This window comes from Aliivibrio wodanis (assembly GCF_052920805.1).
Map to the genome: position 1 here is coordinate 692,056 of NZ_JBREXA010000002.1, position 230,686 is coordinate 922,741.

The window sequence follows — 230,686 nt, forward strand, 5'->3', positions numbered from 1 at the left end:
CAGATGATTATGGTGTTGGCCCCTAAGAAGAAGTAATTTAGTGCATTCAAGTAGTAAAGTGGGGTAGCTGCTCGCAGTTATCCTGTTTTATTCGCCTAATTACTATTATGTTTAATCACGCAACAATGCGGAGTTATATTCATCATGCCTAAGATGAAATCGAACAAAGGTGCTTCTAAGCGTTTTAAGAAAACTGCTGGTGGTATCAAATTTAAGCACGCTACGAAACGTCACATCCTGACTAAACGTACTACTAAAAACAAGCGTCAGCTTCGTCCAAACTCTCTACTTCCAAAATGTGAAGTAGCAGCAGTTGCACGTATGCTTCCATACGCATAATTTTTAGTATTTATTTTAATTTTAGTTTAGGAGAGACACAATGCCTCGCGTAAAACGTGGTGTACAAGCTCGTGCACGTCATAAGAAAGTTCTAAAACAAGCTAAAGGTTACTACGGAGCACGTTCACGTGTTTACCGTGTAGCTTTCCAGGCAGTTACTAAAGCAGGTCAATATGCTTACCGTGACCGTCGCAACAAAAAGCGTGTTTTCCGTCAACTTTGGATCGCTCGTATCAATGCTGCAGCTCGTCAAAACGAGATGTCTTACAGCCGTTTCATTAACGGTCTTAAGAAAGCATCTATTGAAATCGATCGTAAGATCCTAGCTGACATCGCTGTATTCGACAAAGTAGCATTCGCTGCTCTTGTTGCTAAGGCGAAAGCTGCTCTTTAATTAGAACAGTTTCAAAGGCTTTAAGACTAAATAAGGAGAGCACTAGCTCTCCTTTTTTTATGCCTGAAGCTTAATCAACTAGAGTGAAAAGATAGGTAATAGAAGTAATACCAATTCCAGTAATTCTCTAGTCATTATTACTGGTTAAATCACATAATAGCTTCGTTAAAAAATTATTTAAGTAGAATAACTACTTATCAGAATTTTTTCCTTGCTCTTAAGTGGTTTTCCTGCGTAATAAATAGACCATTTAATTAATGGCAATGGTATAAAAAGAATGGTTACGCACTTTTAGTTCGGTCACATAAGCTTAAGCCGCGTACACCACAGGGAAATCATACATCGGGTGTGCTTGTATTAAGGTTTTATGTCCGTAAACATTTTCAATCATCTCTGCTGTTATAGCCTCCCAGGGCTTCCCATCCGCTTGTAGTTTCCCATCTTGTAATACTATCACTCTGTCTGAATATTGAGCTGCTAGATTCAAGTCATGCAATACCACCACAACGGCTGCTCCTTCATTTGCCAACTTCCGCGCTAAACGTAACGTATTATGTTGATGAGAAAGATCTAATGCAGAGGTAGGTTCATCAAGCATCACAATTTTCTGTTGGTACTGGCTTACTTGCGTTAATACACGAGCTAAATGCACACGCTGTTTTTCACCACCAGAGAGAGAAGGGTACAATCTTTCAGCTAGATGGTTTATCCCTGTTTTTTGCATCATAGATTGTGTGATTGGCTTTAATATTTTATTTGGAAGATCTAAAGGTAAACCGCCAAGTTCTACCACTTCATTGACGGTAAATGAAAAGGTTAAGCTGCTTTGCTGAGGAAGAATACCTAACTGCTGCGCCAATAATTGTTTATTCCACTCTTCTTTCTTTCTATTGAAATAACGGATCTCACTGTCAGACTCAATTTCATCACACAAGATCTTTAATAAAGTACTTTTACCGGCACCATTAGGGCCAAGTAGAGTCGTTACTTCGCCACAATAAAGGTCCAAATTAAGGTCATCTAAAATGATCTTATTATTTACTTGATAAGAGATTTTTCTGGCAGAAATTGCCATAGAGTGATTGGGCATTAGAGCTTTCCTCTTTGAGTGAAAAGTAAGTATAAAAAGAAAGGAGCTCCAATGATTGCGGTAACAATACCTACGGGTAATTCAGCAGGGCTAACAGCAACGCGAGCAAACATATCTGCACCAGGTTAAGAGCAAACCACCAAGAAGTGCAGAGAGCGGTAATAAGGTTTTATGATTCGGACCTGCGATCATACGACCAAGGTGAGGGATAATAAGGCCGATAAAACCAATCATGCCAGATAGACTGACAGTTATCCCAACCCCAACAGCGCTTAAAACAATCATACGTTTTTTTAAAGATTGAACATTAATACCTAAGTGTTTAGCTTCAGCTTCACCAAGCAGTAGTGCATTTAGACCTGATGCGTTTTTCATAAATAAAAACAATAGTACAATTAGTCCAATTGCTGCCAACATTAAATCTGGCCATGTTGCACCGGCTAATGACCCCATTGACCATAGAGAAAGATCACGGAGCATTTGATCATCAGCAATGAAATTTAAATAGCCAATTCCAGCCCCAGATAAAGCACTAATAGCAACACCTGCTAACAGCATAACCGTAATTGAGGTGCCAAATTTACTGGTTCCTAAGCGATAAACGATTAAAGTAGTGATAGCGCCACCAAGAAAAGCAAAAATAGGCACAGCAGCAAAATTCATAAAGAAAGGAAATTGTTCTGCGATAGATGAAAAGAGAACGATTGCCAAAGCAGCACCAAGCGCAGCACCTGCAGAGACGCCTATGATTCCTGGCTCCGCTAATGGATTACGAAATAACCCCTGCATCACCACCCCTGAAATAGCCAAAATTGCTCCGACAAGCATACACAATAAGGTTCTAGGTAATCGTACTTGATGAATGATTAAATCAATATGAGCAGGCGTCTCAATGGTAGACCAAGGAGCTAAACTATTAAAACTGTCATTTAATGTAATGTTCATTGGCCCTGTAGCAATAGAGCTAAGTGCTATGAAAATAAGAAAAAGTGAACTAATGGTTAATAATTTTGAATAAGGAATGTATTTCAACAACATAATGAATTTATCCTATGGGTAAAGCAGAGTATTAAGACGAGCAGCTTCATCAAGTGTTGCTAACCCTAAACCGCCAACGAGTGTCTGAGCCATTAATACCAATGATTTTTTTATTGATACCAGCGGGGGTTGCTGCCAACGTAGGAATAGATTTAATGATGTTATCAATACCGTCTAATTTAATTAAACTGCGATTGCTAACCAAAATCACATCAGGTTGCATTGATATCATCGCTTCGATAGAAAGGGGTTTGAAAGATGAAATTAATGACTGAGCGGGATTAATTGCACCAGCAAGGCGGATCATTTCATCCATTGTGGTATCACTTCCTGCTACATAAGGCGCTCGCCCTTCATGCAATAGTAAATACAGCACTTTTTTCTGCTTAGTTTTAACTGGAATATTGCTTTTTAATTGAGCGACTTTTTTGTTCACTTTATCTTTAATTTGTTGTGAATTTTCTTGATGGTGAGTAAGCAATGCGATTTCATCAATGCGTTCCAATAGACCTTTAATTGTAGGTTTAGTATTCACAACATTCACTTTAATATTAGATTGAGATAATAAATCTAATGTAGTTTGTGGCCCCATTTCATCAGAACCAATAATTTGAGTTGGTTGTAATGCTAACAAACCTTCGGTAGAAAGTTGACGATGATAACCAATTTTTGGTAATTGGTTTGTTTGTGGCATTTTACTGGTGACATCAACAGCAATAAGAGAGTCTTGGGCATCTAAGGCATAAATTAATTCAGTTACTGCGCTGCCTGCACTAATAATTCGTTCTTGAGCGAGAGCAACAGACGAGGCAGAAAAGAGAGAGAAAGTAAGTAAAGCAGAAGTCAGTATTGAGTTATTCATTATTTATTTTCATCCATTAAAATTTGAGTCGCTTTTATTTTATTATCTTGTAGAAAGGCGAGTAGTTTAACCATATGTTGGATCTCAGCTGATTTATCGGAGGCGATCACTACTTGGAACTCAGGTTTTAGATTTACTTGGGTTAATAAAGCTTGAGTGAAATCTTCCCAAGAAGAGTAAGATTTGCCATCTAACCCCCAATAAGGAGCCTCTTCTAAAATATTGACCGTAAGAGATTTACTATCGACATCCGAGATTGATTCGGTTTCTGCACTAGGTAAGCTAACCTCAAGGGATTGAAGTTTTACCGTAGCCGTTAATAATAGAAACACCATTACAATGAAGATGATATCTAAAAGAGGGGTCAGGTCTGGTTGAAATGACTCAGATGAAGTGTCTGTTGTTAGCGTTATCATGCTATTACCTCTGAACGTGGTTTTTCTGTTTGAGAATTACTCTGTTGAGATTCAACCGAGACAAAAACACCTTCAATCCATAAATTAGTGTAATTTAATGAATGCTCTAAGCGTGACAATATACGATCAGCCCATAACCCAAGAAGCTGAGCGCTAGAAATAGCAGGCAGAGCAATGATTAAACCAATCGCAGTCGTTCGCATCGCAAGGCCCAGCCCATCAGCCAGAATATTGGGTGTAATAGAGCCTGTAGTTGCAGCGACATCTTTGAACATGTCAATCAACCCAAGTACCGTTCCCAATAAACCAAACAAAGGACTTATCATGCCAATTAAAGAGAGTAAACGAAGCCCTGAACGTAATTGATGTCGTTTTTCTTGCAACCACAACCCAGCGACATCTTCACGTAACGTTTTTGTAAAATCACGATGAGCAAGTAGCATAGCATTACCTTTGGCTGATAAAGCTCGGCGCTGTTTTAGTGAAGAAATGAGAGAATTAATTCCTTGATCATCTTTTTTATTTAATTGATTTAATGATTTTCTTATAGAACGATGAGAGCAGCCAGAAAAGAGCAATAGTTGAATGCTACGCTCAATTAGTAATGCTAAGGTAATGAGAGAGCAACATAAAAGCGGTAATGCCATGATGCCTAATTGAGAGTACAAGTGAGAAAAATTGAGCATGTTGATGTCCATACAGCTAGTTTAGAGAGAATCGGACAGGTATCTGAACGCGGTGCGCAATAGCCTGACCATTAATAACTTGGGGTGAAAATTTCCAATCACGTATTGCATTAAGAGCTGCTTCATCGAGCACACTTGCACCTGAAGAGGTGATTAATTGCTGTTTTACTTGTTTACCATTTTCGTTCAACCAAATTTCATATAGTGCCGTCCCTTCAATACCTTTACGTTGTGCAATACGAGGGTAGCGTGGTGCACTTGGACGTTTAAGAAAACTTGGTTTTTTTATCAATTGTGGTTTTTCTGTTGCACCAGCCCTTGATGCAACAGGTTTTGCTGCGCTGTCGGCTTTAGTGACTTTTTTCTTATTAATAGTCTTGGTTTTTTTTAAAGGCTCATTTGGCTTTACTTTCGCTGTTTTCTGTTTCTCAGTTTTTACAGGGGCTTTTGTAATGCTTTTTTCTTTTATTGTAGGTTTAGGTTTAGGTTTAGGTTTGTGTGTTTTTGTTGGTTTTTTCACATCAGAAATTTTTTTTGTCACTGTTTTTTCAGGTTGAGTCGGCTTCACTTTTGCTTTTTCAGCTACGACTTTTTTTTCTGATGGAATAGAAGGCGAACTCGGAGCTACAAATTGGATATTTACTTGTGAAGATTGGCTACCCACAGGCATGGCAAAAGCTTTTTTTTCCGGCACAGACCAAATAAGCGCAGTATGAATGGCTAATGAAACGCCAACAGCTGCAAAATAACGAAAGTTCAGCACAGGGATCTCCATATCAAATTTAGTACTTTAAAAGAGAGGATTATTATAACCATAATGAAAATGAGATCAATTATCAATTGCATTATCATTTAAAAATAATTTATGATGGGAATAGAAACGAAGCTCTTAGCGGTAAAGAGTAGAGAAGTAGAATTTAAATCATGAATAAACAGATAAATTTACATCACCTTCCCAATAGTATTTTGGGTGAAAATACACCAGATCCCTTGCTGTATTCTTTTCAACGAAAATCAGCAGCTCATGCAGGTAGCGGAGCAATACCTATTCAGGCTCCTTATTTTACTGAGCGATTTGATACAGCTTTGTCTGAAACGATTGAATTAAGTGATCATCGTTGTCTGTATGTCCACATCCCTTTTTGTCGAGTGAGATGCACCTATTGCAATTTTTTCCAACATGCCTCAAGTAAAACACTCGTTGCTGATTACTTTGATGCGCTTATGGTTGAATTGAAATGGAAAGCACAACTGGCTTGGACACAGTCTGCTCCATTTCATGCTGTCTATATTGGCGGAGGAACCCCAACAGATTTAACTGCGGATCAAATCGAACAATTAGGTAAAGCTATTCGCCGTTATTTCCCTTTAACAACAGATTGTGAAATTACATTGGAAGGACGTATAAATCGCTTTGATGAAGAGATGTTTGATAAATCATTAGAAGGTGGTTTCAATCGATTCTCATTTGGAGTGCAAAGCTTTAATACCAAAGTGAGGCGATCAGCTAAACGCTTGGATGATAAAGAATATGTGTTACGACGCATTCAAGAACTTAGTCAAAGTAATCAAGCGCCAATTGTGGTGGATCTCCTTTATGGTTTGCCTTATCAAACTCCCGAGATCTGGCAACAAGATTTAGAGGATTTTCTAGAAACAGGTGCACATGGCGTCGATCTGTATCAATTGATTGAAATGGGCGGCACACCAATGAAAGGCATGATTGAGCAAGGTAAGTTGCCTGAACCTGCTTCAACAGAAGAAAAAGCCTATATGTACAAATATGGTGTTGATTTTATGAATCAACATCACCTACGCAGGCTTAGTGTTAATCATTGGGCTAGAGATAATAGAGAGCGTAGCATTTATAACAGCTTGGCTAAAACGACAGCAGAAGTATTACCCGTAGGCTGTGGTGCCGGCGGTAATGTGGGCGGGGTTGGCATTATGCAGCATCGAACATTAAATGCCTATATAGATTCAATTAAAGCGAACCAAATGCCCATTGCGATGATGACACAGTCTGCTGCCTCTGCTGGTTTATTTTCAATGATAAAAGCAGGGTTTGACCGTGGAGTGCTATCTCGTCAGTTGCTATTACAGCATGCGCCTCAAGATATATTTCAATACCTAATGCCTTTGTTTAAGCATTGGCAAAAAAATGGTTTGGTGATGGTTAATGACGACTATTTAAGTTTAACTCTTGCTGGTGAATTTTGGGCGGTTACGTTAGCGCAAGGAGTCATCTCAGCATTATCTCAAGCAGATCAAAAAGCCGCATAACCCTAAAATAATGATAGAAATATAGATAGAGAATTAATCGTGAAAAAAGAAGTTATCGAGTTATTAGAAAAAGATCCTAGTTTATTACCAAGTGATATCGCAAAACAGTTAGATCTTTCAGAGTCAGAGGTAGTGAAAGCATTACCAGAAGAAATGGTTACTGTTATTGATGGAAGTAAAGCGCAAGAGATCTTAGAAGGTCTTGTTGGCTTTGGTGATGTGACAACCATCGTACACTCGTTTGGCTCTATCTTTGAAGTTAAAGCCCCATTTCCAAAAGGAAAGCTTGCTCACGGTTATTATAATTTAATGGGACGTAACGGAGAGTTACACGGTCACTTAAAATTAGATTTAATTACCGACATTGCTTTAGTTAGTAAACCCTTTAGAGGAACAGAAAGTCATTACTTTGGCTTCTTTGATAAGCAAGGCAATTCAATCTTTAAAATTTATTTAGGTCGAGATAAAAAACGACAGCTTATCCCAGCACAAGTCAGTGCTTTTAATGCATTAAAACAAGAATATAAATAACAAATTTAAAAGGAAATAGAAATGAGCTCAACGGTTAAGCAAGAAAGATTACAAAATCGCCTTGGACCTGAAATTCAAGAGTTTCGTGATTCACGTAAAACACTTCAATTAGCGACAGTGGATTGTGAAGGTAAGCCCAATGTAAGTTATGCGCCATTTGTTTTATTGGAAGATGGATATTATATCTTGATCTCTGAAATTGCTCGTCATGCTCGTAATTTACAGCAAAATCCTGATGTTTCTTTAATGTTGGTTGAAGACGAAGAAAGCTCAAAGCAATTATTTGCACGTAAGCGATTAACGTTTGATGCGATTGCAATCTTAATTGATAGAGAAGAAGTAAATTGGCAGTTAGCTGTTGATGAAATGAAAGGGCGCTTTGGTGAGATTATTGATGGTTTAAGCTCACTTGAAGATTTTAAAATGTTCCGATTAAAACCGATCCAAGGCTTATTTGTGAAAGGGTTTGGCCAAGCTTTTCAAGTTAGTGGAGATGATTTAGTCGATTTCGTTCATTTAGATAAAGGCCATAAAAAACGAACGGCTTAATAATTATCATATAAATAAGAAACGAAATGTTATTTATAAAAGGTCAAGTTAATCGCTTGGCCTTTTTATTGGTTTATATTTATAACTTGTTTCATTACTGATTCAAATCGTATATTTATCTGTGATAAAAATCCCAAATAAAATTAACAGTATATAATTCTAGGTAATTTGGCATGCTTTTTAATTTGATTGATTTCCAAGCGTAGAAGTGCTGTAGGTCGCATAATTTTTATTCAGAATAGGCATCTTAGCGATTACTGATATTATCTGTCTTTATACATTATAAGTTATTGATTAATTTATTATTTATTATTTAAAGATGGTATAGGATCATTATGCAGGATGCAAATCAAACTCAATTTCAACTTGACGTAACAAGTATAGAGTTACCACTTCAAGTTTATGAATTTACAGGTGAAGAAATACTTGGCGAAAATTATTGGTTTGATATTACGTTTGTGTGTGATGATCCAGAGTTACCACTTGCTCAATGGCTACAACTTCCAGCTAGATTAACTATTCACTATTTTAATAAAGAAGATCCTGAAAATACAAAGCGTTATATAAATGGTGTGATTGAATCTATGGAGAAATTAAACTCTTCATTTCGTGTCAGTACCTATCAATTAAGACTAGTTCCTATTTTTAGCTTGTTAAAATATCGAAAAAACATTCAGATCTTCCAACAGAAGAATGTTCCAGAAATTATTTCAGAAATGTATCAGCAAGCAGGAATATTGTCCCATCACTTTAATATTGAACTGTATAAATCACATCAAGCACGAGATTACTGCGTGCAATATGGAGAATCTGACGAAAAATTCATTATGCGACTAATGGCTGAAGAAGGGCTTGTTGCTTATTTTGAGCATAAAGATACAGGTTCTACGCTTATTATTTCTGATGGACAAGAGACCTACACAGCCTTAGTTCCATTATCGGTGGTGGTTGATAATGGAATGGTGAAGGAGGGTAACGTTATTAACTCCTTGAGTGTTAAAAATCAGGTGCAAGTGGGAAAAGTGTCAGTAAAAGAATACCTTTTTACTCACCCAAAGCAATATCAAGAATACCAAAAAGAAGAGGTACAAAGGGCTGAATCAGCATTAGAACATTATCAATACCCAGTGACTCACTCAAAAGTATTATATACAGAGCAACAGGCAATCTTGAATTTAGAGCAACGACGAATTGCAGCCATAACACTGGAAGGAAGCAGTGACAGTGCGCAGTTAACTGCAGGTCACTTTCAACCAATAAATCAGGCTCCAAATTCAGAGTGGGATACCGATTGGTTGGTAATAACAGTTTCTCATGCAGGAAGGCAACCTCAAGTAATGGAAGAACTAGCAGAAGGTGGTTTGAGTTATCATGCTAACTTTACCGCAACGCCTTGGTTCATACCTTATAAATTAGCAGAGGTAGGCAAACCATACATTCGTAATATTGATACTGCAATAGTCACAGGCCCTGAGAATGAAGAGATCTATTGTGATGAATATGGGCGAGTAAAAGTACAATTTCATTGGGATAGAAATGGTCAAGCCGATGAGAAAACTAGTTGTTGGCTTCGTACTTCGCAAGGGTGGGCTGGTAATCAATATGGTCAATTTGTATTACCAAGAATAGGGCATGAGGTAATCGTCAGTTTCATTCACGGTGATCCCGATAAACCCATCATTACAGGCTCATTGTATAACGGGGATAATAAACCGCCATATACACTGCCGGAGCATAAAACACGCAGTACATTCAAAACATCTAGCTCAATTGGTGCAGATAATTTTAACGAATTACGGTTTGACGATAAAAATGCGTCAGAGCAGATCTATATTCATGCGGCGAAAGACATGGATAGCCAAATTCAAAACAATCGCACTAGCGAAATATTTAATGATGATCACTCTGTTGTGCATCATGATCAATTTCATCAAATCACCAAAGATAATCATCTGACCGTGCAATCAGATAATTTAAGCTCAATTAAAGGTGACGCACATCTGCAAGTATCAGGCTCTATTCAACAAAAAAGCCAAGGAAGCCGGCTTGAACAAATAGGCACCGAGTTACACATTAAGGTGGGTAATAAAGCCGTCCTTGATGCAGGTAGTGAGCTGACCATTACTACAGGCAGCAGTACCATGAAGCTAGATTCTGGTGGCATTCATCTACTTGGTGCTGCCATTGATTTAAATAAAGGCGGCAGTGCAGGAAGCGGAAGTGGATATGCGGGTATTACAGCTACTCAACCTATCATGAAGCAGAGTGAAACGGCAGGCAGCACGGCTGAAACCGCAGTAATCTCTGAATACACAAGAAGTAAAATTCACGCCACTCGTCAGGTCGAGGCATTAAAAACATTAGATCCAATCTGCGAGGAATGTGAGCAAGAACAGGAACAAGAGTAATGGAAATGCAGTGCTTTGAATCTCTGAATATTGATGATTTATCCTCTTTCTATTTGATGTTAGATATCAGTCAGAGTGTTGGCGTATTAAAACAATTGTATCAATTGGACACTGTGATTGAGCAAGAGCCTCTTTATTTGTATGAGCCTTGGGATGAGCTGCTTTCGGTCTCTCCTTACTTGGTAAAAGCAACGCCTGTTATTGTACAGTGGTTTGAAAGCCAACGTGAGCAATTAGACGGCTTCTTATTCAGTTCACCATTAGCGCTAGAAAGCCTTGTAGAACATTGTAGAGGTTTGATTAAGGTTCAATCGCCTTACGGTTCATCCATCATATTGAAATTAGCGCATTCAGGCTGTGCCAATGTTTTATTCTCAACAGGAACAGATTGGTATTGGCAACATATTAATGAAGTTTGGCTTCCATATAAAAAAGGATGGGCGCATTACTTATCGCCTTGCTCTGAGATGAAAAGCGTCAAACCTTATCGTTTAACGGACGAACAATGGCAAGCGTTAGGAGAGTTAGCGACTGAAAATGCCTATGCCTATGTACTTAATCATGTGGAATATTTCTTCCCACATTGTTTAGAGGGCGTGATAGATAAACAAAAATGGATTCAGTATTGGTTCGATGCCGCTTACAGCAGAGGGTTTCAAAATGAGACAGAAGTCTGTCTATTTATGAATGTGATGGGATATTTAGGAAAAGAAGCGATCACAACCGATAAATACCCAAAAATCACCGAATTGATCTATCAAACATCGCAGCAAACCCCAGAACAAAGAATCAAACAAGCGGCGGATTTGGCCTATCAATATCGTCACTCTATGCAAAAGGATGTACAAGAATGAGCGAAGCAAACAATGCCGCCATGTGTGGCAGTAAAAAAGATGCGAAAAACCCGGTAGGAGCTTGCCCTGTAAAGTTTGGCGTTATTGACATTATTCCGGTTCGTTATGCGATTGATGATATGGATAATGAAGAAAAAGAGCAAAAACACCCATTACTTGATACGCATAAAGGCCACGGCTTTTTTGATGTTGCTCATTCAAAATATACATTAAGACAATTAAGAGACGGTTGGCTTTACGTTTATAGCAATAAAGATAAAACCTTTCATGAATATCAGGTTAAAGGCACTCAATTCATTAAGATAGATTGGGGCTCAAATGAAGCCGATAAAGCACCAGAAGAGAGAGGTCAAGCAGGAGAGGCTAAAAGCTGTTTGTCTTACTCTAAGAATGACACATTAACCATATCATTTTCTCACCAACGTTGGACATGGCGCTTATGTGAGCACATGCGATCAAATACCCAATGTCGTAATGAATGGATGCGAACTGTCGACTTAAAAACCTATTCAAACACATTAGAGATAGAACACGGTGGTGGCATGCGTGATTTTGTCCATGCCGTTGCTGATATTGGTACGCCAAAGCCCTCTGATACCTTGTTTGGAAAAACATGTTCACCATTAAAAGACGATGATCCCTCCGATGATGAATTTCATCTCGCTAGCCATAAGAAAACCGTATTAGAGACCGATTATCAATGTGATTTACTAGAAAAGAACAGCGCTTTGTATATCGCACTGGATGATTAGTTGGCTGATATAACGGATCTGTTTTTGAAGTTGTCGAATGAAGTGGCAGAGAAAGCGGCAATTATGGGGGATGAAGATAAACAATATAAACTTCAAATGGCGGAATTGACTCGAACCTTAGGACGAGTAAGGCTTGATGAAAATGAATTACCTAAAGAGATAAGAGAAAACCCAATTAGCATATTTCAGTTTGAAAAAGAATTAACTGATTATTTGTATATTCAAGGTTTAGCTAATGAAGAACAAGCATTGCCCGCAGCAGAAAGTGTTCATTATGAACCAGTATATACACCGCAGGCGAAAGCGAAGTTACAAGAACTGAAAAATACCTATTCTTATGAGCCAGACTCTAAATTACTTAAGAAATTTAAAGAAACAACTGCATATACGAGTGATGTTAATTGGGAAGGGTTAGATGAGTTTGTGATATCGCATTACTCACAGTTAAAAGGCACAAGTGAACGAATAAATAACTATTTATCTGATTTTATAGCAGCAGTTACACAGTTAGGCATTGACCCATTAATCTTGGGGTTAGATAACCAATATGAAAATCATCAGGCTTATTTACTTAATATAGTTAGTCAGTTTTTGATCGTTGTTAAGCAAGTTCCTGAGCTAGAAGAGCAAATGAAAGAGTTAGATGAATTACTTTCACTTGATTCACCTAACAACTTATTGGCTTTAGCACCGTGGATGCTTTCAGCATTAATGGTATCAGGTGTTATTTACCTAATTTCTATAATTATTATTAATATATTTACACGAACGGAGTTACAAAATTGGCTTTACGAATCGTGCTGGGGAAAAGGAGATCTACAGTGGGGAAACATAGAGGCAATAAGTAGATTAGAATCTATATTATATAAGCCGCAATTAAGTTTAAAAAAAATTATAGGAAGAAAACCAACTCATTCACAAGATCCTGGAAGTATGCAATGGCAATTAATTGTGGATCTTCCGTCGTTTACTGAAAACAAATATATTGAATTAAAGGTTAAACGTATTCCTTATACTCCAACGTTTCGATATGGTTTCAAACAACCAGAAAAACTGAAGCCAATTTTAGTTGATGAACAAGGTGGTCAGTGGGTTCGAACAGTTAATAATTCACCTCGTTATGTAATTACAATTGGAGGTACAGTGAAGGATGATGTGGAAGTCGAACTGAAAATGCCATCTAACGGGTCAAAGAACGATATTGAGTATGAGAGCCATTATTTAGCTTCTGGGAAAAAAGAAGGGAGTTTAGTTATTAAATCTTTAAGTAATAAAACAATAAAAGGCGAAAGCTTAAGAGGAGTATTATTAGTTGGAGAGGAAAACAATGCATAATAAAGACAATGAATTAAAGCTAGAGAAAGAACTTTATAATTCTCCAGTACTTTACGAGTGGGAATATAGTGGATTTCATGGAAATAAAACATCATTAACTCAATGGTTATTAGGTATATTTATTCCGTTCTTTCCAATAAGTATATTATTGTTATTAATCAACGATATCAATGCGGTGGTACCATTTCTTTTTATTGCATCCATAATGATGTTTGTTGTTCGTTATTTATGGTTTTCAGATTGCTATTATAAATTTTATCTAACTCAAATAGGACTCTATTATACCTATGAACAAATCATTCCTGATTCAGCTTATAAAGTTGTACGAGGATTTGCATGGTTTGGCGTTGCAGTTTGCATTGTTTCTGTGGCTATTATTGGACCTATGGCCTTTGTTGGAGCTGGTGCATGTGCGTTACTTTCATTTAAGATGACAGGCTTTCAATCTCAAGTTAGAGACTCATATGTTTTGTTCTTGGATGAATATACATTATTTGATATTCAGAAAGAGGGTGCATTTTCGATAAAAAGCCACCCTGATAGGTTATTTAACTCGTTTGATGGGCTGTATTATCAATTAAAAGATAAAAATGAAATTAGAGATAATTTATTGAATGTATTTAAGAAAAGTTATTTTATTGAAGTGGAACGTTTGAAAGAAATAGATAACTACGGTCCATTCGAACCCTCTGGAAAATATGAGGTTAAATAATGCATGATAAAGACAATGAATTAGAACTTGAGCGTGAACTTCATGAATTACCAATTATTTATCAATGGGAAGCTATAAGGTGCGATAGGGCTAGCTATGCTTTGCGCTGGATGATTGCTATTGGCTCGTCATTAATTGTTTATGGTGGCCTATATTTACTAATTAAAGATAGCGAGACGATAATTCCATTATTGCTAATGGGCATAGCTATGGCATTAGTATCGCGTTATTTATTTCTGGCAGATAATCAGCATCATTATTTTCTAACGGAAAAAGGTATTCACTTTACAACAGAGCAGATAATTTCTGAAATGGCGTATAAAGTGATGAGAGGTTTTGCTTGGTTTGGTGTGGCGGTAAGTTTTTTGGCTGTAACTATAATAGGGCCAATGGCATTTGTTGGGGCAGGAGCTTGTGCATTGCTGTCATTTAAAATGACTGGTTTTAAATCAGTACCTCGTAGTTCTTTTGTATATTTCGTCGATGAATATACTGTATTTGATATTCAAAAAGAAAATACTTTTTCAATAATAAGTCATCCACATGATATATATGACTCATGCTATCGCTTGTATTATTCTTTTGAAGATAGAGATAAAATAAAAAACAATTACTTCAGGTGATTAAAAAAAGTCACTATAAAATAATCAATCATCCAGATGATATTTATGACTACGGTCCATTTGAACCCTCTGGGAAAATATGAGGTTAAATAATGCATGATAAAGACAATGAATTAGAACTTGAGCGCGAGCTTCATGAATTACCAATTATTTATCAATGGGAAGCTATAAGGTGCGATAGGGCTAGTTATGCTTTGCGCTGGATGATTGCTATTGGCTCGTCATTAATTGTTTATGGTGGTCTATATTTACTTATTAAAGAAAGTGAGACGATAATTCCATTATTGCTAATGGGCATAGCTATGGCATTAGTATCGCGTTATTTATTTCTTGCTGATGAGCATATTTGTTTTTATTTAACGGAAAAAGGTATTCACTTTACAACAGAGCAGATAATTCCTGAAATGGCGTATAAAGTGATGAGAGGTTTTGCTTGGTTTGGTGTGGCGGTAAGTTTTTTGGCTGTAACTATAATAGGGCCAATGGCATTTGTTGGGGCAGGCGCTTGTGCATTGTTGTCATTTAAAATGACAGGGTTTGAGTCAAAAATCAGCAAGTCATACATACTTTTTTCAGATGAATATACATTGTTTGATATAAGAAAAGAGGATACTTTTGCAATTATAAGCCATCCATATGATTTATATAATTCATACGAAGCATTATTTTATTCTCCTAAAGATCGAGAAGAAATAAAGAAACATCTATTAAGTGTTTTCCGTAAAAGCAGATACGTTGAAATAAACCACCCTAAGGAAATAGATAACTACGGCCCATTTGAACCCTCTGAAAACTTGAGCATAAATAATGCATGATAAAGACAATGAATTAGAACTTGAGCGCGAGCTTCATGAATTACCTATAATCTATCAATGGGAAGAAATTAGGTGTGACAGGTTGGGGAATAAGCTGCGTTGGTTTGTATCTTTAGGTATTCCTTTTTTTGGTTATAGTTTATTATTATTACTAATACAAGATATGGCTGCGGTTCCAGTATTATTTTTTATTGGTTTAATGATGACTTTTGTTATTCGTTATCTGTTCTTAGCGGATAATCAGCATCATTATTTTTTAACGAAAAAAGGTATTCACTTTACAACAGAGCAGATAATTCCTGAAATGGCGTATAAAGTGATGAGAGGTTTTGCTTGGTTTGGTGTGGCGGTAAGTTTTTTGGCTGTAACTATAATAGGGCCAATGGCATTTGTTGGGGCAGGAGCTTGTGCATTGCTGTCATTTAAAATGACTGGTTTTAAATCAGTACCTCGTAGTTCTTTTGTATATTTCGTCGATGAATATACTGTATTTGATATTCAAAAAGAAAATACTTTTTCAATAATAAGTCATCCACATGATATATATGACTCATGCTATCGCTTGTATTATTCTTTTGAAGATAGAGATAAAATAAAAAAACAATTACTTCAGGTGATTAAAAAAAGTCACTATAAAATAATTAATCATCCAGATGATATTTATGACTACGGTCCATTTGAACCCTCTGGAAAATATGAGGTTAAATAATGCATGATAGAGAAAATGAATTAGAACTTAAGAATGATCTTTATAACGCTAAGGTTATTTATCAATGGGAAGCTATAAGATGTGACAGACTTGGAAATAAACTTCGTTGGTTTTTATCTATAGGGATTCCATTTTTTGGTTATAGTTTACTTATGCTATTAATACAGGATATGGCTGCGGTTCCAGTTTTATTTTTCATCGGTTTAATAATGACTTTTGTTATTCGTTATTTATTTTTTGCTGATGAGCATATTTGTTTTTATTTAACGGAAAAAGGCATTCACTTTACAACAGAGCAGATAATTCCTGAAATGGCGTATAAAGTGATGAGAGGCTTTGCTTGGTTTGGTGTGGCGGTAAGTTTTTTGGCTGTAACTATAATAGGGCCAATGGCATTTGTTGGGGCAGGAGCTTGTGCATTGTTGTCATTTAAAATGACTGGTTTTGAGTCAAAAATCAGCAAGTCATACATACTTTTTTCAGATGAATATACATTATTTGATATAAGAAAAGAGGATACTTTTGCAATTATAAGCCATCCATATGATTTATATGCTTCATACGAATGGTTATTTTATTTTCCTAACGATCGAGAAGAAATAAAGAAACATCTATTAAGTGTATTTCGTAAAAGTAGATACGTTGAAATAAATCACCCTAAGGAAATAGATAACTACGGCCCATTTGAACCCTCTGAAAACTTGAGCATAAATAATGCATGATAAAGACAATGAATTAGAACTTGAGCGCGAGCTTCATGAATTACCTATAATCTATCAATGGGAAGAAATTAGGTGTGACAGGTTGGGGAATAAGCTGCGTTGGTTTGTATCTTTAGGTATTCCTTTTTTTGGTTATAGTTTATTATTATTACTAATACAAGATATGGCTGCGGTTCCAGTATTATTTTTTATTGGTTTAATAATGACTTTTGTTATTCGTTATCTGTTCTTAGCGGATAATCAGCATCATTATTTTTTAACGAAAAAAGGTATTCACTTTACAACAGAGCAGATAATTCCTGAAATGGCGTATAAAGTGATGAGAGGTTTTGCTTGGTTTGGTGTGGCGGTAAGTTTTTTGGCTGTAACTATAATAGGGCCAATGGCATTTGTTGGGGCAGGAGCTTGTGCATTGCTGTCATTTAAAATGACTGGTTTTAAATCAGTACCTCGTAGTTCTTTTGTATATTTCGTCGATGAATATACTGTATTTGATATTCAAAAAGAAAATACTTTTTCAATAATAAGTCATCCACATGATATATATGACTCATGCTATCGCTTGTATTATTCTTTTGAAGATAGAGATAAAATAAAAAAACAATTACTTCAGGTGATTAAAAAAAGTCACTATAAAATAATTAATCATCCAGATGATATTTATGACTACGGTCCATTTGAACCCTCTGGAAAATATGAGGTTAAATAATGCATGATAGAGAAAATGAATTAGAACTTAAGAATGATCTTTATAACGCTAAGGTTATTTATCAATGGGAAGCTATAAGATGTGACAGACTTGGAAATAAACTTCGTTGGTTTTTATCTATAGGGATTCCATTTTTTGGTTATAGTTTACTTATGCTATTAATACAGGATATGGCTGCGGTTCCAGTTTTATTTTTCATCGGTTTAATAATGACTTTTGTTATTCGTTATTTATTTTTTGCTGATGAGCATATTTGTTTTTATTTAACGGAAAAAGGCATTCACTTTACAACAGAGCAGATAATTCCTGAAATGGCGTATAAAGTGATGAGAGGCTTTGCTTGGTTTGGTGTGGCGGTAAGTTTTTTGGCTGTAACTATAATAGGGCCAATGGCATTTGTTGGGGCAGGAGCTTGTGCATTGTTGTCATTTAAAATGACTGGTTTTGAGTCAAAAATCAGCAAGTCATACATACTTTTTTCAGATGAATATACATTATTTGATATAAGAAAAGAGGATACTTTTTCAATTATAAGCCATCCATATGATTTATATGCTTCATACGAATGGTTATTTTATTTTCCTAACGATCGAGAAGAAATAAAGAAACATCTATTAAGTGTATTTCGTAAAAGTAGATACGTTGAAATAAATCACCCTAAGGAAATAGATGACTACGGTCCATTTGAACCCTCTGAATAGCAAAATCATAATACAACAAACATAAAAAAAGCGGCAATGATGCCGCTTTGAACTAGCCAATTAACGTTGAGTGCTATTCATTTTTAGAATTTATAGTCTAATTCAATACCCCAGTTACGACCTGCTTGAGCTTTACGGTCAATGCCGTCATCACCAGCTTCTGTACCAATCATGTCGTTGTACAACCAGTACTGCTTATCAAACGCATTGAATAAACCACCACGAAGGGTTAAATCTTTCATTGGTTTATAGTAAGCGGTTAAATCAACGAAAGTGTAGCCAGCAACATTAATATTTTCATAACCCTCATTTGCCCATTTGTCTTTGCTAGCCACCATATTAATGTTTAATAAAGCACCGTAGGTGTACCCAACAGAATCATAGCCTAAACCTAGATTTGAAGTTAATGGGGCAACGCTGTCTATTGATGCGCCTGTTTTTTTATCTCGACCTTCAGCATAAGCAATACTTAACTTAGAGTAGGTACCTTGAGGGGCATCAAACGCTTCATCTAGTAAATAAGTAGAACTAAATTCAACACCGTAAATTTCTACAGAATCGATATTCTCTTTAGTGTAGTGTTCTTTACCATCATTCGGTCCACCAACGACTTTACCTAAGTATTGTTGGTTGATGAAATCAGAATAATCATTATAGAAAGCGATCAACTCAATTTGTGCAGCATCAGATTGTGCTCGAATACCTGTTTCATACGAAATACTGCTTTCAGCTTTAAGATCTGGGTTTGCATCGATTACTGCGCCACTATCATAAAAATAATACATATCTTGCAGAGTAGGGGCTTTGAATCCTTGGCTAACTTGAGCAAGTACACTGAAGCTATTATTAATATGGTAAACCGAACCTAATTTGGCAGTGAATGCATCGTTTTTGCTGTCAGGGTATTCAGTATCAAAACCATCGTTTGTTTCTGGTTCCGCTTTGAATGAGTCATAGCGTAAACCTGCGGTAAGAACCAATTGTTCATCTAATAAGAATGCTTGGTCTTGTGCAAAAATACCATATTGAGTCATGGTTGCATCAGGCATATCAGTGTGCCCTGGCCCAACGGTTCCTTTATCGTATTTGTAATCTGTGTTTTCAGTTGCGAATTTGTTTTGTCTAAAGCTAAAACCGTAAGTAACTTGATGGAAACTCTCACCAAATTCGGCAATTTTATCAAATTGAGCATCAAACTGAATTGAATCATCATTGGCAATACGTTCGCGCATACGACGACCACTGCCATACATACCAGTAGATGTATCATAATTCTCAGAAAGAGATTCAGTTTGTTGAATATTAATTTTAGACTCTAGTGTATCAAACAAATAATTATTAGCTTGCCATTCGTGTTCTAATCCAAAACGTAAACGTGTGGTCGTATCTTTGTTGTAGTTATCGTAATACGTAATGATTGGCGTTGTCCCCATCATCATTGAGTAACCTTCTTGAGATAACTCATCCTCATCATATTGTGATGTGTAGTATTCAACGGTTGTACCGATACGATGTGAATCATTTAATTGGTAAAAGGCTTTCGCTAAAAGATTGCCAATTTGCGCATCTGCTGGGTTTGCTGCACCACGATCTGGGCCTTCAATATCAGCGCCGTTAGAGTGAGTTTGTGATTCGTTGCCTGTTTTATAGGTAAGCATTACTAATGTTTCTAACTCTGCCGCGCGCATTGCCCACGTACCAGTAGTTTTTGAGCTTGCATCAATGCTGTTATAGCTTGTTTTTACTTCAAAAGCGTTTTCATTGCCATCTGTTCTTAAAATGTCTTCAGGATTTTTGGTCTGCATCAATACGGTGCCACCTAAAGCATCAGATCCATAAAGAGTAGAAGATGGGCCTTTATTTACTTCAATCGCTTTTAGTGTGTCAATTTCAATTGCGCTTGGGTATTTGCGCTGTTCATTAGACCCGGGGTTATAAGGGGTAGGCTGCTGAACGCCATCGACTAACATTTTAATGCGACTGTCACTCATACCACGGATTGTAAACCCTGATAAACCAAAACGACCACCACCGTTAGCACTAACGCCGGGTGTGTATTTAAGGGCATCTTGAATATCATTAGCCATGGTATTTTCGATATCATCAGCCGTTACTTTTGAAATAGAGCTAGACACATCTTTAATACTTTGTTCAGTACGGGTGGCTGAGACAACAACCTCGTCAAACATTGTGGCATTTTCATTAGGAGTACTTTGAGCATAAAGAGCAGGAGAGATAGCAGCCAAAACAGAAGCAGCTAAAAATGTTTTTTTATTAGACATGTTAATTCCTTGAAAGTGTCTGTTCTCATAACTTGGAAAGATAATACATATTGCGAATGAGAATTACTATCATTTTTATTTGATCTTTTGTTTTTTTGCTCTATAGCGTAAAAGTTGTATGAATCGCCGTGATAGGTAAATAAAAAAGAGAGAATTAAATGAGCTTTAAGAGACAATTGGTTAAGAAAGACACTTTTTTCTATTAGATTGATTATTTTATCCAATTCAGTTTGGATTTAACGCTGTGATTTATTACTATGTGTCGTTATATATATTTTACTCGCAACGGATACCACCTATAAGTGGATGAGGAAACGATGCAACATCTAGACGAGATCATTGCCAATGCAACGGCAGAAATTGAACAAGCAGGCTCTTTAGTCGCTCTGGACGAAGTCCGTGTTCAATACTTAGGTAAAAAAGGGCATTTGACACTTCAGCTTCAAGGACTAGGTAAACTAGATCCTTCAGAGCGTCGTGAAGCAGGTCAACTGATCAATAAAGCAAAGCAAGCGGTTCAAACGTTATTGGTTGAACGCAAAGACTCTCTTCAAACTGCAGAGCTTGAAGCGAAACTTGCTGCTGAAACTATCGATGTAAGCCTTCCAGGCCGTCGTATCGAGAACGGTGGTTTACACCCAGTTACTCGTACCGTTGAGCGTATTGAGCAATTCTTTGGTGAATTAGGTTTCAGCACAGAATCTGGCCCTGAAATCGAAGATGCATTCCATAACTTCGATGCGCTAAATATTGCAGACGATCACCCAGCACGTACTGACCACGATACGTTCTTCTTTAACCCTGATCTAATGCTACGTACGCATACATCAGGTGTTCAGATCCGTACAATGGAAAATGGCAAACCACCATTCCGCTTTATTGCACCTGGTCGTGTTTACCGTAACGATTACGATCAAACTCACACACCAATGTTCCACCAAGTGGAAGGAATGTTAGTTGATGAGAACGTAAACTTTGCACAACTTAAAGGTATTCTTCACGATTTCCTTTGTAATTTCTTTGAAGAAGAAGTTGAAGTGCGTTTCCGTCCTTCATTCTTCCCATTCACAGAACCTTCTGCTGAAGTTGATGTGAAGCGTAAAGATGGCAAATGGCTAGAAGTATTAGGTTGTGGCATGGTTCACCCTAACGTACTTCGCTCTGTTGGCATCGACCCTGAAAAATACTCAGGCTTTGCGTTTGGTATGGGTGTTGAGCGTCTAACTATGCTTCGTTACGGCGTAAATGACCTTCGTGCGTTCTTCGAGAACGACCTTCGTTTCCTTAAACAATTCAAGTAATTCGGGGCTAGAAATTTATGAAATTCAGTGAATCTTGGCTACGCGAGTGGGTTAAACCTGCTATTAACAGCGAAGAGCTAGCTCACCAAATCACAATGGCTGGTTTGGAAGTTGATGAAGTTGCACCTGTTGCTGGTGTTTTCACCGGCGTTAAAGTAGGTAAAGTGGTTGAGTGTGGTCAACACCCAGACGCAGACAAACTTCGTGTAACTAAAATTGATATCGGCGAAGAAGAGCTTTTAGACATCGTTTGTGGTGCATCTAACTGTCGTCTTGGTCTAACGGTTGCAGTTGCAACGGTTGGTGCTGTACTTCCTGGTGACTTCAAAATTAAGAAAGCAAAACTACGTGGTGTTCCATCACACGGTATGCTTTGTTCTTTCTCTGAGCTAGGTATTGATGTTGAATCTGACGGTATTTTAGAATTACCAGAAGGCTCTACATTAGGTATGGACGTTCGTGAGCTTCTTGAGCTTAACGATGTTGCTATCGATGTTGACCTAACAGCAAACCGTGCTGACTGTTTCAGCATTCGTGGTTTAGCTCGTGAAGTGGGTGTTCTTAACCGTGCAGACGTAGTTGAACCAACTATTGAAGCGGTAGCAACAAGCATCGAAGATACGGTTTCTATTGAAGTTAAAGCAACTGAAGCGTGTCCACGTTACCTTGGTCGTGTTATCAAGAACGTAAACGCTAAAGCTGAAACGCCAATCTGGATGCAAGAGAAACTGCGTCGTTGTGGTATTCGTTCAATCGATGCGATTGTTGATATCACAAACTACGTAATGCTTGAGCAAGGCCAACCAATGCACGCGTTTGATCTGTCTAAGGTCGACGGCGGCATTGTGGTTCGTATGGCTGAGCAAGATGAGAAACTAACTCTTCTTGATGGCAACGAAGCAAAACTAAACAACAATACATTAGTGATTGCAGACCAAAACAAAGCACTAGCAATTGCGGGTATCTTTGGCGGTCAAGAGTCTGGTGTTACTTCTGAAACAACAGATATCATGCTTGAGTGTGCGTTCTTCGCACCTGATCACATCCGTGGTCGTGCTCGTGCATACGGTCTACACACTGATTCATCTCTACGTTTTGAGCGTGGTGTAGATTCAACGCTACAAGCAACAGCGATGGAGCGTGCAACACAGCTTCTTGTTGAACTTTGTGGTGGCGAAGTAGCGCCTATCTCTGCAGCAGAATCTGACGCTGATCTTCCAACAGCAAACACGGTTGAATTACGTCGCAGTAAGTTAGATGGTCTATTAGGTCATCACATCCCATCAACAGATGTGGTTGAGATCTTAACGCGTCTAGGTTGTTCTGTTGAAACGACGGATACTGGTTGGACTGCAACATCTCCATCATGGCGTTTTGATATTGCAATCGAGCAAGACCTAATTGAAGAAGTAGGTCGTATCTACGGTTACAATAACATTCCAAACCAAGCACCTGTTGCTGCACTAAACATGAACGATCACAAAGAAGCAAACCAGCCGCTTAAGCGTGTTCGTGATCTTCTTGTTGACCGTGGTTACCACGAAGCAATCACATACAGCTTCGTAGAGCCAGAGCAACAAAAACTGATCGTGCCTGAAATTGAGCCGTTAATTCTGCCATTCCCAATTTCAGCAGACATGTCAGCGATGCGTCTAAGCCTATGGACTGGTTTGATCAACACGGTTGTTCATAACCAAAAACGTCAACAACCACGCGTTCGTTTATTCGAATCTGGTTTACGTTTTATTCCTGAAGAGTCAGCTGAAAACGGTATGCGTCAAGAAATGATGCTTGCTGGTATCATTGCTGGTACTCGTGGTGAAGAGCATTGGGATATCGCAACAAACACTGTTGACTTTTTCGACCTTAAAGGTGATTTAGAGGCGGTTCTTGAACTAACTGCTAACGAATTAGCGTATGAGTTTAAAGCAGCTAAGCACCCAGCACTTCACCCAGGCCAAACAGCAGCTATCGTTGTTGGCGGCAAAGAAGTTGGTTTCATCGGTACAGTACACCCAGAGCTAGAGCGTAAGTTTGGCTTAAATGGTCGTACAATCATGTTTGAAATCGAGTGGGACGCAATCAACACTCGCGTTATCCCTGAAGCGGCAGCAGTATCTAAGTTCCCTGCAAACCGTCGTGATATCGCGATTGTAGCAGATGAAGCAATTGCTTCTGGTGACATCGTTACTGAATGTTTAGCATCAGGTGGCGAGCTATTAACTAGCGCGAAACTGTTCGATGTATACCGTGGTCAAGGCGTTGAAGACGGTAAGAAGAGTCTTGCAATCGCACTGACACTTCAATCAGTTGAACGTACATTAGAAGAGGCTGATATCACGTCAGCTGTTGACGCTATCGTTGCAGCAATTGGTGAGAAGTTCTCAGCAACATTGCGTGACTAACCGTTAATCAGCAAGATTAATACTACGAAATCCAGAGTGAATACACTCTGGATTTTTTTATCCTAAAATCATAGACATCCCATTGATTATGAAACGATGCTAATAACTATTTGTATTACTGAATAAATTGGACATAGTTTGATACAATATTATTTATATGCCAGAACATTAAATGGTATGATATATCGTCACTTAAGTAGATTAAAGTAGGAATGATGCCAACGACCAATGAACGCCAAGCAGACCGCAAAATATTAAGAGCATTAACAGAAGTTCATGGAGAAAGAAAAGAAACACTGAATGATATTCGAACTAAAATTAATGCAATTGCAAAGGAGTTTGGGGTAAAGGTTAGGCCTATTTATAATGACTATATTGATGCTGGAATTGCATTTAGAGATGACCAATTAGATGAAGCTATCACAATATATGAGCGTATTTTAGACATTTTAGGGTCTGCGGATAATTCTATTTTATACAGTTATACTTGTGTACACATGGGAACTATTTATGCCATGAAAGGGCAGTTCTACATGTCGCAAAACTACTTCACTTCTGCTGAGCGTAAGCTGAGATATATAGATAAAGCTCTGACATTATTACTTAATGTGAACATTAGCGGTACTTATATTCAGCTCAAAGACTACCAAAGCGCAATAAACCATGCTCGCCTTGCTGTAGATGTAGGGAAAAATCAGACTAACTTTTCAACACTTAGCTTAGCCTATTCAAACCTTGCCTTAGCACTAGCGAAAATAGGTAGATTGGATGAAGCTAAAATAGAGATTGAAACCTCTTTAGACATATCTTCAGATAAATATTGTGAGCGTTCATGGATTTACGCGACATTTTATCACGCGGTTATTTATAGCCTTGAGGGAGATGCAAGAAATGCACATATCAATTTTGAAACAGCGATAGCAAAGCTAGAAGTTTACTCTGACTCGTTTATTCAAATTGAACTTTTTGAGGCGTACTCCCAATTCTTGCTAAAAGAGAAGCAATATAAGAAAGCGATAACTTTTGCTGAGTTGATGTTAGAAACCCCATCAAGTCATGATGATAAAAAAGTACTTTCAGGTATATATAAAGTATTGGTTCATTGTTATAGAGTGTTAGGTGATCAAAATCATGAACTAAAATATCTCTATTTGGAAAACGCGACTTTACAACAAGAGATGGAATTAACTCGCGTGAACGAAGCAAAGTATGCAGAGAAGGCAGTAGAGTATGCAAAGAACGAGCAGCAACGTAATCATGTCAATAATCTAAAAAAGCATTTAGAGAGCTTTAGTCATCTAGGGCAAATTATTGCATGCAGTACAGAGCATTCTAATGCTCTACGAATCGTGGCGAGTAAGTTAGGTGAATTTATTCCTTTTTCGATGCTAGCACTAGCACTTTATGATGAAGATAAGCATGTATTGGATTATCGATATATCGTTGATAAAGGAGAGGTAGTCGAAGGCCCAATACTTGACTGTTATCAAAATAACAAGTTGGGTGTGTATTCTGCAATGAGTCGCGAAACAGTTCTGATTGATAGTGGTAGTGTAGAAGAGTTATCTGAATATATTAATATCGATTCTGTCTCAAGTGCTAGTTTATTAGTAAAAAGTGAAAACCTAATCAGTTCTGTGCTGTATGTTCCAATGGTATTAGGTGGGGAGCTTCTAGGTGTTGTAACTGTACAGCATGAGCGAAGTTACTGTTATAACGACTTACATGTTCATGTTATTGAACAATTAGCGAATTACATTGCTATTTCAATTAAAAATCAGAAGCAAAATCAAATATTAGAACAACAAAAAGAAGAATTGAATGAAAGTCATAAAAGGTTAGAGCATTTATATCGAACAGATAACTTAACAGGATTGCTGAACCGCCATGCATTGCAAGAAGATACTAGTGATATAAACCAAAATTTATTTTCGAGTATCTTGATTGATATTGACGATTATAAGCCATATAACGACCATTATGGCCATGTGAAAGGCGATCATGTTTTAGTTCAGTTAGCTGAAGTGTTTAAATCTGAATGTAGATACCAAGGTAGTGTTTACAGGATTGGTGGAGATGAATTTCTTATTCTTTTACGATGCCAAACAACTCAATGTGCTTTTGATATCGCTTCTCGAATTAAAACAAAAATACAGAAATTGAAAATAAAGCATGATCAATCCACTGTCAGTGATCGTATTAGTTGTACTTTTGGCATTCATACAACAGAGAAAGGAAAAAATGCAGATTTAGAGCAGGTATTGCACAGTACCGATCTTGCTTTGTATCAAGCCAAAAGAGAAGGACGTAACGCAATTGCAGTATATAATTCTGAAAGTAAAAAAAGTTTCTGTATTTAAGTGTCAATCGAGAAATACATAACTTTAACTAACTGCTTCACAATCAACTAGATGGCTTATTTTTAATTTTGTTAATAATTTTACGTTCAGTATCACAAGTTTGCATATAGATAATTGTATCGAAATTAGCATGAAATTAAGTGATAAGTTTCGAGTCAATGACTTAGGGTAGAGCTAAATAAGATATCTTAGTGGTATTTACTTATAAATCCGAATGCTACTTCACAAATTAATCATTAATTTTCAGAAAAAAGTTGGCGAAAATCAGTCGGTTGGCATACACTATCAACAGTAGAACGGACATTAGGTCATTGTTCTAACTGTTCAGTTTCCAGTTACAGTAAATACTGTGACTCTGTCTAACGTAACTTGAGGGTAGTTTTTATGGCACTCACTAAAGCTGATTTGGCTGAGACCTTATTTGAAAAAGTTGGATTAAGTAAACGCGACGCCAAGGAAACGGTAGAAGTATTTTTCGAAGAGATTAAGCAAGCTCTAGAGAGTGGCGAGCAAGTAAAATTATCTGGATTTGGTAATTTTGACCTACGCGAAAAGAGTGAGCGACCTGGACGTAACCCAAAAACTGGGGAAGATATTCCGATTTCTGCACGTCGAGTGGTAACATTTAAACCGGGTCAAAAACTGAAAGCTCGTGTTGAAGATTTACCAGTAGAAAAATAATCTTGCCACCTTTGGCTGAAGATAATGAAAGCTGTATAACATTAATCTGTTATACAGCTTTTTTATTATCTATATATCCTAAATCCGATATAAGCAATGTTTGAACTCACACAATTGTTTTTGAATCGTTAATTTAATGTGGCATAAATGGTACAGTTTTTTGGTTGAATATATTACCAAGGAAGAGAAGTACCAATGGATCATATTTCATTTATTCAAAATACATTAGATTTATCTGTACCAGTTGAAGAAAAAAACTGGTTACTCTCTGATGGCACTCTTGTCATTCAGCATGATAGAGGTGTGGTAGAGTTTGTTCCGAATTTAGATTTTAGCCCCCAGAGTGCCATTGTTTTATCATCGGGAATTCATGGTAATGAAACATCACCAATAGAGTTGCTTGATACCATCATTGAAGATATTCAAAGCGGTGAATTGTCACTGTCACAGCCTTGTTTATTTATTTATGGGCATCCCGCAGCAACGCATCAACACACGCGTTTTATTGATACCAATTTAAATCGTCTTTTCAGTCACCATCAAACCCCAAACGCTGATATTTCTGAAGTAGCTTTAGCGAATCGTTTAATGAAAAGTGTGGATGCTTTTTTTACTAAGCACAACACAAAAGAAAAGTGGCACTTAGATTTACATTGTGCAATACGAACCTCTCAACATTACACCTTTGCGATACACCCATATAATCATAACTATAAACGTTCAGAGCCATTATTAGATTTTCTATCTCGCAGTAAGATAGAAGCCTGTTTGTTTTCAGATGCCCCCGCATCCACATTCAGTTGGTACAGTGCCGAGCATTATGGCGCACATGCCGCCACCGTCGAGTTAGGAAAAGTATCAAGAATGGGTGAAAACGACTTATCTCTTCTTTCTGATTTCGACCAACAATTAAGAGCATTAATTAGCAATACCGATTTTTTTAATACGGAAAAAGGCAGTTCATCTTTGGTTGAGTATCAAGTAACCCGCAGTATTATGAAGCAAAGTGAGCAGTTTTCTTTTCATTTCCCAAGTGATCTCGCCAACTTCACTTCATTTCCTGAAAACGAGTTACTCGCTACTGATGGTGAGGTGGAATATGCAGCGCAAGCAGGAGGAGAGAGTGTCGTCTTTCCAAATGCGAACGTAGAGAGAGGGCATCGAGCGTGTTTATTAGTTCAGAAAATAGAGAAAACTAAGACTCAATAGAGTGAATAGTGAGATTAAGTCATTGAGTGCTTTACCCCATAAATTCAATTGCTATGATGATGAAAACAAAATAAAAGGACATAACCATGACCGCACCAAGTTGGGATCTTTCTATCGCCTTTCAATCACTTGATGATCCAAAACTCATCGAGACAATTGATTCTATTGAGCAGCGAATTACGACATTTTCAATCTCTCAAGCGATTCTTGAGATAACTCATTTACAACAAGCTATCCTTGAAAAAGAATCCATATCGGTACAGTTAGCAACGGTCGCTAGCTATGGTAATTGTATTGCTTCTGTTGACGCTTCAAACGCACAAGCGAAAGCGTTAGTGAACCATATGACTAAGTTATCTTCGGAACTTTCACAAGCCTTTAGCCCATATTTAGATGCGATTGTGAATGCACCAACGGAGTTGTTTGAATCTGTGTTGTCGTTGAGTGACGAGCTGGAAGCACAACGCTTTTTGCTAGAAGAAGAGAGAAAACTAGTCGCAACACGATTAAGCGTGAAAGAGGAGCAATTATTATCAGCCATGAGTGTTGATGGTAAGAATGCGTGGGGTCGTTTGTATGACAACATTACAGGCTCAATGAAAGTGACACTGCAACTTTCTGATGGCACTGATGAAACAATAGGATTATCACAAGCCGCCAGTATTCTTTATGGCAGTGATACGCTTCGTAGAGAGCCTGCGTGGCGTGCCATTCAATTAGCGATGAAGCAAAACCAAGAGAGTTTTTCTGCCATTTTAAATGCGCTCTCTGGTTGGCGTTTAACTGAATACCAAAAGCGAAGCTCAGCTGCACCTGTGCATTTTTTAGAGCCAAGCTTACATGGCAGCCGAGTTGAACAAGCGACGCTAGATAGCATGATGTCCGTGGCAAAGAAAAATCGTGCGGTAGGGCAAAAAGCGGGCCGTTTAATGGCAAAAATGTTTGGAACAGAAAAACTAACCCCGTGGGATCAACTAGCTTCTATGCCACCGCTAGTAGGTGAAGCATCGAGCTACAGTTTTGATGAAGCCATTATCATCATAAAAGAGGCATTTGCAGGTGTTTCACAAGAGATGGCCGATTTTGTTGATACGATGGTGAAAAATGGTTGGATAGATGCCGCGCCACAAGAAACCAAACGTCTTGGTGCTTATTGTACTAAGTTCGCAGACTCTCGTACGCCCTTAGTCTTTATGACATGGGGCAACAGTATGTCTGATGTATTAACATTAGCGCATGAACTAGGTCACGCCTTCCATAACTGGGTGATGCGAGACATGCCATTGTGTAAAACCAAATACCCAATGACATTGGCAGAAACCGCGTCGATCTTTGCTGAAAATGTCGTACGTGATGCGCTGCTAGCTAAAGCGAAAACCAAAGAAGATAAAATAGAAATGCTATGGGAAGAATTATCGTCTGCGCTAGCACTTACGATTAATATTCCTGTTCGTTATGAGTTTGAAAAAGCGTTTTATGAACAACGTGCAACTAAAGAATTAGGTCCAGAGCAGCTGTCTGATTTGATGAGTAAAACCTGGAGTGAATGGTACGGTGATGCAATGTCAGAGCCAGATCCTATGTTTTGGGCAAGCAAACTGCATTTCAGCATTCCAGAAGTAAGCTTCTATAACTACCCATATTTGTTTGGTTACTTATTCAGTATCGGAGTGTACGCACAGCGAGAAGCAAAAGGTGAACACTTTTATCGTGATTACGTAAGTTTACTGCGTGATACCGGCTCTATGAGAGCAGAAGAGGTGGTGCAAAAGCATTTGCAGATGGATTTAACGCAAGAAACGTTTTGGCAGCAGAGTTTAGAGAGAGTGAGCCAACAAATTGATGAGTTTGAACGATTAATTAGCTAACTTAAAAATAGAGATTAGCTCAGTCTATAACTGAAAATAATAAAAAAGCACCTCACTGACAAACAGTAGAGGTGCTTTTCTTATATCTATCAAACAGCGATGTTTTTTAGATACTTACTATATGAGAACTAGATTAGTCACGGAAGTTTGTGAACTGGAAAGGTTGACCAAAGTCACCTTCACGCACAAGCGCCATTGCAGCTTGAAGATCATCACGATTCTTACCAGTAATACGAAGTTGTTCGCCTTGGATTGCCGCTTGAACTTTAATTTTTGATGCTTTGATCTCTTTTACTAATTTCTTAGCAATCAGCGTATCAACACCTTGTTTAAAGTCGATGTCTTGGTAAAAGTTTTTACCAGAATGAACAGCGTCTTTAATGTCCATTGAACGAGCATCAACACCACGTTTTGCAAGGTTACCACGTAAGATATCTACTAACTGAGACAGTTGGAAGTCATCTTCCGCTTTAATCTTGATGTTTTCGCCTTTTAATTCAAAGCTAGCATCAACGCCACGAAAATCGAAACGAGTAGCTAATTCACGAGTAGCATTATCTACCGCATTTTTTAGTTCAACATTATCAACTTCAGAAACGATATCAAAAGCAGGCATAGTTTTAATCCTTAAATTAACGAGATGTTTTAAGTGTGTTTGATAACATGTCTAACATAGTCACGGTATCTTCCCAGCTTAGGCATGGATCAGTAATCGACTTGCCATAAGTTAGGTTGTTCAAATCAGTCATTGGTTGGTTGCCTTCAACAATGAAGCTTTCAGCCATAATACCAACGACTTTATTGCTGCCTGATTCGATTTGAGCACAAATATCTTTGGCTACATCAAGCTGGCGACGGTGTTGCTTTTCACAGTTCGCGTGGCTGAAATCAACAATCAGGTGAGGTGGTAAACCTACTTCGTCTAAACGCTGACACGCATCCGTCACTGAATCAATGTCATAGTTTGGCTTATCACTACCACCACGAAGAATAACATGACCAAATGGGTTGCCCGCAGTGCGGTACACCGTCATGCGGCCTTGTTTATCTGGTGAGTAGAAATAATGAGAGGCTTTAGAAGCTCGAATTGCATCCATTGCAATCTGAGTGTTGCCATTAGTTCCGTTTTTAAAACCCACAGGGCAAGATAGGGCAGAAGCCATTTCACGGTGAATTTGAGATTCAGTCGTACGAGCACCAATGGCACCCCACGTAATTAAATCTGAAATGTATTGTCCCGTGATCATATCTAAAAACTCAGTTGCAGTCGCTAAACCCAGTTTATTAATATCTAGTAACAACTTACGAGCTTTATGTAAGCCAGCTTCAAGTGCATAGCTGCCATCTAAATTAGGATCGGTTATTAACCCTTTCCAACCTACAATAGTACGTGGCTTTTCAAAGTAGGTACGCATAACAATGAATAATTCATCTTTATACTGATCTTGAACGCTTGCTAAACGCTGTGCGTAATCCAATGCCGCTTCTGTATCATGAACAGAGCATGGACCCACAATAACGAGTAGACGCTTGTCTTCACCCGTTAAAATTGCTTCAACGTGTGAACGTGATTGTTCAATATGCTGAGCAACATCATCCGTAATAGGGTGAGCCGCTGTTAATTCAGCCGGTGTTGGCATAGGGCCTAAAGGCTGAGTACGAAGTTCATCTGTTTGAAATGGCATAATTTCGCCTGTTAATTCTTTAATACACCGGAGTAAGATAGCGGAAAATCACAAGGGATGAAACCCAAAATTTTTAGAGAGAGTGATAAGTGGAAAGAAAAGTTAACGTATTGTATCTTTTAGACTTGAGTTGTTGCTCATGTATCGGTATGTTCAACATAAATAACATTTAATAATGAAACCGAGCAATGAGTTCATTGGAGCAAACATGACTGATACTATTTTACCAACATTAACGCGTGTTGCGAGTTTACCTTCTTATCAATCTCAAACCGATTCAGAAACATCAATGTATGTTTCTATTGCTGGATTAATTCAAGAGCATTTATTTTATCATCCAAAGGCTGTAATTAAAGCGCCTACAATGAGTGATATTGATAAACAAAGCTTATCGATGATAATAGAAAGTGCTGTAGATGGTAAAACACACTTTATTGATACGTTAGCAAGTGAAATTCTAGCGCATATAAAAGAATCAACGACAGAAGTGAAAATCTCATTTTCAGATGCTGATAGCGCTGCTTTTTCTGGTTTACTTGGTGGTCAGGTAGAAGCAACAGAAGCTAACCCTATTATGGGTGTACGTGGTGTAACTCGTTTTGCATCAGAAGCAAGTACTGAGCAGTTTGCGCTAGAGTGTGCCGTGATCAAGAAAGTCATGGCAAGTACATCCGTTAGTGTCCAAATCGTAGTTCCGTTTGTTCGTAACTTAAGTGATGCTGCAACCATTATTGATCGTTTAGCAATTCAAGGGTTACCACGTGGTTTAAACGGCCTAAAAGTACATTTTGTATGTGATGTTCCTGCTGCTGCACTAATGGCTGATAAATTACTACAATATTTCGATGGTATGGTTGTAAATGTAGATACACTGACGCAATTTGCACTTGGCGTTGATAAACAAAATGATGCTTTAGAGCACCACTTTGATCCACAAAATGAAGCCGTATTACACTTAGTAGGTCATGCGATTCAGGCAGCTAAAAAAGCTAATAAGCCAGTAGTAACTACAATTGATGAATTAGCTCAAAATCCACGTATTCAAGAATTGCTTGATCAATTAAATGCGACGGACGTTGTTATTACTGCATAATTTATATTCCCAAGTAAATTTATAGCTAGTGAATATAGAAACGCCTTTAGTGTCTAAACTAAAGGCGTTTTTTAATGCAATAAATTGAAGGTTACTTGCTCACAATTTCAATTTTTTCAATATCAATGATTTTTGAGCGATTAACAATGATCTTCCAACGATGCAATTGAGTACTGTAATCATCCATCGTTTCGCGAACAATTAAATTAATTAAATGGCGTTTCTCAACAGACTCTTTACTTACTTGTCCATCGTTTAAGTGATAAATCTTCTGTGAGCCTTTCTCCATTAAACGAGCAATAGGGCGAAGATCGACCAGCATAGTTTCACGAGTTTGTTCATAACCCGTCATAAATTTAGTGATGGCCATTTTAGTTTGGCTTTTGTATGAAAGGACCACTTCTTCACGTTGCACCACGCGATGTTTTCGTAGCTTTTGAATATCAGAATCTAGTTCAGAAAACGTCATGTAATCAAGCCATTCTAATTTTCTGCCAACATAGGTATTGGTCGTTGGATCAAGGTAGCGTTTACGCCACTTAGGTTGCCCTTTACGTATCCAACGCCACATCACATCACGTAAGTCATCTTTAAAGACCTCACGCATGGCATAAATAAATGAAATTGCAAAAATGAAAGAAGCGGTAATCTCTCCCAAAAATCCACGAGCTTGGATAACCATTAAAGACACAAAGATCATCACAACGGCAGTAGCACCACCTTTAACCATACGTTTAATATGTTTACCAAGCGCTAAATTCTTCTCTTTGAGTACGATAGGGAATTCAATTAAACGACGCAATAAGCGCATTTTGTTCGACATTCGAGTGATATCTTCACGCGCTTTACCAGAGTTATAACTCTTATCTAAACGGTGCAGTACCTCTTTCTCACAGATATCGATAAGGCGCTCTTTAACCAGTTTATACTCTTCATTTCTTGGCATATGCGCCAATAAAGAGAGAAAGCGTTGTTCAGTATACCAGGATAGATAGTTATCAATATTGGCATAGTAACGCTTTAAAGCATCATCATATGGAACGTTACGACGTAACTTACGAAGGATATCAACAGCAAGATCTATTGCATCATCCACCTCTTGATGAGTGATCTCCTCACGTGAGGTGTCATTAAGTTGCTGTACTGCTTTTTCTAATGCAAGGTCATATTGATAGGCGTACAAACTCAAACTTAAACGATATTGTTCAGTAGACAGGCGGCCACGTTGAGCAAGACGAGAGTGTACAAGAGGGAGGTGATTTTTATCACTGAAATACGTACGCTGACTCTGGATTGAGTTGTAATAAAACTCAGATTCAGAAATCATGTCTTTGTTTAAACCAAGCTCTCCGGGAATGAAAAGATACATTTCCAGTTCATGTTGCTTAGATTCTTCAACAATATGTGAGATTTTTAGTGATAAGCCATCTTTCTTACCAACTGTAATCACAGGAAATTCCTATAAAAATGGTAATTCATACAGCAAGCATATCAGAGTTCAGGTATAATCGCCGAGTATTTTATTTAGGAATTGAAGTAATGATTAAAATTGGTCAAATCAACAAATTAGAAGTAACAAAAACTGTAGATTTTGGTGTCTTTTTAGATGGCGATGATTATGGTTCGATTCTTCTTCCAAGTCGTTTTGTTCCAGAAGGCACAGAAGTAGGCGAAGCCCTTGATGTGTTTATTTATCTTGATTCAGAAAATGAAGTGGTAGCCTCTACAGAAACACCAAAAGCACAAGTTGGTCAATTCGGTTTAATGAATGTGATTGGTACAAACAGCATTGGTGCGTTTGTGGATTGGGGTATCGCTAAAAAAGACTTATTAGTGCCATTCAGTGAGCAACGTGGCCGCTTAGAAGAAGGTCAAAATATCCTTGTTTATGTATACATCGATAAAGCATCTAGCCGTATTGTTGGTACGACTCGTTTTAACAAATGGTTAGATAACACGCCTGCAAATTATGAGAAAGGCCAACAGGTTGATATCTTAATTGCAGAACGTACTGATCTTGGCTACAAAGCCGTAATCAATGGCGAGCATTGGGGTTTGATTTTCCACTCTGATGTATTTGGTAAGCTATTCATTGGTAAGCAACTAAAAGCCTTTATCGCTGAAATGCGTGAAGATGGTAAAATTTCACTGTCTCTACAACGCCCAGGTGTGGCTCGTATGGATGAGCTAAGTGAAAAAGTAATCGCAACACTAGAGAAAAAAGAAGGATTCTTACCTCTAAGTGATAAGTCAACGCCAGAAGCTATCTTTGCTGAGTTCAGAACAAGTAAAGGAACCTTCAAAAAGACGATTGGCGGTCTATATAAAGCGGGTAAAATCACCATTGAAAAAGATGGTATTCATCTAGTAGCGACTCAAGCAGAGTAAGTTTACTAGATAGCATCCCTAAAAAATAGCCCGTAACGACTTCTAGCTACGGGCTTAGGAAATAGCTCAATGAGCTTAGCGCAATAAAATGGAGAGCGTTACTTTATTTAGCCTAGTCCAACCTCTGCACTTGTCAATTATTTCTATATCCCAGTTTTTTCTAAATATCTTGATAATGAGTAATTTTATCACGCCCTGTATTTTTGGAATGATATAGTGCCTTATCTGCTTGCTCAATGACATCATCTAATAAGATATTTGGCTTACTAATGGTCGTGATACCTGCACTCAATGTGATCTTCTCATGCAGTGTATTGTAATTATCTATTTGATGACGAATCATTTCAGTAAATTCAATCACTTTTTTAGGGTCACTTTCTCTAATAAAGAAGATAAACTCTTCACCGCCATAACGAGCAGATAATATATTGGAATGTTGAGATATAGCTTTACCAACAACAGCAATGATTTTATCGCCTACAAGGTGTCCGTATGTGTCATTAATATGCTTAAAGAAATCAATATCAAGCAAGACGATAGAGTAGGGAACAAACGCATTAACCCCATTATCTATAGAGATTAGAGGTACCACTTTGTCATGAAATACTCTTCGGTTATATAGCCCGGTTAGGTAATCACGGTTAAGGACGCTGACTAATCTTTTATGCCTATGATTCAGCAATAGCAATAAAGTCAGGATAATTGTTGATAAACTAACAATCAGTGCAATTAGGCTATAAAGTAAGGTATTGGTTGGACGGTTTAATTCATCACGAGAGATACCAGAAACGATAGCCCAATCTAGATAAGGGTAGTAGATGAATAACACATCTTTTTGATAAGAAATATCATCTAAGGTTATTTGATAAGAATAGCTTTCAACATCAGTGCTTCGAACAGAAATAACAGATGAGTTAGGGACTTGGTTCATTTGTAAATTGTATTGATTGGCTGCATGTTTGATCTTATTTAACAACCCATCAGCATGAGAGCCGATTAAATCGCGAACATTATTTCCTTCATAAGTAGGATGTAAGATAAGATCCCCATCTAGATCGATCACATAGACATAGCCAGTATCACCATACTGATATTTGTTTAGTTTATCCTTTAGAATGTCTTTATTAATAAAGTGGATTAATTCATCTTTATAAGCACTGGCTGAGACAATAAAATCAAATTCTTCTATATAAATAGAGTAGGTGATTTTTTTTCGAGGTTTTTTTTCACCAGGGTTGGTCCATAAATATTCCACAAAATGATCATCGTTTTTGATTTGTTCTTTTATATGAAGATATTGCCCGACATTACGCCCTTGAAAAATGGGGTGGTATATTAGTTCACCTTTAGAACTTAAAATGTAAGGGTAGCCTGTATCTCCAATTTTGCTAGAGTTAATGTACCCTTGGATTAAAGACGATTTTTGCTCTTGGCTAAGTGAATCTGAAGACTGGATTTGAGTGATAAATTTAGTTGAAGTAACAACAATCCCTTTTAAGTAACGCTTAATGGATTCATTCAATGCGGTATCTACAATGTCGTAACTTGCTTCGATAGAGTTATTAAAGGCCTGAAATGAGGAAGTACGGATGGTTTTCTCTACAGAGCGAAAGCTTTGGGCGCTAAATGCTAAAGATATGATAGCCATGCCAACTAAAAGTAAAATAATAATAGGTTGTAAAAACAAGAAGCGTTGAAATCGCGATTGAGGCATGAGGTAAAATCCCTATTAACAGTATCCTAGATTGTATTGTAAAATGGTTATTCTATCAATATCTTAGTTTATTATAGTAGACTTGGATAAGAAATAACCAAACAGTTGATAATCATAAAAAAAGACTTGCAGAGATAAAAAGAACTCGATATTATCCATCTCGTTCTCAAGGAGAAATCAATTACTTCCCTGTTAACGATTTGCCCGCTTAGCTCAGTTGGTTAGAGTACTTGCATGACATGCAAGGTGTCACTGGTTCGAGTCCAGTAGCGGGCACCAAATTCGTTCTTTATGAACAAACAAAAAAGCCCACCTAGTGTGGGCTTTTTTGTACTTATTATTCCTATGAACAAAATTCGTCAAAACGTGCGGTTAATTGATGAACTTCCGGTTCTTTTTTTAGTAACCCTTCATCTTGTGTTGTTCCCATACGACGTAAGTAATAATGTACTAAAGCTCTGCGAGTTGTGATTTCTAACTCTTTATTTTTCATAGCATAATCGTCAGCAACGATACATTGTTGTTTTTCAGATAAGTAGGGGTTAGGTGTAATCGTTAATTTCACTTGGTGATTCCAATCATCATCATATTCTCGCGTATTTGGTGATTTATCCATTAAGTCAGGTTCGTTCCTAAAACGGCTTAATACAAAGTCACGATAACTATTTCTATCTTCACAAAATGCTCTCACATGCCATCTAATACCATCATAGACCAAACTATGAGGAGCAATTATACGTCCTCGAATTTCAGGTGTTGAGAGGGACACGTAATCAATATCCACGCGAAGATTAGCTCTTGCGGCAGCAATTAAATTTCGAACGATTTTTGGTGATATAGCCCTTTCTGGAACATTCAATACTGTCGATTGAGCTTCCCCCCAATTAAAGAATTCAAATGTTTCTTCTTGGTTATACTGTTGATGAAGCATCATAAGATATTCATGAGCAGTACCTTGAGTAAATAGAGGCTTAAAGCTATCTGCTGGCCTGTAACCCTTAATTGTCCTATCTAGTATCAATTGATCTTGGCCTACAAGACTAATGTATTTATTGATATCTCTAGAAGCCTGTTGGCGGCCTATATGAAAAGCGTCACATAGGTGATTTGTTGTCAGTCGACCTTCCCACTGGGCTATGATTTCAATTAATCGAAATCTTACTTGTTGGTCCCACTTAATATCTACTTGAATCATGTTCCTGCTCACAAATGTTACATGTTGATGTGTACAGTATATACATGTAGCCATAAAGTACATATATTTATTATGGATATTGAGAAGGGCGTATTAGATTCAGAAGCCATTTCTGTGAGAGCATAAATTATATGGCAGCTGCAACCTGATTTAGTTGCCACAAATTCAAACTGGTTGATTTTCAGTCAAGAAAAACAACATAACTCGAGATAGATACGATGATGTATGCCGGATTGACCAAAGTTATCGCAATAAATTCTTATCAGAAAAACAAGATGTTTTCTGAGTATTCTTTTGACGCTCCCACTCAGATCACTGGCGGTAACGGAGAAGGAAAAACATCATTATTAAGGCTCATTCCGTTCTTTTATGGAGCGACTGGTACACAGATCGTCAGGAAATCGAATGTCAATAAGCCCTTTGCAGAATGGTACTTACCACACAACAACAGTTATATTGTTTTCGAGTACATTACTGCTCGTGGTCAAGTTGCTCATGTCATTTGTTATCGAAACCTCAGTACTAAAGGTGGCATTGTGTACCTTTTCGTTAAAGGTCAGTTTGAGCAATCAGTGATTATTAAACAAGATAGCGAAGAAAAACCTTACGCTATCGGTTGTACAAAGCTGGTCGCGGAGTTGAACGCTAACGGTTTAGATTACGAGTCGCGTATTACTAGCGTCAAAGAGTACCGCGAAATTATCCAAAACATTAATGCAGGGAATTTGAGCAATCAGTTCCTAAGCTACTCTTTGTGCTCTGGCCGTCATGATGTTCGTCATATCGAAAAAATCACCGCCGCATTGATTCAGGGTGAATTCAACATGGCCGACACCAAGGCGCTTTTTCTTGATATTCTTGAACAAGGTAATAGCACACTAGAATTTGGTGTGGATGCGAACAGAATTGAACAATGGTGCGATGACTACAGCGGTCTAACAGCTTTCCTAGATAAAAAAGACGCATTCATTGAAGCTATTGCGAACAATCAGCAGATCGCGTACTTAACCACTCAGCTCGCCAATGCCTTAACAATCATTCGTGAAGCCTCTGAAAACCTTGATGAGTCCCGTAAGAAAACAGATCTAATGCGCGCAGACTTTCTTGAGAATAGCGATAGGCAGATTGGCGAAATTAATGAAAAAAAGCTCGATAAAGAGGTTCGACAGAATGCTCTTCAACGTTCTATTACAAGTATTGAGTCTGAGATCGACGTTCATCACAGCAAGCTTATAACATACGAAAATAATGGTTACCCAGAACTGTCGGTTAAGCTTAAGCAACTTCCAGAAATGGAAGATAAGGTGACACATCAAAGACAAAGTTACGCCGATCTTGAAATTAAGTTCAATGATGCTAAAGCAAAGCATGAGAAAGACAAACAAAGCCTTGTTAGTAAGTTCAATAAAGAAAAGTCTGACCTAATAGAGCAAAAACTTGATGCCGAAAAAGAATTCAAGGTTAAGAAAGACAAGATAGACGCTGTGTATCAGCCACAGTTAAAGGAACTGACCGAATCTCATACAAGTTTTACTACTGAAAAATCTTCGATTCTTATGGATCGTAAGGCTGAACTCGCCACTCAAAAGCAGCGGCTAAAGAATCCTGATATTGATGAGCTTCTCATTGAACAGAGAGAGCAGTTGGAGTCTGAGAAAGACAGATTGCAAGAACAAGTAGATATGCTAAAACACACGACACTTGTGAGAGAGAAGGAAGGAGTCAATTTACAAACTAAACGTGAAAAGCTACTCGAAAGATTAGAAGACACTCGTCGTAACAAGCGTGATGCCGAAGCGAGATTCAAAGTAGTCAGTAACCGATTAGACCCAGATTCAGGAACCTTGTTCTCGTTCCTAGAAGCTAATCGACAGGGATGGCAAAGCTCTCCACTTGGTCGTGTTCTTACCGATGAGCTTTTGATGGACACGACACTCACACCATCAATGACTGAAGATTCAGGTTCTATGTATGACTTATACATCGATACGAGCAACCTAGCTGATTGTAGTGTCACCAATAAAGCTGATCTCGAAGAGCAAGCTAATTTGATGGATCTTATCGATGAGCTTGACGATGCAGAGATCGATTTTAATAAGAAAATTTCAAAAAATAACTCTGCTGTTAAACAGTCAGGTCTAGAGTTGTCACGACTACGCAATGAGCTGCGCAACGCTGAAGGTGACCTAGCTCAAACTAAGGTTAACCTTAACAATAAGAAAATAGAGATTGCCCGTGCAAAAGAGGGCTTAATCGAAAAAATAAATATAAGCATCAAATCGATTGAGAAAGCCATATCCCAGATTGAGCGAGAAGTCTCATTGGCGCTTGAGCGTTTTAAAGAGGCAAAATTAGAGCTAAGCAACGATAGGCTTACTCAAATTGGCAATATTGAATCATCACTTGCTCTCACGATCGGCGCTATAGACGAACTACTGGCAAAAAGTACTTTGACGTTAGGCGAGAACAAACAGCGTATCAAAACGGAGTATGAACAGCGGTTGAGCGAGCAAGGTATTAGCGGTGAAATCTATCAACGCTATAAAGAAGAAATTGAATTTCTTGATAATCAAATCAAAAACTTAAAAGCGAAGTCTCATAAGATCAAAGAATATGAGACATGGATTGCTATTTATGAAGTGGATGACCCTAAGAGGCGTGACGATCGTAATACTAAGGCAAAAGAACTTGAAGCTGTGCATCAAGAAGTTAAATCTTTAGAAACCAAACTGAAAGAGCTTAGAGTCGAAGCTAATCGAACCAAGAAAGAGTTTGATGAAAAACTCTCTATCTTAAAGAACCATAAACAGCGAGCTGACAGTGCCATCTCTCGCCTAACTAACTACGTGATGTTTGAGGGCGAAGAAGGGAGCCAAGAGGCGCTCGATTATAACTGCGATTTAAATTCACTATTGAGTGATGTGGAGAGCAAGCTACCAAAACTAGAGGGGCTTACTAAGCAACGTAAAAAAGAGATACAACAGATGGAAACTATCACTCTCAACCTTGGTGACGGGGAGCTGTATCGTTTCTGGAATGAAAGCAGCCGAAACACTATTACAGAGGATATTGTTGCTAGTGACTCTAAGCGAATAGATATTCTTGAAATAATCATGAATGACATTATTCCTCAAGTGACCCGTATAACAATTGAAAGTGCGGTCAACATGGGGCGTATGCTCGTTGACTTCAAGCACCGACTACTTGGCTTCGATCGTGATATTAAGAAACTTGGTCGTAACATTTCCGAACAAGTAAAGCTCAATAATACTTTTTCGGTAGTTGGTTCTATTGACATTAACGTCGAAAGTACACTTTCCAAACTACAAGGTTGGGAAGATATTATTAACTTCTCTCAGATTTATGAAGAGTGGGATAAAACGGGATCTGCAGAGCTACCAACTAAAGAGTTTTACAATGCTTTAGATACGCTGACTTATCATATTAGTGCCGAGAAAGTTAAGAAGCCTACTGAGCTGTTTGACATCAAGTTTGAAGTTATCGAGAACAACCTACGTAAAACTGCCAAAACAGATAAAGATATGCGTGATTTGGCCAGTAATGGTACTAACTTACTCATTCAATCCATGTTGTATTTAGCGCTACTGACGCAACAACGTGGAGCAAGTCGACTATCAATAACTTACCCAACTGATGAGATTGGTAAGCTGACGGCAGAAAATCAAGCCAAACTGCTTAAGATGATGGGAACACACAACTTCAATGTTATTGCGGCTCAGCCCGATGGCAATAACCGTACAGCCAATTTATTTAAGTACCTGTACCACTTAACGCCTTACAAGAACATTTTCAACAAACCTAAACTAAGTAAACTCGCGTTAGCCAAAGCCGCAGAAACTAGCACAGGAGTAGAAGCATGAAGCCAGTATCACAAGTCTTAGAGTCTCTGCTTAGTGGTCGTTTTATCTGTCCAGCAACTGATCGTGAAGCTTACAAGACGCTTAAAGAGGATCGTACACGCCGAGAAATCAATCAAGCGTTGACTCTTATGAGCCGCGAGCTCCAATGTACGAGCCGAACCAGCGCCTATTATGTCACCTATAAAAGTATCGACGACCACAATCGTCGTCAGGTGACCGCGTTGATGAGTAATGTACACGGTATCATTCGACCTGTGATTAAGTTCGTGGCGACAGTCAGTGAGGCTGCTCAAGTTGAAGCTGTGATGGTTGGTGGTGATGAGTTAAGTGTGCCTGTCCTTAGTGCGCAAATCCAATCGTCTCCTAGCTTGATGGAGAAACTCGATAGTATTTATCGACTCCCAAAAGTGAGTCGAAAAAAAGTGCGTGACAGTGCAACTGAAAAACTCAATGTAGTCGTCGAATTCTTGGTTAAAGAAGGGGTGGCTCATTTAGTAAATAAAGAGCGTCAGCTCTATGTGATGACAGGAAAGTTAGATTTTATTTACGAAGTGCTCGATTTCATCGATACCCATGAAAAGATCGTTGAAGCAGTTAACAAAGCAAACGAGAACCAAGAGGAGTTCGATTTTTGATGAGCTCTCAAAACAATGGGAAACATGGTGGTGTCAACCACATGCTTAGCTTAATCAGCCAAGCAAAGGACACATTAACTCATGTTTTTGAAAATGGCACGATACGTGAAACTCATGAGAACGCCAACGATCTACGTAAGTTAAAAGAAGCCCGTGTTGTTATCGTGACAAGCCGCGGCTACCGTGTACATCCTAAGATGGAGGCACTGATGAACTATTTCCTTGAAACGGAAGCAAGTTCGTTTCTTGGGACACAACACGCTGAGCGCATTCCAGAAATTCAGAGTCTCGCACAAGAATACCTGGAAGCTAAATTAAATGGCAAAAGAGAGCAAGAGGCTGATAGGTTTAATAGCCTAGAAGGTGTCGTTTATGAAATCACAATGGATTTGCAAGAATCTTGTCGTCGCCTAAGAAACCGTATCAGTTATGACTTTGGTTATGGTCACACTCTCGTCCAAAAGCAAAAAGAGAATCAAGTCGCTATAGAGCAAGCTGAAAAGCTTGTTAGTGGCATGAAAGCTTTCTCTTTTAAGTTGTTGAGTGATACTGCAGGAGATAACTCAGAGCTAAACACCTTGTTTTGTACTGAAATGCACAGTGCTATTCATAGTTGCCAACAAGAGCTCGGGTCTATCCTAATTCAACTTCGAGCTTTGATGCTGAAGTATCGTAACCGAGAGCGTGATAAAGACCTGATCAACGCCTTTGACCGCTTCATAGACCAAGAGCCACACTGGACACCAAGTGACTATTTGATTTTGCCCGATGAGATAGCAAAGCACGATGGCATACCGACGTTTTGGCTTTCAGAGCCTATTCAATTTGCACATCACCCAAATCCTGATGATATGGACCAAGAGCCGGAATTGGCCGATATTGTTGAGAAAATTACGGCACAGCCAGTCGAAAAAGAAGAACTTCCGGTTGTTGAAGAGGCTGAGCGCCGAGAATTGACACTTGATGTTGAAATACAAGAGCTGATTGAAGCGGACATTGATTCTCATTGCGATACATTTTTTGCTGAAGCTTTTATTGGGAAGGGAAAAACCAGCATTTCCGCCTTGGAATATTACGAGCAAATCAATAGTGATTTACCTGAAGATCTTGACCAGCTCACTTGTGCTAAAGATGTGTGGTTATTTAGCGTGCTTAACTTCCATAGCTCAATGCTTCCCGAAGATAGCAAAGGCTTTGTCGTCGAGCCTATTGGGTCTTATACCTATTTAGCAACAGGTAGCAATATAGGTTACGGCAACCTTCACTTAGAAGATGTATCTATAGCGAGGAAACGGTGAGTAGAATTATTGATGATATAACTGGTAGTGATTTAAATCGGCTTAAACAGCTTTTCTCTCCAGCGAAGGTTAAAGACGGTACCAATGTAGTGCTGAGTGGCGTTTTTGAGATTTTTCATCACGACTTTAGTGTTGGTATCGTCAGAGGTGAGAAGCTACAGCTGACGCCTAGAGATATACGTCAAATTAGAAAAATAATTAAAGAACAATCAGGTTTTGATCTTTTAACTGACCCTATCCCACATTCTCGAACGGATATGGCTCAGTTCTTTCCAAACGAGAAGTTAAGCTCAAGGCCTGTCAAAGGCAAGGTAATTAAAATTTATGGGCTTTTATCTACGAACATAAATGGCAGAAAGTACGATTTAGAAGAGGGCATGAACATTGAAATCCCTCTAAGTTGTTTGAAAAGTATTGAACACAATCAAATCGTGATTGTTGAAAACTACGAAGCATTTTCAAAATTTAGATTGGTGAAAACAGACATGGAGCCGAATCCTCTTATCGTCTACCGAGGAGATAAGGATTGTAGCGTGATATCAAAAGAAATGGCTCTAACTTTTCCAGATATAGAACTTGTCGCTTGGTTTGATACAGATCCTAAAGGTATTTCTTTAGCCTTTGCATCAGGGGCTGATTATATGCTCGTTCCAGATTTATCAAAAGAGGCGCTTAAACAACATGGACGTTCAGATCTATTTAGTAATCAGTACCAAAATTGGGAACGAGTGTCAGCACTAATTCCTTCTAATCTAAAACTATTAATGGCTAATGTAGAAAAAGGGATAACCCAAGAATCAATAATGGCAAACGATATAAGTGTAAGTTTATATAAAATCTAGTTAAGAGATAGATCTAAATACAAGCATCACGAATGAATTAAACCACAGAGGCTTGTTATTCAAGTTATGCCACAGCTAGTGTGGCATTTTTTATCTCAATTTCTGCCATTAACCCTTCAAAATTACTCACCATATCAATGATCTTTCCCTAACTTAATGTACAATACACCGCATTAAATCTTGTATCTTTTGCAAGTAGAAATAACAAAATGAGAAGTAAACATAATGGCTAAAGCACCAGCGAAAAAAGCGACCAAAGCAAAACCAAGCAAAGGCTTTGAAGAAACCCTGTGGGATACCGCGAATCAACTGCGTGGCAGCGTTGAATCATCAGAATACAAACACGTAGTATTGAGCCTTGTTTTCTTAAAATTCGTCAGTGATAAATTTGAAAAACGTCGTCAACAATTGATTGATAACGGACAAGACGCCTTTGTTGAAATGGAAGCTTTCTACCAACAAGACAATATCTTTTATCTTCCTGAAGATGCTCGCTGGTCAAAAATTAAAGCCAACGCCAAACAAGATGACATTGCTGTTCAAATTGATACCGCGTTATCAACCATTGAAAAGCGTAATCCATCATTAAAAGGCGCATTGCCAGACAACTACTTCTCACGCCAAAATTTAGAAGTCAAAAAACTCGCGTCATTGATCGACACCATTGAAAATATCGAGACAATGGCACAAGAAAACGCCCTAACCGAAGAAGATTTAGTAGGGCGAGTGTATGAATACTTCCTTGGTAAATTTGCCGCAACCGAAGGCAAAGGCGGCGGCGAGTTCTATACGCCGAAATCAGTAGTAACACTGTTAGCCGAGATGCTAGAACCGTACAGCGGTAAAATTTATGATCCTGCCTGTGGTTCAGGCGGTATGTTCGTTCAATCAATGAAGTTCATCAATAGCCATCAAGGTAACCGTAAAGACATCTCTATTCACGGACAAGAGCTAACAGCTACCACGTACAAACTGGCAAAAATGAACTTAGCGATCCGTGGTATGGCAGGTAACTTAGGTGAAAAGCCCGCAGATACCTTCTTTAACGATCAGCACAAAGATTTAAAAGCCGATTATATCCATGGCGAACCCACCGTTTAACCTTAAAGATTGGCGTGCCGATTCAGAGTTAACAGATGATCCACGCTTTGAAGGCTACCGCACACCACCAACAGGCAACGCCAACTACGGTTGGATATTGCACATGTTGTCTAAGCTAAGTGAAACAGGCACCGCTGGTTTTGTATTGGCAAATGGCTCGATGAGTTCAAACACCAGTGGCGAAGGTGAAATTCGCGCTAAAATGGTCGAGAACGATGTGGTGGAATGCATGGTTGCCTTACCGGGTCAGCTGTTCTACACCACGCAAATTCCAGTCTGTTTATGGTTTATCACTAAAGATAAAACCGCCAATGTAGGCAAGGGCTATCGTAACCGCGAAAAAGAGACTCTGTTTATTGATGCGCGTGAAATGGGCACCATGATCAACCGCACAATCAAAGAGCTAACGCTTGATGACATTGCAAAAATTGCCGATACCTTCCACGCATGGCGCAGCGATGAAGCCGAGCTTAAAGCGCGAGTAGAGCGTGAAGAGTGCAAGGTTGAAAAGTATGAAGACATTGCAGGCTACTGCAAAAGCGCAACCATTGATGAGATCAAAGCCAACGATTACGTGTTAACACCGGGACGTTACGTAGGCGCAGCAGAAATTGAAGATGATGGCATTCCATTTGAAACCAAGATGCGTGAGCTGTCTCAAACGCTATACAGCCAAATGAACCAAGCGGAAGCGTTAGATAAAGCGATCCGTGTGAATTTGGAGGCGTTGGGTTATGGAAAATAATTGGCTTTCTGCTGGTGGCAAAGTACCAAAGGGCTGGAAACTTGTTGAGTTTAAAGATTTATTAATGACGGATAAATCAATTTCGGTAGGTGTTATGTATCCGGGGAAGCACGATGATAATGGAATTCCGTTAGTCAAAGTTGGAGATGTAACAAATGGACAAGTATTAAACACTCCAGAAAGTAAAATAACAAAAGAAGTTGACCACGAATATAGACGTACGCATTTAAGTGGTGATGAGCTCTTAATTACATTGGTTGGTAATCCCGGTGATTGTATTGTTGTCGAACCCAAAATGATTGGGTGGAATGTAGCACGAGCTCTCGCCGTTGTTCGATTAAATAATCCTGCTTTAAGGGATTGGCTGAAACTTATACTGTTAAGTTCACCTTCACGACATATTATTGATGCTCGATTAAATACAACTGTACAAAGGACTCTTAATCTAAAGGATATTAAAGAATTACCTATTTTATTACCTGAAGATTCACTACGTGAAAAAATATGTTACATCAATAACAGCTTTGACAAAAAAATTACCTTAAACCGCCAAATTAACCAAACCCTAGAACAAATGGCACAAACGCTGTTTAAATCTTGGTTTGTTGATTTTGATCCTGTGATTGATAACGCCCTTGATGCTATTGCCAATGGTCAGGATATTGAAATTCCAGAATCACTAGCAAAACGCTTTGAAGCGCGTAAAGCGGTGCGCGAGAGTGAAGGTTTTGAACCATTACCTGCGGATATTCGCCAATTGTTTCCTTGTGAGTTTGAGGAAAGTGAATTGGGGTTTGTGCCGAAGGGGTGGGGAGTTGAACCTTTAAGTTCTATTGCCAATTATGGGAACAATAGAATTTCAGTATCAGAGTTAACCTTAGAAAATTACATATCAACTGAAAATATGTTAACAGAAAAAAAAGGTATTAGTTCAGCAGCTAAATTACCTACTGTGAACTCAGTACCAGCATACCGTGGAGGAAATGTTTTAATATCTAACATTCGTCCTTATTTTAAAAAGATCTGGATAGCTCGTGGCGATGGTGGCTACTCGAATGATGTACTAGGTTTTGAAGTTAAAGATGAAAATACGGAAGCGTATTTGTTTAATCTTCTGTATCAAGATTCATTCTTTGACTACATGATGACAACCTCTAAAGGCTCAAAAATGCCAAGAGGTGATAAAAAAGCAATTATGGATTTAAATATAGTTATTCCACCGGTTACTTTGAGGATGTTTTATTCTCAAAAAGTAGCTGAGTTTTATGAATCTTCGCATTTACGTCAGTTAGAAAATAAATCATTAATTGAATTAAGAGATACACTATTACCAAAGCTGATCTCAGGTGAATTACGCTTAGATTCACCACAAGGTGAGGCTTTACAGCAAGCGGTGAGCGCGGAGTAACCCCCTCTAACTCCCCCTTGTTAAGGGGGAGAACTAGTTGTTCACTTGTGGTGGGTTTAACAGGTAACAACAAGAACTGCATTTGCTTGATATTTAAAAGCAAAACAACGAACAACGTAACGTTACAGATTAAGTAAAAGAAAGCGCAATAACCAACAGCACCAAAACCAAAAGGTGACAACAGATCACCAAATCTACAAATAACAATAGGAATGCGTTAGACATTCAACTTCTTAAAAACAGTGGTATTAGGAAAAGGCGATGAGCTTAAAATTTACAGAAGCCAAATTAGAACAAGCTATTATCGAACTACTCGGTAAGCAAGGCTATTCACACGCTATTGGCAGTGATATTACTCGAAAAGACAAGGAAGACGTACTCATCCTCGATGATCTACGCCACTATCTTGCAAAGCAGTACCAAGCCGATGGAATAACTGAAAGCGAAATTGAGTCCATCATTCGCCAGTTCACCACATTGCCAGCCAGTGATCTCTATGAAAGCAACAAAACCTTCTGTAAATGGTTAAGCAACGGTTTTCTATTCAAACGAGAAGACCGCAGCCAAAAAGATCTCTATATCGAATTAATTGATACCAAGCACTTACCACAAGCATTATCAGAGATGTTTGCTCCTAATGTTTTACAAGAGCATGAATCAGAGCAAGCGCCAGAAAGAAAAGTAGCAGAAACAAAACTCAGCTACCTTGCGAATACATCTAAAGACAACAACCAATACAAAATCGTCAATCAGTTAGAGATTGAAGGCAATGCCGTAAGTGGTGAAGCTGGGCAAACCCGAATTCCCGATGGCATCTTATACATCAACGGATTCCCACTCGTCGTGTTTGAATTTAAAAGCGCGATCCGAGAAGACGAAGCCACGATTTATGATGCATGGCGACAAATCTGCGTGCGTTACAAGCGTGATATTCCACAATTGTTTGTCTACAACGCCATGTGCATCATCAGTGATGGCGTAAACAACAAAATGGGTAACGTGTTCGCCCCTTATGATTTCTACTACGCATGGCGCAAAGTCACGGGTAACGAATCAAACGAAAAAGAGGGCATTGATTCTCTTCACACCATGCTACAAGGTTTGTTTAATAAAACGCGCTTGCTTGATGCGGTGAAGAACTTTATCTACTTTCCTGATACCTCTAAAAACGAACTTAAAATCTGTTGTCGCTATCCGCAATACTATGCCGCACGTAAGCTCTATTTCAATATCAAAAAAGAGCGCAAACCGATGGGCTCAGGCAAAGGTGGAACTTACTTTGGTGCGACTGGCTGTGGTAAGAGTTTCACCATGCAGTTTTTAGCGCGCTTATTAATGAAAAGTGTCGATTTTGAAAGCCCAACCATCGTACTTATCACCGACCGTACTGATCTTGACGAGCAATTATCAAAGCAATTCACCAGTGCCAAAACCTACATAGGTGATGAGACGATTAAAGCGGTAGAAAGCCGTGAGAACCTACGTGAGTTATTAAAAGGTCGCAACAGTGGTGGCGTATTCTTAACCACCATTCATAAGTTTACCGAAGACATTCAATTATTGTCAGAGCGTAGCAACATCATCTGTATTTCTGATGAAGCGCACCGAAGCCAAATCAATCTTGATCAAAAAGTCACGGTTGATCATGAAAAAGGCACCATCAAAAAGACCTATGGTTTTGCTAAATACCTGCATGATTCATTACCAAATGCGACGTATGTTGGTTTTACTGGCACACCGATTGATGCCACATTAGAGGTGTTTGGTGAAGCGATAGACAGCTACACCATGACAGAATCAGTTAATGATGAAATCACTGTACGCATCGTTTATGAAGGTCGTGCGGCTAAAGTCATTCTGGATAACAGTAAACTAGAAGACATAGAAAAATATTACCAAGATTGTCTTGATTCAGGGGCAAACGAGCATCAAGTCGAAGAGAGTAAAAAAGCCTCTGCCAACATGAATGCGATCTTGGGTGATCCCGACCGAATTGAAGCTCTCGCAAAAGACTTTGTTCAGCATTATGAACAACGAGTGGAAGAAGGCTCAACCATCAAAGGCAAAGCGATGTTTGTCTGCTCAAGCCGTGATATTGCCTATGACTTTTACAAACAAGTGAAGTTATTACGCCCAGAGTGGTTTGTAGAGAAACACGCAGTAGATGGCACTGAGCTAACAGAAAAAGAGAAGAAAGAGATCTTACCGTCAGAGATGGTAAAAATGGTAATGACACGCGGTAAAGATGATGAGCGTGAGCAATACGATCTGTTAGGCACAAAAGATTACCGCAAAGAGCTAGATAAACAGTTTAAAAACGAGAAATCTAATTTCAAAATCGCCATTGTGGTGGATATGTGGCTAACCGGATTTGATGTGCCGTTTTTAGATACTATCTACATTGATAAGCCATTGCAAAAGCACAACCTTATTCAAACTATTTCTCGTGTAAACCGTAAGTACGAAGGGAAAGAGAAAGGCTTGGTGGTGGATTACATCGGTATTAAAAAGCAGATGAACCTTGCACTGGCGATGTATTCAAAAGCCGATGAAACCAATTTTGAAGACATTCGTTTATCTGTGATTGAAGTAAAGAACCATTTGGATTTACTCAAGCAGGTATTTCATAAGTTTGATAGCAGCGATTACTTCTCAGGAGAGTCGGTTGCACAACTTGGCTGTTTGAATCGCGCTGCTGAATTTGTGCTAACCACCAAAAAGATTGAAGCGCGTTTTATGGGCTTAGTGAAACGTTTAAAAGCCGCTTACGATGTCTGTTGTGGTAGCGAGAGTTTGTCTCAACAAGAGCGTGATTTTATCCATTTCTATATCGCGGTTCGCTCTATTGTATTTAAGCTAACCAAAGGCGACGCGCCAGATACGGCACAAATGAATGTCCGTGTTCGTGAAATGATAGCCGAAGCCTTAAAAGCAGATGGTGTAGAAGAGATCTTTAAGCTAGGCGAAGACGATGCCGAGTCAGTCGATATTTTTGATAAAGATTACATGGACAGAATCAACAAGATCAAGCTGCCAAACACCAAAGCTCAGTTACTGCAAAAGATGCTTGCGAAAGCCATTAGTGACTTTAAAAAAGTGAACCAACTGCAAGGCATTAACTTTACCAAGAAGTTTCAAGCATTGGTTGATCATTACAACGAGCGCAAAGAAAACGATGAACTAAATGGTGAAGAGTTTGAAGTATTTACCGATGAAATCGTAAGCCTGATTGGTGAGTTAGAAGCCGAGATGAATGCACATAACGACTTAGGCATTGATTTTGAAGAGAAAGCCTTCTTCGACATCTTGGTTTATATGTCGCAAAAATACGATTTTACTTATCCAGATGAGAAGTTATTAGAACTCGCCAAGCGCATGAAGGTTATTGTGGATGATAAAGCCCAATACCCAGATTGGAGCCAACGAGACGATATTAAAGCTTCACTAAAAGTAGAGCTTATCGTATTGCTGCATGAGTTTGGTTATCCACCAGTCACCTGTGATGACGTGTATATGGGCGTGCTAGAGCAGGCAGAGAATTTTAAGAAGAATAGATAATACTGAGAATCAGTATTTAGTTTTTATGTGTATTTATTGGATTTTATTAAATGAAAGATAACCTAAACCTAGGTAGTTTATTTCCTGACTTAAGTAATTTGAGTGTATTACCACCACAAACATCAGATCAGTTAAGCGCATTATTTGTCGTTGTATTATGGCTAGTCGCAGGAATCTTCCTGATCATTTCAGCTCTTGCATTAATTCGGGCTTTGAAAAGAGTAATCTGGCTCAATAAGTTACTTAATATCGTTGAAACTACGAACCCTGCAAGCGCTCGAATGGATTTAATAACTAAAGCCGAAGAAAAGAAAAAGTCGGTTGGGCATTTATGGTTGGAATTTGATGAAACTCTTCTTGAGGTAAAAGGTGCAGATGATGTTGTTCGGTTGCACAATACATTCGATGCCGATTATTTCTTTAATACATCTACTTTAGCTGGTGGGAGTACCGAAAACCGAATGATTGCAGCAGTACCTGGTTTTTTAACCGCTCTCGGTGTTATCGGAACGTTTGTAGGTTTACAGCTAGGTTTAGCTGATTTAAATATAGCTGGAAATGTTGATGTTAATGAAATGAAAGACGGTGTTGCCGGTGTCATTAATGGGGCAAAAATTGCATTTATGACATCTGTGTGGGGTGTTCTTCTAAGTGTTATATTTAATTTTGTTGAAAAAATATTTGAACAGATTATCAGAAAAAAAATACATATCCTTCAAAATCGTATAGATAGAATTTTTCCTCGTCTGAGTGCCGAAAGTCAATTGCAGTGCATAGCGAATGATAGCCAACAATCAAGAGAGAGCCTTCAAGGTCTTGCTGAAAAAATTGGCGAAAAAATGCAAGAGTCTTTAATTCAAGCTACACAAGGTATTCAACAAGGATTGGAATCAAGTCTTGAGAAAATCATGGCTCCAGCAATTAACAAACTTGTAGATGAAACTTCTGATGGAAATCAAAAAGCATTAGAGAGTGTTCTTCAATCTTTTATGGAAGGTTTTGGACATCAAGGAGAGCAGCAACGCCATGCTATGGATTCTGCATCTCAAAGCGTAAACAAAACGCTGGAATCAATGAGTATTTCGATGGAGGCTTTTGTTAATAAACTTGAAGTACAACAAAGTGCGTCGAGTGAGCGTGAAAAAGAATTGATATCTTCGATCTCTGTTCAAGTCTCTGAATTGGTTACACAAGGTAATGAACAAAAACGCATGTTAACGGAGTTCGTTGAAAAGCAAGTATCTAATATGAGTGAACAGTTAAACTTGAGAGAGGTAGCTGCATCGGAACGTGAGCAAAAGCTAGCTTCGTCTATGGAGACAACAATTAAAGAGTTAGTTGATAATGTGTCGGGTCAAAGTAAGGTACTGGCTGATTTTGTTAATAATCAAGTTGGCGAACTTACACAGACTTTTTCTCAGCGTGATGAACAATCCAGCCAAATGGAAAAAGAACGCAATAAAATTTTTGTGAATCAAACTCAAGCAATGAAGTCTGGTACCGATGAATTATTAGCTCAAGTTAAAGTAAGCGTTGAATCTCAGCAATCGGCCTCAAATAACATTTTGCAACAGGGTAAACAGCTTCAAAATAGTATTGAATCGTCGGTATCTGCTTCTGCTCGTGCTACTGAGAGCATGCAAAAGTCTGCTACTGAGCTTAGAAATGCAGCTGAGAGTATGAGTGTATTTGGTTCAAATATAAAAGAGGCTGGTAATCAGTTATCAGGGGCAGTTCGCGAAGCGGTAAATAGTACGAAAGATTTGGCAGTGCAAAATCAATTAAGTAGTGTAAGAATTGAATCACTTAGAGAACAGTTACTTGAAGATACTGGGAGGTTCAGTGATATAGCAGATAAAATTAGTAGCATGTTGCAAACTGTTGATGAGTCGTTTAGTTCCCTTAAATCAACACAGACAGATTTCTTGTCTGAGCAAAAAAATAATCTTAGTACTTTAACAGAAGAGATGAAACGTAATGTTAGTGAACTGAGTCAGCAAATGTCTGATCTTATAGAAAATTATGCTGCTCAGGCTAATGGACAAACTACCGAGCATTTGAAAATATGGGCCAATTCAAGCACCCAATATGCGACACAAATGAACAATGCTGTTCAAGCTATTTCCAATGTAGTTGATGAAATTCAAAACAAAGTGAGTCAATAATGCGAAAAGGCTTACGTTCAAAATCTAGAAATTCGGTCGATGAAGAAAATCCATATTGGGTATCGTTTTCTGACCTTATGTCAGCACTACTTGTTATTTTTATACTTGCAGCGGTTGCTTTGATCATTGAGTTAACTCAAAAGACAAATAATGTAGAAGCTGGAATTGAAGAGCTAAAAAAGGCGGAACAGGCTAGAAAGGACATCATTTATGATGTACGAGAAGAGTTAGCTAAAAGAAATGTAATTGTTGAAATTGCCGATAATGATACTGTCCTTCGTATTCCGGAAAGAACACTTACGTTTGCATCAGGGAAAGATTCTATTCCAAAGAATCCTGAGATTCAGCAAGCAGTTAGAGATATTGGGGCCGTACTTCACAGTGCAATCAGAAAGAATGAGAGGTTTAAGTACTTAGATACTGTTTTTGTTGAAGGTCATACAGATAGTGACGGAATTTATTATCGAGGAAAGAGGAATTGGGGATTATCCGTTGACAGAGCTATATCTGTTTGGAATGTTTGGCAGAGCGAAATAGAATTGACCCCTAAATTAGGTGACTTAGAGAATGCTTTTGGGCAACGATTATTTTCGGTTAGTGGTTATGCTGAAACTAGACGAGTAAATACCATAGAAATGACTAAACAGGACAAAAGTCAGAATAGACGTATTGATATTCGATTTACAGTTAAAAAGCCATCTATTGCAGACTTAGAAAGGATTGTTAATTAGTGAAGCTTAGAATTAAAAAACTTAATTTTTTTCTGCCTTCTAGCCCTTTTGAGAAATCGGTTAAAGATCTAAATCAGTTATCCACTGATTTAGATCATTTGGCAAAAGCCGCTGGTACAGGAAATAATAAATTTAGATTAGCTTATGATGAGGTATATGAAGCGATAAGTTATAATCGTTCTGTAGAGAATATCGTGAATAGCCCTGTTCATGTCCGTGCATTGGCGATGTCTTTACAATCAGATATTAAAAACAAGATAAGCTTTACTCGTCGATTACTCAATAAAATTACAACTATTGTAGGAAAACCAAGTGCCTTGCTAATTGAATCTTTATATCAACATTTTTTGTCTGAATTTGATAATTTAACTGATTGTAATGCGACTGCGGAATGGTTGTTTAATGCGAAACAACAGCGTGGTTATCAATTAGAACATGATCATAAGATTCTTTCTCTTGATGGTCCTAAGTGGATAGCTAAACAGGCTATAGAGAGAGATATCGACTTTGATCATTGGCTTGTGGAAATTGGTTTAGAGCGTTATATCAATGGTCGTTATCTAACGGTAGCAAAAAGTATTTATTATGTTGAACAACTAAAAGATATTCCATTAGGATCCGATCATCCGTTACTTCAGGAGATTCAGAAAAAATCAGTGTATGAATCTCTATATGATTGTAATAATTTACTCGGGCATAAAATTCTAACTATATTGATTAGCCGTTCTGCATCGTCTCATATTAGTGAGGCTTGGTTGAATGTTGTTCTTGCTATTGCTGGCGATCCAAGAGTTCCGAGCTCTAATCCTCGTTATCTTAAGTGGTGGAAGAATATTGATTCTCAGCTTACCCAAGCTGTTCGAGGTTGGTTATCACGTTTAGATCTTAAGTTGTTTTTAGAAGCATTAGAAGATTTCTCATATTCATCGTCAAACTACGAGTTGCGAAGAATGTATCCTTCAAGAAAGCAATTTTTAGAAGGTATGTTTGATGCTGGAGTTATTACACATACTCGTCTTTATATGAGTAGGGATGCAACACATTATTTGAAGAAAAATTATGATGCTAAACATTTACCCAATTTCTCCACAGTGAAAGATGGTGATAAATCAATAATTTATGTTCAGATGGATGGCGTTCATATGATTGAAGGTAGTCATAGTTGTTATTTGTGGCTGTATCGAGAGTTAGATCCTTCGGTATGTGTGTTCAATTACAATATTTCAAGTCCAACATACTCGCAATTGACTAGTGGAATAAATACTCAAATGATGAAATTATCGTCAGGTGCTAGAGCTAAAATTACACATTCTCCTACTGGGTACTCATGGCAGAGAAAAGCACTAACTGAGCTACGAAGTTTAGGGGTGCAAACTAACGGCCAAAGATGTTCTTTCTCAAGAAGATTATCTCAACTTTAAGCAAAGATATGGAGTTAGAGAGTGGAGTTAGGTTCTTTAATAAATAGATTTTTTTCAAATTTAGATAGAACCTCTAAATTTGATATTGTCTGTGATAATGGTTTAGATTTCTCTACAACCAAGAAGAAATTGCATCAAATTCAAAGTGGTCAAGCTAATGAGTGGATCACCGCACAATTTGTAGCCCTTAAAATGTTGGAAGAGCAGGGCGATGTAACCTCTTTTCCTGACGGGTTTATGATGCCTTCTTCTACGGCGGCAAGATTAGATAGCGAATTGAGAACTCTTCTCGGATTACCTGAAATCTGGAATGGCATTATAGATGCCGATATTAAAGGTAAAGCAAGCTTACCAACGTTCAGTATCGATCTTGCGGTAATGACACCACAAGGTCGTCAAACTTTAAATTATGCGATTGATGGACCATACATTAAGTTTGGAAAAGAAACTCAGTATTTATTAGCTGCAGAGCAGTTATTGGTGTTTGAAGCTCGAGAAGTACATAGGAAATCCCCTAAAACAGAATACGATAATCTTCTATTTCTTCATTCTTTACAAATGGCACAGCAAAAAGGCTGTGCGCTTAAGTTAAAACATTTTGATAAATTAAAAATTCTTACCCCTAATTCTATTTCTGTAGAAGCAGAATTGAATAAAAACGGTGATTTGGTTTTGACGCCGAACATGGGACAGGCTGCAAGTAATGAGGCAGTCCAGAAAGTATTAGGTCAACTTAATCATGATAGTGCGGTTACATTAAAAATTGGCGATGAAATTGTACTTTTCTCGGAACAGAAACTTGAAGCTGTTAAAGAAATAATTAGTAACCGAGTTGTTCCTCGAGATAAAGTGAAAAGTTTCTTGTCAAACCCGACGGCATTTATTGATGCGAGTTTAGTAGATCTCGATTTGGGCTTTTCAGTACGAGTACATGGTGCAACAGCCTTCAAACATGCCTACTTCGGTGAAACGGATGAATCAGGAATTGATTGGTTTGGATCAGTATCAGCGTCTGAAGCTATCTACCCAATAGCAAAGCTTAGTGATGTAATACAAGATAAGTCTGCTTTGCTGGACGTTACAAAACAACTAGAAGATGCAATGGGAACTGGAGCGACAGTTTTCGATTATGAAGGTAAATCATATGATATCAGTGATGATAATGCTGTAAGTGATGTGCTGAAAAGCATTGAAGATAAATTATCCAGTCCGGGGAGTGATGCTCCAGAGGATGAAGACAACGAGGCAATACCTTCTGATGATCCTACAGAGACTGAGATTCACGTTGTTGATATTGACTTGAATGATGAGGAGCTTTCAGCTAGTTCTCCGCAAGTGGAACAGTTGATTGCTGAGGTATCTTGGGCAGAAGATTTAAATTGGGATAACCATAAGCGTAAGCCATTTCCTCATCAAGAAATAGGAGTTCGTTGGATATTAGGTGTAGAGCACAAGGGGCGTTCTGACCAAAGATTTAGTGGAGCCTTACTTGCAGATGACATGGGGCTTGGTAAAACATTCATGGCTCTTTCGGCAATAGAGCACATGTATCAAAGGTCGACTGTTGAAGGCAAGACAAAGAAGCCAACGCTTATTGTTGCCCCTCTGAGCTTACTCGAAAACTGGAAAGATGAAGTTGATAAAACGTTTGAGAGCTCTCCCTTCAAAGATATTGTTATTTTGCAGTCTGCTGCTGATCTTAGCGCCTATAAATTAGGTGGCGTTGAAATAAGAAATCAAAAAGAAGCAGATAAAGACTTTGAGCCCAAATACTCACTGAAAGTCGGTCAACATTTTGGTCCTGATCGCCTAGATTTACCTGAAAGGCTCGTGATCACAACATACCAAACGTTACGTGATTATCAGTTTTCACTTTGCCTTATCGACTGGGGCGTTGTCGTTTTTGATGAAGCACAGAACACGAAAAACCCTAATGCTCTTCAAACACGTGCAGCAAAGGGCTTAAAAGCTGACTTTAAATTGGTTGCAACAGGTACTCCCGTTGAAAATAGCTTAGCTGACTTTTGGTGTTTGATGGATACAGCTTGTCCGGGGTATCTAGGTAGTTATCAAGAATTTCGTTCTCAGTACATCTCACCGATACTCAAAGCAGCTGGAGACGAGGTTGAAGAGATTCGGGCCAGACTAGGTAGAGAGTTACGAATTGCAGTTGGTGCGCTGATGTTAAGACGAGTCAAAGAAGATAACTTGAAAGGGCTCCCATCTAAAAATATGTACGCTGGTGGACGTTTTGATAAGTGGAAATATTTAGAAGAATTAGAATCCACAATGAGGGGTTATCAACGTGAAGTGTATGAAGGTAGTATTAGTAATCAGCTTGAAAATGAAGATAGTCACGCACTCACAACGTTGATGAGATTAAGAGATAGCTCATTACACCCAAGGTTGAGTGATGGTGGTCGATTAGATATAACTAAAAATAGTAAAGCGGCTCGAGAATTATATCAAGAATCAGGGAAGTTATGTTCACTGTTAAAAATTGTAGATAAGATTCAGAAAAAACAAGAAAAATGTATTATTTTCTCTGTTAATAAGCGTCTACAAAGTTTCTTAAGTATCAGCCTTGGGCAAATTTATGGTTTGGGACCTCTCTCAGTGATTAATGGCGATGCTAAAGCTGTTGCCAAGAGAAAGTCAGTTCCGACTAGAAAATCAATGATTGCTGAATTTGAAGCGAAAGATGGTTTTAATTTGATTGTTATGTCGCCAGTTGCTGCCGGAGTTGGTCTAACTGTAGTTGGTGCTAATCATGTTGTTCATCTTGAGAGACACTGGAACCCAGCGAAAGAAGCGCAGGCGACAGATCGCGTATATCGTATTGGTCAGAAAAAAGATGTTCATATATACATCCCATTATTGCACCACCCAGAATTTGAGTCTTTTGATGTAAATCTTCATAGATTGTTAACTCAAAAAACGCTGTTAAAAGATGCCGTAATTACCCCCGAAGATGTAGTGCCTCAACCAGCAGGTGTTGGTAGCAGTATTTCTGGTGATCTTATTAATAAACGTATAACAGCAGAAGAATTAGATAAATTAAGCTGGCAACAGTTTGAAGCTTTATGCGTAGTGTTGTTATCACGTAATTATAATAGCGAGAGTGCTTGGCTAACGAATGCCGGAGCGGACCATGGAGCAGATGGTGTTATTTTGAGTGATTCTGGAAACATCTTGATACAAGCTAAATATACACAACGTAAATACGATGGTTATAAAGCAATACAAGAAGTACATTCAGCGAAGCCAGTTTATGAAGGTGCTATGAATAAACAATTTGGTCGCTTAGTTTTTGTCACTAATTCACCTTCATTGGCAAAAAGAACGACTGAAATTGCGAAGGTTTTCAATGTTGAAATAATCGGTAGGCAACAGCTGGTTACTTTACTTGAAAAGGTCACTTTGACGTATAAAGATATTTTATCTCGTTTAGAGAAACAACGATTCAAAGTGTAAATGAATTATGTTTAAAGGGAATTGCTGTGGCTAGATATTGTGGTGATAAAAACTCGATTAATTTGATTAATGTAGTCAATAATTTTAAAGAAATTTGTCTATTGAATGGTGGCTCGTTGTTTACTGATGGATCTATTTGGACACAAGAGTACTGTAAGGAGCTCATTGTTCATTTTGTCGAAAACTTAGATGAAGGTGACGGTGATTTTTTTGAAAAATTAGAAACGCAGTTAATGGATGCATCGCCACAAGCAAAAGCATTAGCTTCTGAAATGCTTTGGTTTATGTTTTTGTGCCCAAGTAATATCGGACCTACATCTAAACGAAATAGTATTGAAAGGATTTTTTCTTGGAGCCATTTCGAATTGTCTTCAAGCACAAAAGAGCAATATCTTTCTGATTTAGTATTAACAGGTATTGGTAGTGCAGGTACTGCTTATAACACGGGTCGCTGGCGCGAACTTGTTTATATGATTCGAATTACTAACGCGCTTTGTCTATTAAGTAAAAATGAGAAAAAGTCACTTTTAAATGATCATCTCCAATTTTCAGAATGGCTAGAAGCTATTCCTGAGAATGAAAGTCGTCAGCTACGTCATATGTGGCTTTATTTATTTTTTCCTGATGAACATGAACGTATTTTTGGCAATACAGATAGAAGAGAAATCTTAACCAAGCTTACTAATGTTGATAGTAGAAAATACAGGCATATGAGAAGCAAAGAAATAGATGCCGGACTCTTTGAACTAAGAAAACAGTTGGAAGCAGAGTTTGGAACAAAAGAACTTGATTATTACGTTGAACCATTACGTTCAAAATGGAAACAGCCTAAGAGTGCTTTAGAAAATGAAATAAAAGAACTGGGACAAGAGTATGACGTGAAGCCTAACGATGTAAACCAAACATTAAATACAATCCTTTACGGCCCTCCAGGTACAGGTAAAACATACACCACAATCAATAAAGCATTGCAGATTGTAGCTCCTGATTTTTATCTTGAGAATAAAGACAACCGTAAAAAATTGAAATCTCGCTTTGATGAACTTTTGAATAATAATCGCATTGGATTTGTGACTTTCCACCAAAGCTTTAGTTATGAAGATTTTGTTGAGGGATTAAAGGCAGATAGTGAAAACGGTGCGTTAAACTACACTGTTGAGCTGGGAGTATTTAAAGCTATTTGTGAAAGAGCAGGATCAAGCTCGAATACAGTAGTCTCTGTTGATGAATTTGAAACTTCTTTGTTAAAACTTCAAGAAAGCTCTGAAGAATCAGAGGAACGTTTAGTTTTAACAACGATTAGAGGTAAACGGTTTGAGATAGAGTATTCTGGTGGAGGGACATTTAAAGTGTTCCCTGACTCAACTGAAAATGCTGATCCTAAATATGTAGCTTCTATTGCGAATGTTAGAAAACTCTATTTAACAGGATCTAAGCAAGGTATTTATAATTCTTCTTATGTTGAAGGTTTTTTGCTTTACTTGAAAAAGCAGTGTGGATTAAAGGAATACACAGAACAAACGAATATAAAGAATCAGAACGCAAAACCATTTGTACTTATCATCGATGAAATTAACCGAGGTAATATCTCTAATATCTTTGGTGAGCTAATTACATTGATTGAACCAAGTAAGCGTAGTGGTGGCACGGAATCTTTGTCTGTGAAGCTACCATATTCAAAGGAAACGTTTTCTGTACCATCAAACTTGCACATCATTGGTACGATGAATACCGCAGATAAATCACTGGCACAGCTTGATATCGCACTTCGTCGTCGCTTTGAATTTGTTGAAATGATGACAAATTACAAGCTACTTAAAGGGATTCCTGATATTGAAGGCATTAACGTTGCTAAGCTTGTAAAAACCATGAACCAACGTATTGAATTGTTGTATGACCGAGAGCATACCATTGGTCATAGTTTCTTTTTACCGTTACTTGATAACCCAAGCCTACAATTATTAGCAGAGATCTTTGAGTTACAGATCTTACCGTTATTAGAAGAGTACTTCTTTGAAGATTGGGAGCGTGTAGGTCAGGTACTTGGCGATCATTTAAAAGAGAATCATGAGTTACGTTTTATTGTCGAGCAATTTGATAGTAATGATATTGCAGAGTTGATGGGACCTGATTGGGAAATACAAGGAATACAGCCTTATTGCCGTAATCAGGAAGTATTTAAAAACCCTCAAGCGTATATCGGTGTTTATACTCGATGATAAGCAAAAAGAGCAATCCTATTGTTAAGGTGCGTGAGTTTGGTTTGTTGCTCAATGGAGGCGACAAATCAGACATTGATTGCCATTCAATAACGAAAAAGGCATTTGAATGGTTATTAGTGAACGGACAAAGTGCTAATGAAAAATCCGTTGAATTAGTTAGAGTCAAAAAATACGGCAAAGACATAGCACTTCAAGTGGTTAACTATGTTGGAGTGTTAGAAACACCTTGTGGCACTCGTATTGAGATTCTACCGAAGATATCAGAGCAAGATGATTCAGAGGTTGCGAAGAAAGTATTATTAAAAATGCTTTCAATGGTAAACAAACTGTCTATGCAACAATTTGAACAATCTTCTTTAAAAACAGTAAAGCAGCCATTGTTTGAGGCTCTGATAGGGTATTTTTTAAAAGAGGTCGCTGATGTTGTTAAACGTGGTATTCGTAGTGAGTATAAACGTGTAGAAGCAAAAACACCGTATTTGAAAGGTCAACTTCAAACATCAAAGCAGCTTCGTGAGCGTCCGGGGTGCCAAAATCGTTTTAACGTATCTTATGATCAATTTTCCTCTGACCGATCAGAAAATCGATTAATACATTCAGCCTTGAAGCAAGTGCTTAAATGGACGAAGAGCAACGAAAACCATCGTTTAGGTAAAGAGTTATTATTTGTCTTTGATGAGATCCCACTATCATTGAATTATTCTTTAGATTTCAGAAAATGGTCAGTTGACCGTTCGTTAGTTCACTATCGGAGTGTGAAGCCATGGTGTGAGCTAATTTTGAGTTATCAATCTCCAATTGCTTTGTCTGGTGCGCATAAAGGGATTTCTTTTTTATTTCCAATGGAAACTCTGTTTGAGCGATATGTAGCGATAAAATTGCAAAAAGATCTACCATCACATTTGAAGTTAAAAACACAAGCAAGTAGCCAGTCTTTGGTTTCTCATACTCCACCTAATGCAGAGAAAGAGCAGGGATGGTTTAAATTAAAGCCTGATATTGTGATTAGTGAAAAGAAAACTAATAAAGTGGTTTGTGTCGCTGATACTAAGTGGAAGCGGATATATGAGAATCAAAGAACAGCTAAAGAGAAATATGGAATAAGCCAATCTGATATGTATCAAATGTTTGCTTATGGTCATAAATACTTAGAAGGCGAGGGAGTGGTGTATTTAATTTATCCGAAGCATTCTCAGTTTAATAATTCATTAGAAGCATTTAAATTTAGTGAAAAGTTAACGGTTAAAGCAGTCGCGTATGATTTAGGCTTTGAACAGTGTGATATTTCTATTAGTAATGGTTAAGGAATGTTCAATTCCCGAAAAATATGAGAATGAAAATGCTGAATTCCTAGTCGATGATATTAGAGAAGTATCTACCAGTGGGTTTTATCGTGTATTTGGCAATATCGATAAATTAAATTGATGAAAATCGATAACCATTAAGTATATAGATAGATGTCCACAATAATAAAAATGGCGATGCGTGATGTATCGCCATTTTTTATTATTATCTTATTGGTTTTAATTCAGCTCAGATCGGCAGAAGAAATTGCATTAAGTTGTTATATTTAATGCTCAGTATATAAAAATCAGATGAAGCTCTATCATGAGGGGACAAATGTCCTCCTTGTTTTAGATGATACTGCTTTATGATTTTGACACTGACAATAATAAAGGATAACAACATGGACCTACTTTCCCTATTAGACATAAATAATACGCTAGTCAACATTCCAATTGGTGGTGGCTATGCCATGAGCTGGGTAGAGGGCTTTGGCACTATTTTTGGCTTATTGTGTATTTGGTTTGCAAGCCAAGAAAAAACTATAAATTACGTTTTTGGTTTACTCAATGTCACCTTGTTCGCCGTCATCTTTTTTCAAATACAACTTTATGGCCTGTTATTACTTCAGCTTTTCTTTTTTTGTGCCAACATTTACGGTTGGTATGCATGGACAAGACCTAACTCTAGCGGAGAAATACTTGAAGTTCGTTGGTTAAGTAAATCAAAACTGTTGGCCATATCAGGAAGTAGTATTCTAGCTATTGCCTTACTTACTATCTACATCGATCCATTCTTCTTTGCATTAGCAACAATTGCTGTTGATAGTATGAATCTATTTGGTGCCGATCTATCTCAACCTATTCTAGAACCTGATGCATTTCCATTTTGGGATTCGAGCATGACCGTTTTATCTATCGTCGCTCAAATTTTAATGACTCGTAAGTATGTTGAAAACTGGATGCTTTGGATAGTTATTAACATTATTAGCGTTGGCATTTATGCAACTCAGGGTGTGTTTGCGATGTCAGTTCAATACTCAATCCTTATGTTTATCGCCGCTAATGGTGCTCGTGAATGGGCTCGCACAGCAAAAGAAAATCGTAATGAAAAACAAGTAGAAAAGGCAATAGCATGAGTAAACAGCCACATATTTGCGTTGATGAGACTCAAGTAGCCCCTTATGTCATTGTATGTGGGGAGCCTGATCGAGTAAATCGTATTGTTGAGTTGATGGATAACATAGAGCTACTTGCAGAAAACCGAGAGTATCGAGTATTTAATGCTCAATATAAAGGCACCACGATTACTGTTTGTAGTACAGGGATCGGCGCACCATCAATGATTATTGCGGTTGAAGAGTTAAAACTATGCGGTGCTACACACGTTATACGAGTGGGCTCTGCTGGTGCGATGCAAGATCATATTAAACTAGGGGAATTGATAGTTGCTGAAGGTGCAGTGCGTGATGAAGGCGGCTCTAAAGCGTATATTCGTTCTGCTTATCCAGCCTATGCGAGTTTTACTTTATTAAAAGAAATAAACCATTTTTTAGAGAGTCAATCCGTAAAATATTACTTTGGGGTAGTTCGGTCACACGATAGCTTTTATACCGATGAAGAAGAGCAACTCTGCCAGTATTGGAATAAGAAAGGCATTTTAGGTGCAGATATGGAAACCTCAGCACTATTCACTGTAGGGAGACTTCGTGGGCTACAGGTTGCTTCTATTCTTAATAATGTCGTTCTTTATCAGCAAGATGTGAAAGAGGGCGTTAATCAATATGTTAATGATAATGAAGCAATGATGAATGGCGAAAGGTTAGCCGCTATTACCGCATTAGAAGCACTATGTAAGCAAGGAGCATAGAGTAATTAAAATAGTGCTTTAGAGAATTAAAGCGATCTAAAGCACAACTTATGGGCAAAAGACTAGAAAAAGTTGTGTTTAGAGTTGGATCTAATTAACGTTGCAGCCATTGTTTCTAGATGAGTTCATTATGAAAATCAGTCCTTATTCTTCTGGTCGCTTTTACTCATTTTTAGCCAGTAAAAGTAATAAATTTAAAGAGCTGCTTTATCAATGCCAAGTAAGTACGGGTTATGTTGATGTAGGTACAGAAATACTTCGTCAAGGTGAGGCGCTAGACTACATTTATGTTGTTCCTGGTGGTCGCGTATCTATGAGTATTTTGGCTCTTAATGGACGACGATTTCAGCTTGGTGAGGCTAATTGTGATTATCATATTTTTGGGGAAATGGAATTTTTCACTCAAACGCCTTGTCAGTGGACAGTCGCAGCTGATGAGTATTTGCAAGTAGATACAATTTGCTTAAAAGCATTGACGAAGGCCTTGTATAAACAGCCAGAGATGATGTTCTTTTTTGCGGCAGCGCTAGCAGAAGACTACCAATACTCAATGGATATTTACACCAACCGTTTATTGCATCCTATTGCGTATAATATTGGATATGACTTATTAATGCAGAAAAGTGGTGTAACTGCGGCATTAGGGAGTTTTGATAAAGTACTCCAAGAAGCAGAGCGATTTGGAACGTCTGAAAGAGTATATCGAAGAGCGGTTAAAAGCCTAATAGATAAAAATTTGATTGAAAAAAGTGATCAAGGTTTAGTTATTATTAATGAAGATGAATTGAGAGCTTTTTTAGAAGGGCATGAATAGAATATAAAGTCTCGGCTAAAAGAGTCTCAAACCACTCAACTACACCTCATCGACGCCATCATAGATAAAGCGCTTTAAACCAACGGCAATTACTACTTGTGATTGCCGTTGTGCTTACTAGGTTAGGAAATCGTTCTAAATTGTGGTTTCTGAACTTGTATTATTCTGCACCGCAATATTTTGCCAGTATATTAACCCTTCTAATACGCCTTCAGCATGAGAAGCATTGCTTGTATACACGTGATTGAACTCAGACAAATGAGCGACTTCGTTATAATGATTTGCGACTAAAATGGCGTTAATACCGGGCATGGTTAGCATGCTAGTATCATTGGCTGAATCTCCTGCGACACAAACCTCTTCAGCAGTCAGATTGTATTTTTGCATGATGTAGTGAATGGCTGTGGCTTTGTTTATCCCCTTTGGGGTGATATCAAGAAACCAGTCGTGGGAATAGGTGATGTCAACATTAATCGATTGTTGTGCAAGTGCCGTTGCAATCGATGAATATTGCTTGTGGTCAAGTTTTCCCTCAAAAGTGATCTTATAATCGCCTTGATACGATGGATTACACTCTCCTAAAAACGTGATGTCTTGCAAAGCGGTTTGTATTGCCGATTTATTCCATTTGTCTTGTAATTGGTGTTGCCAACGTTCATCTGCAATTAAATCATAGTCATAATTAATACGCGTGCCAATATCACTAATAATACACCGTGGTTTCGGGTAGTTATGCGTAGTTAATCCTTCTTTAATAGAGGGTAGCGTTCTTCCTGTAGCAATAATAAAGTGCAGTTCGGGTTGTGTATTTAGGTACGCTGAAAATTGATCTACACCCAGTGGTGATCCGCCATTAATCGTACCATCGAAGTCGCAAACTAGCATTTTTATCATGGTGATCCCCTATTTTTTGGTGCTGAGAGAAGCGTACTGTTTTTAAACGAGTGTACTGTTCAATAGTTGTGTTTAGTGTGATCTGAAATTATCTGTGTGTATAGTAAATGGTCTTTAAAAATACTATATGATCACAGATAAAAATTTTTAAGATTTAATTGTCAATATATAACCATTTATTACTTGTGCGCACATCTTATTTTTATGACAATGGTTGAGGTTATTTGGCAAGTAGATAGTAGAGAGGAAAATATGAAACAGAAAAAAAATATTATTCTGCTAGCGTCACTAATGTCTTCATTGGTTCTTACTGGTTGTGCCTCAAATGATGAGCAAATTACTCAGCAAAAAAGTCAGATAGAGCAAATAAATACACTAGAGTCGAAAGTAAGTACGCTAGAGTCTCAAGTAAATACATTAGAAACTGAATTACAAAAACAGAAAAGTACAGACAGTGAAATTTACCAAACAGTGCATAGACTCGATGTAGCACAACATAAACTGAAAGAACAAGCGCAGCAACAAGCTGATGAAGCTATTATGTATTACATGATCAAGCAAGGCGATACGCTATATAGCATCGCAAGAGATCATGGCATTGCTTTAGAGGATATAATTCAACTAAACCCTCATATAGTGAACCCTAAACGCTTGCTTATTGGTGATCTTCTTAATGTTAAGTGATCATAGGTAGCAATAGAGTAGTGACACCGTAACCTTATTGCTTGTGCGATAGAGAGAGCATGTTGATTATAAGATCAACATGCTTTTTTGTTATTTAGATAGCTATGAATTTACCAAAATCGCTGCCTTACTTTAAACAGGGGTGATGCTTTCTTCTTTAATGCATATTGAGCCTGAACAAAATTTCGGCCAATAAGGATCCGAATTTGGCTATAAGTTTCATAAGCGAGTAGTTTCCATTTAGGCGCAGTCCAATAACGATTATAAATGTGTTTAGTTGCCGCAATGGCATCAGGAGAGGTTCGAGCAAATTGTTGGCTAAGTTGTATCGCAGCTTCTAATGGATCGTCATTAACTTCAGTAATTAAACCATATTTCAGCGCAGTCTCGGCATCTAATTGGCTAGCGCACATACTTATTCTCATGGCTTGATCTTTCGGCATTATCTCTCTTAAGGTTAATGAACCTGCCATATCAGAGGTTAATCCCATTTTAGATTCCATAATAGATAGATTTGCTTTAGGAGAGGCGATTCGAAAGTCACCCCCTAGTGCAATTTGTAACCCTGCTCCCCAACAATAGCCCTCAATAGCAACAATGACAGGAACAGAAAGGTTACGCCAATTTGCACTAACTTGTTGCGCTTTATTCGCATTACCTGGCCAGAGTTTGAAGAGTAATTTCATAGCATGCGATTTTTTCTTCATAATAGAGGCGAAATCGAGCCCTGAGCTAAAATTACCTCCACTTCCTGTAAGAATAACAGATCTAATGGTTCGATCTTTTTCGATCTGGCGACTAACGTGAATTAATTCGTCGAACATAGGGTAATTTACGGCATTCAATTTTTCTGGGCGCTGTAAACGAACAATCATAATGGTGTTTTGTTGCTCAACATGAATGTGGTGGTAGCTCATAACAATCCTTTATTGGTTTAACTCCTCCTACCAGTATAGTCTAGAAAGTAAATTATGTTGGGTTACACTCGAGTATTTGGAAAATGTGATAGAATTCACAAAATCTAATCATGTAGGATATTATTTTGCGAAATTCAGTAAAAACAGACCAAGTACCTAAAGGACAACTTCTTCTTAGAACACTTTCTATGCCAGCAGATACCAATGCTAATGGTGATATTTTTGGTGGATGGATCATGTCACAACTAGATTTAGCAGGTGCGATTTTAGCTCAAGAAATCTCAGGAGGGCGAATTGTCACGGTTTCGGTATCTAGCATTACTTTTAAAAAGCCAGTAAAAGTAGGAGATGTGGTGTGCTGCTATGGGGAGTGTACTAAAGTAGGAAGAACTTCAATGTCGATTGATTTAGAGGTTTGGGTAAAGCCAATTAAGGAAGATGAGGTCAGTCACCGTTTTCAAGTATGTGAAGCGACATTTAATTATGTGGCAATTGATTCAGAGGGAAAACCTCGACCTATACCAAAATATTCATAATTAACTACATTGGTATTAAGTAGAGCCTACAAGGAAACTTTTATCGTGAGCTCTGTTTAACATCAAAATAGGCGAGCTAATACTAATTCAAATCAGTGTATGCATCTTTGTTGTTAACATTTTACTTGAATTGGTATAGCTCAAATAAAGTCACCTGTTAGGTCAATTATAGTAGCATTAGCCCTCGATTTTGAACTAAACAGTTTATTTTGCTATTATTAAAGAATTGAAAAAAGGAGAGTGATGTATGAAAGAAGACAAAAGAATCAACGCATTACAAAAAACCATAGAGCTTTGTGCATTACATGGTTTTCATGGCACCAGTATGGATAAAATTACCGCAGCAACTGGCCTATCAAAAGCAACCATCTATAAATACTTCCAATCAAAAGAAAATTTAATTACTAGTGCTCTAGGACTGTTTAGTGAGCAATCATTGACGAATGTAAAAATACTTTTTGAGAATACAGATCTGACATTAGAAGAAAAAATCGCCCAACGCTTTAAAGGCCTTGCTGGCTGTATAGATGTAAAGTCATTTAATGGTTGTTACTTTCAACTTGCTTACAGTGAATACAGTAATGAAGACCAAGGGATAACCGAAGTCAGTTTACAATACAAACAACATACTCAAAAACTGCTTATTGAGCTGTTGAACAGACACCATATTGATAACGCAGAGTTAAGAGCAAAAAAGGCAGGGCTTATTTTTAATGGTTTACTTGCCTCGTTACAGTTAACAAAAGATCCAACACTTATTGAACTAGCTCATCAAATGTTTTTAGAGACTATTATTAAATCTGAATAGTGTAGCTCCAAGCATCAATATAACGACTATTATTAAAGTTACAATGTTGTTTAAATTTGTTTTTTAATCGTTGACTTATTTTAAAATTCGTCTAAATTAAACTAAACAGTTCAGTTTAATTTGAAGCCAGTCATAATTAAGTAGGGATATATCAATGAAGCCAATTAAAATTACACTATATCGTTGGGCAGGCAGCTGGGGACCATTTAAGGTCAATATTCCTTGTGGAGAATGCACATTAACCACAGATATTCTTCAAGACACTTTTGAGACAGAGCTTGCAGGTATCCCTATTGAGTTAGAAGTTAAAGATTGGCTATCAAATTGGTGGGAGCCTTTAAAGTTAAAAGCATGGCATGCCCCAATTATTATTGTTGAAGATAAAGTGATAAGCGAAGGTGAAGCGCTTAATCGCGGAGTTCTTATCCAAGCTGTTATAGCAAAAGTAGCAGAGCGAGATCAAATTAAAGGAAATGTAGTTTTTGGAAAAGCCACTTGTCCTTTTTGTGTTAAAGCCAAGGCTGCGCTTGATGCGGCAGGGATTGAGTATACCTATCATGACGTAGTTAAAGACAGTGCGGCGTTATATAGAATGATCCCAGAAGTTAAAGCTATTATTGGAGAGAAAACTCCAGTGACAGTACCGCAGATCTGGTTAGATGGTAAATATGTTGGTGGTTTTGATAATTTAACTAAAACAATAAATACTGACATTAAAGAAGAGGGTTAATGATGAATAAAAAACTCATAGTATTAATGGCGTTATTGGTTTCATTTGCGATTGTTTATTTTAACTTTGGTCATTTACTGACATTAGAACAAATTAAAGGCTTCCACCAAACGCTTCAAAGTGACATACAAGAGAACCTATTCTTTTATAGTGCCGCTTACTTTATCGCCTATGTGGTTGTTACCGCATTATCTATTCCCGGTGCTGCGGTAGTTACTTTATTAGGTGCTGCTTTATTTGGGTTCTGGTGGAGCTTATTACTGGTTTCTTTTGCCAGCACTATCGGAGCAACCATTGCATTTTTGAGTAGCCGTTATTTATTAAGAGAGTGGGTAGACAGTAAGTTTAAAGATAAATTAGTGCCGATTAACCAAGGGGTTGAAAAAGATGGAGCGTTTTATCTACTGACATTACGCTTAATTCCTATTTTTCCATTCTTTTTGATTAATCTTTTAATGGGATTAACGAAAATCTCGGCAGGGCGATTTTATCTCTTTAGTCAATTAGGAATGTTGCCAGGCACCATGGTATATCTAAATGCAGGTACTCAGCTCTCAGAGATCACATCTTTGTCTGGTTTAGTTTCTCCTCAGATCTTGGGTTCACTGGCTTTGCTTGGTTTATTTCCAATTATTATTAAATTTGTGATTAATACTATTCAGAAGAATCGCGGACAGTTAAAAGAGTAGTAAATAAGCAGTAAATCATAACCAAAGCACTGCCCAAGGGTGGTGCTTTTGTTTTTCTAGATGATGATATAAATAAGGCTATTTTACCCAATAAAATTAAGTGATAAAAATACTTTTTAAAATCAATAGATTAAAAAGAGTGAAAAAATTATGGTAAAAATAGGTATTTTTAGGTATCTAGTTGTTGTAACTTATTTTTGTGCTGATATTCTATTGTTTACTGCCGCACAGGCAGCTTAGAAAACAAAGTGAATATCGCCCAACAGAGTATTTACGTTTACTGCCGCACAGGCAGCTTAGAAATTAAAGAAAACACGTAGAGTACTAGATGCCTTATTCACTGCCGTACAGGCAGCTTAGAAAACTTACCATAAAATCCCAACATTTAGTTAATAGACGCCTGTTTTTTCACCTATGTTGCAACCTTTATTGATTTTTTGTTACATTATTCCGTATAATGTACCAATGATTTTTATTCGGTTGTCTGTAATGAGCTATGTAGTACGCCCTGTGTTGAACTCTAAATATGCATTACCAATAGTTGTTTTTATTATTGGTCTTATTTTGACGCTATTAGCGGCATCTCATGTAGTAAAAGACAATCGAAAACAGGCCTATCAAGAAACAGTTAATTACTCAGAGCGCCATGCCAATCGAATAAAAACACAGATACAGCAAGATGTGTTTTTCTTGGGGGCATTAGCCAGCCTAGTGGATGAAAACTCCGATTATTGGATAAATCAATTTGATAGTGTTAGTCAACACATCATGTCTGGCAGTTCGTCCATGATATCTATTCAATGGTCACCCCATGTTAATCTTACTCAGATTGAGGAACACAGAAATAAAATAAAAAGTCACTATGAAGGCTTTACGGGATTTAATTACCATGAAGGGGCAGAGAAGCGTTTTAAGAAGCTGCTAGATCGTGGTTTCCCTCTTTACATGGTGTCACAAGTATATCCTGAGACTGGAGCTAATAGCTCAATACTTGGCTACTACTCAGTCAGTGATAGGTTTGAGGATACTTTACTTAAAATGAAAACAACGCAACAACCTTTTTTAAGTGATCGTGTTTTTCTATTACAAGACTCATACAATAGAAAAATTAGTGAGGTTGAGCGTCAAAAGAAACAAAATGGTTTGTTGATGTATTACCCAGTTTTTAATCAAAATAAGAGTCAGTTACTTGGCTATTTTATATCAGCCATTCAAATTGATGCATTCTTTGAGAAATACTTAACATTAGATGCTGTAAAATCTAGAGGTTACCGTATTAAAGTATTTGATCATGGCCCCTCAGGTAGTGATGATCCTGTTTTATATCAAAGTAAAGCGTGGGTAGAGTTAGGAGAAACCATAGAAGTTAGTCAGCTTATTGATATTTATGGTCGACCATGGGAAATCCAATACCAAAAATCGGTGTTACGTACATTTAGTTTTACATCAAATGCGATAATTACACTTATCTGTGGTGTGTTTATTTCCTTGTTAATTGCTTGTATTGTTCGATTCAGTTTGCATTCAAAAGAAGCACTAAAGCGAAAGTTAGCGAAAAGAACAAAAGAACTTCAATATTTGGTGGAGCACGATACTTTAACGGGTGTCCACAATCGCTATGCGCTATGCAATCATTTTGAAATCCTGATTGAACAACAAATTAGGTTTAGCTTAATCGCAATAGACGTAGATAAATTTAAACATATTAATGATACCTATGGTCATTGTGCAGGGGATACTGCATTAAAATATGTAGCAGAAAGAGTGAAAGCAGTTATCTCCTCAGAAGATATGTTAGCTCGTATGGGAGGGGATGAATTTAGTATTTTAACAAGAGTTACAGATAAAAATCAGCTAACAGATATGTGCGACAAGATCTGTAAAGCGGTTAATGTTAAACCTATTATGTTAAAAGATATTGCAATACCGATAACGATTAGTATTGGTGCCAAACGTTGTCACACAACTAATATTGATGATCTGTACCATGAAGTAGATCAAGAGATGTACAAAAGCAAAAATAAAGGAAGAAATGATTTCTCTATAGCGGTATAGCTCCTTGCTTGTTAATACACGCGATCTATATGTTTAAATAATGTGATACTTGTTAGGTTTATTTGTTTGTGTTACTGATATTTCTGTATATTATAATGAGATAGTATGCTGTATTTATCAGGGTGAAATATGAATAAGTTACCAATGAAAGTGAAGTTTTTTTTAATTGCGATTATTCCAATGTTGCTTGTATTAATTGTGTCACTATCAATTACGGTTAGCTTGCAAAAAGACGCATTAGAGCAAGAGGTTAATAACTATCAAGATGTGTTGCTCAGTGAAAGAAAAAAACAATTAAAAGATAATGTATTGGTCGGTAAGGCAGTAGTAGAAGATATTATTACTAAACATGGCGTGACAGAAAAGAGTAAAACATTGGCTTTAGAAGCACTTGTTAACGCTCGTTTTGGTGAGGCGGGTAGTGGGTATTTTTTCGTGTTTGATGGTTCAGGCACTTATGTAGTTCACGCTGAAAAACGCTCAATGATAGGTAAATCAGGAATGGGATTAACGGATCCTAATGGAGTTAAAATTGTTGTCGGGTTACAAAATGCGGCAAGAAATGGAGGTGGTTTTGTACCATACGTTTATGAAAAGCCAGGCTCTAGCTCTCCACAACCAAAAATTTCCTACTCATCTCCAATCAATGGCTCAAAATGGTTTATTGGTGCTGGTGTTTATATTGATGACATTAATACTTCAGTTGCCAATTATAGAGAAGATGCTCAGCAGCGTTTAAGGCATCAAATTAAGTTAGTTTTACTATGGAGTATTGGCCTGCTAATCATGACGATTGTAGTGATGAACTATGTTGCTTGTAAAGTAACTGCGCCACTTCGTAGCATGCTGTCAACATTTGAAAATATTGCTAATGGCGAAGGAGATTTAACGTCTCGAGTTAATGCAGAAGGTAAAGATGAAATTGCTCAGTTAGGACAAGCTTTTGATAAATTTGTATCAAAACTTCATGGGATAATATCAGAAGTATCAGCAACGACAGGTCAGGTATCTCAAGCTGCAATCACAATTAATCAGCAAACGGATCATTTAAAATCTCAATTAGAAGAGCATAATCAAGAAACAGAGCAGGTAGTAACTGCGGTTACAGAAATGAGTTCAACAGCTCATGAGGTTGCTCAAAATGCAAACCAAGTATCTAATGCAACCAGTGATGCAAATAAAGATGCAAAAGAAGCTCAAGATAAAGTGACTATATCTACTGAATCAATTAATTCGCTAGAAATGAATGTAGAAAAAACCAGTCATCATATGGGCTCGTTACATGATCAATCACAGAAGATAAATGGTGTCCTTCAAGTTATTGGTGAAATTGCAGAACAAACAAATTTACTAGCATTGAATGCTGCTATTGAAGCGGCTCGAGCTGGTGAGCAAGGACGTGGTTTTGCAGTAGTTGCTGATGAAGTGCGTAATTTAGCAAGCCGTACACAAGGCAGTACTCATGAAATAAAAGTCATGCTTGATGAGCTTCATCAGTTTGTTCAACAAGCAGTTTCTTCAATGAATGAGAGCCAAGCAACTTGTGGTCTTGTAGTTAGTTCATCATCTGATATTAGCTCGGGTCTTAATGCAGTAAGTAACGCCGTCGAATCTATCAATGATATGACTGCACATATTGCAACAGCAGCGACAGAGCAAAGCTCGGTAACAGAAGAAATCAACCGAAATTTAGTTTCAATTCGTACTATTGTTTCTTCATTAGTTGAGTCAAGTTATGATTCAAGCAAAGTGGCGAATGAGTTAACCGATGCCGGCAATCAGTTACAACAATTGGTGAAACAATTTAAGTTATAAGTGATTTAAAACAACTAATGATAGAATAACTCACTAGCACTACAATATTAATTGAATTAATATTCGGTTTTTATAAGAACTTGTGAATTATTATGACCATTCTATTTTTACTACAAGCAAGTCTCGTTGTTGGAGGCTTGCTTTTTCTTTATATGCTAATCTCATTATGGCGTCGTAAAAGAGAATCAGAAAAAAACACGAATGTGATAGCAATTGGCCTTATCGGTGGTTTTGCTAATTTCTGTGACACATTAGGTGTGGGTAGTTTTGCTATTAAAACAGCAGGCTACAAGCAATTTAAACTGCTTGATGATAAAGATCTGCCAGGAACAATGAACGCCCAAGCAACAATGGCGACCGTTTTTCAAGCCTTAATCTTTTTAACTGCGGTAAATGTAGATTTAACTACCTTATTGAGCTTAATTGTGTCTGCGTGTGCAGGGGCAACGGTTGGTGCGCGTTTAGTTTCTAATTTTGATCGACAATTGATCCGTTTAATAATGACGGGAGCATTGTTTATCGTTGCATTATTAATGTTCGCAGGTCAGTTTCACCTTTTCCCATTAGGGGGGGATGCCCTTGGTTTAACAGGGGAGAAGTTAACAATCGCTATTATTGGTAACTTTATATTTGGTGCTTTAATGACAGTTGGGATTGGTTTATACGCACCATGCATGACAATGATCTATTTATTAGGAATGAACCCATTAGCCGCTTTTCCAATTATGATGTGTTCATGTGCTTTCTTATGTTTTTTCTCATCAGGGAATTTTATTAAAAAAGAAGCCTTAAACTCAAGAGCGGCTTTAGTAGTGGCAATTACAGGTTCTATTGGTGTATTTATCGCGGCATTTATTGTTAAGTCATTGGATGTTGAAATGTTGTCATGGTTGGTCTCTTTTGTCGTTTTATACACCGCAATCACCATGTTTCGCTCATGGCAACAAGGGCGAGAGAGAACTGTGACTAATTAGTGATTAAAATGTCTGAGATTTCATTTATATAAATATAAAATCCTGCTTTCGAGCGGGATTTTTTATGCGATTAAAATAAATCATTTAAACTTAATGCCATTTGGTATAGAATTGCAATCAGTATGCTATACCTATGAATGGGATGTAAATGGATGCGCATGAAAAGTTTGAATAACATAAAAATAATTACGATCTTTATTGTTGTCTCTGTCGTGACTTTTTTCCTGATTTTACGTCCCTTTCAAATAGAAAAGCCTAAGCCTATTGCTACTGAAGCGGTCCCAGCTTTTATGCCTGATCATCAATTATTAATGCTTCCTTATGGTAGCCGGGTTCTTGCTTTGCGTGATTTATCTCGAAGTGATGCAAAGCGAGCTGCGATGATGCTTAATCTGATGGATGAGAAAGGGATCTTCGGTCGAGAGTCAATCTATCGTGTTTATTATTTTATGGTATTAGGAAATATAGCTCTACATAAAGGTGATGATAATAAAGCAAGGTATTATGCTCAACAATTAAAAGAGTTTGCTAAAAATAATAATATGATTTGGGTGGAGGCTGATTCTTTAGTTGAGCTTGCTATTGAACACCTTAAAAAAGGAGAAATAGAAAAAGGGATCAATAAAGCGGAGTATGCTATTGAATTAGCAAAAGGTATTAACTATGAATACTTATTAATTAAAGCCTATAATACAATAGGTGCTGCTTATAATATAAAATCACAATATTCAAAAGCCTTATATTACTTTCATCAAGGGGTAAAGCTCGCAGGATCATATCCTGAGCATATATATAACAGTAAGTTGATATCTAATTTAGCCCTTATTTACATTCATTTGCAAGAGTGGGATAAAGCATTAGTAAATATAGATAAAGCAAAAGAACTTTATAATATAAGTATGCTTAATGAATTGAGTGTTCTTGGTATTTTAGATATAAATGCATCCTATGTGTATTTTAATTTGGAAAATGCAAAACAGGCTCGTAAACATTACGATATGGCGAAAAAAGAGATAACCACTTCTGACTCTGTACGATTAAATGCATTACTATTAAAGGCATTGTCTGAATTGTACTGGCTTGAAAATAATTATAAAGAGGCCTTGGTTACTGCTAATCGTTGTATTAATTATGATGGCATTAATACTGCACCACTGCAAAAAGGCTTATGTTTAAAAATAAAGGCAAAAGTAGATCTTGAATATAAAAATATAGATGATGCAATCGAAAGTTTAGTTGAAGCAACAAATATATTTACAGTAATTGAAAGTAAAGTCTATCTTAATGAAGTGTATGAATTGCTATCGACAGCTTATGAAGAGAAAGGCTTTCCAATATTAGCGCTTGATTATTACAAGTTGTATTCCAAAGGTAATGAGCGTATTTTATTTGATCGTCGTCAGAGTGAAGTGTTTCATTTAGAAGAAGAATTTAATACAGAACAAATTCAAAAGAACATGAAATTAATTAATACTCAGAATGAGCTTAATAATTTGTATGTAGAAAAACAGCAACTCAGAACTCGTATTGTTTCTACTATTGTTATTCTTGTCGCTTTAGGTTTGTTTAAACTGGTTCGACATAATTTTAGTATTGTAAGAGAAAAAGAAGCTTTGCTTGAGCAGAGCACTAAAGATGCATTAACAGACTTAAACAACCGACATTATTATGAAAGTGCAATCCAACAATTAGATCAAAATAAAGCCTTTTATAGAGATAAATACTTTACTGTCGCGATTATCGATATTGATCATTTTAAACGAGTTAATGATACCTATGGTCATGATGTTGGAGACAAAGTATTGATTGATATTGCATCATATATGCAGTCGATTATTGCAGAACCGGATGTTTTAGTGCGTTGGGGAGGTGAAGAATTTGTCTGCCTATTTATGACCTCTGGAAATAATGATTGTGAGATAAGGTTAAACCGATTACGCGTAGCCATTAGTCAATTAGCAATCGCGATCAGTGATAAAGAGACATTAACGATTACGGTATCTATTGGCGCTCTACAAAATTTAATGATTGATGATGTGATCCACAGAAACACAGAATCACTTCGTTTAGCTGACCAATACCTATACCAGGCGAAAGAAGAGGGAAGAAATAAAGTGGTCATATTCTCTCATGGGGTGGATGAGCAGAAAAAAATGGCATTAAGTGTGTCTTAATGAATTTTACATTGCCTTTCTTGTAAACTAAATAATAGCATTCAGTACGAAATGCAGCATAGACGACACTGAGCGGGTGAGTAAGAATGAAAACAAATAATAACTTAAAGAAAATCAGTCTGTTTATTTGTGTATCTGTGGCGATATTTTTTTATATATTACGTCCATTTCAGTTGATTGAACCAAAACCAGAAAAGAAAGCAGCAGAGAAACGTTTCCTACCTGACGATCTATTAAAAAATTTACCTTATAGTGTCGATATTCTTAATGCAAGAGATATATCTTATAGAGATGCAGCGATGGCTCTGGAAAAGGTAAATCAGCTTGATGCAAAGGGAGTATTTAATCAGGGGGCCATATATCGTACTTATTATTTCTTGATCTTAAGAAACATAGCCTTACTTGAAGGTGATAGAGATAAGATAAATTATTATAATGTAGAATTAAGTTTATTAGCTAAGAATCATGAATTTCCTTGGCTTAAAGCAGAGCTGATTATTGATGCTGGTATTGAGTTGTTCAAAAAAGGAAAAATGGATGAGGGAATATTATTAATTGAAAAGGCTATAATGCTTTCCAAATCAGTTAATTATAATTACCTTTTAGTTAAAGCCTATAACACGCTCGGTGTTGCTTACAATATTCAATCTCAATACGTAAAAGCATTAGAGTATTATCATTTAGGGATAAAGCTTGGTAGGGATTACCCTAGCCACCGTTATAATAGTAAACTTATTGCCAATCTTGGTTTGATATATATTTATCTTGAAGAGTGGGATAAAGCCTTAGATTATATTGATAGATCTTCGTATTTATATACTCAATCTAAGATTATTGATGGTGTTAGTATAGTGATCAATAATGTTAATCTGTCTTATATTTATTTTAATCTAGGTGATGCTGAAAAAACGCGTATTTATTATGATAAAGGGGCGAGTCAATTAGATTCAACGGAAGATGTTCGTATCGTAGGATTAATGCGAAAAACAGAAGCGGATACGCTCTGGATCGAAGGTAGATACAAAGAATCATTAGCCGTTGCAAACCGTTGTCTACAATTACCTGAAATCGAAACAGTACCACAACAACACGGCCTCTGTTTGATCGCAAAATCACGAACTGAAATATATTTTGGAAATATAGAGATTGCAATTAAATCTTTAGAGTTGGCATTAGAGCGACTTGAATCTATTAATAATGCTTCTTATGTGATTAAAACGTATCAATTATTGGCAGAAGCTTATGAACAATCAGGCAACACTGAATTGGCATATAAATATTTTAAACTTTATGCAAAATTGGATAAAGATATCTTATTTGATCGTCGACAAAGTGAGGTTTATCACTTAGAAGAGCAGTTTAATACAAAGCAAATTAAGAAAAACATGGAGCTAACGAACACTCAAAGTGAGCTAAAAACACTTTATGTTGAAAAGCAGAAATTAAGAACCAGAGTGGTTGCATCAATCTTGATTTTAGTCGGCTTTGGTCTGTTTTTTTTAATTCGTCGTAACTTTACTATTGAAAAAGAAAAAGAGGTATTAGTAGAGCAAAGCACAACAGATGCACTGACGGGATTAAACAATCGTCATTATTACAATCATGCACTTAAAGAATTAGAGTTAAATAAAGCCCTTCATGAGAAGAAAGTCTTTACTGCTGCCGTGCTTGATATTGATCATTTTAAAGCCGTGAATGATACTTATGGGCATGATATAGGTGATGCTGTTTTACAAAACGTTGCCGCACGTTTAACGGCTGTGATTGATGATTCAGATATATTGGTCCGTTGGGGTGGTGAAGAATTTGTTTGTCTACTGCCAGAATCAAAATTCTATGGCTGTGAGGTTAAGCTAGAGCGTTTACGAATGGCGATAAGTCAGTTACCGATTAGCATTGATCATATTCAGAAAGATCTAATAGTGACCATTTCTATTGGAGCAATAAAAAACCTTACCATTGATGATGTGCTCTATATTAATAAAGAGTCTCTGCAATTGGCTGATGAGTGCTTATACCGTGCGAAGCAAGAAGGTCGAAATCGAGTTGTATTTGAGTCAAAAGAACAGCTAAACAGAGATAAAATACAACTTTGCAGCACATAATTATTGGAGATATAAAAAGTTCATGGTATTTTTCATCTACCAATTATTTATGGATTTTTTATCATGCCAAAGGCAAGTGACATTAAAAAAGGTTCAGCAATTGAACTGAACGGAAAAGTATTTTTCATTAAAGAAATCAGCAAGCTAACACCAAGTGGTCGTGCTGGTGCATCATTGTACCGTATGCGTATGTACGATGTAGCAACTGGTTTAAAAGCAGATGAAAGCTTTAAAGCAGATGAAGTAATTAGTCTTGCTGATTTTAGCCGCCGTAGTGCAACATTCTCATACATTGATGGTAATGAGTATGTATTTATGGATGCTGAAGATTACACGCCATATAGCTTTAATAAAGAAGCGATTGAAGAAGAGTTACTTTTCATTACTGAAGAGACTCAAGGTCTACAGGTTCTAATTGTTAATGAAGCACCTGTAGCTATTGAACTGCCTTCTTCTGTTGACCTTGAAATTGTTGAGACAGATCCTTCAATTAAAGGTGCATCAGCAAGTGCTCGTACTAAGCCTGCAACCTTAACAACAGGTTTGACAGTACAAGTTCCTGAGTATATTGCTAATGGCGAAAAAATCAAAATTAACACCTCTGAACACAAATTCATGAGTCGTGCTTAAGATAGATTGATAGCTTAAAAAGAAAAGGCCAGTTATTTTTAATAGCTGGCCTTTTTGCTTTAATCTCGTTCTATTTTAGGTGAGTAAATTGAATAGGCAGTTACTTGTCCTGCAACAATAGCGGAGAACATAAAGAGGGCAGATAAACCAATACTTGGAATGGGTAATATAGAGGCTTCAAAAACACTTTGGCTTGCACTAACTAACACTCTGCTACCTGGGACTAAAATAATGATCCCCTGCATAATAAAAATAATCCCAGTTAGATTTAATTTTTTTGCTATCCATGTACCGTATAATGTGATTAGTACAGTGGTAACCCAGGTGCCAACGACCCATCCGCCATCAAAGCCCAGATAAAAGGGACCCCACATACCCAATACGGCAACAGGGAGGCTATAAATCATATCTTTTGGGCGAGCTTTAAACATGACGCCGATAGAAAATGAAATAATAGGAAGGCCGATAATTTGCAGCCAAATAGGGAATTCATTTTGATAATCTGTATATTCAGGAACTCCCCATAGCGCTTCACCAACATGTAATCCAATGATAATACCAATAAAGAGTTTAATCAGTGTTAAGAAGCATTGACCAAGCAAACTGGTTCCTGAAACAAGATCATTGAAAGCTAAACACTCTAGGGCATTCGCAATGGAGAGGCCGGGAACAAAAAGGACGATAGCAGCAATGCAGAGAGCCAGAACGGGTATGGGGATACCAAGACTGGCAATGAAAGTGACAATCAAAGTAACAATTACGGCGCTAAAAAACTCAACAGCTAGACTACGACGTTTAGTGCAAACTGCTTGGCAAGCCCAAACGACAAAACCAAGTAAAAAGCTTACCCATAATGCTTCATAAGTTGAGCCAACTAACATTAAGAAAGCAGGAGGGATAAAGATATTGGCAAGTGCAACAACCCAAGTAGGAAAATGAACACCTTCAGCTGGTGGCGGTGGTGTCTCACTGAGTGGCTGTTGTAAGCGGATGATGGTATTGGCTAGGAGCCCTAAGTCAATACTTGCTGGTTTATGCCGTTTTAAGATTACAGCGTTGTTATCATCAGGAAATTGATAATTAATAGCGGTAGGTGTTGCTTGGATCATACAGTTTACACCATGCTTATTGGCGTAAAACATGGTGTAGCGTTCTACTTTATAAGGAGCACATCCACAGCGGTGTAGTGTATCTCCAATATCGACAATCCTATTTATTCTATACTGCGAAGGCATGTCCATGTTCCTAATTTAATTATATATAATCCATCGTACAGTTTATCAAAATTCCTTTAACAGTACGATGGATATAATTCGTTTAGTTAGAATAAATTCCCATCACGAACTAACTCTCTTGGTAGTCCATTTTTAATGCGATTACCTACCCATTTTCCAAGCCCAATAACGGCACCACAATAAGTAACAATGGTTTCCCCTTTGCCTACAGTTTCAGGGCGAACATCACGGCCCATATACCATTCACGCGCTTGTTCAATGGTTAACTCACATGCAGTTGGGTTGTTTGCTTCTGCTAATGCCATGATTGCTTCGTGCTGCCAGCGATACCCTTTTTTATGGGTTTCTGCCAGTTTAAAACCAATACGGTGATAACGCATTTCGCCAATAAGTGGTTTCATACGTTTAGGGAAGGCCCATACTTCTTTATCTCTTATCCATAGCTCGTTTGCTTCTGGGATTGAGAGTTGTAAGGTGGCATTTAATTCTGTTTCTATGTCTTTGGCTTCTTTACTTGAGGCGGCAGTAAAGGGGAACTTACCTAAACGTTTTTTAACTTCTGGAGGTACAGTCGCAGAATTCTTACGAATCTTTGCGACAAAGAATCCCTCACTATCAAAGATCTGTGGGTAGATATGCAAGAAGCCTTCTTGTGTTAATGCTTTTTCTGCATTCTCAAAGAGATCACCTAATGGTTCAAACGTGACCGCGTCACCAAGCTGTTCGACTAAATGATGGCAAATATTTTGATTTTCTTGATGATTCAACGTGCAGGTTGAATAAACCATCACGCCACCCGGTTTAAGGGCATGAAAAGCACTTTCGATTAGATCACGCTGAGTATCACCAATTTCAATGACTGATTCAGGGCTCCAATTATGCATAGCATCTGGATCTTTACGAATGGTTCCTTCACCAGAACAAGGTGCGTCTAATAAGATCGAATCGAAGGTTTCAGGTAACCAACCGCCGAATACACGGCCATCAAAATGGGTAAGGGCAACATTACTTACACCACAACGCTGTACGTTAGAGCACAATACTTTTACACGGCTTGATGAAAATTCATTGGCAACTAATGCGCCTTGGTTTTTCATGCCTGCGGCAAGTTGTGTGGTTTTAGAGCCAGGGGCAGAAGCCATGTCTAATGCCATTTCAATGTTGTCATTGTCTTTTAATAAGGCTGTCACTGGCATCATAGAGCTGGCTTCTTGAATATAGAATAGCCCTGACATGTGTTCGGCAGTACTGCCTAATTTAACGGTATCAGTTTCTGGTCTTGTGATCCAAAATCCAGTATCACACCAAGGTACAGGCTCTAGCTTCCATTGCTTTTCATCGGCACGTTGTTTGAACTCTTCTACACTGTTTTTCAATGTATTTACACGAATACTACGGCGTAAAGGGCGTTTACAAGCGGCAATAAACTCTTCCATTGAAAGGTGAGAGGGCATGGTTTCTTGTACTTGTGTTAAGAAGGCTTCAGGGAGAAAAATATTATCGTGCACGGATGAATCTCATAGGGTGATGTTATGGCAGGAAGTGTAAACGTAAATCTTTGTATTGTCTAAACGGAATTGGGCCTTGTAGGAGAACGAGTTCACTTTTTTATAAATACTGTTGACGTTGCTTGTCCATGTTACTTCACTGTGTAAAGTGTAAATTATGATGATTTCTCGCAATCCCTAAAGCTTCAACTAAACTTTTATATGTATATATCAGCATCATCATTGTTTTATAACATTTAGTCATGTTGGAGTTTTTTACTATGAAACGGCAGTCAATATCTTCAAGGATCAATCTTATTCTTGGTTTCATTTCAGTAGTTATCTTGACTTTCTCTTTTACGGTTATTTATTTAAGCTCTAAAATTAATACTGCTACTGAGCAAGTAGCTGATTATGATTTGCCTGAGGCACTTAATTCATTAGCAATGCTAGAAGAATTAGGTGATATGAACTCCAATTTATTAGAGTATTTGTTAGGTGAAGAGGAAGAGCAGCAAGAGTATTTTAATAATTATGCAGAGTTAGTTCGATTTCGTAATTTAATTCCTAAAGATATAAAAGAACAAAATACACTCGAACGTGTTGTTCGTTTAGTTGAAGGGCATAAGCAGAAAGCGATTTCACAAGTTTTTGAGGTTTATTTCCCTTCAAAAGAAAGAAGAGCAGCGAAGCAAATTGATGATTTGTTAAAGAATGTAGGTATGCCTTTAGAGGCATTGTTAGATCAAATGAAAGAAGAAGAAATTTCAGATGTAGGCTCTACAAATAATCCTCAAGACGTTATTAACGATGATTTACCAGGGGTAAGATTTTATCTTGAGTTGACAGATGAGGCTGGAGATATGCTAGCGGACTTAAACCGTTTTGTATTAGCTGATGCTAGTGCAAAACGTGAGTTCTTTGCTAATGCTTTACAATTTGAAACTTACCTAGCTCAACTCAAACCACTAGAACAAAAACCGCAAGAAATCATTCATATTAATGAAATTGAAAGATTGTTTAATGAGTTAAAGGTTGGGGGAACAAATATATTTGAACATTATCAAACTCAAAATAAAATCTCTGCTACCAAGGCTATTGATGATTTAGAACATCAAATATTTAATGAAGCAGAAAAAATATTAGATAATCTGTCAGGAAACGCTCGAAAAGAGGCGATTAAATCAATGGACGATTTATCGCGAATTTCAAGCAACATCTCTTTAATTTTATTGATATCAACACTGCTTATTATTAGCTTAGTAGTAAGTATGATTGTTATTACTCGCCGTACTATTTTTAACCCATTAGCAGAAGTAACCATGACTATTGAAAGGTTACGCCGTGGTGAGAGAGACTTTGAGTTAACCTCTTTTAATCGTAATGATGAGTTAACAGATATCTTGTCTAATTTACAGCTGTTCCAAGCAGAGTTAGCTGAGCTTGATGAGCTAAGGAGCAATGAACAAAAAATTCAATCAGAGCTGTTAGTAGAGCGAGATAATGCAACTCAGTCTTTTCAACAACTACAAGAAACTCAGACTAAATTAATCGCAACAGAGAAAATGGCATCTTTAGGTACATTGGTTGCGGGGGTTGCGCACGAAGTAAATACGCCACTAGGGGTAAGTGTCACAATGGCGAGTACCTTAACATCGAATTTAACGGACTTTTTAGAAGAGGTAAAAAGTGGGGTATTAAATCGTTCTAAATTAGAGACTTTTGAAGTTGAATCAATGCGTTCTCTTGAGCTTTTAGAGAATTCCCTTCAGCATGCTGCTCAGTTAATTCATAGTTTTAAACAGGTTGCCGTAGATCAAACGAGTAATAAACGTCGTGAGTTCAACTTGTATGAAACCCTTAATGAGATTGCGCAAACTCTGCATCATAAAATAAAACGAACTAATATTAAATATTCAATCAAAGGATCTAAAGATATTACCCTTGATAGTTTCCCCGGTCCATTAGGACAAGTCATTACTAATTTATTTAATAACTCGATGTTGCATGGGTTTGAAGGGAAAGATAATGGCGAAATTCAAATACGATTTGATCTCGTTGGTAATGAAGTGAAATTACTTTTTAGTGATAATGGCAATGGTGTTGAAGATAAATATATTAAGAAACTTTTTGACCCCTTCTTTACGACAAAATTAGGGCGAGGGGGGTCAGGTTTAGGGTTAAACATTGTTCATAGCATAGTGACTAATTTAATGGGTGGGGAGATTAGTGTTGAAAGCCGTATAGGGACTACTTTTGAATTAAAATTACCGTTAATAGCGCCACAACAGAAGGAAGATATCTATGAGTGATTTTATCTTGAATTTAGTGGATGACATTAGTGAAAAAGAAATAAAAACAGAGCATTGCTGGAAGATAGCTATTATCGATGATGAAAGCTCAGTTCATGAGGTGACTAAACTAGCATTAGCTAACACTAAAATTCAGAGTAAAAATCTTGAGTTTATCAGTGCTTATTCAGGAAAAGAAGGCTTTGAATTATTAAAGAACAATCCAGATTGTGCCGTAGTGTTACTTGATGTTGTGATGGAAGAGTCAGATTCAGGTTTATTATTAACACAGCGGATTCGTAAAGAATTAAAGCAAATGAATTTGCAAATTATTTTGCGGACAGGACAACCAGGTTACGCACCAGAAGAAGATATTATTTCGAAATATGAAATCAATGATTATAAAACCAAAAGTGAACTTACTCGAGATAAACTCTTAACGTCACTGGCAACCGCAATACGATCTTATAATCACTTACAAGCCCTAGAAGAAAGTAAGGAAGTGTAGTGGTCAAGTAAAACTGGCCACCGTTTTATATTCTAACCAATATTGTTGCTCTGCAAGGTTAGGTGGTAATCCATCATTGTGCTGATGAGGCCTGATATTACTGAAGTAACCAATTATATATTTGGTTATTGAATGTTTTGCTTCAGCAAAACTTTTATATCCATTCTTAGGAACCCATTCACTTTTTAAACTTCTAAAGAATCTTTCCATTGGACTATTATCCCAGCAATTACCACGACGACTCATGCTTTGAGTTATTTGATATTGCCATAATTTTTGCCTGAACTTTAAACTTGTATAGTGGCAACCTTGATCGCTATGGAACATGACATTTGATGGTTTTCCTCGTAATTCATACGCTATTGAAAGTGCTTTCGCTGTAAGGTTACTATCAGGTGAAAGTGACAATGACCAACCAATCGGTTTTCGTGAAAATAGGTCAATAACAACAGCTAAATAAGCCCACCTTGTACCAATCCAAATGTAAGTGACATCACCACACCAAATTTGATTTGGTTGCTTAACGTCAAATTGTCGTTTCAATAAATTAGGGGCAATAATACTCTCATGATCCGCTTTCTTATAATTATGCTTCGGTATTTGCGTGCTTACTAAATTAAGCAATTTCATTAACTTAGTCGCACGATAGCGGCTAAGTGGTATCCCTCTTTGGGATACCATTTTTGCTATACTTCTCGCCCCAGCAGAGCCATTACTAATGCGATGTACTTCTTTAACTTCTGAGTATAGCTCTAATAATTCACCGTCAATATTTCTTGGTTTTGCCTTCCAATACTTATAACTACTCCGATGAATACCAAAGGTTTCACAAAGAATGCTTATACTGTGGCTCTGCCTGAGTTTATCTATTAATGCGAATTGTTCAGTGAGTCTGACATCAACAGAGCCGTAGCCTTTTTTAGTATTTCATTATGCTCCTCGAGACGAGCAAGTTTCTTTTTTAACTCGCGAATTTCTATTTGTTCGGGAGTGATGGGAGATGCCGCTGGCATCACTCCACTTAACTCATCTTTTAGCTGCTGAACCCACTTAGTCATCGCGGATTTACTTACGTTCATAACCTGGGAAGCTTCAGTAATTGAGTATCCTTGCTCAATGACTAACTGAGCGGCTTCTAACTTGTATGTTGCGCTATAGTTCTTTCTTGGACGTTTTGTCATTATGTACACCTATTTAATTCTGAAATGATTATATCATTTCTAATTAGGTGGCCAAATTCACTATGCCACTACAAAGGCTTGAAAAATGTCATCAATGCCTCTTCTGAATTAATGAAAGAACGTTCAATTAATGAATTTGCTAAAGGTGTTTTACAGCAAATTAATGCATTATTTCATCTATCATCACAAGGTATTTTTTGTGTCTCACAACGGCCACTGAAGGGACCAAATGATTTTGAGGATAAGAAAAATAATGCCTTTTTAGTTGTAGCTACGACTCAAGGCTATAATAGTATGTATGGTAAAGATATTTATGAGTATTCAAACGATACAGCTTCAGGTATAGCCCAAAAAGCACTGACAATTAAAAGTCATGTTCTAGAAAAAAACTTTTCAGCACTTTATTTAAGTACGCCTTCTCAATGGCAAGGAGTGGTGGTTATTGAGGGTGGGTTAAATTTATCTGATGTTGATGAAGAACTTTTACAGGTATTTTGCTTGAACATTGCTTTAGGGTTAGAAAATGCAAAATTTTTCAGTCACTTAAATCGTTCTGCATATTATGATTCAGTTACTGACTTATATAATCGTGGTGGTTTAGTTCAGTTCTCAAATACCATTGAGAAACAGGCAAAGGATACAATCAGTTTATATGTTATAGATATTGATTATTTTCATGATATTACAGATAGCCTTGGTTTTGATTTTGGAAATAATGTACTTGTTGCTATGTCCTCAATTTTAAAACGAATATTTCATAAACAGGCGATGATAGCTCGCTTGCATTCAGATGTGTTTGCGGTGTTAGTTGCGGATTCTCAGCTCTCCTTAAAAAATTTAGTTCATGCCTGTTCGAGACCTTTTGTTTTGAATGAAAACTCGATGCGATTAGGTGTCTCTTTGGGGGAAGCTCATGTCGCGATTAAGGAAAAATTTAATATTGAATTGCTTTTTCGGCATGCAAAAATGGCGTTAAAAGTTGCAAAAGAGAGCAAGCGAGGCATGGCGCAAGCCTTTGAGCCTCAATTTGAAAAGGACACTGAGAGTCGACGTACTGTGCTAGCTGAATTTCGTCATGCCATGATGAAAGAAGAATTATTTCTAATGCTACAACCTAAAGTATCAATGTCGACAGGAGCGGTGGTTGGTTATGAAGCATTAATACGTTGGCAGCATCCAGAAAAAGGGGTTATTCCTCCAAATGCATTTATTCCGATTGTAGAGCAAGCAGGGTTGTATTTTGATCTTGATATGTATGTATTTAGAAGCGCTGTAAATATCATAAAGAAATACCCACAAATAAATAAGCCTATTTCAGTAAATATTTCGGCGAACTCTTTACACCATCATGATTTTATTGAGGATATAAAAACTGTAATAAAAGAAGAAAACGCGGATATTACTAATATTGAATTAGAGATCACAGAAAATGCGTTAGTACGTAAGGATATGGCCATTCAACACTTAAATGGTTTGAAAGAGATAGGTTTTGTATTGTGTATGGACGATTTTGGTGCTGGGTATTCCTCGTTAGCTTATCTAATTAAGCTACCATTGGATGTGATAAAGATAGATCGAGCGTTTATTAGTAATATAACTGAAGATAAAGATTCATTGGTTTTGCTAAAGGGTATGCTGCAAATCTGCAATGATTTAAATAAGAAGGTGGTGCTTGAGGGCGTTGAAACTCAGGAGCAAATTGATATTTTAAAACACTATGATGTCGATGTAATTCAAGGTTTTTTTTACTTTCGTCCCCAGCCAATAGAGGAGATATTAAAAAAAGCACTTTAAATATATATGATACTAATTTGAGTCATAATGATTAGATAATTAATTGCATTGGTATGAGTAAACATGGTTTGCTAGCCATTATAATTAAAAGCAGCCATTTTACCGACTGCTTTCACTCTTATTGTTCTTAACTACAACGCCTAACCACAGAGTTATTTATTTGGATTAGGTATTGCTGCGTTCCATAAAACCCAATCTTCTTCAGGTGCTTTATGTAATAAGTACGACTTATTTGCTTTGGCCTGCGGCATAAGTGAAGTGTCGTCAGGTGTTGCAAAAGCAATCCCACCTCGTAATATACTATCAACAGTGCCTGCTTGTACTTTGGCACCACTTAAGCCAATTGACATATTAACGCCTGATACATTCCAGAACATCGTATTATCACGGACTAAATAACTAAAGTCAGGTTCGATACCAATAGTAAATATCACACGGTCAGATAAATCACCTAATCGAACGTTAATGACTTCACCCACTTCCATCTCTCTGAATAAAAGAGGTGTTCCGACTTTTACTGAGCCGCGAGTCATTGACTCAAGAGTGTAGGTGATTAAAGTATTCCCTTGTGGTTGTTCAGATAAAACAAATTGTGTTTTGCTGTTGCCAGAACCTGGGGTTACTTGGATATAACTTCCCAGCAAGGTATCTAGGTTTTCAGCTCCGGATAGCCCAATACTTGGTTTTACAATCCAGAAATGGCTGTTTGATACCGCAATTTGGTCTATGTACTCAGGGTAAACACGAGCTTGGATATTGACATTGTTTTTCTTAAAGTTTGGTGAAATTTTACTGATTTCACCAACGGCCACACCTCGGTATTTTATTAAGGTTCCTTTAGAAACAGCACTGCTGTCTTTTGCGGTAAAGGAGATAATTTTTCCAAATTCTTGAGCCTCAGACAGAGTAGAGTAGAGTTTCCACTTCTTGCCTAATTTATTCTCAACACCTTGTATATTATCAAAACCAATACCACCACGGATCATTGACATTAAAGGGGCTGCTTGAATATTAAGGCCACTTAAACTAGCTTCTACATTAACCCCAGAATAGTTCCAAAATACTGTGTTTTTTTGAATTAAGTGCGCGTATTGCTTCTCAATATTTACTTTAATATTAACGCCATCATTACCCAGACTAAAATTAGTGATTTTTCCGACAACAAGGTTACGGTAAAGAATAGGACTATTTTTAGTGATAGGAGGCAACTCGGGGCTAAAGAGTGTCAATTCAGTGCTTTTTTCTGTCTTAAATTGTGCTAGTTCAGCTAAAGATCCATTTTTAAATAGAGTATAGCTCTTTTGTTTATAACCTTTACCTTCACTGGTAAAACTTATAGACCCAGAGATTAATGATTGGGTTGGAGGTACATCAATACTCACTCCAGAGTCAGTAAACTCGGCGGAAACACTACCAGAGACAAAGAATTTATTTTTTGATTTAATGAGGTGTTTGTATTCCTCTAAGATCATGGCATCAAATTTTATTCTGTCATTAACCAAAGCGACGTGAGTAATAGAACCGACTTTTATGCCTTTATATAAAATAGTGGTGCCGGACATTAAACCAAATGAACGATCTGCATATAGAGAAAAAGTTAAGGCTTTAGAGTCGAGTTTAAGAAGTTCTGGTTTGCGAATTGCAGTAAAGGTACGAGATTTTTCTCCGTTACCAGGTAACAATGTAAGAAAGTTACCACGAACAAGGTTACCGATATTCTCAACACCAGATAATCCTAATTTTGCCTCTTCTAAGACAAAACGAGAGCCGTTATTTAAATAATCGGTAAATGCAGGTTCAACCGTTGCTGAAGCAATGATGTCTTTTTTGTCGTCAGACAGCTTTAAACTGTTTATTTGGCCAATTTCAAGCCCACGATACATAATAGCTGAACCGTTAGGGCTGATTTGGTTGTTATCTGGTAGGGTAATTTTAATAGGGATCCCACGACCTGCTGTTTTAATGTTGTTATATAAACGAAACTCTTTTCCATTTTCGATGGCCTCACCATCATCGGGGGAATCAACAGCAATCGCACCACCAATAAGTGCAGATAAGCTTTCAAATTGGACATCTACACCATTAAAACCAATATTGGCACCAACACCACTAGCGTTCCAAAAACGACTTTTAGAGGTAATTAAATGTGCGTATTGCTCTTGAATAAGTGCTTTAATTCGTACCTTATCGGTTTCATGATCTAACTTAAAATTATAAACTTCACCTATTGGGATTTTTTTATAGTAAATTTTTGAACCAACAGAGATTGAACCTAGATCTTTAGAACGTAACGTGACACTTAACCCTGTAGGATCAGGCTGAATGGCTGGAGAGTTTGTAAGGGCTGTAAAGGTTGTCTTTACCTCACCAGAACCAGGTAATATGGCAATATAGTTACCAGAAACAAGCGCGTCTAAACCAGAGATCCCAGTTAAGGATGCCTGAGGTTTAACGAGCCAAAATTGAGTGTTGTCTCTTAAAAGATCGGTAGCTTCAGGATAAATATCAGCATCGACATATATATTAGAAAGGTTCTTTGAGAGGGTAATGTTCTTAATCATACCGACTTCAAGACCTTGATATCTAATTGTAGTTCGACCTGCAATCAATCCTTGTGCATCGTCAAAATAGATCTGTACACGTTCTCCAGCTTCCATTAAAGCGGAATAGACAAGCCAGCCACCCAAGCAAAGCGCTAAGAAAGGCAGGGCCCACAGCGGAGATATCCCTCGCTCATTTTTTATGTTTACTTGTTCAATAGATGAATCAAGATTTTTTGGTTCGCTCATAATTATCCCAAATCAGACGAGAATCGAAACTTTCAGCAGCCAGCATGGTAAAAACCACGACTAAGGCAAAGGCAACGGCACCAAGGCCGGGAGTAAAATCTAAAATTTGTCCGCGATCAATCAGTGTCATCATAATGGAAATAACAAACAAATCCATTACAGACCATTTCCCTATCCATTTTACCGCGGTGTATATCGACATTCTCTGACGATGAAATACGCTGCGTTTGTACTGAACGCACAGTAATAAATAACCCAGCCCTAGAATCTTACCAACTGGAACTATAATACTTGCTACAAAAATGATAATCGCAATCCCGTACATATCGGTTCGAATTAACCCTGCAACGCCAGAAAAAATAGTGTCTTCTAGACGTTTACCGTTAGTTAATAAAATAGAAATAGACATAATATTAGCAGGGATAATAAAAACAGTAGCGGTCAGGAGGTATGCCCATGTTTTTTGTATTGAATTTGGCTTTCTTGGATGTATGACAGAGTGACAGCGAATGCAATGGTGGCCTTTTTGTTGAGTAAAGTGGCAATGCTCACAGTGTACTGATAATTCAGGCTCAAAAATAGGTGCTTCAATATGCTGTTGGTGTTTTCTTTGCCAAGCTCTCCAGTAACGCCTTGCACTAACATGAGTGAGCAATAAAGAAGTAACAAAGAGTAGGAGAACCAAGCCATATAAGCCTGAGCCGACAAAGATGTCAGCGTGATCTTGTACTTTAAAGCATGCAATGGCAAAACTAACTAAAAATACATCGAGCATTAGCCAATCTTTCAAATGTTGAATGATTGTAATGCTGAGTTTAAATAAGCGAAACCATTTCTTTCTTAATGCTAAATGTGCCGTGACAACGGAACTACAGATAATGAAGGGCACAATAGAGCTGCAGAATAAAATCAACAGTCCAAGCATGAAAAAGCCTTCGCCCATTAACGTTATGCTACCAGAAGGCAAGGTAGCAGGGATCATGACGCCAAAGAGTTTAATGGTTATCAATGGAAAAAAATGTGAAGGAATAAATAGCAATAGTGCAGCAATAGCAATGGCTAAATCACTATTTAATGAAATACGGTTACCACGATACAGCTGCGTATTACAGCGAGGACAGTGAGCATTTTGCTTTTTTGCAACTATCGCTACTTTTACGATCAGATCACAGCCATGGCAGCGACGAAATTTAGCGTCTTCCATGATTGATACCTAATTGTTTAACTTTGAATAGATCCATACAGAGTTTGATACAGTCCTTGCTGTGTAACCAGTTCATGGTGCGTGCCAGATTGCGACACCTTGCCATCATCTAAAACATAAATTGTATCGGCTTGTTTCACTGCGCTTAAACGATGCGCCACAATTAAAGTGGTTCGCCCAACAAGGAAATCACTTAGTGCAATATGCAGTGCTGCTTCTGTCGCAGTATCTAATGCCGATGTTGCTTCATCTAAAATAACAAATTTTGGGTCGGTTAGCACCATTCTTGCGATGGCTAATCGTTGTCTCTGTCCACCAGAAAGTTTCACACCTTGACGACCAATTTGGGTATCAAGGCCATCTGTAAGTTGCTTTACTACATCTTGCAGTTGAGCGACATTAAGTGCGTTCCATAACAGGTCATCTGAGTAATCCATTCCCAGTGTCAGATTATGCCTTAATGTGTCATTGAATAGTATAGGTTGTTGTAATACAACAGAGATTTGATCGCGTATTTTTTCAAAGCCAATCTTTTTCGTATCATGACCATTAAAGAGTATGTGCCCATCACTAGGCTGATATAAACCTAATAATAATTGAATTAGAGTCGATTTCCCTCCACCACTAGCTCCCACAAGAGCGACTTTTTCGCCTGCTTTAATGGTTAAAGATAAGTCATTTAACACCTGAACTTCGTTGTTATAGCTAAAATTTAAATTGTTAATGGTTATTTCAGTTGAGGGAGATACATGGAAAGGGTCAATGTTTGATTCAATCTTTGGTTCTTCATCAATATGCAGCAAGGTGTTGATACGTTTTAAAGCAGCAGAAGCACCATACCAAGAAAACTGAATACTAAGTAATTCTTGAATAGGTGAAAGCATTACCCATAAGTAACTGAAGATCGCGAACATTTGACCAATACTTAAATCACTAAGCAATACCATGATCATTGCTGCTGCGCGAAATAGTTCAAATCCGAGCAAAAAGAGAAGGAAGGAGAGACGACCAGCGGCTTCTGATTGCCAAGAAAATTGGTCTGCACTGTGTCTTATCTCATCAGCTTGATGTTTGAGTTGTTCTAAAAAAACACGTTCACGATTTGCTGCACGTAATTGATAGATACCATCAAGAGTTTCGATTAATCGAGTTTGGAAGCGTTCATAAGACTGGTTCTCTTTACGTTTAAGATCTTTAACACGGTTACCAAGTTTGCGTGAAAAATAGATAACAATAGGGTTAACCAGCAAAATAAATAAGCCCAATTGCCAATTGATCCATAGTAAGACACCTGCAGTACCAATAACGGTTAAGAAAGACACAATAAAGCGACTTAATGTAGGGCCAAGGAACTTATCAATGGTATCTATGTCTGTAATTATGTGTGAATTAATGCCACCGCTACCACGAGATTCGTATTCTTTCATACTAATACGACTCAATTTATCAAGAAGCTGCAATCGAATTTGATAAGTGATGGTTTTAGATACTAAGCTAAATTGGCGACCTTGATAGATATTGAGTATTTGACTAACGACACGCATTAGAATGACTAATACAAGTACAAGAAAAATATAGCCAATAGGGGATTGCCAAGCGTCAGGTAAAAGAGTGTTAAGCAGCTCAATTCCTGTTGCAGGTTTGTTTAACAGCACTTCATCAACCATTAATGGCATTAATAATGGGATGGGAACACTAATAAGCGTAGCGAGAATAGCAATAAGGTTTGCCACGATTAACCGACTTTTATAGTTTTTTGCTTGCCTTAATAACCAATTCCAGTTAATTGTAGATGAAGAAATGTGGCTCATGATGAGAATGGTTCCTATTATTATCTTGTCGGAGGCATTGTACTTAGTATATATAGAGTCGCAAGCGAATAAAGGAAAATAACAATGGAATTGAAACACTACGAGCGATTAACACAGCAAGCCATCGGCTTAATTGAGGGTGAATCGGATTTTATCGCTAACTTAGCGAATCTTAGTGCACTCTTAAATATGGAACTGGATAATATCAATTGGGTGGGTTTTTATTTGTATAAAGACAATGAATTGGTATTAGGTCCGTTTCAAGGTAAGCCTGCTTGTATTCGGATTACGATAGGTAAGGGTGTGTGTGGAACCGCATTTGCGACCGAAACCGTTCAACGAATTAAAGATGTTCATCAGTTTGATGGTCATATTGCTTGTGATGCAGCAAGTAATTCTGAGATCGTCATCCCATTTTATCAAAATGGTAAATTAGCCGGAGTTTTGGATATTGATAGCCCAAATATTGACCGATTCAGTGAAATTGATGAAAAAGGGCTGGTTGATTTCATGAAAGAAGCAGAAAAGAGACTTTAATTTTCTTTCAGTAGTGGTTTTTCACGCTTAAGTATCTATAATAGCGAAATATATTTACTAGAAATGAACCGAAATACGGCTTGAACCGTACTATCAGGAAACTACATGGAAAACTCTGAAAAATTAGCGAACAGCAAAGAAGTTATTGCGTACATTGCTGAGCGCTTCCCGAAATGCTTTATTTTAGAAGGCGAAGCTAAACCTCTTAAAATTGGTATCTTCCAAGATCTAGCTGAGCGTCTAAGTGATGATGCTAAAGTAAGTAAAACTCAGTTACGTGCTGGTTTACGTCAATATACATCTTCTTGGCGTTACCTACATGGCGTTAAGCCAGGCGCATCTCGTGTTGATTTAGATGGTAACCCTTGTGGTGAACTAGAAGAAGAGCACGTTGAACACGCTAAAGCGACTCTTGAAGAGAGCAAAGCAAAAGTAGCTGCTCGTCGTAAAGAGCAAGCGAAAAAAGTAAGAGAAGAAGCAAAAGCTAAGAAAACAGCTCGTGCTGCAACTCCACCTAAGCGTCGTCCTCAACCTGCTGCTGCTAAAAAAGTAGAAAAGCCTGTTGAAACTCGTGCTCTAAACGCTGATGAAATAACTGTTGGTAACAACGTAAGCGTTAACATGGGTAAAGGTAATATGCCTGCGACAATTGTTGAAATTAACAAGGATGATGTACGAATTCGCTTATCAAATGGCCTACAAATGGTTGTTAAAGCGGAGAATCTTCGTTCATAAAGGAGCACTCCCGACGCATGAATTGTCGATTTAGAGTCTCGCTGATTGCTGCTAGCGTAATGCTAGCAGCGTCTGCACACGCACTTGAAGCTAAGCCTCTCGAAGCCAAGTATTCAGAAACGGACTTACCAGTACTAACAGCAGAAACACAGCATACCACTGCCAGTAAGCGTGTTACTTCTCGTTTTACACGTTCTCATTATAAGCATTTCTCATTAGATGATGACTTTTCAGTTGCCATTTATGAGCGATATTTAGACATGCTTGATTATAATCGTAATGTGTTTACTCAAGCTGATCTTACTTCATTCGCCCCATTATCAACTAAGTTAGATGACCAATTAAAAGTGGGTGAAACTCAAGCTGCTTTTGATATCTATAACTTATCACTCAAACGTCGTTTTGAACGTTATGTTTATGCGCTATCTCTTTTAGATAAAGAGTTTGATTATACGACTGATGAATCTCTTGAACTGGATCGCTCTGAAGCGGCTTGGCCAAAAGATGAAGCAGAATTGAATGAACTGTGGCGTAAGCGTGTTAAATATGATGCACTTAACTTGTCTATGACAGGTAAAGATTGGCCTGAAATCCAAGAGATGTTAGGCAAGCGTTATAACAATGCACTTAAGCGTTTAACTCAAAGTCATAATGAAGATGCGTTCCAACTTTACGTAAATGCGTTCGCACGTGAAGTTGATCCTCATACCAGTTATTTATCTCCACGTAATGCAGAACAATTCCAATCAGAAATGAATCTTTCATTAGAAGGGATTGGTGCTGTTTTACAAGCAACAGATGACTATACGGTTATTCGTTCTTTAGTGGCAGGTGGTCCAGCATTAACAAGTAAAGAACTTTCTGAAGGCGACCGAATTATTGGTGTCGGACAAGATGGTGAGAAAGTTGTTGATGTGATCGGCTGGCGTTTAGATGATGTTGTTCAGTTGATAAAAGGACCTAAAGGAACAAAAGTACAGCTTGAGATCTTGCCAGAAGGCAAAGATTCAAAAAGTCACACTGTCACAATTGTTCGCGATAAGATCCGTTTAGAAGACAGAGCCGTTAAATCTGAAGTGATTGAGCAAGATGGTAAGAAAGTAGGCGTACTAGAAGTACCTAGTTTCTATGTTGGCTTAGCTGAAGATACGAAAAAACAGATTGATGAGCTTAAAAAACAAGATATTACCGGTATTATTGTTGATTTACGCAACAATGGTGGTGGTGCATTAACTGAAGCTACAGCTCTATCTGGATTATTTATTACTAGTGGCCCTGTTGTTCAAGTTCGTGATAGTTACGGACGAGTAAATGTAAATGCTGATACAGATGGTGAGATTTCATATACTGGTCCAGTAACCGTATTAGTAAATCGATACAGTGCATCTGCTTCAGAAATATTTGCGGCAGCAATGCAAGATTATGGTCGTGCTGTTATTTTAGGTGAAAATTCATTTGGTAAAGGGACTGTTCAACAACATCGTTCTCTAAATCATATTTATGATCTCTTTGATAAACCGCTAGGTCATGTTCAATATACAATTCAAAAGTTCTATCGAATTAATGGTGGTAGTACGCAAAACTTAGGCGTTGTTCCTGATATTGCATTCCCAGCAGCTATTGATCCGAAAGAAACTGGCGAAAGTGTTGAAGACAATGCACTTCCTTGGGATAGCATTAAAGCAGCTGAATATGCACAAACTAATCAGATTGCTAACACGATTGAACCATTAGCGAAAAAACATGTTGAGCGAATTAAAACGGATGAAGAATTTGGTTTTATTCAGGAAGACATAGATCGTTATAGAGCAGAAAAAGATATCACAACAATTTCACTAAATAAGACTGTTCGTGAAAAAGAAAGTGATGAGTCAGATGTTCGTCGTCTAGATAGAGTTAATCAAAGACAAAAACTTCTTAATAAAGAAGAATTTAAATCTCTTGATGATATTCCAAAAGATTATGAAGTTCCTGATGCTTATCTGAATGAAGCGGTTTCGATTACCATTGATTTGGCGTTAATGAATCAAAAGTAACCTTTTATTGGTTAGATAAATAGAAGTAGAAACAGAAGTCATATTGGCTTCTGTTTTTTTTTGCCTAAAAAACAGCAAATTATACAATCATCATCTAGGCTTACATTATGAATGTATTTTCATTTATGCAAATGGAGCTTGATTATGAAGCCGATGATTTTACTGATATTACTCTTTCTAATTAGTCCATTTGTGTCAAATGCGACAGTAGAGATAAAACAAAAGTCACTTACTTATTTTGAAAATCCTTTTCTTATTGGTGATTGGTATTTTTTGAAACCGGGTGTTGAAAATAATGAAGTACTTCATATATCTCTTAGTTCTAGTCATAAGTTTCTTATTGAAGTAATAGAGATTTCATCAAATAAGGTTGAATCTTGGAGAGGGCGATTTGAAATATCTCAAGACAGTATTCGTTTTGAAGGAGAGGGAGAGCTTGATGAGTCTCAAGTTTATCAGTATGGGGTAAATCATAATCGGTTGTATTTGAATGGTGTAGAGTTTTTTAAAGTTGTGCCAGAGAAAATAATAGGTTCATGGAATTCACGTTTGCTATCGGGTGAAGACATTATGGCGAGTAATGTTAAGTCATTAAATTTAAAATTAGGATCTGATTTTATTTTCTTACTTAATGTTGTTTCAGAATCAGGAAAAACAAATCAACACATTGGTTATTATTATTTTGAAGGTGAAGATCTAGTATTGCTGTATGAAGAAGGAGAGCAAGAATCAACTTTCCATATTGAAGAGAATCAACTTGAAATGAAGAATGAGCAGTTTGGAATGTATGCATTGTTAGTAAGAGAATAAAGTTATAGATAATAAATAAGAGCATAATGTGACTGTGAGGATAGAAATCTGAGACTAAAACTCTTTTTATTAACCATTTTACTGTATCTTATGCGAGAATAGAGAGGTTAAATAGTAACTATCACTAATTCTATTTTTGAGTGGTAGACATAATAAGGATATATGATGAGCCAACAACCTCAGGCTAAATTTCGCAGTGATTATCAATCTCCAGAATTTACTATCTCAGATATTGATTTAGTTTTTGATCTTGATGATACCAAAACGTTTGTTTCAGCAACATCAAAAGTACAGCAACTAAAACAATCAACCGACCTTCTTCTTGAAGGTGAGGGAATGATATTAGTATCGGTAAAAGTGAATGATGTTGATCATTCTGATTACACACAATCTGATACTCAATTAACGCTTCATAATGTTAGCGGTGATTTTACCCTAACAATTGTGACTGAGTTGAACCCACAAGAAAATACGGCACTTGAAGGTTTGTATAAATCTGGTGATGGTTTCTGTACACAATGTGAAGCGGAAGGTTTCCGTCGCATTACGTATTATATGGATCGTCCAGATGTATTAGCACGTTTCACAACAAAAGTGATTGCAGATAAAGAAGCATACCCACATTTATTAAGTAATGGTAACCGTATTAATCATGGTGATCTTGAGGGTGGCAAGCACTTTGTTTATTGGCAAGACCCATTTCCAAAACCTGCTTACCTTTTTGCATTAGTAGCAGGTAATTTTGATGTATTAACTGATACCTATAAGACAAAGTCTGGTCGTGATGTTTCGCTGGAAATCTATGTTGATCAAGGTAATTTAGATCGTACTCCTCATGCTATGACATCACTCATTAATTCAATGAAGTGGGATGAAGATCGTTTCGATCTTGAGTATGATCTTGATATCTACATGATCGTAGCAGTTGATTTCTTTAATATGGGTGCGATGGAAAACAAAGGCTTGAATGTTTTCAACTCTAAGTTCGTATTAGCAAAACAAGAGACAGCAACAGATACTGATTATCTAGGTATTGAAGCTGTTATTGGTCATGAATATTTCCATAACTGGACAGGTAACCGTGTTACGTGTCGTGATTGGTTTCAATTAAGTTTAAAAGAAGGCTTAACTGTTTTCCGTGATCAAGAATTCTCATCAGATTTAGGTTCTCGTTCTGTAAATCGAATTAGCAATGTTCGTACCATGCGTGGTCCACAATTTGCTGAAGATGCAAGCCCGATGGCACACCCAATTCGTCCAGAAAAAGTGATAGAAATGAATAACTTCTATACGCTTACGGTTTACGAAAAGGGCAGTGAAGTTATCCGAATGATGCATACTCTCCTAGGAGAAGTAAACTTCCAGAAAGGCATGAAATTATACTTTGAACGTCATGATGGAACCGCTGCTACTTGTGAAGATTTTGTATTAGCGATGGAAAATGCATCGGGTGTAGATTTAACTCAGTTCCGCCGTTGGTATAGTCAATCAGGTACACCTGTGCTTTCAGTTATTTCTGAATATCATCAAGATACTCAAGAGTACACGCTAACAGTTAAACAAAATACACCAGCAACGGAAGATCAAGCAGATAAATTACCATTGCATATTCCATTAGATATTGAGTTATATGCGCAAGATGGCTCGGTTATTGAGTTACGCTGTAACAATAAAGAAGTCAATAATGTTCTTAACATTACTGAAGAGAAGCAAACCTTTGTTTTTCAACAAGTGAGCGAAAACCCTGTTGTTTCTTTACTGCGTGAGTTCTCGGCACCAGTTAAACTTGATTATGCTTACACAGATGCAGAGCTTATCTTCTTAATGGTTAATGCTAAGAATGATTTTGCGCGTTGGGATGCAGGTCAAATGCTATTAGCAAATTACATCCGTGCTAATATTGGTCACGTTCAGAATAATGAAGCATTAGTTTTACCTGAAGCCGTTGTTGATGCATTCCGTGGCGTGTTATTAAATACAGATCTTGAACATGCTTACATTGCTGAGATGTTTGTATTACCAAGCCATAATGAAATTACTGGCTGGTTTGATACGGTTGATGTTGATGCCATTGATCAAGCTCTTGGCTTTATTAAACAAACATTAGCTACTGAACTTAAAGATGAATTTTCAGCTACGTACCATAGTCTAAAGCAAAGCTCTTATTCTGTTGATCATGACGCGATTGGTAAGCGAGCATTACGTAATTGCGCATTAATGTATTTAGCTAAAACACCAGTTGGTGAGCAGTTAGTAAAAGCACAGTATAACAGTGCTGATAACATGACTGATACAATGGCTGCAATGGTATCGGCAAATGCGGCTGAACTATCAATTCGTGAAACACTTATGAATGACTTCAGTGAAAAATGGTCACATGATGGTTTAGTTATGGATAAGTGGTTTATTCTGCAAGGTTCTAATCCAAGTGTTGCTGCATTATCTACAATCAAAGCGACGATGAGCCATCAAGCATTTAGCTTAAAGAATCCAAACCGAACTCGTAGCTTAATTGGTTCGTTTGCCGCAAATAATGCAGTGAACTTCCATGCTAAATCAGGCGAGGGCTATGCGTTCTTAGGAGAAGTTTTACTTGAGTTAAACGAGAGCAATCCTCAAGTAGCATCTCGTTTGATTGATCCATTGCTGAAGTTCAAAAAGTATGACCATGATCGTCAAGATCTAATGAAGGCTCAACTTCAACGTTTGGCGGATCTTGATAATCTAGCAAAAGATCTCTTTGAGAAAGTAAATAAAGCATTAGCTTAGTTTCAGGGTAGATAATTTTAATTGTGATCGCTTAATAATGGTTGCTTGATTTTAATTATCAATACTAAATAAAAATGGTCAGTATTTTTTACTGGCCATTTTTTTATTTCAAAGTCAAAATAGTATTTCTAATACCAATCTGAATAAGCAGTATCATAATACTCAAGTAATGGCCTAGGGAAGTAGATAAGTGTATGAATAAATTTTATTATTTTAGAGTAAATGTAAGCTATCAATCGTTTTTAAGCCATTATTCTGGAGCGGCAAGTACGGTTTTAGTCGTGACAGAGCAAGGATTAAGCCTACAATTACCCGCTTCTCGTTTTCGTTCATTTTTAACCCAATTAGGCGTCAAAGGTCGCTTTCGATTAACAACTGACCAAAATAATCGTTTCTTAAATCTAGAGCAAGTAGGATAAATCGCTACCTTAATCACATTTCTAACTATAAAGCCTCTTAAGCTTAAAAAAGTCATAACGTTTTTATCATATTCTCCCTACAATATGAGGCGCATAAGCAGTATCAACTGCTACACTATATAATACTAATCATAAGAAACGGAGCATTCGCTTTATGACGACGCGTGATCCTATCGTTCCAGTACTGCTTGAGAAAGTGTACGCCTTAATTGCTGAAAAGCTTGAGATTCCTCAACAGTCTTTAGTAACGCAACTTGCTCAACGTTTATTTGCCAATATTGATGCTGATGATTTACAACAACGTAATGAATCAGATATGTATGGTGCGACTCTAAGCCTTTGGAATCACCTATCGGATGTTAATTTTTCAGACGTATCGGTTCGTGTTTTCAATCCAAAATTAAGCCAAGATGGCTGGCAATCAACTCACACTATCGTTGAAATTGTTGCGCCAGACAGTCCTTTCTTGGTTGACTCAGTTAAGATGGCACTTACGCGTCTTGATATGACAAGCCACTTCATGCTACATGGTCCACATTGCTTTAATCGTGATGAAAGCGGTGAGATTAATTCGATCTGTAGTGATGGAGAAATGCAACAAACTCTTTTCCACTTCGAAGTCGATCACTTAAATGATCAAGTAGAAATGGAGACTCTTCAATCTGAGTTATTATTGGTTTTAGAAGACATTCGCCGTGTGGTAAATGAATGGAAACCAATGTCACATAAACTGACAGAAGTAATTGCAGAGCTAAAAGAAAACGATTCACCGATTGCAAAAGATGCGGTAAATGAAGCTATTGAGTTTTTAACTTGGCTTCAAAATCATAATTTTACGCTAATGGGTTATAAGAACTTTGATCTTATTGCGATAGAAGGGGATCATAAGTTAACCCCGACTTCTGAAGCGGGTTTAGGTTTATTTTCTTTAGCTTCTCGTATTCATACCATCAAATTATCTGATATGCCTTCTTCTGCACGAGCTGCTGCGAAGAAATCAGATTTATTGATCTTAACGAAATCTAATACAAAATCTCGTATTCATCGCCCTGCGTATACAGACTACATTGGTATTAAGCGTTTAGATAAAGAAGGTAAAGTTGTTGGTGAGCATCGTTTCACGGGTCTTTATACTTCAACAGCTTATAACCAAAGTGTGTCTAACATTCCATTACTGAGTAATAAAGTCCAGCGTACTTTAGAATCAAGTCAGTATATTAAGGGGTCACATTCTTATAAAGCATTAAGTAACTTATTCGAAACATATCCTCGTGATGAGCTATTTCAAGCAACAGAAGTAGAAATGCTTGAAGTCGGCATGGGAGTTGTGAAAATACAAGATCGTGATTTGTTACGTTTATTTGTTCGTCGAGACCCATTTGGTCGTTTCTTTTCGTGCATGGTTTATGTGACTAAAGAGCGTTATAACACTGAATTTCGTCGCCAAACTCAGCGTATTTTAAAGCAGTTTTTTAATTCGGATCAAGAAGTTGAATTTACTACGTTCTTTTCTGAAAGTGCTTTAGCAAGAACGCATTATATTGTGCGTGTAGATAATAATAATGGCGACATTAATGTGAAAGAGATTGAAAATAACTTAATGGAAGCTGCATCAACATGGGACGATCGCCTATGTGATGTCATTATTACTAATTTAGGGGAGAGTGAAGGGACGGCGATTGCGAAAAAATACCAACGTGCATTCCCTCGTTCATATAAAGAAGCGACTCTTCCTGGTTCTGCTGTTGCTGATATAGAGCGCCTTGAGTTACTAAGTGATGATAATAAATTAGGAATGTTATTTTATCGTCCACAAGAAGAGAGGAAAGGCTCTCCAAATGTTAAATTTAAATTATTCCATCGTGATGAGCCTATACATCTATCTGATGTGATGCCAATGCTTGAGAATTTAGGGTTACGTGTTATTGGTGAATCACCATATAGCGTGACAAAGAGTGATGGCTCTGTGGATTGGATTTTAGATTTCTCTATGATTCATAATGGCTCAAATGGCCCATCTGAAGTTGATCTTCGTCAAGCTCGTGAACCTTTCCAAGAAGCGTTTGCTCAAGTGTGGAGTGGGCAATTAGAAAGTGATGGCTTTAACCGCTTAGTGCTTGGTGCTGGTTTATCGGGTCGTGAAGTAACAATTTTGCGTGCTTATGCTCGTTATATGCGTCAAGTTGGTTTCCCATTTAGCCAACAATACATTGAGGATACGCTATCGGCACACCCGAAATTAGCAGTCTCAGTAGTACGTTTATTCCAACTTCGTTTTGATCCAACAGCAGATTGGTCTGAAAAGAAACAACAAAAAGCACTTGATGCTATCTTTTCAAGCTTAGATAAAGTAGAAAGCTTAGATGATGACCGTATTATTCGTCGTTACGTAGATATGATTGTCGCTACACTACGTACTAACTACTATCAAAAAGCAGAAGATGGCCAACCAAAACCATGGTTATCTTTAAAGCTTCAACCATCGAATATTCCTGAAATCCCTGCGCCTGTGCCGGCATTTGAGATCTTCGTTTATGCACCTGATATTGAAGGTGTACATTTACGTGGTGGTAAAGTTGCTCGTGGTGGTTTACGTTGGTCTGATCGCCAAGAAGATTTCCGTACAGAAGTTCTTGGACTTGTAAAAGCACAACAAGTTAAGAATACCGTTATTGTTCCTGTAGGCGCAAAGGGCGGGTTTGTTTGTAAGAAGCAGCATAACTTTACTACGCGTGATGATATTTTTGCGGAAGGTCAGCGTTGTTATAAACAGTTCATTCGTGCTCTATTAGATGTATCAGATAACATCATTGAAGGTGAAGTGACTCCACCACAGAATGTAGTTCGTCATGATGATGATGATCCGTACTTGGTTGTTGCTGCAGATAAAGGGACTGCGACATTCTCTGATTTAGCTAACTCAGTATCAGAAGAGTACAACTTCTGGTTAGGTGATGCTTTTGCTTCTGGTGGCTCTAATGGTTATGACCATAAAGCAATGGGTATTACAGCAAAAGGTGCTTGGGAATCAGTAAAACGTCATTTCCGTGAAATGGGTATTGATTGTCAAACCACTGATTTCACTGTTGCTGGTGTGGGTGATATGGCAGGGGATGTATTTGGTAATGGTATGCTGTTGTCGAAACATATTCGTCTCCAAGCGGCATTTAACCACATGCATATCTTCATTGATCCAAATCCAAACGCTGAAATCACATGGCCAGAGCGTTCTCGTCTGTTTGAACTACCACGTTCTAGCTGGGAAGATTACAACAAAGATCTGATTTCTCAAGGTGGTGGTATTTTCTCTCGTCGCGCGAAGTCGATTGATCTTTCGCCTGAAATTCAGAAGATGTTAGGAACCCGTAAACAGTCATTAGCACCAAACGACTTAATCCAGATGATCTTGAAGATGGATGTGGATCTGATGTGGAATGGTGGTATTGGTACTTACGTTAAATCTGAAAAAGAAACCAGTGTTGATGTTGGTGACCGTGCCAATGATGCTTTACGTATCAATGGCTCAGAGCTAAATGCAAAAGTAGTTGGTGAAGGCGGTAACTTAGGTATGACTCAATTGGGTCGTATTGAATATGGTCTTAAAGGTGGCCGTGTTAATACCGATTTTGTTGATAACGTTGGCGGTGTTGATTGCTCTGATAATGAGGTTAATATTAAGATCTTGCTTAACGGTTTGGTTGCTAATGGCGATCTTACTTATAAGCAACGTAATGTTTTACTTCAAAAAATGGAAGATGAAGTTGGTGAGATAGTTCTTGATGATGCGTACTGTCAATCAGAGTCGATCTCTGTGGCAGAGCAGCAAGGCACTTCTTTAGTTAAAGAGCAAATCCGTTTTATTCACCATTTAGAGAAACAAGGCCAGTTAGATCGCGCATTAGAGTTTATCCCTGATGATGAAACTTTAATTGAGCGTGAAAAAAGAGGGCAAGCGTTAACTCGTCCAGAGCTTTCTGTTCTTGTTGCTTATGGAAAGATGGTACTTAAAGAGCAATTAGCTTGTGATGAAATTGCAAATAATCCATATCATGCTGATTTATTAACAACCTATTTCCCAACTGAGTTACAGCGTAACTATAAAGCGGAGATGGATAACCATCCATTGCGTTCAGAAATCATCGCAACCTGTTTAGCTAACCAAATGGTTAATGAAATGGGCTGTAACTTCATTACTCGCTTACAGGAAGAGACTGGTTACGCGATTACTGATATTGCAAATGCATACTCAGCAACTCGCGCTATCTTTGAGTTTGGCGATTTATTTAAAGAAGTTCGTAATCTAGATAATGTCGCTACGGCAGAAGCTCAATATGAAGCTTTCTTTGCAATGCGTCGAACTATCCGTCGAGTAGCACGTTGGTTATTACGCAATGGTTCACAACACATGTCTATTGATCAGCTAATCGCGAAATATAAGCCTGCGGTTGATGACATTAAAGTTAATCTTGATAATTATCTAGTTAATGAAGAAGTTGTAGAGCATATTGAACAAGCGAATCATTACCTCGAGATGGGCGTACCATGTGAGTTGGGTAATGTGTTGGCTCGCTTGAGTAGCTTATACTCTGCAATGGATATCTCAGCAGTAGCAGAGGTAACTGAGCAGCCAGTAGCAACATCTGCACGTTTATACTACGTATTGGGAGATAAATTATCTCTGCATTGGTTCTTAAAACAAATCAATAACCAAGGAGTAGATAACCATTGGCAAGCACTAGCTCGTGCATCATTCCGTGAAGACTTAGATTGGCAACAGCGTCAATTGACGACCTTAGTTTTGTCTGAGTTTAAAAATAGCGATTCGGCAGAAAGTGCGATAGCAGAATGGTGTGAGAAAAATAGCAGTTCAGTAGGGCGTTGGGACAATATCTTAAATGAATTTAAGGTTGGCTCTGTTCATGAGTTTGCTAAGTTCTCAGTAGCATTAAGAGAATTAACGTTACTTAACATAAGCTGTACATCAAATTAAAGTCAGTAATTAATAGCTTAGTATATCGTTAAACAAACGTTTGCTTAACTAAAGGGGAAGTGAGTATTTATTCACTTCCCCTTTTTATTTCCCCGGTAATTTTCCCACACGCTTACATTTATAACCTAATTTAGTGATTTTTTATTCTTAATGTATTTTTCGAGTTTAATGATGCGGAGAAATTATGATGAATAAAGTACGATTAAGTTTGAATTGTGAATAAAATCAGTGAATAATGACTCCCCGTTTATTCGGGACTTTTTTTGGAGCAACAATGTTATACCGCATCGCCAGAGCTGGCATTTTCAAACTTGATGCTGAAAAAGCACATGACCTAGCAATTCAAAATTTCAAACGTTTCACAGGCACTCCTCTCGATCTTTTATACCGTCAAAACTTAGCTTCTAAACCTGTAGAAGTGATGGGCATTACCTTTAAAAACCCGGTTGGCCTCGCGGCTGGCCTTGATAAGAACGGTGAATGTATTGAAGCATTTAGCGCAATGGGTTTTGGATTCATTGAAGTAGGTACTGTTACTCCTCGCCCTCAAGCAGGTAACGATAAGCCACGTTTATTTCGTTTAATTGAAGCGGAAGGTATTATTAACCGTATGGGTTTTAATAACCTTGGTGTTGATAATCTTGTTGAGAATGTAAAGAAAGCAAAATTTGACGGTGTTATTGGTATTAACATTGGAAAAAACAAAGATACACCTATTGAGAAGGGTACAGAAGATTACCTAATTTGTATGGAGAAGGTATATCAATATGCGGGCTACATTGCGATTAATATCTCATCCCCAAACACTCCAGGGCTTCGTACTCTTCAATACGGTGAAGCATTAGATGATCTTCTTTCTCAGTTAAAAGAGAAGCAAAACGAATTAGCAGAGAAATATGGTAAGTATGTACCTATTGCTCTAAAGATTGCTCCAGATTTAGATGATAACGAATTATCTCAAATTGCAGCCTCATTAATTAAGTATAAGGTTGATGGTGTGATTGCAACTAATACTACATTAGACCGTTCTATGGTTGAAGGTATGAAGCATGCAGAAGAGATGGGAGGCTTAAGTGGTCGTCCTGTTCAAGCCCGCAGCACAGAAGTTGTTCGTCGTCTTAAGGAACTTTTAGGTGATAATCTTCCAATTATAGGTGTAGGTGGCATTGACTCATATGTCGCTGCTAAAGAGAAAATGATGGCGGGTGCCGATCTGGTTCAAGTCTACTCAGGTTTCATTTATAAAGGTCCAGCATTAGTTAAAGATATCGTGAACAACATTTAATTGATATAAAGCAGTAAAAATTGCTTACAGACTGTTCAAACGAAAGGGGGAATGAAAATTTCCCCTTTTTTTATTATCAAGCTCTTGTAGAATAAGTGACTCATTGCACCAGTGATGTTTGTTTAAAAAGTCTATTTTTTAGTATAAACGTCCTAATATTAGGTGATGGAGTCGCGTAGGGCATTGTCCCATATTTTTTAGAGAGAAGTTAAATGCTTAAACCAAGTGATACATGGAGTTGGTATTACGATAATAAAGCACGGTCTCTTATGCTTGAATTGAGCATGGATATGGTTTTTTGCGTTAATCTACCTTCTAAAGTCTTAATAGATGAAGCATTCAATAAAAGTAAGTTCTCTGTTGATGATGCGGCTTCTTATGAAATGTTTGTTGAATATATTTCATTCCTTCCTCTTTCTGAGCCTCGTAAAGTTGAATTGGCGCTTAATTGTGTTGCTGCTAAGCGATTCCATAAACCAATGCTACCAAAAAGTTGGTTTTTTGAATCTCAAGGCGATGGTTATTGTCCAGCAGAAGGTGAGGTTGTGTCTCTTAAGAATGATTTAGGGGAAGGACACTTTATTATCGTTGAGAATTACGAGTGTGCCAGTATGTGTATGCTTGTTGATATGGATGCCTTTGCATTGAATCCAGTTAAATATATGTCGTTCTGTGAGCCGGTAAAGGTAATGCACGACAGAATGGCGAAGCTACAAGTTGTTAATTCCTCTTACTACGCACTAGTAGGCTAAATAAAGAAAAATAGCTTGTACGGACAGTGTAGGCTTGTTTTACTTATCTATTCTTTTTAAATTCCCTATAGACTAACCACTTAGAGCTTAGAGCTTATGCTGTATTTGTCTTGTGGTTAGACCCCTAGTTATACATTGATCTAATTAAGTCCACTTTTTCTACGTAACGCTCTATTCTCGAATTGGCATTAGCTAATAGAGTAGAGTGTTATAGGGCTTATTTTTGTCATCATCTGGGCTTACTAGATTTATCATAAATGAGATCTTGTACCAAAATGTACAAATTATTAGCAGTCTGATTAACCTACAAATCGACCTGAAATATTAATATTGCCTACATAAATTTCCTCATTTAATGATTTATTTAGGTTAATAATTTTACTAATTGTCACTGGTATAGTCCAGATTGTTTGATTTAATTTCGCGTCTTATTGTTTTTCATGGGAAACTACTCAGCTCTCATTTAAGAGGGAGATTTAATAAATAGTTGTTTTAAAAGAGATAAAATGAGTTTATGTAAGGGATTTTCTCTGAATCTATTTATCCTCTTTCAGTAAGATTCATGTATAATGCGAGGTAATTTAATAACCAAAAGAATCCCATGAAAAAATACTTAGCCATCACTTCTAAAGGCCTTGAAAACTTACTTGCTGACGAACTTATTGCACTTGGTGTTACAGACCCAAAATTAGTTTATGCAGGGGTTATGTTTGAAGCTCCAACCGAGGTTGTTTATCGTTGTTGTTTATGGAGCCGTATCGCTTCACGTTTTATTCAAGTTCTTTCTGAATTTGATGTTCGTGATGATATGGACCTGTATCTAGGTGCTTCTGCAATTAACTGGCCTAGTTATTTCAGTGCAGATAAAACATTGGTGGTGGATTTTAATGGTACAAACCGTGAGATTCGTAATAGCCAATACGGCGCATTGAAAGTAAAAGATGCGATTGTTGACCGTTTCACCAAAGCGGATCTAGAGCGTCCAAATATTGATAAAGCAGAACCTGATTTACGTGTACATATGCGTTTATCTGGTGAGAAAGGGATTCTTGGCTTTGACTTAATCGGTTCAGGTTTGCATCAGCGTGGCTATCGTACTGAAGCTGGTCGAGCACCACTTCGTGAGACATTGGCTGCTGCATTAGTACTTCGTAGTACATGGGATGAGAGTAAACCGCTATTAGATCCAATGTGTGGTTCTGGTACGTTACTGATTGAAGCTGCATTAATGGCTTGTGAAATGGCCCCTGGCGTTAAGCGTGAGAAATGGTGTTTTGAAGCACTGAATGACTTTGATGAAGAATTATGGACTGAAGTCCGTTCACAAGCGCGTGTTAAGAGTCGTCGTGGTGTTAAGAAAGTAGATACACATTTTTATGGATTTGACCGTGATTACCGTGTTATTCAAACCGCTCGTGAAAATGCCCGTCGTGCTGGCGTTGAAGATTTAATTACGTTTGATGTTGGTGATGCAACTAAGATTGAACGTCCAGAAGCGTTTGAAAATGGCGTAGTGATTTGTAACCCACCATATGGTGAGCGTTTAAGTACTGAACCGGCATTGATTGCATTATACAGTGAGTTTGGTCGCCAACTTAAAGAACAGTTTGGTGGTTGTACTGCATCAATCTATTCAAGCAACGATGATTTACTTGCATGTATACGTATGCGTGCTGATAAGCAATTTAAATTGAACAACGGCGCATTGCCTTGTGTTCAGAAAAACTATTCAATTAGCGAATCAGCTGAACGTAAAGAAGCAGCCAATGTTGAAGTTGCTCCTGAGTTTATGAACCGTCTTAAAAAGAATTTGTCTAAGATTGGTAAATGGGCACGTAAAGAGAAATTAGAATGCTACCGTCTTTATGATGCAGATTTACCTGATTACAATGCAGCGATTGATGTATATAAAGATTACATCATCATCCAAGAGTACGCGGCACCAAAAGAAATTTCAGAAGATAAAACACGTCGTCGTTTAACAGATATGATCCGTGCAACGGTTTTAGTAACGGGTGTTGAAACTAATAACGTTATTTTGAAAGTTCGTCAAAAGCAATCAGGTAAAAATCAATATCAAAAACTGGCTGAGAAATCTCGCTCTTTTGATGTTGATGAGTATGGCGTAAAATTGATTGTTAACCTACAAGATTACCTAGATACAGGTTTATTCTTAGATCATAAGTTAACGCGTAAAATGATTGGTGAAATGGCAGCAGGTAAAGATTTCTTAAACCTATTTGCTTACACCGGTTCTGCGACAGTTCATGCGGCTTGTGGTGGTGCAAAATCTACCATGACGATTGATATGTCTCGTACCTACCTAGAGTGGGCACAGAAGAACATGAATACCAATGATCAAACCGGTACTCAGCATCAGTTCTTACAAGCTGACTGTCTGCAGTGGTTACAACAAGCAGAAGGTGAGTTTGATTTAATCTTTATCGATCCACCTACGTTCTCTAACTCTAAGCGTATGGAACAAACGTTTGATGTTCAACGTGATCACATCATGTTACTTGAGAACCTAAAACGTATGCTACGTGAGAACGGTACTATCGTATTCTCGAATAATAAACGTAACTTTAAAATGGATGACGAAGCACTAGAGAAAGCAGGCCTTAAAGCTAAGAACATTTCTAAGCAAACATTGCCGCTTGACTTCGCTCGTAATAAACACATTCATAACTGTTGGATTATTACTCACAAGGAAGACTAGAGACGAATGATTACTCTCTATAGCACGGAAGGCTGCCATCTTTGCGAGCAAGCGTTTGACTTGCTTGTGGAGGTGGGTGTAGACATAGTAAAAATAAATACGGTAGATATTGCGTTTAACGATGAACTTTTTTCTCGTTACGGCGTCACAATACCTGTGGTGGCTAATGGCTTATCTGAGCTAAATTGGCCCTTCGATATATTGCAATTAAAGAATTGGTTAGAAGACAATGGCATTACTTACAATTAATAACGGTCAATTAGCGTTTGGCGATCATCCGTTATTAGACAAATCTGATTTCGCTTTACAAGAAAATGAGCGTGTGTGTTTAGTTGGCCGTAATGGTGCAGGTAAATCAACGTTAATGAAAGTGATTGCTGGTGACATCATTATGGATGACGGCAAACTTCAAATTAATCAAGATGTGGTGGTTTCTCGTCTAGAGCAAGATCCACCGCGTAATGAGAGTGGCACTGTATTTGATTACGTAGCCGAAGGCTTAGCTGAAGCAGGTAAATACTTAAAAGAGTATCACCGCCTTCTTGATTTGCTAGAAACTGATCCAAGTGAATCAAACATTAATAAGCTATCTCGTGCTCAAGAGAAAATTGACCACCTTAATGCGTGGCATTTTGATATGCGTATTCAATCGGTTCTTGAATCATTAAAACTAGATGGTCATACATTATTAACTGATTTATCTGGTGGTTGGCAACGTAAAGCGGCATTAGCTCGTGCTTTGGTTTCTGATCCTGATGTATTACTTCTTGATGAACCGACTAACCACTTAGATGTAACGACGATTGAATGGCTTGAAACCTTCTTAAAAGATTTTAAAGGCTCAATCATCTTTATCTCGCATGACCGTGCATTCATTCAATCAATGGCGACACGTATTGTAGATTTAGACCGTGGTAACTTATCTTCTTATCCTGGTAACTATGAAGAATACTTATTAGCGAAAGAAGAAGCACTACGTGTAGAAGCTGATCAAAACGCACAGTTTGATAAAGTACTTGCTCAAGAAGAATCATGGATCCGAGAAGGTATTAAAGCACGTCGTACTCGTAATGAAGGTCGTGTTCGTGCATTAAAACAATTGCGTCGTGAGCGTTCAGAGCGTCGTGAAGTAATGGGTAAAGCCAATATCCAAGTGGATGAGTCAAATCGTTCAGGTAAAATTGTATTTGAAGCTGAAAATCTTCATTACTCAATTGATGGCAAAAACATTGTTAAGAACTTCAGCTTCAATGTTATGCGTGGCGATCGTATTGCACTAATTGGTGCAAATGGTTGTGGTAAGAGTACCTTACTTAAACTGATGCTTGACCAACTGCAACCTGATTCAGGTAAATTGCATTGTGGTACGAAATTAGAAGTGGCTTACTTTGACCAATATCGTGAAGCATTAGATCCTGAAAAAACGGTTATTGATAACCTAGCAGATGGTAAACAGGAAGTAACAGTGGGTGGCCGTGAACGTCATGCATTAAGTTACTTACAAGATTTCCTATTCTCACCAAAACGTGCACGTCAGCCTGTTAAAGCGTTGTCTGGTGGTGAGAAAAACCGTCTATTACTTGCGCGTTTGTTCCTGCGTCCAAACAATTTATTGATTCTTGATGAACCAACCAATGATTTGGATATTGAAACATTGGAACTTTTAGAAGAATTACTTGCCAACTATCAAGGTACATTATTACTAGTAAGTCACGATCGTCAGTTCGTTGATAACACTGTAATGACCAGTTGGATTTTTGAAGGAGAAGGTCAGATCGAAGAGTTTGTAGGTGGCTATCATGATGCACAGCGTCAACGTGCTAATGTACAGGCGACTCGTGATGCAATGGCTCCAACAGTAAAGGTAAAAGCGGAACCAGTTGCTGCTACAACTCAAAAAGTAGAGCCGGTGGCTAAGCCAAAGAAATTATCATATAAGTTACAGCGTGAGCTTGAACAGTTACCTGAAACATTAGAGAAATTAGAAAACGAAATTACTGAACTTCAAGAGACAGTAAACAGCGCTACTTTCTTCCAACAAGCCCCTAAAACGACTGATGATGTTTTAGCACGTTTAGCAGAAACTGAACAAGCGTTGGAAGTAGCATTTGAGCGTTGGGAAGAACTTGAAGCTCTACAATAGGAAGTTAAATGAGTAATAAATTACAATTAACCACATTAGCTGTTTTGGTGTCCGCTGCGCTTCCTGCGCAAGCGGCGCTTTATAAAGTGGTGGAAGTAACGCCTGCTGTGTCGGGTACTGAGTACTATGGGACGGCGATTCAACCAGGAATGACAACAGATCCTAAAGGATGCTTTGTTGATGACTGTGTAGATGGCGCTGATTATGCGCTCGCTGGTGAAACTCGTAATAATGCAGAAGGTTTTTCATACCGTGAAGAAGTCCCTTTTGCTATGGATAACTCATTCAGTTATATCGAAGATAATCATGACGGTTTTGAGAGCTATTGTTTCTATCAGCTAGGCTACTCCACTTGTGAATACTGGGCTAATGCTCAATATACGAAGGGTTGGGGGATTGAATTAGTTGCTGGTGAAAATCAAGAATCAAATTCATTGGCTTTTGTTGAAAATGGTCTAGTGTCAGCTACTGGAATTAATACTGTTATTAATGCACTAAGTACTAGCAATGGTGCAATAACAACGATTGGTAACTTTAGTTCTTCTACATCACGAAACACTCCAATTTCAGGTGAGACCCTTATTGAGGGGGAGACCACTTGGAAACAAGGCCGACAATGGTCAACTGATGGAACTTACACAGTAGGTAGCGTTACTAATAAATCAGGTGTGGTTGTTGGTGATGAAAATGGTCGTTATTATTATCATACAAAAGCAGCAGTTTGGAATGAAGGTAAATTAACGGCCATTGCCTGGGCAGATAATAAAACTCTTGATGGTGATTATTACGCACAGGGTAGTATGCGTGATCTCTATGTTGATGGAACGGATTTTTATGGCGTAGGCTATAATAATTATGATGATCAACATATGAATGCCACAATATTTAAAGGCGTTACTTCTGATTTATCTGCATTAAAATCAAGTATGATTGGCGGTGCTCAAGTTCGAATTAGCGGTAATAATATCAATAGCAATTCAGTTGCGACAGATATTAATAAATATTTAGTGGTTGTGGGTCAAGCTAAGCGTTCAGGTGGTTTCCCTCAGAATGGCGCTGCAGCTAATCGTTTATTTGCTGTTTCTGATGCTTCTGTTACTTCACCTAGTGCTAATTTTTTCTCTAGTGACATCTTTTTTAATGGTGCGGGTGGAGAAATGGGAGGCATTAACAACTTTAATGAGATTGTTGGACGTATTGATATTGAAACTCACCGTGAATATGACGGAAAGCAGCGTCGTCAACGTGCTTTCATTTATCCTTATGGTGTAACAGAAAAAGTAAACTGAAGCGGCTGAAAAAACAGCTATTGAAAACAGAAGTGCTATTTTTGAAAATAAGGCATGGGTTATTGATGATTTAACCAATGATGGTTTAGTTTCTGGTAACAATAACCAGTATCGAATTTTCGATGCGACAGATATCAATGATGCCGGCGTAATTTCAGCAACAGCAGTGAAATGTTCAGGCGGTTACGATAGTGTTGCTCGTGATGCGTATTGTAATGCTGGAAATAGTGATGAAACTGTTGTTGCAGTTAAGCTAGTTCCTATTTCTGATGAAGAGACAAGAGATATTCAAACTCGTCCTTTTGAAAACTATACGACTGAACGTCAGGGTAGTTCGATTGGCTTTGGAGCTCTGACCCTGCTTGGTTTATTTGGTTTCATGCGAAAGCGAATTAAATAATATCAATTTGTAAGACTAAGCCCGAAGTCACAAACTGAGACTTCGGGCTTTTTTTATACTTGAAAAATGGCTCAAATTGTCCGATTCTTAAATTGTCATCACGAAATGTTCGTGATGAACCCTAACGGAATAAAAGGGTATAAGTAGTAAAGTAGTATATTTATTGAAGCATTATGCCTTCCATCTATGAGGACTGAACTATGAAGAGACAAAAGCGTGACCGTTTAGAACGAGCACAATCACAAGGATACAAAGCAGGTTTAAATGGCCGTTCATCAGAGAATTGCCCATATCAAGCAATGGATGCTCGTTCATGTTGGCTAGGGGGCTGGCGGGACGCAAGAGATGACAAACATTCCGGTTTGTTTAAATAACTAAATTTAAATAGAATTTCAAATTAAAGCCTCTTTATGGGGCTTTAATTTTATCTAGCGTAAAAAGTCAGAATAAACAAAGGTGATACTGAGAGTAATCAATAAACTCTAGCGCACTATAACTTATCTCGTTTGTGTAAAAATAAAGCCAGCACAAGGCTAGCTTTATCAATCAATAGAGTTCTTTAATTAGAATTTTGATGTATCTTGGAAAAGACCTACTTTAAGATCTTTAGCAACGTAGATTTCTTTACCATCAACTAGAACACGGCCATCAGCTAGTCCCATTACTAATTTACGGTTGATAACACGTTTAAAATCAATTTCATACGTTACTTTTTTAGCAGTAGGTAGAACTTGGCCTGTAAATTTAACTTCACCTACACCTAAAGCACGACCTTTACCTTCGCCGCCAATCCAACCAAGGAAGAAACCAACCAGTTGCCACATAGCATCAAGGCCAAGACAACCAGGCATTACTGGATCACCAGGGAAGTGACAATCAAAGAACCAAAGGTCAGGAGTAATATCTAGCTCAGCAATAACTTTACCTTTGCCAAATAGACCTTCAGTTTCAGACATAAGAGGGATACGATCCATCATTAACATATTTGGTGCTGGTAATTGTGGGCCGTTAGCACCAAATAATTCACCACGGCTTGATGCTAGTAAATCTTCACGATCGTATGAGCTAGGTTTATTTTGCATTAAAGTATTACTCCTAAATAAGTTGCTGTGATTCTAGCGAACACTTGTACGCTTAGCAAGTCGGATCAGCGCTGGTTAAACCAGTTCTTAATTCGACAAAGTATAGCAGTGCATTGAGTCGGATTGTGTTCAACATCTTCAATATGTTGAGTAATTAGAGAGAAAATAGACTCGTGTTCTTCAGATTGTAACGGTAAGCCTGTTAATAATTCAACAGCTTGTTCTACATGACTAACTGGATAAATAATAAACTTTTTATCTTCAACGGCTTGAATAACATCCTCTGAAAGAACAAGGTTTATGATATTTGTTTCAGGGATTATAACGCCTTGTTCTCCAGTTAATCCTCGTTTTTGACATAGGTGGAAAAAAGCTTCTATTTTTTCATTTACGCCACCAATTGGTTGAATCATACCAAACTGATCGACAGAACCAGTAATGGCTAAGTTTTGTTTTATTGGCGTTATAGAAAGTGCGCTTAATAGGGCGCATAGTTCAGCAAGACTAGCGCTGTCACCATCAACCTCACAGTAGGACTGTTCAAATACCATAGAGGCAGTAAATGGTAATGGCTCATGAGTATCTAGTTGACTAAGAATGTACGCTTGCATAATAAGCATACCTTTAGCATGGAGATCTCCACCTAGCTCAACTTTACGCTCTACATCTGACAATTCACCATCACCAGCATGAACAACACAAGAAATACGTGATGGTTCACCATAAGATACAGGGTGGCCAGGAACAGAAACAACAGTTAATCCATTGATTTGTCCTACTTTATCACCTTCAGTTTCAATGAATATGTTTTGTTCTAAAATATCATCAAGTGCACGAGATGGTAAGTAAGACTCTGAGAGATATTTTGCATTAATCGAATTAACGAAATCATCCGCACTGATAAATTCTGCTGATTCAGAAATGACAGAAGCTTGTGCTAAAACCGCATTCAACCAAAGTAAGCATAGATTAAGTCGGGTTTGATCTTCACATTCACGCGCTCCTAACTTAAGCAGTGGTAATAGAGCTGCTCCAGATTCTAATGGTAAATGCTTGTTTTTCTGTGAAATAAATGCAATTAACTGCAAGTAATTAACGATGGTGTCATCTGATATTTGAGTATCAAATTCATACTCAGAAAACATAGACATGCCGGCAAGTAAATCTGGTTCTAGCTGTTCAAGCTCACCTAATAAAGCTCGGTCAGCAACAATGATAAGTTTAACATCGACAGTTAGTTGATGTGTTTGTTTTGCTGAAGACTTAGGGTCGCTAACTCCAATATTAACTGCGTGACCTTGTAACAAACTTTTTAATCGAGGCCATAGCTTTGGGTTAGAAAATAAAATACTAGGAGAAATAACTAAAAAACCACCATGAGCTTTCTGCAGTAGTCCGGTTTCTAGTACATCGGATTTATTATGGTAAATACCAAATAATTCAGTTTCTGAAGCATTTTCTGCAATAATTACAGGAACCGCGGCATCATTAGATACACGATTTTTAGCATTTAAGATCAACCAATTAGCAACATATTTACGATAAACATGATTATCTAATGCGTTGATCTGCAGAATATTAACACCATTTATTCGAGAGAAGCGTTCTAAAGTTTGAGTTAACCTAGGCTGTAAAAAATAAGGTGACTGATCATTAATTGAATAAGATTGGTTCAAAGTATTTTGAATATGATCGTATTTAGGCGCGATTAAAAATGGTGTGTCTAACTGCATGCTTACTTATTCATGAAAAATAAAATTGATTATACATGACATAAAGGCACACGTCTGATTTTTCAGGGTTTAGTGAGTATTTAGAGTTAACTCTCAATATAAAGCAATTGTATTGAAGAATAGATAAACTAGAGTTACACTGTCACCCTAATTAATTCCTTACATAACGAGCCTAATATATGAAATATCAACAACTTGAAAATCTAGAAGCGGGCTGGAAGTGGATGTACTTATTCAATAAGCATCGTATGGGGGAATCGATCACTCGCTATATTGATTCAAGTGAACAACAACAATGGATTGCTGAATTTGTTAAATTAGAGCATGAGCCAGTAAAGTCACTTGAATGGATCGAAAAACATATGAATCCTGATTTTGAAAACAAACTTAAGCAGGCAATTCGAGCTAAGAGAAAGCGTCATTTTAATGCAGAGCAAGAACATACTCGTAAAAAATCGATTGATTTAGATTATCGCGTTTGGGAAAAACTTTCTCTTAGAGCTCAGGATCTTGATTCTACATTATCAGATACAATTGAATATTTGTTAAGTGAAGCATCAAGAACTGAGAAAGCCAGTCAAACGGTATCATCACTTAAAGCTGATTTAAATGAGCTATTGAAATAATAGCTCAGAAAAATACAGAGGATAGGCGGTGTTCACGCTAATGCACTATAACTTATATTCTATCATTTAATTAAACAACTCAACCACTAACTGATTGTTTTTTATAACTAGATTAGGTTGAGCAGATTTTATGAAAAATTCTTTCATTTTTTGTGGATTTAATTTATAGGCAGGTTCACTTGAGAGCGCATAACCAATAACTGAAATTGCGGGCTTTAATAATGTCACTAACTCTGGTGGTAATTGTTTATTTTTCTCTTCAAACTTTTCTAAACGTAGAGATTTCAAATAAATTTCTCCTGTTTCCTTATCATATTTAGGTATTGCACTAAACTCTAGGGTTAGTGACATACCTTGTTTTAGTTCATCCATCATTTGAATATCAGCAGTAGTATTAGCAAAGACACTAATCCGTTGGTCATCAACCCGACCAATTTTCACATCAATATTTTCTATATTAACTTCTGCATACAAAACCCCAGGGATCCCAACAGATTTTTCAATATGAATTTCATCAGAAAGATAATCGGTCATTTCTTTTTCTGTTATTGAATAATTTGAACAACCAGAAAGAATTAAAACAGAGGTGATAGCTAAGCTCGTTATTTTATTCATATTTATTCTTATATAATGACTTTGTTATGATAATAAATTAGAAATTAATTAGTTACAAGGTAACAAATTGCATTCGTAGTAATTAAATACTTCATACTACAGAAACCAGTGATGATATTTATAGTGCGAGTGTTTCTGATTGTAATGGTCAACAAAAACCGGACACCAGATCTCGTGTTTCTTTCTCATATTGGATCGGTGACAGATACCCATTAGCTGTAGGTGAGCTTTATATTGGTATAGTGATAGAGAGCGGGGCTTAATACTTTAGCGGTTAAATTGTACTTTCTCAACACCATGATCTTGCGGACGAATAACAACAGTATTTGCCATTTTGTCATGCCAACCTTGTTTTCTACTATCCCAACCAACCCACATAATGCCAATAAAAAGAGGGATTGATGAGGCAAAGTAACCAAGGTATCGAATAATATATTGCTTAGTTGTTGGTTTTTCACCAGTGTCCGCATCAACAATAATTGCTTTAATTGCCATTTTCCCCGGTGTTGCTGATTTATATTTCCAGAAAATAAGAATAGCTACGAATGGGAAAAGATAGTTTAACAAAATATCAGTAAGCCCTAAAATTGAATCACTAGAGGATAAATACGAATCTCCGTAAAACCAAAACATTAACGGAATGATAATTACCATCATGATTACAGTATCAAGTAAAGATGCTCCCACGCGAGACCAAAAACCAACATATTCAAATTCATTCGAATTACTCATAATCTATGTTTCCTTTTAATATATCTAATCAACGTAAAGTAACAAAATAACTTATAGTTGAAAGTAATACTATAGAAAAATCAATATTTTGATTTCTATCCATGCCTGTAACAACGCGCCAAAAGCTCCATCTTAACTTGTGATCCTGCAACAATAACTGTATTAGTAGTTAGTAATAGATCTACTGAAGATGTATGAATTGTTTTTATTCTCAGTGTAACTTAAGTGAGAGAGCGATTCAAAAGTGAATTAATACCTATCAGATTTTTTAGCCATACGCTGAAATAACTGCGTTAAATATTGAGTCCGTTCTTCACGAGTCTAATAGTAATTGCACCGAGAATAATAACTGCATATGGTTCAATAGAGAATCAACGTATAAAATCAGAAATAGAAATATTAATCGAACAGGTTGATTTGTAAAGTTCGCAAAACTTGTAATCTTAAAACAAACAAGTTATCAGCATGGGCACAGATAGCAAAAAAGTTTAATCACCAAGGATTACAGATGCTTAGCATTAGTTTTATGGGCTTACTTGGTGTGTTTTCGGGGTCTGAAGAATCACTCCATGAGTGCGCATTATGTATATTATGTTAAATAGGGTTTGGTATAAAGTGATTGTTAATCTTTAGACTGCTCGAAAGCTTCCCTATCTTCACTTGGTAGCCATCATACACTAGCTATTTAACCATAATCGTATTTACCATAAAATAGCTAATAATCACTAAATAATACTTCGTATTTATCTAATGATTATTAGCCTTTAAATATTCTTGTTTATTTAACATTAAAAGAATGCAAAATTGTTTTTAATTGCTTTGATCTAATTGGCTTAGAAATAAAATCATTCATACCAGCCTCGATACACGTTTTCTTTTCACTTTCTAAAGCATGCGCAGTTATTGCAATTATTGGAATCGTTAGACCTAACGCTCTGATCTCTTTAGTTGCACTGATACCATCTTTAATCGGCATTGATACATCCATGAGAATTAAATCAAAGTTAGTTGAGTTTGATAATTCATTAATCGCTTCATTGCCATTGTTAACCAAAACGACTCTGTGTCCTTGCCTTTCTAAAAGCAACTGAATAACAGCTTGATTTGCTTTATTGTCTTCAGCAACAAGAATACATAAATTCGGAGTATCTATTGATAGTTGATCGTCAGTTAAGAGTTTTTCTGTACCTTTTGGTTGGACCGATCCTTTCAATGGTAATCTTACTGTGAAAGTACTTCCTTCATTTTGTTTACTATTAACAGATATTGAACCATTCATTAATTCAGTAAGCCGTTTTATGATTGATAATCCTAAACCGGTACCACCAAATTGGCGAGTTATTGAGCTATCTGCTTGAATAAAAGGCTGAAATAAATGCTTTTGAACTTCCTCAGATATACCTATACCAGTATCTGAAACAGTAAAAGTGATAACATCAGGCTCGAACTGGTTGATATCTATACAAACCGAGCCGTTTTCCGTAAATTTTACAGCATTTCCAACCAAATTGAAGATGATTTGTGCTAGGCGTGTTGGGTCCGAGTAAATATATTGAGGGATGTTTTGTGACACTGTCACCGTGAAGATTATATCTTTCTCGCTGGCTTTCTTCTTGAAATAATCAACAGAGCTACTGATTGTATCAATCAAATTAATAGACTGTTCATCAAGAGTAAATGTTCCTGCTTCTATTCTTGATATATCTAGCACATCGCTAATTATAGTTAATAGTAATTGGGCTGAATGTTCCATTTGACCAAGCCACTGATATTGTTCTTTTGATAAATAACTATCTTGAAAAATATCAATCATTCCTAATATAGCGTTTAGCGGTGTCCTTATCTCATGGCTCATCATTGCTAAAAATTGGGACTTAGCTTTGTTCGCTTTTTCTGCTTCTCTTTGTGCTATTTGCATATCTCGTATTCGCTTTTTTCGCGTCGAAATATTTTTTGCAGTTCCACGATAACCACATAGCAAACCAAGTTCATCAAAAAAAGGGGTCCCGCTTAAACTCAACCACAATTGGGTGCTGAATTTTTCAGTTTGCCATTCTAGTTCTTTAAATGGCAACAGCTCGTGCCGTGCCATCTTGATCTTAGAGCAAATGAACTCATCATCTATAAATGTCAGAATGTTTTGAGATGATATAGCAACACCCTGCACTTCATTACTTGATAAATAAGTAAAATTAAAGTTGGTGTCAGTTTCCCAGAACCAATCTCCTACCGTTTCTGCAAAATCTTTGAACCTATCTTTACTTAAATGAACTTCTCTAGTTTTTATTTCAACCAACGACTGAAGGCGTTCTTTATAATCAATGTCGATAACAGCTCGTTCTATTAACGGTGTAAATTTTTGGATGCTATCTTTTGTCGAGTTAGAATAAACACCAAATTGAGAGCTCATTAAAATAATCACCGCATAACCTGAATGGCTTTTAATTCCTGTTATAGCGACTGATGAAAAATAGGGTTTGAGCTCTTCTGGAAGTAGTGAGAACTGTTCATTATCATTTGGTTTAAATAAAACAATAGCTTCATTATGGCAAGCTCTATAAAAAAGATTACTGAATGACCAAGTGAGATGTTCAAAACAACATTGAGTGGATGCTAAAACAGAAAACTCTTCATTTCCTGATGAGGATATGACGAGTGCATTTTCAAAAGTTACGAATTCTTTTATTACATCAAGGAGCCCTTTAAAGATGTCTTCTTTATTTTGAGCATCTGATATGACGGATAAGCCATTAAGTATAGCTTGATTTTCTTTTTGAAGATGAGATTCCCTATCATGACTTCGTTTAAGCTCTAATAGTAACTCTTGGACTTGTTCTTTTTCGGAATGAGCCTTCACAATTTATCCTAATGATGAAATAAAACAGCAGATGCCATTAAATTCCCATGTGCATTTTCTCCACCAGTAAATCGGCCTTGTTCGCCAAATGTAAATGGACATATGTAAGGTGCATAATGCATTGCTGTATTTAAAGAGTGACAAACTTCAGACATGTGTGATTTTATATGCATCATCGAACCGGCACAAAAAATATTAATACCACCAATCGGTTTAAGATCGCATTTATGATAACCTAATACTGAATCTATCACTCGCTGTGGTCGAGATATTATTTGTTCTTTTTCACCATACATCATGAATAGCTCTTCACCTTCTTTAATATTAGCGAAGCAAGCCATTCCACCATCATGAGTAAATCTTACCGGATGAGTTAATTTAAAGTAAGGAACATCATGCATATATCCAGCAATCCGTCCAAGTGGATATTGAGTTACTTGCTCTAAAAGATTAATGTCATCTCCAATAATCATTGCTAATTTTGTCCACTCTTTATAGACATCTATAACCGGTCGATGATCTATTTCATAAATCACTCTTTTATCTGTTTTTGTAGCAATTCCTGAAATATTTGAATTGGCATAACCAGAATGAAATGAATAGGATACTTTACAAGAAGGATAAAATACTGAAATTGAGATACCAGATGTTACGATACCTTTTTGAGTAAAAATGTGCCAATCACCTTTTACATTATTATCAGCAGCACTTCCCCCAATTAATGGAACAGGAGTACCAAAAAAATCATCAATAGCAGCGATAATAGTTTCTTCATTACCAGGAGTTGCATGAAGTAAAACTAGAGTTGGTAATTCGCCATTTCGCCCACTATCCTTAATTGCATTATCTAAAAGAAAATGAGTTGTTTCTGCAATGTTAGCACTTCCCTTATGTTCAATAATACTAGTCCCATAGCTCCCAATATGAGGATCGAAAAACCCCCACAAGGCTACTGATTGCTGAGCGAATAACTCATCGGTCATGACAGCTTTGCATGATGTGCACCCATGAATTTTACTGTTTGGAAAACGTTGCTTTAACTGTTTAACAATAGAGATTGCATCATGCTCTTCAGTAAAATAACAAAGTAAAATACTAGGATTAATCGATTCATTAGATAATTTTTTTATGCATTGATTAATGGCTTCTATTGAATTTTTATTCTGTGAAATACTACTAACTATCTTCATAAACGCCCTATATAGTCATGGTTATTTGAAAATTTGAACAGTTTCGTTCTGAGTGACTAGTTTTAAAGCATTACACTTTTAATCTTATGATAAATATTACTTTTTAGAATTAAAAAGAACACTTAACTTATTTTTACCTGATGATATATCTATTGTCCATTTCATCTCATTATGTTTACATTTTGGTAAAAATGCAGAATACATAATCGAATCTGAAGACTCAGATTGAGGTGAAAATTTCAATATACCCATATTCATTTCAGTACCTTGGGCTTCGACCTTTAAAGGCATTGGAAGACCATCAATTACTAATGTCATCTCTGAATTTTGAGTAATTGGCCTTTCTTTTACATCAATAATAACTTGATTATTATCGATATTAATTTTACACGGTGATTGGGTAATGTTACAAATTATAGATAAATTATCTACTTTCTCATTGTCGCTTTGTGACGTATAGGTGATTGTTCTCCAAGTAAATGCTGAAATTAGCACAACCAATAAGAAAATAAGTTGATATAAACGTGGACCTGTTAACTTTTCTACAGCCATAGTTGAAAAACCCTGTGTTATCTAGTTCAAAAAAAATGAAAAAATGTTGCTTAACCGTAAAATTACTATGGGCTTCAACTATGATTCATTTTTGAAGTGCAGTATCATTGACGCCGAAAATGCCATTTTTGCATTAAAAGAGGATATTTCAAAATAAAAGAAGTAAAAAACTTATTATTTGAAATTGAACTTTGGATGGCATTGCGAACATTTTGTTCGCACTATGGAAAGTAAAGTGTAGTTATAATAAAAGTGGAAGCATGCAATTATGAGCCAAGTACAGCAGCATGAACAAAACTACAACTATACCGTTGTTCGTCAGTTCTCTTTAGTTACCATACTATGGGGTATTGTTGGCATGGGTGTGGGTGTACTAATTGCCGCTCAATTAGTTTGGCCGCAACTTAATTTCGACACACCGTGGCTTACGTATAGCCGTCTGCGTCCTCTGCATACAAATGCAGTGATTTTCGCATTCGGTACAAGCGCCCTGTTCGCAACATCTTATTATGTTGTTCAGCGCACTTGTCAAACACGTTTGTTCGGTGGTCCATTAGTTGCGTTCACCTTCTGGGGTTGGCAAGCAATTATCTTAGCAGCAGCGATTACGTTGCCTCTAGGTATGACATCAGGTAAAGAATACGCAGAATTAGAGTGGCCGATTGATATCGCAATCACTTTAGTTTGGGTTGCGTATGCTATCGTTTTCTTTGGAACTTTGTTTAAACGTAAGACATCACATATTTACGTTGCAAACTGGTTCTTTGGAGCCTTCATTTTAACCGTTGCAGTTCTTCATATTGTGAATAGCCTTGCTGTTCCAGTATCACTAGGTAAATCATATTCGATTTATTCTGGTGCTGTTGATGCAATGGTTCAATGGTGGTACGGCCATAATGCAGTAGGCTTCCTACTGACAGCTGGCTTCCTTGGCATGATGTATTATTTTGTACCAAAACAAGCGGAACGTCCTGTATATTCTTACCGTTTATCTATTGTTCACTTCTGGGCATTAGTATCACTTTATATCTGGGCCGGTCCTCACCATTTACATTACACAGCTTTACCTGACTGGACTCAGTCACTAGGTATGGTTATGTCATTAGTTCTATTCGCACCATCTTGGGGCGGCATGATCAATGGTATAATGACGCTGTCTGGTGCTTGGCATAAACTTCGTTATGACCCTATTCTTCGATTCTTAATTGTTTCTCTGTCTTTCTATGGTATGTCTACCTTCGAAGGCCCTATGATGGCAATTAAATCTGTAAATGCCCTATCTCACTACACTGATTGGACTATCGGTCACGTGCATTCTGGTGCGTTAGGTTGGGTTGCAATGGTTTCAATTGGTTCTTTATATCACTTAATTCCTAAGCTATTTGGTCAAGAGCGTATGTACTCTGTATCACTAATCAATGTTCATTTCTGGTTAGCGACTATCGGTACGGTTCTTTACATCGTAGCAATGTGGATTTCAGGTGTTATGCAAGGTCTAATGTGGCGTGCAGTAAATGCTGATGGCACATTAACATACAGCTTTGTGGAATCACTAGAAGCCTCTTACCCATTCTACTTTGTTCGTTTCTTAGGTGGTCTCATCTTCTTATCAGGAATGTTCTTACTTGCATACAATGCATACAAGACTATCTCTGCTCCGAAGAACAGCCTAAAAGCAATTCCACAACCAGTTTTATAGGAGACCATGTTATGAGTTCTAATCGTCATGAAATCATAGAAAAAAATGTGGGCCTTCTTGCGGTTTTAATTGTCGTTGCAATCAGTTTTGGTGCATTAGTTGAGATTACTCCTCTAATTTTCCAAAAACAAACGACAGAGCCGGTAGAAAACTTACGAGCTTACACGCCATTAGAAATGGAAGGCCGTGATATTTACATCCGTGAAGGTTGTAATGTATGTCATAGTCAAATGATCCGACCATTCCGTGCAGAAACGGAACGTTACGGTCATTACTCTGTTGCTGGTGAAAGCGTTTGGGAACATCCATTTTTATGGGGTTCTAAACGTACTGGTCCAGACCTAGCTCGTGTTGGTGAGCGTTATTCAGATGAATGGCACCGTGTTCACCTAATCAACCCTCGTGATGTGGTTCCTGAATCAAACATGCCAGGCTTCCCTTGGTTGGAAGAAAACGTGTTAGATGGTGAATTAACATCGCAAAAAATTGCTATTTTCCGTAATAACTTTGGTGTTCCATACACTGAAGAAGACGTAAAAAATGCGGCTGATGCGGTTAAAGGCAAGACAGAGATGGATGCGCTTATTGCTTATCTTCAATCTCTTGGTCATGCAATGAAGTAAGGAGGTCCATATGGACGCTGGAACTATTCATGCAATTTGGACTGTCATTCTGTTCTGCAGCATGATAGGTATTATTTTCTGGGCTTACAGTAAAAAACAGACCGCTCGCTTCGATGAAGCTGCTAACTTAGTTTTTGCTGATGAACACGAAGATACTTCAAGCCAAAATAAGACAGGAGTTGATAAATAATGAGTACTTTTTGGAGTCTCTGGATAAGTATCATTAGTATTGGTACATTAATTGGTTGTGGTTTACTACTTCGTTTTTGCCTAAAAAACACAACAGGTGTTCCTGAAGGTGAAGACATGGGTCATGAATACGACGGTATTCGTGAACTCAACAACCCATTACCAAAATGGTGGACTTATATGTTCTGGGCTACCATTGCTTTTTCTGTTGTTTACTTAATTCTTTATCCAGGATTAGGTAACTTTAAAGGCGTTTTAGGCTGGACAAGTTCAGACCAAACTGTTCGTACTGTTGAAGAATCACGCGTATCAATTGAGCGTTCTCATAAAGAGAAAACGCTTGATCAGTTTGCCCGTGAATTAGATGATGCAAATACGAATTTCGGAGAAACATTCTCAAAACTTGCATATAAGCCAGGAACCTCTGAGTTCCGTGCTATTACTGATATTGCAAATGACGACGAAGCATTAAAAGTAGGTCAACGTTTGTTCCTACAGAACTGTTCTCAATGTCATAGTTCAGATGCAAGAGGCATGAAAGGCTTCCCTAACCTAACCGATAACGCATGGTTATATGGTGGTGAGCCACAAGCAATCAAAACAACTATTATGAATGGTCGTATTGGTAACATGCCAGCTTGGGGAGATGCTTTAGGTGCTGATGGCGTTAAAGAAGTAGTAACTTATACTCTTAGCCTATCTGGTCGTAAAGTAAACGTTAAAGATGCCGCTGCAGGTAAACAACGATTCATCGTTTGTGCTGCTTGTCATGGTACAGATGGTAAAGGTAACCCTGCTCTGGGTGCTCCTGATCTAACTGACAATGATTGGTTATTTGGCGATTCTCGTGCCGATGTTACTGAAACAGTAGCGAATGGCCGTCAAGGTGTAATGCCTGCTTGGAAAGACATATTAGGCGAAGAGAAGATTCAACTTCTTTCTGCTTATGTCTGGAGCCTAAGCAACAAGTAATAAATTATAATAGCCCCTGTATGTTCAGGGGCTTTTTTCCGCCTTAAGAAGCTACTTTATAAACTCATCTTTTTGCAATTAGAAAGATCTTTAATAGGAATAATTACTATGTCCCAACCTTGGTATAAGCAGTTTTGGCCTTGGTTCCTCATCATCCTTCCTGGTACCGTCGTTGTTGCTTGTATATCAACTTACATTTTATTTGTAGAGCATGATGTTGATCTCGTCGCAGAAGACTATTACAAAAAAGGTAAAGCAATAAACGTCGATCTTTCAAAAATCAAAGTTGCTCAAGAATTATCTATTTTTGCCAAAGTACGCAGCGTTGGTAATACAATAGAAATTGAAATTGATAAAGGTAAGCTAGAGCATAACCCTGCAATTAACGCTACTTTCACCCATAGAACATTACCAAACCACGATTTCTCGCAATTATTAACATCGGATGCGAAAAACATTTATCGTATTAACTTAGATGAACCATTAACCGGCCCTTGGTTTATTGAATTATTACCACATGATAGTTCATGGATGATTCAAGGCCGCACAAACTTCCCCACTGAAGACTTTTTCCCCTTAGGTAAATAGATAAGGTAAGTAAACCATATGTCGAAGGATTGTTATCACTGCAGTGAGCCTGTACCTTCAGGCTCTAGTTTTCAAATCGATATTTTAGGTGAAACTCGTGATATGTGTTGTCCAGGCTGTGAATCAGTAGCGCAAACTATCGTTGAAAACGGCCTATCTTCTTATTATCAATATCGTACGGCTCCTGCCGATAAAGCAGATTTAGTCCCAGAACAACTAAAAGCCTTAGCTCATTATGATCATAATGAGATTCAAAAAGAGTTCATACGTACCAATGATAACTTCAAAGAAGTGACACTGTCACTCGATGGCGTTTCTTGTGCTGCGTGTGCTTGGTTAATCGAAAAACAGCTTGCTAATGCACAAGGTATTCATCAAATAAAAGTGAACACCTCTACGCATCGAGCATTGTTAAGTTGGAATCCAGAAGAAACTAAATTAAGTACCCTTCTTACTCTTATTCATCAACTAGGATATAAAGCTGCTCCATTTGAAGCTGATAAACAAGAAGAAGAATATCACCGCTCAATGAAGCAGTACTTATATCGTTTAGGTGTTGCAGGTTTAGCGACGATGCAAGTTATGATGCTTGCCGTTGCTTTATATCTTGAAGTTTTTGGTGATCTTGATGCCGAGTTTAGAAATTACCTACGTTACGTAAGCTTAGTTTTTGCAACGCCAGTTATGCTTTACTCTGCTCTGCCATTTTATATGAATGCGTGGCGCAGTTTAAAAGCAAGAACATTAGGAATGGATGTTCCTGTATCAATTGCGATGTTATTTGCTTATTTTGCTAGTGTTGTTGCAACCGTGACAGAAAGTGGCGAAGTTTTCTTTGAATCTGTTGCCATGTTTACCTTCTTTTTATTATTAGGCCGCTTTCTTGAAATGCGCGCGCGTCGAAAAGCCGCAGCAATCACAGGTAACCTATTAAAATTAATTCCTGTAATGGCTACATTATCATCTGGTAAGAAGGTTCCAGCTCGAACACTTGATGTTGATGACACCGTAATCGTTCCACCGGGAGAACATCTACCAGCAGATGGTATTGTGATATCGGGTTGCAGCGCGATTGATGAATCGATGTTTACTGGCGAATCAATGCCGGTAGCAAAAAAAGAAACCGACCCTGTTTACGCTGGTACCATAAATGGTGATGGAAACTTAACAATAAAAGTAACCAAAACCAAAGCCGATTCTTTGATATCAAACATTGTTAAGCTTCAAGATGAAGCACAAATGTCCAAACCTAAAGTTGCTGAAATTGCAGATTTGGTTGCTCGTTATTTTGTGGCTGGTATTTTAATCATCTCTGCATTTACTTGGTTTTACTGGCACGAAACAAAGCCAGACGATGCTTTTTGGATCATGCTTTCAGTTCTTGTTGCTACTTGTCCTTGTGCATTATCATTAGCGACACCAACAGCAATTACCTGTTCAACCTCTCGATTAGCACAGCTTGGACTAATGCTTCGTCGTGGCCATGTATTAGAAACATTGTGCAAAGTGAATCGCTTAGTTATTGATAAAACAGGCACGTTAACCGAAGGAAATATTCGATTAACTCAAGTTCATTCCTTTACTGAGATGTCAGAAAACACCGCAAAAATGATAGCCGCTGAAATGGAATCTTTTGCTAATCACCCCATTGCACGTGCTTTCTCACAATACAGAGATTCAACTCAAACTCACTTTGATAGAGTTGAAAATATCATTGGGTCAGGTTTACAAGGGTTTATTGGTAATGATGAATGGAAAATTGGTCATAAGGCCTTTGCTGCACAAGATTGCAAATTAGAAAATCATCAGGATTATCAAGTGTGGTTATCCAAAAATGGACAAGCGGTTGCTGCTTTTTCTCTAGATGACCCAATTCGTCAAGAAAGCCAGGCCTTAATTCAATCACTGCATAATTTAGGCATTAAAGTGACGATGTTAACTGGTGACAGTAGCTCATCGGTAGAGAAAGTGGCTAATGCTTTGAACATTGATGAAGTTATTTCCGGAGCAACACCGCAAGGAAAACTGGATTATTTAAAATCATTACCAAAGCATGAAGTGAGCTTAATGGTAGGTGATGGCATTAATGATGCACCTACCCTTGCTGGCGCTCATTTATCAATTGCAATGGGTTCAGGAACTGATGTTGCCAAAGCCTCTGCAGATATGATCCTTCTTGGTGATAATTTATCTCGACTGATAGAAGCTAGAGAGCTAGCGATGAAAACTCGTAAAATTATCCGTGAAAACTTAGCATGGGCTTTAGGTTATAATGCCATTATATTACCGTTAGCAGTTATGGGTTTAGTTGCTCCTTATATTGCTGTTGTAGGCATGTCTGGAAGTTCTATTATTGTTGTGTCGAACTCTCTTAGGTTATTAAAAGAAAATGGCTAGTTTATATTTATTAATTCCAATCGCTATTATGTTGGTGTGTGTCGCTGTTGCTGTTTTCATTTGGGCAGTAAAAAGTGACCAATTTGAAGATCTTGATCGTCAAGGAACAGAAATTTTGTTTGATGAAGAAGCGCCAATAAAAAAGAAAAAAGAAAAAAATGAACATTGATTTTATCGGCGCTTTTTTTGTTGGATTAATGGGAGCCGGCCACTGCATTGGTATGTGCGGTGGCATTTCCAGCGGTTATTTCAATGAATTCAGTTAAAACGGACTACCCTCGTTGGATGTTTATACTTCTCTATAATATTGGAAGAATAGTTTCGTATTCAACTTTTGGTTTTATAATCGGAGGGTTATTTGTATCTATTGCTTCAACATCTCAAAGTTATAGTGCGTTAGTTTACTTGCGTATCTTTGCTGGATTACTCATGTGCCTACTTGCTCTTTATATTGCTAATTGGTGGAAAGGCCTTGTTTATATTGAGATCATTGGCAAAAAACTCTGGCAATACATCTCACCTCTTACTAAGCCCTTGCTTCCTTTAAAAACACCATTTCATGCCATTCCTTTTGGATTCCTATGGGGATGGTTACCTTGTGGGTTAGTTTATTCAACCTTAAGCTGGGCGGCGGTTTCTGGTGGAGCGCTCAACGGTGCTTTAATTATGTTAGCGTTTGGACTTGGAACATTACCGGCTATGTTTTTAGTTGGTATTGGTGCACACACCTTTCATACATTAATAAATCATAAATTAACCAAAAGCATAAGTGCTACTTTGTTACTCAGCTATGGAATTCATACCGTTTATATTGCGTTACAACAATTAATTTAATTATAAATTTTTGCATACTTTTGTTTTTATGCTACCACTTTGGTACTGGTTAGTGCTAAAATTGACATATATCAATTATAAGAGCATTGAATCAGATGATGTCAGATAACTCAGCAAGCAAACGAATTCAATCAGGTGGTTGTGCCATTCACTGCCAAGATTGCAGTATCAGTCAATTATGCATTCCATTTACTTTGAATGAATCAGAATTAGATCAACTTGACGAAATTATTGAACGTAAAAAACCGATTCAAAAAGGCCAAGAACTATTTAAAGCCGGTGATGAGTTACGTTCATTATATGCGATTCGTTCAGGCACGATTAAAAGCTACACTATCACAGAGCAAGGTGATGAGCAGATTACCGCTTTCCATCTAGCTGGCGATCTTGTTGGCTTTGATGCTATCACTGACGCTGAACATCCAAGCTTTGCTCAAGCGCTAGAAACATCAATGGTTTGTGAAATCCCATACGAAATCCTTGATGACCTATCAGGTAAGATGCCAAAGCTACGTCAACAAATCATGCGTTTAATGAGTAATGAAATTAAAGGCGATCAAGAAATGATTTTGTTACTGTCTAAGAAAAATGCAGAAGAACGTCTAGCTGCTTTCTTATACAATCTATCGACTCGTTTTCACCAGCGTGGTTTTTCTCCAAGAGAATTTCGTTTAACCATGACTCGTGGTGATATTGGTAACTACTTAGGTTTAACTGTTGAAACTATCAGTCGTTTATTGGGCCGATTCCAAAAAACAGAGATGCTAACGGTTAAAGGTAAATACATTACGATCAATGATCATGATGCATTAGCTGAACTTGCTGGCTCAGCAAAAGAAGTTAAATAATCCGCATCAATTAAAATCTTTAAAGTGAGGTATATCTCTTGATGTATCTCACTTTTTTACATCTCCCTCCCCCATTTTTATCCACAAACTGCTACAGTAAATACACAGAATGATTTTATGAATTGGTTTTACCAAGGGAGGTTAGTATGAACCGCTATCGTAAAATATTAGTTGCTGGAATACTGGATCAGGATGAACAACCAGCATTAAGCCGTGCGCTAGAAATAGCTAAACGCAGCACAAAATCATCTGATATCACTCTATTTTGTGCTATTTATGACTTTTCTTATGAAATGACATCGATGCTTTCTGCTGATGAGAGAAATGCAATGAGAAATGGCGTTGTTTCTCAAAAAGAGAAGGCATTAAATGCACTTATTAATAAATACCAATACCCTGAACATATTACGATTACCGCAAAAGTAGTTTGGCATAATCGGCCTTATGAAGCTATTATCCATGAGATTTTTAATGACAATTATAATTTAGTGGTCAAGGCCACACGCCAACATCCAAAGTTAGAAACTGTATTTTTTACTCCTACCGATTGGCACCTTTTAAGGAAATCACCCATTCCTGTTTTATTGGTAAAACAAAGAGCATGGCCTGAACATGGTAATATTCTAGCCTCTGTCCATGTCGGTTCTGAAAACCCTTCACATTTGCAGCTCAATGATAAAATGGTTGATGAAGCAAAATATTTTGCTGATATACTCAACTCAACACCACACTTAGTAAATGCTTATCCGTCCACTCCACCTTCGATTCATGTCGAACTACCTGAATTTGATGCGATTCAATATAAAGACGCGATACGAGGCCACCATTTAACTCAAATGAAAGCGCTACGACAGCAGCATGGGATCCCTGAAGAGCAAACTCATGTTTATGAAGGCCAAACAGAAGAGATTATTTCTGAAGTTGAAGACGAGCTTTCAGCAGCACTGGTAATATTAGGAACAACAGGACGCACAGGTTTATCTGCAATATTCATTGGTAATACTGCTGAAAACACATTAGATCTACTCAATAGTGATATTTTGGCATTAAAACCAGATGGCTACATAAGCCCACTAGACCCTAATCATACCTAATCAAGTTGAGGGTTATTTATTCGCCCTCAACTTTCTGTCTCAAAATAATCTTTGTGGAAACTCGCTTATTGATCTTGATTGGGTATAATACCCGCCTTATCAGTTTCATCACTAGGTTAGAGTAAGTAAATGAGCGAATTAACCAAAGCGCAGCAATTCAATTTCAATAAACTTCAAAAGAAAATCCGTCGTAATACAGGCAATGCAATCGCTGATTACAATATGATTGAAGATGGCGACCGTATCATGGTTTGTCTATCTGGTGGTAAAGACAGCTTTACCATGCTTGATATTCTTATGGGCTTAAAGAAAAGTGCGCCTATCTCATTTGATCTAATCGCAGTGAACCTTGATCAAAAGCAACCTGGCTTTCCTTCGGAAATTTTACCAGAGTACCTAGAAAAACTAGGTGTTGAATACAAGATCGTAGAAGAAGATACCTATTCGATTGTTCAAGATAAACTGGTTGAAGGTAAAACGACTTGTTCTTTATGCTCACGTTTACGTCGTGGTATTTTATATCGCACAGCGAAAGAACTAGGCGCAACTAAAATTGCACTTGGTCACCACCGCGATGATATTTTAGAAACGATGTTCTTAAATATGTTCTACGGCGGCAAGCTAAAAGGTATGCCACCAAAGCTAGTTTCTGATAATGGCGAGCACGTTGTTATCCGTCCGCTTGCCTACTGTCGTGAAAAAGACATTATCAAATACGCTGATATGGCTAACTACCCTATTATTCCTTGTAACCTTTGTGGGTCACAACCGAATATGCAGCGTCAAAATATCAAGCAAATGCTAAATACTTGGGATACACAATTTCCAGGGCGTATTGAATCGATGTTTACTGCGATGCAAAACGTAGTTCCAAGCCACCTTGCAGATTTTAACACGTTTGATTTTAAGAGTATTAACCGTGACTCTGGTGTAATTAATGGTGGTGATATCGGTTTCGATAAAGAAGAGATGCCAGCTCAAACTGTCGATAGTGACGATGCAGTTACTGAGTTTGACCCATCGCTTCAACTAGATGTCGTTAACGTTCAATAGTCTTGTTGATATAACTACAGACAATAAAAATGGCGCTACTTAATCATTAAGTAGCGCCATTTTTTATGCATTTAATAAACTAAAACCAATTGGTATAACTTGATATTATTTCACAAGCCATGGTGTTACTTTCAATGCTGTTGCTGGTAACTCAAAAGAAACGCTCTCATTAAACTTTCTAAGATCAATCGTCGCTTTAGCATTTTCTACAGGAATGATCGTACCATCAGATGCTTTAATTGGTGACGTTACATTGTCACTAAAAACAAAGCGAACCCCTTCAACATCTGGCATGAAATATTTAGAGAACATCCCACCAATATCTGAAAGCATCGCATCCATTTCGGTCGTTAATAAAGCCAGTTCATTAAAGCTGACAGAACCAGATAATGATTTATCTGCTAATACTTCCATCGAAATATCGCATTGCTTACCTTCTTCTGTTTGAATATAAACCAATGGATTGGCTGATTTTAGATTGTCATCAATTGGAAGAGGTAATTCCTGACTACTTGGAATCGTAAATTCCTCGTAATGCTCTTCTTTTTCCATCCATGCTTTTGTTATATGACACGCTTTACCTGTTTGTGAATCATTAAAAAACAGCGCCATGCGAACGTTATCATGACCTTCTTTCTGATTCACTTTTAACTGGTAATACAGTTTCGAATATGTAAAACGATACTGCTCAGCTTTAACTGGTAACGCCAAACACAACAGTGACAACGTTGTCGCACCAATCCATTTTTTCATTTTATCTCCAATATTGACTATTATGTCGGATCATCGCTTGGATCTCTTCAACGTAAGCTTCGCCACGCTCAGAGTAACGAATAAGTCCATTTGCTAATGCATTCGCTTCTTGTTCTGGTGTTAATGCTTCAGGAGAGCTATGTAGTTTAGCTCGAATAATACGAAGTTCTGCATATGCATTATTACGATTTACATTCATAAAGTACGCGTGAACCGCATCTTGTGATGAATCAAACTTTGCAACTTCATGAGCAGCCCCTTCATTACGCTTACTTGGAACTACACCACAGCCTTTAGTGTAACACCATTGGCCAAAGTAGTTATTTGCCTCAAGAGCAAAACGAGAAGTTCCCCATGCAGATTCATTCGCTCCTTGGCTTAATACAAGCGGAGCTGGAATATAGTCAACTTTAACAAGCATTGTATTGATCCATTCAGCCGTAATGCCAGAATCAGTCATCGTCTCTTTATACAAAACAGATAATTCAGTTGCTTTCTTTAACTCTTTAGAAGAAACGTCAGTGTCATTATCTAGTTTCATCACTAACGACTCTAAGAACTCACGCTCTTCTTTTACTCGATCATTTTCAGAAATAACCGCTGGATACATAAAGTTAAAGAAAGCCGCTTTTTTCTCTTTTACATCAGTAAAAGCTTTAAAATCAGGCGCTTGCTCCTTTGGTGTACAAGCTGTAATTATCAATACGGTTGATAACATCATTATTTTTTTAATCATAATTAAATTCACGCGTTGAAGGTATCATGTTGAACATCTTTATTTTTTCGTCCATTTTCGCTGTTATCATCATCATCCGTATCTTCACCTTCTTTAACCAGAACTTTTAATGTAACACCGAACATATTACGATAAATAATACCCTTAACATTAAAAATAAACGGCATAACCACAATTAAGCCAACGCCGTATAACGCAATCCCAAACACCAATGCAAGCATAATTACTACATGAATAAGTAACATAGATGTCAGTTTTTTGTTTGTTGCTCTAAAGGAATATAACAATGCTTTTAGTGGCGGAAGCTTTTTCTCACAAACTAATAAAATGGCACAACCAAAGGCCATTGAAAGATAAAGAGCAACCATCGGTAAATAGATATTAACCAAGCCCTGTAAAACTTCAGAAAGAATTGTTACTAATGCAACCATACCGGCAGAGGCAATACCTTTAAAAATATAACTTGAACGGCACTTTAATCCCGCAGCATGACTCATTCCCATTAAACTAGCGCCAGCAGTCAATGGAGAAACAATCACTTGAGCACTTAGCCCTGCTACAAATGCAGCATAAGATATGTTTGTCGTTAGCTCAGTTTCGCCAAGAAAAGCTTGAAACAATATTGCAGGATCACCAAGTTGAACTTGCAACGCAATAAAGAACACTGCCATATATGTAAATGTCAGTAATAAAATTGCAGGTGAAAATGTGAAAAAATGCTTAACTGTATTTTGCCACGCCTCTTGAAGCACGCCAACAGGGCTTAGCTCAACATCTCCAGACATTGCTTTTTCAATGCTCCCACCAAGGATAAACGTTTTTTCTTTTAACTGATCACTCATTTCTGTGTACCACAATAAAACATGAGTCGATTATACGGCTTTCGACCTCACAGTGCAGTAATCAAAAAAATAAATTCACTAATCTGTTGAAAACAGGCGAGTTAAATTGTAACAAACACGACAACATCACTGAACTTAGTCTATAATTATGCTGATTTTAGATACACTAACTGATTAAAAAATAACACATTTCAAAAAAAACTAAATTATCAAATAAAAAACACTTTGAATATCGTAACTTGGGGTCTATTATGCGCCCGAAATCCCATCTTACATTCATAACACTAAGCGCGGTATCACTACCCAAGGCGGAGATAAAAAGACATTGAACGTTACACAACAATCCGAAAAAGAAGCCGTTATTAAATTAACAGGCATTTCAAAAAGCTTTGATGGCAAAGAAGTGATCTCTAAATTTGATTTAGATGTAAATCACGGTGAATTTTTAACAATTCTCGGGCCATCAGGTTGTGGTAAAACCACAGTGTTACGCATGATCGCAGGTTTTGAAACCGCAGATGCAGGAACAATTTTACTGGATTCGACAGATGTAACGTCAATACCCGCAGAACAGAGGCATGTGAACACCGTATTCCAAAGTTATGCCCTATTCCCACATATGACGGTATTTGAAAACGTTGCGTTTGGTCTACGTATGCAAAATGTGCCAAGTAATGAAATTGAACCTCGTGTAACTGAAGCGTTACAGATGGTTCGACTAGCACAAATGGCAAATCGTAAACCTCATCAGTTATCTGGTGGACAACAGCAACGTATCGCTATTGCACGCGCAGTAGTAAATAAGCCGAAGGTTCTACTATTAGATGAATCTTTATCTGCTCTTGATTACAAATTACGTAAACAAATGCAGATTGAGCTTAAACAATTACAACGTCAATTGGGTATTACTTTTATCTTTGTAACTCACGATCAGGAAGAAGCCCTTTCGATGTCAGACCGCATTATCGTTATGCGTGATGGTATTATCGAACAAGACGGAACGCCTCGTGAGATTTATGAAGAGCCAAAGAACTTATTTGTTGCTCGCTTTATCGGTGAAATCAACGTGTTCGCAGCCACTGTGCTAGAACGTCTTGATGAAAAGCGCATTAAAGCTAAAATCGAAGACACGTCAGCGATTGTTTACTGTGATCTGGATGTCAACCCAGGTGATAAAGTACAAGTCTTACTGCGTCCTGAAGATTTACGACTTGAAGAAATTAAAGAATCAGATACTAAAGGCATCACAGGCTACGTTCGTGAACGTACCTACAAAGGGATGACATTAGATTCTGTACTTGAATTAGATTCAGGTATGAGAGTAATGATCAGTGAGTTCTTTAATGAAGATGATCCAGATGTTGATCACTCTTTAGGTCAAAAAGTAGCAATTACTTGGGTTGAAAGCTGGGAAGTGGTGTTAGCAGATGAACAAGAAGTTTAATCTCCAAAATATCATCATCACAATTATTGTTAGTTGGTTACTGCTGTTCGTTTTCATTCCAAATGTAATGATTATTGGCACCAGTTTCTTAACTCGTGATGAAGCAAATTTAATTGAAATGACGTTTACGATGGATAACTATCTACGTCTTTTTGATCCTTTATATGCAAAAGTACTGTGGCACTCATTTTATATGGCCATTGTTGCAACGTTAATATGTTTAGTTGTGGGTTATCCATTTGCTTACATCGTTGCAAAGATGCCTGATAGATGGCGTCCATTCATGCTGTTTTTAATTATTATTCCTTTTTGGACTAACTCATTGATCCGAACTTACGGGTTAAAAATAGTGTTAGGTACACAAGGTATTTTGAATAAAAGCTTAATCGCAATGGATATAATTGATAAACCAATCCGTATTATGTATACAGAAAGTGCAGTTATGATCGGCTTAGTTTATATCCTATTGCCTTTTATGATCTTGCCACTGTATTCAGCCATTGAAAAATTGGATGGTACGTATTTAGAAGCTGCCCGTGACTTAGGTGCAAACAAACTTCAAACGTTATGGAAGATTGTTTTACCACTAACCATGCCAGGCATTATCGGTGGGTGTCTGTTAGTACTTCTACCTGCATTAGGAATGTTCTACATTTCTGATCTATTAGGTGGTGCGAAAAACCTATTAATTGGTAACGTGATTAAGAGTCAGGTGCTTAATGCTCGTGACTGGCCATTTGGTGCAGCAACCAGTATTGCCCTAACCTTAGCAATGGCATTGATGCTGTACGCATACTACCGTGCAGGCAAGTTATTAAATAAAAAGGCGGATCTAAATTAATGGGACGCACTATAAAATTAAGTTTTATGAGCTTGGTATATATTTTCTTATACCTACCAATCATCGTATTGATTGCAAACTCATTTAACGCAAGTAAATTTGGCATGAAATGGGGCGGCTTCACTACTAAATGGTATGAAGCGTTATTAAATAATGACAGCTTAATGCAAGCGGCTTGGCACTCAATCACTATTGCGGTGATTTCAGGTACAGCAGCAACCATCATTGGTAGCTTAACAGCAGTTGCCCTATTCCGTTATCAGTTTAAAGGTAAAAAATTCGTTAATGGTCTGCTGTTTATCGTAATGATGTCACCAGATATCGTAATGGCAATTTCATTACTGGCTATTTTCCTTGTAATCGGTTTTGAACTTGGTTTTTTAACCTTATTAATTGCTCACATTACTTTCTGTCTACCATTTGTAGTTGTAACAGTATACAGTCGCTTAAAAGGCTTTGATGTAAAAATGCTAGAAGCAGCACGAGATCTTGGTGCAAGTGAATGGGTAATTCTAAAACAGATTATCTTACCGCTAGCAAAACCAGCTGTTGCTGCTGGCTGGTTACTGAGCTTTACCTTATCTCTTGATGACGTAATTATTAGCTCATTTGTAACCGGTCCAACTTACGAAATTTTACCACTGAAGATTTACTCAATGGTAAAAGTGGGGATTTCACCTGAAGTGAATGCCCTAGCAACCGTAATGTTAATTGTTTCACTTGCTTTAGTTGTACTATCTCAATTACTTGCAAGAGAAAAGATTAAATAAGATTTATACAAATTAAAATCAATTGTTTATTACAAACAATGACTCTGGAAGACATGCCTTTTGTTCGACATGTCTTCTTTTTTATCACTCTAATGGAGAGTCTATTAATGAACAAAATGGCTGCGTTTTTTACTGGAACCGCCTGTGCTTTAGCACTAACAATGAATGTTGCTAACGCAAAAGAAAATGATGAATTGGTTTTCATGAACTGGGGACCATACATCAACAGTGATATTTTAGAAGAATTTACTAAAGAAACTGGTATTAAAGTTATCTACTCTACTTATGAGTCGAACGAAACTTTATACGCAAAAATGAAAGCGCATAATAAAGGCTATGACCTAGTTGTTCCATCAACTTACTTCGTAGCAAAAATGCGTGATGAAAAAATGCTACAACCAATTGATAAATCAAAAATTTCAAACTTTAATGGCTTAGACACAAACTACCTAGATAAAGCATTCGACCCAAAGAATGAATATTCTATCCCACACGTAGTTGCTATTACAGGTCTTGCCGTAAATACTGAAATGTATAATCCAGACGATTTTAATAGCTGGAGCGACCTTTGGAACCCAGAGTTTGAAGGCCAATTAATGCTAATGGATGACACTCGCGAAGTGTTCCACATTGCATTACGTAAATTAGGTTATTCAGGTAACTCAACTAATCCAAAAGAAATTGATGAAGCATACGCAGAGCTACAAAAGCTAATGCCTAACGTATTAGTATTTAACTCAGACAACCCTGCTGCACCTTATATGGCTGGCGAAGTTGGTCTTGGTATGCTTTGGAATGGTTCTGCTGCGGCTGCACAAGCTGAAGGCCTACCAATCAAATTGATCTTCCCTAAAGAAGGTGGGATTGGTTGGGTTGATAACTTTGCAATTCCATCTGGAGCAAAAAATGTAGAAGCGTCACATAAGATGATCGACTTTTTACTTCGCCCAGAAATCGCAGAGCGTATTTCTCAAGATACTGGTTATCTAACTGCGGTTAAAGCAGCAAATGAAAAATTTAAAGATTGTAGCCCCACTATTCCCATCTCAAGAAGATCTTGATCGTGTTGAATGGCAATCTGCTGTTGGTGACATGACTGTGAAATACGAAGAGTACTTCTTAAAACTGAAAGCCGGACAGTAACCTAACCCTTTACTGACCTTAATTAATGGCAGCGTTTATCGCTGCTATTTTTTTATCTGTTATATCCTGAGCCTTCAACCAGCTGATTTATCAAGGTTAATTGACATAAGGCAAGGTGTTGATTTATAAAGCCATGAAGTCAGTCTCAAAAATTGCTATAATAGATAATTATTTGTTGAAATGCCCTCATCTTAATAGGAGAAGGAAATGAAAAAGTGGACAACTCTCGTCTCTACAGGACTGTGCGCTGCAGCCTTAATCGCTGGTAATGCACAAGCTGCAGATAAAGAGCTCTATTTTTATAACTGGTCAGAATATATTCCTAATGAAGTACTAGAAGACTTCACTAAAGAAACCGGTATTAAAGTCTATTATTCGACTTATGAGTCTAACGAAAGCATGTACGCTAAGTTAAAAACTCAAGGTTCAGGATATGATCTAGTTGTTCCTTCAACTTACTTTGTGTCTAAAATGCGCAAAGAAGGCATGCTAAAAAAAATTGATAAAACAAAACTGGCTCATTTTAAAGATTTAGATTCAAACTACTTAAATAAGCCGTTTGATCCAAATAACAACTATTCTATTCCTTATATTTGGGGCGCGACAGGTATCGGTGTTAATGCTGATATGATGAACCCGAATGAACTTCACTCTTGGAATGATTTCTGGGATGAAAAGTGGCAGGGTCAGTTAATGATGATGGATGACTCACGTGAAGTGTTCCACATCGCTTTAACAAAACTTGGTTACTCAGCAAATACAACCAACCCTGATGAAATCAAAGCCGCTTATGAAGAGCTTAAAAAACTAATGCCAAACGTATTAGTATTTAACTCTGATTTCCCAGCAAACCCATATTTAGCGGGTGAAACAAGCGTTGGTATGCTTTGGAATGGCTCAGCTTACATGGCTCGTGAAGAAGGCGCTGACATTCAAATCGTTTGGCCTGACAAAGGCACTATCTTCTGGATGGACAGCCTAGCGATCCCAGCTGGCGCTAAAAACGTAGATGCAGCTCATCAAATGATGGATTTCTTACTTCGCCCTGAAAATGCAGCAAAAATTGCATTAGAAATTGGTTATCCAACACCAGTTAAATCAGCATACCCTCTTCTTCCAAAAGAGTTTGCTAATGATCCAAACATCTTCCCACCACAAAAAGTAATGGATTCAGGCGAATGGCAAGATGAAGTTGGTGAAGCAAGTGCGCTTTACGACGAATACTTCCAACGTCTAAAAGTAGATATGTAATATAACCACATATAAATGCAAGCACTTTCAAGGCTTGCATTTTTTATGCGCAAAACATAACAACTTGTTTACCTAACATTGAACTCTGTAAATATTATACTAGATTTATTTTGAGATATTTTTCATCTCAAAATAATAAAAGGATATATTATGTTTACATTTAAAAAGTTGTTAGTTGGTTTAGGCTTATTAAGTATTAGTGCTATGACTAGTGCTAATGCAGGTTTTTGTGCTGGGAAGTTAGATGGCTATTATCCCGACCCTACAAATCCTGCAAGATTTTATCAGTGCTTTAACGAAATTACTTATATTCAACAATGCTCGGTAGGACAAGTATTTGACTCAAATTCAAATACATGTACCTGGGCATAAGTCATTAATTAATAGCCATATATTAGCTGATATATGGCTATTACTTTAATAATTCAGACACTAACTCAGGAACTAACACCCCAGCCTTACCATAACGCTTCTCTTCAAACTCATCATCAACAGCACTTGGTTCTAAATTAACCTCAATAGTATGTGCACCATGAAGTCTTGCTTCATGCACAAAACCCGCAGCAGGATAGACTGAGCCAGATGTGCCAATAGAAATAAACAAATCCGCCTTATTTAGCGCATCATGAATTTTTCCCATTTCTAATGGCATTTCACCAAACCAGACAACATGAGGTCGTAATTGTGCGGGGATCTGACAACAATGACAGAGATCGCCTGTGTGAATATCATCTGTACACATAATCACTTGATTCGATTCTTCACAACGTATTTTATTCAATTCACCATGCATATGAATCACATTTGAACTGCCACCACGTTCGTGCAAATTATCAATATTTTGCGTCACAACAGTAACCGTGCCATCGAGCTCTTTTTCAAGCTTAGCGAGCGCTTTATGAGCCGTATTAGGCTGGATTTCATCACTTTTTAGCAGAGCACGACGTTTATTATAAAAGGTCTGAACCAAGTCAGGATCCTTTAAAAAACCTTCAGGCGTCGCTACGTCTTCAATTCGATGATTTTCCCATAGGCCATCACTTGCGCGAAACGTTTGAATTCCTGATTCAGCAGAGATCCCTGCTCCTGTTAAAATAACAATATTCTTATATGGAAATAACATTCAATCATCCTTAACTGCTCTTATTTATAGGTAAACTTTACCATGAAAAAACCATGTACTTTCAATAGATAACTTAAAACAAAGACACAACTCACTTTATTCAATTCAATCGCTCTATTACAATAGAAGCGTTCTTTTTACTGTTAAAGTTACCAATAGAGAAGCCTATGTTAAAGCAAGCCAAACAAATGATCGTGTTTAATGCGCTCACCCAGCAGAAAAGCTTTACCAAGGCTGCTCAGCTTCTAGATATCTCGAGAACACAAGTTAGCCTGCAAATTCAGCTTCTTGAGGAGCGTTTAGGTGTTCAGTTAGTTCAACGAACTACACGCTCTTTTTCCCTTACTGAAGCAGGTCAATCATTCGCTGTGCATTGTGCCAATATCGCCGATGAGATTAACGAAGCTGAAAACGAATTGCTTTCTAATATCGATACACTAAATGGTAAGTTACGTGTTGGTATCGCACAGTCTTTTGCAACCAATCACATATTGCCATATTTATCTGAGCTTCATCAGCGCTATCCACAGCTCAATATAGAGATAACTTTGTTTGATCATAAGATTGATGTGATTGCAGAGCAATTAGACTTATGGATAGGTGTGATGGATTCCCCTCCCGAAGGATTTGTAGCAAGACATCTTATTGATTGTCATTTTGTGCTTGTCGCTAACTCTACGTATCTTGCTAAACATGGGATCCCTTATCACCCTTACGATCTTAAAAAGCATAACTGCCTAACTTACATGAGCCGTGAGCGTAAAGATAATGTGTGGGGTTTCCATAAGGGAGATGAGAATCTACAAATAAAAGTGTCAGGGAATTATCGAATTGATTCTGCCGATGCAATTCGTAACGCGACCGTATCAGGTAATGGTATAGGCTATATTGCGACTTATCTGCTTTCTGATGAATTACGAAGTGGTAAACTTGTGCAACTTCTTCCTGATTGGGAATTAAATCAATCAATGCCTCTTTATGCCGTTTATCCACGTCGTAAATTCTTAGCCAAAAAAGTACACATCTTTATGGAGTTTGTCCGCCACCACATTAATGCAGAGAAGATTGATAATGTGTAATGGCTACCTAATCAATTTTTTAATCATTATTAATTACATAAGTCGGTAAAAAACCACCACACTTTAGGGATAATGATTGTAAATAATTGGCTTAATTATCCCATATAGTAACAACTGACTCTCTCATACGTGACAAAGCTCTCAATCAGGCTGTTATTGATGGAACTATAAACAAATTACCTTGTTTTTGTTATGGCTATGTAGTTTCAATAACATTTTGATCCTTGTCACACTTTTATTTTTGACTAGAATACCCCCGCAATCATTAACTAAATACTATTGGAGTTTGACCTTGAACTTTTTGGTCAGTATTTTAGGCATTGTTTGCCTATTCGCGATTGCGTTTCTTTTTTCAGAAAACCGACAAGCCATCAAATGGCGCACTGTATTAGGCGCGTTCTTAATTCAGCTATTATTTGCCGGATTCATCCTCTATGTGCCAATTGGCCAAACTATCCTTAATAGTATCTCCATGGCTGTCTCAGACATTATTGCTTATGGACGTGTAGGCACAGAATTCCTTTTTGGTGATTTAGCTCAGTACAAATTAGGCTTTATTTTTGCCGTCAACGTTTTGCCTACCATCGTTTTCTTCTCTGCATTAATCTCTGTTCTTTATTACTTAGGTATAATGGGATGGATCATTAAAATTATTGGTGGCGGTTTACAACGCTTCCTTGGCACAACTCGTACAGAATCAATGTCAGCAACCGCTAATATCTTTGTTGGTTCAGTTGAAGCACCGTTAGTTGTTCGTCCTTTCCTTGCTAAAATGTCACGTTCTGAATTGTTTGCCGTTATGGTTGGTGGTTTAGCCTCTGTAGCTGGTGGCACAATGGTAGGTTATGCAGGTTTAGGCGTTGAATTACGTTACTTAATCGCAGCTAGCTTTATGTCGGCTCCTGCAGGTTTGATGATGGCAAAATTAATAGTCCCACAAACCGAAGACATTAACGAAGCAGATCAATACGAAGATGATGTCGTAGATGACGCTCCTGTAAATATCATTGATGCTGCCTCACAAGGTGCATTAAATGGATTACAAATTGTCTTCGCAGTAGGTGCAAGCTTACTGGCTATTATTAGCTTAATTGCCCTAGTTAATGGTGGATTACATAAGATAGGAATGTTAGTTGGTTTTGAAAACTTAAGCTTAGATCTTATTTTTGGTTACCTATTTGCCCCTGTTGCATGGTTAATCGGTGTGCCATGGTCAGAAGCAACTGTTGCAGCAAGTTTAATTGGCAAGAAAATCGCGATTAATGAGTTTGTAGCCTTTGCTGACTTAATGGCAGTAAAAGACCAATTAAGTGAGCATTCTCAAGCTATCGTTACCTTTGCTTTATGTGGCTTTGCAAACTTAACCTCTATTGCCATGTTAATGGGTGGATTAGGTGGCGTAGTACCAAGTCGCCGTCCTGATATTGCACGCTTAGGGATGAAAGCTATCTTTGCCGCAACATTAGCAAACTTAATGAGCGCAACAGTTGCAGGTATCTTCCTTTCCTTCTAAGGGAGTCGATACTGATAAATACATAAAATATAAAATATAAAAAAGCCACTCATGATAATACGTGAGTGGCTTTTTATTTATGACTTACTAGCTATACAATAAGCTTGGTGCATCTAATAAATTGTTGGTGTTTAATCTGTACTAAAGCTTCGTCATACGATTAAGAACAAATGAAGCGACTGAACCGTCTACCGCTTTTACATACTCAGCGATATGAGCCGTATTTAAATGGTCTTGTAAAAGAGCTTCACTCTCCCATTGCTCATGGAATACAAATACACACGGGTTGTCATTGTCTTGATGTAAATCATACTGAATACAACCAACTTCTTTACGTGTTGGTTCAAGCAACTTAAGCATTTCTGCTTTAACAAATTCCGCTTTACCTTCTTGTGCTTCAATTCTTGCAACAATAGTCAGTGTTTGAGTCATTATATTTGTTCCGTACTATTAATAGAGAAGATAGAGTAAACGATTAAAAGCCCAAATGTAAGAACCTTCATTTATTCAATAGAAGACCGCTAACCAAATCGTTAAATTATCAGGATCCGTTTTACTCACTTTATGCTTTTGATGTGCAGGGATAGTTAAATAATCCCCCTTATTTAACGTTCTCTCAGTTCCATCCTCAAATAAAATAGAACCAAAACCTTCAAGCACTAAAATCCACTCATTCTCATCTTGATCATACCAACCAGATTCAGGAGAGCTTTGACCTGACGATACTATTCTCTCTATACGCACTGAATGACTTGTCACTAAATCAGTAAATACCTCATTGCTGAGATCATTAGGAAGGTTTGTAAACAAATTACTCATCGCACTCTCCTATTAATCAGGTAAAACAACTAAACCCAGTGGTTCTAATAATTGCTCTTGTTGCCAACCACAAATTTTAACGCCCGTTAAATCGACTCTGCGAGGATCTAAGCCTTCTAATTCACAATGACACAAATTAGCATCTTGTATTTTAAATTGCCCCCATACGTCTTCAGAGAATGAACCACGAGATAAGTCAGATCCTTTAAATGAAGCTCCCTGCAAATTAGCACCGTTCCACTTGTTCTCAAATAAATCACACTTTTCAATGCACAAACGTTCAAAGTTTGCATAAGACAAGTTACAACCCGTGATATAAGCAGAGCAAAAATACATTTGATGGCTGATTTGATTTACAAAACTAGCTTGAGCAAAATTAGCCCCTTTAAGATCGCAATCTCTGAACTCTACTCCGAATCCATTTGCGCCTTTAAAATTAGCCATCGTTAAGCGACAATTTTTAAACGAAGCATCTCGTAAATCGCTATAGTCAAAGTGACAACCTTCAATTGCACCTTGTTCAATAAAGGCGCAGTCAACAAATCGAGCGTCTCTAAGGTTTGCGCGGCTAAAATTACAACAATAAAACTTACACCCTTCATAATACGAATCACTTAAGTCTTGGCGTGAGAAATCTATTTTGTCGAATACTTCATTATATATAGCCATGTCTAACCTCTCTAATTCGTGTCAGAGAAGACTATCAGTATCTCTAATAAATACCAATAAATATAAAACCTTTAAAAACAGCAAGTTAAAATCGCTCAAAATGGCCATTTAAAGGCGCTAAACAAGAGCTAGGAGGGGTAGAAATAAATTAAATGATTGCTAGGGTGAAAGAAAAAGTTTCACTTAAATTAAAGAAGCGTGAGGAATAAAAGAGCACGCTTCTTTGATGGGTTAATATACTAATATTTTACTCTTGGAACGAACAAAGTCAGATACTTGTTTACTACGTGGTAAATGCAGTTTCATTACGCTATCGCAACAGTACATAAGTGATTGAACTGCTTTAGCCTCCCACTCATCGTGACTTTCTTCTGCTGTTATTGATACATATATATCCATTTTATGATTATATGTCTGAGAATGAGAAGCATGACTATGGCTTGAGTTAAAAATAACATCTTCGCATGCTCTAGCTTGATTCTCTATTGCCCATCTCTTTACAAAATAAGATTGAGCTGCATTACTTAATGTTATTGTACTTACAAAATCTTGATCATTAACATATAGATCAATTGCCCTATTTAGTTGGTGTAGAGCTATGGCTACATTATCCATGATTACCTCCTTGTTTATAATGTTAACTATTAACTTGTACTCCAAAACAAGTTAGTCACTTTACAGTTTAGGAAATTTAATAAAGACAAAATGCAATCGTGATCACTAATAACACAAGTTGTTTAAAAAAAAGACAATTGTTAATTCTATCTTTAATTATGACAATCCATTAATGAGCCCCACATGATGTCTAACTCTTCATCTGTCGGCATCTTACTATGAGAAATTGACTTAATAACACGGCAAGGATTACCAACCGCAACACAGTCAGAAGGGATATCTTTAGTTACTATGCTACCCGCACCAATAATGCTTCTATTACCAATGGTTACTCCATCCAGAATAACACTATTAGCACCAATCCATACGTTATCGCCAATAACAATAGGATTACCTGTAGCAATAGGAAGCACTCGTTCAGCAAGATCAAAAGGATGTCCGGCAGTGCTAATGACCACATTAGGCCCAATTTGAACGTATTCACCAATAGTTACGGGAGCAAGGTCAAGAATAGTGACGCCTGTGTTTAAAAAACCACCTTGTTTAAAGCGAATATTTTTCCCCATATCACAATAAAAAGGAGGAATGATGGTAACTCCTTTATTGCTTCCTAAGAGATCATCCAATAGAGCTTGTCTAAATACGTCTTGCGACGGACGGCTATGGTTAAAATCATAGAGTTTTTCTTTTACTTGGTTTTGAAAATCCATCAATTCACGATCAATAGGAATATGCACACTAAAATCTGACAATTTATGACTCATTCTCACTCCTTGTTAAATTAGGCTCCCTATTTAAATCCAACCAAATAAAACTATATTGTTACGTTCTCATTCTTTAACTGAGTTTTATGCTGTATAGGGAAAGCTTTATCATAAGCCAAGTTATAGATATAAGCATAAAACAGATAAAACACAACGAGACCAATATCTAAAATAAAGGCTTCAACTAAGCTGATATTTAAGAACCAAGCCATTGCTGGAATAGTAAGAACCAATAATCCCCCTTCAAAACCTAAACTGTGCATGACACGATTCATCGTCGTTTTTACTGTGCTGCCTGTTCTTTTTATCATGTAGTTATCAAATAGAATGTTATAGACATAGTTCCATCCCGTAGCCACCACAGAGAAAACAACGCCCATAATACCCACATGTCCCATTTCAAAGCCAAACTGACTTAGGACACCAACAATCAATACCAAACCAATTAATTCAAATAAAATAGCGTGACGAATACGATCAAAACGAGTTCTCATTATATAACTCCAAAATTAAATATTAGCGGTATTATATAAACAAAAAATGATAGATAAAGTTAGTTACCATCTGAAATTTAGATGGGTTGTGCCTTTCTATAAATCAGCCTTGCCCAGACGTCATTCTAGCATTACTACTTCTTAGCAAGGTGTTCCAAAGCATAAGCTCTTAAGACTTCAGCATTATTGGCGTAATGCTTATTTCCGCAAGTAATTCCACCGTAGGTAATGTCTGGGGTGGAATAGAATGGATGTAATTCCTCAGCATAAGACATAACGGTACCCTTACCACCACAAAGATAACCGTAAGAGTATGGTTTTATATTGTGCTGCTGATCTAACGCTAAAAAATTATCGTAATCAAAAGCACTTCCTTCTGATTGTACAGAAAGAGTATCCATATCATGGTTTGCCCAAGCAAGATGTCCAAGTTCATGCTCTAGAACTGTTGATTTACATCCAATATCTAGAATAAAAAATTGCGGATATAAGGAGACATCTGTTTCACCACATTTTTCAGGGTGAAAATTGACGTTTTCTATATCAAAAACAACACCATAATAATGATGTGTATTTTGTGATAAGGCATTAATTTTTTCTGGTTGAAAGTATTCTAGTAAGTTATGTACTAAATCGATGCTTTGAAATTCTGAATTAACAATCTCATCTAGATAAACGATTTCTGCCAACGTTCGTTTCATTGGGATACAAGAGTTAGTTAAGGCTTGATTCGAAAATTTTATCCAACTTGTAATATGCCCTTCAACAACAAATGGGGCATACCTCTCCTTTACTGACTTCGCTATAAAAAAAGTAATGGGTGTATCTAAAATTTGATCCATATAACAATCACGAATAACCATCTTATTGTCTTTTGCATATACTAATGCTGACAACATCATCATATGAACAATAATTACATTACGTATAAGTACACTGACTTTCATAATACTTTACTTTGATGCCTCAAGTTGCTTCTCCATCTTTAATTCAGCGGATACCTTCGTCACCCGAACTGAAATAGCAAAACATATTAAATAAGGACTTAAATACCAAAACAGCTTTTCTAGTGGGTGCTTCTTTGTTTCCAATAAAGTTGTTTCATAAATCTGTTTTTGACTTTGGTAGCTATCAAACATTCCTTGTAACCACATCACATCCGATTCAATAAAATTAGGATCAAATGTAATTGCTGGGAGATCATCAAACGTGATATTTGGAAGTTCAAGAAAATTGACCGATTGTAAATACTTTGCAGACGCTAAAAACCACACGCAAGATTCTTGAGCTTCATTCTGCTCACTCATAATTGACTCCCCAGAACAAATAACATTTTTCAATTGAGTAGTCGTAAAATTATTAATCGATTCTAGGCTCAATACTGCTCTAGTATGCTCTGTTTCAGCCCAATCACTGGCAACTCTCGACCTTACCTCAGATACCGTTCCCATTAACCCAATACCAGCTACAAGTGGCCAAAGATAATCAACCTTCTTCCATTGAACTTTCGACAAGTTTTTACCACACAATAAAGGAACATGAAGTGCCCCTGTAAGTAACAAGGTAAAAAAAACGAAAAAGGTTGAATGTGAAAGGATTATCTCACTACTAAAAAAACTATCCATACTACTTATTGTGACTCTTACTCATCATACAATCTCTATATTAATCGTACTATTCGATTGATTTAGTTACACGACATGGATTACCGACAGCAACACAGTTATCTGGAATATCACGAGTTACTACACTACCTGCACCTATCACACAATTATTACCAATCGTTACTCCTGGTAAGATAGATACATTACCACCGATCCAAACGTTATCTCCAATATGAATGCTAATACCATATTCAGTGCTTTGGCGTTCGATAGGATTTAGTGGGTGTGTTCCTGTTGAGATCATTACGTGTGGGCCTATCAATACATTATCTCCGATAGTAACCTTGCAAACATCAATGATCGTCAAATTATGGTTAGAATAGAAGTCGCTCCCAATCTCAATATTATAGCCATAATCACAAAAAAAGTTTGGCTCCATATGCGCGCTATGGCTTTTATGTTAAGAAGGCCTTTTAATATAAGCATTCGTTCATCTAGCTTAGTAGGATCTGCTAAGTTAAATTGATGACATATCGCCTTCGCGTTCATACGATCTTTTAATAAGGCTTCATCCCATGCATCATATGGAAGGCCTGCAAGCATATTTTCTTTTTCGGTCATTTTAGAATCTAACATTAAAATTTTAATCCCTATAAACTAGCTTACTTATTTTTATAAAAAAACACCTAAGTGTGAGCAACTGTCGTATGGCTCACACTTAGGTGTTAATTAATAAGGTATATACTATATTTTAGCAAATACTGCTTTATTACGCCCTTCTTGTTTAGCTTTGTATAATGCTTCATCCGCCTCTACAAATGAATTATTCTTCTGTTGTAAAATGCTAACGGGATGAGCGCAACTAACACCAATAGACAATGTGACAGATAATTCACCAGAACGAATAATAAAAGGTGTTTGATTCATCACGCATAAACAATTTTCTATTCGCTGTAAAAGGTGCTGATCTTCTTTTATTAAAAATAGAAACTCTTCTCCTCCCCAGCGAACAAAGACCTCTTCATCCTCGACTAACGCTTTTATCCGTTGACTGGTCTCAATTAACACTTCATCTCCAACATCATGGCCATATTGGTCATTTACCTGTTTAAAGTGATCTAAATCCATTATTACGACACAGTAGTCAGCTTCACTGTCTAAGATACGAAGGTGATCTAATTCCTCGTTATAAAAACGGCGATTATAAATACCAGTTAAAGGGTCTATATTAGAAATGTTCTCTAGCTCGATGTTCTTACTACGCACAGACAGGATACGATGAATAACAACAATAATGACAATTATACTAATAACAACCCATAGTATAGCAATGCGAAAATGTATTTGTTCTTCTTTCAGCCGTAGCATATTCAATTCATTCTCAATATCTAAAAAATCGCGTTCTTCTTGTATTTGACGCATATTGAAATCGTTTTCTAATTCATACACTTGGTTCAATAAACGTTCTCTATCTTGAGAATAATAATTTTTGTAGATTTGAAGAGCTTTTTCTGGCTGTCCTAGTTTTTCATACAGCTCAACTTTGACTAAATAGGTTCTCATTAGCCATCTTTCGTGCTTAACTTCATTAAAGATATCCAAGCTAAGATTTACTTGCTCTAGTGCTTCTTGATAATAAGTCTGTCCAAATAATGCTTTTCCATAAATAAGATGGCATAAACCTTGTTGAGTAACAAATTGGTTACCTGCTGGGTGAGAAAGACAACGCCTAGCCACTCGTCCGGCTTCTTCATAGTTGCCCTCCAATAAATTCAGTCGAGCCTCGCCCTTTAGCTTAAGAAGATCATAAAAGGGATGCCAACCTTCTTCATAATATTCAAGTGAAGATTCATAAGTGTTTCTTGCTTTTAACATATCCTCTAATTTGGAGTAAACAAAGGACTGATTAAGCAAGATTATCTGTAATGAGTGGTTTTCCACTTTGTCGCTGATTTTATACAGTTCAGCGGCTTTATTTAGATAGTAAAGAGATCTATCCCACTGCTCTAAATGAACATAAAGTAATCCGAGATTATTGTGTAATTTACTATTATATATATTGCTTGGGTGACGCTTAGCAAGCATAATCCCTTTATAAAAATAGTGTTGAGCTTTACTTAATTGATTCGAGGCATTGTATAGCGCACCTGCGGTGTTATATGCTTTTAACAATAGTGCATCTGCTTTGGTGCTTTCTCCCAATTGCAGGGCATTTGAAATAAGATTTAATCCACGTTCAATCTTGCCACTACGAGCTAATTCTATTGATTGACTAATTTGAACTGATAATGTTAACCATTGAAAATCATATTGTTCTGCAAGTTTAAGTTGTTGATTTAGATAAAAAGCGACCTTATCTTTATCTCCTTTCCTCTGTGCTATTGCTTCTTCAATCATTGCTTGATATACATTTTCAATAGGTAATAAACTAGTAGGAACCGTGGTTTCTTTAAATTGAATAAATGCTTGCTCAGCTTGCGTAAGATCCGTTAACAACAAAGACTTTATATTTAGCAGCTGTTGCCCATGTTCCGTTTTAGCAACCTCTTTATCTGGAGAAAATGAAAAGACAGCCAAGGAGACCGGCAGCGAGCGGAAGATAAAGACATCCATTGTTAACATCAACAATAGTGTAACTATTGATATTAACAGGCTTAATGATATTTTTTTCATACTTCTTTTTTGCACTATATAATCCTTTATACGTACAGATAAAAACAACCATAAAATGGTGATACTAGTGCATATAATATCTTACAGAGAGCTCTTATATGCACTATTTAAATCTATAGATGATTATACTGTAAATATTACGATGTTTCATAAACCTTATTTACGATATCCTCCTTTGATAACTCTCTACCTTGCCAAACCACCACTTTATGTACTTTTGTACTATGGCTTAGTTCAAATAAGACTCTCTCTTCAACATTAGAAAGTCCTCCTTCGCATAAATATCGCTGGTGAACAATGATGATTGGAGGCAATTTAAACATTGTTTTTGATAAGATCTCAGACAAACCGTTACGTAGAGCTTTATCTGCGGCATAAAAATCCCCAACCGCTAATCTTTCTGTTGAGAATGGTAGATCTGACATCTCCAAATGCTCACGATTAGTTTTACAGTTTCTTAAATGAAAACAATCCTTTTTTACTTGGATATATATAGATTCTCTATAGCAATCAAACAACGTTAACTCCTTACGTTAATAAACAAATCTAATAACCTCATTTTCTTTCAAAAAAACAGCGTGATATTGTAGAACCGATCGCAAAGACAATCGCAAGAAAAACTAGAATAAAAACAGCCGATACCAAATAACTAAGACCAACAGAAAAACCAAATCCCCAAGCCAACGAAAAAACCAAACCTTGAAAGGCTTCATAAGGCCATTGATAAAATGGGAAATGTGAGTCTATGGATAACAAAGTTATCATTGAAATCAGAGCCAAGAATGACGCTACTAGTCCAATAATAGTTACCTTACTCATGAGTACTTTCACTTCTTAATTGCTTTTTATAATAAAACCGATAATAGCCCACAAGATTACTGCTAATAAACAACACTTCCATTAATACTGCGGTTGGTGATCCAATGACATAGTTGTGTACTAGCCAAAAACTGGTGCCAATAACCATCAACTCTCGTAAACGCTTATCATCTTGATTAAAAGCGGCAACGGTTTGAAACATAGAACCAATACAACTTAATATACTTGCCAGTCCTGAATACGTAACGATCGATGTAATAATAGATAACGAACAGAACAAGTATTTCAGTTTTAAAGCCGTTGAAAATATACTGGTCAAATAGCGAACTGTTGCAATCATCATTAACCCAGCAGCAGTCCATTGCTCAAGCAGTATAAAATGACTAGAAATTAAAATACCGGCACAAAAAAGACAAGCAACAATTCTTTTTCTCTCTTTGAATTGAAACGACATAAGGTCAAATCCAATTGCTATTGCAACTAAAATTTGAGATATAAAAAATAATGACACTATATTCCCCTGTAGTTAGACATTAGAGTTACTCACACTTATAGCACCAAACTAAGTGAGAATGTCTATCTGAGCAAGGTAATTTTATAAATCCATCATATGCCAACTTTAAAAGAAAGCTCAAGCCTATCTGACATTTCCTTAAATTCATGTAAGATTTGTTCATAACCGTATTTAGAAGGCAACTCCCAGTCACTACATTTAGATATTTCAGGGATGCCTGCTAGTAGTTTCAGCTGAAAACGCGCTTTATTATCTCTCGCCATAAAGCGTATATCATAATCAGAATAACAATATACCGAGCTAGCTCCCTCTTGTAGCTTCCAACGTATAACTCCCTTTCCCAATAAAGTGCCATTCAGTTCATTCTCAACCCTTAATACTGGTTGGCTTTTTCCATACGTTGCTGCTATGTGGTGCCGTGCCTTTTCCCAAAGAGCACCTTGCTGACCCTTAAGCTCTGAATAAGTAAAGGTTTGAGCTTTAATATCCGAAAGTAAAATAGGTTTGATTTCCGGGGGCGTAGGCATCGAACAGCCTGATAATAAAATCACAACTAATGCATTTACTACTTTATTCATTCTAGACTCATATTCAGCTGTAAGACTCCAGTACAAGAATACTACAACTGATTGTATTTATTTAACTATTTAAACTGTCCATTAAGTATTTACAGAAAGCAGACTGCAAAAAAATCAAAATCGGCTTTAATATTATATAATGCCCAATGCTATTAAGATAAATATCGGCCCAAGAAGGACGACGATACTTCCAATTAAACAAAGCAATGATAAACCAAGAACTCTCCAGTTTGAGTGAAAATCGAACCCCTCAGCACTCTCAATATCAACTTTTTTCATTTGATATTTTTCAGATACATATCTCCCTACTACAATGTAAAAAATAGTGAATGGAAGACTTGATACGTCATCTGGAAGCAATGGAAGAATAATGATTAGTGCAAGTATCAATGCTATTCCATATTTTATGGTTTTATTTTTCAACTCTTCATTATTTAAAGTTGAAAAATTAGAGGCTAAGAAATAAATTAAACCAATAGGTCCACCTCAGGGCAAGATCACGAATGTTTTTTAATCAATTAAACGATCGATTTGACGATCAGATTTACCTGTGATCATATACCTCCTTTAACGAGGAGAATTCGATGCACATTGACCATTTTAAAGAACACTTTCATGAAATAACAGACCAAAGACAAGGTGCAAAAGTAACCTATTGCCTTTTTGAAGTTCTATTCGGCTCAATGTGTGCTGTTATTGCAGGAGCAAAAGGCTGGTTTGATATTAGAGAATACATTCTTGGTCATCACGCTTGGTTTGAACGTAATGGTATGTTTTTAAATGACATTCCTGTCGATGATACGATTGCTAGGATTGTTTCAAATATTGAACCAGAGCAATTTCATCAATGCTTCGTCTCTTGGATGTCTTCAGTGCATTCTTTAACTCAAGGCCAAGTCGTTGCTATTGATGGCAAGACACTTCGTGGCTCTTATGATCGAGACGACCGCTCAAGTACTATCCATATGGTGAGTGCTTACGCCTCTTCAAACAAATTGGTTTTAGGGCAGTTAAAAACAGAGCAAAAAAGTAATGAAATAACAGCTATTCCAGAGCTTATTAAGATGCTTGATATTAAAGGCGCATTAGTGACTATTGATGCCATGGCATGCCAAACGGCAATAGCCAAAGTCATAATAGATAAGGGCGCAGACTACTTATTAGCAGTAAAAAACAATCAAGGCTCGCTACGCAAATCTGTTGAAAAAGCATTTTCAAATCAACGCTCTACAGTAAACAAACTCATTAACCTTGAGCAAGGTCATGGCCGTATTGAATCACGTCAAAGTTATGTATTACCAAGTACAGCTCTAGAAGGTAACTTTTCTCGTTGGAAAGGCTTAAAAAGTATCATCATGATTGAAAGCTTTCGTGCCATTAAAGGAAAACAGCCCAGTCTAGAATATCGTTATTACATTAGCTCAAAAGAATTAAGTGCAGAGCAAGCAGCAGTGGCGGTCAGAGAGCATTGGGGGATCGAATCAATGCACTGGGTACTCGATGTCAGCATGAATGAAGATGCTTGCTCTATATTCAAAGATAATGGTGCCGAAAACCTTTCCTGCTTACGACACATGAGCTTGAACATGCTCAGAGCTGAGCCCACAAAACTGAGTATCGTGGGTAAACAAAAGCGATGCATGATGAATACTTCAATGCTTGAATCTGTTTTAACGGCAGGTTTTTTCTCAGAGGTTAAAATTTAACCACTCATGCGGTTGCCCTGAGGTCCACCTAATGTACTACATACAATCTGAGTCGGTGAATATACCTTTCTAACTACTTTAGAATCCTGAATTTCTTCTTCGCTTATTTCGGTCATACTATCAGACATCCCTTTCCCTTATTTAAATAATAATCATAAACTTGAAAATTAACTTAGAACCTAAGCATTAATGGTTATTATACTAAACCATGAAAAAATATCTTTATATCACTTTTAAAATTGCACTCACCTCTAAAAACAACCACTCATTACATTAACAAATAAATTATTAATTAGTTTATGGCAACAATATACTTATATCTGGGTTTTGGTTATATTCAAACCAAAAATCAAAAGCCTCACTAATAATGCGTTCATCTTTAGTTGAATTAAAATCAATTTCCATTTTCTGCTTAATTGAAGTAATTGATACTACCGTTGCCTGTAAGTCGACAGCTACACTCTCTTTCATACCATAATGCTCACCGCGTTTATAAGCATTTAATAAATGATTCGCTTGATATAGAGCTGGGTGTTTTTTTCTTATTATTTCAAGAATATTTATGATTTGGTGATCATTCCACCCTTGTGACTTCTTCTGTTCATGGAAAAAATACTCTAACACTGTATTTAATGACTCAATGGCATTAAGAAACAATCTAAGTCTATGGTACTTTTCAGCTAACATAATAGCTGTTTGCTTCTTTTGCCGTTCCACTAAACCAAAATAATCAAAACAATTCTCTAGCGCGATATGATTTAAGTAGCTCTGATGATTATCTAAAGGACCATTTAATAGAGACATAAAGCTAACCTCCTCTGCTATAAAAGGGTGATACCTTACAGACATTATAGTCAACAACGATAAGAATTAGACTTAAATTATTTAAAGGGATTGAAAACCAGAGATTAAGTAACTCATCTTAGATGTCTTTATTTATAAAAGAGCCCTTATTTTAAGGTAATTTATTTACCACAACTCCCTTTTGCATTAGCATGGTGAATCAATAAAACAAAAAAACATATACCAATGAATATAAAACATTCGAAACTATCTGCTTCGCTCGCTTTCATCTTAGGTATTAGCCTAACTTCGGGGTGTACATCAACTTTATTAGAAACCACTACAGATCAAACTTCGCCTATTTTAGAAACTAACATTGAAGAAAGTTTAATTATTCCTGTCATTATTGGCAATAAAACCTACTCATTTTTAGTAGATACTGGTGCTAGCGTAACTGTAATTGATAGCAATATTGCTAGCGAAATAACTGAAACCACTGATTTTTCTAATCTAGCACTTCATTATCAAAAAGATTTAGAAAGCATAAGAACAGTCTCAGGTTCAATGAATGGCACTGATATGACGTTCCTTAAACCAGTTCCTATGTCTATTGGTTCAAAAACCATTCGTGACCATGAGGTTTGGCTATCATTAGATATGGAACTTCTATCACAAGCTATTGGCGTTGATATCGACGGTATTATTGGAATTGATACATTTAGACAAATTAACTGGTTAGTTAATAACTCTACTAAACGTCTAACATTATTAAATGATTCTCCCTTAACAACACAATTTGACCAATGTATTGGTTACTCTGATAGCTACAATCACTCCCCTATCCTATATCTTGCATATGGTGATTATGATATTTCAGTTCTTTGTTGATACAGGGGCAAGTCATAGTTACTTTGGGCAAGAGTTTATTGATTATTTAAACCAAAACACACAATCAGTGGCAACTATCCCACAAGCTGCATTAGCAATTGAAGCGAATGGTCTAACTTACACTGATACATATGTTCTTAGTGATTTAACATTTAATAACATGCCTCTAGGCGATCTTGAAATTGGTGGAACACCACAAGAAAAATTTGCTCTTGGTATGAACTTTTTCTCTCGTTTCCAGCAATATGCATTTATCCCAAGTAAAATGATGTTCTGTTACAATGCAGATACAATTCAAAAAGAGTGGACCAAACCAAATCGAACTATTCGTACTCGTTATATCAATGAAGAACTTGAAATATTCTACAACCCAGAAACAATAATGGCTGATTATGGGCTTAGAAATGGGGATATCATTCTAAAAGTAAATAATAATGTATATAAGCCGATACAAATAGATAAATTAAATGATGTATTGTCTTACACAGAAAAAGGTAAGCTTTCAGTTACAATCCGCCGAAACGGTGAAGTCATTATTATCAATATTTAATTATTCGTTAAAATATTAGGCAGTAAAGTCACATGGTTATATTGCCTAATATCTCTTTAGAAAAGAACCAAATAAGCATAAGTCTATTATAAAAGAGATATATTACGGTCAAATTCACATTATTTTCACTTTAAACCAGGTATACTGTAAATTAAAATAATTTAGAGAATATGAAATGAGTTTAAGCAATTTTAAGGTCGCAATAATTACACTGCTATCTGTATTTTTATTTGGTTGTGCAAATGGCCCTCTTCAACACGCAACAAAATTTACGTCTTATGATGATTTTCAAGCAGGCCCAGAAGGTGGTGTTGATTTAGTCTGGGCAAGAATTGGTTTACGAGATCCTGACCGTTTACATCAAAAACTAATGACGTACGATTCTATTGTTATCGATAAAGTGATTGTCGTTGCCGATGAAGATACGTTAGATAAAGAGCAGATCGAAGAATTAGTAGATTACACCATAGAACAACTCACGCTAAAGGTTTCGCCATACAAACCCGTAATAGATACCCCGACTGAAAGCTCATTACGCCTTAGTATTGCTTTAAGTAATGTTGAAACACCAAACCCAATACTCGCAGTAACAAGTACAGTGCTTCCTTATGGATTAATTATCTCTACCATTTCGAAATTAGCAACAGGTGAGCATACCAATGTAGGCAGTGCAACTATCGAGTTACTCGTTAGTGATGCATCGACAGACCAACCATTATTTTCAGCCATTGATCGTGAAGGAGGAAACAAAGACTTCTCAACCATGATTGATTCACTAGATGATGCAAAAGATGCCATCAATTTTTGGGTAGATCGTTTAGGTATTACCTTACTGGAATGGAAAAAACCAGATTAATCAAAGAACTAATCTTACCATTTAAGTATAAATCGCCTTTACCAGACGATATATACATATTAAATGCGTAAGACCTAGCTCCGAAATACTAAAGCAATGCGACACCTTCTATCTCGATAACTGAATTGGCATCTGCTCTCTCAATAATTTTCAACAATGTTGTTTGAACCAATTCATTTTCTCTTATTTCAGTCTCACAAGAGAATCGTTCTTCTTGTGAGCTGTCGCCTTCACCCAATGTAAATTGAACCACAACTTCCGTTGCACAATCTTTCGTTGCTCCGTAATAGGCTAACGTGATTTTAGGATAACCATTGAAGCCTTTTTTAACCTGTTTAGCGATGCGTTTTTTAGCTTTATCCAAATTCATACAACTTCCTTTTTATTACCAAACTAGTACAGAGAAATCAGTATATTTGTTATACTGCTGACAACCAAGGACTTTCCAGTTTAAACAATTGCTTATCAAAATCGATACTGACATTGATGCCTAATGGAGTTACCAACATTGGGTGTGTATGACAACTATCAAACCCGTATAATATCGGTATGTCTTTACCATTTAAAACTTCAAGTAATACATCTAATGGGTGAACGATTCGTGCCTTTATGATCAAAAAGCTCATGCTTACCAAGTACTATTGCACCTACCTTATCAAAAACACCACAAGCCATTAAGTGAGCAAATGAGCGCTCAACCGTTTCTATGCCTTGAAGTGAATCTTCAATAAAAAGTATATCGCCAGAGTTAATGTCTGGCATATAGCAACTGCCCCAAATACCAGAGATAGTATTAAGGTTGCCACCGACTAGGCGACCAGTAATCAACCCTCGGCCAAGGAAATCCCATTGGTTAGAATAGACAGGTTTATAACTATTCTGCGTCTCCCAATCCACTCTAATATCAGTCCAAAATTTCGGCATCTCATATTGATATTGGTTTGATGTTGAACACAAGATATCAAGGAAAGACTGAAGTGTTTCATCAACCAAGGGAGGAAACTCACCAAAAGACGCGACAAGTGCAGGACCATAAAAAGTAACCAAACCTGTCTTTGCATAAATACCAAGTAATAGCGCAGTAACGTCTGAATAACCAATAATAATCTTAGGGTCATTTTTAAGTGCTTCATAATCTATATATGGAAGCAGAGAATTACTATTGTTACCACCAATAGTAGACATAATACAACGAACACTTGGATCCCGAATAAGCTGATTAAGCTCTTCTGCCCTAGCTTGAATTGAACCTGAGCGATAAGAATCAGAGCATCCTGTTAAAGAGCCCTCAACCATCTCGAAACCTTGATTTTCTAAGTACGATTTAGCCCGTTCAAACCGATTTGGAGCAAAAACAGTTGCTGGTGATGAGGGTGAGAAAAAACCAATTTTATCACCTATCTTTAATCTCTTTGGATATATCAAATTTTAGTCCTCAAAGTATATGGTGTTGTTTTCGCAATAAATTGAAAGCCATACTTTTCTACAATTGGCTTACTCATATCTGAAGCATCAATAATTAAATACTGAATATCACGCTTGATAGCATCATTAATTCGCTTATGTAAAAGAGCCGAATAATAACCTTTGCTTCGGTATTCTTTGAGTGTACTGCCACCCCAAATCCCTGCAAATGGGCTATTTCGTGTATAAACAATCCACCCAGATGCAACGGGTAAATCATTTTCATAAATAACATATATTGTTAAATCATCGGGGGCCGCTTTTTTCGCATTGATAAGTTGAGCTAATTGACCGCTAAAATCTCCACCCCATACTTGTTCTTGTATAGAAATAGCATCCTTTATTCCTTGTTCGTCACTCACCTCAACACATGCATCATTGTCAACATCCATCATAGACAGATCATTCAAACTAAGCGCCATGAAGGATTCGGATTCACCCTTTTCAAACCCATGAGATATCAACTTTTTATCAATTGAAATGGGTAAATCTGTATCGTAAACCTTCCATTCAAAAGACAAATCACGTTCAGTGAAATAAGAAATTTCTCTTTCAATAGCACTATCTATATTTTCATCATTCAGTTCGAAAAATGATATAAAACTGCCATATTGGGTATCAGAAACAAATTTCACTAACTCAGGAGTGACAACTTTTGTATAACCACCGAGAGTACTCCCTTTTCGTTCGTATTCATTATAAATACGAGTAACTTCCTGTTTATTCATGATTTCCTCGAGACCGTTAATTTCTGAATAACGCCTACAAACACACTAGTTAGTATGCAGGTTAAACCTAAACTTATCACTTAAACACGATAAACCCAAAGAAACCTTGAATGTCGAATATAGTAAATCGGGTTGATGAACAAGTAATTGTATCTACAACTTCGATAAGTAGCCAAGTTTGAGGATATAAAGTCTTGGTATTATGAATTAACAATCTCGGTAATATTTAGTGATCTTTAAGTCACCGTAAGCGAGTTGATTGTTAGCACCAAAATTACCAAAACTTCTTGAAACCATAACAAAACATTGCTTTGTTCTCGATTTACTAAAATCGACATCTTCTCCCAAACCAACCATTAGAACTGGAATATTATCACCATGAAAATTTTCCATTGAATAGCCTGTTGTGTTCATCGCATTTTTTACATTATCGGCTTTTAAACTGATATAACCACGGTTCACGTAAACATCGGTCCCAGGTAATAAAACGTCACCACCACTATCATCAACTCCCGTAATGGCCGCTTTGCTCACTGCTATCGTATCTGCCGTATGAAACTGTGCAATAAAACCATCCAATGCAGCGATACGTGCATCTGATTGTGAGTTGAGAAATTTAGGTGCGGCAACGACAGAAAGTATGCCAAGAAGAACGATTACGACGACGAGCTCTATTAGAGTAAAACCACTGATTTTCATTATGTACCTAGCGAATAATTCTGACTTATTTTTAATTTATAAAAGATAACACATTTAATAAATTCAGCCAGACGCAGAAAGTAATAATTCACAAAATGAACGTTGGTTGCCTTTTTGTTCACCAGTAAACGTAGGTAACTGAGAAAATAACTATCATTGGTGATATTAGAAAAGTGGTTGTTTACTCTAAATTCGGTATGAGAGATGGAGTATGTGGAATGAAAAGCATCAACCCTTGAGTGGGCATCGAACCTAAAATTCTTGCTAGTCGACATCTACCCGATAAAGCGCATTAACTGGCTTCTCTACGAAATACGACCACACGTGCTTAAACACTGCGTGTTGATTTGGAAATGGTGCCAACTCTACTGCTTCTTCTAAACTACACCATTTATATTCTGTATGCTCTTCATTTAAAACCACCTCTTGCTCTGGTGGGCACATTACAACGAAAACAGGTATAAGCTGAATGACATTAACACTCGCTTCATAAAATTGTTCTAGAAACTGAGCATTGTATAGGTTTGACACTTCAATTTGAGTCTCTTCCTTAAACTCACGAACGATAGTATCAATGCCTGTTTCATCGTCTTCAATTGAGCCTGCGACATGACACCAAAAGCCACCTTTTACTCTTTTCATTAGTAGCATTTTCACTTCGCCATCAATTTTTGATAATGCCACTCCTGACACAACTGATGAATTTAATGGGATCATATTAACCTCTTAATTTGATATTTTGTTTGTCGGACTAACGCCTTAATCACTGATACTTGTTGTTAGATTATCTTTCGCACTAATCGCACGATTTAATTAAATTGCACATTTAACATGATAACCTATAATATTGCTATACTTGCAGACTTGGACCTTAACCATGTATACATTAACAGCAAATGATGCCAAACGTAATTTTGGTGAGCTACTTCTAAACGCTCAACGTGAGCCAATTAAAATTAGCAGAAACAACAAAGATGCCGTTGTTGTTATGTCGGTTAGAGACTATGAAGAACTAGAAGCAATGAAAGCCGATTACATTAAACATTGCTTTGAGTCAGCAAAAGTAGACTTAGCCCAAGGCAATGTGGTTGACGGTGAAAAGTTCCTAAGCACGTTGTAAGTAAAGTATGCAAAAAAGTAAATATAAACTAAGTAAATTAGCACAGACTCATTTACACAAAATTAAAAATTATACCGTTACAAATTTTTCCGAGATACAGTGGAGCGCATACAGAGGCACTCTTCTTACCGGTTTTCAGATGCTCGCTGAGAACCCAGCAGTAGGCAGAAGCTGCAACGATTTATATCAAAATGGTTTTTACTTCCCAATAGGCAAACACACAGCTTACTTTACTAAGGAAGACGGCTTTATTTTGGTCGTTGTAGTCCTTGGACGATCGCAATTGCCACAAAACCATCTGCGATAATTATCACACCCTCGCATTTTGAGTTAGGGTGCAATTCTGTTTCGCCATCACTCTTAAGTAATCTGTTAATTTTATTGCCTCAATTCAGTATAAAGCGTATAACGCCTGCATAACACGTTGACTACTATACAATCATACTTGAAATTGACGCCTCAAAACGAGAAACATCCAGCAAACTAAAATTTCCGAGTGTGGTAAATTGTATTAATACGATTATTAACTGAGTGCCAAAATGACACAAATCTTGTCAGCGTATAATAATTAAACTACAATTCACTCGTGCCACTTTGACACTGAATGGAGATTATTATGGCTAGTGCATTGCCTCGTATTACAGCACGTGTAGATCTTGATACACAAGAACTACTCTCTCAGGCTGCGGCCATTGCCGGTATGTCTAGCATTAACTCATTTGTGCTTAGTGCAGCTGTAGAAAAAGCAAAAACTATTATGGAACGTGAACGTGCCCTACAACTAAGCCAGCAAGATGCTATGACGTTAATGACTGCGTTAGACCAACCAGCTAAACCTAATAGCAAATTACAAAAAGCTGCTTCACGTTATATGGATAAAACTCAAGAATGAATACTGTCCAATTAGAAAAAGCTAAACATGACCGAAACCGTTTTGATTGTGGCATTACCGCACTCAATAATTACTTGAAAGTTATGGCAAGCCAACAAGCTAAGAAAGACAATACGCGTACCTTTGTTCTTGAAGATAAACAATGTCCTGAGCACATTATTGGTTATTACACATTAACAATGATACCCATTGATATTCAGGATTTACCTCCTAAATTACAAAAGAAACATCACAGTGTAACTTCTGGTGGTTTGATTACTCGCTTAGCCGTTGACCATAGATACAAAGGTCAAGGTTTCGGTGAATGGCTTTTGATTGATGCACTTAGAAAGCTATTAATGGCAAGTGAAACAGTCGCCTTCCCTGTTGTCATTGTTGATGCAAAAGATGGCGCTGAGCATTTCTATGAAAAATACGGATTTACCGCATTCAAAGACGCTGATAACAAACTGTTTATTACAATTGCAGACATTAGAGCCAGTATCGGTGAATTAATTTAAACCAAGAAGCAGTTAACGAGACTGTAGGACTTCTCCCTCGCCCATTCTCAACCAAGATCCTATCCACATTTCATCATAATAGAAGCTTGAACACACCAATAACTAATCTCCCTGAGCTTGGAAGTATTCGTAATAAAAAAGCCTCAGCCTTGAAGTTGACACCATAGTCGTTTGTTAAACACCCTCTAACGGCATATACTGAATCCACATATTTAATGCGCATGAATGGTAACCTTATGAGAAGCCAATACAATAAACAAGCGATAAAAAAAGCAACTAATCTAACATTAAACAGCGATCTACTCGCTGAAGCAAAACGATTGAAAATAAACCTTTCAGCAACACTGGAAAAAGCATTATCACAAGAAGTAAGCAAACTAAAAAGACAAGAGTGGTTAGAACAAAACTCAGAAGCTATTGAAGCTTGCAACGAACTAACCGAGAAGCATGGTCTTTTTTCTGATTCATACCGAGTATTTTAAATGTCACAATTTACGCTTTATAAAAACAAAGATAAAAGCTCAGCCAAAACGTACCCTTACTTTGTAGATGTCCAAAATAATTTACTCGATAACCTAAATACTCGATTAGTCATTCCATTAACGCCAATTGAACTGCTTGCTAAAAAAGCCCCAGGTCACCTTTGTCCTACGATTCATATTGATGAAGGTGACTTTATAATGCTAACTCAACAAATGACAAGTGTTCCAGTTAAAATCTTAACCGAACCAGTTAATGAGTTATCGACTTTCAGAAATGAGATCATTGCTGCAATTGATTTTTTAATCACTGGCATTTAACGCTGGCAGCGCAGCGCTTAATCCTTATTTGTTAACTGTACACTTGCTCAGTCTAATTTATATGGTATCCCTGTGTTTTCACCAAAAGAACCACTGTAATATTTTTGAAAATCTAGTCCTGAAAAGTCTATTTTATTTCGATACTAGGCTGAGCTTCCATACGTTTGTTAGAACAAAGATTTTATTTCACTGTCGGATTGTAAGCTTAACACCAAGCCATTGAGTTCATTTGAAATTTTATTAGCCAGTGATTCTACATAACCACCCTTAGATAATTTACGTAGATTTTCATCTGTAGACTCAGACAGAATTATTGGGTCACTTAGGTATTTCCACCCAGCTGACCATCTGTTATTTCGCCTAAAGCTTGAATGAACCTCAGATAGGACGCGGCAAGCATTGTCATAAATTTCTCGATCATCTTGTTGAGAGCACCAAATATTAAAATAGCCAGTACCATGATTTGATGTGAAACCTACTTGTAATTTACTTTGATTTTCCCCATTAAACGGGTACAACCAGATGTTGAAGCTGTTATTGAGAGCTACGACTTCTAAACAACCATTAAAATCTGAGATAGAGTCAAATTCATTGATCATTACACCCGATGAAATTCGAGATGCAATAGCTTCCTGAAGTGCATGCAATTTTTTTGCATGGAAGTTTTCTTTAGCTACATTCACTGCATCCAGCAAAGCAACAGGATTACTATCTTTGTTAATGAGCTCCTGCTCAAACCATGATTCTAATTCGCTCATAAGTTCATCACTCTGCTTGGTATGGGTTAGTTCGGCAACTAAATCTAAATATTGTGAAATACTTTCTCTTAACTCGGGGTAATCAACTGCCTCTTTACGACAATTTTTCAACCAATTCGATATATGAGATTTATAGCTAATCGGTTGATAGTTATTCTCCAAAATATGACTTTTCAACCCTTTGACACTTTGTTCTGAAGCTTTCTTTCCGTCTAATGATAAGTACACCAATTTAATCTTGTCTTCATTAAAGTTGAGGTCGTTTACGAGCTTAAAATATCTATTGAGTTGATTGTCTTGATCTCCAGCATATACTTTATTCTCTATAATAATTGCCTGACCATTTTGATTTCGAATAAGAATGTCTATGTCATTCCATTCCTTTTCTACTGTCACTGCTTTCAAATCAAACGAAGTGTCTTTAAGTACATCATTACAAAAATGTTTTAGAAAAACACTTCCTTTTCCGTGGCTACCATAAGGGTTCAATAGCTCGGCAAGAAAGCGACTATGTAGCCTAACTTCATCACTAGAACCACGCAAAACTTTAAATAAATTAAACGACTCTCTTTGTTGAAATCGTTCCCTTAATATTTGAGGGATATACAGCAACTTTTCTAATTTTGTACGCATTACTACCTCTTTGTTCTTATGAAGGAAAACCAATTTGTCATTCATGCCCACATGGTAAAAATTACACGCAATATAGAGTTAGGCTGTTGCCCAAAAACTTTATTTGCGCTTTTCTTTACCATCTAAATACTCTGCATACTTTTTAGCAATTAGTTGATGTATATGAAGTCCTGTTTTACGAACAAGATACCAATCTATCGCAGCTAAAACGGCTAAGCCTATTATAGTCCCCATGTAAATCCTCCTTCACCATCAACTCACAAGTCTATCAAACCATTGATAAAGCACTCATATTTACGATTTTCAGAAAAAAGCATAACGCGCATTAAGGTGTGAAGCACGCTACCCCTTATACCCAAAATGCCAAACGTGCTGAATCACTCTTAAATTGTTTGTTATAGCTCAGCGATGTGTGACAGGGTTTCTGGATGACGCTGCACCAATTTTAAAAGGGTTACCGCTTGTCCATTTGGTGCGCTACGCCCTTGCTCCCAATTTTCTAATGTACGAGATGATGTATGCAGTAAATGTGCAAACACACCACGAGACATATTAAATTGTTCACGAATACTCACGATTTCATTAGGTGAATAGCGAGTTCGGCACACGTTTACGAATCCGTCTTGAAGCGTTTGTTATAATTTTATATATCAGCTATAGTCAGCAATTGACTACAATTACGAACCGTTAAAATATTTATGCTTAACGTTACGCTATAAATAATGCGGTAATTACCAAAAATGATTTCACGATAATTGGCTTTATTCAGCTCAGGGACAAGACGGCCCAACTCTGGAAATGAACCTAAATTCTCAGCTTTATCGAATACATCGTTAACCCATGTTTCTGCCGCTGATGGATTGTCTAATGCTATGTATTCTGCTGTCTGCCCTATTTTGTCTAAAGCAAGCGGCGACCAAATAACATTCATGAACGTAAGCGCTCTAAGATTTTAGAACGAGCATCGTCATTTGATAAACCTAAACCACTAGCGATTTGTGCTTCAGCTTGTTGTACCTCTTCCAGTAACTCTATTTTTTCTTGCATTGCTTCATATTCAGCAACATCTAAAACAACAGCCACACCTTTACCACGTTGAGTGATAACTAGAGGTCTACGAGTTTCGTTAATTTGACGAATAAACGATGCTACGCCAGCTCTAAATTCTGAAAGTGGTTGAATATCTTGGTCTAATCTTAGTCGAGTCATAATAGCACCTTGGTTGTACTTAATTTTGTACCAATTATAGTGCAAGTATAAATATTCAGCAATACTAAGAAAAATTATAACGCCGCATTAAGGTGTGAGCAACGCTACCACGAAACCCAACCATACCACCGTAAACACAAAACCCAACATGGAATGAAAAAATGCCAAGCGTTGGGAATCACTCTTAAATGCTTTGTATGGATAATAAACACTCAATTAGGGTAAAGTGAGACCCAGACTTTAGCTGCAACTAAAGTTGATTTATACAGTAGTTCGGTTGATGCATGGATCCTCTATCGAGAGACCGATAACAAACGCGAACGCTGTATAAACTCCAAGCCTACACTCGAATAGTCGACTGGGTCTCGAACCCGTATTATAGCAAACAAGAGTAAGCTTATTATGAATAATCCTACATTTCAAAGCATCAATGTCGGTGTTGATACCGGTAAAACTCAACTAGACATTTTCATCAGACCTATAGGTCTATTCTTTTCTGTTTCTAATGACGCTAAAGGCATCAAAGAAGCCATAGTAACCATTAAAAAACATCAGCCAGAACGTATCGTTATTGAGGCAACAGGCAGACTTGAAGTTCCCTTTGTTCTTGCTTGCTCAAAAGATAAGCTTCCATACGTTGTTGCTAACCCTATTCATGTAAGACGATTTGCTGGCGCTATTGGACAAATAGCCAAAACAGATAAATTAGACGCCCAATTAATTGCATTGTACTCAGAAAGAATTGCCCCCCACTGTAACTCTAAAGCCTGAAAACATAAGGCTAATGAGCGACTTAGTCATTCGTAGAAATCAATTATTATCCATGCAAACTATGGAAAAGAATCGCCTTCAAATACTCCCTAAAGAATTAGCGATGACCATTAAACCAATCCTAACGGCCTTTAAGAATCAAATCCAAAAAATAGAAGAAAAAATCATTAAACTTATTGAGTCTTGCGATGAATATAAGCATAAAAATGACATCCTTCAGAGCGTTCCCTGGCATAGGCAAAGTTGCCGCTGCATCGCTAATAGGTAATCTCCCAGAGCTTGGAAGTATTAGTAATAAAAAAGCGTCTGCTTTGGTTGGAGTAGCTCCTATGAATCGGGACAGTGGCCGCTACAAAGGTCACCGAAAAATCAAAGGAGGCCGGAAGCAAGTGCGGACGGTTCTCTATATGGCTATGATGTCAGCAATGCAATGTAACCCCGTTTTTAAGTCGACTTACAGTCGCCTCGTAGCTGAAGGAAAACCCAAAAAACTCGCTATTATTGCCTGTGTTAGAAAGATGGTTGTCATACTCAATTCAATGATACGAGATGGTGTCATGTGGGATAAAAACCACGCTAAAACTTAGTTATTGACACCATAGTCGTTTGTTAGCTGATTTTTTTAGGAAAAATTTGAGAAGTCCAGATTATTGATGTTAGAATACACAATTCTATCCTGAGTTAAATCGCAAGATAGAGACGATTATGTTATAATCTGTTTGTAAGTATCTTTACCTAACAGGTTTGGAGATTATATGAATATGAATAAGCAGTCTAACGAATACAAAAAAGAGTTAGCGGGTGTTATTCAATCCATGGGTATTGAAAATTCAATTAAACTTTCAGGTACCCAAGAAGAGAAAATATCCCAGCTGCGTGAAAAATTTGGCGAAGTGAAAATTTTAGATGTCCCTAGAAAAAAGAGAAATTCAAGACGCATCGATCAATGCGCAGTTCGCAAAATTGAGTGCTGAATTCGGCTATGATTACACTGAGTGGGATGATTTAGTCATCGCACTACAAAGTAAATGGCAGACTGATGGTTTCGTTGAGATCTATTCTAGCCATGAAACAAGAGAGTATGGTCGCATTAAAGATAGTTCCCTTGCTACTGGGGCTTCACCATGGTACATAGGTTTGTATCATGCCCGACTAGAAATGGACAATTCAAATGATCCTCTTGTTGTAGTTAAGTTTCATGAGCAAGAAGATGGTGAAATCGTAGATATGAAGTTAATGCTAGATCATGATGACATGTTTGGTGATAAAACTGAAAAACGCGATACTGAAAGAATGAAAGCTATCCGAAAAAGAATTGACGAGTTAGTTAATTCAACAACAGTCGAAGTCAAATTAAAAGAAGAGCCATAGGCTCTTTTTTTATATCTGCAGGTCAAATTCAGCTAACGCCGCATTAAGTAGTGAGCAACACTACCACTTTACTAAACCATTACACCGTAAACACTAAACTCAACTTGAATTGAAAACGCCGAGTGTTGCGAATCTGTCTTAAATGCCTTGTTGAACGAAGCCGCTTCGCGGCAGAGTGAAGCCTGCATCGTCCATACTTTCTGTACCTCCATCATTTTGATGGCGGATAACAGGAGTGAACACCATGAGCCCAACTGAACTAGAGCGATATCATCACTTTTATGAATTACACCTTACCAACTTAACTCTTCAAGGTAAACGACCTGCTACCATCGATGCCTATTCTCGTGCTGTACGTCGGATTACCGAGTTCTTTGACCGTTGTCCCTATACATTAAGTACGGCTGATTTAAAAAGCTTCTTCGCCAATTTGATTAGCACTCACTCGTGGAGCACCGTTAAACTCGACCGCAATGGCTTACAGTTTTTCTATCGCTACACTTTAAATAAACAGTGGGTATGGCTTGATATCGTTAAGCCCCCTCAATCCCAAAAACTGCCCGATATCATGACGCCACAACAAGTGGCTCTACTCATTAGCAGGACTCGACAACGCCGCTATCAAACCTTCTTTCTGACCTTATATACGATGGGACTTCGCTTGAGCGAAGGGCTTAACTTAACTATCCACGATATTGACGCCCACACCATGCAAGTACACGTTCGAGATGGTAAGGGGGGTAAAGACCGATTGGTTCCCTTGCCCAAGCGAACCCTTCATGCGCTTCGAACTCATTGGGTCTCTCATAAACATCCTAAATTAGTCTTCCCAGGGTTGGGAGTAAGCATTGATAAACCTATGGACCGAGGCGGTATTCAAAAGGCCATGAAGTCGGTGCTCAAAGACTGTGGCATCCAAAAAATACTCTCTCCCCACTCACTTAGACACTGCTTTGCAACGCACCTTTTGGAACAAGGGCTCGACCTTCGCTCCCTACAAACCTTGCTCGGCCATGCCAGTCTGAACACCACTGCCCGTTACACTCAAATGACACCACTCAAACAGCGTGACGCCGCACTAGCCATAAACCAACTTGCAGACACGTTAACCTTAATCTGGGAGGAAGCATGAGTACTTTCATTGAATTGTTACGCGCTCATAAAGATGAGCTTGAGCGCCACCTCCTATCACCAAAAGTGAACACTCAAGTCAGCCACGACATTCGCAAGGCGATGTCCGCCATGCTTAGGTGTAAAACCGAGCAGCAAGGCCGCTCGCAATGGTTTTGCTCGAACTGCCATCACGATGACCGACTGCCCTTATCCTGTGGGCATCGACATTGCCCACAATGCCAACACCGCACCACTTGTGATTGGCTTCTACGCCAAAAACAAAAGCTTCTGCCTACACACTACTTTATGACCACATTCACCTTGCCATATCAACTGAGAATACTCGCTAAAAAACAGCCCAAAGCGCTGTATCAAGTGATGTTCTCGGTTGTTGCCAGCGTGCTAAAAAGCTTCGCTCAAAAAGAACAAAAAGGAGAACTGGGTTTTACCGCCGTACTACATACTCATAGCAGAAAAAGAGACCTGCATCCGCACATACACGTTATCTCGGCAAGCGGAAGGTATGACTCATCTAAACAAGTATGGCACAAAGGCAACAAAAGGTACTTATTTAACGAGTTCGCTCTTGCCAAGGTCTGGCGAGCGCGATTACTTGAGGCCATCAATCAACACCCTCAACTGTGGCTGCCAAAATCTATACCGAAACAATGGGTCGTTGACTGTCAAAGCGTAGGTTATGGTGAGCCTGCGTTGGAGTACCTGTCGCGCTACCTATACCGAGGCGTACTACCAGACAGCGACATCATCCACAGTGATGAACATAACGTCACCTTCCGTTACAAAGAAAGCAAAACCAATGCAATAAAGACACGCACCTTACCCACCCTTGAGTTCTTGCTGCTCATCTTACAGCATGTACTGCCTAAAGGCTTACAAAGAGTGCGTGACTACGGTTTTTTACGTGGCCCTGCGAGTTCGTATTCAATTACTCATGCTTGGTGTTTTTTATCAAACTCCGCCAAGCATTATACCCATCCGAGCCAAAGCAATACGAACCTGCCCACACTGTCACCATGACATGGAGTGCGTGGGAATAACACGACCGAGATAGCCGAAAGGCAAACATAATAAGGATAATGGCTAAAGTTAAACCAGAGGAGAAACAACAAATAAGACAATTTTAAAAATAGCTAACCCATTGATAAAATTACTATCGTAATCTTATCTTGGCCTCACTCGCCTTGAATAAAGACTCAAGGCGATACGCCCACCAAACTAGATCGCACAATTTACTATAAAGAAGTGGCTACGGGCTTGTTCAACACCCGGGATTTAACGCTGGCTGCGCAGCGCTTAATCCTTATTTGTTATGTTTGTTCTACATGCGCGCGATCACACCAATACTCTGAGTAACTTTCGTTTACCCAACACTCAATTCGTATTGTGCCAAACTCTTTATAAGTACCTAGTTCTTCTGAGATTGTTATACGTTCAGACGATAATAAATCACTAACTGAATCAACCAAATCTTCAAACCCATAGAGTTCAACATTTTCGTGTTCACTTCTAAGAGTAAGCTTCAGAACTCCTTGTTCTTCGGTCCGAGTCGCTGTGAGATTACAAATAAAGTCAGGTCTCACACACTCGAATAGCTTCTTATAACTACTCATATTCCCTCCGAAAACATAACGCCCGCTTAAACTGTGAGTGAACGTGTGCCATGTTTGAGCGAAGCGAGTTCGGCACGCGTTCGCGAATCAGATTTAAAGCGTTTGTTATATGACATTTCTCAATATGGTTTTCCGTCTTTATTACAGGCTACCCACTCACCACTTTCAGTAACCACCCACTGAAAGTCATCATCATTGTATACTGCTTTGTCACTTTCATTACGTGACCCGATTGCGATAAATTTTGCGATTTTGTCAGTATGATTAATAAGGCAATGTCCATCATCTATTCCAGCAGGAAATCCAATGCACATACCAGCCCCAATGATTTGTTCACCTGAATTTGTAACTAAAGTAACTTCACCATCTACAACATACAAAAACTCATCTGACGCCGTATGCCAATGACGTAAAGATGAACGAGCATTAGGTTGAAGCAATTCCAAATTGACACCAAATTGAGTCAATCCAAATTCATCACCAAGACTTTTACATTCTGACTGCCCTAACTTTGAACGAAAAGGTTCGGGGAAAGGGTTAAAAGTATCCCCTTTAATTTCTTCTGCTTGTTTCGAGATACTCAATGTATATTCCTTGTCATATAACGCCGCACTAAGCGGATTAAAACAGTTGGTTATACTTTGTGAGGCACGAACAAAACCAACTGTTTTAATTCCGTTTAAGTGCCTTGTTAGGCGATTGTAATGCGACTACTTGATTGTTTTTAGTAACCACGGACCAATAAGGTTTGGAGCATTCAAAATTATTGAAAAATGATTTACATTATCAACGTCTTTAATTTCAGTTTTAGCTGTTATATTTCTGTTTGTTTTAGCAAACGCAATTACTTTAACTGGATCAAATGCCTCATCTTTCTTACCTATCCATAATCCGAACTGTTTCAAGTCAGAGAATTGAGACTCAGGTGAATGTGGTGTAACAGCGTTCGCCATATTAACGGTGTTAAACGGTACAATTCCAGGATTAGCCTTTAAGACAGCCTCAGGAAAATTGAATTTAACGGCCTTTGAATGACCTAAAAACAAACCACCACTCATAGTGTTTATTACAAAGTCTGAAGTTTTTACTGTAGAAAATTCAAAGCCAGTGTTCTCCTCATCATAATTAGTATCTGAACGATAACCAAAATATGGAGCTAGAAATGTGTAACCATCAATTTCTGATTTTTTCTCCCAACTCGAATAATTAAGTGCTAAGCCAGCTCCACCCGAATGCCCACCAATAAAGATAGGGAGGTTAGGATGTTTATTACGAGCAGTCGTAACAATTGTATTGATATCATGCCACACCTGTTCAACATTCGGAGTATCTCCTCGATTCCCCTCAGATCCTCCATGACCACGAATGTCTGGCATATAGACCGCTATATCAAAATCATCACGTAATCCCGCACCAATGTGTTTATAACTCAGTCCACTATGAGCACCACCACCATGGTAAAAAATTAGAACAGCTTTCGCATGCAGTGGAAGATATGATCGATACGCTAACGATATATCATCAGTTGCTTGTATATACTCAAGAGGCTGTATTGTTTTTTTAGGAGCATTTTTTATCTCAACAAGTGAGAAAAAGTTTTCTGATTGTTTATTTTGTGATTTTTCTTGATCTTGCTTTGCACAAGAAGTAATCGGCAATACCATGGTAAAACATATGATTATAGATTTAAGATTCATTATTTATCCTTAGTTAACTTAATTCTTTACACAAATTTGATTGTTCTTCTCACAGTTGGAAATGTTTAACATATCAGTGAAAATTTAGCGCCTAACGCTCTTTCTACGACAAAATGTCTTATAGTTCCCTACCAGATTTGTCGCTACTTATTCTATTAAGGCTTACTAGCCTTTTTCTTAAACTGAAATAAATCAACATCATAACAATTCGACATTCATCGTTTCATTCATGCTATGCGACAACCTGTCGCTTTATGCGGTTAGCTCACAGGCTGCTTCGATAAACCATAAACAGCATGGTTGATAATACGACCATTCAGGTTTTCACGATTAGAAATAATGCCTTCTAATGTCATGCCTAAACGCTCACAAACCTTACGGCTTGGTAGGTTGTTCTCGCCTGCTGCTATTTGAATTTTCTCAAGCTGTAAATCTGTGAATGCAATCTCGATTAACTTAGAGACAGCGCGAGTAATAATGCCTTTACCTTGATAAGACTCACTAAGCCAATAACCAATCTCAGCCATTTTTAAGTTATGATTAATCGTGTTGAAGCTGACATTACCAACCAACTCACCTTGGTAAATCATGGCGCAAACCATTCCTTTGCCTTCGGCGTAATCAATTAATGATTTACGCACAAAGCGCAGAAAGAAGTCTTCAGACTTTGCGTGTGGTGGCCAAGCTAGCCATTGAGATAAATAGGCTTCTTCCTTCGAGACGATTTCAAGGTACTTTTTCGCAAAAGATGGCTCAATAAGTGCCAATTTTAATTCACTATCAATTTCCACTGTAAACATAATTCACCTTTTGCCAATATAACCCTTCTACGCACACCAAATTTTCAACGAACTTATTGATTTCAAATATTGCCGTTAAAAATTAATGAATATGTATGTTTTTCATTCGTACATCATACCCTCTTATAAATGGATTTCATTCTATTTCTTTTCATTTTTCTTTTTAGAACTGTATTTTTTGATGATTTAAGCTATTGATAGTATTGGCAATAAGTTAAAAGGTATTGATTGGTCTTTTACTAAGTTAAGATGTGCCTTTATTAGATGTGCTCTTTAAGCTTCCAAGGTGGGTTCAGACGATTTTCTCCAGCCCAATATAATTTTATTTTGTTTCCTGAAGAGTCACTTAATGCCGCTTCTTTCCACAGATAAGATTGCATTGTCAGCTCTTGAGAAAAGACTATACCTTTGCTTTTTAGGGACTCTACCAATTGTTCGAGTTCTTCATGTTCAAAGTAAATAACACCTCGACAATCTAGATCTCTTTTATCAGTGTCAAGATAAATAGAGAATGTTGCATCGCCATTAGGAAACGAAAAACGGGCGTAGTGTTCATTACCAACAATTTGAGTTAACCCAAGAGCTTTATAGAAATCGACGGCCAAATTTATGTCATGAACTGCCAACGTAACTTGATTAAAATTCATTTACTTTTCCTTGTATAAATATCTATTACATTATTTTGTAATTCTTTCCAAATACCGTTTTTTGTTTTAATCAAAAAAACCAACTAGAAACACCACTGAAATTAGCCCAGAAAAAAAGCTTGGATAATGAAATGTACGCTTTGTTGAATTGATATATTCTCTGGTTATCTCTTCCTGATAACTCTTAATTACTAACTCTTAATTACTAACTCTTAATTACTAACTCTCTTATGTAATTATTTTGCATAACCTGTCCTCTCTTTTTATGTGAGATAAGCATAAAACCTCAAGCTAAGTTTAGATCAAGAGAATTTTTACTCGCTATACTTGATGCGCTATCTGAATAACAAAAAAACCGAGCAAGTTACCCTGCTCGGCTTTTAGTTTTACCAATTATCGCTATACGAATAGTAACTCGCTATTAGATGTTTTTGTCTTTTTGTTGATTCTCTGGTAAGTCTTTTACTTCTTCATACCATAAATCGTGGTGTTCTTTGGCCCATGTTTCGTCAACATCGCCAGTCACCATGCCTTCTAGTCCAGCTTCCATACCGAATAGGCCGATATAGATGTGGAAGATGAAACCACAAATCAAGATCAGTGCTGAGAACATGTGGATCAAGTTCGATAATTCCATATCACGGCGTAATTGACCGAAGATAGGGAAATCTAATACAAAACCACTGATCGCTGCGATTGCACCAAACCAGATAAGAAGCCAGAAGATCGCTTTTTCACCACCGTTTGAGAAACCTGCTGATGGATGCGAGCCTTTGTGCTTACCAACCATGCCGCCCATTTTCATGAACCATTGAATGTCTGTCTTGTTTACGATGGATTTTCTCCACCATTTCACTAAAACAGTCATTAATAGAATGCCAAAGATTGGGCCCATGTAGTTGTGATATTGCTTCGCGGCATAAATGATCATGCCCCAAATATCGGTCGGTAATACTGGTTTTAAAAAGTGCTTACCATAAACCAAACATAATCCACTGAATGCGAGCGTTAAAAACGTGAACGCCATGCTCCAGTGCAATGCACGGTCCATTTTGCTCCAACGCTGAATTCGACGTCCTGTTTTTGGTTTGCTTAATTTTAGGGGACCAATGGTAAAATACGCCAAAGTCACCATAGCTAAACTACCAAAGATCGCTAATGCACCTAATGGTGACATCCACTTCTCTTTTAATACATACCAGGTTTCGCCTGCTGTACTGATAAGCACACCATGCTCTGGTGATTGTGAAGTCGTATAGCCTTCTTCGCCCGCTTTTACTTGACGCCAAAAATCAGCACCACCAAGTTGGGTCATTTCTTTCTCTGCACTTTTCGCGGCTACACTGTCATTTGCCATGCTAGGCATAGCAAATGTCAGTGTTAATGCTGCCAATACTGGCAGCAATAACGAAAGAGAAAGACGTTTTAGTTGTTTCAACATCGCTCTCTCCACCGGATTAGCTCTTAGTCGCATCGAACGATAAGTCTTCACCATTTGTCCAACCTGCGTCTTTTGCACCACGCTCTACAACACGTTGACGGAAGATGTCAGAGACTTTCTCTGCATCACCAGCAAGCAGTGCTTTTGTTGAACATAATGAAGCACACATTGGTAGTTTGCCTTCTGCGATACGGTTTGCGCCGTATTTTTCACGCTCTTCTTGTGATCCTGCTTCTGTCTCTGGACCGCCCGCACAGAACGTACACTTATCCATTTTTCCACGCTCAGCAAAGGCACCCTGTTTAGGAAATTGCGGCGCACCAAATGGGCAAGCAAATAGACAGTAACCACAACCGATACAAAGATCTTTGTTATGCAATACAATGCCGTCTTCTGTGTGTTCAAAACAATCTGCAGGACAAACGGCCATACAAGGCGCATCTGTACAGTGCATACATGCAACAGAGATTGATGTTTCACCCGGCTCACCATCGTTTAGTGTTACTACGCGACGACGTTGGATGCCCCACTCTAGTGCATCATCATTTTCGTTTTTACATGCTGTGACACAGCCGTTACATTCAATACAACGCTTGGTGTCACATAAGAACTTCATTCTAGCCATTTTATATCACCCCTTACGCTTTCGTGATTTTACATAGTGTCACTTTGGTTTCCTGCATTTGTGTTACAGGATCATAACCATAAGTGGTTGCTGTGTTTGCTGCTTCGCCAATAACGTATGGAACCGTACCTTCTGGGTACTTATCCGTTAAGTCTTCACCTTGGAATTTACCGCCAAAGTGGAATGGTACGAACGCTAAGCCTGGTTTAACACGACGTGTCACCATTGCTTTAACGTGAATTCGACCTTTCTCTGCACCTTCAACCCAAACCATATCGCCATCTTTAAAGCCGATGTCGTTTGCGTCTTTCGGGTTAACTTCGACAAACATTTCTTGTTGAAGCTCAGCAAGCCATGGGTTAGAACGCGTTTCTTCACCACCACCTTCGTACTCAACCAAACGACCAGAAGTCAGAATAATTGGGTATTCTTTTGACTTGTCTTGGTCTTGAATTGTTTTGTACAACGTTGGAATACGGAAGTTAGCCGCGCGGTCATCCCATGTTGGGTAATCAGCAACTAAATCACGACGTGGTGTGTATAACGGCTCACGGTGTTGTGGAACACGGTCCGGGAACGTCCATACAATCGCACGTGCTTTTGCATTACCAAAAGGCATACAACCGTGTTTAATAGCAACACGTTGAATACCACCAGATAAGTCAGTTTTCCAGTTTTTACCTTCTGCTGCTACTTTTTCAGCGGCAGTCAGATCGTCCCACCAACCAAGTTGCTTAAGCAGTTTGTCAGTGAATTCTGGGTGACCATCTTCAATTTCACAACCTACTGGGTAGCTGTCTTCTGCTAGTAGGCTTTCACCTTCAAATTCCACACCAAAACGAGTACGGAAGTTACCGCCGCCTTGCGCTACAGGTTTAGACGTATCATAAAGGATATGCGTACCTGGGTGCTTCATTTCTGGCGTACCCCAACAAGGCCAAGGAAGACCGTAGGTTTCACCATGAACTGGGCCACCCTCTGCTTCTAGCGTTGTTTTGTGGAACGTATGCCAGTTCATTGTGTGCGATTTAATACGCTCAGGGCTTTGACCTGTGTAACCGATTGTCCACATACCACGGTTAAATTCGCGTGTGATGTCTTCAATTACAGGTTGATTGTTCGCATCAATTTTGATGTTTTTGAACAGTTGATCTGAGTAACCTAACTTTTTAGTCAGTAGGTACATGATCTCATGATCAGGTTTTGATTCAAACAACGGCTGAATTACTTGCTCACGCCATTGGAATGAACGGTTTGATGCAGTTACTGAGCCATGCGTTTCAAACTGCGTTGTTGCAGGAAGAAGGTATACGCCATCGGTACGATCATTCATTACTGCTGCAACGGTTGGGTATGGGTCAACAATAACCATCATATCCAATTGTTTCATTGCTTTTCTGATCTCAGTACCACGTGTTTGTGAGTTTACTGCGTGACCCCAGTAGAACATTGCACGGATATTGTCGTTTTGTTCGATGTTTGCTTTGTCTTCTAAAACACCATCAACCCAACGAGATACAGGAATACCAAAGTTGTTCATTGGCGTTTTGCCGTTGTATTTACCTTGGTCGAATCGGTTTTTAACCCATGAGTAATCTAGGTCCCACACTTTTGACCAGTGTTTCCATGCGCCTTCACCAACACCGTAGTAGCCAGGAAGCGTATCTGAAAGAACACCTAAATCCGTTGCGCCTTGTACGTTATCGTGACCACGGAAAATGTTTGCGCCACCGCCTGATTTACCCATGTTACCAAGAGCAAGTTCTAGTACACAGTAAGCACGCGTATTGTTGTTACCTGTTGTATGTTGAGTACCACCCATACACCAAACAACACAACCTGGACGGTTTTCTGAAAGCAGTTTTGCAGTTTCATATACTTCAGCTTCTGTAACGCCAGTAACACGCTCAACTTCTGCTGGATTCCATTTTGCAACTTCTGTACGGATCTCATCCATACCAAACACACGTTGGTTAATGAATTCTTGATCTTCCCATTTGTTGGCAAAAACGTGGTACAAAACGCCCCAAATGAAGGCAACATCTGAACCCGGACGCAATGAAACATAGTGATCTGCTTTTGCTGCTGTACGCGTACGACGTGGGTCGGCAACAACGATCTTACAACCATTCTTCTCTTTTGCGATCAGAATATGTTGCATTGCTACTGGGTGAGCTTCTGCTGGGTTTGAACCAATGAATAGCATAGATTTACAGTTATGCATGTCATTGAATGAGTTGGTCATCGCACCGTAACCCCAAGTGTTTGCAACACCGGCTACTGTGGTTGAGTGACAAATACGCGCTTGGTGATCGACGTTATTTGTACCCCATAGTGACGCCATTTTACGGTACAAATACGCTTGTTCGTTGTTGTGCTTCGCAGAACCTAACCAGTACACTGAGTCTGGACCTGATTCTTTACGGATCTCAAGTGCTTTGTTGCCGATCTCTTCGATCGCTTGATCCCAAGACAGTTTTACCCATTTGCCATTTTCTAGCTTCATTGGGTATTTTAGACGACGTTCGCCATGACCATGCTCACGCAATGCTGCGCCTTTTGCACAGTGACCGCCAGCGTTAAATGGGTGATCGAATGCTGGTTCTTGACCAGTCCATACGCCATTTTGTACTTCAGCGTAGATACCACAACCTACAGAACAGTGAGAACAAATCGTACGTTTCACTTCTGTTGGCGCATCAACTGGCACTTCTTTCGCTTGTGCTTTTTTCATCATGCTTGGAACAAACATGCTTGCACTTGCTACTGCACCTGCAGCAATTGTTGAAGTACGCATGAACATACGACGTGTAATGCCCAGCTGGTTCTCTTGCTTTTGTACCGAATCGGAACGTTTAGTCAATTTCATTATTAAGCTCCGTTATAGGCTATCGTAATAGTCACGAATGTGTTGAGTTTCGCGATATCCATCGCCTTTCTTCTCAACGTCTTTTTTATCCGTTACTGTGCTTGCACTTGCTGTTCCTGAAACGGCAGCAGCTACTGTTCCTGCGGCAGCTGCAGTTGCAAGGCCCTTCAGTAACGTGCGGCGGTTTAGGTCCGTATTTTTATTGCTCATTCAATGCTCCTTTGCTTCCAATTCACTTGGAATGGGCGTCTGTTTTTATGGTTTTAATTCTTTTAAGTCACAACGACGTTTATACTTCTGTGACTTCAATTGCGTTTGGATTTTTTGCAAAGCGCGTTTGTTCTACAATGAAAAACGCCTCCACTAGTTGTGTCACTGATTTGTAGAAATCCGCATTTTCAGCGTTATTGATTTGCTCACACAGTGCGACATACCAAGGTTGGATATGACGGTTAAAGAATCGTTGTTGCAGAACTTCTGCATCCCCCGTTTCAATAAGCATCGCCATTACTTCACATAATGCTGAGATATGATCTTCAGGCTCTTTTACGTCATCCGCTCTCTCAAAACCTAATTGCATAAGGTCTTGACGAAGTGCAACTAACGGTTTTTCCATTAAAGCGCCCGCTATGTGCCATGAGCCAAACGGCATCACTTCACCACGGCCAACGCCAATGAATAGGTTTTGGTATTCGTCTGTTAATGCTTCTTGATTTGATTCTTGAGCCGCTTTTGAAATTGTAGACCATGCTTTGCTCATTGCATGATCATCGTTACTTTCTACTTCAAGCGTACTTAACCAGTCGATTACCATTTGATCTGGTGCAATACGAAATAAATGCGCTAATAAACCATAGATTTCTTGTCTTACTTGTTGTTGTTCATTCATGGTCATTACACCTTTAATTGTTTTTCTGGATTCGCAGACAGATCGATAAAGATGTCTTTTACTCGACAATCTTCACACATGTACAGACGACTGATAGAGGCTTCATCGCTAAAGTGAGGGTTACCCTGTAACTTAATTCTTAGCATTTCAATCATTGATGCAGGAGCGAAAGGTGTTCCACAAGTAATACAACAAGCGGCATCTTCTTTATGCATGATTTGTGTTTCTTGACGCTGTGTTTGACTCCAGTTCATTTGCACTTTCATGCTCAATACTTTTTCTGGACACGCGCTGACACAAAGACCACATTGAACACAATCTTGCTCAATGAATTTTAATGTTGGTGAATCTGGATCACTGTGCAATGCACGTGTTGGACAAACCGCAACACAGCTCATGCATAACGTACAATCTTTAGTTTCACAGCTCACACTGCCATAAGGCGCATGAGAAGGAAGAGCTTGAATTTCAGTGATTTCGATATTATTTGAAGTCGCATCAGCAGCTAGGTGATCTAACGCGCCCATTAAACGTGAACGCTTATTGCCTGTTAAAGGTTGTTCAATCACCGCTAATGGCGTATCGATAAGTGTCATTTCGTGTAACGCTTCCATGTAAACGACTTGGATGCGTTGCGGATCTAATCCTAGTTGAGATAAGAAAGCCTGCGCGATTTCAACTTCTTGCGTTAATACACGTTGAATGGTTTCTGGCATTCTGCGACTAGCAATGAAAAGGATTTGTGCTGCACCATTAACAAGTGCAGAGAACCATGTATCAATACCGACAGAAAGAAGCTCATCAAGAACTACTGGGATAACATGATCTGGCATGGTTTTTAGCGCCATCACATTAAAGTTTTCATGGCGATCACTACAGAAAGCGATAATTGGCGTTTCGCCACCCTCTTTTTTGTAGTTTGCTAATAGACGAGTAGCGAAGTTTTGTGTTTTTTCCGCTTCTGGTAATGCATAGCTAATAGCTTCAGTCGGACAAGCCGTTGCACAGGTACCAACACCTTGACAAAGGTAGGGATTAATTTGAATGTGGTGGCCTGTTTGATCTGAGCCTTCACTGGTTAACGCGCCAGCAGGACAAGCATCAACACAACGCTCACACCCTTTTACGCCACGTGAACTGTGTGCACATAGCTCTGGATTTAAGCGAAAGTATTTTGGTTTATCAAAGGTACCAACAAGAGCAGGCAATTCATCAAGAACTTGTGCAAGTGTTGGATAACCACGGCCTACAGGGTAATAACCAGGTACTGGTACTTGCTCTGACATTACACTGTCTAGTTTCATGTCTAACACAAGATCGAATGCAGCAGCACCAATGGTTGCTTTTGCTAGATTAACGCGCTCACCATTTAGCGTACACTCAACATCGAATGCGCCTAAAAATCCTTTGATGCTTAGATCTTTAGCATGGTAAACCGTTTTTTCAGTCTCTTTATCGTGTGCATCGGATTCTGTTGATACCAATGTAATGCTGTTTAGCTCTGAGAACTGCTCAGCAACATCAACAATAATGCTGGTAGGTCCAATGATGATCAAGTTACCACGGCTTTCGTAACTCACCGTTGGTGGGATTAAATTGTTTAACTCAACGGTTTGCGCAATAGCGAACTGACGCGCTTTGGCATTCGTTGTTTCAGATTGTGCTAAAAATTGGGTTAACATTGCTTCACCTATTCTTGACCCCATTTGGGCCTATTCAGTTCTGTGACTGGTTTCTAGGTGTTACATCGCAATAACCATACCAACTTAATGGCTAATAATTAGAAATATTAATTGGTTAAAATGCTTCATTTTTAGACTATTTGGCAGGCGGTGTTTTTTGTCGGGACATTTTGTCTCACCTTGGTTCAAAATGTCCCGATTGTTTAAATGGTCTTTTTTGTCTCACTTTATGACTTTTCGTTGCCAGTAACGTATTGATATTCATTATCATTACTGTTTATCGCTTCATTTTTAACGGTTAATTCTTGTTGTTCTTCTGATGCTTCTTTTGATAATGGTTCTGATAATTGCTCTGTCACTGACTCTTGCTCACTCTCGCCTTCTTCTTCAACAGGCTCTACCATCCAATCTCGTAACTTGGCTGCAGTTTCACTATCCAATTTTGGTGGTGTTGAGTAGTTTGGCTCATCTTCCATTGCAAATTCAGGGTTCAAAAACATCTTACGCAATGCGGCTTTTTTCAGGCTTTTATCTACCCCTGTTGCCATAAATTGGCTGACATTGCTGGTTCCTGTAATTTCACCTAAATCAGCCTCTGTAGGCAGCTCTATCTCAGGCGTTGATTCCGTCTCTTCTAAAGCTACAGTTGTTTCAACATAATCTTCAGAAGCTTCAATAACAGGCGTTGATTGTATCAGGATAGGCTCATCACTGACCTCTTCACCTTGTTTTACCTTCTGTTTTCTCAGTGCCCATCTACTTAGGAAGTTGCTCACTTGCGCGCCCCGCACCTTTACGTTTCTTTCTACGAACTTCTATTAGTTCACCGTTTTTACCAATAAAAGCTTCTAGCCATGCTTGTATAGGTAGTGGCATTCCAATCGATAGCACAACGTAATCACCATCCATGTATTGACCTATCAAGCTTTGCGAAGCCGTGATCATTACTGGAATAAGTACGTCATTATCATTTTCAAAGGCAAAAAATAGCTTTGGATCTTGAGAGCTTAAATTAAAACGGTAATCCGTTCGTTCATCTAAGAATATTTCTAACCCGCGCTCAAACAAGATGCCATTACTTTGCGCTGCTTGTGTTCTTTTCTCATAAAGATGAATGTCACCAATATGCCAAGATGGCGCACTCCAACGTCCTACCTGTTTGATTTCTTCAATCACTTCAAACTGAAGTGGCCATTGGTTTTCTGTTTTTTGATCCACAAGTCACCCTTCTTTTTATTAGGCTTTTTTATCTCTATTCACACTATAAAGCAATCCTTATACCAACAACGATTTATTTCTAATTTAACCACAACTCATCCTGTGGTATAAAATTTGCGTGTATTTCGTTAATTACCTTAAATCTCATTAATTTGGAGCTTACTTTGAGCCAATCACCAAGAATAATAACTACTGGCGCTGTACCTAAACAAACTCTTACTGTAGATGTTTATGATGAATACGGTGAGAAGCTAACAAAAGAAGTCGCGTGTGAACAACCATTAACGGTTATGTTGAATTGGCAAGAAGTGGTCACTCTAATGACATTAGGCGCACGCCCTGCTGAATTAGTCGTTGGTTATTTAAAGAATCAACATTTTATTAGCGATGTTACGTTATTAGAATCCATCATGATTGATTGGGAAACCAAAACTGCCGCAGTGAATACTAAAGAGACCACTGAACATGTTAAAGAGAATTTAAAGAAGAAGACGGTTACTTCTGGCTGCGGTCAAGGCACCATGTATGGCAATGTAATGAAGCAACTTGAAAATTACCAAGTACCTCAAGTGAATATCAACCAATCTGATATCTATGCGTCTTTAGAAGCGCTGACCTATCACAATGACACTTATAAAGCAGCAGGTGCTGTACACGGTTGTGCTATTTGTGAAAACAACCAAGTCGCTTCTTTTGTGGAAGATGTAGGTCGCCATAACGCGGTTGACACACTTGCGGGTGAGTTATGGTTAAACCGTGGTACGGGCGACAATAAGCTGTTTTACACCACAGGTCGTTTAACCTCTGAAATGGTGATCAAAGTCGCTCAAATGGGTATTCCCGTTTTACTTTCTCGCTCAGGCGTAACGCAAATGGGCTTAGATTTGGCGCAGAAATTTGGCATTACGATTATTGCTCGTGCGAAAGGTAAACGCTTCCAAGTGTTTGCTGGTCATGAAAAAATCAATTTTGATGTGAAAGGCGAAGCGGCGCTTCAAGACTAAAAACTGGAAATTCAGGGACAAGTAAGTGCAAAGAGCAATTACTCGTCCCTGATATTCATCTATGCTTTCTCATTAAACTCTTTTTGAAACTTCAGTACTTTTTCTAGATATCGACGAGCTTCTGCTTTTGGATGTTTATTGGTTAATGCCCAATATAACTGCTCTGGTTTTAGGTTATTGATTTCGCTAATAGCTTTAGTTTTACTTGTATCAAAAGTTGAAAATACTCCACCAGATCCCCCGTTATACGCGGATACCATGCTGTAATGCTTATTGGTTGCATGAGTGATATCTCGTAAGTATCTATTCTTTAAGATATAAAAATAGGCTGTGCCTGTGTCTATGTTGTTTGCTGGGCTAAACAAGTATTCTTTGGTTGGTATACCTGACTTATTTTTTACCAATTTAAAAACATCTGCCCCTGCGGTTTTAGGAATAACTTGCATTAACCCATAGGCCCCAGCATGGCTTACTGCATAAGGATTAAAACTACTTTCAGTCTGAATAATTGCGTAAATTAAATCAATTGAAATACCGTATTGTTTTGATGCTTTTTTAATTAAATCTGCATATTGGAATTCACGTTGCTCTAAATGGTCATCTACCATTGAGATCTCTACGTAATACGCTTTTCCATTTTTAATGGTTTTAGATTGCAGCTTGTTTTCAATTAAATAATCTGCGTATTTCCCTGCTCTCCAAGGCCATTCAATGTCTTTATTCTCTTGATCTTTAATTTGACCAAGTAAAAAAGGACGTCCACGCAGCGGAATTGATTTATCACTGAATAAATCGACATGTGATGGGTCAGCAGGCATCAAAACCGTACCAATAATGGCTCTTTTAAGGGTTTCTTTTGGTTGATATTGAGAAATGGTTGAGACGTAAATTTTACCTTTATCAAAATCAATATGTGCACGAGTGCGATAGCCATCAAGATACTTTACATAACGATGCTTACCGGCTTCAAGGAACTCTTTATCACCCCACTTATTGTGAACTTGAGTCGCAAGGTTTCCTAATTGCTCTTCCACTGTTTGGGTTGGTTTTGAGGTACTTGGCTTTGATGAACCTGGCTGCCACGAATTTGGTTTTGATGACCCATTGCTGCAATCACAAGATTCTGAGCTTGATTGATTATAATTTCCATCGAAAATTGGAGTACAAGACACTGTTGCTAAGGAGATAGCAAGAGCAAATAATACGTTTTTCATTTATGTCCTAAAAGTGTATTTATCTTTATTTTCAATACACTGGAATAATTAACACGTTAAGTGTTGGCCGCTAAGGAGGCGTATTCTACACCTTGTTTCAATTTTAGGAATAGTTAATGAAAGATGTTTATCAAATATTTTATAAGTGGCTTCTTCTACTTTCCTTTTGAACTAAAATCACATTTTTTGACACAAAAAAACCGCCAAAAATGACGGTTTTTATTAAATATTTAACGTTTAAAGCTTATAGCGCTTAATTTCCTCTTCTAACGAATCTGCCAATGATTTTAATGCTTCTGCTTGTTGTGCTGCACTTTCTGCTTCTGAGGCCATTTGGTTTGCAACTTCTTGTACGCCTTCCGTATTGCGGCTAATTTCAGAGGTCACGCTTGATTGCTCTTCTGCTGCTGAAGCTATTTGTGTTGCCATATCACTGATAAGGTTAATTTGATCAGCAATATTATCAATACTAACTCCTGCTTCATCGACATCTTTAACACTCGTTTCTGCTAAGTGATGGCTATCTGACATAACCGATACTGCTTCTTGTGTCGTCGATTGCAATGTCTCAATCATGGCTTGGATCTCTTCAGTGGAAGTATGAGTACGTTGCGATAACACTCGAACTTCGTCTGCTACTACCGCAAAACCTCGACCCTGCTCACCTGCTCGTGCAGCTTCAATCGCTGCATTTAACGCCAATAGATTCGTTTGCTCTGCAATTGAACGAATTGTCGCAAGAATTGAACTGATTTTTTGGGCATGACCATCAAGATCTTCAATTATACCAACCGCACTATTTACTTCACGCGCAAGATTACCAATTGATGCTTGGCTTTGAGTCGCTTGCTGATGCCCCTCTTTTGTTAAATCAACAGCTTGTGATGCAGATTTTGCTGTGTTTTCGGCATTACCTGCGATTTCTTGTGTTGCACTTGCCATCTCAGTAACTGCCGTAGCAACCATGGTAATTTCATCTTGTTGATGGCGTATACTATCACTGCGTTTAAGTGCCGAATCTGCCGAGTCTGCTGCTGACTGGTTTAGCTCTAAGGTTATTTCACGTAAGTTAGATGCCATAGTGTGTAAACGAGACACAAACTGATTAAAGTTTTCTGCCAGCTTTCCTACTTCATCATCTGATTTAACATTAATTCGTACCGTTAAATCTCCTTCACCATTTGCGATATCAGCGAGTGCTTCTGATACCGTGCCTAATTCACGTAACTGACGTGTCACTAACCAACCAGTAAATAATGATACAAACAATAAAATCAATGCACCAATAAGAACCAACTTAAATAACATCGCATTTAGCGGCGCTTCTAAGATTTCTTTATCCATCACTAACGCAATTGCCCAATTTGTATGAGGCACTGCGGTTATCATTACCGCTTCTTCTCTACCGTTCTCTTCTGTAAAGAAAAAACCATCTGATGATATTTCTTTATTTAAGTTATTAGCATCAAAGCCTTTACCAAGATCTGCAATTGGTTTTAAAGCAAGTTTTTCATTAGGGTGGGCAACAACTATTTTATTACTTACATCAAGCAACATTGCGTAGCCTTTCCCTGGTACTGGAATATCTAAGACATCTTCAATCAGGGTGCCTAATGCTAAATTTGATGCAGTAACACCAATAATTTGGCCATTTTTTCGAACGGGCTCAGTTAGCGTTACCACTAGTGCTTGCATTGTATGACTTACATAAGGTTTTGTTGTAATAGCCTTATTTGCTGCCATTGTTTCTTTATACCACCCACGAGTGCGTGGATCATAACCCGCTTTATTTAATGAAGGGTCTTGACGTTGCATTACCCCTTCTGCATTTCCATAATAGCTTAAACCAAAACCACCAGAGGTAAATGTCTGTTTTAGGTGCGCGACAACGTCTAAATTTGGGTCTCGCTCAATGGCATCTTTCATTGCAGTAATGGCATCTTGGCGTCCCTTAAACCAATCACCAATACCTAAACTGTAGGCTTTTGCTGTATTCCCACTTTCACTTCGAATACCATCCCAAGCTTGTGTTTTCATGGTTTGGTATGAAAATGTCCCGAGAGAGATAATGGTTAAAACAATCAGTGCTACGCTTGATATTACAAGCTTCATTTTTAATGTTAGATGCATATTTTTCTCTTTTATTGTGACTGCTATCAAATAATTCACAGTAAGAATAGTTTAAGCCAACCATTCTTACCTCACCCCATCTATATATTTATAAAATTGATGGTTATTGTGTTAAATATAATATCAGTATTAATATTAAGAAATATAGACTCACTCACAAACTAACATCTTCATTTAAACATTATCTTTGAACAATTTAACACAAAACATAGTAGCAACAATGTGATAACTAGCAGTTATCAGCAGTAATTACAAAATGTTACATACTATTGGGTATTCAGCTTATTAAAGAGTGAGGGATAACCCCAGCCATTATCACCAACAGTAACTACTTCATTCGTAAGATATTGATATAACGTTGGTGCTAAAGATCCATTTTCATGAATCGTCAATGATGTCACACCTTTATCTACAGGACTTCCCCAGAACCCTAAAAAGGCATCTTTCTCTAAATAATGCTCTCCTGCATGTCGCCCAGGTACTTTAGTATTAAAGCCAACACCAAATTTAGGAAATAGGTTGATCGTCCCTGCTCTATCTTCTTCATAAATTTGTGCTAATTGATTGATTGAATCAGGTCTTGCGGAATAAGCCGTTAATGCTCTCCACTCTTCTTGAGTACACCACGAACTCACATCACTAATAGTGGCTTGTACAACACAACGCTGATAATATTTTTTATACTCTGCTAATTCTTTCTCATTTGGTTGAGGAAGATAAGGGTTTAACACGTTAAGCTCTAACAGTTGAGGAGAATTAATCTCTGGCTGGTAAAATAATCGTCCACCTTTTTTAGTGATCAATTCATCAACTCTAATGCCTTCTTTGAAACCAATAATTCGTACCTCACAGTTATCTAACGTACAGGCACTTTCTCTAACAACAAGATAGTCTAGCGATTCTTTTAAGCGAGAAGTAATCTCATTCATCACATTAATGGATTTTCCTTGTGGTGCATTCACTGGCATCCAGCTAGTCAGTTCTGCGTACGTGGGCTGCACTTTCCAACCTTGAGCAGAATTAAAGAAATCCATCATAAAGTTACCACCAGCAGTCGAAGCCACCACCACGTCTACTTCTTTATTGCTCTCATAATTAAGGGCATTAGTAATTTTAGGCCCTTCTCCTTCATCGGATGAAATTTTCTTTATTACAAGTGGATAGTCTAACTCCGCTTGAAGCGTTTCAAATACTTGTTTCTCAGGATTTAATGAATAATATACCGGAGATAAACCGTGATCTCCTGCCATACCCCATAAGGTACGATCATAAACACCTGCATCTTTATAAGTATTCGTAAATTGAGTTAACCAATAATCCAGTCGGTTTAACTCTCCTGTTGGCATAAGTATTTCATCACTAAAAGGACCTGTAAAATGCGCAAAATGATCAGGCCATGGATTATAAATGAGCGTAAAATCTGGCATCCCTTCTTGCTCTAAATTAGCAAGAGACTCAAGATGTTGTTGAATTTTCCATTTTTGAGTCAATTTTCCGTAAATATTTAAAATGAAAATCTCTTGGTAAACACGAATGTCTTTTATTAAATCAGAGCGTATTTCAACGATATTTTTTTCTATTTTCGCTCGTTGGGTTAGTTCACGTAAACAGCGTTTTTCACCAAAATCTCGTAAACTTTCACCCGCACCTAAATTAACAAGCCCATCATAAGTCGTGTGTGCATTCCAATCATATTGAGCATTACAATTTAACGTTACCAAGTAATCGAGTCGATCAAACATGGTTTTCACCTTATTGGCATCCATTAAGCGATCCAATTGCAATGCATCGTTACCAAAGAAGTAATAGGCACGATCTTCTTTTCTATCAACAAAGTGAAAGTTGGGGATGCCCGTCCCTCCTTTACCAGAAACTTTCGCACCTGTTTTAATAATAGGCAAGTTACGCACACTAATGGTGGGTGTCGATGAGATACCGACATTTACAATACTTTCCTCATATTGCTTATACAATTGAGTAAAAAATGGCAAATAATTAGGGTCGTTATACTCTTTTTCTACCAAGCGCTTTAAAAATGAAAGTTGCTGCTCATGCTCTGGCTCTGATGTTGGTTCTGTTTGAGGCTTATAATCTTTATGCTTGAGGTGATCTTGATAAATGTGTTTTAAAAAAGGCGTTTCAGTGGGTGATACTAAACCTTGAATCAAGCCTTGCTGCAACCCATCAACAGTAACTTGTACCGCCAATCGACGCTCTTGACGAGACTCTAGATAAGCTATCAAATAATTTGGATCATCTTTAAATGTCTGTTGAAGCCAATCATTTAAAGCTTCTTTTCGAGATTCTTGATAAATAAACTGACGATACGATTTCAATACATTCAAACGAACAAAATCAATTAAGGTGATGGTTAAGGCTTCCGCTTTATTATTAATTTTACCTTTATTCTCAGGTTTAGCATCATCAATAATTCGCTCTAGCGCCGCACGGATGTCTCCTTCATCCATACCTGCAACCGTCTGAGTCATGCCAGAAATAATAATCGGTTGGATTCTATCAATAACTTTTCTGTCTTCTGGCGTATCTGAGAGATAAGTATAACGCTCAGGCAGTTGATCAAGATCTTTCCATTCACCAATCTGAACTAGTTCATCATAAACAACAACCATGTTAGCAATGAATTTTCGATCGATTTTTAACCCTTGGTGGTGGCTATCTGAAGTATCTGGCTTAGCCTCTTGTTTAATCTTATCTAAGGTAAATAAAGAATGACTAAATTCACGTAAAGTCTTCTCATCGTAGATAGTTTTTAAATATTCTTTGAAGGCATCGTCGTTATCCATATCTCCATATTTATCCACGAAAGTATAGAGGAAATGTCCTAAAGGAATAGCATATGAAGGATTTGATAATTGAGCTATAACACGAGCCTTGACACGGCTATCAAGCGGAAGAGATAGAATATAAGCATCTAATGTGATGCCTGCTATAGTAAAAATAGCCGCATCACGCACCGTTTTAGTCGTATATGTTACTGATGTATTTATCTGATTTTTTAAGATTTCAGCAGAGTTTACTACCCCACCAATCACGGGAATCAAACTCACATTTGCTGAGCTATTCATACTTAACATAGAAAGAGATAATGCACTCAGTGCCAATATCGACGATAACGATTTTGCTTTCATTTAATTTCCTTTAATAGCAATTTGGATAAGCCGTTAATCAGGTAACTTTAGGAGTGATGGTACTTACATTGAAATAATTAATGGAAGCTCTACCAAACTCATAATATTGAGTTTTATAGAACACTCCCATTGCAATTTAATTCTGATTAGCTAACCAATATTATGATGCAGCTATAACTATCCTATAATTGATAGTTTTAACCTATTACAGCCCGAAACCGATTTTAGGTTGACGACGAACAGAACGAACGCCCCATGGAGCTAGATCTGGTTTTGGTTGGCCTTCAAAATCACCAAGACAAATATAGCCTTTAGAAAGATAACGGAACAAGAAGTCACCGCCATCTAATGAACCTGTTTTATCATCACCAAAAGGTAAATGAATGCGCTCAACACGAAGATCTTGTGCTTTTTTAAATGCAGGGGAAGCCGTTGAGTTAATTTGATATGCATCCAAATTTTTCAGTAACGCTTTATCTGACATCTTTGCTTTCATGCGAGCAAAAATCATAATTAAACGTTTCTGTTTTTCAGAAGAGACGATGATCATTTCCATTATAGAAATTCCTTTGAAACGAGAAATTATATAGTAAGGAATCTCTTACGGCTATGCCTAGTCTATTCTTGCTGTAACTATTATTGGATTAGACATCGAAATTCATAGCAATCAATAATCTCGCCCTCAACAATCGTAAATTCTGGCTTAAACCCTGTCTGCTTAAAGTTATTCTTTTTCAGTACTTGATGAGATGCAAAATTATCAGTAGATGCCATTGCTATCAATGTTGATAAATCTAGAGACACTTTAGCAAATTCAATTAATGCTTTTGTCGCATACGTTGCTATACCTCTTGAAATAAAAGCCTCTCCAATTCGATAACCAATATATGCTGAGCTGTCTTCTGAATTTATATTGTATAAGTTAGCTCGACCACAAATAATACCTTTTTCATCTTTAATCAACATTGGGTATGTCTTCCCACTTTCATGATCTGACAAACACGATACAATATGTTCATCGATACCCTCTTGACTGAAAAAGTCATCATCTCGTGCTTCAATGAAAGATTCAAACCACTCTTTATTTTCTGATTCAAATGCCAAAAGATCCGAGCCGTCTTGTCTGGTCAATAACTCTAATGTCACCATTGTCTTACCTCTCATACTTAATTCTTCATCATTATCCTTAATTATAGACAAAAAAAAGCCGCGAGGTGTGATCGCGGCTTTATCTTGTCATCTATCGGTTAAATCTTACAAACCTTGTTGATATTGGTCGTTAGTATTAATTGGAACCATTGTAAACAATTCATCTTGAACGCTCATATCGCCATTAATTAGCTTCTCAAAGTGTTTAACTAACTCAACTTTATCAGCTTGTTCTTTAGAACCACCACCAATGTTAGTTAAATCGATAAAGAACTCATCAAACAAATCAGAGAAATCTGTCACGATATCCATGTTTAAGAACTGTTCGTGGTTGTAGATGCTTGGGTAGCCACCTTTTTGTTTATCTACAGCGAATGAAATGCCTTTCACGTTAGTAATTGTGGTCGCTTTCTCACACTTCAGCATACAACCCGCTTCAATCGCTGGCTTATTACAACCTACTGTTTGCTGGAAGAAACACTGACGGCTTGTCATCATCAAGATTGGGTGATAAATGCTGTAAGCTAATTTGAAGTTTTCAGGACGACGAATGTGTTTCATCTGACCTTTATTGATCTCGTTTGAAATAAACGCACCCGCACAGTTTAGCGTTTCTTTCATTGTCACTAACGCGTGTGAGTTAGTTGTATTTAAGAATGGACCTGCAACCCATTCAATACCCATCTCAAAGGCTTTGTAAGCAATACCTGTATTATTGGTTACGATGCGAGCTGGTTTTACTTCTTCAAGTACTTTAACGGCTTCGTCGTAATCTTTACCAATAAGAACCGCTGGGAACCATGGGATCAAACGCGGGTTCTCTAAGAAGATATTGATGTACTTACGATCACGCTTTTTAAAGCTCTCTGGTAACTTAAAGTAAATATCCGCATCCGTAGCATCACATACATTTAAGTCAGCAACATCAGCAATAAGCATAGATAACTTAGGCTTCTCTTCTACTTTTGGATATACAGGTAATGCAGCCACTTCAGTATGTTTAATAACGTCTTTAGAACCATTCATCAAGAAAGCGGCTTGATCTTTAATTTCAGTAAGTTCTCGGAATGGAACCGCTAAGTTATCTCCTAACTCAGAGAAATCATAACCCAATAGTTCATAGTTAGGATTAATCACACCTTTAAAGCGTTTTTCTAGCTCTTTTGATGTAATCGATTTTTGACCCGCTTCGCTTAATAGCGATGCTGATTTCACTTCAAACGTGTCTTGAGCTTCATCTCTTGGTGTAATAACCACTGTTAATGGCTCACCTAATACCGCTTTAAACGCAATGGTAACCGCAATTTTATCGATACTTAGAGATTTTATTTTTTCTTCAAGTGTTGCACCAATCGCATTCTTATCAGTGTAAAGCTCTTGTTTCACTTCTTGGATCTGAACGACATCAATCGCGTTACTCTGATCAACGGCATAATTTACGCTGTTATCACGAGGGTTGTCGATGAACATGTCTTTGGTCAAATTACCTTTCAAGAATTTGTTGGTTAAACCACGGTTAAACACTTTATGTAGATTTGAGTCATCTTCATATAGCTCGCCTGTCTCAACAAATTTATTGATATTTTTACGCCAGTTTTCAACTACGGTATATACGTAATGAGCACCTTTAATACGACCTTCGATTTTCAATGAATCGACTTTAGCGTCAACTAACTCAGGAAGATCAAAATACGCTGAGTTATCTTTTAAGTTTAATGGGTACTTAGTGCCAACGTTTGTTACTTCGTATTCATCACGACACGCTTGGCTACAACGGCCACGGTTACCCGAGTTACCAACACTCACTGAGCTTGAGTAACATTGACCAGAGAAAGCAATGCACAGTGAACCATGAACAAACACCTCTGTTAGGATATCGTGCTCATGAGCCACAGCTGTCATCTCTTTAATTTCTTCAATATTCAATTCACGAGATAAGTTAACGCGTGATGCACCTACTTTTGAAAGAAAGTGAATCTGGCCTTCATTGTGTGTGGTTAACTGAGTAGAAGCGTGAACATCTAAGGTCGGGAAATGTTTTTTGATCAGATTAAAGACACCTAAATCTTGAACAATGATGCCATCAAGTGTTGTGTTTACTAATTGATTCAGTAACTTCACTAATGATTTAATTTCATGCTCAAGAATCACAACGTTCAATGTCAGGAATACTTCACAGCCGTATTCATGAGCAAGTCGTAACACACCATTTAGCTCATCAAATGAAAGATTGGATGCGCGGTTACGTGCGTTGAACATATCTAGACCACAGTAAACAGCATTTGCTCCTGCAACGATGGCCGCTTTAATCGCTTCAACATCACCACCAGGTGCCAATAATTCAAGTTTTCTACTCATTATGAAATTGCTCGCTTCGGTTTTTATGTAATAATTTTTTTGAGGGGGCATTCTACTCGTCTCACGCTTTTATTACCACTCACTTAGGCTTTTATTGATCTAGATCATGACTTTTCTTCGTGAACATCTTTGCTCTATCCGATAAGATGCTCGTAACGCTTTCTATTTTAGGGATTTAATATGACATCACCCATTCTTTATTCATTACGACAATGTCCCTATGCAATGCGCGCTCGCCTTGGAATAATGCACGCACATCAAGTGGTCGTACTCCGTGATATTGATATGAATAATAAACCAGAAGAAATGCTCTCTATTTCACCAAAAGGGACAGTTCCCGTATTGCTACTTAGTGATGGAACCGTTATTGATGAAAGCATTGATGTGATCATATGGGCACTAAATCAATCCGATCCTAATAATCTACTGTATGCACACGATGAAGGGATGTTGTCTGTAATGCTAGAGTTAATCTATCGAAGTGACACTGAATTTGTGGATGTTTTACAAAAGTACCGAGCGGCTTCTCGTTATCATGATGACAATGAAGTAGAGTATCGTGATATGTGCTGCGAATGGTTGATGGAAATTGAACAACGTTTATCTCAGCACGCTTACATTATGGGGAATACTCCTAGCTTAGTCGACTATGCTCTTTTACCTTTCATTCGCCAATTTTCACGTGTGGATAAAAAATGGTATGGGCAAGCTTCTCTTCCTAGTTTACGTGATTGGTTAATTAGACAGTACAATAATCCTATTTTTTCAAAAGTTATGACGGTGTATCCCAAATGGCATCAAGACGCTCCTATTACTATTTTTAGTCTTTAATATCCCAAATAACCATTAAAACAAAGTGAATATTCCATATCAATAAAGTACTCATCTTCACTCACTGTTTTATAACCTAGTGATAAATAAAAATCGATCACCTGTTGGTTAGATTTGAAAGCTGAAAGATGGCACTTTGTTACCTTGTCACTATAAGATCGTTGGATATATTTCATCACAGCAGAGCCTATACCTTTTTTTTGGTATTTTTCAAAAATTACTAGCAAGTGAATATGGACGGTTACTTCTTCTTGTTTTGTACAGACTATTCCTAAACGTTCTCCATTGAACATGATCCAATCAAACCACTCTGGTTGATAAGAGACTGAAAAACGGTGCAGCTGATAATCTTCATTCCAGCCAAAGCTGCTACTAATCGCTGGATATAGGTATTTTTTATAAATAGAAAACAGTGATGGATACTCACAGGCGGTGACTTTTTGAAAGGTGATTCTATCCATATATGCATTTTATCCTGTTTGTTATTTTAAAATACCGTCATCCACGGCTTGGTTTAAGTGTACTTCAATTGTAGACCATAACTCAGTACTGACTTGAGATATTCGACTCTTATTAAACCCTAGTACCAATTGAAGTTGGTATTAGGGTTTTACTAAATACTATCTTGCTGATTTGCATTTCATTTCCATTTATACGTAAATCTTTCCCTTTAGATACAACATTGCATCACCAGAAACCATCACAGAACCTGAATTTAATTGGCAATATAAAACTCCACTACGTGTTGAAGCTTGATAAGCAACCAATTCTTTTTTAACAAGTTTTTCACTCCAATATGGCACTAGAGCTGCATGAATTGATCCTGTTACAGGGTCTTCATCACCTCCATTTGCAGGCCAAAAATAACGAGACACAAAATCATATTGTTGAGATGGTGCAGTTACAACAACGTCATAAGGAACCAATTGCTCTAATAACTTATTATTACGCTCAACAGATAAAACATCTTTTTCATTCTGGTACACAACAACATACGCTTGCTGGTTACGTAAAATCTCCTCAGGTTTAATCGATAGTCCATCAATTAATTGCGATGGCACAGAAGAGATTACTTCTGGTGCTAAATTAGGAAAACTCATCTCAATACGATTATCAACATTCTTTTTAACCACTAAATTTCCAACTTTAAGGGTTTGAAAAGTAATACACCCTTCTATCCCTAGGTATTCATACAACACATAAGATGAGGCTAATGTTGCATGACCACAAAAGTCGATTTCAGTCATTGGAGAAAACCAACGTATTTCAAAAATATTGGCTTCTATTTCTTTAATGAATGCGGTTTCTGATAAATTATTCTCTGCTGCTATAGATTGCATTAGCGTCTCTGACAACCACTCTTTAACAGGCACAACTGCTGCTGAGTTCCCTTTAAATTGTGTATTAGTAAACGCATCTATAATGTAAATATCCAATTCCATTTGTTTATTCCTTTTATTGTTTATCTTCAATCATAGCTTTTATTTTGGTCGCTTTTTCAAAGTGATCCAATTTATGGGTAGATATCCACCACGTTGCCGCTTCCATTAATAATTCTGGATCATCGTTTTTATTGGCAAAGAAAGCATAAAAAGATAAGCCAACGTTATCTCCTTTCTGCGCTATTTTCTTATCACATACTTCGATGATCTTCTTTCGTAAACTGTCTCGCATTAGCAACCCTTACTTTGATTATTCGATAGGTAATGCATGATTAGTTCCCCAATCTGCCCATGAGCCATCGTATAAAGTGACCTCTTTATAGCCAATAGATACCGCAGCTAAGATCAAGATACATGCAGTGATACCTGAGCCACAACTGAAATAGGTTTTCATCTCTACTGAGGGCACTCTTTCTGCAAAAATAGCTCGTAAAATGGCTTTATCTTGGTAAGTATAATTATCTAACAATATAGAAAACGGGAGGTTTTTAGAGTTTGGGATATGGCCACTACGAACGCCCTCACGCGGCTCAGGTGCCTTTCCTAGAAAACGCATTTCTGCACGCGCATCTAAAATTGCCACATCTGTATTTATTACACTGAGAACCTCTCCTGAATCACACGCTAAGCCTTTCACTTCTTTCGCTGTCGCATTACCTAATGTCGATATTGTTATGTATTCTGACGTAGTTTCTCTTCCTTCTTTTATCCATTGAGGTAGCCCACCATCCAATACATAGACATTTTCAAACCCCATCGTTTTAAATGTCCACCACGCTCTAGGAGCAGAATAAATACCTTGATTATCATAAAGAACAACCGCGCTGTCGCTATTAATACCTAGCGCTTGGACGGCTTGAGTAAACTGTTGCTCAGTGGGTAGTGCGTGACTTTGAGAAGAAGAATGATCACAAAAATCCACTTCAATATCTAACTTACGTGCTGTAGGAAGGCAAGAAAACGCATCATAAACTAACGGTTCTTTACCGACGACATTCGCCATATAGGCATCAACAATCACAAGGTTATCATCATCAATATGTTCCGCTAACCATGCTGTTGTTACCAGTGGATTAATTGCTAATGGACTAATTTCTAGTGGATTACTCATTATTCTGTCCTTAATTAATGGCGTTTAAATGTCATAAGAAATTTGCATTACATCTGGATAAATGAACTCATAATCCAGTGACTTTTTGATTTTTTCATTGCTAATAATTTTAAACGTTTGCGTTTCTGATTCAATAAACTCAGGTGTTTTAACCCCAATTTCTTGAGTTGCTTGAGTATAAAACTCACGTTTACTTGGGTGACTATCAGCGCATGCATTAAACACTTCATCCCACTTTTCTTGCTTTATTATCTGCGTAATTAACTCAACACAATCATCTTGATGGATCATATTTACAGGAGCGTCTGGATTACTGACCGAGCGGCCACTTTTTTGAAAAAATCGTCCCGGATTTCTTTGATAGCCCACTAAACCACTAAAACGGATCACTGTTGTTGTAAATGCTGATGATTGAGAAAATAGCGATTCAATTTGAAATAATACAGAAGATTCAGAGGCAGCAACATCTTCAGTAACCACGGCATTGTTATCCGCATATACCGACGTTGAACTAACAAAAATCACATGTTTAATAGAAGAAGATTCTAAAATAGAGAGCAGAGAAGTAAAGCCTGCTTGGTTCTTAGAAGGAATAGCTATAATTAAAAGCTCTGAGTCTAAAAATTGTTCCCATGATTGCCCTGTTACCTCGCCGTCAATATCCAACAAAAACGGAGTCACCGATTCATTATCTAATAACGCTGACTTTTCTTTATTACGAACAGACCCTTTAACAATAAAACCATTACTCACCAAATGCTTTGCTAATGGAAATCCTAACCAACCACACCCTAATACACTTATTGATGTCATGACTTTACCTTAAAATAGCTTTAACTGACTTGCATCGGATAAAACCCATGCACTATTGTGAGCTTCAAAACCAATTTTCGGATAATAACCTTCTGCTTGTGGAGCAGCTAACAAAATCAATTTGCAATCAGGTGTCAGCTCTTCTTTGGTTACCAAAATAAGATACTTTCCAATACCTACTGACTGAATGCTTTCATCAACCGCTAAGTCCGATAAGTAACAACAAAAATTAAAGTCTGTCACCGAACGTGCAATACCAATGAGTTCTCCATCTCCCCATGCCGTAACAATCAAATTTGAGTTATCAAGCATGGCTTGTATTTTTTCTACGCTATCAATGGGACGACGAACACCTAAAGAGGTTTTCTTTAGTAAGGTAATAAACTGCTCAGCCGTAATGGGCTCATTGACTTTATAATCGATTTCCATGCTCTCTCCACCTTTAATGCTAGCTATTTTTTATTTTCAATAAGATACAATAACAAGTTACTCAACAATATCTAGGGCAAGAACGAGACGATCTTCACCAATATCAAAATAGTCTTGTTCTTCTTCTAATAAATAAAAACCATACGATTTATATAAGGCATACGCTCCTGTATTTTTAGGGCAAACCGTTAATAATAATCGTTTATAATCTTTGGCATTTTCAATCGCCGTTTCTAGTAATTTCTTTCCTAGCCCCTTCCCTTGCGCTTGCTCAGAAACCGCTAAGGATAATACCCAAGCGTCGCCTAAAGATTGGCTTGATGGGACTTGAAGTGCGTAGCCAAGTACTTTGTCTTGGTCTTTTGCTACTAATAATCCATTGGACCAACAATCAAACGCTTGTCGAATGAAAAAAGAAGGATAACCATGAGAGCCAAATACCTCCGTTTCAATTTCATAGATCGTCTTTAAATCGATTTTTTCTGCTGTCTTGACCAATACCATTAATACATTTCCCTTTCTACACCACAAATCACACTATGAATCTACTTTTGTCTATAATTTATACTCTTTGATACTACTCGCATAGTTAAAACAGATCCATCGACTCAGATAACCATAATTTATAAAAACTTCTATAGTTATTCCAACTTATTTTTATTGTGTAATTAACTACAAGGAGCGTTACCTATGTTTAAACTTGCTGTACTGCCTACACTGCTTGCCTGCAGTTTTTCGGCGAATAGCTTTACAATGAGCCCTCAACCAGATCCTGAAAACCCAACAGGTTACATCGTTACCCAAGCTGAGATTGATGCTGCTGAAGCGGCAAAAACATTAGACCCGATGTATGATGTATGGGCTAAAGCTTTAGAAACGCTACCTAACACAGCAGTTGAAGCCATTGATGTAGGGGTTGAAACAAACCCTGCTAACGTTAAACGTGTTGAACGTGTTTTCCCTCAATCTGAGTGGTTTTTCTTAACTCAAATGGCGGCACCTGAATATACCTATACACGCTTCTTGCGCGCAATCGGTAAATTCCCTGCTTTTTGTGGTGATTACACAGACGGACGTGATTCCGATGCGATTTGTAAGAAGTCTATCGTTACTGCTTTCGCCCACTTCTCTCAAGAGACTGGTGGCCATATTGCTGTAGATAATACATGGGATAACCCATTAGGGCTTGAGGAGTGGCAACAAGCGTTAGTTCATGTTCGTGAGATGGGTTGGTCTGAAGGTCAAGAAGGTTATACAACAGGTTGTGGTCAAAATGATTGGCAAAACAAACGTTGGCCATGTGCAGCAGGACAAGGGTACTTCGGTCGTGGAGCTAAACAGCTCTCTTACCATTTTAACTACGGTGCTTTCTCTGAAGTAATGTACGACGGTGATGCTACCGTCTTACTAAATAATCCAGGATTAGTTGCTGATTCTTGGCTAAACCTAGCATCTGCCGTGTGGTTCTTCTTGACACCACAAGCACCAAAGCCTGCGATGCTTCATGTTATTGATCGTACTTGGACACCATCTCAGCGTGAGACTGATGCAGGTATTGGTTATGGGTTTGGCACAACGATTAATGTGATTAATGGTGGTATCGAGTGTGGGGAACAAAACAAAGATAAAGGCCAACCAGTTAACCGTATTCGTTATTGGGAAGGATTAGCAAAACATTACCAAATCCCAGTTGAAGCTGACGAGACAAATACTTGTTGGCAACAAACACCTTATGGCAGTTTGAACCTAAACGGGGCAACGGATGTGCTTTACACTAACTGGGATGGTAACTGGAAATATTATGCAGATCGTCCAGAAGGTGCTTCTTTTGAGTGTGAATTAGTTGGTTTCCAAACTGCGTATTCAGCACTTGTCCCGGGCGACTATGAGAAATGTGTGACTAACTTCTATGAATCTCACGCTAACTGGCCTGTTACACGTGTTGTTGATGTATTACCGCCAAAACCGACTGACCCAACCGATCCTGTAGATCCAACAAATTCTTGGGATGCTAGCAAAGTTTATAATACTGGGGATCAAGTGGTTGTAAATGGAGTAACTTACCAAGCTAAGTGGTGGAACCAAGGTGATAACCCTACAACCAGTACTACTGGTGTTTGGGAAGTGATCAGCGGTACTCCAACTATTCCTCCAGTTGAGCCTACTCCGCCGACACCAGTAGAACCGACGCCTGTTGAACCAACTCCACCTACACCTGTAGAGCCAACACCTGTTGAGCCAACTCCACCGACGCCAGTAGAGCCAACTGACCCTAATTCTACATGGAGTGCGACAGCAGTTTATAATACTGGTGATCAAGTGACAGTTAACAACATAACATATCAAGCTCAATGGTGGACTCAAGGTAATAATCCTGAAACCGCTGGTGAATGGGGAGTATGGAAAAAAATCTAATCAAATAAACATCTAATATAATAATGGGCCATTTATATCGGCCCATTATTATGCCTACTTCACTAAACGCTGCTATTAACTCATTTAATCAAGAAAAATGAACAAATAATCCTATGCTTCTGCCATTTTATTTAAGTAATTTATCACTTCTTTAGCCGCTCTATTTGGGCTGTTCTCAGTAGTATCAACAATTAGATCATAATTCATATACTGATGAACGATTGGAAACTCTGATTTTGCTAATCCAATTGCTCTATCGCCTCGATTTTTTTCTCTTTCTTCACATACTGACAGTCGACACTTTACACCGACTCTAAGTACAGAAAATGGCTCTAATACTTTATTTAAATTATCAATTTCTTGCTTATCTATCCAAGCACTATCAATAATTAAACGACAACCAGCTTTTAATAAGCCTTTAATACTATTATGGTAACCTTGTGTTAATTGAGCATAATCATACCCGTCTCGCTTTATAGGTAAGCCTTGCATCATTTTTTGTAAATCAGATGGTGGCAAAGCATAGAGAACACTATCAATACTAAAATTGAGATATTGATTTGAAAGCTTCTCTTGAAGTTGTTTAGCTATACTCGTTTTTCCTGAACTGCCTGTCCCATTTAGAATAATTACATCCATAATAACTCTGTCCTCGTTAACATTGAGACTTCAATTACACTCAAATAACAGGCAATAAAAAAGGCCTACCACAGATTCTGCGATAAGCCTCTCATTCGTTCTATGTTTCTATCTTACACAGCCGCTGTTTCTTGATTAACTGCTTCAGATTGATTCTCTTGCTCGACACTTTTCATTCGTAATACAGCAATAGGTGCTGAAATAAACGTAAAGCCAAGTAAGATTGATACAGGAACCGCGGTGATCACGATGAAAGATTGCAGAGCGTTTAGTCCACCATCTCCGGCAATCAATAGTACGCCAGCAACCACACCCATCATTATTGCCCAAAACAGACGTTGGTAACGTGATGGAGTATCAGTACCCTCAACTGCCATTGCAATTGAATACGCCATTGAATCACCCGTAGTAGCAACAAACGTTGTAGTCAGTACTAAGAATGCAGGGATTAACAACCAACTTAACGGTAACTGCTCTAGTGATGCTAATAGTACTGCAGGTAATCCAGCTTCTTGCAATGGAATCGAAATACTACCAGGAGTTTGTAACTCAAGGAAAATACCTGTACCACCAAGCGCAGAGAACCAGAAGTTTGTTGCGATAGGAGCAATAATTGCTACTGTAATCACAAGCTCACGAATACTACGACCTTTAGAGATACGAGCAATAAAGATAGCCATCATTGGAGCAAAACCAATAAACCAACCCCAGAAGAACCATGTCCACCACGAGTTCCATGCAGGATCTGCAGTGCTTAAGCTCATTTCCGGAAGGTGTTGAATATAGTTACCAAATGCAAGACCAAACTCAGTAAAGATAAAGCTTGTTGGGCCTAGCACCAAAATCGCGACTAATAGAGTAACAGCGCCAATAACATTCATTCGGCTTAACCACTGTAAGCCTTTGTCCATCCCTGTGAAGGCTGAAACTGAATAAATAGCAACAATCATCGATAAAAGACCGATTTGGCTCATCAGAGAGCTTTCAAGGCCTGTGAGTACAGTTAGACTATAGCTAAGCTGTGTTGCTAAGAAGCCAATTGGTCCAATCGTACCTGCGGCAACCGCAATAATTGAACAAGCATCAATCAGTGAACCTAACCAATGGTTTTCAAGTTTGTTACCTAAAATCGGGTATAGCAGCGCGCGAGGACGCAATTTAACACCACAGTTATAATGTGCGTACATTAGTACAATAGTACTTAACGTGCCCAATACAGCCCATGCTAGGAAACCCCAATGTAAAAAGCTTTGGCTTAGTGCAGGTGTTACTGCTGCAAGCGTGCCTGTTTTAACATCAGAAAAAGTTGGAGAAGGAGTAATGAAGTGAAAGATTGGTTCAGCGGCTGACCAGAAAACGCCTCCGCCTGCAAGTAAGGTACACATGATCATTGCGACCCATTTGAACGTACCGAACGTTGGTTTCTCTTCGCCACCCATTTTGATTTTACCATAACTGCTCATCGCAATGATAAGAGCTAAAACAAACGTGATGATCATTAACCACTGCCACCATAAACCAAACATTGTCGATGCCGACATAAACATGGTTTGAATCGTTGCAGTAAATGTTGAGAGATCAACAAGAGCAAAGAGAAGAAATAAAAGGATAAATCCTATAGTAAGTGTTGGAACTAGTTTATCGCTATTTTCATTGCTATTTTTAAACATGGGTATCCCACTAGATGCGTGAGGGATGGGACTCTAGCAGCTTGAAAAACGTAAAACCAGTGAAAATTTTCTCAAAAATGCAAAATCATAGTGATATATTTATGAATCAGATCACATTAACGGTGAAATAAAAATGTAAAATCAATTACTTATCAAAATTGCCATCAATTCATACAATCACCCAAAAAAATTTACACCTTTTTCAGAATAACTCATTATGAGTAGAGCTTTTTTAAACGAAAATTCATGTTCTATTCATCTTCGCTGCCTTATACTTCCCCAGTATTGACTCAACTAGGAAGCATTATGCTTAAAAAACCAGCCATATATCTTGCTGCCCTATTCGCTTTATTGCCATTATCACAAGGGGCTTTTGCGAATGATCATCCCGATGGACATCAACTCATTCAAGATGTTCAGAAAAATGGGGCTAAAATAGATATAGATGAGGATCAAGATGAAGTTTATGACGCGGTTCAAGCCGGTTTAGTTAAACCATTTTCAGATCTTTACTCCACCGTTGAAAAAGACTTTCATGGTCGAATTATCAAAGTTGAACTGGATGAAGATGACAATGAGTGGACCTATGAGCTAAAACTGGTTCACGATAATAATATAATCAAAGTTGAATATAATGCAGCAACCTTGGCTATCACAGAGATCAAAGGCCGTGATATTCGCGCAGCTCTTAAATAACAACAACAAAAATAATTACTAAGAGAGTAATCATGAAAATTTTAGTCGTAGAAGATGATCCGCGTTTAGGCGAACAAGTTATTGAAACCTTAGAAAGTGCTGATTGGGTTCCTGAATTATCCCAAGACGGTATTGATGCCTTATATCGTGCAACCACTGAAGAATGGGATGCGATCGTTCTCGATCTTGGCTTACCAAAGTTAAATGGGTTAACTGTCTTAAAAAGTATTCGTGATGAGAACATCAATACACCCGTTATTATTTTAAGTGCTCGCGATACTCTATCTCAACGTGTTGAGGGACTTAATGCAGGTGCTGATGATTACTTAACCAAACCTTTTGAAATGGTTGAACTGATTGCTCGTATTCGAGCTCAATTACGTCGAGCTTCTGGAAACGCTTCTCCTATTTTAAAAATTGGAGAATTAAGTTTAGACACGCGCAGCTCAAAAGTATTATGGCAAGAACAAGCAGTTAACTTAACGGCATTAGAGTACAAAGTTGTTGCCTACTTTATGCATAATCCCGATAAGGTCATTTCAAGAACCACGCTTGTAGAGCATATTTATAAGCAAGATTTTGATCGTGACTCAAACACGGTGGAAGTATTTATCGGCCGTATTCGTAAAAAAATTGCACCACAAATTATTAAAACTGTTCGTGGTCTTGGTTATCAATTAAACCCTTAAATATAAAGGTCTACTGTGAATACATCACCGAGACAATTAAAACATACCTTTAAAAAATTAAGCTTAAAAAGCCGCTTGCTTCTTGCTGCGGCTTTTTGGCTATCTGCCATGATATTTGCTGCGGGAATTGGTATCCCTAAATTAGTAAATGATTATCTAGTCCAAGATGTAAAAAGTCAGCTATTACTTTCAATGGATGAGATCACCGCTAATGTCGAGGTGAATAGCAAAGGTAACCTTATCATGTCATCACGCTTATCTGATCCTCGCTTTAGTCAGCCTTACAGTGGTCTTTATTGGACGGCATCAACCAAGGGAAATGAGCTACGTTCGCGTTCATTATGGGATAAAAAGCTCATATTCAAAGAAGATAGCTTATCTATTAACCAAAAAGTGAAAGGCGCGAATAACGAGGAACTTATTTATATACAAAAACATATTTACCTTCCTGAAATTAAACAACCAATAACCATCACTATTGGTCTTGATGAAGACCCATTAGAAAAAACCTTACATCAGCTGACAGGCCAACTCTGGATCATTCTTGGCTTATTATTCAGTGGAGTATTATTTCTTATTGGTATTCAAGTCAGTTGGTCACTTCGTCCTTTAGCTAAAATGCAATCTGAGTTAGTCATGCTACGTAAAGGTGAGCAACAAACGTTAAGTCAACATTATCCTCAAGAAATCGCACCATTGGTTTCAGATCTCAACGCACTATTATTTCACTACCAAGAGTTACTTGAACGTGCTCGTCATCATGCTGGAAATTTATCTCACTCATTAAAGACACCTCTCTCGGTACTTAAAAATGAATTAGAATATTTGAGCGTTGAAGATAAAAATCGTCTATCGGCTCCTATTGCTCAACTGCAAGCACATATTGATTATCACCTTAGTCGTGCTCGCATGGCTGGTTCTATGAATATCCTCTCAGTGGCCACCTCTCCTTCTGAACGAGTAGATGCAATCTCAATGGCATTTGATAAAGTTTATGCCGAGCGAGAAGTGATATTAATTAACGAACTTGATAGCGAAGATAAAATAGCCGTTGAGAAGACAGATCTCGATGAGATGCTTGGTAATATACTTGAGAATGGGTATAAGTGGGCGCACTCGATGATCCGAGTTCATTCTATTGAAATACCTAATGAACAAATTCAGATTATCATTGAAGATGATGGTTTAGGGATCCCTCAAGATCAATTCGATCAAGTCGTTAAGCGCGGTATCCGTTTGGATGAAACGACTCCAGGAACAGGTCTTGGGCTAAATATAGTGAGTGAAATGGCACACAGTTATCGCGGCTCGCTTGAGTTATCAAAGAGTGTAATGGGAGGACTAAAAGCCACCCTAACCTTCCCACTAGTAAAAGAATAATCGTTTTTCTGCTTTATTAAAAATCTTATTCTGACAATCTAAATTAGGGTCAAAACGACCCTAATTATTTGCGATGAGTAAACGCTTTGATGCTCCAATGACTAATATCTTTCCATCAGAATAGTAATCATGTTGTTCATCTTCAGTGATCGGTTCTGAATAAGCTATATTTAAGGTCGTTAAATCGAGAAAAAGAGTATCAATACTAGTTTTAAATCGTTCTCTTTCTTCATCAACATTCGGGTCAGTGCTGTGTAACATAGTAACAATACCTCGATAAGCGGTGATCGTTAATCCATCATCGTAACTTAATGCCCCTAACCATACTTGTTTATTATTTTCGTTCTTACCTGCACTCCACCACCGAATATGACTTCTCTTTAATAAGTCGCCCGGTAATTGGAATGCCATATCTTGTATGCGCCCATTCCAAAATAGATCAGAAATCGGTGGCGTTTTATTCTTGATAAGTGAAAGATAATCAACGAATTCAATATCATCACGAGAAAATGTTTTATTCTCAATCCAACCTAATTGCACCATTATGGATTGAGGATGATGCCCAATAAGTGCAATGTTAACTGCTTGAGCATCAAAAAACGAAGACACTCCTGGGAAAGCTTTGAAAGATGTTTTTGTTCCATCAAAATGCAATGGTGCAGGTATTGGCTTTTCTATTACATCATCAGCGACCCAAAAAAAATGACTATAATTCAAATAAATAATAGCACTCACAACCACTACTACTGATTTCTTTCCAACATTTTTCCATTGAAACTTCTTTGCTATCACTAAAAAAATAACTATCAATAACAAGATGATGATTGATTGCTTATGCTCTGTGACAAATAGTGTCATATCACTCACCCATGGAAAAGCATCAATCCCATAAGAGAGTAAATATCCCCATAAGACAAATTGACTTACGCCAAGTAATAACCCAATAGATGCAAACAATGAGAATCGTCGCCACTCGATATTATTTACCCCTGCGATAAAGGGAACGATCCAAGCTACTGGCCCTAATAAACGAGCAAATAGTAAGACCGAATTACCTTTTCTCTGAAGTAATAAGCGACATCGTGCAATGGGTCGGCGAGTTTTTGGCTGCCAATTCATTAATCGTGCCTGACCCTTTCGGCCAAAGCGACGTCCAATCCAATAACTGAGTTGATCACCAATAAGACCACCGAGCAATACCGCAATAACGCCAGTCCAAATTCCTTGGTGCAGCTGAAAACCTGCTGCAATTAAGAACGGCTCACCCGGAACAAATAAATTTGGCCCTATAAGCGCATCCAATAATGCGCCCGTAAATAATGCCATAGAATCATACATAAGCATTCTTACCTATGCTGGTTACTTTTGCTCAGAATAATGACCGAATTTATATTCCATCTCGTTATTACGCATCTCACCAAGGAAAAAACGGCGCACATTGGCTTTTAAATACGTAGCTCCCATCGTAAACAAGCCATCTTGATCTAATCTACGTGGATCAAACTCAAACGTCATTGGCAAAAATCGAAAACGCCAGGTTTGACTTGCACGTTTCACATAATCACAGTCTTCACATAAAGTGATGTTTTCATCAAAACCTTGCAATTCATTGTGCGCACGCTTTGTTGAGAAAATACAGGCACCAACGGCGGTTGGAAAAGTGAATTGAGTAGCAAATAAACCTAAGTTAAATAAGCCATAGCCTACTCGATGAGCAATAGGAAGCCCTTTAGAACCCATATACACACCAGCGACTTCTAATTTATTCTCATCTAATTTTGTTACTGCTTTTTCAAGAAAATCTGCTTTTAGGCTTACATCGGCATCTAAAAATAGTAAGCGTTCATGCCTAGCAAGTGATGCGCCTGTATTACGGCCTAAGCTAACACCGCGCTTATCCATTTTGTGGATAGTTAAATCAGGAATGCTCGCTTCAAAGGCCTTAGCAACTTCACATGTCGCATCTTCGCTGTTTGAATCAACAATAATGACTTCAAAGTTTTGATGTGTTTGTGTACTTAAACCCTCAAGTAAACGAGCAATTTTCTTCTCTTCATTTAAGGTAATAATTACGATGCTTAATGGACTCATATGTATCTCCAAGTAGGTAAATGATTAACTTGGGACTAATAATACCTATAGCATTATTAATGAGTTATGAGGGTATTATTCATTTTCAGTTCATTGAATGATTTAGCAAAATCAAACTAATGAGTCACACATGACAAACACAGGGTATGAATCCTGAAAAAGAAATATTGCTTAAGGAAAAATAGGAAAGTGAAGAGAGAAAGGAAAGCCACACGTCTCAGAATGTGGCTTAATTTAGTACTGTTCGGGGTCATAACCGGACGTGCTAACTATCTAATAACACAGTCTAAATATCAACATTTTTCGATAACGTTGCGGTTAAAAAAAACACAATTATTAAGCTATTCTACAAATTTGTGAGAAGGATAACATTTTTATTGTTTCTTTTTTATCCGACTAAATTATCGAATTGATGGTGCTCTGATTTTATTGGTAAATAAATAATAAACGTCGATCCTTCACCAAGTTGCGATCGCACTTTTATTTCCCCATCGGTTTGGCTTAATAAACTCTGAGAAACAGAAAGGCCAAGACCAGTACCGTCACGTTTTGTTGTATAAAATGGGTCAAATATCCGATTTAATTGTTCTGATGACATGCCACAACCAAAATCTTCAACTTCAATAATAGCACCTAGTTCTTTATCTTCTTCACACCACGTACGACTCCGAATAATCAATTTTCCTTTACTGTTCATCGCATGGATACCGTTCATTTGCAGGTTAACTAAGATCTGCAACAAATGATGTCGATTAACCTCAACTCGCGGTGGTTGCTCAAAATCAAACTCTACCTCAATATCTCGTTTATGTGCGCCCGTTCTAACGAGTGTCACACTCTCTTCGATAATTGGATTAATATACTGCCAAGTGACTTGATCTTGAATTCCACCTTGTCTGCTATATTGCAACAGACTGCGCGTGATATTACGAATTCGATCTATCTGCTCCATTATCGCATCAAGCTCTTCTGAAATAACCTCAGCGCCCTCTCCCAACTCATATTTAATCAACTCCGCATTACCTAAAATTACCGCGGTTGGATTATTTATTTCATGGGCAATGCCTGCGGTCAACTCACCAAGAGAAGCCAGCTTTTCGCTCATAATGAGTTTATCTTGTGCTTGCTTTAATAACTTAATGTATTGCTCTAGCTCAACAGTTTTTTCATGCAAACTGGCGGTACGAGATTCAACTTTAGATTCTAAGTTTTTTGATGCTCGTTGGATCTCTATATTTCGTTGTTGTAGCTGATCGAGCATATTATCAAACTGCTGTGCCAGACTCGCCAATTCATGGCTATTATCTAACCCCAGTTCACCAATACGAACATCTTTACCCATTTGAACTGACTTCACCACATAGTGAATCTTTTCAATTGGTTGAAATAGATCTCTTGCTCCACGATGTACAAAAATAGTAGATAACAATAAAGTAATAAGTATGGTTACCCCAGCTTCCACTAAATTCTGTAAGTATTGCTTAAGTAACGGCCACTCTAAATAACCGGTATATAGCATTCCGATCACATTATTGTTCATGTCTTTTATCGGTTGATAAGCAGAGATATACCAATCGTTATATACATAAGCTCTATTAACCCAGCGTTCACCCTTTTCAATCACTCTCTCTTTTACGACAGTTGAGACACTTGTACCTATTGCTCGGCCCTGATTAAGTGATTTATTCGCAAAATCATTATGCAACGGGACATTGGTGCTAATACGTAAATCGTCTAGAAATAGGGTTACCGTTCCATAATTATCCGACGCTAAATCGCCCTCTGGATAGATAAGATCTCTAATACGATCGACTAAAAATGTACTGTTATTTAAAATGATCCCGCTATCAACTATCCATGCTAAGTTGCCGTTGTCATTAAAAATAGGAATTAATGTTCTACTTACTAATCCACGTTTTTCTATGCTGCCATTATCCTTATTAACTACTTGAACTTGGGTACTCAATTTAGGACTAATGCTATATAAATCAGCATTACTCATCACTTGAAAAAAGGTCCGAGATATCCCTAACGATAAGGCTTTAACTGATGATTCTGGTAAGTATTCAATATAACTAACCGGATGAACAACAATAAAATCAGAATTATAATTATCAGCTTGATTCTCTGCCCAGTACTGAAGCTCTGGATCATTATTTTTTAATCTTATTTGGAATTGATACGACTCCACAAAGCTGTGGAGTTCAGCGCCTTGTTCTTGCTGTAGAAAATCAATACTGTTGTTTGCTACTGATAATTTGCTTCCAACATCATTGAGTGCGTTTTGCCACGTATAATGCACCGACCAAAACGCGGTGATAATGACTAAGGCAAGTAATGTGAGAAACAAAGGAACGGAGTTTAACCACAACAAGCGGTATCTCACCATGGTTTTGATTCTACGTTTCCATAAAAGAGGAGATAACATCATGCGATCTCTTCACTCCACTCTTTAAATTTTCTCTCTAACGTTTTACGAGCAACACCTAACTGCCTTGCTGCCGCTGACTTATTGCCATCATGCAGATCGACAACCGTAATTATGTGCTTCTTTTCAACTTCTTTTAATGTCCACTGATCAGGGTATTCATCCATCTCTGGCATACAAGTACATTCCGTTGGTTCTTGATTTATAATCTGTTCTTGATTACATGATTGATGTAATGGCGTATCACCTTGTAAACTAGACCAGTGATCTACGGGCGGTTTACCAAGTAAAATACAACGCTCAATCATGTTTTTAAGTTCACGAATATTCCCCGGCCAATCATATTGAGCCATAGCTGCTATATCTTCGTGTGCCCAGTGAATTGGTTTTAGTCCCATTTCTTTAGCGATCATGTGTGAGAAATGCTCAGTCAAACAAGCCAAATCCGCTTTACGTTCACGCAATGCAGGTAAAGAAACTGTTAATACGTTTAAACGGTAAAAAAGATCTTTCCTGAAATTGCCTTTTTCAACTTCTTCAAGCAAGTTTCGATTGGTTGCAGCAACAATACGTACATCAACTGGGATCTCTTTTTCAGAGCCTACAGGACGAATAGCTTTTTGCTCTAGAGCACGTAAAAGAGACGATTGCATCCCAATTGGCATTTCACCTATTTCATCTAAAAATAGTGTGCCGTTATTGGCGACTCTAAATAAGCCCTCACGCCCTTTTTTCGCACCAGTAAAAGCTCCTGATGTATGACCAAACAGTTCACTTTCAAGAAGATCAGGCGCAATAGCACCACAGTTAAGTGGGACAAATGGACCGTTACGGTTACTTAATTGATGTAAACCACGAGCTACTAATTCTTTACCTGTACCGGACTCACCTTCAATTAGTACTGCCGCATTCGATGGGGCGAGTTGAGCTACCATCTGTTTTAGCTCTATGGTTTTTTCAGCATTCCCTATCATCTCAATAGGGTTATTTTTTTCCACTTCGCGTTGTAATGCAAAATTGGTTCTCTCAACCAAACGACGATCCATACAGCGTTTCACCGCTTGCAGCATATTTTCGAGATTAAATGGCTTTAAAATAAAATCAGCAGCACCTAAACGTAGCGCTTGAATCGCAGTATCTAATTCTGCGTATCCAGTCATGAATATCACATCATAATTACGAGAATCGCTAGCAATACTTTCTTGCCACTCTAACCCTGTTTGACCCGGTAAATTAATGTCTAAAATAATAAGATCAAGATGATGAGATTGACGGATAATTTCTGCATCTTCAATGGTTCCAACAGTATGAACCTGTCCAAATTGTTTACTTAATGCTTTTTTAAGTATGGTTTGCATACCTACTTCATCATCAACAACTAGAACTGAAAATGCATGCCAATCTGTTTTCGAAACCATAGTGTTTCCTATTTGTGTGCTTAAACGAAGATGTGGGTCAAAATGTCCTAATTATTCTAACCTGTATTTCACAAAATGTATCCTTTCTAATGAGACATTTTGTCCTAGTCACATTTTTTGTAGGGTTTTTATGCCAGAATGCCTCTCAATTGCTTATATATCATTATCTTATAGATAAAAATATCAGCAAAATTTTTGGCATAAGGATTGCTTTATAGCCAATAAGTCTATTCACTCATTGCATTTGCAGTGATATTTAACTTCATTACATGGATATAACATGAACAATAAAATCAGTACGTTTTCAGCAATGGCTGTTGTGGCTCTGGGTTCTTTTTCAGCAGCAAATGTATATGCGGATGACGCAAGCGTTGTGCGCCTAGCTACAACAACAAGTACTTACCACTCGGGTCTACTAGATTATATTTTACCTGTGTTTAAAAAAGATTCAGGTTATGAAGTTCAAGTTTTAGCTGCTGGTACGGGTAAAGCTTTAAAAATGGGTGAAAATGGCGACGTTGATTTAGTGATGACTCATGCACCTAAAGCAGAAGCTGATTTTGTTGAAAAAGGTTACGGTATTGAACCAAAAGCACTAATGTACAATGATTTTGTTCTTGTTGGCCCTAAAGCCGATCCTGCACATATTCACGGCATGAAAGACGTAACTGCTGCATTTGAGAAAATGGCTAAAACTGATGCAACATTCGTTTCTCGTGGCGATGATTCTGGTACAAACAAAAAAGAGCTAATCTTATGGTCTCAATCTAAGATTGAACCAAACTTTGGTGGCTACAAAGCTGTTGGCCAAGGTATGGGACCAACATTGAATATGACCTCTGAACTACAAGCTTATACATTGACAGACCGTGGTACATGGTTGGCTTACCAAAATAAACTGGATCTTGAGATCATGGTTGAAGGCGACAAACGTCTATTTAACCCATACCAAGTAATTCTAATTAACCCTGAGCGTTACAACAACTTAAACACGAAAGGTGCTCAGGCATTTAGTGATTGGTTAGTAAGCGATAAAGGTCAAGCATTGATTAATAGCTTCAAACTAAGCGGTAAACAGCTGTTCACTGCGGACGCTAAATAATTCATGACTATCTTAGCCACCTCTCACGAAGCCATTCAATTACTGTTTAGTGGTGATACTGCATTATGGAGCATCGTAGGTGTTTCGTTCTCAGTATCATTGTTTGCAATGGCGGTTGTATTACTCCCTGCATTATTACTGGCTTTTGCGCTTGCATATGGCTCGTTTCCTGGGCGGTGGCTACTGCTCTCTATTATTAATACATTACAATCAGTACCTACCGTAGTTATCGGTTTATTGTTGTATATGATGCTCTCTCGCTCTGGTCCTCTCGGTGATTGGCAATTATTGTTTACCCAAGAGGCGATGATCATTGGCCAAATGTTTATCTGCTTTCCTATCATGGTTGCTATGATGCACGGCGCATTTCAGCACAGTGATCGACGAGTATGGGAAACCGCATTTACTTTAGGTGCTTCGTTACCACGAGCCTTTGGTAGCTTAATTTGGGAAACGCGCTTTCCTATCCTAGCAGCAGTAATCGCTGGGTTTTCTCGAATAATCACAGAAGTCGGTTGCTCAATGATGGTCGGTGGCAACATCTTCAATGCAACACGAAATATTCCAACCGCAATCGCTATGGAAAGCCAAAAAGGTGCGTTTGCTCAAGGGGTGGCCCTTGGAATGGTGCTATTGATTTTAGCTCTGGTTTTAAATTTTTTACTCTCTATCACTCGTGGTAAAGGGTACTTACGTACTTAGTAGGCATAAAAAATGACAATAAGAATCACTGCCGATAATCTATCTATGCGATTTAATGATCGTGTGCTTTTTCATATTCCGCACTTATCATTAGGGCCAAAAGAATCCGTATACTTGCGCGGTGCTAATGGTGTAGGTAAAACTACGCTACTCAAGATTTTATCTGGTTTACAGACCGCAACAACTGGAAAGTTAAACCTGAATCAACCTCACTGGACTGCGCGTTTATTTGGGCGCTCTGGAAACAATCAAATCGTATATTTACATCAGAATCCATTTTTATTTGATGGTACTGTTTTCGATAACGTTATTTATGGCATGAAATACACCACCATGAATAAGCTTGAAAAACGTAATATGGTGATTAATGCTCTACGCATGGTTGGATTAGAAACCTTAGCTGATGAACATATTTCTGTTTTATCTGGCGGAGAAAAACAGCGTGTGGCGATGGCAAGAGCTTGGGTGCTAAAACCGTCTATTTTATTAATGGATGAACCAAGTGCGAGTGTTGATCAAGAGTCGATTCAGTTATTAGTAATTATGGCTAAAGATCTTCTTGATCGTGGCTCTAGTATTGTAGTTACAAGCCACCAAACAAATGCCTTAACTGAAATTTGTCACCGTCAATGGACTATTTCAGATGCAAAGCTGATAGAATCAACACAATTAAAAGTGATTGTTAGCAAGGATAAGTATGCTCCAGCCAAAGCAAACTAGTTGGGTAATTTTAGCGGGTGGACAAGCCCGTCGTATGGGCGGTCAAGATAAAGGTTTTGTGGCTTTTAAAAATAAACCGCTCATCGAACATGCAATAGATATATTAACGCCTCAAACTGATCAGATTGCCATCAACGCTAATCGCAGTATTGAACAATACACAAGTTACGGCGTCACGTTTTCTGACCAGTTTAGCGATTACCCAGGGCCATTGGCAGGAATGCATTCCGGCTTAATCAATATGAATTCTGATTGGGTAGGTTTTATTCCTTGTGACTCCCCTAACCTACCTGACAACCTTGTTGCTTTACTGTGTGATGCAGTAAAAGAAGATACTGATATTGTAGTCGCTCATGATGGCGAATACATGCAACCGGTTGTGACTTTAATGCACAAACGTATTATTCCTAAAATTGATGCTTTCTTAGCGCGCGGTGATAGAAAAATCATTTTATTATACAAAGAGTGTAATACCGTCTTTGCTGATTTCTCTAACTACCCAAATGCTTTTATCAATTTGAATAGTCCTCAAGAACTCGAACAATTTGGATCTTTATTATGAGCTTAACGACTGCGTCTATCCCTTTATTGGGTTTTGCTGCTTATAGCAGCACAGGTAAAACGACATTATTAGAAAAGCTATTGCCAAAACTGAATGAAATGGGACTAAAAGTCGCAGTCATCAAACACGCTCATCATAATTTTGATATCGACCAAGAAGGCAAAGATAGCTACCGTTTACGTAAAGCCGGTGCGAGCCAAATGTTGATCAGCTCTCGTTTTCGTAATGCGTTAATTACTGAAACGCCTGATGAAGAAACTACCTGTCAGCAATTAATCAATAAGTTAGATCAAACTGAACTTGATTTGATTCTTATTGAAGGCTTTAAACAACTGCCATATACCAAGATTGAATTGCATCGTGATGAAGTCGGTAAACCTTGGATCTTCCCAGAAGATGACAACATTATTGCGATTGCAGCAGACTCAAAAGCAGAATCAGAGCTGCCTCAAATGGAAATTAACGATACTGATGCTATCACTGCATTTATTGTTGAATACGTAAAGCAACATCAGCATAAACAACAAAGTGACCTGTCCGCTAATTGCGATGAATTATCTCCTGCGTTTTTATCTGTTACTCAAGGTAGAGCTAAGATTTTAGAGGCGATTAACTCATCAAATTCACACTCAAGCGCTTCGCTAACTGAATCAATTAACGCTTTGGTTGCACAAGATATTCTATCGCCAATTAACGTACCTCAACATAATAATTCAGCAATGGATGGCTATGTGATTTGTGGTGACGATTTAGAACGTGATAGCTACACTGTGGTTGCCGAAATCATGGCTGGGCACAGTTACGATCACCCTCTTCAACATGGTGAAGCGGCAAAGATCATGACTGGCGCACCAGTGCCTGAAAATGGTAGTGCAGTAATCATGCGTGAACAAGCGATTCAAGAAGGTGACCGAGTACGCTTCGATGCAGGTAAATCCGGTATTCGTAAAGGCCAAAACGTCCGTCTAGCTGGTGAAGACCTTGCTATCGACCAAACCTGTGTAGCTAAAGGCTCACGTATTACAGCTCCTGAAGTCGGTATGCTTGCTTCTTTAGGTATTGCTTCTATTCCTGTGTTTAATAAAATTAAAGTCGCTATATTCTCTACAGGCGATGAAGTTCAAGCTCCAGGTGAAACACAAAAAGCCAATTCAATTTATGATTCTAATCGTTTCACGTTGACGGCGTTATTACAGAAGATCGGCTGTGAAGTTATTGATTTTGGTATAATTGAAGACAATGAAGCCGCTTTAGAATCTACGCTTTCTCAAGCATCACAACAAGCAGATATGATCTTATCTTCTGGTGGTGTATCGGTTGGTGATGCAGATTACATTAAAACGATTTTAGATAAGCTAGGTAATATCAATTTCTGGCGTATTAATATGCGTCCGGGTCGCCCTCTTGCCTTTGGTCATATTGGTGATACTCCTTTCTTTGGTTTACCGGGTAACCCAGTAGCGGTAATGGTGGCGTTCTTACAGTTTGTTGAACCTGCATTACGTAAACTTCAAGGTGAAGATGACTGGAAACCTGAGACTTTTACGGCAATAGCTAAAGAGTTTATACGCTCTCGTACAGGTCGAACTGAATACAGCCGTGGCATTTACTCGATTAACCAAAATGGTCAAATGGAAGTGATCACCACAGGTAAGCAAGGCTCAGGTATTTTACGTTCAATGAGCGAAGCAAACTGCTTAATTGAAGTACAACCTGAAGTTGAGTCAGTGGATATTGGCCAGAAGGTGACAATTATTCCGTTAAACTCACGTGTATAACACTGTGTATCTTTCTTAAACTATATCTAATCTAGCCTCACGTTTGTGGGGCTTTTTTATCATGCTGTTTCTTATATTTTTGACTTCAGTCTCGTTTTTACTTTTTTCTAAAGCAATCCTTCATTATCCCAATGTAATTAAATGGTTTAATCAATAAGAATGAGCTGGTAATTACCAAAATTGTTATTATCTCAAAGCTACGAGGACGTTATGACTAAGCCATTAATACCACAATCAGACGTATTGCTAGACAGTATTCGAGATGTATTAAACCATAGCCATAAACACGTTGCTCAAATTGTTAATTCAACGATGGTTCAAACATATTGGCAAATAGGACACTTGATCGTTGAGAATGAACAGCAAGGGCTAAGCCGAGCTGAATATGGTAAAGGAACTCTAAAAGCATTATCACTTTCTTTAACTAAAGAATTTGGAAAAGGATTTGATGTTACGAACCTTAGAAAAATGAGATCTCTATTTTTATATTTTCCAATTCGAGACTCATTGCGTCTCGAATTGAGTTGGACTCATTATCGTATCCTTACTCGCATCGAAAACAATAAGACTCGTCAATGGTATATGCAAGAATCTATTGAGCAATCTTGGTCTGCTCGAGCCTTAGAACGTCAAGTCGGTACTCTTTATTATGAACGTTTACTGGCTAGCCAAGCTGATAATAAAGCGATTAAGCCTGTTTTAGATGAAGCAAAACAAAATACTGATGCTCTTTCTGTATCAGCAAAAAACTACCTGCGAGATCCTTACATTTTTGATTTTCTAGGTTTACCGACCAACTCTCTTCAAGAAAATGAACTAGAGCAAGGGCTCATTGATAACCTCAAAAAATTTCTACTTGAATTAGGGAAAGGGTTTGCTTTTGTTGAACGTCAACAACGCATCACGACAGAAGATGGAGATTATTACATTGATCTCGTCTTCTATAATTTTCATCTAAAATGCTTTTTGCTCATTGATCTTAAAATGCATAAATTAACTCATCAAGATGTAGGTCAAATGGATATGTATGTCCGTATGTATGAAGAGAAAAAACGACGCAATGATGACAACCCTACTATTGGCTTAATACTTTGTACTGAAAACAATAAAACGGTCGCAAAATATTCAGTGCTCAATGAAAGTGAGCACCTTTTTGCTTCTAAATATATAACTGAGTTACCAAGTGAAGAAGAGTTGCGTCTACAATTAGAAAAGGATCGCCGATTAATCCTCGAACAGCAAGGAAAGTATGAATACTGACACTTGCCTATGTTTTAATTATATTTTGAACCTTATTCTAGTTTATTGATAGGCACTTTGATGGTATAAAGTGCTTAAAATACTGTGTTCAAAAATTATAAGGCTCCAAGATGTCTAAAATGTTCTTCAAAGGTCGTATCGAAACTCGTCAAAATCACGTTAAATCTGGTTTTAATACTAAGCGTGACGTTAAGTTAGGTACTGAAGAAGCACCACTAACTTTAGTTGTTCAAACAGAAGAACGTAAAGTTGAAATTGAAGCGCAGCTTACTGAGCACAACTTATTCGCAAACATCGAAGTGAATGCTGAGAAAGAAGAAAATATTCTTGAGCTTGAAGGCGTATTAAACAAGCCTAAAACAACTCGCTTTGAGAAAACACCTAACCGCAACGATGTATGCTCTTGTGGTAGCGGTAAAAAATACAAAAAATGCTGTGCTTAATATCAACAAAATAATCAGTAATCTAATAATAGATTACTGATTATTATTATTTGTGATTTACTTCTAGAGTCATACGATAAATCCCCCCTTCATTTTTCAAATCGTTACTATTTAATAAATTTTAATATTAAGAGTAAAATGATATGAAAGTTAAGTTTTTCCTCATTACTTTATTACTATCCCATACTACATTAGCTTCTGAAACCTTACCTCTAGCTACTCTTGGTGGTTTAAAGAATACACCTGAAATTGGCACGATATATCGTATTGATGATGCAGCCTATGGAGCTAAGCCCGTTCAATTACGTTGTATATCTAAAGGGCTTTACTTTGACTTCTCAGCATGTGAACTTGAAGCAAATATCTCAAACCTATTTTTAGATATGACACCTGATAATTTTACTGGCAGAAACGTTTCAGGCATGGAAATTAAATTTACGGGGATCAAACACGGGCAATTATTTTTCGAATTATTAAATTGATTGCCACTATCAAAAAAGAGCCTCTGTTTATCTGTTAGTAATAACAAACAACATGAGGCTCTTTTTGTATCTGCATTTTCTATTCTATCGTGTAGCGTGTCGGTTTATTCTTTAATATTTAAGAATGCCGCGCCACGAACACCGCCAGAGTCACCGTGTTTTGCTTTAATGATACGAGGAACGCGAGCTACTGATAATAAATGTTTTGGAAGACGCTTTGGCAGTTCTTCATAAATCAATTCAAAGTTAGATAAGCCACCGCCAAGTGCAACCACATGCGGGTCAAAACAAGTAAACAGGTTAGCAAAACAGATAGCTAATAGCTCCATAAAGCGTTCTACATGCTCAACCGCATTCGCCTCGCCTGCTTCATTCGCTTTTATGATATCAATCGCTTTTTTCTCTTCACCGTAATAATGAGCATAAAGTAGCTCAAAACCACGACCTGAAAGGTAGCTATCTAAACAGCCTTTATTTCCACACCCACAACCTAGTAAAGGTGCATTTTCACCCAAATGGAACCAAGCATCGATTGGTAAACGTGAATGACCTAATTCACCGGCAACATGGCTATAACCAGAAAAAGCTTTACCATCAAAAATTAAACCACCACCAAAGCCTGTACCTAAGATTAGGCCCATAACTGAAGGTGAATCTTTTAATTCTTCATCCCACGCTTCTGATAATGCAAAACAGTTCGCATCATTATCAATTTTTACTGAACGACCAATTTTTGCTTCTAAGTCTTTACGTAAAAACTGACCTTTAGCAGCAGGAACATTACTTGTTAATAGTGCCCCTGTTTCGGCATCCTCCATTCCTGGAATACCTAAACCAACTTTGCCTTCAACACCAAACTCAGCGTCATACTTTGCAATTAAGCCTGCAATATCATCAACCAATAATGCGTAATCTTCCGTTTGTGTTCGGAATTCGCTCAGTAGCAATACGCTCAAGGTTTTCATTAAACGCACCAAATTCAATCTTTGTGCCACCCACATCAAAACCGTAGTACATAAGGTATCCTTATCCTAATCTATTCTAAATTTTTTATGGTGTTATCTTACCTAATTTTTATAAATACAGACTGTGACCCAATCGATATTCACTGGTTTTTTGTGTGAAATGAACCTCAAAACTCCATTAGATTTGGTTATTAACTTTCAGTTCTGTACGAAATTCCATCAAGCGTTTTAAACCCATTCCACGCTCTGCCCCTTTTACTGGGCGTTTGCTGTATAAATAATGCTCTCTAAACAGTTCAAACCAGCACTCAAGGTGCTTCGCATTTTCTCTTTCACCAAATAAATCAAGCACCAAACTTGCCACTTCAGCTGTAGCTAGCTGATGATCTTTAGAAGCTTTTCGCATGATATAACTAGAAAGATGATCACTGTTAAACGACAATACTGGTAATTGATGAAGATAAGTACTTTTACGATACATGCGCCCCGCTTCCCTCCAACTACCATCAAGGAGAATAAACAAAGGTGTCTTTCCTGCTTCCATAGCGATCTCATTTGTTACAAGAGATTTATTTTCAATTTGCTCTTCAGGGAAAATAACAAAAGGCTGATACGATTCATTCTGCAATAGAGCTAGCATATCTGGATTTGGCTCTGTACGAGACCACAAATAAGCATGTGTGTCAGGGATTAAATCTGCGATTAGTTTTCCAGTATTACTTGGTTTTAAAACTTCTGTATCAAACATAATCAACAAAAAAGCAGCACTAGACTTAACTGCAGGTTGATGCTCACAAATACAGTAATCTTTATGGACTTGGCAAAATTCACAGCGGTTTACATTAGCCCCACGCGCATTGAAGGGTTTTGTAGAACGAGCTAATCTCTCTTTGTGTAATTGGTGAACTTTGTGAATACGCATTTGTAATAACCAAGCTATTTATATGGAAAAAGAAGCGCATTTTACTTACAGTGTAAGTAATAACAAGTTCTATAAGAGAATTCCTAATGGAAATTAACTGGATTGAATACAATGACTCCCTTCGTTTAGGCTGTTTTATCGTTGCATTTATCATTTTTGCTTTAGCTGAATACACCTGGCCACGAAAAAAACTGAGTCAAAAAAAATCTCTTCGATGGTTAAATAACCTGGCTTTAATTGTCTTTAATAGTGTAATTTTACGCCTTACTCTGCCACTGCTTGCCATTGATGCGGCCTTAATTACACAACAAGAAAGTATTGGATTATTTAATTATCTTAATACTCCTTATTTTTTGACTATTCTCCTTTCAGTCTTATTGTTAGACTGGATTATCTATTTCCAACATCGTCTTTTCCACCAAGTTCCTTTACTTTGGAAACTGCATCGAATGCACCATTCCGATCAAGATATTGATGTAACAACAGGTACTCGCTTTCATCCTATTGAAATGATCTTATCTATGTTAATAAAGATTGCAGCCATTGGAGTATTAGGGGTCCCTGTTGAAGCCGTTATTCTTTTTGAGATCATTTTAAATGTCAGTGCGATGTTTAATCACAGCAACCTTTATATTCCTAAGTGGTTAGATCGGTATTTACGTGCTCTAGTTATAACTCCAGATGTACATCGTGTTCATCACTCTATCCATGTTACTGAAATGAATAATAATTATGGTTTCTTTTTATCTGTTTGGGATCGAATTGGAAAGACTTACCTAGTAAAACCTAGAGATGGTCATCCAGAAATGAAAATTGGAATTGCCTTGTTCCGAAAAAAAAACGAGCAACGATTAGATAAAATGCTCACTCAGCCTTTTAGGAAAAAATAACATCTCTTTCATTCAACGAATGATCTTGTCCATAAAGCTTATGTTTATACCAATTCTTTTAATTAGATGATTATTTATTATTGGAATTGGTATTATTTTTATCAAAAGAGTTAACTTCATCTAAAGTTAGATATCGCCACTCCCCCTCACAAAGATCCAAACTGATCTTCCCGATCTTCTCTCTATGTAGAAAAGTAACTTTATTGCCAACAGCAGAAAACATGCGCTTTACTTGATGAAACTTGCCTTCGGTAATAGTAAGTAATACTTCTTGAGGTGTAATTATTTTTAAGGTCGCAGGTCGTGTCAGTTGTGTTTCACCTTGAAGCTTAATACCTTCAGAAAAGGTGACAATCGCCTCTTCTGCTATTGGTTTTCGCAAACCTACTCTATATGTTTTATCGCACTTCTTACTAGGGGTAATTATATTGTAAGACCAACGACCATCATCAGTTATGAGTACAAGTCCTGTTGTGTCGGCATCTAAACGTCCAGCAACATGTAATTCAGTATTATTACCCTCTTTTATATAATTAAATAAAGAGGGATATACTTCATCGATATTTGAACAAATAGTATTCGCTGGTTTATTCATCATAAGGTAGCGGAAAGGTCGTGCTACCAACTTTTGTTTATCCAGAGTAACTATATTATTCTCATGAACTTGTGTTGATTCAATAGTGACAACGTCACTATTAACAACAACCCTTCCCATATGAATACGCTCTAATACCTGATCTTTGGTTAACTCTGTACTTTTACAAACGAACTTATCAAGACGCATTACAGCCACACCTTCCTATTTTGAATATCGTCATTATCCTTTCTCAGTTTTATTATGCAAATAAAAAGGCGATCCGAAGATCGCCTTTTTTATGTCTTTCATTTTATGCTTTTCTAAGCGCTTATTCTATAGCCGACTATGGCGTGTAGAACGTTGCTGCTCCTGGACCTACTGGTAAACCGAATACAAATACCCATAGGTAGAACAGAATACTCCAACCAAACATGAAACACATTGAGTATGGAAGCATTGTTGCTATCAGTGTACCGATACCTAGATTCTTCATGTAACGTGTTGCTACAGCAAGAATAAGACCGAAGTAGCTCATCATTGGTGTGATGATATTCGTTGTCGAATCACCAATACGGTAAGCCGCTTGAATTGTCTCTGGTGCGTAGCCTACTAGCATTAACATTGGTACAAAGATAGGTGCTGTTACTGCCCACTGAGCAGAAGCCGAACCAATCATCAAGTTAATGAAACCACACATTAAGATGAATGCGAAGAACAACATAGGACCAGTAAGACCGATATCTTGTAGGAAGCTCGCACCACCAACCGCAATTACTTGACCAAAGTTAGTCCACTTAAAGAAAGCAACGAACTGTGCAGCGAAGAATACAAGAACAATATACATGCCCATTGAAGACATAGATGTTGCCATTGCATTAATTACATCACGATCATTCTTCATTGTGCCTACAATTTTACCGTAAACAAAACCAGGAACCGCGAAGAATACAAAGATGAAAGCAACAATACTTTTAAGGAATGGTGAACCTGAGATAGTACCTGTTGCTGAACGTAATACACCATCTTCAGGAACAATCGTCCATGCAAGTAATGCACTTACAGCAAGAACAGCAAGACCTGCAAATTTAAGACCTTTCTTCTCAACTGCTGTCAGCTTACCCATCTTATCGTTTGATAGATCTTCTGATGCTTCATCATCATTGTATTTACCAAGTTTCGGTTCAACAATTTTCTCGGTTACAAATGCACCGGTAATTGCAATGAAGAACGTAGAAACAAACATGAAATACCAGTTTGCTTCAGGGCCGACTGTATAAGTAGGGTCAATCATTTGTGCTGCTGTCTCTGTAATACCAGAAAGCAGTGGATCAACCGTACCAATTAGAAGGTTTGCAGAGTAACCACCTGACACACCAGCGAACGCAGCAGCAAGACCTGCTAACGGGTGACGACCTAGTGAATGGAAAAGCATTGCAGCTAACGGGATAAGTACTACGTAACCAAGCTCAGATGCCGTATTAGAAATAATACCTGCAAATACAACCGTTACTGTAACCATACGCTTAGATGCGCCCATAACCATGCCACGCATAGCAGCAGATAACATGCCTGAGTGCTCTGCGATTGCAACACCAAGCATTGCAACAAGAACTGTACCTAGCGGTGCGAAACCAACAAAGTTTTTCACTAAGTTAGTAACGATAAGTTGTAAGCCTTCAGCATTAAATAAGCTAACTACGTGGATCATGCCATCAGCTGCTCGACCTTTCGCCCCTTCTGGACGTGGATCTATTACTGATACGTCAAAGTAACCAGCAATGCCTGATGAAACTAAAATTGCCACACAAAAGATTGCAAAAAGGGTAATTGGGTGTGGTAATAGGTTTCCTAAATATTCTACCGAATCAAGAAAACGTGTAAACAACGGCCTTTTTGGCTGTTGTTGGTTTTGTTGTTGCGATGCAGACGAACTCATCTGTAACTCCTTGTTTTTGTCTTCCTTTATAATTAAAACACTCCATTCTGGATTAAATGGTTAAATAATGTGTATTTTAGTTAAAAGTAAGTACTTCCAAAATTCACGCAAAGGTTACACGATTGTAAAAATCATTAAAAGCAAGAAATGTCACAAAGTATTTCATTTGTAGTTAAAACAACCATTATCAAAACATAATGCAGAACTTAAGGTTAACATAGACTCATAGTTAGCATCATATGAAACATATAGTTTACCTTGATTTACGAACGAGTATTGATTTTCTCTGTTAAGTTAGGTCAAATAAAACATATACTCTTTTATTTAGGATTTATCATGATTCAAAAAATCATCTTTAGCAGTTTGATTCTGACATTAATTGGGTGCTCATCAACTACTCCCCCAATAAAGCAGGCTACAACACAACAAGCTGTATCTTCATCACAAACGATTAAAATAAGAGAGCTCAATTTACCTCAATCAGATGGATACCATGACTACTTTCAAGAATGGAAAGGTGTCCCTTATCGATACGGTGGTACAAATAAAAAGGGAGTAGATTGTTCTGCTTTTACACAAGATGCATTCCGTACTTTACATCAGCAATCATTGCCTAGAACAACGGAACATCAACTTTCATTAGGGGTGAGAATCAACTTAGATAACGCTAAAAAAGGAGATTTGATTTTCTTTAAAACCAGTACAAAGGTAAGACATGTTGGTATATATGTAGGGAGCAGACAATTTATGCATGCATCTACATCTAAGGGCGTTATTATTTCTAGTTTAGATAACCCGTACTGGAAAAATACCTACTGGCAAATAAGGCGTGTTCTATAATTGGTACATAAAAAATCTGATCAACTACCTATCCTAAATAAGTAATTGATCAGATATCAGCTTGAAAATGTGCATATTTTAGATATAGATGATTTTTTGTTAAAAAGCGCTATCAAATAAATTTTTAATTAAACCAATATAGTCATCTAAAAACATAACTTGCTCATTCGTTGCTTTTTGAACCCAAGCACTTGCAAGAACTTCACCAAGATCATCCACGACTGCATCAGCTTCACGTAATAAGGTAAAACGAATATCAGGGTCTAGTTCTGGGTTTTGTTGAAAAACGATCATTAAATTCGAAGCTACTAGGTCGGTAACAATGTCTTCAACCGTTTCTTCACCTGTATCTCCCTGCTGATTAGCAAATAATGCTAAGTGCTCAGTAAGGTACTCAATAAGCGCATGATATCCATCAGTATTGACAATCATAATTTATCCATCTTTAGTCGTTCATTTCAAGTATGTATCGTATAATAAGTTATTTTAAACTCTAGCGCTCAATTTATCAAAATAGAGAAAAAGTCTCAAATTCTTTCCTTTTATTATTGACATTTATAAAATATATTACATAACGTTAACCTGATGCCTCACTAATGTTATAGATCACTAACATGAATTAGACTAGCGAAAACAAGATAAATTTTAGTCTTAGTTCACAGTTATTTATCTAAAATGCACTATTCTTAGTACTGACATATTTCAGAACTTAGAGAGGCAATTATGTGGCAAGCTATCGCTCAACAAATCTCTGACGTAACCGGTCGCCCCTTTATCATAGCTGAACGTGAAACTGTGAATGGTGGCGAAGTAAATGATTGCTATATGATTAGTGACGGTTCTCAACGTTATTTTATCAAAGTGAATGAACGTGCTGAACTCCCTATCTTTGAAACTGAAGTTGAAAGTTTAAAACAACTTGAAAGGTCTGATCATATTTTTGTCCCTCTCCCTCTCCATGTTGGTATAACCAAAGAACATGCATTCCTTGTGCTTAACTATTTACCGACTAAACCTATGGATAAAAAAAG

At 37.7% G+C, this 230,686-nt stretch carries 202 protein-coding genes, 1 tRNA gene and 14 pseudogenes (2 of these 217 running past the window's edge); 123 read left to right on the plus strand and 94 right to left on the minus strand.

What is annotated here, in order from left to right; translation table 11 throughout:
- From infC to rplT, 3 genes are all read left to right on the plus strand, one after another.
- Positions 1 to 36, plus strand: the final stretch of a protein-coding gene (gene infC / locus ACU5DF_RS11000) for a translation initiation factor IF-3 (protein WP_080889798.1). It extends 516 nt beyond the left edge of the window; 36 of the gene's 552 nt are visible here — the last part of the coding sequence; its start codon lies beyond the left edge, outside the window; it ends in the stop codon at positions 34 to 36.
- Positions 37 to 144: 108 nt separating this feature from the next.
- Positions 145 to 339 (plus strand): 50S ribosomal protein L35, encoded by a 195-nt coding sequence (gene rpmI / locus ACU5DF_RS11005; protein WP_005419080.1) that lies wholly within the window; start codon positions 145 to 147, stop codon positions 337 to 339.
- 40 nt (positions 340 to 379) lie between these two features.
- Positions 380 to 733 carry a 50S ribosomal protein L20 gene (gene rplT, locus ACU5DF_RS11010; RefSeq protein ID WP_045102152.1) on the plus strand — a complete coding sequence of 118 codons (354 nt, stop codon included), beginning with the start codon at positions 380 to 382 and terminating at the stop codon, positions 731 to 733.
- A 310-nt stretch (positions 734 to 1,043) separates the two neighbouring features.
- On the opposite strand, the gene ACU5DF_RS11015 is transcribed toward rplT, so the two are convergent.
- From ACU5DF_RS11015 to ACU5DF_RS11040, 6 genes and pseudogenes are all read right to left on the minus strand, one after another.
- Positions 1,044 to 1,823 (minus strand): heme ABC transporter ATP-binding protein, encoded by a 780-nt coding sequence (locus ACU5DF_RS11015; RefSeq protein ID WP_446712880.1) that lies wholly within the window; start codon positions 1,821 to 1,823, stop codon positions 1,044 to 1,046.
- Positions 1,823 to 2,861, minus strand: a pseudogene (locus ACU5DF_RS11020) (FecCD family ABC transporter permease). Before ACU5DF_RS11020 ends, ACU5DF_RS11015 begins: the two are co-directional and overlap by 1 nt.
- Before the next feature lie 12 nt (positions 2,862 to 2,873).
- A pseudogene (locus tag ACU5DF_RS11025) lies at positions 2,874 to 3,723 on the minus strand (heme/hemin ABC transporter substrate-binding protein).
- Entirely contained in the window at positions 3,723 to 4,139 is a 417-nt protein-coding gene (locus tag ACU5DF_RS11030) for an ExbD/TolR family protein (RefSeq protein WP_045102148.1), read from the minus strand. Before ACU5DF_RS11030 ends, ACU5DF_RS11025 begins: the two are co-directional and overlap by 1 nt.
- Entirely contained in the window at positions 4,136 to 4,825 is a 690-nt protein-coding gene (locus tag ACU5DF_RS11035; RefSeq protein ID WP_446712881.1) for a MotA/TolQ/ExbB proton channel family protein, read from the minus strand. Before ACU5DF_RS11035 ends, ACU5DF_RS11030 begins: the two co-directional genes overlap by 4 nt.
- Before the next feature lie 16 nt (positions 4,826 to 4,841).
- Positions 4,842 to 5,588: an energy transducer TonB gene (locus ACU5DF_RS11040; protein ID WP_446712882.1), complete on the minus strand. Its 747-nt coding sequence runs from the start codon at positions 5,586 to 5,588 to the stop codon at positions 4,842 to 4,844.
- Positions 5,589 to 5,749: 161 nt separating this feature from the next.
- On the opposite strand from ACU5DF_RS11040, the gene hutW reads away from it, so the two are divergent.
- The 14 genes and pseudogenes from hutW to ACU5DF_RS11110 all read left to right on the plus strand — a co-directional run bounded on the left by hutW (position 5,750) and on the right by ACU5DF_RS11110 (position 18,528).
- Positions 5,750 to 7,108, plus strand: a complete 1,359-nt coding sequence (hutW, locus tag ACU5DF_RS11045) for a heme anaerobic degradation radical SAM methyltransferase ChuW/HutW (RefSeq protein WP_446712883.1) — start codon at positions 5,750 to 5,752, stop codon at positions 7,106 to 7,108.
- A gap of 39 nt (positions 7,109 to 7,147) precedes the next feature.
- Positions 7,148 to 7,639 (plus strand): heme utilization cystosolic carrier protein HutX, encoded by a 492-nt coding sequence (hutX, locus tag ACU5DF_RS11050; RefSeq protein WP_045102145.1) that lies wholly within the window; start codon positions 7,148 to 7,150, stop codon positions 7,637 to 7,639.
- Positions 7,640 to 7,660: 21 nt separating this feature from the next.
- Positions 7,661 to 8,188, plus strand: a complete 528-nt coding sequence (hutZ, locus tag ACU5DF_RS11055; protein WP_446712884.1) for a heme utilization protein HutZ — start codon at positions 7,661 to 7,663, stop codon at positions 8,186 to 8,188.
- A gap of 335 nt (positions 8,189 to 8,523) precedes the next feature.
- A complete protein-coding gene (gene tssI / locus ACU5DF_RS11060; RefSeq protein ID WP_446712885.1) occupies positions 8,524 to 10,596 on the plus strand; it encodes a type VI secretion system tip protein TssI/VgrG in 2,073 nt (690 codons plus the stop codon).
- Positions 10,596 to 11,450, plus strand: coding sequence for a DUF4123 domain-containing protein (locus tag ACU5DF_RS11065; RefSeq protein ID WP_446712886.1), 855 nt, complete (start codon positions 10,596 to 10,598; stop codon positions 11,448 to 11,450). Before tssI ends, ACU5DF_RS11065 begins: the two co-directional genes overlap by 1 nt.
- Positions 11,447 to 12,202, plus strand: coding sequence for a toxin VasX (locus tag ACU5DF_RS11070; RefSeq protein ID WP_446712887.1), 756 nt, complete (start codon positions 11,447 to 11,449; stop codon positions 12,200 to 12,202). Before ACU5DF_RS11065 ends, ACU5DF_RS11070 begins: the two co-directional genes overlap by 4 nt.
- A gap of 42 nt (positions 12,203 to 12,244) precedes the next feature.
- The gene (locus ACU5DF_RS11075) at positions 12,245 to 13,537 is read left to right on the plus strand and encodes a hypothetical protein (protein ID WP_446712888.1); all 1,293 of its coding nucleotides are present in this window, start codon (positions 12,245 to 12,247) and stop codon (positions 13,535 to 13,537) included.
- Positions 13,530 to 14,249, plus strand: coding sequence for an immunity protein TsiV2 protein (locus ACU5DF_RS11080; RefSeq protein ID WP_446712889.1), 720 nt, complete (start codon positions 13,530 to 13,532; stop codon positions 14,247 to 14,249). Before ACU5DF_RS11075 ends, ACU5DF_RS11080 begins: the two co-directional genes overlap by 8 nt.
- Positions 14,249 to 14,972, plus strand: a pseudogene (locus ACU5DF_RS11085) (immunity protein TsiV2 protein). Before ACU5DF_RS11080 ends, ACU5DF_RS11085 begins: the two are co-directional and overlap by 1 nt.
- Positions 14,965 to 15,687 (plus strand): immunity protein TsiV2 protein, encoded by a 723-nt coding sequence (locus ACU5DF_RS11090; protein WP_446712890.1) that lies wholly within the window; start codon positions 14,965 to 14,967, stop codon positions 15,685 to 15,687. Before ACU5DF_RS11085 ends, ACU5DF_RS11090 begins: the two are co-directional and overlap by 8 nt.
- Positions 15,680 to 16,396, plus strand: coding sequence for an immunity protein TsiV2 protein (locus tag ACU5DF_RS11095; RefSeq protein WP_446712891.1), 717 nt, complete (start codon positions 15,680 to 15,682; stop codon positions 16,394 to 16,396). The genes ACU5DF_RS11090 and ACU5DF_RS11095 overlap by 8 nt, the downstream gene beginning before the upstream one ends.
- On the plus strand, positions 16,396 to 17,118 hold the full coding sequence (locus tag ACU5DF_RS11100) for an immunity protein TsiV2 protein (protein ID WP_446712892.1): 723 nt from the start codon (positions 16,396 to 16,398) through the stop codon (positions 17,116 to 17,118). The genes ACU5DF_RS11095 and ACU5DF_RS11100 overlap by 1 nt, the downstream gene beginning before the upstream one ends.
- A complete protein-coding gene (locus tag ACU5DF_RS11105) occupies positions 17,111 to 17,827 on the plus strand; it encodes an immunity protein TsiV2 protein (RefSeq protein WP_446712893.1) in 717 nt (238 codons plus the stop codon). Before ACU5DF_RS11100 ends, ACU5DF_RS11105 begins: the two co-directional genes overlap by 8 nt.
- The gene (locus ACU5DF_RS11110; RefSeq protein ID WP_446712894.1) at positions 17,827 to 18,528 is read left to right on the plus strand and encodes an immunity protein TsiV2 protein; all 702 of its coding nucleotides are present in this window, start codon (positions 17,827 to 17,829) and stop codon (positions 18,526 to 18,528) included. The genes ACU5DF_RS11105 and ACU5DF_RS11110 overlap by 1 nt, the downstream gene beginning before the upstream one ends.
- 83 nt (positions 18,529 to 18,611) lie before the next feature.
- Here the strand turns inward: ACU5DF_RS11110 and ACU5DF_RS11115 are convergent, their stop codons facing one another.
- Positions 18,612 to 20,810, minus strand: coding sequence for a TonB-dependent hemoglobin/transferrin/lactoferrin family receptor (locus ACU5DF_RS11115; protein WP_446712895.1), 2,199 nt, complete (start codon positions 20,808 to 20,810; stop codon positions 18,612 to 18,614).
- Between the two features lie 317 nt (positions 20,811 to 21,127).
- On the opposite strand from ACU5DF_RS11115, the gene pheS reads away from it, so the two are divergent.
- The 6 genes from pheS (at position 21,128) to ACU5DF_RS11145 (ending at position 30,634) form a co-directional block, all read left to right on the plus strand.
- The gene (pheS, locus tag ACU5DF_RS11120) at positions 21,128 to 22,111 is read left to right on the plus strand and encodes a phenylalanine--tRNA ligase subunit alpha (RefSeq protein ID WP_045102137.1); all 984 of its coding nucleotides are present in this window, start codon (positions 21,128 to 21,130) and stop codon (positions 22,109 to 22,111) included.
- Between the two features lie 17 nt (positions 22,112 to 22,128).
- Complete coding sequence (pheT, locus tag ACU5DF_RS11125) at positions 22,129 to 24,516, plus strand: phenylalanine--tRNA ligase subunit beta (RefSeq protein ID WP_446712896.1); 2,388 nt, start codon at positions 22,129 to 22,131, stop codon at positions 24,514 to 24,516.
- A gap of 212 nt (positions 24,517 to 24,728) precedes the next feature.
- Entirely contained in the window at positions 24,729 to 26,876 is a 2,148-nt protein-coding gene (locus tag ACU5DF_RS11130) for a sensor domain-containing diguanylate cyclase (RefSeq protein WP_446712897.1), read from the plus strand.
- Between the two features lie 384 nt (positions 26,877 to 27,260).
- Entirely contained in the window at positions 27,261 to 27,557 is a 297-nt protein-coding gene (gene ihfA, locus ACU5DF_RS11135) for an integration host factor subunit alpha (protein WP_012550336.1), read from the plus strand.
- Between the two features lie 195 nt (positions 27,558 to 27,752).
- Positions 27,753 to 28,766, plus strand: coding sequence for a succinylglutamate desuccinylase (locus tag ACU5DF_RS11140; RefSeq protein WP_446712898.1), 1,014 nt, complete (start codon positions 27,753 to 27,755; stop codon positions 28,764 to 28,766).
- An 86-nt stretch (positions 28,767 to 28,852) separates the two neighbouring features.
- Positions 28,853 to 30,634, plus strand: coding sequence for a M3 family oligoendopeptidase (locus ACU5DF_RS11145; RefSeq protein ID WP_446712899.1), 1,782 nt, complete (start codon positions 28,853 to 28,855; stop codon positions 30,632 to 30,634).
- 133 nt (positions 30,635 to 30,767) lie between these two features.
- Here the strand turns inward: ACU5DF_RS11145 and ACU5DF_RS11150 are convergent, their stop codons facing one another.
- Complete coding sequence (locus ACU5DF_RS11150; RefSeq protein WP_045102132.1) at positions 30,768 to 31,250, minus strand: YajQ family cyclic di-GMP-binding protein; 483 nt, start codon at positions 31,248 to 31,250, stop codon at positions 30,768 to 30,770.
- A 16-nt stretch (positions 31,251 to 31,266) separates the two neighbouring features.
- Positions 31,267 to 32,319, minus strand: a complete 1,053-nt coding sequence (locus tag ACU5DF_RS11155) for a 3-deoxy-7-phosphoheptulonate synthase (protein WP_446712900.1) — start codon at positions 32,317 to 32,319, stop codon at positions 31,267 to 31,269.
- Between the two features lie 208 nt (positions 32,320 to 32,527).
- Here ACU5DF_RS11155 and ACU5DF_RS11160 point away from each other — a divergent pair, with 208 nt between their 5' ends.
- Positions 32,528 to 33,412, plus strand: coding sequence for a putative PEP-binding protein (locus ACU5DF_RS11160; protein ID WP_446712901.1), 885 nt, complete (start codon positions 32,528 to 32,530; stop codon positions 33,410 to 33,412).
- 91 nt (positions 33,413 to 33,503) lie between these two features.
- Here ACU5DF_RS11160 and ACU5DF_RS11165 read toward each other — a convergent pair whose 3' ends face one another.
- Positions 33,504 to 34,862, minus strand: a complete 1,359-nt coding sequence (locus tag ACU5DF_RS11165) for a hypothetical protein (protein WP_446712902.1) — start codon at positions 34,860 to 34,862, stop codon at positions 33,504 to 33,506.
- Positions 34,863 to 34,951: 89 nt separating this feature from the next.
- Here ACU5DF_RS11165 and ACU5DF_RS11170 point away from each other — a divergent pair, with 89 nt between their 5' ends.
- A complete protein-coding gene (locus ACU5DF_RS11170; RefSeq protein ID WP_446712903.1) occupies positions 34,952 to 35,800 on the plus strand; it encodes a CvfB family protein in 849 nt (282 codons plus the stop codon).
- Positions 35,801 to 35,960: 160 nt separating this feature from the next.
- Here ACU5DF_RS11170 and ACU5DF_RS11175 read toward each other — a convergent pair whose 3' ends face one another.
- Entirely contained in the window at positions 35,961 to 37,514 is a 1,554-nt protein-coding gene (locus tag ACU5DF_RS11175) for a diguanylate cyclase (RefSeq protein WP_446712904.1), read from the minus strand.
- 202 nt (positions 37,515 to 37,716) lie between these two features.
- On the opposite strand from ACU5DF_RS11175, the gene ACU5DF_RS11180 reads away from it, so the two are divergent.
- Positions 37,717 to 37,793: transfer RNA gene (locus ACU5DF_RS11180), tRNA-Val, on the plus strand.
- A gap of 64 nt (positions 37,794 to 37,857) precedes the next feature.
- Here ACU5DF_RS11180 and ACU5DF_RS11185 read toward each other — a convergent pair.
- A complete protein-coding gene (locus tag ACU5DF_RS11185) occupies positions 37,858 to 38,709 on the minus strand; it encodes a BrxR family helix-turn-helix transcriptional regulator (RefSeq protein WP_446712905.1) in 852 nt (283 codons plus the stop codon).
- A 221-nt stretch (positions 38,710 to 38,930) separates the two neighbouring features.
- On the opposite strand from ACU5DF_RS11185, the gene ACU5DF_RS11190 reads away from it, so the two are divergent.
- The 16 genes and pseudogenes from ACU5DF_RS11190 (at position 38,931) to ACU5DF_RS11265 (ending at position 66,157) form a co-directional block, all read left to right on the plus strand.
- Entirely contained in the window at positions 38,931 to 42,590 is a 3,660-nt protein-coding gene (locus tag ACU5DF_RS11190; RefSeq protein ID WP_446714227.1) for an ATP-binding protein, read from the plus strand.
- On the plus strand, positions 42,587 to 43,225 hold the full coding sequence (locus ACU5DF_RS11195; protein ID WP_446712906.1) for a hypothetical protein: 639 nt from the start codon (positions 42,587 to 42,589) through the stop codon (positions 43,223 to 43,225). Before ACU5DF_RS11190 ends, ACU5DF_RS11195 begins: the two co-directional genes overlap by 4 nt.
- Positions 43,225 to 44,523 (plus strand): hypothetical protein, encoded by a 1,299-nt coding sequence (locus ACU5DF_RS11200; RefSeq protein WP_446712907.1) that lies wholly within the window; start codon positions 43,225 to 43,227, stop codon positions 44,521 to 44,523. Before ACU5DF_RS11195 ends, ACU5DF_RS11200 begins: the two co-directional genes overlap by 1 nt.
- Entirely contained in the window at positions 44,520 to 45,365 is an 846-nt protein-coding gene (locus tag ACU5DF_RS11205; protein ID WP_446712908.1) for a DUF7281 domain-containing protein, read from the plus strand. The genes ACU5DF_RS11200 and ACU5DF_RS11205 overlap by 4 nt, the downstream gene beginning before the upstream one ends.
- 225 nt (positions 45,366 to 45,590) lie before the next feature.
- Positions 45,591 to 47,211: pseudogene (locus ACU5DF_RS11210) on the plus strand (class I SAM-dependent DNA methyltransferase).
- Positions 47,201 to 48,619, plus strand: a complete 1,419-nt coding sequence (locus tag ACU5DF_RS11215; protein WP_446712909.1) for a restriction endonuclease subunit S — start codon at positions 47,201 to 47,203, stop codon at positions 48,617 to 48,619. The pseudogene ACU5DF_RS11210 and the gene ACU5DF_RS11215 overlap by 11 nt, the downstream one beginning before the upstream one ends.
- Positions 48,620 to 48,880: 261 nt before the next feature.
- The gene (locus ACU5DF_RS11220; protein WP_446712910.1) at positions 48,881 to 52,177 is read left to right on the plus strand and encodes a type I restriction endonuclease subunit R; all 3,297 of its coding nucleotides are present in this window, start codon (positions 48,881 to 48,883) and stop codon (positions 52,175 to 52,177) included.
- Between the two features lie 50 nt (positions 52,178 to 52,227).
- Positions 52,228 to 54,342 carry an anti-phage ZorAB system protein ZorA gene (gene zorA, locus ACU5DF_RS11225; protein WP_446712911.1) on the plus strand — a complete coding sequence of 705 codons (2,115 nt, stop codon included), beginning with the start codon at positions 52,228 to 52,230 and terminating at the stop codon, positions 54,340 to 54,342.
- Positions 54,342 to 55,073, plus strand: a complete 732-nt coding sequence (locus ACU5DF_RS11230; RefSeq protein ID WP_446712912.1) for an OmpA/MotB family protein — start codon at positions 54,342 to 54,344, stop codon at positions 55,071 to 55,073. The genes zorA and ACU5DF_RS11230 overlap by 1 nt, the downstream gene beginning before the upstream one ends.
- Positions 55,073 to 56,525 (plus strand): annotated as a pseudogene (locus ACU5DF_RS11235) (EH signature domain-containing protein). Before ACU5DF_RS11230 ends, ACU5DF_RS11235 begins: the two are co-directional and overlap by 1 nt.
- Complete coding sequence (locus tag ACU5DF_RS11240) at positions 56,516 to 59,968, plus strand: SNF2-related protein (protein WP_446712913.1); 3,453 nt, start codon at positions 56,516 to 56,518, stop codon at positions 59,966 to 59,968. The pseudogene ACU5DF_RS11235 and the gene ACU5DF_RS11240 overlap by 10 nt, the downstream one beginning before the upstream one ends.
- A gap of 26 nt (positions 59,969 to 59,994) precedes the next feature.
- Positions 59,995 to 62,187: an McrB family protein gene (locus ACU5DF_RS11245; RefSeq protein ID WP_446712914.1), complete on the plus strand. Its 2,193-nt coding sequence runs from the start codon at positions 59,995 to 59,997 to the stop codon at positions 62,185 to 62,187.
- On the plus strand, positions 62,184 to 63,494 hold the full coding sequence (locus ACU5DF_RS11250; RefSeq protein ID WP_446712915.1) for an McrC family protein: 1,311 nt from the start codon (positions 62,184 to 62,186) through the stop codon (positions 63,492 to 63,494). Before ACU5DF_RS11245 ends, ACU5DF_RS11250 begins: the two co-directional genes overlap by 4 nt.
- A gap of 383 nt (positions 63,495 to 63,877) precedes the next feature.
- Positions 63,878 to 64,612: a nicotinamide riboside transporter PnuC gene (gene pnuC / locus ACU5DF_RS11255; protein WP_446712916.1), complete on the plus strand. Its 735-nt coding sequence runs from the start codon at positions 63,878 to 63,880 to the stop codon at positions 64,610 to 64,612.
- On the plus strand, positions 64,609 to 65,343 hold the full coding sequence (locus tag ACU5DF_RS11260; protein ID WP_446712917.1) for a nucleoside phosphorylase: 735 nt from the start codon (positions 64,609 to 64,611) through the stop codon (positions 65,341 to 65,343). Before pnuC ends, ACU5DF_RS11260 begins: the two co-directional genes overlap by 4 nt.
- Before the next feature lie 130 nt (positions 65,344 to 65,473).
- Positions 65,474 to 66,157, plus strand: a complete 684-nt coding sequence (locus tag ACU5DF_RS11265; RefSeq protein ID WP_446712918.1) for a Crp/Fnr family transcriptional regulator — start codon at positions 65,474 to 65,476, stop codon at positions 66,155 to 66,157.
- Between the two features lie 135 nt (positions 66,158 to 66,292).
- Here ACU5DF_RS11265 and ACU5DF_RS11270 read toward each other — a convergent pair whose 3' ends face one another.
- Positions 66,293 to 67,051 carry an HAD-IIB family hydrolase gene (locus ACU5DF_RS11270; protein ID WP_446712919.1) on the minus strand — a complete coding sequence of 253 codons (759 nt, stop codon included), beginning with the start codon at positions 67,049 to 67,051 and terminating at the stop codon, positions 66,293 to 66,295.
- A gap of 252 nt (positions 67,052 to 67,303) precedes the next feature.
- On the opposite strand from ACU5DF_RS11270, the gene ACU5DF_RS11275 reads away from it, so the two are divergent.
- Complete coding sequence (locus ACU5DF_RS11275; RefSeq protein WP_446712920.1) at positions 67,304 to 67,735, plus strand: LysM peptidoglycan-binding domain-containing protein; 432 nt, start codon at positions 67,304 to 67,306, stop codon at positions 67,733 to 67,735.
- 110 nt (positions 67,736 to 67,845) lie between these two features.
- Here the strand turns inward: ACU5DF_RS11275 and ACU5DF_RS11280 are convergent, their stop codons facing one another.
- Positions 67,846 to 68,652: a crotonase/enoyl-CoA hydratase family protein gene (locus ACU5DF_RS11280; RefSeq protein WP_446712921.1), complete on the minus strand. Its 807-nt coding sequence runs from the start codon at positions 68,650 to 68,652 to the stop codon at positions 67,846 to 67,848.
- A gap of 125 nt (positions 68,653 to 68,777) precedes the next feature.
- Between ACU5DF_RS11280 and yciA the strand changes: the two genes are divergently transcribed.
- The 10 genes from yciA (at position 68,778) to efpL (ending at position 81,168) form a co-directional block, all read left to right on the plus strand.
- On the plus strand, positions 68,778 to 69,188 hold the full coding sequence (gene yciA / locus ACU5DF_RS11285) for an acyl-CoA thioester hydrolase YciA (protein WP_446712922.1): 411 nt from the start codon (positions 68,778 to 68,780) through the stop codon (positions 69,186 to 69,188).
- A gap of 247 nt (positions 69,189 to 69,435) precedes the next feature.
- Positions 69,436 to 69,996 carry a TetR/AcrR family transcriptional regulator gene (locus tag ACU5DF_RS11290; protein ID WP_446712923.1) on the plus strand — a complete coding sequence of 187 codons (561 nt, stop codon included), beginning with the start codon at positions 69,436 to 69,438 and terminating at the stop codon, positions 69,994 to 69,996.
- Between the two features lie 154 nt (positions 69,997 to 70,150).
- Positions 70,151 to 70,726, plus strand: coding sequence for a glutaredoxin family protein (locus ACU5DF_RS11295; RefSeq protein ID WP_446712924.1), 576 nt, complete (start codon positions 70,151 to 70,153; stop codon positions 70,724 to 70,726).
- Positions 70,727 to 70,728: 2 nt separating this feature from the next.
- Positions 70,729 to 71,415: a TVP38/TMEM64 family protein gene (locus ACU5DF_RS11300; protein WP_446714228.1), complete on the plus strand. Its 687-nt coding sequence runs from the start codon at positions 70,729 to 70,731 to the stop codon at positions 71,413 to 71,415.
- Positions 71,416 to 71,904: 489 nt separating this feature from the next.
- Complete coding sequence (locus tag ACU5DF_RS11305) at positions 71,905 to 73,470, plus strand: sensor domain-containing diguanylate cyclase (protein WP_446712925.1); 1,566 nt, start codon at positions 71,905 to 71,907, stop codon at positions 73,468 to 73,470.
- A 129-nt stretch (positions 73,471 to 73,599) separates the two neighbouring features.
- Positions 73,600 to 75,285 carry a methyl-accepting chemotaxis protein gene (locus ACU5DF_RS11310; protein ID WP_446712926.1) on the plus strand — a complete coding sequence of 562 codons (1,686 nt, stop codon included), beginning with the start codon at positions 73,600 to 73,602 and terminating at the stop codon, positions 75,283 to 75,285.
- Between the two features lie 92 nt (positions 75,286 to 75,377).
- Positions 75,378 to 76,259: a sulfite exporter TauE/SafE family protein gene (locus tag ACU5DF_RS11315; RefSeq protein ID WP_446712927.1), complete on the plus strand. Its 882-nt coding sequence runs from the start codon at positions 75,378 to 75,380 to the stop codon at positions 76,257 to 76,259.
- Positions 76,260 to 76,417: 158 nt separating this feature from the next.
- Positions 76,418 to 78,433 (plus strand): tetratricopeptide repeat-containing diguanylate cyclase, encoded by a 2,016-nt coding sequence (locus tag ACU5DF_RS11320; RefSeq protein WP_446712928.1) that lies wholly within the window; start codon positions 76,418 to 76,420, stop codon positions 78,431 to 78,433.
- Positions 78,434 to 78,519: 86 nt separating this feature from the next.
- A complete protein-coding gene (locus tag ACU5DF_RS11325) occupies positions 78,520 to 80,538 on the plus strand; it encodes a tetratricopeptide repeat-containing diguanylate cyclase (protein ID WP_446712929.1) in 2,019 nt (672 codons plus the stop codon).
- Between the two features lie 63 nt (positions 80,539 to 80,601).
- On the plus strand, positions 80,602 to 81,168 hold the full coding sequence (efpL, locus tag ACU5DF_RS11330; RefSeq protein ID WP_045102109.1) for an elongation factor P-like protein EfpL: 567 nt from the start codon (positions 80,602 to 80,604) through the stop codon (positions 81,166 to 81,168).
- Positions 81,169 to 81,227: 59 nt separating this feature from the next.
- Here the strand turns inward: efpL and ACU5DF_RS11335 are convergent, their stop codons facing one another.
- Positions 81,228 to 82,403, minus strand: coding sequence for a threonine/serine exporter family protein (locus tag ACU5DF_RS11335; RefSeq protein WP_446712930.1), 1,176 nt, complete (start codon positions 82,401 to 82,403; stop codon positions 81,228 to 81,230).
- Between the two features lie 86 nt (positions 82,404 to 82,489).
- Positions 82,490 to 83,911, minus strand: coding sequence for a 16S rRNA (cytosine(1407)-C(5))-methyltransferase RsmF (rsmF, locus tag ACU5DF_RS11340; protein ID WP_446712931.1), 1,422 nt, complete (start codon positions 83,909 to 83,911; stop codon positions 82,490 to 82,492).
- Between the two features lie 260 nt (positions 83,912 to 84,171).
- Here rsmF and ACU5DF_RS11345 point away from each other — a divergent pair, with 260 nt between their 5' ends.
- Both ACU5DF_RS11345 and ACU5DF_RS11350 read left to right on the plus strand, forming a co-directional pair.
- Positions 84,172 to 86,202 carry an ATP-binding protein gene (locus ACU5DF_RS11345; protein ID WP_446712932.1) on the plus strand — a complete coding sequence of 677 codons (2,031 nt, stop codon included), beginning with the start codon at positions 84,172 to 84,174 and terminating at the stop codon, positions 86,200 to 86,202.
- Positions 86,195 to 86,689 (plus strand): response regulator, encoded by a 495-nt coding sequence (locus ACU5DF_RS11350; protein ID WP_446712933.1) that lies wholly within the window; start codon positions 86,195 to 86,197, stop codon positions 86,687 to 86,689. The genes ACU5DF_RS11345 and ACU5DF_RS11350 overlap by 8 nt, the downstream gene beginning before the upstream one ends.
- Positions 86,690 to 86,692: 3 nt before the next feature.
- On the opposite strand, the gene ACU5DF_RS11355 is transcribed toward ACU5DF_RS11350, so the two are convergent.
- Positions 86,693 to 87,870, minus strand: a protein-coding gene (locus tag ACU5DF_RS11355; protein ID WP_446711485.1) for an IS3 family transposase whose coding sequence is annotated in 2 segments (ribosomal slippage) — positions 86,693 to 87,603 and positions 87,603 to 87,870 — 1,179 coding nt in all. Because the reading frame shifts where the segments join, the coding sequence is not laid out codon by codon here.
- A gap of 78 nt (positions 87,871 to 87,948) precedes the next feature.
- On the opposite strand from ACU5DF_RS11355, the gene ACU5DF_RS11360 reads away from it, so the two are divergent.
- Positions 87,949 to 89,664, plus strand: coding sequence for an EAL domain-containing protein (locus tag ACU5DF_RS11360; RefSeq protein WP_446712934.1), 1,716 nt, complete (start codon positions 87,949 to 87,951; stop codon positions 89,662 to 89,664).
- Between the two features lie 152 nt (positions 89,665 to 89,816).
- Here the strand turns inward: ACU5DF_RS11360 and ACU5DF_RS11365 are convergent, their stop codons facing one another.
- From ACU5DF_RS11365 to ACU5DF_RS11375, 3 genes are read right to left on the minus strand one after another with little or no spacing between them, the layout of a single operon-like run.
- Positions 89,817 to 92,453, minus strand: coding sequence for an MlaD family protein (locus ACU5DF_RS11365; protein WP_446712935.1), 2,637 nt, complete (start codon positions 92,451 to 92,453; stop codon positions 89,817 to 89,819).
- Entirely contained in the window at positions 92,431 to 93,657 is a 1,227-nt protein-coding gene (locus tag ACU5DF_RS11370) for a PqiA/YebS family transporter subunit (protein ID WP_446712936.1), read from the minus strand. Before ACU5DF_RS11370 ends, ACU5DF_RS11365 begins: the two co-directional genes overlap by 23 nt.
- 17 nt (positions 93,658 to 93,674) lie before the next feature.
- Positions 93,675 to 95,468, minus strand: coding sequence for an ABC transporter ATP-binding protein (locus tag ACU5DF_RS11375; protein ID WP_045102103.1), 1,794 nt, complete (start codon positions 95,466 to 95,468; stop codon positions 93,675 to 93,677).
- An 84-nt stretch (positions 95,469 to 95,552) separates the two neighbouring features.
- Here ACU5DF_RS11375 and msrC point away from each other — a divergent pair, with 84 nt between their 5' ends.
- From msrC to rmf, 14 genes and pseudogenes are all read left to right on the plus strand, one after another.
- Positions 95,553 to 96,005: a free L-methionine (R)-S-oxide reductase MsrC gene (gene msrC / locus ACU5DF_RS11380; RefSeq protein WP_446712937.1), complete on the plus strand. Its 453-nt coding sequence runs from the start codon at positions 95,553 to 95,555 to the stop codon at positions 96,003 to 96,005.
- A gap of 105 nt (positions 96,006 to 96,110) precedes the next feature.
- Positions 96,111 to 96,740 carry an RNA chaperone ProQ gene (gene proQ, locus ACU5DF_RS11385; protein ID WP_045102101.1) on the plus strand — a complete coding sequence of 210 codons (630 nt, stop codon included), beginning with the start codon at positions 96,111 to 96,113 and terminating at the stop codon, positions 96,738 to 96,740.
- Positions 96,741 to 96,757: 17 nt separating this feature from the next.
- Positions 96,758 to 98,776 carry a carboxy terminal-processing peptidase gene (gene prc / locus ACU5DF_RS11390; protein WP_446712938.1) on the plus strand — a complete coding sequence of 673 codons (2,019 nt, stop codon included), beginning with the start codon at positions 96,758 to 96,760 and terminating at the stop codon, positions 98,774 to 98,776.
- Positions 98,777 to 98,920: 144 nt separating this feature from the next.
- On the plus strand, positions 98,921 to 99,586 hold the full coding sequence (locus tag ACU5DF_RS11395; RefSeq protein WP_446712939.1) for a hypothetical protein: 666 nt from the start codon (positions 98,921 to 98,923) through the stop codon (positions 99,584 to 99,586).
- 165 nt (positions 99,587 to 99,751) lie between these two features.
- The gene (gene pepN / locus ACU5DF_RS11400) at positions 99,752 to 102,355 is read left to right on the plus strand and encodes an aminopeptidase N (protein WP_446714229.1); all 2,604 of its coding nucleotides are present in this window, start codon (positions 99,752 to 99,754) and stop codon (positions 102,353 to 102,355) included.
- A 194-nt stretch (positions 102,356 to 102,549) separates the two neighbouring features.
- Positions 102,550 to 102,774 (plus strand): DUF2835 domain-containing protein, encoded by a 225-nt coding sequence (locus ACU5DF_RS11405; RefSeq protein WP_045102097.1) that lies wholly within the window; start codon positions 102,550 to 102,552, stop codon positions 102,772 to 102,774.
- Between the two features lie 154 nt (positions 102,775 to 102,928).
- Positions 102,929 to 107,764, plus strand: coding sequence for an NAD-glutamate dehydrogenase (locus ACU5DF_RS11410; RefSeq protein WP_446712940.1), 4,836 nt, complete (start codon positions 102,929 to 102,931; stop codon positions 107,762 to 107,764).
- Between the two features lie 274 nt (positions 107,765 to 108,038).
- Positions 108,039 to 109,049, plus strand: a complete 1,011-nt coding sequence (pyrD, locus tag ACU5DF_RS11415; RefSeq protein WP_045102095.1) for a quinone-dependent dihydroorotate dehydrogenase — start codon at positions 108,039 to 108,041, stop codon at positions 109,047 to 109,049.
- A 212-nt stretch (positions 109,050 to 109,261) separates the two neighbouring features.
- The gene (locus ACU5DF_RS11420) at positions 109,262 to 109,801 is read left to right on the plus strand and encodes a cell division protein ZapC (RefSeq protein WP_045102094.1); all 540 of its coding nucleotides are present in this window, start codon (positions 109,262 to 109,264) and stop codon (positions 109,799 to 109,801) included.
- A gap of 601 nt (positions 109,802 to 110,402) precedes the next feature.
- The gene (rlmKL, locus tag ACU5DF_RS11425) at positions 110,403 to 112,520 is read left to right on the plus strand and encodes a bifunctional 23S rRNA (guanine(2069)-N(7))-methyltransferase RlmK/23S rRNA (guanine(2445)-N(2))-methyltransferase RlmL (RefSeq protein WP_045102093.1); all 2,118 of its coding nucleotides are present in this window, start codon (positions 110,403 to 110,405) and stop codon (positions 112,518 to 112,520) included.
- Between the two features lie 6 nt (positions 112,521 to 112,526).
- Positions 112,527 to 112,769, plus strand: coding sequence for a glutaredoxin family protein (locus ACU5DF_RS11430; RefSeq protein ID WP_446712941.1), 243 nt, complete (start codon positions 112,527 to 112,529; stop codon positions 112,767 to 112,769).
- Positions 112,750 to 114,663, plus strand: a complete 1,914-nt coding sequence (locus tag ACU5DF_RS11435; RefSeq protein ID WP_446712942.1) for an ABC transporter ATP-binding protein — start codon at positions 112,750 to 112,752, stop codon at positions 114,661 to 114,663. The genes ACU5DF_RS11430 and ACU5DF_RS11435 overlap by 20 nt, the downstream gene beginning before the upstream one ends.
- 8 nt (positions 114,664 to 114,671) lie before the next feature.
- Positions 114,672 to 116,352, plus strand: a pseudogene (locus tag ACU5DF_RS11440) (DUF3466 family protein).
- Between the two features lie 200 nt (positions 116,353 to 116,552).
- The gene (gene rmf / locus ACU5DF_RS11445; RefSeq protein ID WP_045102089.1) at positions 116,553 to 116,726 is read left to right on the plus strand and encodes a ribosome modulation factor; all 174 of its coding nucleotides are present in this window, start codon (positions 116,553 to 116,555) and stop codon (positions 116,724 to 116,726) included.
- Positions 116,727 to 116,915: 189 nt separating this feature from the next.
- Here rmf and fabA read toward each other — a convergent pair whose 3' ends face one another.
- Both fabA and ACU5DF_RS11455 read right to left on the minus strand, forming a co-directional pair.
- Entirely contained in the window at positions 116,916 to 117,434 is a 519-nt protein-coding gene (gene fabA / locus ACU5DF_RS11450) for a bifunctional 3-hydroxydecanoyl-ACP dehydratase/trans-2-decenoyl-ACP isomerase (RefSeq protein WP_045102088.1), read from the minus strand.
- Positions 117,435 to 117,499: 65 nt separating this feature from the next.
- The gene (locus ACU5DF_RS11455; protein WP_446712943.1) at positions 117,500 to 119,167 is read right to left on the minus strand and encodes an AAA family ATPase; all 1,668 of its coding nucleotides are present in this window, start codon (positions 119,165 to 119,167) and stop codon (positions 117,500 to 117,502) included.
- 179 nt (positions 119,168 to 119,346) lie between these two features.
- Here ACU5DF_RS11455 and matP point away from each other — a divergent pair, with 179 nt between their 5' ends.
- Positions 119,347 to 119,793: a macrodomain Ter protein MatP gene (gene matP / locus ACU5DF_RS11460; protein WP_446712944.1), complete on the plus strand. Its 447-nt coding sequence runs from the start codon at positions 119,347 to 119,349 to the stop codon at positions 119,791 to 119,793.
- Positions 119,794 to 119,859: 66 nt separating this feature from the next.
- On the opposite strand, the gene ACU5DF_RS11465 is transcribed toward matP, so the two are convergent.
- A complete protein-coding gene (locus ACU5DF_RS11465) occupies positions 119,860 to 120,408 on the minus strand; it encodes a YceB family lipoprotein (RefSeq protein ID WP_446712945.1) in 549 nt (182 codons plus the stop codon).
- Between the two features lie 267 nt (positions 120,409 to 120,675).
- Positions 120,676 to 121,140: an RDD family protein gene (locus ACU5DF_RS11470; RefSeq protein WP_446712946.1), complete on the minus strand. Its 465-nt coding sequence runs from the start codon at positions 121,138 to 121,140 to the stop codon at positions 120,676 to 120,678.
- Between the two features lie 412 nt (positions 121,141 to 121,552).
- Between ACU5DF_RS11470 and ACU5DF_RS11475 the strand changes: the two genes are divergently transcribed.
- Complete coding sequence (locus ACU5DF_RS11475; protein ID WP_446712947.1) at positions 121,553 to 121,738, plus strand: DUF3693 domain-containing protein; 186 nt, start codon at positions 121,553 to 121,555, stop codon at positions 121,736 to 121,738.
- A gap of 180 nt (positions 121,739 to 121,918) precedes the next feature.
- Here the strand turns inward: ACU5DF_RS11475 and ACU5DF_RS11480 are convergent, their stop codons facing one another.
- The 3 genes from ACU5DF_RS11480 to ACU5DF_RS11490 all read right to left on the minus strand — a co-directional run bounded on the left by ACU5DF_RS11480 (position 121,919) and on the right by ACU5DF_RS11490 (position 125,739).
- Positions 121,919 to 123,997 carry an ATP-binding protein gene (locus ACU5DF_RS11480; protein WP_446712948.1) on the minus strand — a complete coding sequence of 693 codons (2,079 nt, stop codon included), beginning with the start codon at positions 123,995 to 123,997 and terminating at the stop codon, positions 121,919 to 121,921.
- A gap of 8 nt (positions 123,998 to 124,005) precedes the next feature.
- On the minus strand, positions 124,006 to 125,187 hold the full coding sequence (locus tag ACU5DF_RS11485; RefSeq protein ID WP_446712949.1) for an FIST signal transduction protein: 1,182 nt from the start codon (positions 125,185 to 125,187) through the stop codon (positions 124,006 to 124,008).
- A 96-nt stretch (positions 125,188 to 125,283) separates the two neighbouring features.
- Complete coding sequence (locus ACU5DF_RS11490) at positions 125,284 to 125,739, minus strand: hypothetical protein (RefSeq protein ID WP_446712950.1); 456 nt, start codon at positions 125,737 to 125,739, stop codon at positions 125,284 to 125,286.
- A 268-nt stretch (positions 125,740 to 126,007) separates the two neighbouring features.
- Between ACU5DF_RS11490 and ccoN the strand changes: the two genes are divergently transcribed.
- The 11 genes and pseudogenes from ccoN to ttcA all read left to right on the plus strand — a co-directional run bounded on the left by ccoN (position 126,008) and on the right by ttcA (position 136,036).
- Positions 126,008 to 127,438 (plus strand): cytochrome-c oxidase, cbb3-type subunit I, encoded by a 1,431-nt coding sequence (ccoN, locus tag ACU5DF_RS11495; RefSeq protein ID WP_446712951.1) that lies wholly within the window; start codon positions 126,008 to 126,010, stop codon positions 127,436 to 127,438.
- Positions 127,439 to 127,449: 11 nt separating this feature from the next.
- Positions 127,450 to 128,061 carry a cytochrome-c oxidase, cbb3-type subunit II gene (ccoO, locus tag ACU5DF_RS11500; protein ID WP_045102079.1) on the plus strand — a complete coding sequence of 204 codons (612 nt, stop codon included), beginning with the start codon at positions 127,450 to 127,452 and terminating at the stop codon, positions 128,059 to 128,061.
- A 10-nt stretch (positions 128,062 to 128,071) separates the two neighbouring features.
- The gene (locus tag ACU5DF_RS11505) at positions 128,072 to 128,251 is read left to right on the plus strand and encodes a cbb3-type cytochrome oxidase subunit 3 (protein ID WP_045102078.1); all 180 of its coding nucleotides are present in this window, start codon (positions 128,072 to 128,074) and stop codon (positions 128,249 to 128,251) included.
- Positions 128,251 to 129,222 carry a cytochrome-c oxidase, cbb3-type subunit III gene (ccoP, locus tag ACU5DF_RS11510; RefSeq protein ID WP_446712952.1) on the plus strand — a complete coding sequence of 324 codons (972 nt, stop codon included), beginning with the start codon at positions 128,251 to 128,253 and terminating at the stop codon, positions 129,220 to 129,222. Before ACU5DF_RS11505 ends, ccoP begins: the two co-directional genes overlap by 1 nt.
- Before the next feature lie 108 nt (positions 129,223 to 129,330).
- Positions 129,331 to 129,810: a FixH family protein gene (locus tag ACU5DF_RS11515; protein ID WP_446703925.1), complete on the plus strand. Its 480-nt coding sequence runs from the start codon at positions 129,331 to 129,333 to the stop codon at positions 129,808 to 129,810.
- Between the two features lie 18 nt (positions 129,811 to 129,828).
- On the plus strand, positions 129,829 to 132,207 hold the full coding sequence (locus tag ACU5DF_RS11520) for a heavy metal translocating P-type ATPase (protein WP_446712953.1): 2,379 nt from the start codon (positions 129,829 to 129,831) through the stop codon (positions 132,205 to 132,207).
- Positions 132,200 to 132,376, plus strand: coding sequence for a cbb3-type cytochrome oxidase assembly protein CcoS (gene ccoS, locus ACU5DF_RS11525; protein WP_446712954.1), 177 nt, complete (start codon positions 132,200 to 132,202; stop codon positions 132,374 to 132,376). Before ACU5DF_RS11520 ends, ccoS begins: the two co-directional genes overlap by 8 nt.
- Positions 132,366 to 133,041, plus strand: a pseudogene (locus ACU5DF_RS11530) (sulfite exporter TauE/SafE family protein). Before ccoS ends, ACU5DF_RS11530 begins: the two are co-directional and overlap by 11 nt.
- A 95-nt stretch (positions 133,042 to 133,136) precedes the next feature.
- On the plus strand, positions 133,137 to 133,889 hold the full coding sequence (fnr, locus tag ACU5DF_RS11535) for a fumarate/nitrate reduction transcriptional regulator Fnr (protein ID WP_045102072.1): 753 nt from the start codon (positions 133,137 to 133,139) through the stop codon (positions 133,887 to 133,889).
- A gap of 146 nt (positions 133,890 to 134,035) precedes the next feature.
- Entirely contained in the window at positions 134,036 to 134,983 is a 948-nt protein-coding gene (gene uspE / locus ACU5DF_RS11540; RefSeq protein ID WP_446712955.1) for a universal stress protein UspE, read from the plus strand.
- 129 nt (positions 134,984 to 135,112) lie between these two features.
- Complete coding sequence (gene ttcA, locus ACU5DF_RS11545) at positions 135,113 to 136,036, plus strand: tRNA 2-thiocytidine(32) synthetase TtcA (protein ID WP_446712956.1); 924 nt, start codon at positions 135,113 to 135,115, stop codon at positions 136,034 to 136,036.
- 105 nt (positions 136,037 to 136,141) lie between these two features.
- On the opposite strand, the gene ACU5DF_RS11550 is transcribed toward ttcA, so the two are convergent.
- The 3 genes from ACU5DF_RS11550 to ACU5DF_RS11560 are packed head-to-tail and all read right to left on the minus strand — an operon-like array spanning position 136,142 to position 138,367.
- Positions 136,142 to 136,789 (minus strand): DUF2987 domain-containing protein, encoded by a 648-nt coding sequence (locus ACU5DF_RS11550; protein WP_446712957.1) that lies wholly within the window; start codon positions 136,787 to 136,789, stop codon positions 136,142 to 136,144.
- A gap of 1 nt (position 136,790) precedes the next feature.
- Positions 136,791 to 137,525 (minus strand): glucosaminidase domain-containing protein, encoded by a 735-nt coding sequence (locus tag ACU5DF_RS11555; RefSeq protein WP_446712958.1) that lies wholly within the window; start codon positions 137,523 to 137,525, stop codon positions 136,791 to 136,793.
- A gap of 8 nt (positions 137,526 to 137,533) precedes the next feature.
- On the minus strand, positions 137,534 to 138,367 hold the full coding sequence (locus ACU5DF_RS11560) for a DUF2189 domain-containing protein (protein ID WP_446712959.1): 834 nt from the start codon (positions 138,365 to 138,367) through the stop codon (positions 137,534 to 137,536).
- Between the two features lie 325 nt (positions 138,368 to 138,692).
- On the opposite strand from ACU5DF_RS11560, the gene potA reads away from it, so the two are divergent.
- The 6 genes and pseudogenes from potA (at position 138,693) to ACU5DF_RS11590 (ending at position 144,188) form a co-directional block, all read left to right on the plus strand.
- Positions 138,693 to 139,811, plus strand: coding sequence for a spermidine/putrescine ABC transporter ATP-binding protein PotA (gene potA, locus ACU5DF_RS11565; RefSeq protein WP_446712960.1), 1,119 nt, complete (start codon positions 138,693 to 138,695; stop codon positions 139,809 to 139,811).
- Positions 139,795 to 140,652 (plus strand): spermidine/putrescine ABC transporter permease PotB, encoded by an 858-nt coding sequence (gene potB, locus ACU5DF_RS11570; protein ID WP_446712961.1) that lies wholly within the window; start codon positions 139,795 to 139,797, stop codon positions 140,650 to 140,652. Before potA ends, potB begins: the two co-directional genes overlap by 17 nt.
- Positions 140,652 to 141,422 carry a spermidine/putrescine ABC transporter permease PotC gene (gene potC, locus ACU5DF_RS11575; RefSeq protein ID WP_446712962.1) on the plus strand — a complete coding sequence of 257 codons (771 nt, stop codon included), beginning with the start codon at positions 140,652 to 140,654 and terminating at the stop codon, positions 141,420 to 141,422. The genes potB and potC overlap by 1 nt, the downstream gene beginning before the upstream one ends.
- 107 nt (positions 141,423 to 141,529) lie before the next feature.
- Positions 141,530 to 142,565 (plus strand): annotated as a pseudogene (locus ACU5DF_RS11580) (extracellular solute-binding protein).
- Between the two features lie 207 nt (positions 142,566 to 142,772).
- On the plus strand, positions 142,773 to 143,816 hold the full coding sequence (locus ACU5DF_RS11585; RefSeq protein WP_446712963.1) for an extracellular solute-binding protein: 1,044 nt from the start codon (positions 142,773 to 142,775) through the stop codon (positions 143,814 to 143,816).
- A gap of 150 nt (positions 143,817 to 143,966) precedes the next feature.
- On the plus strand, positions 143,967 to 144,188 hold the full coding sequence (locus ACU5DF_RS11590; RefSeq protein WP_446712964.1) for a carbohydrate-binding module family 14 protein: 222 nt from the start codon (positions 143,967 to 143,969) through the stop codon (positions 144,186 to 144,188).
- Positions 144,189 to 144,228: 40 nt separating this feature from the next.
- Here ACU5DF_RS11590 and cobB read toward each other — a convergent pair whose 3' ends face one another.
- Together cobB and ACU5DF_RS11600 are read right to left on the minus strand one after the other, a co-directional pair.
- Entirely contained in the window at positions 144,229 to 144,939 is a 711-nt protein-coding gene (gene cobB, locus ACU5DF_RS11595; protein WP_446712965.1) for a Sir2 family NAD+-dependent deacetylase, read from the minus strand.
- Between the two features lie 100 nt (positions 144,940 to 145,039).
- Positions 145,040 to 145,150 carry a DUF3894 domain-containing protein gene (locus ACU5DF_RS11600; RefSeq protein WP_446712966.1) on the minus strand — a complete coding sequence of 37 codons (111 nt, stop codon included), beginning with the start codon at positions 145,148 to 145,150 and terminating at the stop codon, positions 145,040 to 145,042.
- On the opposite strand from ACU5DF_RS11600, the gene ACU5DF_RS11605 reads away from it, so the two are divergent.
- The gene (locus tag ACU5DF_RS11605; protein WP_446712967.1) at positions 145,107 to 146,018 is read left to right on the plus strand and encodes a LysR family transcriptional regulator; all 912 of its coding nucleotides are present in this window, start codon (positions 145,107 to 145,109) and stop codon (positions 146,016 to 146,018) included. The genes ACU5DF_RS11600 and ACU5DF_RS11605 overlap by 44 nt on opposite strands.
- A gap of 292 nt (positions 146,019 to 146,310) precedes the next feature.
- The gene (locus tag ACU5DF_RS11610) at positions 146,311 to 147,531 is read left to right on the plus strand and encodes a NupC/NupG family nucleoside CNT transporter (protein WP_446712968.1); all 1,221 of its coding nucleotides are present in this window, start codon (positions 146,311 to 146,313) and stop codon (positions 147,529 to 147,531) included.
- Positions 147,532 to 147,672: 141 nt separating this feature from the next.
- Here the strand turns inward: ACU5DF_RS11610 and ACU5DF_RS11615 are convergent, their stop codons facing one another.
- The 14 genes and pseudogenes from ACU5DF_RS11615 to ACU5DF_RS11680 form a co-directional block, all read right to left on the minus strand.
- On the minus strand, positions 147,673 to 147,963 hold the full coding sequence (locus ACU5DF_RS11615; RefSeq protein WP_446703938.1) for a putative quinol monooxygenase: 291 nt from the start codon (positions 147,961 to 147,963) through the stop codon (positions 147,673 to 147,675).
- Positions 147,964 to 148,038: 75 nt separating this feature from the next.
- Positions 148,039 to 148,350 carry a cupin domain-containing protein gene (locus tag ACU5DF_RS11620; protein WP_446712969.1) on the minus strand — a complete coding sequence of 104 codons (312 nt, stop codon included), beginning with the start codon at positions 148,348 to 148,350 and terminating at the stop codon, positions 148,039 to 148,041.
- 12 nt (positions 148,351 to 148,362) lie between these two features.
- Positions 148,363 to 149,019: a Qnr family pentapeptide repeat protein gene (locus ACU5DF_RS11625; protein ID WP_446712970.1), complete on the minus strand. Its 657-nt coding sequence runs from the start codon at positions 149,017 to 149,019 to the stop codon at positions 148,363 to 148,365.
- 231 nt (positions 149,020 to 149,250) lie between these two features.
- Positions 149,251 to 149,634, minus strand: a complete 384-nt coding sequence (locus ACU5DF_RS11630; RefSeq protein WP_446712971.1) for a hypothetical protein — start codon at positions 149,632 to 149,634, stop codon at positions 149,251 to 149,253.
- A 152-nt stretch (positions 149,635 to 149,786) separates the two neighbouring features.
- Positions 149,787 to 150,398 carry a sugar O-acetyltransferase gene (locus ACU5DF_RS11635; protein ID WP_446712972.1) on the minus strand — a complete coding sequence of 204 codons (612 nt, stop codon included), beginning with the start codon at positions 150,396 to 150,398 and terminating at the stop codon, positions 149,787 to 149,789.
- A 50-nt stretch (positions 150,399 to 150,448) separates the two neighbouring features.
- A complete protein-coding gene (locus ACU5DF_RS11640; RefSeq protein ID WP_446712973.1) occupies positions 150,449 to 150,892 on the minus strand; it encodes a PACE efflux transporter in 444 nt (147 codons plus the stop codon).
- 134 nt (positions 150,893 to 151,026) lie between these two features.
- Complete coding sequence (locus tag ACU5DF_RS11645) at positions 151,027 to 151,839, minus strand: hypothetical protein (RefSeq protein WP_446712974.1); 813 nt, start codon at positions 151,837 to 151,839, stop codon at positions 151,027 to 151,029.
- Between the two features lie 6 nt (positions 151,840 to 151,845).
- A complete protein-coding gene (locus ACU5DF_RS11650; protein ID WP_446712975.1) occupies positions 151,846 to 152,406 on the minus strand; it encodes a hypothetical protein in 561 nt (186 codons plus the stop codon).
- Between the two features lie 160 nt (positions 152,407 to 152,566).
- Positions 152,567 to 153,117: pseudogene (locus tag ACU5DF_RS11655) on the minus strand (sugar O-acetyltransferase).
- Positions 153,118 to 153,240: 123 nt separating this feature from the next.
- Positions 153,241 to 155,184, minus strand: a complete 1,944-nt coding sequence (locus ACU5DF_RS11660) for a tetratricopeptide repeat-containing diguanylate cyclase (RefSeq protein WP_446712976.1) — start codon at positions 155,182 to 155,184, stop codon at positions 153,241 to 153,243.
- Between the two features lie 122 nt (positions 155,185 to 155,306).
- On the minus strand, positions 155,307 to 155,594 hold the full coding sequence (locus tag ACU5DF_RS11665; RefSeq protein ID WP_446712977.1) for a hypothetical protein: 288 nt from the start codon (positions 155,592 to 155,594) through the stop codon (positions 155,307 to 155,309).
- Positions 155,595 to 155,724: 130 nt separating this feature from the next.
- Entirely contained in the window at positions 155,725 to 155,988 is a 264-nt protein-coding gene (locus ACU5DF_RS11670) for a hypothetical protein (RefSeq protein ID WP_446712978.1), read from the minus strand.
- Entirely contained in the window at positions 155,981 to 156,499 is a 519-nt protein-coding gene (locus ACU5DF_RS11675) for a YgjV family protein (RefSeq protein ID WP_045102042.1), read from the minus strand. Before ACU5DF_RS11675 ends, ACU5DF_RS11670 begins: the two co-directional genes overlap by 8 nt.
- Before the next feature lie 95 nt (positions 156,500 to 156,594).
- Positions 156,595 to 157,080 (minus strand): hypothetical protein, encoded by a 486-nt coding sequence (locus ACU5DF_RS11680; protein WP_446712979.1) that lies wholly within the window; start codon positions 157,078 to 157,080, stop codon positions 156,595 to 156,597.
- A 584-nt stretch (positions 157,081 to 157,664) separates the two neighbouring features.
- Here ACU5DF_RS11680 and ACU5DF_RS11685 point away from each other — a divergent pair.
- Positions 157,665 to 158,786 carry an ISAs1 family transposase gene (locus ACU5DF_RS11685; protein ID WP_446711344.1) on the plus strand — a complete coding sequence of 374 codons (1,122 nt, stop codon included), beginning with the start codon at positions 157,665 to 157,667 and terminating at the stop codon, positions 158,784 to 158,786.
- A 297-nt stretch (positions 158,787 to 159,083) separates the two neighbouring features.
- On the opposite strand, the gene ACU5DF_RS11690 is transcribed toward ACU5DF_RS11685, so the two are convergent.
- Positions 159,084 to 159,590 (minus strand): hypothetical protein, encoded by a 507-nt coding sequence (locus ACU5DF_RS11690; protein ID WP_446712980.1) that lies wholly within the window; start codon positions 159,588 to 159,590, stop codon positions 159,084 to 159,086.
- A gap of 225 nt (positions 159,591 to 159,815) precedes the next feature.
- On the opposite strand from ACU5DF_RS11690, the gene ACU5DF_RS11695 reads away from it, so the two are divergent.
- The 3 genes from ACU5DF_RS11695 (at position 159,816) to ACU5DF_RS11705 (ending at position 161,863) form a co-directional block, all read left to right on the plus strand.
- Complete coding sequence (locus tag ACU5DF_RS11695; protein ID WP_446712981.1) at positions 159,816 to 160,457, plus strand: retropepsin-like aspartic protease; 642 nt, start codon at positions 159,816 to 159,818, stop codon at positions 160,455 to 160,457.
- Complete coding sequence (locus ACU5DF_RS11700) at positions 160,435 to 161,007, plus strand: hypothetical protein (RefSeq protein WP_446712982.1); 573 nt, start codon at positions 160,435 to 160,437, stop codon at positions 161,005 to 161,007. Before ACU5DF_RS11695 ends, ACU5DF_RS11700 begins: the two co-directional genes overlap by 23 nt.
- Positions 161,008 to 161,182: 175 nt before the next feature.
- A complete protein-coding gene (locus ACU5DF_RS11705) occupies positions 161,183 to 161,863 on the plus strand; it encodes a DUF3313 domain-containing protein (protein ID WP_446712983.1) in 681 nt (226 codons plus the stop codon).
- Positions 161,864 to 161,951: 88 nt separating this feature from the next.
- Here ACU5DF_RS11705 and ACU5DF_RS11710 read toward each other — a convergent pair whose 3' ends face one another.
- The 5 genes and pseudogenes from ACU5DF_RS11710 to ACU5DF_RS11730 form a co-directional block, all read right to left on the minus strand.
- Positions 161,952 to 162,233, minus strand: coding sequence for a hypothetical protein (locus ACU5DF_RS11710; protein ID WP_446712984.1), 282 nt, complete (start codon positions 162,231 to 162,233; stop codon positions 161,952 to 161,954).
- 49 nt (positions 162,234 to 162,282) lie between these two features.
- A pseudogene (locus ACU5DF_RS11715) lies at positions 162,283 to 163,288 on the minus strand (S66 family peptidase).
- Positions 163,285 to 164,055: a GNAT family N-acetyltransferase gene (locus tag ACU5DF_RS11720; protein WP_446712985.1), complete on the minus strand. Its 771-nt coding sequence runs from the start codon at positions 164,053 to 164,055 to the stop codon at positions 163,285 to 163,287. Before ACU5DF_RS11720 ends, ACU5DF_RS11715 begins: the two are co-directional and overlap by 4 nt.
- A 207-nt stretch (positions 164,056 to 164,262) precedes the next feature.
- Complete coding sequence (locus tag ACU5DF_RS11725) at positions 164,263 to 164,754, minus strand: type II secretion system protein (protein WP_446712986.1); 492 nt, start codon at positions 164,752 to 164,754, stop codon at positions 164,263 to 164,265.
- 264 nt (positions 164,755 to 165,018) lie between these two features.
- On the minus strand, positions 165,019 to 165,471 hold the full coding sequence (locus ACU5DF_RS11730) for an NUDIX hydrolase (protein ID WP_446712987.1): 453 nt from the start codon (positions 165,469 to 165,471) through the stop codon (positions 165,019 to 165,021).
- A gap of 160 nt (positions 165,472 to 165,631) precedes the next feature.
- Between ACU5DF_RS11730 and ACU5DF_RS11735 the strand changes: the two genes are divergently transcribed.
- The 6 genes from ACU5DF_RS11735 to ACU5DF_RS11760 all read left to right on the plus strand — a co-directional run bounded on the left by ACU5DF_RS11735 (position 165,632) and on the right by ACU5DF_RS11760 (position 168,066).
- On the plus strand, positions 165,632 to 165,874 hold the full coding sequence (locus ACU5DF_RS11735; RefSeq protein ID WP_446712988.1) for a type II toxin-antitoxin system Phd/YefM family antitoxin: 243 nt from the start codon (positions 165,632 to 165,634) through the stop codon (positions 165,872 to 165,874).
- A 7-nt stretch (positions 165,875 to 165,881) separates the two neighbouring features.
- Entirely contained in the window at positions 165,882 to 166,181 is a 300-nt protein-coding gene (locus ACU5DF_RS11740) for a type II toxin-antitoxin system RelE/ParE family toxin (protein ID WP_446712989.1), read from the plus strand.
- A 309-nt stretch (positions 166,182 to 166,490) separates the two neighbouring features.
- Complete coding sequence (locus ACU5DF_RS11745; protein ID WP_446712990.1) at positions 166,491 to 166,766, plus strand: type II toxin-antitoxin system TacA family antitoxin; 276 nt, start codon at positions 166,491 to 166,493, stop codon at positions 166,764 to 166,766.
- Positions 166,763 to 167,266, plus strand: a complete 504-nt coding sequence (locus ACU5DF_RS11750) for a GNAT family N-acetyltransferase (protein ID WP_446712991.1) — start codon at positions 166,763 to 166,765, stop codon at positions 167,264 to 167,266. The genes ACU5DF_RS11745 and ACU5DF_RS11750 overlap by 4 nt, the downstream gene beginning before the upstream one ends.
- A 236-nt stretch (positions 167,267 to 167,502) precedes the next feature.
- Positions 167,503 to 167,748 carry a type II toxin-antitoxin system CcdA family antitoxin gene (locus tag ACU5DF_RS11755; protein ID WP_446712992.1) on the plus strand — a complete coding sequence of 82 codons (246 nt, stop codon included), beginning with the start codon at positions 167,503 to 167,505 and terminating at the stop codon, positions 167,746 to 167,748.
- Entirely contained in the window at positions 167,749 to 168,066 is a 318-nt protein-coding gene (locus ACU5DF_RS11760; RefSeq protein ID WP_446712993.1) for a CcdB family protein, read from the plus strand.
- A gap of 167 nt (positions 168,067 to 168,233) precedes the next feature.
- On the opposite strand, the gene ACU5DF_RS11765 is transcribed toward ACU5DF_RS11760, so the two are convergent.
- The 5 genes and pseudogenes from ACU5DF_RS11765 to ACU5DF_RS11785 form a co-directional block, all read right to left on the minus strand.
- Complete coding sequence (locus ACU5DF_RS11765; protein WP_446712994.1) at positions 168,234 to 169,457, minus strand: PDDEXK-like family protein; 1,224 nt, start codon at positions 169,455 to 169,457, stop codon at positions 168,234 to 168,236.
- Positions 169,458 to 169,556: 99 nt separating this feature from the next.
- Positions 169,557 to 169,691, minus strand: a complete 135-nt coding sequence (locus tag ACU5DF_RS11770; RefSeq protein WP_446712995.1) for a hypothetical protein — start codon at positions 169,689 to 169,691, stop codon at positions 169,557 to 169,559.
- A gap of 161 nt (positions 169,692 to 169,852) precedes the next feature.
- Positions 169,853 to 170,047: pseudogene (locus ACU5DF_RS11775) on the minus strand (helix-turn-helix domain-containing protein); the annotation flags it as partial.
- A 53-nt stretch (positions 170,048 to 170,100) separates the two neighbouring features.
- On the minus strand, positions 170,101 to 170,388 hold the full coding sequence (locus ACU5DF_RS11780; protein ID WP_446712996.1) for a type II toxin-antitoxin system RelE/ParE family toxin: 288 nt from the start codon (positions 170,386 to 170,388) through the stop codon (positions 170,101 to 170,103).
- Complete coding sequence (locus ACU5DF_RS11785; protein WP_446712997.1) at positions 170,385 to 170,666, minus strand: type II toxin-antitoxin system Phd/YefM family antitoxin; 282 nt, start codon at positions 170,664 to 170,666, stop codon at positions 170,385 to 170,387. The genes ACU5DF_RS11780 and ACU5DF_RS11785 overlap by 4 nt, the downstream gene beginning before the upstream one ends.
- A 402-nt stretch (positions 170,667 to 171,068) precedes the next feature.
- Here ACU5DF_RS11785 and ACU5DF_RS11790 point away from each other — a divergent pair.
- From ACU5DF_RS11790 to ACU5DF_RS11810, 5 genes and pseudogenes are all read left to right on the plus strand, one after another.
- Positions 171,069 to 172,024: pseudogene (locus ACU5DF_RS11790) on the plus strand (IS110 family RNA-guided transposase).
- A gap of 168 nt (positions 172,025 to 172,192) precedes the next feature.
- Positions 172,193 to 172,411 (plus strand): hypothetical protein, encoded by a 219-nt coding sequence (locus tag ACU5DF_RS11795; RefSeq protein WP_446712998.1) that lies wholly within the window; start codon positions 172,193 to 172,195, stop codon positions 172,409 to 172,411.
- On the plus strand, positions 172,344 to 172,808 hold the full coding sequence (locus ACU5DF_RS11800; protein ID WP_446712999.1) for a hypothetical protein: 465 nt from the start codon (positions 172,344 to 172,346) through the stop codon (positions 172,806 to 172,808). The genes ACU5DF_RS11795 and ACU5DF_RS11800 overlap by 68 nt, the downstream gene beginning before the upstream one ends.
- Before the next feature lie 244 nt (positions 172,809 to 173,052).
- Positions 173,053 to 173,940 carry a site-specific integrase gene (locus ACU5DF_RS11805; protein ID WP_446713000.1) on the plus strand — a complete coding sequence of 296 codons (888 nt, stop codon included), beginning with the start codon at positions 173,053 to 173,055 and terminating at the stop codon, positions 173,938 to 173,940.
- Positions 173,937 to 174,993: pseudogene (locus ACU5DF_RS11810) on the plus strand (IS91 family transposase). Before ACU5DF_RS11805 ends, ACU5DF_RS11810 begins: the two are co-directional and overlap by 4 nt.
- A gap of 256 nt (positions 174,994 to 175,249) precedes the next feature.
- On the opposite strand, the gene ACU5DF_RS11815 reads toward ACU5DF_RS11810, so the two are convergent.
- From ACU5DF_RS11815 to ACU5DF_RS11875, 13 genes are all read right to left on the minus strand, one after another.
- Complete coding sequence (locus tag ACU5DF_RS11815) at positions 175,250 to 175,552, minus strand: hypothetical protein (RefSeq protein ID WP_054547023.1); 303 nt, start codon at positions 175,550 to 175,552, stop codon at positions 175,250 to 175,252.
- A 119-nt stretch (positions 175,553 to 175,671) separates the two neighbouring features.
- The gene (locus ACU5DF_RS11820; protein ID WP_102279963.1) at positions 175,672 to 176,136 is read right to left on the minus strand and encodes a cupin domain-containing protein; all 465 of its coding nucleotides are present in this window, start codon (positions 176,134 to 176,136) and stop codon (positions 175,672 to 175,674) included.
- Between the two features lie 126 nt (positions 176,137 to 176,262).
- Positions 176,263 to 177,249 (minus strand): alpha/beta hydrolase, encoded by a 987-nt coding sequence (locus ACU5DF_RS11825; RefSeq protein ID WP_446713001.1) that lies wholly within the window; start codon positions 177,247 to 177,249, stop codon positions 176,263 to 176,265.
- Positions 177,250 to 177,509: 260 nt separating this feature from the next.
- Entirely contained in the window at positions 177,510 to 178,049 is a 540-nt protein-coding gene (locus tag ACU5DF_RS11830; protein ID WP_446713002.1) for a GNAT family N-acetyltransferase, read from the minus strand.
- A gap of 260 nt (positions 178,050 to 178,309) precedes the next feature.
- Positions 178,310 to 178,696 (minus strand): VOC family protein, encoded by a 387-nt coding sequence (locus tag ACU5DF_RS11835; protein WP_446713003.1) that lies wholly within the window; start codon positions 178,694 to 178,696, stop codon positions 178,310 to 178,312.
- A 421-nt stretch (positions 178,697 to 179,117) separates the two neighbouring features.
- Positions 179,118 to 180,137, minus strand: a complete 1,020-nt coding sequence (locus ACU5DF_RS11840) for a formate dehydrogenase subunit gamma (RefSeq protein WP_446713004.1) — start codon at positions 180,135 to 180,137, stop codon at positions 179,118 to 179,120.
- Positions 180,138 to 180,153: 16 nt separating this feature from the next.
- Positions 180,154 to 180,762 (minus strand): formate dehydrogenase FDH3 subunit beta, encoded by a 609-nt coding sequence (gene fdh3B, locus ACU5DF_RS11845; RefSeq protein WP_446713005.1) that lies wholly within the window; start codon positions 180,760 to 180,762, stop codon positions 180,154 to 180,156.
- 13 nt (positions 180,763 to 180,775) lie between these two features.
- Entirely contained in the window at positions 180,776 to 183,631 is a 2,856-nt protein-coding gene (locus ACU5DF_RS11850; RefSeq protein ID WP_446713006.1) for a formate dehydrogenase subunit alpha, read from the minus strand.
- A gap of 12 nt (positions 183,632 to 183,643) precedes the next feature.
- Positions 183,644 to 183,841: a twin-arginine translocation signal domain-containing protein gene (locus ACU5DF_RS11855; RefSeq protein ID WP_045101998.1), complete on the minus strand. Its 198-nt coding sequence runs from the start codon at positions 183,839 to 183,841 to the stop codon at positions 183,644 to 183,646.
- A gap of 79 nt (positions 183,842 to 183,920) precedes the next feature.
- Positions 183,921 to 184,520: a TorD/DmsD family molecular chaperone gene (locus tag ACU5DF_RS11860; protein ID WP_446713007.1), complete on the minus strand. Its 600-nt coding sequence runs from the start codon at positions 184,518 to 184,520 to the stop codon at positions 183,921 to 183,923.
- A gap of 5 nt (positions 184,521 to 184,525) precedes the next feature.
- Positions 184,526 to 186,202 carry a 4Fe-4S dicluster domain-containing protein gene (locus tag ACU5DF_RS11865; RefSeq protein WP_446713008.1) on the minus strand — a complete coding sequence of 559 codons (1,677 nt, stop codon included), beginning with the start codon at positions 186,200 to 186,202 and terminating at the stop codon, positions 184,526 to 184,528.
- A gap of 227 nt (positions 186,203 to 186,429) precedes the next feature.
- On the minus strand, positions 186,430 to 186,978 hold the full coding sequence (locus tag ACU5DF_RS11870) for a DUF3306 domain-containing protein (protein ID WP_446713009.1): 549 nt from the start codon (positions 186,976 to 186,978) through the stop codon (positions 186,430 to 186,432).
- A complete protein-coding gene (locus ACU5DF_RS11875) occupies positions 186,959 to 187,420 on the minus strand; it encodes a DUF3305 domain-containing protein (protein ID WP_446713010.1) in 462 nt (153 codons plus the stop codon). The genes ACU5DF_RS11870 and ACU5DF_RS11875 overlap by 20 nt, the downstream gene beginning before the upstream one ends.
- Positions 187,421 to 187,584: 164 nt before the next feature.
- On the opposite strand from ACU5DF_RS11875, the gene ACU5DF_RS11880 reads away from it, so the two are divergent.
- Positions 187,585 to 188,424, plus strand: a complete 840-nt coding sequence (locus ACU5DF_RS11880) for a formate dehydrogenase accessory sulfurtransferase FdhD (RefSeq protein ID WP_446713011.1) — start codon at positions 187,585 to 187,587, stop codon at positions 188,422 to 188,424.
- Between the two features lie 59 nt (positions 188,425 to 188,483).
- Here the strand turns inward: ACU5DF_RS11880 and mltC are convergent, their stop codons facing one another.
- From mltC to ACU5DF_RS11910, 6 genes are all read right to left on the minus strand, one after another.
- A complete protein-coding gene (gene mltC, locus ACU5DF_RS11885) occupies positions 188,484 to 189,638 on the minus strand; it encodes a membrane-bound lytic murein transglycosylase MltC (protein WP_446713012.1) in 1,155 nt (384 codons plus the stop codon).
- 237 nt (positions 189,639 to 189,875) lie between these two features.
- Complete coding sequence (locus tag ACU5DF_RS11890) at positions 189,876 to 191,768, minus strand: methyl-accepting chemotaxis protein (protein WP_446713013.1); 1,893 nt, start codon at positions 191,766 to 191,768, stop codon at positions 189,876 to 189,878.
- 266 nt (positions 191,769 to 192,034) lie between these two features.
- Complete coding sequence (locus ACU5DF_RS11895) at positions 192,035 to 194,917, minus strand: alkaline phosphatase family protein (RefSeq protein ID WP_446713014.1); 2,883 nt, start codon at positions 194,915 to 194,917, stop codon at positions 192,035 to 192,037.
- Positions 194,918 to 195,122: 205 nt separating this feature from the next.
- Entirely contained in the window at positions 195,123 to 195,473 is a 351-nt protein-coding gene (locus ACU5DF_RS11900) for a hypothetical protein (protein WP_446713015.1), read from the minus strand.
- An 80-nt stretch (positions 195,474 to 195,553) separates the two neighbouring features.
- Positions 195,554 to 196,081 carry a GNAT family N-acetyltransferase gene (locus tag ACU5DF_RS11905; protein WP_446713016.1) on the minus strand — a complete coding sequence of 176 codons (528 nt, stop codon included), beginning with the start codon at positions 196,079 to 196,081 and terminating at the stop codon, positions 195,554 to 195,556.
- Positions 196,082 to 196,171: 90 nt separating this feature from the next.
- Positions 196,172 to 198,424: a peptidase U32 family protein gene (locus tag ACU5DF_RS11910; protein WP_446713017.1), complete on the minus strand. Its 2,253-nt coding sequence runs from the start codon at positions 198,422 to 198,424 to the stop codon at positions 196,172 to 196,174.
- 180 nt (positions 198,425 to 198,604) lie between these two features.
- Here ACU5DF_RS11910 and ACU5DF_RS11915 point away from each other — a divergent pair, with 180 nt between their 5' ends.
- Positions 198,605 to 199,255, plus strand: a complete 651-nt coding sequence (locus tag ACU5DF_RS11915; RefSeq protein ID WP_446713018.1) for a glutathione S-transferase — start codon at positions 198,605 to 198,607, stop codon at positions 199,253 to 199,255.
- Here ACU5DF_RS11915 and ACU5DF_RS11920 read toward each other — a convergent pair.
- From ACU5DF_RS11920 to ACU5DF_RS11950, 7 genes are all read right to left on the minus strand, one after another.
- On the minus strand, positions 199,252 to 199,716 hold the full coding sequence (locus ACU5DF_RS11920) for a GNAT family N-acetyltransferase (protein WP_045101988.1): 465 nt from the start codon (positions 199,714 to 199,716) through the stop codon (positions 199,252 to 199,254). The two genes, ACU5DF_RS11915 and ACU5DF_RS11920, sit on opposite strands and share 4 nt — an antisense overlap.
- A gap of 189 nt (positions 199,717 to 199,905) precedes the next feature.
- The gene (locus tag ACU5DF_RS11925; RefSeq protein ID WP_446713019.1) at positions 199,906 to 200,697 is read right to left on the minus strand and encodes a PhzF family protein; all 792 of its coding nucleotides are present in this window, start codon (positions 200,695 to 200,697) and stop codon (positions 199,906 to 199,908) included.
- A 13-nt stretch (positions 200,698 to 200,710) separates the two neighbouring features.
- Positions 200,711 to 200,929 (minus strand): DUF6500 family protein, encoded by a 219-nt coding sequence (locus ACU5DF_RS11930; protein WP_446713020.1) that lies wholly within the window; start codon positions 200,927 to 200,929, stop codon positions 200,711 to 200,713.
- Between the two features lie 18 nt (positions 200,930 to 200,947).
- Complete coding sequence (locus tag ACU5DF_RS11935) at positions 200,948 to 201,808, minus strand: sulfurtransferase (protein ID WP_446713021.1); 861 nt, start codon at positions 201,806 to 201,808, stop codon at positions 200,948 to 200,950.
- A 24-nt stretch (positions 201,809 to 201,832) separates the two neighbouring features.
- Complete coding sequence (locus ACU5DF_RS11940) at positions 201,833 to 202,621, minus strand: Rossmann-fold NAD(P)-binding domain-containing protein (RefSeq protein ID WP_446713022.1); 789 nt, start codon at positions 202,619 to 202,621, stop codon at positions 201,833 to 201,835.
- Between the two features lie 9 nt (positions 202,622 to 202,630).
- Positions 202,631 to 203,050: a GNAT family N-acetyltransferase gene (locus ACU5DF_RS11945; RefSeq protein ID WP_045101983.1), complete on the minus strand. Its 420-nt coding sequence runs from the start codon at positions 203,048 to 203,050 to the stop codon at positions 202,631 to 202,633.
- A 57-nt stretch (positions 203,051 to 203,107) separates the two neighbouring features.
- Positions 203,108 to 203,554 carry a GNAT family N-acetyltransferase gene (locus ACU5DF_RS11950; RefSeq protein ID WP_446713023.1) on the minus strand — a complete coding sequence of 149 codons (447 nt, stop codon included), beginning with the start codon at positions 203,552 to 203,554 and terminating at the stop codon, positions 203,108 to 203,110.
- Between the two features lie 186 nt (positions 203,555 to 203,740).
- Here ACU5DF_RS11950 and ACU5DF_RS11955 point away from each other — a divergent pair, with 186 nt between their 5' ends.
- A complete protein-coding gene (locus ACU5DF_RS11955; RefSeq protein WP_446713024.1) occupies positions 203,741 to 205,465 on the plus strand; it encodes a chitinase in 1,725 nt (574 codons plus the stop codon).
- Positions 205,466 to 205,576: 111 nt separating this feature from the next.
- Here ACU5DF_RS11955 and ACU5DF_RS11960 read toward each other — a convergent pair whose 3' ends face one another.
- On the minus strand, positions 205,577 to 206,104 hold the full coding sequence (locus tag ACU5DF_RS11960; protein WP_446713025.1) for a chloramphenicol phosphotransferase CPT family protein: 528 nt from the start codon (positions 206,102 to 206,104) through the stop codon (positions 205,577 to 205,579).
- A gap of 113 nt (positions 206,105 to 206,217) precedes the next feature.
- The gene (locus tag ACU5DF_RS11965; RefSeq protein WP_446713026.1) at positions 206,218 to 207,774 is read right to left on the minus strand and encodes a BCCT family transporter; all 1,557 of its coding nucleotides are present in this window, start codon (positions 207,772 to 207,774) and stop codon (positions 206,218 to 206,220) included.
- A gap of 306 nt (positions 207,775 to 208,080) precedes the next feature.
- Between ACU5DF_RS11965 and ACU5DF_RS11970 the strand changes: the two genes are divergently transcribed.
- From ACU5DF_RS11970 to ACU5DF_RS11980, 3 genes are read left to right on the plus strand one after another with little or no spacing between them, the layout of a single operon-like run.
- Positions 208,081 to 208,470: a PepSY domain-containing protein gene (locus ACU5DF_RS11970; RefSeq protein ID WP_446713027.1), complete on the plus strand. Its 390-nt coding sequence runs from the start codon at positions 208,081 to 208,083 to the stop codon at positions 208,468 to 208,470.
- Positions 208,471 to 208,502: 32 nt separating this feature from the next.
- Positions 208,503 to 209,159, plus strand: coding sequence for a response regulator transcription factor (locus ACU5DF_RS11975; protein WP_446713028.1), 657 nt, complete (start codon positions 208,503 to 208,505; stop codon positions 209,157 to 209,159).
- A gap of 15 nt (positions 209,160 to 209,174) precedes the next feature.
- Complete coding sequence (locus ACU5DF_RS11980; protein ID WP_446713029.1) at positions 209,175 to 210,539, plus strand: ATP-binding protein; 1,365 nt, start codon at positions 209,175 to 209,177, stop codon at positions 210,537 to 210,539.
- A gap of 60 nt (positions 210,540 to 210,599) precedes the next feature.
- On the opposite strand, the gene ACU5DF_RS11985 is transcribed toward ACU5DF_RS11980, so the two are convergent.
- The 4 genes from ACU5DF_RS11985 to ACU5DF_RS12000 form a co-directional block, all read right to left on the minus strand.
- Complete coding sequence (locus tag ACU5DF_RS11985; protein ID WP_446713030.1) at positions 210,600 to 211,877, minus strand: LssY C-terminal domain-containing protein; 1,278 nt, start codon at positions 211,875 to 211,877, stop codon at positions 210,600 to 210,602.
- Positions 211,878 to 211,898: 21 nt separating this feature from the next.
- The gene (locus ACU5DF_RS11990; protein ID WP_446713031.1) at positions 211,899 to 212,630 is read right to left on the minus strand and encodes a glycosyltransferase family 2 protein; all 732 of its coding nucleotides are present in this window, start codon (positions 212,628 to 212,630) and stop codon (positions 211,899 to 211,901) included.
- A gap of 388 nt (positions 212,631 to 213,018) precedes the next feature.
- Positions 213,019 to 215,061, minus strand: a complete 2,043-nt coding sequence (locus tag ACU5DF_RS11995; RefSeq protein ID WP_446713032.1) for a cache domain-containing protein — start codon at positions 215,059 to 215,061, stop codon at positions 213,019 to 213,021.
- The gene (locus ACU5DF_RS12000; RefSeq protein ID WP_446713033.1) at positions 215,058 to 216,476 is read right to left on the minus strand and encodes a sigma-54-dependent transcriptional regulator; all 1,419 of its coding nucleotides are present in this window, start codon (positions 216,474 to 216,476) and stop codon (positions 215,058 to 215,060) included. Before ACU5DF_RS12000 ends, ACU5DF_RS11995 begins: the two co-directional genes overlap by 4 nt.
- A gap of 280 nt (positions 216,477 to 216,756) precedes the next feature.
- Between ACU5DF_RS12000 and ACU5DF_RS12005 the strand changes: the two genes are divergently transcribed.
- The 8 genes from ACU5DF_RS12005 (at position 216,757) to ACU5DF_RS12040 (ending at position 223,525) form a co-directional block, all read left to right on the plus strand.
- On the plus strand, positions 216,757 to 217,578 hold the full coding sequence (locus tag ACU5DF_RS12005; RefSeq protein WP_446713034.1) for an ABC transporter substrate-binding protein: 822 nt from the start codon (positions 216,757 to 216,759) through the stop codon (positions 217,576 to 217,578).
- 3 nt (positions 217,579 to 217,581) lie between these two features.
- Positions 217,582 to 218,280, plus strand: coding sequence for an ABC transporter permease (locus tag ACU5DF_RS12010; protein WP_061036673.1), 699 nt, complete (start codon positions 217,582 to 217,584; stop codon positions 218,278 to 218,280).
- Positions 218,281 to 218,292: 12 nt separating this feature from the next.
- Complete coding sequence (locus ACU5DF_RS12015) at positions 218,293 to 219,000, plus strand: energy-coupling factor ABC transporter ATP-binding protein (protein WP_428193581.1); 708 nt, start codon at positions 218,293 to 218,295, stop codon at positions 218,998 to 219,000.
- On the plus strand, positions 218,978 to 219,562 hold the full coding sequence (gene mobA / locus ACU5DF_RS12020) for a molybdenum cofactor guanylyltransferase MobA (RefSeq protein ID WP_446713035.1): 585 nt from the start codon (positions 218,978 to 218,980) through the stop codon (positions 219,560 to 219,562). Before ACU5DF_RS12015 ends, mobA begins: the two co-directional genes overlap by 23 nt.
- Positions 219,559 to 221,340: a bifunctional molybdopterin-guanine dinucleotide biosynthesis adaptor protein MobB/molybdopterin molybdotransferase MoeA gene (locus ACU5DF_RS12025; RefSeq protein WP_446713036.1), complete on the plus strand. Its 1,782-nt coding sequence runs from the start codon at positions 219,559 to 219,561 to the stop codon at positions 221,338 to 221,340. Before mobA ends, ACU5DF_RS12025 begins: the two co-directional genes overlap by 4 nt.
- Positions 221,341 to 221,550: 210 nt before the next feature.
- A complete protein-coding gene (locus ACU5DF_RS12030; protein WP_446713037.1) occupies positions 221,551 to 222,600 on the plus strand; it encodes a PDDEXK nuclease domain-containing protein in 1,050 nt (349 codons plus the stop codon).
- A gap of 110 nt (positions 222,601 to 222,710) precedes the next feature.
- Positions 222,711 to 223,043 (plus strand): PBPRA1643 family SWIM/SEC-C metal-binding motif protein, encoded by a 333-nt coding sequence (locus tag ACU5DF_RS12035; protein WP_446713038.1) that lies wholly within the window; start codon positions 222,711 to 222,713, stop codon positions 223,041 to 223,043.
- Between the two features lie 143 nt (positions 223,044 to 223,186).
- On the plus strand, positions 223,187 to 223,525 hold the full coding sequence (locus ACU5DF_RS12040; RefSeq protein ID WP_446713039.1) for a LuxR family transcriptional regulator: 339 nt from the start codon (positions 223,187 to 223,189) through the stop codon (positions 223,523 to 223,525).
- A 104-nt stretch (positions 223,526 to 223,629) separates the two neighbouring features.
- Here the strand turns inward: ACU5DF_RS12040 and nagK are convergent.
- Both nagK and ACU5DF_RS12050 read right to left on the minus strand, forming a co-directional pair.
- A pseudogene (gene nagK, locus ACU5DF_RS12045) lies at positions 223,630 to 224,542 on the minus strand (N-acetylglucosamine kinase).
- A gap of 126 nt (positions 224,543 to 224,668) precedes the next feature.
- Positions 224,669 to 225,412: a tRNA-uridine aminocarboxypropyltransferase gene (locus ACU5DF_RS12050; protein WP_446713040.1), complete on the minus strand. Its 744-nt coding sequence runs from the start codon at positions 225,410 to 225,412 to the stop codon at positions 224,669 to 224,671.
- An 86-nt stretch (positions 225,413 to 225,498) separates the two neighbouring features.
- Between ACU5DF_RS12050 and ACU5DF_RS12055 the strand changes: the two genes are divergently transcribed.
- Positions 225,499 to 226,302 carry a sterol desaturase family protein gene (locus ACU5DF_RS12055; RefSeq protein ID WP_446713041.1) on the plus strand — a complete coding sequence of 268 codons (804 nt, stop codon included), beginning with the start codon at positions 225,499 to 225,501 and terminating at the stop codon, positions 226,300 to 226,302.
- A 70-nt stretch (positions 226,303 to 226,372) separates the two neighbouring features.
- Here the strand turns inward: ACU5DF_RS12055 and ACU5DF_RS12060 are convergent, their stop codons facing one another.
- Together ACU5DF_RS12060 and ACU5DF_RS12065 are read right to left on the minus strand one after the other, a co-directional pair.
- Positions 226,373 to 227,086 carry a pseudouridine synthase gene (locus ACU5DF_RS12060; protein ID WP_446713042.1) on the minus strand — a complete coding sequence of 238 codons (714 nt, stop codon included), beginning with the start codon at positions 227,084 to 227,086 and terminating at the stop codon, positions 226,373 to 226,375.
- A 136-nt stretch (positions 227,087 to 227,222) separates the two neighbouring features.
- Positions 227,223 to 228,815 (minus strand): AbgT family transporter, encoded by a 1,593-nt coding sequence (locus ACU5DF_RS12065; protein WP_446713043.1) that lies wholly within the window; start codon positions 228,813 to 228,815, stop codon positions 227,223 to 227,225.
- Positions 228,816 to 229,151: 336 nt separating this feature from the next.
- Between ACU5DF_RS12065 and ACU5DF_RS12070 the strand changes: the two genes are divergently transcribed.
- Positions 229,152 to 229,655, plus strand: a complete 504-nt coding sequence (locus ACU5DF_RS12070; protein WP_446713044.1) for a C40 family peptidase — start codon at positions 229,152 to 229,154, stop codon at positions 229,653 to 229,655.
- Between the two features lie 99 nt (positions 229,656 to 229,754).
- Here the strand turns inward: ACU5DF_RS12070 and ACU5DF_RS12075 are convergent, their stop codons facing one another.
- Entirely contained in the window at positions 229,755 to 230,087 is a 333-nt protein-coding gene (locus ACU5DF_RS12075) for a DUF3802 family protein (RefSeq protein WP_045101958.1), read from the minus strand.
- A gap of 291 nt (positions 230,088 to 230,378) precedes the next feature.
- Between ACU5DF_RS12075 and ACU5DF_RS12080 the strand changes: the two genes are divergently transcribed.
- Positions 230,379 to 230,686, plus strand: partial view of a fructosamine kinase family protein gene (locus ACU5DF_RS12080; protein ID WP_446713045.1) — the 5' portion only. Its footprint extends 562 nt past the window's final position; the window shows 308 of its 870 coding nt (coding positions 1-308); the start codon lies at positions 230,379 to 230,381; its stop codon lies beyond the right edge, outside the window.

Coding starts and splice junctions, on each gene's coding strand:
- rpmI (WP_005419080.1), top strand. CDS start 145: ATGCCTAAGATGAAATCGAACAAAGGTGCTTCTAAGCGTTTTAAGAAA.
- rplT (WP_045102152.1), top strand. CDS start 380: ATGCCTCGCGTAAAACGTGGTGTACAAGCTCGTGCACGTCATAAGAAA.
- ACU5DF_RS11015 (WP_446712880.1), bottom strand. CDS start 1,823: ATGCCCAATCACTCTATGGCAATTTCTGCCAGAAAAATCTCTTATCAA.
- ACU5DF_RS11030 (WP_045102148.1), bottom strand. CDS start 4,139: ATGATAACGCTAACAACAGACACTTCATCTGAGTCATTTCAACCAGAC.
- ACU5DF_RS11035 (WP_446712881.1), bottom strand. CDS start 4,825: ATGCTCAATTTTTCTCACTTGTACTCTCAATTAGGCATCATGGCATTA.
- hutW (WP_446712883.1), top strand. CDS start 5,750: ATGAATAAACAGATAAATTTACATCACCTTCCCAATAGTATTTTGGGT.
- hutZ (WP_446712884.1), top strand. CDS start 7,661: ATGAGCTCAACGGTTAAGCAAGAAAGATTACAAAATCGCCTTGGACCT.
- tssI (WP_446712885.1), top strand. CDS start 8,524: ATGCAGGATGCAAATCAAACTCAATTTCAACTTGACGTAACAAGTATA.
- ACU5DF_RS11065 (WP_446712886.1), top strand. CDS start 10,596: ATGGAAATGCAGTGCTTTGAATCTCTGAATATTGATGATTTATCCTCT.
- ACU5DF_RS11070 (WP_446712887.1), top strand. CDS start 11,447: ATGAGCGAAGCAAACAATGCCGCCATGTGTGGCAGTAAAAAAGATGCG.
- ACU5DF_RS11080 (WP_446712889.1), top strand. CDS start 13,530: ATGCATAATAAAGACAATGAATTAAAGCTAGAGAAAGAACTTTATAAT.
- ACU5DF_RS11090 (WP_446712890.1), top strand. CDS start 14,965: ATGCATGATAAAGACAATGAATTAGAACTTGAGCGCGAGCTTCATGAA.
- ACU5DF_RS11095 (WP_446712891.1), top strand. CDS start 15,680: ATGCATGATAAAGACAATGAATTAGAACTTGAGCGCGAGCTTCATGAA.
- ACU5DF_RS11100 (WP_446712892.1), top strand. CDS start 16,396: ATGCATGATAGAGAAAATGAATTAGAACTTAAGAATGATCTTTATAAC.
- ACU5DF_RS11105 (WP_446712893.1), top strand. CDS start 17,111: ATGCATGATAAAGACAATGAATTAGAACTTGAGCGCGAGCTTCATGAA.
- ACU5DF_RS11110 (WP_446712894.1), top strand. CDS start 17,827: ATGCATGATAGAGAAAATGAATTAGAACTTAAGAATGATCTTTATAAC.
- ACU5DF_RS11115 (WP_446712895.1), bottom strand. CDS start 20,810: ATGTCTAATAAAAAAACATTTTTAGCTGCTTCTGTTTTGGCTGCTATC.
- pheS (WP_045102137.1), top strand. CDS start 21,128: ATGCAACATCTAGACGAGATCATTGCCAATGCAACGGCAGAAATTGAA.
- pheT (WP_446712896.1), top strand. CDS start 22,129: ATGAAATTCAGTGAATCTTGGCTACGCGAGTGGGTTAAACCTGCTATT.
- ACU5DF_RS11130 (WP_446712897.1), top strand. CDS start 24,729: ATGATGCCAACGACCAATGAACGCCAAGCAGACCGCAAAATATTAAGA.
- ihfA (WP_012550336.1), top strand. CDS start 27,261: ATGGCACTCACTAAAGCTGATTTGGCTGAGACCTTATTTGAAAAAGTT.
- ACU5DF_RS11140 (WP_446712898.1), top strand. CDS start 27,753: ATGGATCATATTTCATTTATTCAAAATACATTAGATTTATCTGTACCA.
- ACU5DF_RS11145 (WP_446712899.1), top strand. CDS start 28,853: ATGACCGCACCAAGTTGGGATCTTTCTATCGCCTTTCAATCACTTGAT.
- ACU5DF_RS11150 (WP_045102132.1), bottom strand. CDS start 31,250: ATGCCTGCTTTTGATATCGTTTCTGAAGTTGATAATGTTGAACTAAAA.
- ACU5DF_RS11155 (WP_446712900.1), bottom strand. CDS start 32,319: ATGCCATTTCAAACAGATGAACTTCGTACTCAGCCTTTAGGCCCTATG.
- ACU5DF_RS11160 (WP_446712901.1), top strand. CDS start 32,528: ATGACTGATACTATTTTACCAACATTAACGCGTGTTGCGAGTTTACCT.
- ACU5DF_RS11170 (WP_446712903.1), top strand. CDS start 34,952: ATGATTAAAATTGGTCAAATCAACAAATTAGAAGTAACAAAAACTGTA.
- ACU5DF_RS11175 (WP_446712904.1), bottom strand. CDS start 37,514: ATGCCTCAATCGCGATTTCAACGCTTCTTGTTTTTACAACCTATTATT.
- ACU5DF_RS11185 (WP_446712905.1), bottom strand. CDS start 38,709: ATGATTCAAGTAGATATTAAGTGGGACCAACAAGTAAGATTTCGATTA.
- ACU5DF_RS11190 (WP_446714227.1), top strand. CDS start 38,931: ATGTATGCCGGATTGACCAAAGTTATCGCAATAAATTCTTATCAGAAA.
- ACU5DF_RS11195 (WP_446712906.1), top strand. CDS start 42,587: ATGAAGCCAGTATCACAAGTCTTAGAGTCTCTGCTTAGTGGTCGTTTT.
- ACU5DF_RS11200 (WP_446712907.1), top strand. CDS start 43,225: ATGAGCTCTCAAAACAATGGGAAACATGGTGGTGTCAACCACATGCTT.
- ACU5DF_RS11215 (WP_446712909.1), top strand. CDS start 47,201: ATGGAAAATAATTGGCTTTCTGCTGGTGGCAAAGTACCAAAGGGCTGG.
- ACU5DF_RS11220 (WP_446712910.1), top strand. CDS start 48,881: ATGAGCTTAAAATTTACAGAAGCCAAATTAGAACAAGCTATTATCGAA.
- zorA (WP_446712911.1), top strand. CDS start 52,228: ATGAAAGATAACCTAAACCTAGGTAGTTTATTTCCTGACTTAAGTAAT.
- ACU5DF_RS11230 (WP_446712912.1), top strand. CDS start 54,342: ATGCGAAAAGGCTTACGTTCAAAATCTAGAAATTCGGTCGATGAAGAA.
- ACU5DF_RS11250 (WP_446712915.1), top strand. CDS start 62,184: ATGATAAGCAAAAAGAGCAATCCTATTGTTAAGGTGCGTGAGTTTGGT.
- pnuC (WP_446712916.1), top strand. CDS start 63,878: ATGGACCTACTTTCCCTATTAGACATAAATAATACGCTAGTCAACATT.
- ACU5DF_RS11260 (WP_446712917.1), top strand. CDS start 64,609: ATGAGTAAACAGCCACATATTTGCGTTGATGAGACTCAAGTAGCCCCT.
- ACU5DF_RS11265 (WP_446712918.1), top strand. CDS start 65,474: ATGAAAATCAGTCCTTATTCTTCTGGTCGCTTTTACTCATTTTTAGCC.
- ACU5DF_RS11270 (WP_446712919.1), bottom strand. CDS start 67,051: ATGATAAAAATGCTAGTTTGCGACTTCGATGGTACGATTAATGGCGGA.
- ACU5DF_RS11275 (WP_446712920.1), top strand. CDS start 67,304: ATGAAACAGAAAAAAAATATTATTCTGCTAGCGTCACTAATGTCTTCA.
- ACU5DF_RS11280 (WP_446712921.1), bottom strand. CDS start 68,652: ATGAGCTACCACCACATTCATGTTGAGCAACAAAACACCATTATGATT.
- ACU5DF_RS11290 (WP_446712923.1), top strand. CDS start 69,436: ATGAAAGAAGACAAAAGAATCAACGCATTACAAAAAACCATAGAGCTT.
- ACU5DF_RS11295 (WP_446712924.1), top strand. CDS start 70,151: ATGAAGCCAATTAAAATTACACTATATCGTTGGGCAGGCAGCTGGGGA.
- ACU5DF_RS11300 (WP_446714228.1), top strand. CDS start 70,729: ATGAATAAAAAACTCATAGTATTAATGGCGTTATTGGTTTCATTTGCG.
- ACU5DF_RS11305 (WP_446712925.1), top strand. CDS start 71,905: ATGAGCTATGTAGTACGCCCTGTGTTGAACTCTAAATATGCATTACCA.
- ACU5DF_RS11310 (WP_446712926.1), top strand. CDS start 73,600: ATGAATAAGTTACCAATGAAAGTGAAGTTTTTTTTAATTGCGATTATT.
- ACU5DF_RS11315 (WP_446712927.1), top strand. CDS start 75,378: ATGACCATTCTATTTTTACTACAAGCAAGTCTCGTTGTTGGAGGCTTG.
- ACU5DF_RS11320 (WP_446712928.1), top strand. CDS start 76,418: ATGAAAAGTTTGAATAACATAAAAATAATTACGATCTTTATTGTTGTC.
- ACU5DF_RS11325 (WP_446712929.1), top strand. CDS start 78,520: ATGAAAACAAATAATAACTTAAAGAAAATCAGTCTGTTTATTTGTGTA.
- efpL (WP_045102109.1), top strand. CDS start 80,602: ATGCCAAAGGCAAGTGACATTAAAAAAGGTTCAGCAATTGAACTGAAC.
- ACU5DF_RS11335 (WP_446712930.1), bottom strand. CDS start 82,403: ATGCCTTCGCAGTATAGAATAAATAGGATTGTCGATATTGGAGATACA.
- ACU5DF_RS11345 (WP_446712932.1), top strand. CDS start 84,172: ATGAAACGGCAGTCAATATCTTCAAGGATCAATCTTATTCTTGGTTTC.
- ACU5DF_RS11350 (WP_446712933.1), top strand. CDS start 86,195: ATGAGTGATTTTATCTTGAATTTAGTGGATGACATTAGTGAAAAAGAA.
- ACU5DF_RS11365 (WP_446712935.1), bottom strand. CDS start 92,453: ATGAGCGAACCAAAAAATCTTGATTCATCTATTGAACAAGTAAACATA.
- ACU5DF_RS11370 (WP_446712936.1), bottom strand. CDS start 93,657: ATGGAAGACGCTAAATTTCGTCGCTGCCATGGCTGTGATCTGATCGTA.
- ACU5DF_RS11375 (WP_045102103.1), bottom strand. CDS start 95,468: ATGAGCCACATTTCTTCATCTACAATTAACTGGAATTGGTTATTAAGG.
- msrC (WP_446712937.1), top strand. CDS start 95,553: ATGGAATTGAAACACTACGAGCGATTAACACAGCAAGCCATCGGCTTA.
- proQ (WP_045102101.1), top strand. CDS start 96,111: ATGGAAAACTCTGAAAAATTAGCGAACAGCAAAGAAGTTATTGCGTAC.
- prc (WP_446712938.1), top strand. CDS start 96,758: ATGAATTGTCGATTTAGAGTCTCGCTGATTGCTGCTAGCGTAATGCTA.
- ACU5DF_RS11395 (WP_446712939.1), top strand. CDS start 98,921: ATGAAGCCGATGATTTTACTGATATTACTCTTTCTAATTAGTCCATTT.
- pepN (WP_446714229.1), top strand. CDS start 99,752: ATGAGCCAACAACCTCAGGCTAAATTTCGCAGTGATTATCAATCTCCA.
- ACU5DF_RS11405 (WP_045102097.1), top strand. CDS start 102,550: ATGAATAAATTTTATTATTTTAGAGTAAATGTAAGCTATCAATCGTTT.
- ACU5DF_RS11410 (WP_446712940.1), top strand. CDS start 102,929: ATGACGACGCGTGATCCTATCGTTCCAGTACTGCTTGAGAAAGTGTAC.
- pyrD (WP_045102095.1), top strand. CDS start 108,039: ATGTTATACCGCATCGCCAGAGCTGGCATTTTCAAACTTGATGCTGAA.
- ACU5DF_RS11420 (WP_045102094.1), top strand. CDS start 109,262: ATGCTTAAACCAAGTGATACATGGAGTTGGTATTACGATAATAAAGCA.
- rlmKL (WP_045102093.1), top strand. CDS start 110,403: ATGAAAAAATACTTAGCCATCACTTCTAAAGGCCTTGAAAACTTACTT.
- ACU5DF_RS11430 (WP_446712941.1), top strand. CDS start 112,527: ATGATTACTCTCTATAGCACGGAAGGCTGCCATCTTTGCGAGCAAGCG.
- ACU5DF_RS11435 (WP_446712942.1), top strand. CDS start 112,750: ATGGCATTACTTACAATTAATAACGGTCAATTAGCGTTTGGCGATCAT.
- rmf (WP_045102089.1), top strand. CDS start 116,553: ATGAAGAGACAAAAGCGTGACCGTTTAGAACGAGCACAATCACAAGGA.
- fabA (WP_045102088.1), bottom strand. CDS start 117,434: ATGCAAAATAAACCTAGCTCATACGATCGTGAAGATTTACTAGCATCA.
- ACU5DF_RS11455 (WP_446712943.1), bottom strand. CDS start 119,167: ATGCAGTTAGACACACCATTTTTAATCGCGCCTAAATACGATCATATT.
- matP (WP_446712944.1), top strand. CDS start 119,347: ATGAAATATCAACAACTTGAAAATCTAGAAGCGGGCTGGAAGTGGATG.
- ACU5DF_RS11465 (WP_446712945.1), bottom strand. CDS start 120,408: ATGAATAAAATAACGAGCTTAGCTATCACCTCTGTTTTAATTCTTTCT.
- ACU5DF_RS11470 (WP_446712946.1), bottom strand. CDS start 121,140: ATGAGTAATTCGAATGAATTTGAATATGTTGGTTTTTGGTCTCGCGTG.
- ACU5DF_RS11485 (WP_446712949.1), bottom strand. CDS start 125,187: ATGAAGATAGTTAGTAGTATTTCACAGAATAAAAATTCAATAGAAGCC.
- ACU5DF_RS11490 (WP_446712950.1), bottom strand. CDS start 125,739: ATGGCTGTAGAAAAGTTAACAGGTCCACGTTTATATCAACTTATTTTC.
- ccoN (WP_446712951.1), top strand. CDS start 126,008: ATGAGCCAAGTACAGCAGCATGAACAAAACTACAACTATACCGTTGTT.
- ccoO (WP_045102079.1), top strand. CDS start 127,450: ATGAGTTCTAATCGTCATGAAATCATAGAAAAAAATGTGGGCCTTCTT.
- ACU5DF_RS11505 (WP_045102078.1), top strand. CDS start 128,072: ATGGACGCTGGAACTATTCATGCAATTTGGACTGTCATTCTGTTCTGC.
- ccoP (WP_446712952.1), top strand. CDS start 128,251: ATGAGTACTTTTTGGAGTCTCTGGATAAGTATCATTAGTATTGGTACA.
- ACU5DF_RS11515 (WP_446703925.1), top strand. CDS start 129,331: ATGTCCCAACCTTGGTATAAGCAGTTTTGGCCTTGGTTCCTCATCATC.
- ACU5DF_RS11520 (WP_446712953.1), top strand. CDS start 129,829: ATGTCGAAGGATTGTTATCACTGCAGTGAGCCTGTACCTTCAGGCTCT.
- ccoS (WP_446712954.1), top strand. CDS start 132,200: ATGGCTAGTTTATATTTATTAATTCCAATCGCTATTATGTTGGTGTGT.
- fnr (WP_045102072.1), top strand. CDS start 133,137: ATGATGTCAGATAACTCAGCAAGCAAACGAATTCAATCAGGTGGTTGT.
- uspE (WP_446712955.1), top strand. CDS start 134,036: ATGAACCGCTATCGTAAAATATTAGTTGCTGGAATACTGGATCAGGAT.
- ttcA (WP_446712956.1), top strand. CDS start 135,113: ATGAGCGAATTAACCAAAGCGCAGCAATTCAATTTCAATAAACTTCAA.
- ACU5DF_RS11550 (WP_446712957.1), bottom strand. CDS start 136,789: ATGAAAAAATGGATTGGTGCGACAACGTTGTCACTGTTGTGTTTGGCG.
- ACU5DF_RS11555 (WP_446712958.1), bottom strand. CDS start 137,525: ATGATTAAAAAAATAATGATGTTATCAACCGTATTGATAATTACAGCT.
- ACU5DF_RS11560 (WP_446712959.1), bottom strand. CDS start 138,367: ATGAGTGATCAGTTAAAAGAAAAAACGTTTATCCTTGGTGGGAGCATT.
- potB (WP_446712961.1), top strand. CDS start 139,795: ATGAACAAGAAGTTTAATCTCCAAAATATCATCATCACAATTATTGTT.
- potC (WP_446712962.1), top strand. CDS start 140,652: ATGGGACGCACTATAAAATTAAGTTTTATGAGCTTGGTATATATTTTC.
- ACU5DF_RS11585 (WP_446712963.1), top strand. CDS start 142,773: ATGAAAAAGTGGACAACTCTCGTCTCTACAGGACTGTGCGCTGCAGCC.
- ACU5DF_RS11590 (WP_446712964.1), top strand. CDS start 143,967: ATGTTTACATTTAAAAAGTTGTTAGTTGGTTTAGGCTTATTAAGTATT.
- cobB (WP_446712965.1), bottom strand. CDS start 144,939: ATGTTATTTCCATATAAGAATATTGTTATTTTAACAGGAGCAGGGATC.
- ACU5DF_RS11605 (WP_446712967.1), top strand. CDS start 145,107: ATGTTAAAGCAAGCCAAACAAATGATCGTGTTTAATGCGCTCACCCAG.
- ACU5DF_RS11615 (WP_446703938.1), bottom strand. CDS start 147,963: ATGACTCAAACACTGACTATTGTTGCAAGAATTGAAGCACAAGAAGGT.
- ACU5DF_RS11620 (WP_446712969.1), bottom strand. CDS start 148,350: ATGAGTAATTTGTTTACAAACCTTCCTAATGATCTCAGCAATGAGGTA.
- ACU5DF_RS11625 (WP_446712970.1), bottom strand. CDS start 149,019: ATGGCTATATATAATGAAGTATTCGACAAAATAGATTTCTCACGCCAA.
- ACU5DF_RS11630 (WP_446712971.1), bottom strand. CDS start 149,634: ATGGATAATGTAGCCATAGCTCTACACCAACTAAATAGGGCAATTGAT.
- ACU5DF_RS11635 (WP_446712972.1), bottom strand. CDS start 150,398: ATGAGTCATAAATTGTCAGATTTTAGTGTGCATATTCCTATTGATCGT.
- ACU5DF_RS11640 (WP_446712973.1), bottom strand. CDS start 150,892: ATGAGAACTCGTTTTGATCGTATTCGTCACGCTATTTTATTTGAATTA.
- ACU5DF_RS11645 (WP_446712974.1), bottom strand. CDS start 151,839: ATGAAAGTCAGTGTACTTATACGTAATGTAATTATTGTTCATATGATG.
- ACU5DF_RS11665 (WP_446712977.1), bottom strand. CDS start 155,594: ATGTCAGATCTACCATTCTCAACAGAAAGATTAGCGGTTGGGGATTTT.
- ACU5DF_RS11670 (WP_446712978.1), bottom strand. CDS start 155,988: ATGAGTAAGGTAACTATTATTGGACTAGTAGCGTCATTCTTGGCTCTG.
- ACU5DF_RS11680 (WP_446712979.1), bottom strand. CDS start 157,080: ATGAATAAAGTAGTAAATGCATTAGTTGTGATTTTATTATCAGGCTGT.
- ACU5DF_RS11685 (WP_446711344.1), top strand. CDS start 157,665: ATGCACATTGACCATTTTAAAGAACACTTTCATGAAATAACAGACCAA.
- ACU5DF_RS11690 (WP_446712980.1), bottom strand. CDS start 159,590: ATGTCTCTATTAAATGGTCCTTTAGATAATCATCAGAGCTACTTAAAT.
- ACU5DF_RS11695 (WP_446712981.1), top strand. CDS start 159,816: ATGAATATAAAACATTCGAAACTATCTGCTTCGCTCGCTTTCATCTTA.
- ACU5DF_RS11700 (WP_446712982.1), top strand. CDS start 160,435: ATGATATTTCAGTTCTTTGTTGATACAGGGGCAAGTCATAGTTACTTT.
- ACU5DF_RS11705 (WP_446712983.1), top strand. CDS start 161,183: ATGAGTTTAAGCAATTTTAAGGTCGCAATAATTACACTGCTATCTGTA.
- ACU5DF_RS11710 (WP_446712984.1), bottom strand. CDS start 162,233: ATGAATTTGGATAAAGCTAAAAAACGCATCGCTAAACAGGTTAAAAAA.
- ACU5DF_RS11720 (WP_446712985.1), bottom strand. CDS start 164,055: ATGAATAAACAGGAAGTTACTCGTATTTATAATGAATACGAACGAAAA.
- ACU5DF_RS11725 (WP_446712986.1), bottom strand. CDS start 164,754: ATGAAAATCAGTGGTTTTACTCTAATAGAGCTCGTCGTCGTAATCGTT.
- ACU5DF_RS11730 (WP_446712987.1), bottom strand. CDS start 165,471: ATGATCCCATTAAATTCATCAGTTGTGTCAGGAGTGGCATTATCAAAA.
- ACU5DF_RS11735 (WP_446712988.1), top strand. CDS start 165,632: ATGTATACATTAACAGCAAATGATGCCAAACGTAATTTTGGTGAGCTA.
- ACU5DF_RS11740 (WP_446712989.1), top strand. CDS start 165,882: ATGCAAAAAAGTAAATATAAACTAAGTAAATTAGCACAGACTCATTTA.
- ACU5DF_RS11745 (WP_446712990.1), top strand. CDS start 166,491: ATGGCTAGTGCATTGCCTCGTATTACAGCACGTGTAGATCTTGATACA.
- ACU5DF_RS11750 (WP_446712991.1), top strand. CDS start 166,763: ATGAATACTGTCCAATTAGAAAAAGCTAAACATGACCGAAACCGTTTT.
- ACU5DF_RS11755 (WP_446712992.1), top strand. CDS start 167,503: ATGAGAAGCCAATACAATAAACAAGCGATAAAAAAAGCAACTAATCTA.
- ACU5DF_RS11760 (WP_446712993.1), top strand. CDS start 167,749: ATGTCACAATTTACGCTTTATAAAAACAAAGATAAAAGCTCAGCCAAA.
- ACU5DF_RS11765 (WP_446712994.1), bottom strand. CDS start 169,457: ATGCGTACAAAATTAGAAAAGTTGCTGTATATCCCTCAAATATTAAGG.
- ACU5DF_RS11770 (WP_446712995.1), bottom strand. CDS start 169,691: ATGGGGACTATAATAGGCTTAGCCGTTTTAGCTGCGATAGATTGGTAT.
- ACU5DF_RS11780 (WP_446712996.1), bottom strand. CDS start 170,388: ATGAATGTTATTTGGTCGCCGCTTGCTTTAGACAAAATAGGGCAGACA.
- ACU5DF_RS11785 (WP_446712997.1), bottom strand. CDS start 170,666: ATGACTCGACTAAGATTAGACCAAGATATTCAACCACTTTCAGAATTT.
- ACU5DF_RS11795 (WP_446712998.1), top strand. CDS start 172,193: ATGAATATGAATAAGCAGTCTAACGAATACAAAAAAGAGTTAGCGGGT.
- ACU5DF_RS11800 (WP_446712999.1), top strand. CDS start 172,344: ATGTCCCTAGAAAAAAGAGAAATTCAAGACGCATCGATCAATGCGCAG.
- ACU5DF_RS11805 (WP_446713000.1), top strand. CDS start 173,053: ATGAGCCCAACTGAACTAGAGCGATATCATCACTTTTATGAATTACAC.
- ACU5DF_RS11815 (WP_054547023.1), bottom strand. CDS start 175,552: ATGAGTAGTTATAAGAAGCTATTCGAGTGTGTGAGACCTGACTTTATT.
- ACU5DF_RS11825 (WP_446713001.1), bottom strand. CDS start 177,249: ATGAATCTTAAATCTATAATCATATGTTTTACCATGGTATTGCCGATT.
- ACU5DF_RS11830 (WP_446713002.1), bottom strand. CDS start 178,049: ATGTTTACAGTGGAAATTGATAGTGAATTAAAATTGGCACTTATTGAG.
- ACU5DF_RS11835 (WP_446713003.1), bottom strand. CDS start 178,696: ATGAATTTTAATCAAGTTACGTTGGCAGTTCATGACATAAATTTGGCC.
- ACU5DF_RS11840 (WP_446713004.1), bottom strand. CDS start 180,137: ATGTTGAAACAACTAAAACGTCTTTCTCTTTCGTTATTGCTGCCAGTA.
- fdh3B (WP_446713005.1), bottom strand. CDS start 180,762: ATGGCTAGAATGAAGTTCTTATGTGACACCAAGCGTTGTATTGAATGT.
- ACU5DF_RS11850 (WP_446713006.1), bottom strand. CDS start 183,631: ATGAAATTGACTAAACGTTCCGATTCGGTACAAAAGCAAGAGAACCAG.
- ACU5DF_RS11855 (WP_045101998.1), bottom strand. CDS start 183,841: ATGAGCAATAAAAATACGGACCTAAACCGCCGCACGTTACTGAAGGGC.
- ACU5DF_RS11860 (WP_446713007.1), bottom strand. CDS start 184,520: ATGAATGAACAACAACAAGTAAGACAAGAAATCTATGGTTTATTAGCG.
- ACU5DF_RS11865 (WP_446713008.1), bottom strand. CDS start 186,202: ATGTTAACCCAATTTTTAGCACAATCTGAAACAACGAATGCCAAAGCG.
- mltC (WP_446713012.1), bottom strand. CDS start 189,638: ATGAAAAACGTATTATTTGCTCTTGCTATCTCCTTAGCAACAGTGTCT.
- ACU5DF_RS11890 (WP_446713013.1), bottom strand. CDS start 191,768: ATGCATCTAACATTAAAAATGAAGCTTGTAATATCAAGCGTAGCACTG.
- ACU5DF_RS11895 (WP_446713014.1), bottom strand. CDS start 194,917: ATGAAAGCAAAATCGTTATCGTCGATATTGGCACTGAGTGCATTATCT.
- ACU5DF_RS11900 (WP_446713015.1), bottom strand. CDS start 195,473: ATGGAAATGATCATCGTCTCTTCTGAAAAACAGAAACGTTTAATTATG.
- ACU5DF_RS11905 (WP_446713016.1), bottom strand. CDS start 196,081: ATGAGAGGTAAGACAATGGTGACATTAGAGTTATTGACCAGACAAGAC.
- ACU5DF_RS11910 (WP_446713017.1), bottom strand. CDS start 198,424: ATGAGTAGAAAACTTGAATTATTGGCACCTGGTGGTGATGTTGAAGCG.
- ACU5DF_RS11915 (WP_446713018.1), top strand. CDS start 198,605: ATGACATCACCCATTCTTTATTCATTACGACAATGTCCCTATGCAATG.
- ACU5DF_RS11920 (WP_045101988.1), bottom strand. CDS start 199,716: ATGGATAGAATCACCTTTCAAAAAGTCACCGCCTGTGAGTATCCATCA.
- ACU5DF_RS11925 (WP_446713019.1), bottom strand. CDS start 200,697: ATGGAATTGGATATTTACATTATAGATGCGTTTACTAATACACAATTT.
- ACU5DF_RS11930 (WP_446713020.1), bottom strand. CDS start 200,929: ATGCGAGACAGTTTACGAAAGAAGATCATCGAAGTATGTGATAAGAAA.
- ACU5DF_RS11935 (WP_446713021.1), bottom strand. CDS start 201,808: ATGAGTAATCCACTAGAAATTAGTCCATTAGCAATTAATCCACTGGTA.
- ACU5DF_RS11940 (WP_446713022.1), bottom strand. CDS start 202,621: ATGACATCAATAAGTGTATTAGGGTGTGGTTGGTTAGGATTTCCATTA.
- ACU5DF_RS11945 (WP_045101983.1), bottom strand. CDS start 203,050: ATGGAAATCGATTATAAAGTCAATGAGCCCATTACGGCTGAGCAGTTT.
- ACU5DF_RS11950 (WP_446713023.1), bottom strand. CDS start 203,554: ATGGTATTGGTCAAGACAGCAGAAAAAATCGATTTAAAGACGATCTAT.
- ACU5DF_RS11955 (WP_446713024.1), top strand. CDS start 203,741: ATGTTTAAACTTGCTGTACTGCCTACACTGCTTGCCTGCAGTTTTTCG.
- ACU5DF_RS11960 (WP_446713025.1), bottom strand. CDS start 206,104: ATGGATGTAATTATTCTAAATGGGACAGGCAGTTCAGGAAAAACGAGT.
- ACU5DF_RS11965 (WP_446713026.1), bottom strand. CDS start 207,774: ATGTTTAAAAATAGCAATGAAAATAGCGATAAACTAGTTCCAACACTT.
- ACU5DF_RS11970 (WP_446713027.1), top strand. CDS start 208,081: ATGCTTAAAAAACCAGCCATATATCTTGCTGCCCTATTCGCTTTATTG.
- ACU5DF_RS11975 (WP_446713028.1), top strand. CDS start 208,503: ATGAAAATTTTAGTCGTAGAAGATGATCCGCGTTTAGGCGAACAAGTT.
- ACU5DF_RS11985 (WP_446713030.1), bottom strand. CDS start 211,877: ATGTATGATTCTATGGCATTATTTACGGGCGCATTATTGGATGCGCTT.
- ACU5DF_RS11990 (WP_446713031.1), bottom strand. CDS start 212,630: ATGAGTCCATTAAGCATCGTAATTATTACCTTAAATGAAGAGAAGAAA.
- ACU5DF_RS11995 (WP_446713032.1), bottom strand. CDS start 215,061: ATGATGTTATCTCCTCTTTTATGGAAACGTAGAATCAAAACCATGGTG.
- ACU5DF_RS12000 (WP_446713033.1), bottom strand. CDS start 216,476: ATGGTTTCGAAAACAGATTGGCATGCATTTTCAGTTCTAGTTGTTGAT.
- ACU5DF_RS12005 (WP_446713034.1), top strand. CDS start 216,757: ATGAACAATAAAATCAGTACGTTTTCAGCAATGGCTGTTGTGGCTCTG.
- ACU5DF_RS12010 (WP_061036673.1), top strand. CDS start 217,582: ATGACTATCTTAGCCACCTCTCACGAAGCCATTCAATTACTGTTTAGT.
- ACU5DF_RS12015 (WP_428193581.1), top strand. CDS start 218,293: ATGACAATAAGAATCACTGCCGATAATCTATCTATGCGATTTAATGAT.
- mobA (WP_446713035.1), top strand. CDS start 218,978: ATGCTCCAGCCAAAGCAAACTAGTTGGGTAATTTTAGCGGGTGGACAA.
- ACU5DF_RS12025 (WP_446713036.1), top strand. CDS start 219,559: ATGAGCTTAACGACTGCGTCTATCCCTTTATTGGGTTTTGCTGCTTAT.
- ACU5DF_RS12030 (WP_446713037.1), top strand. CDS start 221,551: ATGACTAAGCCATTAATACCACAATCAGACGTATTGCTAGACAGTATT.
- ACU5DF_RS12035 (WP_446713038.1), top strand. CDS start 222,711: ATGTCTAAAATGTTCTTCAAAGGTCGTATCGAAACTCGTCAAAATCAC.
- ACU5DF_RS12040 (WP_446713039.1), top strand. CDS start 223,187: ATGAAAGTTAAGTTTTTCCTCATTACTTTATTACTATCCCATACTACA.
- ACU5DF_RS12050 (WP_446713040.1), bottom strand. CDS start 225,412: ATGCGTATTCACAAAGTTCACCAATTACACAAAGAGAGATTAGCTCGT.
- ACU5DF_RS12055 (WP_446713041.1), top strand. CDS start 225,499: ATGGAAATTAACTGGATTGAATACAATGACTCCCTTCGTTTAGGCTGT.
- ACU5DF_RS12060 (WP_446713042.1), bottom strand. CDS start 227,086: ATGCGTCTTGATAAGTTCGTTTGTAAAAGTACAGAGTTAACCAAAGAT.
- ACU5DF_RS12065 (WP_446713043.1), bottom strand. CDS start 228,815: ATGAGTTCGTCTGCATCGCAACAACAAAACCAACAACAGCCAAAAAGG.
- ACU5DF_RS12070 (WP_446713044.1), top strand. CDS start 229,152: ATGATTCAAAAAATCATCTTTAGCAGTTTGATTCTGACATTAATTGGG.
- ACU5DF_RS12075 (WP_045101958.1), bottom strand. CDS start 230,087: ATGATTGTCAATACTGATGGATATCATGCGCTTATTGAGTACCTTACT.